The 225935-nt window shown below is 68.5% G+C and carries 221 protein-coding genes, 6 tRNA genes, 1 pseudogene and 1 riboswitch; of the genes and pseudogenes, 119 read left to right on the top strand and 109 right to left on the bottom strand.

Translation table 11 applies throughout. The features are described from left to right. The first annotated feature begins 60 nt into the window (after positions 1-60). Positions 61-579 (top strand): MarR family winged helix-turn-helix transcriptional regulator, encoded by a 519-nt coding sequence (locus ABZ470_RS32730; protein ID WP_352015559.1) that lies wholly within the window; start codon positions 61-63, stop codon positions 577-579. Positions 580-584: 5 nt separating this feature from the next. Here ABZ470_RS32730 and ABZ470_RS32725 read toward each other — a convergent pair whose 3' ends face one another. From ABZ470_RS32725 to ABZ470_RS32710, 4 genes are all read right to left on the bottom strand, one after another. Then, positions 585-1967, bottom strand: a complete 1383-nt coding sequence (locus ABZ470_RS32725) for a hypothetical protein (RefSeq protein ID WP_362916302.1) — start codon at positions 1965-1967, stop codon at positions 585-587. Between the two features lie 210 nt (positions 1968-2177). After that, the gene (locus ABZ470_RS32720) at positions 2178-3341 is read right to left on the bottom strand and encodes a class I SAM-dependent methyltransferase (protein ID WP_362773157.1); all 1164 of its coding nucleotides are present in this window, start codon (positions 3339-3341) and stop codon (positions 2178-2180) included. A gap of 57 nt (positions 3342-3398) precedes the next feature. Beyond that, positions 3399-4037, bottom strand: a complete 639-nt coding sequence (locus ABZ470_RS32715; RefSeq protein ID WP_362916300.1) for a Uma2 family endonuclease — start codon at positions 4035-4037, stop codon at positions 3399-3401. A 147-nt stretch (positions 4038-4184) separates the two neighbouring features. Then, positions 4185-5525 carry an NAD(P)/FAD-dependent oxidoreductase gene (locus tag ABZ470_RS32710; RefSeq protein WP_362916298.1) on the bottom strand — a complete coding sequence of 447 codons (1341 nt, stop codon included), beginning with the start codon at positions 5523-5525 and terminating at the stop codon, positions 4185-4187. A gap of 100 nt (positions 5526-5625) precedes the next feature. Here ABZ470_RS32710 and ABZ470_RS32705 point away from each other — a divergent pair, with 100 nt between their 5' ends. The 5 genes from ABZ470_RS32705 to ABZ470_RS32685 all read left to right on the top strand — a co-directional run bounded on the left by ABZ470_RS32705 (position 5626) and on the right by ABZ470_RS32685 (position 9552). Continuing rightward, positions 5626-6138 carry a MarR family transcriptional regulator gene (locus ABZ470_RS32705; RefSeq protein ID WP_362916296.1) on the top strand — a complete coding sequence of 171 codons (513 nt, stop codon included), beginning with the start codon at positions 5626-5628 and terminating at the stop codon, positions 6136-6138. 183 nt (positions 6139-6321) lie between these two features. Then, positions 6322-6633, top strand: a complete 312-nt coding sequence (groES, locus tag ABZ470_RS32700; RefSeq protein WP_184712660.1) for a co-chaperone GroES — start codon at positions 6322-6324, stop codon at positions 6631-6633. A 90-nt stretch (positions 6634-6723) separates the two neighbouring features. Then, positions 6724-8346, top strand: a complete 1623-nt coding sequence (gene groL, locus ABZ470_RS32695) for a chaperonin GroEL (RefSeq protein WP_352015553.1) — start codon at positions 6724-6726, stop codon at positions 8344-8346. Positions 8347-8618: 272 nt separating this feature from the next. Next, entirely contained in the window at positions 8619-9257 is a 639-nt protein-coding gene (locus tag ABZ470_RS32690) for a sigma-70 family RNA polymerase sigma factor (RefSeq protein WP_352015615.1), read from the top strand. Positions 9258-9348: 91 nt separating this feature from the next. Beyond that, a complete protein-coding gene (locus ABZ470_RS32685) occupies positions 9349-9552 on the top strand; it encodes a hypothetical protein (RefSeq protein ID WP_362773147.1) in 204 nt (67 codons plus the stop codon). Here the strand turns inward: ABZ470_RS32685 and ABZ470_RS32680 are convergent. Both ABZ470_RS32680 and ABZ470_RS32675 read right to left on the bottom strand, forming a co-directional pair. Further along, a complete protein-coding gene (locus tag ABZ470_RS32680) occupies positions 9513-9890 on the bottom strand; it encodes a DUF5319 family protein (protein WP_352015551.1) in 378 nt (125 codons plus the stop codon). The genes ABZ470_RS32685 and ABZ470_RS32680 overlap by 40 nt on opposite strands. A gap of 98 nt (positions 9891-9988) precedes the next feature. Further along, on the bottom strand, positions 9989-10987 hold the full coding sequence (locus tag ABZ470_RS32675) for a helix-turn-helix transcriptional regulator (RefSeq protein ID WP_352015550.1): 999 nt from the start codon (positions 10985-10987) through the stop codon (positions 9989-9991). A 547-nt stretch (positions 10988-11534) separates the two neighbouring features. Between ABZ470_RS32675 and guaB the strand changes: the two genes are divergently transcribed. The 3 genes from guaB to ABZ470_RS32660 all read left to right on the top strand — a co-directional run bounded on the left by guaB (position 11535) and on the right by ABZ470_RS32660 (position 15456). Continuing rightward, positions 11535-13016, top strand: a complete 1482-nt coding sequence (gene guaB, locus ABZ470_RS32670) for an IMP dehydrogenase (RefSeq protein ID WP_352015549.1) — start codon at positions 11535-11537, stop codon at positions 13014-13016. 85 nt (positions 13017-13101) lie between these two features. Then, the gene (locus tag ABZ470_RS32665; RefSeq protein ID WP_352015548.1) at positions 13102-14220 is read left to right on the top strand and encodes a GuaB3 family IMP dehydrogenase-related protein; all 1119 of its coding nucleotides are present in this window, start codon (positions 13102-13104) and stop codon (positions 14218-14220) included. Between the two features lie 291 nt (positions 14221-14511). Further along, the gene (locus ABZ470_RS32660) at positions 14512-15456 is read left to right on the top strand and encodes a hypothetical protein (protein WP_352015547.1); all 945 of its coding nucleotides are present in this window, start codon (positions 14512-14514) and stop codon (positions 15454-15456) included. A 24-nt stretch (positions 15457-15480) separates the two neighbouring features. Here ABZ470_RS32660 and ABZ470_RS32655 read toward each other — a convergent pair whose 3' ends face one another. From ABZ470_RS32655 to ABZ470_RS32640, 4 genes are read right to left on the bottom strand one after another with little or no spacing between them, the layout of a single operon-like run. Next, positions 15481-16302 (bottom strand): class II fructose-bisphosphate aldolase, encoded by an 822-nt coding sequence (locus ABZ470_RS32655; RefSeq protein ID WP_362916293.1) that lies wholly within the window; start codon positions 16300-16302, stop codon positions 15481-15483. A 12-nt stretch (positions 16303-16314) separates the two neighbouring features. Next, on the bottom strand, positions 16315-17304 hold the full coding sequence (locus ABZ470_RS32650; protein ID WP_362916291.1) for a 1-phosphofructokinase family hexose kinase: 990 nt from the start codon (positions 17302-17304) through the stop codon (positions 16315-16317). Further along, positions 17301-18437, bottom strand: a complete 1137-nt coding sequence (gene nagA, locus ABZ470_RS32645; RefSeq protein WP_352015544.1) for an N-acetylglucosamine-6-phosphate deacetylase — start codon at positions 18435-18437, stop codon at positions 17301-17303. Before nagA ends, ABZ470_RS32650 begins: the two co-directional genes overlap by 4 nt. A gap of 37 nt (positions 18438-18474) precedes the next feature. Then, on the bottom strand, positions 18475-19356 hold the full coding sequence (locus tag ABZ470_RS32640) for an SIS domain-containing protein (protein ID WP_362916288.1): 882 nt from the start codon (positions 19354-19356) through the stop codon (positions 18475-18477). Positions 19357-19460: 104 nt separating this feature from the next. Here ABZ470_RS32640 and ABZ470_RS32635 point away from each other — a divergent pair, with 104 nt between their 5' ends. From ABZ470_RS32635 to ABZ470_RS32620, 4 genes are all read left to right on the top strand, one after another. After that, on the top strand, positions 19461-20231 hold the full coding sequence (locus ABZ470_RS32635) for a DeoR/GlpR family DNA-binding transcription regulator (protein WP_352015542.1): 771 nt from the start codon (positions 19461-19463) through the stop codon (positions 20229-20231). Positions 20232-20333: 102 nt separating this feature from the next. Further along, entirely contained in the window at positions 20334-20861 is a 528-nt protein-coding gene (locus ABZ470_RS32630) for a MarR family winged helix-turn-helix transcriptional regulator (RefSeq protein ID WP_352015541.1), read from the top strand. 109 nt (positions 20862-20970) lie between these two features. Continuing rightward, positions 20971-21933 (top strand): hypothetical protein, encoded by a 963-nt coding sequence (locus tag ABZ470_RS32625; RefSeq protein ID WP_362916286.1) that lies wholly within the window; start codon positions 20971-20973, stop codon positions 21931-21933. An 87-nt stretch (positions 21934-22020) separates the two neighbouring features. Beyond that, positions 22021-23028, top strand: coding sequence for a hypothetical protein (locus ABZ470_RS32620; protein WP_362916284.1), 1008 nt, complete (start codon positions 22021-22023; stop codon positions 23026-23028). Positions 23029-23034: 6 nt separating this feature from the next. On the opposite strand, the gene ABZ470_RS32615 is transcribed toward ABZ470_RS32620, so the two are convergent. Together ABZ470_RS32615 and ABZ470_RS32610 are read right to left on the bottom strand one after the other, a co-directional pair. After that, a complete protein-coding gene (locus tag ABZ470_RS32615) occupies positions 23035-23697 on the bottom strand; it encodes a response regulator transcription factor (RefSeq protein ID WP_352015538.1) in 663 nt (220 codons plus the stop codon). Between the two features lie 155 nt (positions 23698-23852). Continuing rightward, positions 23853-25055, bottom strand: a complete 1203-nt coding sequence (locus ABZ470_RS32610; protein WP_362916282.1) for a histidine kinase — start codon at positions 25053-25055, stop codon at positions 23853-23855. 244 nt (positions 25056-25299) lie between these two features. On the opposite strand from ABZ470_RS32610, the gene ABZ470_RS32605 reads away from it, so the two are divergent. From ABZ470_RS32605 to ABZ470_RS32585, 5 genes are all read left to right on the top strand, one after another. After that, a complete protein-coding gene (locus ABZ470_RS32605) occupies positions 25300-26817 on the top strand; it encodes a hypothetical protein (protein WP_362916280.1) in 1518 nt (505 codons plus the stop codon). Next, the gene (locus tag ABZ470_RS32600) at positions 26814-27218 is read left to right on the top strand and encodes a FixH family protein (protein ID WP_352015535.1); all 405 of its coding nucleotides are present in this window, start codon (positions 26814-26816) and stop codon (positions 27216-27218) included. The genes ABZ470_RS32605 and ABZ470_RS32600 overlap by 4 nt, the downstream gene beginning before the upstream one ends. 157 nt (positions 27219-27375) lie before the next feature. Next, the gene (locus tag ABZ470_RS32595; protein WP_362916277.1) at positions 27376-28524 is read left to right on the top strand and encodes a hypothetical protein; all 1149 of its coding nucleotides are present in this window, start codon (positions 27376-27378) and stop codon (positions 28522-28524) included. Between the two features lie 3 nt (positions 28525-28527). Then, complete coding sequence (locus tag ABZ470_RS32590; RefSeq protein ID WP_352015533.1) at positions 28528-29082, top strand: hypothetical protein; 555 nt, start codon at positions 28528-28530, stop codon at positions 29080-29082. A 79-nt stretch (positions 29083-29161) separates the two neighbouring features. After that, positions 29162-29866: a DUF5710 domain-containing protein gene (locus ABZ470_RS32585; protein ID WP_362773103.1), complete on the top strand. Its 705-nt coding sequence runs from the start codon at positions 29162-29164 to the stop codon at positions 29864-29866. Here the strand turns inward: ABZ470_RS32585 and ABZ470_RS32580 are convergent. Both ABZ470_RS32580 and ABZ470_RS32575 read right to left on the bottom strand, forming a co-directional pair. After that, positions 29860-30489, bottom strand: a complete 630-nt coding sequence (locus ABZ470_RS32580; RefSeq protein ID WP_362916275.1) for an NAD(P)H-binding protein — start codon at positions 30487-30489, stop codon at positions 29860-29862. The genes ABZ470_RS32585 and ABZ470_RS32580 overlap by 7 nt on opposite strands. After that, the gene (locus ABZ470_RS32575) at positions 30486-31382 is read right to left on the bottom strand and encodes an EamA family transporter (protein WP_362916274.1); all 897 of its coding nucleotides are present in this window, start codon (positions 31380-31382) and stop codon (positions 30486-30488) included. Before ABZ470_RS32575 ends, ABZ470_RS32580 begins: the two co-directional genes overlap by 4 nt. 79 nt (positions 31383-31461) lie before the next feature. Between ABZ470_RS32575 and ABZ470_RS32570 the strand changes: the two genes are divergently transcribed. Together ABZ470_RS32570 and ABZ470_RS32565 are read left to right on the top strand one after the other, a co-directional pair. After that, positions 31462-32340 carry a LysR family transcriptional regulator gene (locus tag ABZ470_RS32570; protein WP_362916273.1) on the top strand — a complete coding sequence of 293 codons (879 nt, stop codon included), beginning with the start codon at positions 31462-31464 and terminating at the stop codon, positions 32338-32340. Positions 32341-32421: 81 nt separating this feature from the next. After that, entirely contained in the window at positions 32422-34155 is a 1734-nt protein-coding gene (locus tag ABZ470_RS32565; RefSeq protein ID WP_352015528.1) for a glycerol-3-phosphate dehydrogenase/oxidase, read from the top strand. Between the two features lie 10 nt (positions 34156-34165). Here the strand turns inward: ABZ470_RS32565 and ABZ470_RS32560 are convergent, their stop codons facing one another. Further along, complete coding sequence (locus ABZ470_RS32560) at positions 34166-34615, bottom strand: ATP-binding protein (RefSeq protein ID WP_362916270.1); 450 nt, start codon at positions 34613-34615, stop codon at positions 34166-34168. Between the two features lie 141 nt (positions 34616-34756). On the opposite strand from ABZ470_RS32560, the gene ABZ470_RS32555 reads away from it, so the two are divergent. After that, the gene (locus tag ABZ470_RS32555; RefSeq protein WP_362916268.1) at positions 34757-35587 is read left to right on the top strand and encodes a helix-turn-helix transcriptional regulator; all 831 of its coding nucleotides are present in this window, start codon (positions 34757-34759) and stop codon (positions 35585-35587) included. Beyond that, positions 35575-35775 (top strand): DUF397 domain-containing protein, encoded by a 201-nt coding sequence (locus ABZ470_RS32550; protein ID WP_362916266.1) that lies wholly within the window; start codon positions 35575-35577, stop codon positions 35773-35775. Before ABZ470_RS32555 ends, ABZ470_RS32550 begins: the two co-directional genes overlap by 13 nt. A 48-nt stretch (positions 35776-35823) precedes the next feature. Here the strand turns inward: ABZ470_RS32550 and ABZ470_RS32545 are convergent, their stop codons facing one another. The 8 genes from ABZ470_RS32545 to ABZ470_RS32510 all read right to left on the bottom strand — a co-directional run bounded on the left by ABZ470_RS32545 (position 35824) and on the right by ABZ470_RS32510 (position 48745). Continuing rightward, complete coding sequence (locus tag ABZ470_RS32545; protein WP_362916264.1) at positions 35824-36825, bottom strand: hypothetical protein; 1002 nt, start codon at positions 36823-36825, stop codon at positions 35824-35826. 160 nt (positions 36826-36985) lie between these two features. Continuing rightward, positions 36986-39223, bottom strand: coding sequence for a hypothetical protein (locus ABZ470_RS32540; RefSeq protein WP_362916262.1), 2238 nt, complete (start codon positions 39221-39223; stop codon positions 36986-36988). 44 nt (positions 39224-39267) lie between these two features. After that, complete coding sequence (locus ABZ470_RS32535) at positions 39268-41472, bottom strand: TIGR03986 family CRISPR-associated RAMP protein (RefSeq protein ID WP_362916260.1); 2205 nt, start codon at positions 41470-41472, stop codon at positions 39268-39270. Further along, positions 41469-42038, bottom strand: coding sequence for a CRISPR-associated protein Csx19 (gene csx19 / locus ABZ470_RS32530; protein ID WP_362916258.1), 570 nt, complete (start codon positions 42036-42038; stop codon positions 41469-41471). Before csx19 ends, ABZ470_RS32535 begins: the two co-directional genes overlap by 4 nt. Continuing rightward, a complete protein-coding gene (locus ABZ470_RS32525; protein ID WP_362916256.1) occupies positions 42035-43624 on the bottom strand; it encodes an RAMP superfamily CRISPR-associated protein in 1590 nt (529 codons plus the stop codon). Before ABZ470_RS32525 ends, csx19 begins: the two co-directional genes overlap by 4 nt. Further along, on the bottom strand, positions 43621-45987 hold the full coding sequence (locus ABZ470_RS32520; protein ID WP_362916254.1) for an RAMP superfamily CRISPR-associated protein: 2367 nt from the start codon (positions 45985-45987) through the stop codon (positions 43621-43623). The genes ABZ470_RS32525 and ABZ470_RS32520 overlap by 4 nt, the downstream gene beginning before the upstream one ends. Next, positions 45984-47585, bottom strand: coding sequence for a hypothetical protein (locus tag ABZ470_RS32515; RefSeq protein WP_362916252.1), 1602 nt, complete (start codon positions 47583-47585; stop codon positions 45984-45986). The genes ABZ470_RS32520 and ABZ470_RS32515 overlap by 4 nt, the downstream gene beginning before the upstream one ends. After that, complete coding sequence (locus ABZ470_RS32510; protein WP_362916250.1) at positions 47570-48745, bottom strand: hypothetical protein; 1176 nt, start codon at positions 48743-48745, stop codon at positions 47570-47572. Before ABZ470_RS32510 ends, ABZ470_RS32515 begins: the two co-directional genes overlap by 16 nt. A gap of 110 nt (positions 48746-48855) precedes the next feature. Between ABZ470_RS32510 and ABZ470_RS32505 the strand changes: the two genes are divergently transcribed. Beyond that, entirely contained in the window at positions 48856-49602 is a 747-nt protein-coding gene (locus ABZ470_RS32505; protein WP_352015518.1) for a CRISPR-associated endoribonuclease Cas6, read from the top strand. Positions 49603-49641: 39 nt separating this feature from the next. Here ABZ470_RS32505 and ABZ470_RS32500 read toward each other — a convergent pair whose 3' ends face one another. Beyond that, positions 49642-51183, bottom strand: a complete 1542-nt coding sequence (locus ABZ470_RS32500; RefSeq protein ID WP_362916247.1) for an alpha/beta hydrolase — start codon at positions 51181-51183, stop codon at positions 49642-49644. Positions 51184-51277: 94 nt separating this feature from the next. Next, the gene (locus tag ABZ470_RS32495; protein WP_362916245.1) at positions 51278-51754 is read right to left on the bottom strand and encodes a hypothetical protein; all 477 of its coding nucleotides are present in this window, start codon (positions 51752-51754) and stop codon (positions 51278-51280) included. 66 nt (positions 51755-51820) lie between these two features. Here ABZ470_RS32495 and ABZ470_RS32490 point away from each other — a divergent pair, with 66 nt between their 5' ends. Beyond that, positions 51821-52519, top strand: coding sequence for a helix-turn-helix domain-containing protein (locus ABZ470_RS32490; protein WP_362773045.1), 699 nt, complete (start codon positions 51821-51823; stop codon positions 52517-52519). Here the strand turns inward: ABZ470_RS32490 and ABZ470_RS32485 are convergent. The 7 genes from ABZ470_RS32485 to ABZ470_RS32455 form a co-directional block, all read right to left on the bottom strand. Beyond that, complete coding sequence (locus ABZ470_RS32485) at positions 52498-53151, bottom strand: class I SAM-dependent methyltransferase (protein ID WP_352015513.1); 654 nt, start codon at positions 53149-53151, stop codon at positions 52498-52500. The two genes, ABZ470_RS32490 and ABZ470_RS32485, sit on opposite strands and share 22 nt — an antisense overlap. Before the next feature lie 153 nt (positions 53152-53304). Then, on the bottom strand, positions 53305-53652 hold the full coding sequence (locus ABZ470_RS32480; RefSeq protein WP_352015512.1) for a CU044_2847 family protein: 348 nt from the start codon (positions 53650-53652) through the stop codon (positions 53305-53307). Next, on the bottom strand, positions 53649-55034 hold the full coding sequence (locus ABZ470_RS32475) for an ABC transporter substrate-binding protein (RefSeq protein WP_362916243.1): 1386 nt from the start codon (positions 55032-55034) through the stop codon (positions 53649-53651). Before ABZ470_RS32475 ends, ABZ470_RS32480 begins: the two co-directional genes overlap by 4 nt. Next, positions 55031-56230: a hypothetical protein gene (locus ABZ470_RS32470; protein WP_362916241.1), complete on the bottom strand. Its 1200-nt coding sequence runs from the start codon at positions 56228-56230 to the stop codon at positions 55031-55033. Before ABZ470_RS32470 ends, ABZ470_RS32475 begins: the two co-directional genes overlap by 4 nt. After that, positions 56227-57711: a VWA domain-containing protein gene (locus ABZ470_RS32465; protein ID WP_362916239.1), complete on the bottom strand. Its 1485-nt coding sequence runs from the start codon at positions 57709-57711 to the stop codon at positions 56227-56229. Before ABZ470_RS32465 ends, ABZ470_RS32470 begins: the two co-directional genes overlap by 4 nt. Positions 57712-57760: 49 nt before the next feature. After that, the gene (locus ABZ470_RS32460; RefSeq protein ID WP_362916237.1) at positions 57761-60061 is read right to left on the bottom strand and encodes a tetratricopeptide repeat protein; all 2301 of its coding nucleotides are present in this window, start codon (positions 60059-60061) and stop codon (positions 57761-57763) included. Next, positions 60058-61734 carry a trypsin-like peptidase domain-containing protein gene (locus ABZ470_RS32455; RefSeq protein ID WP_362916235.1) on the bottom strand — a complete coding sequence of 559 codons (1677 nt, stop codon included), beginning with the start codon at positions 61732-61734 and terminating at the stop codon, positions 60058-60060. The genes ABZ470_RS32460 and ABZ470_RS32455 overlap by 4 nt, the downstream gene beginning before the upstream one ends. Before the next feature lie 537 nt (positions 61735-62271). On the opposite strand from ABZ470_RS32455, the gene ABZ470_RS32450 reads away from it, so the two are divergent. The 5 genes from ABZ470_RS32450 (at position 62272) to ABZ470_RS32430 (ending at position 71440) form a co-directional block, all read left to right on the top strand. Continuing rightward, positions 62272-63261, top strand: coding sequence for a class I SAM-dependent methyltransferase (locus tag ABZ470_RS32450; protein ID WP_352015506.1), 990 nt, complete (start codon positions 62272-62274; stop codon positions 63259-63261). After that, positions 63258-65411 (top strand): glycosyltransferase, encoded by a 2154-nt coding sequence (locus tag ABZ470_RS32445; protein ID WP_362916233.1) that lies wholly within the window; start codon positions 63258-63260, stop codon positions 65409-65411. Before ABZ470_RS32450 ends, ABZ470_RS32445 begins: the two co-directional genes overlap by 4 nt. Before the next feature lie 18 nt (positions 65412-65429). Beyond that, complete coding sequence (locus ABZ470_RS32440; RefSeq protein ID WP_362916231.1) at positions 65430-67157, top strand: glycosyltransferase; 1728 nt, start codon at positions 65430-65432, stop codon at positions 67155-67157. Between the two features lie 76 nt (positions 67158-67233). After that, positions 67234-70875: a CDP-glycerol glycerophosphotransferase family protein gene (locus ABZ470_RS32435; RefSeq protein WP_362916229.1), complete on the top strand. Its 3642-nt coding sequence runs from the start codon at positions 67234-67236 to the stop codon at positions 70873-70875. A 64-nt stretch (positions 70876-70939) separates the two neighbouring features. Then, complete coding sequence (locus tag ABZ470_RS32430) at positions 70940-71440, top strand: NUDIX hydrolase (RefSeq protein WP_362916227.1); 501 nt, start codon at positions 70940-70942, stop codon at positions 71438-71440. Positions 71441-71536: 96 nt separating this feature from the next. On the opposite strand, the gene ABZ470_RS32425 is transcribed toward ABZ470_RS32430, so the two are convergent. Both ABZ470_RS32425 and ABZ470_RS32420 read right to left on the bottom strand, forming a co-directional pair. Beyond that, positions 71537-74461: a M36 family metallopeptidase gene (locus ABZ470_RS32425; RefSeq protein ID WP_362916225.1), complete on the bottom strand. Its 2925-nt coding sequence runs from the start codon at positions 74459-74461 to the stop codon at positions 71537-71539. A 199-nt stretch (positions 74462-74660) separates the two neighbouring features. Next, positions 74661-76733 (bottom strand): beta-propeller domain-containing protein, encoded by a 2073-nt coding sequence (locus ABZ470_RS32420; protein ID WP_352010149.1) that lies wholly within the window; start codon positions 76731-76733, stop codon positions 74661-74663. 85 nt (positions 76734-76818) lie between these two features. On the opposite strand from ABZ470_RS32420, the gene ABZ470_RS32415 reads away from it, so the two are divergent. Beyond that, positions 76819-78384, top strand: a complete 1566-nt coding sequence (locus ABZ470_RS32415) for a succinic semialdehyde dehydrogenase (RefSeq protein ID WP_362916223.1) — start codon at positions 76819-76821, stop codon at positions 78382-78384. Positions 78385-78612: 228 nt separating this feature from the next. Here the strand turns inward: ABZ470_RS32415 and ABZ470_RS32410 are convergent, their stop codons facing one another. The 10 genes from ABZ470_RS32410 to ABZ470_RS32365 form a co-directional block, all read right to left on the bottom strand. Beyond that, the gene (locus tag ABZ470_RS32410) at positions 78613-79827 is read right to left on the bottom strand and encodes a PQQ-binding-like beta-propeller repeat protein (protein WP_362916221.1); all 1215 of its coding nucleotides are present in this window, start codon (positions 79825-79827) and stop codon (positions 78613-78615) included. A gap of 308 nt (positions 79828-80135) precedes the next feature. Next, positions 80136-80867: an AAA family ATPase gene (locus ABZ470_RS32405; RefSeq protein WP_362916219.1), complete on the bottom strand. Its 732-nt coding sequence runs from the start codon at positions 80865-80867 to the stop codon at positions 80136-80138. Positions 80868-80921: 54 nt separating this feature from the next. Then, positions 80922-81140, bottom strand: coding sequence for a BldC family transcriptional regulator (locus tag ABZ470_RS32400; protein ID WP_352010139.1), 219 nt, complete (start codon positions 81138-81140; stop codon positions 80922-80924). A gap of 13 nt (positions 81141-81153) precedes the next feature. After that, positions 81154-81387, bottom strand: a complete 234-nt coding sequence (locus tag ABZ470_RS32395) for a hypothetical protein (RefSeq protein ID WP_362916217.1) — start codon at positions 81385-81387, stop codon at positions 81154-81156. 459 nt (positions 81388-81846) lie between these two features. Continuing rightward, positions 81847-82137, bottom strand: a complete 291-nt coding sequence (locus ABZ470_RS32390) for a hypothetical protein (RefSeq protein WP_362772982.1) — start codon at positions 82135-82137, stop codon at positions 81847-81849. 59 nt (positions 82138-82196) lie between these two features. Further along, positions 82197-82571, bottom strand: coding sequence for a hypothetical protein (locus tag ABZ470_RS32385; RefSeq protein ID WP_362916215.1), 375 nt, complete (start codon positions 82569-82571; stop codon positions 82197-82199). Beyond that, positions 82568-82789 carry a hypothetical protein gene (locus tag ABZ470_RS32380; protein WP_362772976.1) on the bottom strand — a complete coding sequence of 74 codons (222 nt, stop codon included), beginning with the start codon at positions 82787-82789 and terminating at the stop codon, positions 82568-82570. Before ABZ470_RS32380 ends, ABZ470_RS32385 begins: the two co-directional genes overlap by 4 nt. Positions 82790-82927: 138 nt before the next feature. Then, entirely contained in the window at positions 82928-83173 is a 246-nt protein-coding gene (locus ABZ470_RS32375; protein ID WP_362916213.1) for a hypothetical protein, read from the bottom strand. A 99-nt stretch (positions 83174-83272) separates the two neighbouring features. Further along, positions 83273-83563 carry a hypothetical protein gene (locus ABZ470_RS32370; RefSeq protein ID WP_362916211.1) on the bottom strand — a complete coding sequence of 97 codons (291 nt, stop codon included), beginning with the start codon at positions 83561-83563 and terminating at the stop codon, positions 83273-83275. Continuing rightward, positions 83560-84456, bottom strand: a complete 897-nt coding sequence (locus ABZ470_RS32365) for a helix-turn-helix domain-containing protein (protein ID WP_362916210.1) — start codon at positions 84454-84456, stop codon at positions 83560-83562. The genes ABZ470_RS32370 and ABZ470_RS32365 overlap by 4 nt, the downstream gene beginning before the upstream one ends. Before the next feature lie 290 nt (positions 84457-84746). Between ABZ470_RS32365 and ABZ470_RS32360 the strand changes: the two genes are divergently transcribed. Next, on the top strand, positions 84747-84914 hold the full coding sequence (locus ABZ470_RS32360) for a hypothetical protein (RefSeq protein ID WP_362916208.1): 168 nt from the start codon (positions 84747-84749) through the stop codon (positions 84912-84914). Between the two features lie 365 nt (positions 84915-85279). Further along, on the top strand, positions 85280-85645 hold the full coding sequence (locus ABZ470_RS32355; protein ID WP_362916206.1) for a hypothetical protein: 366 nt from the start codon (positions 85280-85282) through the stop codon (positions 85643-85645). Between the two features lie 114 nt (positions 85646-85759). On the opposite strand, the gene ABZ470_RS32350 is transcribed toward ABZ470_RS32355, so the two are convergent. After that, positions 85760-86044, bottom strand: a complete 285-nt coding sequence (locus ABZ470_RS32350; protein ID WP_362916204.1) for a transposase — start codon at positions 86042-86044, stop codon at positions 85760-85762. A 570-nt stretch (positions 86045-86614) separates the two neighbouring features. Between ABZ470_RS32350 and ABZ470_RS32345 the strand changes: the two genes are divergently transcribed. Genes ABZ470_RS32345 through ABZ470_RS32335 form a run of 3 tightly spaced genes read left to right on the top strand, consistent with a single transcriptional unit; the run spans position 86615 to position 87800 of the window. Beyond that, entirely contained in the window at positions 86615-86767 is a 153-nt protein-coding gene (locus ABZ470_RS32345; protein WP_362916202.1) for a DUF1427 family protein, read from the top strand. Then, positions 86764-86991: a DUF1427 family protein gene (locus tag ABZ470_RS32340; protein WP_362916200.1), complete on the top strand. Its 228-nt coding sequence runs from the start codon at positions 86764-86766 to the stop codon at positions 86989-86991. The genes ABZ470_RS32345 and ABZ470_RS32340 overlap by 4 nt, the downstream gene beginning before the upstream one ends. Before the next feature lie 5 nt (positions 86992-86996). Further along, complete coding sequence (locus tag ABZ470_RS32335; protein WP_362916198.1) at positions 86997-87800, top strand: hypothetical protein; 804 nt, start codon at positions 86997-86999, stop codon at positions 87798-87800. 328 nt (positions 87801-88128) lie between these two features. Here the strand turns inward: ABZ470_RS32335 and ABZ470_RS32330 are convergent, their stop codons facing one another. Both ABZ470_RS32330 and ABZ470_RS32325 read right to left on the bottom strand, forming a co-directional pair. Further along, entirely contained in the window at positions 88129-89061 is a 933-nt protein-coding gene (locus ABZ470_RS32330) for a DJ-1/PfpI family protein (RefSeq protein WP_362916196.1), read from the bottom strand. Between the two features lie 12 nt (positions 89062-89073). Further along, positions 89074-89658: an isochorismatase family protein gene (locus ABZ470_RS32325; protein WP_362916194.1), complete on the bottom strand. Its 585-nt coding sequence runs from the start codon at positions 89656-89658 to the stop codon at positions 89074-89076. Positions 89659-89867: 209 nt separating this feature from the next. After that, positions 89868-89979, top strand: a riboswitch (TPP riboswitch). On the opposite strand from ABZ470_RS32325, the gene thiC reads away from it, so the two are divergent. Together thiC and ABZ470_RS32315 are read left to right on the top strand one after the other, a co-directional pair. After that, a complete protein-coding gene (gene thiC / locus ABZ470_RS32320) occupies positions 89974-91674 on the top strand; it encodes a phosphomethylpyrimidine synthase ThiC (RefSeq protein WP_362916192.1) in 1701 nt (566 codons plus the stop codon). (Overlaps the previous riboswitch by 6 nt.) Positions 91675-91761: 87 nt before the next feature. Continuing rightward, positions 91762-92118: a DUF5335 family protein gene (locus tag ABZ470_RS32315; protein ID WP_352010128.1), complete on the top strand. Its 357-nt coding sequence runs from the start codon at positions 91762-91764 to the stop codon at positions 92116-92118. 118 nt (positions 92119-92236) lie between these two features. Here ABZ470_RS32315 and ABZ470_RS32310 read toward each other — a convergent pair whose 3' ends face one another. Together ABZ470_RS32310 and ABZ470_RS32305 are read right to left on the bottom strand one after the other, a co-directional pair. Continuing rightward, positions 92237-92935 (bottom strand): response regulator transcription factor, encoded by a 699-nt coding sequence (locus ABZ470_RS32310; RefSeq protein WP_352010127.1) that lies wholly within the window; start codon positions 92933-92935, stop codon positions 92237-92239. Then, positions 92932-94170 carry a histidine kinase gene (locus ABZ470_RS32305; protein ID WP_362916190.1) on the bottom strand — a complete coding sequence of 413 codons (1239 nt, stop codon included), beginning with the start codon at positions 94168-94170 and terminating at the stop codon, positions 92932-92934. The genes ABZ470_RS32310 and ABZ470_RS32305 overlap by 4 nt, the downstream gene beginning before the upstream one ends. A gap of 341 nt (positions 94171-94511) precedes the next feature. Here ABZ470_RS32305 and ABZ470_RS32300 point away from each other — a divergent pair, with 341 nt between their 5' ends. The 3 genes from ABZ470_RS32300 to ABZ470_RS32290 all read left to right on the top strand — a co-directional run bounded on the left by ABZ470_RS32300 (position 94512) and on the right by ABZ470_RS32290 (position 98168). Then, entirely contained in the window at positions 94512-95783 is a 1272-nt protein-coding gene (locus ABZ470_RS32300; RefSeq protein ID WP_362916188.1) for an ATP-binding protein, read from the top strand. Positions 95784-95884: 101 nt separating this feature from the next. Next, a complete protein-coding gene (locus ABZ470_RS32295) occupies positions 95885-96577 on the top strand; it encodes an RloB family protein (protein ID WP_362916186.1) in 693 nt (230 codons plus the stop codon). A 199-nt stretch (positions 96578-96776) separates the two neighbouring features. Continuing rightward, positions 96777-98168 carry an alpha/beta hydrolase gene (locus tag ABZ470_RS32290; protein ID WP_362916184.1) on the top strand — a complete coding sequence of 464 codons (1392 nt, stop codon included), beginning with the start codon at positions 96777-96779 and terminating at the stop codon, positions 98166-98168. Positions 98169-98273: 105 nt separating this feature from the next. Here ABZ470_RS32290 and ABZ470_RS32285 read toward each other — a convergent pair whose 3' ends face one another. Then, a complete protein-coding gene (locus tag ABZ470_RS32285; protein ID WP_352010124.1) occupies positions 98274-98669 on the bottom strand; it encodes a VOC family protein in 396 nt (131 codons plus the stop codon). A gap of 99 nt (positions 98670-98768) precedes the next feature. On the opposite strand from ABZ470_RS32285, the gene ABZ470_RS32280 reads away from it, so the two are divergent. The 4 genes from ABZ470_RS32280 (at position 98769) to ABZ470_RS32265 (ending at position 101287) form a co-directional block, all read left to right on the top strand. Then, complete coding sequence (locus tag ABZ470_RS32280; RefSeq protein WP_362916182.1) at positions 98769-99215, top strand: excisionase family DNA-binding protein; 447 nt, start codon at positions 98769-98771, stop codon at positions 99213-99215. Positions 99216-99234: 19 nt separating this feature from the next. Continuing rightward, positions 99235-99555: a hypothetical protein gene (locus ABZ470_RS32275; RefSeq protein ID WP_362916180.1), complete on the top strand. Its 321-nt coding sequence runs from the start codon at positions 99235-99237 to the stop codon at positions 99553-99555. Continuing rightward, positions 99552-99797 carry a hypothetical protein gene (locus ABZ470_RS32270; protein ID WP_362916178.1) on the top strand — a complete coding sequence of 82 codons (246 nt, stop codon included), beginning with the start codon at positions 99552-99554 and terminating at the stop codon, positions 99795-99797. The genes ABZ470_RS32275 and ABZ470_RS32270 overlap by 4 nt, the downstream gene beginning before the upstream one ends. Before the next feature lie 113 nt (positions 99798-99910). Beyond that, positions 99911-101287, top strand: coding sequence for a pyridoxal-dependent decarboxylase (locus ABZ470_RS32265; protein WP_352010121.1), 1377 nt, complete (start codon positions 99911-99913; stop codon positions 101285-101287). A 59-nt stretch (positions 101288-101346) separates the two neighbouring features. Here ABZ470_RS32265 and ABZ470_RS32260 read toward each other — a convergent pair whose 3' ends face one another. Beyond that, positions 101347-101754, bottom strand: coding sequence for a hypothetical protein (locus ABZ470_RS32260; RefSeq protein WP_352010120.1), 408 nt, complete (start codon positions 101752-101754; stop codon positions 101347-101349). Here ABZ470_RS32260 and ABZ470_RS32255 point away from each other — a divergent pair. The 3 genes from ABZ470_RS32255 (at position 101753) to guaA (ending at position 105120) form a co-directional block, all read left to right on the top strand. Further along, a complete protein-coding gene (locus tag ABZ470_RS32255) occupies positions 101753-101902 on the top strand; it encodes a hypothetical protein (RefSeq protein WP_362916176.1) in 150 nt (49 codons plus the stop codon). The two genes, ABZ470_RS32260 and ABZ470_RS32255, sit on opposite strands and share 2 nt — an antisense overlap. A gap of 15 nt (positions 101903-101917) precedes the next feature. After that, on the top strand, positions 101918-103447 hold the full coding sequence (locus ABZ470_RS32250; protein WP_362916174.1) for a DUF885 family protein: 1530 nt from the start codon (positions 101918-101920) through the stop codon (positions 103445-103447). Positions 103448-103569: 122 nt separating this feature from the next. Further along, a complete protein-coding gene (gene guaA, locus ABZ470_RS32245) occupies positions 103570-105120 on the top strand; it encodes a glutamine-hydrolyzing GMP synthase (RefSeq protein WP_352010118.1) in 1551 nt (516 codons plus the stop codon). Between the two features lie 59 nt (positions 105121-105179). Here the strand turns inward: guaA and ABZ470_RS32240 are convergent, their stop codons facing one another. Then, positions 105180-105569 carry a hypothetical protein gene (locus tag ABZ470_RS32240; protein ID WP_362916172.1) on the bottom strand — a complete coding sequence of 130 codons (390 nt, stop codon included), beginning with the start codon at positions 105567-105569 and terminating at the stop codon, positions 105180-105182. Between the two features lie 119 nt (positions 105570-105688). Continuing rightward, a complete protein-coding gene (locus tag ABZ470_RS32235; protein WP_362772929.1) occupies positions 105689-106051 on the bottom strand; it encodes a nuclear transport factor 2 family protein in 363 nt (120 codons plus the stop codon). A 195-nt stretch (positions 106052-106246) separates the two neighbouring features. Between ABZ470_RS32235 and ABZ470_RS32230 the strand changes: the two genes are divergently transcribed. Further along, positions 106247-107506, top strand: a complete 1260-nt coding sequence (locus ABZ470_RS32230) for an acyltransferase (RefSeq protein WP_352010115.1) — start codon at positions 106247-106249, stop codon at positions 107504-107506. Here ABZ470_RS32230 and ABZ470_RS32225 read toward each other — a convergent pair. Then, positions 107413-108213, bottom strand: a complete 801-nt coding sequence (locus ABZ470_RS32225) for a polysaccharide deacetylase family protein (protein ID WP_362916169.1) — start codon at positions 108211-108213, stop codon at positions 107413-107415. The genes ABZ470_RS32230 and ABZ470_RS32225 overlap by 94 nt on opposite strands. Before the next feature lie 251 nt (positions 108214-108464). Here ABZ470_RS32225 and ABZ470_RS32220 point away from each other — a divergent pair, with 251 nt between their 5' ends. The 3 genes from ABZ470_RS32220 to ABZ470_RS32210 are packed head-to-tail and all read left to right on the top strand — an operon-like array spanning position 108465 to position 111362. Continuing rightward, positions 108465-109271: a CDP-alcohol phosphatidyltransferase family protein gene (locus tag ABZ470_RS32220; RefSeq protein WP_362916167.1), complete on the top strand. Its 807-nt coding sequence runs from the start codon at positions 108465-108467 to the stop codon at positions 109269-109271. A 25-nt stretch (positions 109272-109296) separates the two neighbouring features. Then, positions 109297-110307 carry a sulfotransferase gene (locus ABZ470_RS32215; RefSeq protein ID WP_352010112.1) on the top strand — a complete coding sequence of 337 codons (1011 nt, stop codon included), beginning with the start codon at positions 109297-109299 and terminating at the stop codon, positions 110305-110307. A 2-nt stretch (positions 110308-110309) separates the two neighbouring features. Continuing rightward, positions 110310-111362, top strand: coding sequence for a sulfotransferase (locus ABZ470_RS32210; protein WP_352010111.1), 1053 nt, complete (start codon positions 110310-110312; stop codon positions 111360-111362). Here ABZ470_RS32210 and ABZ470_RS32205 read toward each other — a convergent pair. The 9 genes from ABZ470_RS32205 to ABZ470_RS32165 all read right to left on the bottom strand — a co-directional run bounded on the left by ABZ470_RS32205 (position 111354) and on the right by ABZ470_RS32165 (position 125965). After that, entirely contained in the window at positions 111354-112448 is a 1095-nt protein-coding gene (locus ABZ470_RS32205; RefSeq protein ID WP_362916165.1) for a glycosyltransferase, read from the bottom strand. The genes ABZ470_RS32210 and ABZ470_RS32205 overlap by 9 nt on opposite strands. After that, the gene (locus ABZ470_RS32200) at positions 112445-115210 is read right to left on the bottom strand and encodes a CDP-glycerol glycerophosphotransferase family protein (protein ID WP_362916163.1); all 2766 of its coding nucleotides are present in this window, start codon (positions 115208-115210) and stop codon (positions 112445-112447) included. Before ABZ470_RS32200 ends, ABZ470_RS32205 begins: the two co-directional genes overlap by 4 nt. A gap of 189 nt (positions 115211-115399) precedes the next feature. Next, complete coding sequence (locus ABZ470_RS32195; protein ID WP_362916161.1) at positions 115400-118240, bottom strand: AAA family ATPase; 2841 nt, start codon at positions 118238-118240, stop codon at positions 115400-115402. Between the two features lie 204 nt (positions 118241-118444). Next, complete coding sequence (locus ABZ470_RS32190) at positions 118445-119242, bottom strand: SRPBCC family protein (protein WP_362916159.1); 798 nt, start codon at positions 119240-119242, stop codon at positions 118445-118447. 53 nt (positions 119243-119295) lie between these two features. Next, positions 119296-120210, bottom strand: a complete 915-nt coding sequence (locus ABZ470_RS32185; protein WP_362916157.1) for a xanthine dehydrogenase family protein subunit M — start codon at positions 120208-120210, stop codon at positions 119296-119298. Continuing rightward, positions 120207-122819 (bottom strand): xanthine dehydrogenase family protein molybdopterin-binding subunit, encoded by a 2613-nt coding sequence (locus tag ABZ470_RS32180; protein WP_362916155.1) that lies wholly within the window; start codon positions 122817-122819, stop codon positions 120207-120209. The genes ABZ470_RS32185 and ABZ470_RS32180 overlap by 4 nt, the downstream gene beginning before the upstream one ends. Continuing rightward, on the bottom strand, positions 122816-123301 hold the full coding sequence (locus ABZ470_RS32175; RefSeq protein ID WP_352010104.1) for a (2Fe-2S)-binding protein: 486 nt from the start codon (positions 123299-123301) through the stop codon (positions 122816-122818). Before ABZ470_RS32175 ends, ABZ470_RS32180 begins: the two co-directional genes overlap by 4 nt. 776 nt (positions 123302-124077) lie before the next feature. Beyond that, positions 124078-124284 (bottom strand): hypothetical protein, encoded by a 207-nt coding sequence (locus ABZ470_RS32170; RefSeq protein WP_352010103.1) that lies wholly within the window; start codon positions 124282-124284, stop codon positions 124078-124080. After that, positions 124274-125965: a PspC domain-containing protein gene (locus tag ABZ470_RS32165; protein ID WP_362916153.1), complete on the bottom strand. Its 1692-nt coding sequence runs from the start codon at positions 125963-125965 to the stop codon at positions 124274-124276. The genes ABZ470_RS32170 and ABZ470_RS32165 overlap by 11 nt, the downstream gene beginning before the upstream one ends. Before the next feature lie 142 nt (positions 125966-126107). Here ABZ470_RS32165 and ABZ470_RS32160 point away from each other — a divergent pair, with 142 nt between their 5' ends. From ABZ470_RS32160 to ABZ470_RS32140, 5 genes are all read left to right on the top strand, one after another. Continuing rightward, positions 126108-127322: a PspC domain-containing protein gene (locus ABZ470_RS32160; protein ID WP_352010101.1), complete on the top strand. Its 1215-nt coding sequence runs from the start codon at positions 126108-126110 to the stop codon at positions 127320-127322. Between the two features lie 4 nt (positions 127323-127326). Then, positions 127327-127965, top strand: coding sequence for a response regulator transcription factor (locus tag ABZ470_RS32155; RefSeq protein WP_352010100.1), 639 nt, complete (start codon positions 127327-127329; stop codon positions 127963-127965). A gap of 38 nt (positions 127966-128003) precedes the next feature. Next, positions 128004-129482: a glutamate--cysteine ligase gene (locus ABZ470_RS32150; RefSeq protein ID WP_362916151.1), complete on the top strand. Its 1479-nt coding sequence runs from the start codon at positions 128004-128006 to the stop codon at positions 129480-129482. A 146-nt stretch (positions 129483-129628) separates the two neighbouring features. After that, positions 129629-129892, top strand: coding sequence for a WhiB family transcriptional regulator (locus tag ABZ470_RS32145; RefSeq protein WP_352010098.1), 264 nt, complete (start codon positions 129629-129631; stop codon positions 129890-129892). A 32-nt stretch (positions 129893-129924) separates the two neighbouring features. Continuing rightward, on the top strand, positions 129925-130734 hold the full coding sequence (locus ABZ470_RS32140) for a CPBP family intramembrane glutamic endopeptidase (RefSeq protein ID WP_362916149.1): 810 nt from the start codon (positions 129925-129927) through the stop codon (positions 130732-130734). A gap of 120 nt (positions 130735-130854) precedes the next feature. Here ABZ470_RS32140 and ABZ470_RS32135 read toward each other — a convergent pair whose 3' ends face one another. Next, complete coding sequence (locus tag ABZ470_RS32135; RefSeq protein ID WP_362916147.1) at positions 130855-132357, bottom strand: M1 family metallopeptidase; 1503 nt, start codon at positions 132355-132357, stop codon at positions 130855-130857. A gap of 249 nt (positions 132358-132606) precedes the next feature. After that, positions 132607-133326, bottom strand: a complete 720-nt coding sequence (locus ABZ470_RS32130; protein ID WP_352010095.1) for a PIG-L deacetylase family protein — start codon at positions 133324-133326, stop codon at positions 132607-132609. Between the two features lie 140 nt (positions 133327-133466). Between ABZ470_RS32130 and pcrA the strand changes: the two genes are divergently transcribed. After that, positions 133467-135692, top strand: a complete 2226-nt coding sequence (pcrA, locus tag ABZ470_RS32125; protein WP_362916351.1) for a DNA helicase PcrA — start codon at positions 133467-133469, stop codon at positions 135690-135692. Positions 135693-135699: 7 nt separating this feature from the next. Here the strand turns inward: pcrA and ABZ470_RS32120 are convergent, their stop codons facing one another. From ABZ470_RS32120 to ABZ470_RS32110, 3 genes are all read right to left on the bottom strand, one after another. Then, positions 135700-136587, bottom strand: coding sequence for a hypothetical protein (locus ABZ470_RS32120; RefSeq protein ID WP_362916145.1), 888 nt, complete (start codon positions 136585-136587; stop codon positions 135700-135702). Positions 136588-136720: 133 nt separating this feature from the next. After that, the gene (locus ABZ470_RS32115; RefSeq protein WP_362916143.1) at positions 136721-137653 is read right to left on the bottom strand and encodes a hypothetical protein; all 933 of its coding nucleotides are present in this window, start codon (positions 137651-137653) and stop codon (positions 136721-136723) included. A gap of 450 nt (positions 137654-138103) precedes the next feature. Next, positions 138104-139054 (bottom strand): hypothetical protein, encoded by a 951-nt coding sequence (locus ABZ470_RS32110; protein ID WP_362916141.1) that lies wholly within the window; start codon positions 139052-139054, stop codon positions 138104-138106. A 174-nt stretch (positions 139055-139228) separates the two neighbouring features. Here ABZ470_RS32110 and ABZ470_RS32105 point away from each other — a divergent pair, with 174 nt between their 5' ends. From ABZ470_RS32105 to ABZ470_RS32090, 4 genes are all read left to right on the top strand, one after another. Further along, positions 139229-139636 (top strand): cobalamin B12-binding domain-containing protein, encoded by a 408-nt coding sequence (locus tag ABZ470_RS32105; protein WP_184712787.1) that lies wholly within the window; start codon positions 139229-139231, stop codon positions 139634-139636. A 170-nt stretch (positions 139637-139806) separates the two neighbouring features. Beyond that, positions 139807-140988 carry an ADP-forming succinate--CoA ligase subunit beta gene (gene sucC / locus ABZ470_RS32100; protein WP_352010090.1) on the top strand — a complete coding sequence of 394 codons (1182 nt, stop codon included), beginning with the start codon at positions 139807-139809 and terminating at the stop codon, positions 140986-140988. Continuing rightward, positions 140988-141863, top strand: coding sequence for a succinate--CoA ligase subunit alpha (sucD, locus tag ABZ470_RS32095; RefSeq protein WP_352010089.1), 876 nt, complete (start codon positions 140988-140990; stop codon positions 141861-141863). The genes sucC and sucD overlap by 1 nt, the downstream gene beginning before the upstream one ends. Positions 141864-142094: 231 nt before the next feature. Continuing rightward, entirely contained in the window at positions 142095-143756 is a 1662-nt protein-coding gene (locus ABZ470_RS32090) for a DUF6350 family protein (protein ID WP_352010088.1), read from the top strand. Positions 143757-143923: 167 nt separating this feature from the next. Here ABZ470_RS32090 and ABZ470_RS32085 read toward each other — a convergent pair whose 3' ends face one another. Beyond that, the gene (locus tag ABZ470_RS32085; RefSeq protein ID WP_362916139.1) at positions 143924-144580 is read right to left on the bottom strand and encodes a helix-turn-helix domain-containing protein; all 657 of its coding nucleotides are present in this window, start codon (positions 144578-144580) and stop codon (positions 143924-143926) included. Positions 144581-144724: 144 nt separating this feature from the next. Here ABZ470_RS32085 and ABZ470_RS32080 point away from each other — a divergent pair, with 144 nt between their 5' ends. Next, positions 144725-145453 carry an SDR family NAD(P)-dependent oxidoreductase gene (locus ABZ470_RS32080; RefSeq protein ID WP_362916137.1) on the top strand — a complete coding sequence of 243 codons (729 nt, stop codon included), beginning with the start codon at positions 144725-144727 and terminating at the stop codon, positions 145451-145453. Positions 145454-145533: 80 nt separating this feature from the next. Then, positions 145534-146007, top strand: coding sequence for a TIGR00725 family protein (locus ABZ470_RS32075; RefSeq protein ID WP_352010085.1), 474 nt, complete (start codon positions 145534-145536; stop codon positions 146005-146007). Between the two features lie 6 nt (positions 146008-146013). On the opposite strand, the gene ABZ470_RS32070 is transcribed toward ABZ470_RS32075, so the two are convergent. Further along, the gene (locus ABZ470_RS32070; protein ID WP_352010084.1) at positions 146014-146424 is read right to left on the bottom strand and encodes a hypothetical protein; all 411 of its coding nucleotides are present in this window, start codon (positions 146422-146424) and stop codon (positions 146014-146016) included. Between the two features lie 78 nt (positions 146425-146502). Between ABZ470_RS32070 and purN the strand changes: the two genes are divergently transcribed. The 5 genes from purN (at position 146503) to ABZ470_RS32045 (ending at position 150221) form a co-directional block, all read left to right on the top strand. Beyond that, positions 146503-147123: a phosphoribosylglycinamide formyltransferase gene (gene purN, locus ABZ470_RS32065; RefSeq protein WP_352010083.1), complete on the top strand. Its 621-nt coding sequence runs from the start codon at positions 146503-146505 to the stop codon at positions 147121-147123. A 43-nt stretch (positions 147124-147166) separates the two neighbouring features. Continuing rightward, positions 147167-148711 carry a bifunctional phosphoribosylaminoimidazolecarboxamide formyltransferase/IMP cyclohydrolase gene (gene purH, locus ABZ470_RS32060; protein ID WP_352010082.1) on the top strand — a complete coding sequence of 515 codons (1545 nt, stop codon included), beginning with the start codon at positions 147167-147169 and terminating at the stop codon, positions 148709-148711. Between the two features lie 146 nt (positions 148712-148857). Further along, the gene (locus tag ABZ470_RS32055) at positions 148858-149043 is read left to right on the top strand and encodes a hypothetical protein (RefSeq protein WP_362916135.1); all 186 of its coding nucleotides are present in this window, start codon (positions 148858-148860) and stop codon (positions 149041-149043) included. 22 nt (positions 149044-149065) lie between these two features. Next, positions 149066-149935 carry a bifunctional methylenetetrahydrofolate dehydrogenase/methenyltetrahydrofolate cyclohydrolase gene (locus ABZ470_RS32050; protein WP_362916133.1) on the top strand — a complete coding sequence of 290 codons (870 nt, stop codon included), beginning with the start codon at positions 149066-149068 and terminating at the stop codon, positions 149933-149935. Positions 149936-149939: 4 nt separating this feature from the next. Further along, a complete protein-coding gene (locus ABZ470_RS32045; RefSeq protein ID WP_362916131.1) occupies positions 149940-150221 on the top strand; it encodes a methyltransferase domain-containing protein in 282 nt (93 codons plus the stop codon). 135 nt (positions 150222-150356) lie between these two features. Here the strand turns inward: ABZ470_RS32045 and ABZ470_RS32040 are convergent, their stop codons facing one another. The 4 genes from ABZ470_RS32040 to ABZ470_RS32025 all read right to left on the bottom strand — a co-directional run bounded on the left by ABZ470_RS32040 (position 150357) and on the right by ABZ470_RS32025 (position 155147). Beyond that, positions 150357-151613, bottom strand: a complete 1257-nt coding sequence (locus ABZ470_RS32040) for a multidrug effflux MFS transporter (protein ID WP_362916129.1) — start codon at positions 151611-151613, stop codon at positions 150357-150359. A gap of 70 nt (positions 151614-151683) precedes the next feature. After that, a complete protein-coding gene (locus ABZ470_RS32035; protein WP_352010077.1) occupies positions 151684-152586 on the bottom strand; it encodes an ABC transporter permease in 903 nt (300 codons plus the stop codon). Continuing rightward, on the bottom strand, positions 152583-153527 hold the full coding sequence (locus ABZ470_RS32030) for an ABC transporter permease (RefSeq protein WP_352010076.1): 945 nt from the start codon (positions 153525-153527) through the stop codon (positions 152583-152585). Before ABZ470_RS32030 ends, ABZ470_RS32035 begins: the two co-directional genes overlap by 4 nt. Positions 153528-153533: 6 nt before the next feature. Next, complete coding sequence (locus ABZ470_RS32025) at positions 153534-155147, bottom strand: ABC transporter substrate-binding protein (protein WP_352010075.1); 1614 nt, start codon at positions 155145-155147, stop codon at positions 153534-153536. 244 nt (positions 155148-155391) lie between these two features. Here ABZ470_RS32025 and ABZ470_RS32020 point away from each other — a divergent pair, with 244 nt between their 5' ends. The 5 genes from ABZ470_RS32020 to ABZ470_RS32000 are packed head-to-tail and all read left to right on the top strand — an operon-like array spanning position 155392 to position 163716. Further along, a complete protein-coding gene (locus ABZ470_RS32020; RefSeq protein WP_352010074.1) occupies positions 155392-157386 on the top strand; it encodes an ABC transporter ATP-binding protein in 1995 nt (664 codons plus the stop codon). Positions 157387-157427: 41 nt separating this feature from the next. Further along, positions 157428-158357: a helix-turn-helix transcriptional regulator gene (locus tag ABZ470_RS32015; protein WP_352010073.1), complete on the top strand. Its 930-nt coding sequence runs from the start codon at positions 157428-157430 to the stop codon at positions 158355-158357. Positions 158358-158397: 40 nt separating this feature from the next. After that, positions 158398-160974: a N,N-dimethylformamidase beta subunit family domain-containing protein gene (locus tag ABZ470_RS32010; RefSeq protein ID WP_362916126.1), complete on the top strand. Its 2577-nt coding sequence runs from the start codon at positions 158398-158400 to the stop codon at positions 160972-160974. Further along, positions 160967-162718 (top strand): CocE/NonD family hydrolase, encoded by a 1752-nt coding sequence (locus ABZ470_RS32005; RefSeq protein WP_362916124.1) that lies wholly within the window; start codon positions 160967-160969, stop codon positions 162716-162718. The genes ABZ470_RS32010 and ABZ470_RS32005 overlap by 8 nt, the downstream gene beginning before the upstream one ends. Continuing rightward, positions 162718-163716, top strand: coding sequence for an aldo/keto reductase (locus ABZ470_RS32000; RefSeq protein WP_352010070.1), 999 nt, complete (start codon positions 162718-162720; stop codon positions 163714-163716). The genes ABZ470_RS32005 and ABZ470_RS32000 overlap by 1 nt, the downstream gene beginning before the upstream one ends. 137 nt (positions 163717-163853) lie before the next feature. On the opposite strand, the gene ABZ470_RS31995 is transcribed toward ABZ470_RS32000, so the two are convergent. Next, on the bottom strand, positions 163854-164318 hold the full coding sequence (locus tag ABZ470_RS31995; protein WP_352010069.1) for a hypothetical protein: 465 nt from the start codon (positions 164316-164318) through the stop codon (positions 163854-163856). Positions 164319-164797: 479 nt separating this feature from the next. After that, a complete protein-coding gene (locus tag ABZ470_RS31990; RefSeq protein WP_352010068.1) occupies positions 164798-165451 on the bottom strand; it encodes an FHA domain-containing protein in 654 nt (217 codons plus the stop codon). Between the two features lie 181 nt (positions 165452-165632). Between ABZ470_RS31990 and ABZ470_RS31985 the strand changes: the two genes are divergently transcribed. The 3 genes from ABZ470_RS31985 to ABZ470_RS31975 all read left to right on the top strand — a co-directional run bounded on the left by ABZ470_RS31985 (position 165633) and on the right by ABZ470_RS31975 (position 168402). Then, on the top strand, positions 165633-166754 hold the full coding sequence (locus ABZ470_RS31985) for a citrate/2-methylcitrate synthase (protein WP_352010067.1): 1122 nt from the start codon (positions 165633-165635) through the stop codon (positions 166752-166754). Between the two features lie 43 nt (positions 166755-166797). After that, positions 166798-167085: a DUF3017 domain-containing protein gene (locus ABZ470_RS31980; protein WP_352010066.1), complete on the top strand. Its 288-nt coding sequence runs from the start codon at positions 166798-166800 to the stop codon at positions 167083-167085. A gap of 102 nt (positions 167086-167187) precedes the next feature. Continuing rightward, on the top strand, positions 167188-168402 hold the full coding sequence (locus tag ABZ470_RS31975) for an NADP-dependent isocitrate dehydrogenase (protein ID WP_352010065.1): 1215 nt from the start codon (positions 167188-167190) through the stop codon (positions 168400-168402). 109 nt (positions 168403-168511) lie between these two features. Here ABZ470_RS31975 and ABZ470_RS31970 read toward each other — a convergent pair whose 3' ends face one another. Next, complete coding sequence (locus ABZ470_RS31970) at positions 168512-170041, bottom strand: hypothetical protein (RefSeq protein WP_362916121.1); 1530 nt, start codon at positions 170039-170041, stop codon at positions 168512-168514. Positions 170042-170239: 198 nt separating this feature from the next. Here ABZ470_RS31970 and ABZ470_RS31965 point away from each other — a divergent pair, with 198 nt between their 5' ends. Next, a complete protein-coding gene (locus ABZ470_RS31965) occupies positions 170240-172420 on the top strand; it encodes a transporter substrate-binding domain-containing protein (RefSeq protein WP_362916119.1) in 2181 nt (726 codons plus the stop codon). A 2-nt stretch (positions 172421-172422) separates the two neighbouring features. Here ABZ470_RS31965 and ABZ470_RS31960 read toward each other — a convergent pair whose 3' ends face one another. Beyond that, entirely contained in the window at positions 172423-172950 is a 528-nt protein-coding gene (locus ABZ470_RS31960; protein ID WP_362916117.1) for a PadR family transcriptional regulator, read from the bottom strand. A gap of 621 nt (positions 172951-173571) precedes the next feature. On the opposite strand from ABZ470_RS31960, the gene ABZ470_RS31955 reads away from it, so the two are divergent. The 21 genes and pseudogenes from ABZ470_RS31955 (at position 173572) to ABZ470_RS31855 (ending at position 184195) form a co-directional block, all read left to right on the top strand. Next, positions 173572-173865 (top strand): hypothetical protein, encoded by a 294-nt coding sequence (locus tag ABZ470_RS31955; protein ID WP_362916115.1) that lies wholly within the window; start codon positions 173572-173574, stop codon positions 173863-173865. A gap of 530 nt (positions 173866-174395) precedes the next feature. Beyond that, a complete protein-coding gene (locus tag ABZ470_RS31950) occupies positions 174396-175172 on the top strand; it encodes a PD-(D/E)XK nuclease family protein (RefSeq protein ID WP_362916113.1) in 777 nt (258 codons plus the stop codon). 497 nt (positions 175173-175669) lie between these two features. After that, positions 175670-176482 (top strand): DnaB-like helicase C-terminal domain-containing protein, encoded by an 813-nt coding sequence (locus tag ABZ470_RS31945; RefSeq protein WP_362916111.1) that lies wholly within the window; start codon positions 175670-175672, stop codon positions 176480-176482. A gap of 104 nt (positions 176483-176586) precedes the next feature. Beyond that, positions 176587-176952 carry a hypothetical protein gene (locus tag ABZ470_RS31940; protein WP_362916109.1) on the top strand — a complete coding sequence of 122 codons (366 nt, stop codon included), beginning with the start codon at positions 176587-176589 and terminating at the stop codon, positions 176950-176952. Then, a complete protein-coding gene (locus ABZ470_RS31935) occupies positions 176949-177227 on the top strand; it encodes a hypothetical protein (protein ID WP_362916107.1) in 279 nt (92 codons plus the stop codon). Before ABZ470_RS31940 ends, ABZ470_RS31935 begins: the two co-directional genes overlap by 4 nt. After that, positions 177227-177781 (top strand): RNA ligase family protein, encoded by a 555-nt coding sequence (locus tag ABZ470_RS31930; protein WP_362916105.1) that lies wholly within the window; start codon positions 177227-177229, stop codon positions 177779-177781. The genes ABZ470_RS31935 and ABZ470_RS31930 overlap by 1 nt, the downstream gene beginning before the upstream one ends. Continuing rightward, a complete protein-coding gene (locus ABZ470_RS31925; RefSeq protein WP_362916103.1) occupies positions 177781-178023 on the top strand; it encodes a hypothetical protein in 243 nt (80 codons plus the stop codon). Before ABZ470_RS31930 ends, ABZ470_RS31925 begins: the two co-directional genes overlap by 1 nt. Next, positions 178001-178195 (top strand): annotated as a pseudogene (locus ABZ470_RS31920) (CHC2 zinc finger domain-containing protein); the annotation flags it as partial. The gene ABZ470_RS31925 and the pseudogene ABZ470_RS31920, both read left to right, overlap by 23 nt. 22 nt (positions 178196-178217) lie before the next feature. Further along, complete coding sequence (locus ABZ470_RS31915; RefSeq protein WP_362916101.1) at positions 178218-178850, top strand: toprim domain-containing protein; 633 nt, start codon at positions 178218-178220, stop codon at positions 178848-178850. Next, positions 178847-179020, top strand: a complete 174-nt coding sequence (locus ABZ470_RS31910) for a hypothetical protein (protein ID WP_362916099.1) — start codon at positions 178847-178849, stop codon at positions 179018-179020. The genes ABZ470_RS31915 and ABZ470_RS31910 overlap by 4 nt, the downstream gene beginning before the upstream one ends. Next, the gene (locus ABZ470_RS31905; protein ID WP_362916097.1) at positions 179020-179193 is read left to right on the top strand and encodes a hypothetical protein; all 174 of its coding nucleotides are present in this window, start codon (positions 179020-179022) and stop codon (positions 179191-179193) included. The genes ABZ470_RS31910 and ABZ470_RS31905 overlap by 1 nt, the downstream gene beginning before the upstream one ends. Positions 179194-179438: 245 nt before the next feature. Then, a complete protein-coding gene (locus tag ABZ470_RS31900) occupies positions 179439-179765 on the top strand; it encodes a hypothetical protein (protein ID WP_362916095.1) in 327 nt (108 codons plus the stop codon). Next, a complete protein-coding gene (locus tag ABZ470_RS31895) occupies positions 179762-180550 on the top strand; it encodes a metallophosphoesterase (RefSeq protein WP_362916093.1) in 789 nt (262 codons plus the stop codon). The genes ABZ470_RS31900 and ABZ470_RS31895 overlap by 4 nt, the downstream gene beginning before the upstream one ends. Further along, positions 180540-181142 carry a hypothetical protein gene (locus ABZ470_RS31890; protein WP_362916091.1) on the top strand — a complete coding sequence of 201 codons (603 nt, stop codon included), beginning with the start codon at positions 180540-180542 and terminating at the stop codon, positions 181140-181142. The genes ABZ470_RS31895 and ABZ470_RS31890 overlap by 11 nt, the downstream gene beginning before the upstream one ends. Before the next feature lie 322 nt (positions 181143-181464). Further along, positions 181465-181902 (top strand): hypothetical protein, encoded by a 438-nt coding sequence (locus ABZ470_RS31885; RefSeq protein WP_362916089.1) that lies wholly within the window; start codon positions 181465-181467, stop codon positions 181900-181902. A gap of 366 nt (positions 181903-182268) precedes the next feature. Further along, positions 182269-182814 carry a hypothetical protein gene (locus tag ABZ470_RS31880; RefSeq protein WP_362916087.1) on the top strand — a complete coding sequence of 182 codons (546 nt, stop codon included), beginning with the start codon at positions 182269-182271 and terminating at the stop codon, positions 182812-182814. After that, positions 182807-183046, top strand: coding sequence for a hypothetical protein (locus ABZ470_RS31875; protein ID WP_362916085.1), 240 nt, complete (start codon positions 182807-182809; stop codon positions 183044-183046). Before ABZ470_RS31880 ends, ABZ470_RS31875 begins: the two co-directional genes overlap by 8 nt. 31 nt (positions 183047-183077) lie before the next feature. Further along, complete coding sequence (locus tag ABZ470_RS31870; protein ID WP_362916083.1) at positions 183078-183362, top strand: hypothetical protein; 285 nt, start codon at positions 183078-183080, stop codon at positions 183360-183362. A gap of 57 nt (positions 183363-183419) precedes the next feature. Next, positions 183420-183593: a hypothetical protein gene (locus ABZ470_RS31865; RefSeq protein ID WP_362916081.1), complete on the top strand. Its 174-nt coding sequence runs from the start codon at positions 183420-183422 to the stop codon at positions 183591-183593. After that, positions 183594-183740, top strand: a complete 147-nt coding sequence (locus ABZ470_RS31860; protein ID WP_362916079.1) for a hypothetical protein — start codon at positions 183594-183596, stop codon at positions 183738-183740. 95 nt (positions 183741-183835) lie between these two features. After that, a complete protein-coding gene (locus tag ABZ470_RS31855) occupies positions 183836-184195 on the top strand; it encodes a hypothetical protein (RefSeq protein ID WP_362916077.1) in 360 nt (119 codons plus the stop codon). A 187-nt stretch (positions 184196-184382) separates the two neighbouring features. On the opposite strand, the gene ABZ470_RS31850 is transcribed toward ABZ470_RS31855, so the two are convergent. Continuing rightward, complete coding sequence (locus tag ABZ470_RS31850; RefSeq protein ID WP_362916075.1) at positions 184383-184589, bottom strand: DUF397 domain-containing protein; 207 nt, start codon at positions 184587-184589, stop codon at positions 184383-184385. Continuing rightward, positions 184586-185470, bottom strand: a complete 885-nt coding sequence (locus ABZ470_RS31845) for a helix-turn-helix transcriptional regulator (protein WP_362916073.1) — start codon at positions 185468-185470, stop codon at positions 184586-184588. Before ABZ470_RS31845 ends, ABZ470_RS31850 begins: the two co-directional genes overlap by 4 nt. A 110-nt stretch (positions 185471-185580) precedes the next feature. Between ABZ470_RS31845 and ABZ470_RS31840 the strand changes: the two genes are divergently transcribed. The 16 genes from ABZ470_RS31840 to ABZ470_RS31765 all read left to right on the top strand — a co-directional run bounded on the left by ABZ470_RS31840 (position 185581) and on the right by ABZ470_RS31765 (position 198818). Next, positions 185581-185991 (top strand): ATP-binding protein, encoded by a 411-nt coding sequence (locus ABZ470_RS31840; protein WP_362916071.1) that lies wholly within the window; start codon positions 185581-185583, stop codon positions 185989-185991. 606 nt (positions 185992-186597) lie between these two features. Beyond that, a complete protein-coding gene (locus ABZ470_RS31835; protein WP_362916069.1) occupies positions 186598-187350 on the top strand; it encodes an endonuclease/exonuclease/phosphatase family protein in 753 nt (250 codons plus the stop codon). Further along, the gene (locus ABZ470_RS31830; RefSeq protein ID WP_362916067.1) at positions 187347-187841 is read left to right on the top strand and encodes an HAD family hydrolase; all 495 of its coding nucleotides are present in this window, start codon (positions 187347-187349) and stop codon (positions 187839-187841) included. The genes ABZ470_RS31835 and ABZ470_RS31830 overlap by 4 nt, the downstream gene beginning before the upstream one ends. A 355-nt stretch (positions 187842-188196) precedes the next feature. Next, entirely contained in the window at positions 188197-188415 is a 219-nt protein-coding gene (locus ABZ470_RS31825; RefSeq protein WP_362916349.1) for an HNH endonuclease, read from the top strand. Between the two features lie 2601 nt (positions 188416-191016). Further along, complete coding sequence (locus tag ABZ470_RS31820; protein WP_362916065.1) at positions 191017-191442, top strand: hypothetical protein; 426 nt, start codon at positions 191017-191019, stop codon at positions 191440-191442. Positions 191443-191535: 93 nt separating this feature from the next. Then, complete coding sequence (locus ABZ470_RS31815; RefSeq protein WP_362916063.1) at positions 191536-191778, top strand: hypothetical protein; 243 nt, start codon at positions 191536-191538, stop codon at positions 191776-191778. Positions 191779-191864: 86 nt separating this feature from the next. Then, the gene (locus ABZ470_RS31810) at positions 191865-192386 is read left to right on the top strand and encodes a hypothetical protein (protein ID WP_362916061.1); all 522 of its coding nucleotides are present in this window, start codon (positions 191865-191867) and stop codon (positions 192384-192386) included. Between the two features lie 19 nt (positions 192387-192405). Continuing rightward, the gene (locus tag ABZ470_RS31805) at positions 192406-192726 is read left to right on the top strand and encodes a hypothetical protein (RefSeq protein WP_362916059.1); all 321 of its coding nucleotides are present in this window, start codon (positions 192406-192408) and stop codon (positions 192724-192726) included. Between the two features lie 1111 nt (positions 192727-193837). Then, positions 193838-194164, top strand: coding sequence for a hypothetical protein (locus ABZ470_RS31800; protein WP_362916057.1), 327 nt, complete (start codon positions 193838-193840; stop codon positions 194162-194164). A 310-nt stretch (positions 194165-194474) separates the two neighbouring features. Further along, entirely contained in the window at positions 194475-194852 is a 378-nt protein-coding gene (locus ABZ470_RS31795; RefSeq protein ID WP_362916055.1) for a hypothetical protein, read from the top strand. Further along, positions 194852-195157 (top strand): hypothetical protein, encoded by a 306-nt coding sequence (locus ABZ470_RS31790; RefSeq protein WP_362916053.1) that lies wholly within the window; start codon positions 194852-194854, stop codon positions 195155-195157. The genes ABZ470_RS31795 and ABZ470_RS31790 overlap by 1 nt, the downstream gene beginning before the upstream one ends. A 197-nt stretch (positions 195158-195354) precedes the next feature. Next, the gene (locus ABZ470_RS31785) at positions 195355-196125 is read left to right on the top strand and encodes a hypothetical protein (protein ID WP_362916051.1); all 771 of its coding nucleotides are present in this window, start codon (positions 195355-195357) and stop codon (positions 196123-196125) included. Positions 196126-196192: 67 nt separating this feature from the next. Continuing rightward, positions 196193-197734: a DUF3987 domain-containing protein gene (locus ABZ470_RS31780; RefSeq protein WP_362916049.1), complete on the top strand. Its 1542-nt coding sequence runs from the start codon at positions 196193-196195 to the stop codon at positions 197732-197734. A gap of 152 nt (positions 197735-197886) precedes the next feature. Then, on the top strand, positions 197887-198027 hold the full coding sequence (locus ABZ470_RS31775) for a hypothetical protein (protein ID WP_362916047.1): 141 nt from the start codon (positions 197887-197889) through the stop codon (positions 198025-198027). 141 nt (positions 198028-198168) lie between these two features. Next, entirely contained in the window at positions 198169-198408 is a 240-nt protein-coding gene (locus tag ABZ470_RS31770; protein ID WP_362916045.1) for a hypothetical protein, read from the top strand. A 65-nt stretch (positions 198409-198473) separates the two neighbouring features. Continuing rightward, positions 198474-198818 (top strand): hypothetical protein, encoded by a 345-nt coding sequence (locus tag ABZ470_RS31765; RefSeq protein WP_362916043.1) that lies wholly within the window; start codon positions 198474-198476, stop codon positions 198816-198818. A gap of 238 nt (positions 198819-199056) precedes the next feature. Here the strand turns inward: ABZ470_RS31765 and ABZ470_RS31760 are convergent, their stop codons facing one another. The 28 genes from ABZ470_RS31760 to ABZ470_RS31625 all read right to left on the bottom strand — a co-directional run bounded on the left by ABZ470_RS31760 (position 199057) and on the right by ABZ470_RS31625 (position 219104). Further along, positions 199057-199545, bottom strand: coding sequence for a hypothetical protein (locus ABZ470_RS31760; protein ID WP_362916041.1), 489 nt, complete (start codon positions 199543-199545; stop codon positions 199057-199059). Between the two features lie 750 nt (positions 199546-200295). Continuing rightward, entirely contained in the window at positions 200296-200961 is a 666-nt protein-coding gene (locus tag ABZ470_RS31755) for a CHAP domain-containing protein (RefSeq protein ID WP_362916039.1), read from the bottom strand. A 21-nt stretch (positions 200962-200982) separates the two neighbouring features. Next, positions 200983-201210 (bottom strand): hypothetical protein, encoded by a 228-nt coding sequence (locus tag ABZ470_RS31750; protein WP_362916037.1) that lies wholly within the window; start codon positions 201208-201210, stop codon positions 200983-200985. 14 nt (positions 201211-201224) lie between these two features. Then, positions 201225-202238 (bottom strand): hypothetical protein, encoded by a 1014-nt coding sequence (locus tag ABZ470_RS31745; protein WP_362916035.1) that lies wholly within the window; start codon positions 202236-202238, stop codon positions 201225-201227. Then, positions 202235-203341 (bottom strand): hypothetical protein, encoded by a 1107-nt coding sequence (locus tag ABZ470_RS31740; RefSeq protein WP_362916033.1) that lies wholly within the window; start codon positions 203339-203341, stop codon positions 202235-202237. The genes ABZ470_RS31745 and ABZ470_RS31740 overlap by 4 nt, the downstream gene beginning before the upstream one ends. Before the next feature lie 9 nt (positions 203342-203350). Further along, on the bottom strand, positions 203351-204949 hold the full coding sequence (locus tag ABZ470_RS31735; protein WP_362916031.1) for a hypothetical protein: 1599 nt from the start codon (positions 204947-204949) through the stop codon (positions 203351-203353). Next, a complete protein-coding gene (locus ABZ470_RS31730; protein WP_362916029.1) occupies positions 204942-205862 on the bottom strand; it encodes a phage tail domain-containing protein in 921 nt (306 codons plus the stop codon). The genes ABZ470_RS31735 and ABZ470_RS31730 overlap by 8 nt, the downstream gene beginning before the upstream one ends. Before the next feature lie 8 nt (positions 205863-205870). Continuing rightward, positions 205871-210319, bottom strand: coding sequence for a hypothetical protein (locus tag ABZ470_RS31725; RefSeq protein WP_362916027.1), 4449 nt, complete (start codon positions 210317-210319; stop codon positions 205871-205873). Positions 210320-210330: 11 nt separating this feature from the next. Continuing rightward, the gene (locus ABZ470_RS31720; RefSeq protein WP_362916025.1) at positions 210331-210666 is read right to left on the bottom strand and encodes a hypothetical protein; all 336 of its coding nucleotides are present in this window, start codon (positions 210664-210666) and stop codon (positions 210331-210333) included. A gap of 80 nt (positions 210667-210746) precedes the next feature. Further along, a complete protein-coding gene (locus ABZ470_RS31715) occupies positions 210747-210893 on the bottom strand; it encodes a hypothetical protein (protein ID WP_362916023.1) in 147 nt (48 codons plus the stop codon). Between the two features lie 182 nt (positions 210894-211075). Beyond that, positions 211076-211507 carry a hypothetical protein gene (locus ABZ470_RS31710; protein WP_362916021.1) on the bottom strand — a complete coding sequence of 144 codons (432 nt, stop codon included), beginning with the start codon at positions 211505-211507 and terminating at the stop codon, positions 211076-211078. 161 nt (positions 211508-211668) lie between these two features. Next, positions 211669-212031, bottom strand: a complete 363-nt coding sequence (locus ABZ470_RS31705; RefSeq protein WP_362916019.1) for a hypothetical protein — start codon at positions 212029-212031, stop codon at positions 211669-211671. 27 nt (positions 212032-212058) lie between these two features. Next, positions 212059-212394 (bottom strand): hypothetical protein, encoded by a 336-nt coding sequence (locus ABZ470_RS31700; RefSeq protein ID WP_362916017.1) that lies wholly within the window; start codon positions 212392-212394, stop codon positions 212059-212061. Further along, the gene (locus tag ABZ470_RS31695) at positions 212387-212707 is read right to left on the bottom strand and encodes a head-tail adaptor protein (protein WP_362916015.1); all 321 of its coding nucleotides are present in this window, start codon (positions 212705-212707) and stop codon (positions 212387-212389) included. Before ABZ470_RS31695 ends, ABZ470_RS31700 begins: the two co-directional genes overlap by 8 nt. After that, positions 212697-213044: a hypothetical protein gene (locus ABZ470_RS31690; RefSeq protein ID WP_362916013.1), complete on the bottom strand. Its 348-nt coding sequence runs from the start codon at positions 213042-213044 to the stop codon at positions 212697-212699. The genes ABZ470_RS31695 and ABZ470_RS31690 overlap by 11 nt, the downstream gene beginning before the upstream one ends. Positions 213045-213076: 32 nt before the next feature. Then, positions 213077-213943: a N4-gp56 family major capsid protein gene (locus ABZ470_RS31685; protein WP_362916011.1), complete on the bottom strand. Its 867-nt coding sequence runs from the start codon at positions 213941-213943 to the stop codon at positions 213077-213079. Between the two features lie 16 nt (positions 213944-213959). Beyond that, positions 213960-214469 carry a hypothetical protein gene (locus tag ABZ470_RS31680; RefSeq protein WP_362916009.1) on the bottom strand — a complete coding sequence of 170 codons (510 nt, stop codon included), beginning with the start codon at positions 214467-214469 and terminating at the stop codon, positions 213960-213962. Between the two features lie 47 nt (positions 214470-214516). After that, positions 214517-215899: a phage portal protein gene (locus ABZ470_RS31675; RefSeq protein WP_362916347.1), complete on the bottom strand. Its 1383-nt coding sequence runs from the start codon at positions 215897-215899 to the stop codon at positions 214517-214519. 63 nt (positions 215900-215962) lie between these two features. Next, positions 215963-217549, bottom strand: coding sequence for a terminase TerL endonuclease subunit (locus ABZ470_RS31670; RefSeq protein ID WP_362916007.1), 1587 nt, complete (start codon positions 217547-217549; stop codon positions 215963-215965). A gap of 24 nt (positions 217550-217573) precedes the next feature. Beyond that, positions 217574-217644 (bottom strand) — tRNA-Gln (locus ABZ470_RS31665). Positions 217645-217697: 53 nt separating this feature from the next. Beyond that, positions 217698-217771 (bottom strand) — tRNA-Leu (locus ABZ470_RS31660). A gap of 42 nt (positions 217772-217813) precedes the next feature. After that, positions 217814-217885 (bottom strand) — tRNA-His (locus ABZ470_RS31655). 7 nt (positions 217886-217892) lie between these two features. Then, positions 217893-217965, bottom strand: a tRNA-Leu gene (locus tag ABZ470_RS31650). 85 nt (positions 217966-218050) lie between these two features. After that, positions 218051-218123: transfer RNA gene (locus ABZ470_RS31645), tRNA-Lys, on the bottom strand. 33 nt (positions 218124-218156) lie between these two features. Next, positions 218157-218228 (bottom strand) — tRNA-Met (locus ABZ470_RS31640). A gap of 63 nt (positions 218229-218291) precedes the next feature. Then, a complete protein-coding gene (locus tag ABZ470_RS31635; RefSeq protein ID WP_362916005.1) occupies positions 218292-218507 on the bottom strand; it encodes a hypothetical protein in 216 nt (71 codons plus the stop codon). Next, positions 218504-218941, bottom strand: coding sequence for a hypothetical protein (locus tag ABZ470_RS31630; protein ID WP_362916003.1), 438 nt, complete (start codon positions 218939-218941; stop codon positions 218504-218506). The genes ABZ470_RS31635 and ABZ470_RS31630 overlap by 4 nt, the downstream gene beginning before the upstream one ends. Beyond that, positions 218916-219104, bottom strand: a complete 189-nt coding sequence (locus tag ABZ470_RS31625) for an HNH endonuclease signature motif containing protein (protein ID WP_362916001.1) — start codon at positions 219102-219104, stop codon at positions 218916-218918. Before ABZ470_RS31625 ends, ABZ470_RS31630 begins: the two co-directional genes overlap by 26 nt. A 462-nt stretch (positions 219105-219566) precedes the next feature. Here ABZ470_RS31625 and ABZ470_RS31620 point away from each other — a divergent pair, with 462 nt between their 5' ends. After that, complete coding sequence (locus tag ABZ470_RS31620) at positions 219567-220202, top strand: hypothetical protein (RefSeq protein WP_362915999.1); 636 nt, start codon at positions 219567-219569, stop codon at positions 220200-220202. Next, positions 220193-220519 (top strand): hypothetical protein, encoded by a 327-nt coding sequence (locus ABZ470_RS31615; RefSeq protein ID WP_362915997.1) that lies wholly within the window; start codon positions 220193-220195, stop codon positions 220517-220519. The genes ABZ470_RS31620 and ABZ470_RS31615 overlap by 10 nt, the downstream gene beginning before the upstream one ends. 43 nt (positions 220520-220562) lie before the next feature. Here ABZ470_RS31615 and ABZ470_RS31610 read toward each other — a convergent pair whose 3' ends face one another. Next, the gene (locus ABZ470_RS31610) at positions 220563-222290 is read right to left on the bottom strand and encodes a recombinase family protein (RefSeq protein ID WP_362915995.1); all 1728 of its coding nucleotides are present in this window, start codon (positions 222288-222290) and stop codon (positions 220563-220565) included. Between the two features lie 134 nt (positions 222291-222424). Between ABZ470_RS31610 and ABZ470_RS31605 the strand changes: the two genes are divergently transcribed. The 3 genes from ABZ470_RS31605 (at position 222425) to ABZ470_RS31595 (ending at position 225822) form a co-directional block, all read left to right on the top strand. Next, entirely contained in the window at positions 222425-223804 is a 1380-nt protein-coding gene (locus ABZ470_RS31605) for an MDR family MFS transporter (protein ID WP_362915993.1), read from the top strand. A 41-nt stretch (positions 223805-223845) separates the two neighbouring features. Continuing rightward, positions 223846-224823: a malate dehydrogenase gene (locus ABZ470_RS31600; RefSeq protein ID WP_352010060.1), complete on the top strand. Its 978-nt coding sequence runs from the start codon at positions 223846-223848 to the stop codon at positions 224821-224823. 240 nt (positions 224824-225063) lie between these two features. Beyond that, the gene (locus tag ABZ470_RS31595; RefSeq protein ID WP_362915991.1) at positions 225064-225822 is read left to right on the top strand and encodes a hypothetical protein; all 759 of its coding nucleotides are present in this window, start codon (positions 225064-225066) and stop codon (positions 225820-225822) included. The last annotated feature ends 113 nt before the right edge of the window (positions 225823-225935 follow it).

Genomic DNA, 225935 nt, shown 5'->3' with positions numbered 1-225935 from the left:
GTTCTACAACTTGGGCGACCAACTTGCAAGGAGTAGGCTGGAGTCGAACAGGAGGACGAGATGACGCTTCCACGGCTTGACGAGGAACCGGCGGGGGTCGAAGCCTGGGAGGAAAGCCCTGACAGCCTGAACTGCCTGATGATCCAGGCCGCCCGAGGGCACCGCACGCTTATGGCCGGTCTCCTGGCCGAACTCGACCTCTACCCGGGCCAGGAACGCACCCTGACCCTGCTCTGGGAGTACGGCCCGCAGCCGCAGAACGTGCTCGCCAGGCTCATCGGCATCGACATGTCCACGATGACCAAGACCCTCCAGCGCCTCGAACGCAGCGGCTTCGTCAGCCGCGCGCCCAGTCCCGCCAACCGCCGCGTCAGCATCGTCAGCAGCACTCCGAAGGGCGACGCCCTGCGTCCCGAGGTCGAACGCGTCCTGGCGGAGGTCCACCGCCGGATGACCGGCGGCCTGAGCCCGGAGCAGGCGGGGGAGCTGACCCTGCTGCTGAAGGTGGTCAGGAACAACCTGTGCGGTGAGGAGGCGTGCGACACCTCCCCCTGCCTACCGGGCGACACCATGTGCTGAAAGCGTCAGTCCCCGTTGCCGTGGGGCCGGCACAGCAGGGCCTCGGCGAGGACCAGCACGGTCTCCTCAAGCGCGCCGAGCCTGTCGGCCGGGCCTGCGCCGGCGGGCTCGACGGCCCGGGTCAGCGCCTCGGTGAGCCGCTCGCGGCCCGGCTGGGCGCGCAGCGTGTCGCCCAGGGGGGCGAGAGCCGCGCGGGCCTGGGCGACGCGCTCCTCGAACGGGTCGAGGCGCCGCTGCTCCCGGGTCTGCAGCAGGCCCTTCAGCCGCTTCCCGGCCCCGGTGACGTGCGCCTGCACGTCCTCCGGCCGCCCGGTGTGGCCGTCGAGCGTCCGCAGCCGGGCGTCGACGGCCTCGATCCTGTTGAGGGTCCGCCCCTCGACGTCGTCCAGACGCTCGTCGAGGGCGTCGAACCGCGCCTCGTGACGGGCGGCGATCTCACCGAGCCGCTCGTTCGTCTCCGTCATCCGCCGCTCAAGCGCGGCCAGCCGCCTGTCCAGGTCGCTCAGGCAGTCTCCGACGTCCTCGGTCAGGCCGTCGAGCCTGACCATGATCATGTCGATCTTGCCGCTCACCTGCTCGACGGCGTCCGACAGACGGCGGGTCGCCTCGGCGACGACCCCCTGGAAGCCCGCCGACAGCTCGGGCAGGCCCTTCTCAAGGGACCCCGTACGCCGGACCAGCTCACCCAGCCCCTTGTCCAGCCGGGTGAACCGGCCCGCGGCCGCGTCCATGCCCGTCTGGAGACGGCCGAGCCGCTCGGTGGTCTCGCCGTTGTCCTGGGTCTTGCCGGTGAGCACCCGGAGCCGGGTGAGCGCCTCGTCGGTCTTCTCGCTCACGGCGCTGAGATCGGCCCACAGGCGCGGCAGCCCGTCCAGGGGGACGATCTGTGCGCCGACCGACTTGACCTCCCGGGTCAGGAAGCCGACCCGTGCGCCGACCGAGTCCACGTGGTCGCGGACCGCCTCGACGTGCTGGGCGAGCCCCTGGACCCAGGCGGGCGGGCGGGTCAGGGCCTTGTCGAGGCGGCCGGTCACGGATTCGAGCGTGCCGTTCAGCCCGCTCTCCCGATCCCTGGCCTCCCGCAGCAGCCACTCCACGCCGTCGAGGCGCTGACGGATCTCGTCGAGCCCGGTGCCCTGGGGGCGCTGGTCGTACACGGGTGCGGGGGAGAGCTTCTCGTACACGGGCGGCTGGGGGCACTGGTCGTAAATGGGCGCGGGGGGGAGCTGCTCGTAGACGGAGCTCTGCGGGCGCTGCTCGTACGCGGGCCCCTGCGGGAGCTGCTCGCGCACGGGGTCCTGGGCGGCGTGCGCCAGCAGTTCGCGCATCCGGTCGAAGATCGGGCTCTGCTCGTCCGCGTGGAACAGGGTGTGGCCGGAACGATCCACGGAAAACCCCTTTCCCCACCGACGGTCGGCCACGCGGCGGGTTTTAATGTTTCTTTAAGGACTTTGTTTTTAATTTACCGAGGAATGTAGGCCGAGTTTTCCTCGGAAATCCATGCGTGAGTAACCCTAGCCCCTGAGACATGTGTCCTCCGTGTCAAATTTAAAAAAGACAGATCGCCGGTTAATTGCTTGATGTACCGTTTTGCCAGTTCAGGAAGGGGTGCATATCAGGGCGAAAGGCCTTTCCTCGATCCTGGTGAGAATAACGACCGCGGATTCGCCCCCGGTCAGGCGAAGGTCCTTTCTGAGGCGATCGACGTCGACCGCGGAGCCCCTCTTTTTGATCGTCACGTTTCCCACTCCGCGCTCACGCAGCGCCGCCCTCAGCCGTTTGAGTGAGAACGGCAGAGTCTCGTGGACCTCGTACCGCGCCGCCCACGGCGTCCGCTCCGTCCCGTTCCCCGTGATGTAGGCGATGCGCGGGTCGAGCAGGTGCCCGCCGACCGCGTCGGCGACCTCCGCCACGAGGTGGGCCCTGATCGCCGCCCCGTCGGGCTCGTGGACGTAGCGCCCGACCGGGCCGTGCCCGGCCGTACCGAGCTTGGGGTCGGGGGTCAGCGTCGCGCCGGACGGCAGCATCGTGGCCCTGCGCTCGACCTCGCCTGCCAGGGCGCCGCACCAGATCGCGGCCTCCTTGACCTCGCCCCGGTGGGAGACCCACTCGGCCTCCGCCCCCGGCGGGATGAACGCGTAGTCGATCCCCGGGGCGACCTTCAGGCACGCGGCCCTCGCCTGGCGCGCCATCTCCAGCACCTGGGGCCACGGTGGTGAGTAGGCCATCGGATCGAAGGTCCTGCCCCGGGCCGTACGGCGGGCGGGGTCGGCGAACAGGACGTCGAAGCCGGACGGGTCGACCGTGGCGGCGTCGGCCGCCCGGACCGTGACCCGGTCGCCGAACCCCAGCGCGTCGGCGTTGGCCTGGGCGACCGCGGCGGTGAGCGGGTCGGCGTCGACCGCCTCGACCACGCATCCGGCCCTGGCCAGGGCCAGGGTGTCCCCGCCGATGCCGCAGCAGACGTCGGCGACCCGGGAGCCCGGGGGGACGCGCCGGGCGCGGTGGTCGGCCACCTCGCGGCGGGTCGACTGCTCAAGGCCGTTCGGCGTGAAGTACATCACCCCGGCGTCGGCGCCGAACTTCTCCACGGCGCGGCGTCTGAGCCCCGCCTGGGTGAGCGCCGCGGAGGTCAGGTCGGCGTCGTAGGTCTTCCTGAGCCGGGTGACCGCCGCGACCGGGTCGTCTCCCGCGGCTCCGGCGGCGGCCAGGGCCTCCTGGCCTCGGGGTGTCAACAGCTCCAGGAACGAGTCAAGCTCCACACCGCCCGACGCTACCGCCTCGGACGGATGGAGCCTCTCCTCAGCCCAGCAGGGCGGTCAGTCGGGTAGTTCGCCAAGATCGACGTCGATGGGGAAGGGGTCGGCGAGCTTGAGGCGTCCATGGTGGATGCCGGTGATGGCGTAGCCCTGATTCACCGGGTCGAGTTCGTAGACGTAGACCACGGGCTCGTCGGCGTTGTTCTCCACCAGCCAGAAGTGCGGGATGCCCGCGGCGGCGTAGCGTTTCGGCTTCACGTCACGGTCACGCAGCTCGGACTCCGGGGAGACGACCTCGATGACGAGGTGCACCTCCTCGGGGGTGTAGGCCGTTCGGGACCTGTCCTTCGCCACCTCACTGTCGATGATCAGGACATCCGGGCACGGCCGCTGCCGGGGGCCGAGCACGACGTCCATCTGGGTCACGGCCTTCAGGTGCCTGGGTGCCTGAACGTTGAGGCAGGTCCGCAGGCCGTACAGGACGTGCTCGTGGAAACGCTTCTGGGGGGACATGAAGATGAGGGCTCCATCGACGAGTTCGACGTGCTTGAAGAAGTCCGGCTCGCCGTGGGGGCCCTCCTGGGGAAGCCGGTCGAGGTCGTCGGCCGTCCATCCGCCGGGCGGCGGATAGGGCCAGTTGGCGAGAAGCTCGCCGACCTCGCGCGTTGCGCTCGTCTCCTCGCTCAGCGTGCTGGTCACATCGCTCACCGTAGCGTCTTTCCCGTCACCGTTCGTAGCCATCGGGTCGCGTTCCCCCCGGTGCTCGCTCGTATGTTCCCGAAGTCGTATGTTCCCCGATGAGCGTCCCGGTGTCGCCCCGAAGCGCGGGAATCGGGGTGAAGGTCCTCAGGCGTCCGCGGCGCGGTAGGCCACGAGGGCGTCGACGAACCTCCTGCGCAGCGCCGGGATCCGGCCGACCGCGCGGAAGAACGTCCGGTTGGCCGCCAGGACCGCCCGGCCGACGACCGGCCTGTGCAGCAGGTCGTCGCCGTTGGTGCCGTTCTGGGCGAGGGAGTCGGCGACGCGGGCGAAGCCGTACGGGATCATCTCCGCCTCGTAGGCGGCGACGGCGTCCAGCAGCGGGGTGCCGTCACGGACGGTGATGAGCCACCTGGTCAGGAGCATCGCGTCGCGCAGGGCGGTGTTGGCGCCGACGCCCCGCCCGGGGGTCATGGTGTGCACGGCGTCGCCGAGCAGGGTGACGTTGGTGGTCTCCCATGGGTCCACCGGCTCGGAGGTGCGGATGGCGATGGGGAAGCAGCTGCCCGGGTCGGCGGCCCGGAACAGCGCGCGCAGGTCCGGATGCCAGTTGGGCGTCATGTCCAGGACCACCCGTTTGAGATCCTCGCCGCGCAGGTCCATCACCCCGGGCGGGAACCTGCGGGCCGAGGCGGAGAAGCCCCAGTTGATGTAGTCGCGGGTGTTGTCGTACAGCAGGCCGGGCCAGCGCGCGATCAGCTCCGCGTCGTTGCCGCCGACGCCGTGCTTGACCTCGCCGTCGCGGTCCCACTTGAACTCCATGACGTGCCAGATGCAGAACTGGCCCTTCGGGGCGAAGGTGGCGGAGATCCCGTTGAAGACCTCCTCGGGCAGCAGCGCCCTGGTCTCCGGGGTCACCGCGACCTTGGCGGAGACCGCGATCACCCCGGTGTCCCTGACCTTCGCGTGCGGGAGGTACTGCCTGCGGACCCTGGAGCCGGTGCCGTCGGCGGCGACGAGCAGGTCGCCGGTGGCCGAGGTGCCGTCGTCGAAGAAGGCGGTCACGGTGCCGTCGGCGCCGTGCTCGTAGTGGGTGAAGGTCTTGCCGAAGCGCACGACGTCGTCCATCCCGGTGAGCAGCACCTGGCGCAGGGTCATCCGGGAGACCGAGCGTTCGCTGTGGACCGGGTCGGTGCTCTCCGGCAGCCGGAAGGAGGCGACCGTCCTGCGCCGTTCGGTCAGCACGTTGAAGTGGGCGGGCGTCCTGGCGCAGGTGGCGGTGTAGGTGTCGAACAACTCGGGGGGCAGGCACTCGCGGAGCGCCTGGTTGCCCGTCGGGTCGATGCCGACGCGGTAGCCGTGCACGCCGTCGGCGCGGGTGCGGTCGCGTTCGTAGACCGCGACCGAGATCCCGGCGCGCCGCAGGCCGTGGGCCAGGCACATTCCGCCGGTGCCCGCACCGATGACGATCACGTGGAGAGGGGACACGGGTCTCCCTTGGAGGACGGGTCTGGACAGGGGTGTTCTCCTCGAACGCCATGTATCTTGATGTTCGAGGCATATTTAGCTTGATGGTCGAGAGGCTTGAATGTCAAGGGAAAATGGTCCCGCGCATGGGGACGGCGCTCTCAGGGCGGAGCTGGGGCGGGAGGTCCAGGCGGGTCAGACGGCCGTCGACGCCTTCGACGAGGCGGTCGCGATCCACCTCGGGGTGAACAGGACCGACCTGCGCTGCCTGGAGATCCTGGTGCGCGAGGGGGTTGAGGGGAACGTCACACCCAGCGTCCTCGGGACGGGCCTGGGGCTCACCACGGGCAGCGTCACCGCGATGCTCGACCGCCTCGAACGGGCCGGATACCTGACGCGCTCCCCCGATCCCGGGGACCGCAGGAAGGTGGTCGTGCGCGCCACCCCCGAGACCCTCGCGAAGGTCGAGGAGCTGTACGGTCCCGTCGTCGAACGGGGGAGGCGGCTGATCTCGGGTTACTCCGATGAGGAGATCCGTTTCGTGCTGGGTTTCCTGCGCGGTTCGCGGGAGCTGTACGAGGCCGAGATCGCGCGGGTCAGAGGCCTGCCCGCGGCGGGGCGGCGCAGGGTTTGAGGTTCGCGTACCCAGTGCGGAGGCGGTTCGTGTTGACTGTCAAGGCCTCCTTGCATACTGTTCCGTATTGGCACTCTCCCGGTGAGAGTGCCAAACATACGCGACGAGGCAGGTCTGACACCCGCGACGGCAGACCGCTGGTCGCCTCTTCTAGATCATTCAAATCTGAAGGGGAGGTCCGACGTGACGACCGCCACCAAGGTTCCCGTTAAGCCGCTCGGCGACCGCATCGTGGTCCAGCCGCTTGAGGCCGAGCAGACCACTGCTTCCGGTCTCGTCATCCCGGACACCGCCAAGGAGAAGCCGCAGGAGGGCAAGGTCCTCGCTGTCGGCCCTGGCAACTGGGACGAGGACGGCGACAAGCGCATTCCGCTCGACGTCAAGGAGGGCGACGTCGTCCTCTACAGCAAGTACGGCGGCACCGAGGTGAAGTACGGCGGCGAGGAGTACCTCGTGCTCTCCGCCCGTGACGTGCTCGCCATCATCGAGAAGTAACCGACACTTCGCAGAGATGACGTATCGAGCCCCGGGTCGCGCGAGCGCCCGGGGCTTTGATGCGCCGACGTGCTTTCAGAGAGGACCACAATGCCCAAGATCCTGTCCTTCGAGGAGGACGCGCGCCGCGCTCTTGAGCGTGGTGTCAACGCCCTCGCCGACGCGGTCAAGGTGACCCTCGGCCCCCGTGGCCGCAATGTCGTCATCGACAAGAAGTTCGGCGCGCCGACCATCACCAACGACGGTGTCACCATCGCGCGTGAGGTCGAGCTGGAGAAGCCGTACGAGAACCTCGGCGCCCAGCTCGCCAAGGAGGTCGCGACCAAGACCAACGACGTCGCCGGTGACGGCACGACCACCGCGACCGTCCTCGCCCAGGCGATGGTCCGCGAGGGCCTGCGCAACGTCGCGGCCGGCGCCCAGCCGCTGTCCCTCAAGCGCGGCATCGACCTGGCCGCCAAGGCCGTCAGCGACAAGCTGATCGACTCGGCCAGGCCGGTCGAGGACAAGAAGGAGATCGCCCACGTGGCGACGATCTCCGCGCAGGACGCCAAGATCGGTGAGCTGATCGCCGAGGCGTTCGACAAGGTCGGCAAGGACGGCGTCATCACCGTCGAAGAGTCCAACACCATGGGCCTCGAACTGGAGTTCACCGAGGGTCTCCAGTTCGACAAGGGTTACCTTTCGCCCTACATGGTGACCGACCAGGAGCGGATGGAGGCGGTTCTCGAAGACCCCTACATCCTGATCAACCAGAACAAGATCGCTTCGGTCGCGGACTTCCTGCCGCTGCTGGAGAAGGTCGCGCAGACCAAGAAGGCGCTGCTCGTCATCGCCGAAGACGTCGAGGGCGAGGCCCTGGCCGTCCTGGTCACCAACAAGATCCGCGGCACCTTCACCTCGGTCGCGGTCAAGGCCCCCGGCTTCGGTGACCGCCGCAAGGCCATGCTGCAGGACATCGCCATCCTCACCGGTGGCGAGGTCGTCAGCGAGGAGGTCGGCCTCAAGCTGGAGCACGTCGGCCTGGAGGTCCTCGGCACGGCCCGCCGTGTCGTGATCACCAAGGACAGCACCACGGTCGTGGACGGCGCGGGCGACGCGCAGGCCATCGCCGACCGCGTCAAGGAGATCAAGCTCGCCATCGAGCAGTCCGACTCCGACTGGGACCGTGAGAAGCTCCAGGAGCGTCTGGCCAAGCTCTCCGGCGGTGTCTGCGTGCTGAAGGTCGGCGCGGCCACCGAGGTCGAGCTCAAGGAGAAGAAGCACCGCCTTGAGGACGCCATCTCCGCGACGCGCGCCGCGATCGAGGAGGGCATCGTCTCCGGCGGTGGCTCCGCGCTCATCCACGTCTCCAAGGTCCTCGACGACCTGGGTCTGTCCGGTGACGAGGCGACCGGTGTCGCCGTGGTCCGCAAGGCGCTCATCGAGCCCGCCCGCTGGATCGCGGAGAACGCCGGCCTTGAGGGCTACGTCGTGACGACCAAGGTCTCCGAGCTCCCCGTCGGTCAGGGCCTCAACGCCGCCACCGGCGAGTACGGCGACCTGATCTCCCAGGGCGTCATCGACCCGGTCAAGGTCACCCGCTCGGCCGTCCAGAACGCCGCCTCCATCGCCGGCATGCTGCTGACGACCGAGGCCCTCGTGGTGGACAAGCCCGAGGAGGAGGCTCCGGCCGCCGCCGGGCACGGCCACGGTCACGGCCACGGCCACTGATCCGCTTTCGCCGTACGGCCCGCATCTCTCACCGGATGCGGGCCGTTTCGTTTTCCGGTAAACCGAAACGTGCCGCAAAGCGTCATGCGAGGATGCGCGTAAGGAGTAAACTTTCATGTGACCAATGGCCGACATAATCGGCGGTCCAATGAAATATTCCTTCAGGCACAAAGCCTTACTGTGGTCGATTGATTACGCCCCGTTATCGCCCTCTCAATGTGACCAATCCGTAGCCGTTCGCCATGACGACAGGCTCGATCGGGGCGGGCATCATGCCTAACGTGACCGAGGGATGCGTCGCCGACGCCAAAAGTGGGGTAAGGCTTGCGACGAGATCTGAAGGGGTCCCCCACAGGGACGATCTCAAGGATCTGACGAGCCTCGCCGTTCAGGGAGATCGCACCGCGATCGAATCTCTGATCGCGCAGTTACGGCCAATGGTCGTCCGATATTGCCGTGCTCGCCTCGGGCGGGTTTCCGGTCAGTACCACATCGCGGACGACGTGGCGCAGGAGGTGTGCATCGCGGTTCTGTCCGCCCTGCCGCGTTATCGCGACATGGGCAGACCCTTCGCGTCCTTCGTCTTCGGCATCGCCTCCCACAAGGTGGCCGACGCGCTGCGCAGTTCGGTGCGCTCCGCCGTACCCACCCAGGACCTTCCCGACGGTCCTGACGAGGGGCCGGGGCCCGAGGAGACCGTGGTGCGCTACATCGAGGCCGAGCACGCCCGCAGGCTGCTCTCCAGGCTCCCGGACAACCAGCGTGAACTGCTCATGCTCCGCGTGGTCTCGGGGTTGTCGGCCGAGGAGACGGGTAACGTGCTCGGCATGTCACCAGGCGCGGTCCGGGTCGCGCAGCACCGGGCGCTCGCGCGGTTGCGCGCGATGGCGGAGCTGGAGTCGACGGCTTGACCGCGGACCAGCCGGGCCGGATCCGCCGGCGCCGCCGGGAAGCGTGGAGTGGGTCTCGCCGGTCCGGTGAGACCCGTTGGCGGGTGAGCCCATGACGGCGGTCCACCCCAGGCGTCCCGTCCGGAGATACGGCCCTGAGGAGGATCGGGGCGTCACCGAGACCGACCGCCTTCTCGACGGGCTCTCCCGGCGTGAGCCCGCCTCGTCCTCGGACGTCGCCGTCGGTCTACTGGCCGCGCTGATCGACGACGTCGATCAGCGGTGCCCCTCGGTGTCGGTCACCCCGTCGACGTAACCCCTGGCGTACTCCCAGGTCACATAGTTCGTGGGGTCGGGCTGGTAGGCGGGTTCGTGAACCTGCGGCCTGCCGTTGTCGATCATCTGCCGCAGGTTGCCGCGCAGCAGCTCCCAGTCGAAGTAGTGCTGTTCCCCGCACTCGGGGCAGTCGAGCACCAGCCCGAGCACCCCCTGGGGCTCAAGGAGAGACCGGAAGACCTCGACGTCGGCGAGGTCCGTCATGGCCTCGTCGCGTTCGGCGGAGGTCAGCGACTGGGGGGAGTCCGTCTCACCCAGTGCCGCCGCCGGGTCGTCGGGGTCGTCCGCGAACGGGTCGCGGGGGACGTCGTCGAGCACGATCCCACCTTATGGCCTTGATATGACCTTGATGTGCGGCAGGTCCAACCGGCGGCCCACGGGCACGCGGAGCGACGCGCAGGCGCGCAAAGAGGCCTTCACGTCAGCCAGCCGCGCCGGGCGGCCTCCGCGCCCGCCTGGAAGCGGGACTGGGCGCCGAGCTCGGCCATGGCGTCGGCGAAGCGGGCCCGCACCGTGCGCACCGAGACCCCGAGCTGCCTGGCGATCATCTCGTCGGAGACGCCCTGGGCGGCGAGCCGCAGCACCTGGATCATCCCGTCGCCCCGGCGCGGCCAGGGCAGCGGCGCCGCGCGGGCCCACAGCTCGTCGAAGAGGGAACGCAGCGCGTCCACCACGACGGGGGTTCTGACCAGGTGGAAGTTGTAGGCGCTCTCCGCCAGTGTGCCGCCCCACCGGGCGGGCACACCCGCGGCGTCCGTCCCGGCGATCAGGAACCAGCTCGGCACCGTGTCCAGGGTGCGGACGCGGGCCCCGGCCTGCTGGAACTGGCTCAGCTTCTCCCGCAGCGCGGGGATCTCCAGGGTCTGGACCGGGATGATGTTCCTGGTGGACAGCAGGCCCGCGCGCTGCGCCCCGATCCACTGGTCGGCGTAGCGGTGCGCGAAGTCGTTCATCGTGCGCCGGTCGGGGATGACCGAGAGCAGTTCGAGCGGCGGCGCCTGTACGGCCATGCCGATCACGCTCTCGTACAGTTCGTCCGCTCCGCCGACCAGGTCGACGGAGAACCGGCCCGCCTGGTAGTCGCGGCCCGCGTCGTACTCGTGGATGAGGTCGCGGATCGACCCGACGACGGTGTCGATCCTGCGGCTCTCCGCGGCGAGCCGGTCGAGCCGGTCGGCGAGCAGGTGGCCCAGGGCCGTCGCGGGGTGACGGGCGAGGTACTCGCCGCCCTGCTCGTGGACCACGCCCAGCTTCACCAGGGTGGCCAGCTCGCGGCTCAGCCGCTCAGGCGAGCCGTCCAGGGCGTCGGCGAGTTCGGCGCAGGTTGCGCGGTGCAGGCGTAGCACCGCGTTGTAGAGAGAGATCTGGGCCGAGGTGAAGCCCAGACTCTCAAGCGGCGGTGTGTCGGTACGCATCGGCGAGAGGCTCCAGAGATGGCACGGCGTTCCGCGAGAATAACGTCCCGAAATCACCGGTGTCCGGGCGTTGCGTCTTCTGGGCCTCTTCCGGTCTCGTGGACGACTCGTCCCGAGCCGTCGCCGATCGGGGAACCCGGTCCTTCCTGGGCGGTCGGGTGCAGCTTCGTGCAACTGCACGTCCGTACATTGCGTGTGAACGGAAGGTAACGCAGACTTTACCCAGCGTCGGCGAGGGGCGTGGGCGTAGTGGCCGTTCGGACGCGGAGGGGGGTCCGGCGGCGTGCGGTGTCCCCGCGCCTCCCGCCGGTGACCGGGGAGCCGGGCGGGTCACCGACCGCTCGGTTCCCCAAACCCCGGCCGGGACCGGGCGGTCCGTCGGCCGCCCGGCTCCCGTCCTTCAGGGAGGGGAACCGGACGCTCACCGGCCGTCCGGTTCCCCACCTTCCCCGGTGTCCTCCGGGTTTGGCGCCAGACTCTAAACTGTGACCCGGGGGCCGGCGCCTTCCCCACTCCACTTGAGAGCGCCGTGGCAGGAGGGTCGCAGATGGCAAGGTTCACCGAGACCGGGCTCACGTTCGACGACGTGCTCCTGGTTCCCGCCTATTCGGATCTACAGCCGGGTGAGGCGGAGACCACCACCCGCCTGTCGCGGGGCATCACCCTGCGCATCCCGCTCGTCTCCGCCGCGATGGACACGGTCACCGAGGCGCGGATGGCGGTGGCGATGGCGCGTCAGGGCGGCATCGGCATCCTGCACCGCAACCTCTCCATCGAGGAGCAGGCCCAGCAGGTCGATCTCGTCAAGCGCTCCGAGGCCGGGATGGTCACCAACCCGGTCACCTGCTCGCCCGAGGACACGCTCGCCGACGTCGAGCGCCTGTGCGCGACCTACCGCATCTCCGGTGTCCCGGTGACGGACGAGAACGGCGTGCTGGTCGGCATCGTCACCAACCGCGACATGCGCTTCGAGACCGACCACGGCCGCCCCGTGCGCGACGTCATGACCTCGATGCCGCTGGTCACCGCGCCGGTCGGGGTCTCCAGGGACGACGCCTTCGCGCTGCTGCGCAAGAACAAGATCGAGAAGCTGCCGCTGGTCGACGCGGGCGGACGGCTGCGCGGGCTCATCACCGTCAAGGACTTCACCAAGAGCGAGCAGTACCCCCTGTCCACGAAGGACGCCGACGGCAGGCTCGTCGTCGGAGCCGCGATCGGCGTGGGCGAGGACGCCGAGAAGCGGGCGGCGGCCCTGATCGAGGCCGGGGTCGACGTGGTCGTGGTCGACGTCGCGCACGGCCACTCCAAGGGCCTGGCCGACATGATCTCCAAGCTCAAGGCCAACAGCGGCGTCCAGGTCGTCGGCGGCAACATCGCCACCCGCGCGGGTGCCCAGATGCTGGTCGACGCGGGGGCCGACGCGGTCAAGGTCGGCGTCGGGCCCGGCTCCATCTGCACCACCCGGGTGGTCGCGGGTGTCGGCGCGCCGCAGGTCACGGCCATCCACCAGGCCTCGCTCGCGGCCGGTCCCGCCGGAATCCCGGTGATCGGCGACGGCGGCCTGCAGTACTCCGGTGACATCGCCAAGGCCATCGCGGCAGGGGCGGACACGGTCATGCTCGGCTCGCTCCTGGCGGGCTGCGAGGAGTCGCCGGGTGAGCTGATCTTCATCAACGGCAAGCAGTTCAAGTCCTACCGGGGGATGGGCTCGCTGGGCGCGGTCCGCAACCGCGAGCGCGGCGGGACCTCCTTCAGCAAGGACCGCTACGCCCAGGCCGACGTCGGCAGCGAGGACAGGTTCATCCCCGAGGGCATCGAGGGCCAGGTCCCCTACCGCGGGCCGGTCGCCGCGGTCGCCCACCAGCTCGTCGGCGGTCTGCGCCAGGGCATGTGGTACTCCGGGTGCCGCACGATCGAGGACATGCACAGCAGGTGCGAGCTCATGCCGATCACCGCGGCCGGGCTCAAGGAGAGCCACCCGCACGACATCCAGATGACCGTCGAGGCTCCGAACTACCACCGCCGATAGAGTCCCGACCCGGTTCTCGCGACGGGCCGGGCCGTGACGGCACGGTACGGCCCGCCGTACAGGCATGACATGGAAAGACAGGCATATGACTCAGGTGGAGATCGGCCGCGGCAAGAACGGCCGCCGTGCCTACGCGCTCGACGAGATCGGCATCGTTCCCTCCCGCCGCACCCGTGACCCCGAGGAGGTCTCGATCGCCTGGCAGATCGACGCCTACCGGTTCGAGCTGCCCGTCGTGGTGAGCCCGATGGACAGCGTGGTCTCCCCGGCGACGGCGATCGAGGTGGGCAGGCTCGGCGGGCTGGCCGTACTCGACCTTGAGGGGTTGTGGACCCGCTACGACGACCCGACGTCGCTGCTGGCCGAGGTGGCCGAGCTTGAGGGGGAGGCCGCGACCAGGCGGCTCCAGGAGATCTACAACGCGCCGATCAGGGAAGAGCTGATCGGCCGTCGCATCGAGGAGATCCGCGCGGCCGGGGTGACCACGGCGGTGCGGTTGTCCCCGCAGCGCACGGTCCAGTACCACAAGGCCGTCATCGACGCGGGTGTGGACATCTTCGTGATCCGCGGCACCACGGTCTCCGCCGAGCACGTCTCCGGGCGGGCCGAGCCGCTCAACCTCAAGCAGTTCATCTACGAGCTGGACGTTCCGGTGATCGTCGGCGGCTGCGCCACCTACACCGCGGCGCTGCACCTCATGCGGACCGGCGCGGCCGGCGTCCTGGTCGGCTTCGGCGGCGGCGCCTCGCACACCACGCGCACGGTGCTCGGCGTCGCGGTGCCGATGGCCACCGCGATCTCCGACGTGGCCGCGGCCCGGCGCGACTACATGGACGAGTCGGGCGGCCGGTACGTCCACGTCATCGCCGACGGCGGCATGGGCACCTCGGGTGACATCGCCAAGGCGATCGCCTGCGGTTCTGACGCGGTCATGGTCGGCTCTCCTCTCGCCAGGGCCACGGAGGCCCCGGGCCGCGGGTTCCACTGGGGCTCCGAGGCCCAGCACCCCGAGCTGCCCCGGGGCAAGCGGGTGCAGTTCGGCACGGTCGGCACGCTGGAGCAGATCCTGCACGGTCCCTCCTCGGTCGCCGACGGTTCGATGAACCTCATGGGCGCGCTCAAGCGGACGATGGCCACCGCCGGATACTCCGACCTGAAGGAGTTCCAGCGGGTCGAGGTCGTCGTCGCCCCCCAGGGTTCCTGACACCGCCGTTTCTGCCGTGCCCGGAGCGATTCGCTCCGGGCACGCGTGTTTTCCCGCCCGTGCGCCGTGGCCCGGTGCCGCTCCGGAACAGGTCCATCACCGACCGGGAAGGCCCCAGGTCGGGTGTCGTCGGACGGCACGGGAGACGTGCCGGATGTGCGCTGGGTGCCAGGGATTGGCGCTGGGGGACACTGTCATGGGCGTCGACGCAGACCGGCGGCTGGTCACGAAATTGACACTGTCTGCGTCGGCAAAAGTGACGTAAGCCGAAAAATCTGTGAACATTCCCATGTGTCGGATGATCGTGAGCTGCGGGTCGCTCTTCGGGAAGGCCCGTTCCACGTCGCGCTCCGCGCCGCGGTCGAAGCGAGGGGGCTGACCCTTGACCGGCTCCGCCACCGCCTTGAGGAGCGCGGGCTGCGGGTCGGGATGACGAGCCTGAGCTACTGGCAGCAGGGACTGCGCCGCCCCGAGCGGCCCGAGTCGCTGCGGGCCGTACGGGCGCTTGAGGAGATCCTCATCCTCCCGCCGCGCTCGCTGATGGGCCTGCTCGGGCCGCCCCGGCCCCGGGGCCGGGGGCAGAACGGCGGGGGCACGTCCGTCCCGATCTCCGCCGCCGTTCCCTACGCCACGATCCTTGAGCCCTCACGAGCGCTCTCGGCCCTGCTGCAGGACCTCGACGGCTCCGCCGACGACAGGCGGCTGCACATCAGCGGGATGTACGAGACGCTGCAGATCGGCCCGGACCGCAGCGTCGTGCGCCGTGAGACGCTCCAGGTGATGCGGGCGCAGGAGGCGACCGACCGCCACATCATCGTCTACCGGGGCGACCTGGGGTGCGACGTCGAACGCGTGCGGATCAGGGCGCTTGAGGACTGCCGGGTCGGCAGGGTCAGGCGGGACGGCCCGACCGCGCTCGTGGCGGCCGAGCTGCTGTTCGACCGCAGGTTGCGGGTCGGGGAGACCCAGGTGATCCGCTACGAGCTGGCCGACCCGAGCGGGGTGGAGACGACCGAGTACGAACGGGGGTTCCGCTTCCCCGCCGGGCAGTACACGCTCAGAGTGAGCTTCGCCGCCTCGGCGCTGCCCGCGGGCATCCGCCGCTTCTCCCGGCACGACCACGCCGCGGAGGAGCACGACCACGGTGAACTGACCCTCAACGCCCACCACGCGGTCCACCTGGTGGCCGACTCGCTGCGCCCCGGCCTGATCGGCATCCGCTGGAACTGGCCGTAGGGGCGTCGAGGGGTGTCGTAGGGGTCAGGCCAGGACCTTCAGGAGGCGGGTGACCTCGGTGGCGACGGCCGTACGGGCGGCGGCGAGGTAGACGCGGGAGTCGACGACCCGCTCGTCGGCGGCCAGGTGGTCGCGGATCGCCCCGGTGAAGGTCTTGTTGAGGTGGGTGGCGATGTTGATCTTCTTCATGCCGTGCCGTACGGCGGCGCGGAGGGTCTCGTCCGGCACGCCCGAGGAGCCGTGCAGCACCAGCGGGACGGGTACGGCGGCGCGCAGCGCGGAGATCAGCTCAAGGTCGAGCACGGCGTCCCTGGTCGTCATGGCGTGCGAGCTGCCGACGGCCACGGCCAGCGCGTCCACCCCGGTCCTGGCCACGTAGTCCACGGCCTCGTGCGGCCTGGTCCGCGCCCCGGGCGCGTGCACCCCGTCCTTGCCCCCCACCTCGCCGAGCTCGGCCTCCACCCACAGGCCACGGGCGTGGCAGTGGGCGGCGACCTCGGCGGTGAGCGCCACGTTCTCCTCGTCGGGCAGCGCGGAGGCGTCGAACATCACCGAGCCGATCCCCAGCTCCGCGGCCTCCTCGACCAGCGCGCGGTCGGTGGCGTGGTCGAGGTGGACGGCGACGGGCACGGCCGCCGCCCTGGCGACCGCCAGGGACGCCGCCGCGATCGGGGCGAGCGCGCCGTGGTAGCGGACGCAGTTCTCGCTGATCTGCAGCACGACGGGTGTGCCTGCGGCCTCGGCCCCGGCGACGATCGCCTCCGCGTGTTCGAGCTGGATGACGTTGAACGCGCCGACGCCCTTTGGAGCGTTCCCGACGATGTCGCCGATTCCGACGAGGGACATGATTGGCCTCCGTTACACAGGTTCCGCTTCCACCCGGACACCCGGGTGGACCTCCCGCAGGACGTCGGCGTCGAAGTCACCCGCGACCGGGGCCGCGACCGCCGCCGCGCCGAGCGCCGCCGCCCGGCGCAGCCGTTCCGGCCAGGGGGTGCCCTCGACCAGGCCGAGCGTCAGCCCCGCGACCAGCGCGTCACCCGCGCCGGTCGGGTTCCCCTCGACCCGGTACGGCATCGCCGCCCGCCACGCCCCCTCGGGGGTCACCGCGAGCAGGCCGTCGGCCCCGAGGGAGACCACGACCGCCCTGGCCCCGGAACGCCTGAGGACCTGGGCCCCCCGCACGGCGGCGCCGGGGCCGGTGCCGGGGCTGTGAGCCTCCTGGGGGCCGGACAGGGCCAGGGCCCGGGCGAGTTCCTCGGCGTTGGGCTTGACGATCTCGGGCCGCCCGCCGGGGGCGTGCCTGAGCGGCTCGCCGTCGGCGTCCACGACCGTCGGGACGCCGTGGGCCCGGGCGCGGGCGGCGAGTTCGGCGTACAGGCGCGGGGAGACCCCGGAGGGCAGGCTGCCGGAGATCACGACCGCGGCGGCACCCCTGAGCCGGGCCTCGTAGTCGCTCAGGAAACGCCCGATCTCGTCCTCGGTGACGAGCGGACCCGGTTCGTTGAACAGCGCGGTGCGTCCCGGGGCACGGCCGTGGTCGTGGACGGCCAGGGTCGCGCGGGAGGGGCCGGAGATCGGGGTGAGGGCGGTGGGCAGGCCCGCGGCGGTGAGGTCGGCCAGGGCCGCCTCGCCGTTCGGGCCACCCGCGAGACCGGTGACGAGCACCTCGCAGCCGAGGGCGGCGAGCACCCTGGCCACGTTGACGCCCTTGCCGCCCGCCCTGCGGTGCACGGCCCCGACGCGGTTGACGCCGTCCCAGTCGACGTCCCCGGTCACGTAGGTGACGTCGAGTGCGAGGTTCAGCGTGACGGTCAGGACCGGACCACGGGCGGGCGGGGAGGTCATCGGGGAGCCGTCGTCCAGTTTCCGTGCCGCATGACGCCGGAGACCTCCAGGTCGTCGGTGAGCACCACCAGGTCGGCCCGCTTGCCGACGGAGATGGAGCCGAGGTCGTCGGCCAGGCCGAGCACCTTGGCGGGGGTGAGCGAGGTGATCTCGACCGCCTCGGGCAGCGACAGGCCGACCTGCTGTACGGCGCGGCGGAAGGCCACGTCCATGGTGAGCGTGCTGCCCGCGATGGAGCCACCGCCGGCCAGCCTGGCGACGCCGTCGACGACCTCGACCCGCATCGGGCCGAGACCGTACACGCCGTCGCCCATGCCCGCGGCGGCCATGGCGTCGGTGATGAGCACGGTCCTGCCGGGACCGGCGACGTCGTAGGCCAGGCGCATCATCGCCGGGTGCACGTGCACACCGTCGTTGACCAGCTCGATGGTGACCCGCTCGTCCTCAAGCAGCGCGGCGATCGGGCCGGGGTCGCGGTGGTGCAGGGGCGGCATCGCGTTGTAGAGGTGGGTGGCCACGCTGCCGCCCGCCTCGATGCCCAGCAGGGTCTGCTCGTAGTCGGCGTCGCTGTGCCCGAGGGCGGCGATCACGTCGTTGGCGACGGCCTCCCTGATGGTGTCCAGAGCCCCGGGCAACTCGGCGGCGAGGGTGAGCATCCGTATGTGGCCGCGGCCCGCCTTGAGCAGCTCGGTGAACTCCCGGACGGAGGGCTCCCGCAGGAGGGCGGGGTTGTGCGCGCCGCAGCGGGCCTTGGAGATGTAGGGGCCCTCAAGGTGGACGCCGGCCAGCAGGCCGTCCTCGCACAGGTCGGCCAGGGCGGAAGCGGCCCTGGTCAGCTCGTTCGTGGTCGCGGTGACCAGGCTGGCGACGATCGTGGTCGTCCCGTGCGCGGCGTGCAGGGCGGCGACCCGGCGGGCCTCCTCCTGGTCGCCGCTGGGGAAGGATCCTCCGGCGCCGCCGTGGGAGTGGATGTCGACGAAGCCCGGAACCACGTGGCGGCCCCCGAGGCTGAGCCCGGGGCCGGGGGCGGCGCCCCGGCCCACATGGGTGATGCGGCCGTCCTCGATGGTGAGCCAGCCCTCGTGGACACCTTCGGGGGTCACGACACGGGCGTCGGAGAGTGTGATGCTCATGGCGTCAGTTCTTCCCGTTTCTCCCACCGGTCAATGTTCAGGAGGGGAGGATGACAGAACGGGTCAAGTTGAGTGGTTCGTCCGGGTTGAGTCCCTGGGCCAGCGCCCTGGCCACGGCCACCCGCTGAACCAGGACCAACTCGGCCATCGGGTCGAGGAGGCTGTTCAGGAACGCTCCACCCGTGGCCTCGACCTCGGCGCGCAGTCCCTTCGCGCCCTCTCCGAGGACCCAGGTGACGCGGTTCGGGCCCGCGATGCTGATCGGGCCGTGGCGGTACTCCATCGCGGGATAGGACTCGGTCCACGCCCGGCACGCCTCGCGCATCTTCAGGGCGGCCTCAAGCGCCAGGCCGTACGACCAGTCCCGGCCGAGGAAGGTGAACTGCTCGGCGGACAGGGTGATCTCGGGGAGCGGGACGGCGAGCGCCCGTTCGGCGTCGGCGATCGCGCCGCTCAGGTCCTCGCCGAGGTGGGCGCGGAGCAGGGCGAGCTGCGTCGTGGCGAAGCGGGTCTGCACGACCGACCGCTCGTCGGCGAAGTCGAGCATCACGATCTCGTCGGCGGCGGTCACGACGGGGGTGCCGGGGGAGGCGGTGACGGCGCTCGTCCTGACGCCCCGCTCGCGCAGGACCGCCAGCGCGTCGAGGACCTCGGTCGTCGTGCCCGACCTGGTCAGTGCGAGCACCCGGTCGTACGGACGTCCCACGGGGAACTCGGAGGCGGCGAAGGCGTCGGTCTCGCCCTGTCCGGCCCGCTCGCGGAGCACCGCGTAGGACTGGGCGACGAACCACGAGGTGCCGCAGCCGATGACGGCCACCCGCTCCCCGGGGCGGGGCAGCGCGTCCCTCGGGGTCTCGGCGACGGCTCTGCGCCAGCAGTCGGGCTGGGACACGATCTCGGATTCGGTGTGCGTGGTCACGGCGCGCCTCCCCAAGAAGCTTCGTTTGTGATTGATTTATACCAGAAATGAGCAACTTTGTGCAGAGGTGGGTTTTGATCGCCCCGTGTGCAAGGCTGACTGCTGTGAGCCGATATGAGCGCTGGAACGCGATCCTCGAACTGCTCTCGCAGGAGGGGCGGTTGTCCGTCGAGGAGGCCGCGGAGGCGCTGACCGTCTCGACGGCGACGATCCGCCGCGACTTCGACCAGCTCGCCCAGCAGCAGATGCTCATGCGCACCCGTGGTGGCGCCGTCTCCCAGAGCGTGAGCTACGACCTGCCGCTGCGCTACAAGACCGCCCGTCACGCCGACGAGAAACAGCGGATCGCGGACGCCGCGGCCGAACTGGTCACACCGGGCGCGATCGTCGGCATGAACGGCGGCACGACCACCTCGGAGGTGGCCCGCGCCCTGGCGATCAGGGCCGACCCCGACCTCGGCTTCACCGTGGTCACCAACGCGCTGAACATCGCCGCCGAGCTGACGGTCAGGCAGCACGTGAAGATCGTGGTGACCGGCGGGGTGGCGAGGCCGCAGTCCTACGAGCTGATCGGCCCGCTGGCCTCGGGGGTGCTCGAACAGGTCGCGCTCGACATCGCCTTCCTCGGCGTGGACGCGCTCGACCCGGTCGCGGGCGCCTTCGCCCACCACGAGGGCGAGGCGAGCGTCAACAACCTGCTGATCGGCAGGGCCTCCCAGGTCGTCGCGGTCGCCGACGCCTCCAAGATCGGCGGGCGGGCCTTCGCGCGGATCTGCTCGATCGACGCGATCGGCACCCTGATCACCGACGAGGGCCTGCCGGACGAGGAGGCCGCCCGGTTCACCGACGCGGGCGTGAATGTGGTCCGCGTCTAGCGTCCCAGAACAGGCATTTGTCGGAAATCATCTAGGATCAGGAGAGTCCGGACGATTCCGCCGCCCGGGGTCGATATGGCCGAACCCCCGAGGAGCTTGTCTGTGAGTGGCGCGCACACCCTGCGGCAGACCGAGGAGGCCGTCTCGGGAAAACTCCAGGGGCTGGAGCTGGACTTTCGCGCCATGACCGCGATCTCGAACCTCTACCGGGTCGCCTCGTCCATCAGGAACCACTTCGAGCAGACCGTGCTGAAGGAGGCCGAGCTCACCTGGACCGCCTTCGTGGTGCTGTGGGTCGTGTGGATCTGGGAGTCGATCGAGAACCGGCACGTCGCCGAGGAGGCGGGCATCACCAAGGGCACGCTGACCGGGGTGGCGCAGACGCTTGAGGCACGCGGGCTGATCCTGCGGGAGATCCCGGCGACCGACCGCAGGCGTACCGTCTTCTCCCTCACCCCCGAGGGCAGGAAGCTGATGACCACCCTGTTCCCCGAGTTCAACCGGGAGGAGCAGTTCGTGCTCTCCGGCCTCGGCGAGAGGCGCCTGACCGAGCTGGGGGAGTCGCTCAGGCACGTCCTCCAGCACCTGGAGAAGGAGGGCCCGGAGCGCAGGGCCTCCCGGGGCGCCTGAGACCGACCGGCTCTCCGGGGCCTTGCGCCGGACGACCCGGTGGCCTTTCCGGGGTTCGGCGGCGGATAACCCGGTGCGGCGGGAGTGGGCCGTACGCCACGATGTTCCGATGAACGACCCCTGGCTTGGGCGGATTCTCCGTGAGGGGGCGGCGCCGGAGATGCTTGAGGCGCTGGCCGAGCGGCTGTCCCCCGCGGATCTTCAGACGCTGCTGATGGCCGTCCACCGGCGCCGTGCGGCCGACGTCACGCCCGCCCATCTGCTCCGGCGGTACGAACGTGACCGGTTCACCGCCCTCTCACCGGCCGACGCGGGCGACCTGGCGCGCCTGACCCTGCTGGCCCACGAACGTCTCACCGGGCACGGGTTCACCGGTCTCGCGACGGCGCCGGTCTGCCCGCTGGGCACCGCCTCGGCGGTGGCGACCGTGAGCCAGGACAAGGTGCTGACGACGATCCGCAACACCGAGGTCGTCTCGGACGTGACCAACGTCCTGGCCCTGGAATGCGCCGTCCGCCGCCGGGGCCTGCTCCGGGACGAGCCCCGCTCCCGGTCGAGGGTACGGCTCGGCGCGGCACAGCGCGTCCTGCGCGCGCAGCCGTTCGGGCCGGGCATGATGCAGCACTTCGCGCTGCTCGGGCTGTGTACGGCGGGCCGGGACGAGGGTTCCTTCGGCTTCGAGACGGAGACTCTCGTCGAGCACGTCGGCGTTCACCTGGACATCCTGGACGGAGCCCGCGAACTCGGCCACGCCATCCCGGCGGTGCGCGTCGGCCTCACCGACCTGACCGGAGGACGGCACCGTACGGCGCTGCGCGAACGGGTCCTCGACCGGTTGGCGCCGGCGCACCCGGACGTCACCTTCGTCTTCGACGACGAGCGCGTGACGGGGCGCGGTTACTACACCGGCGTCTCGTTCGGGATCGACGTCGTCACGCCACGGGGTGAGACCCTCAACCTCGGGGACGGCGGGTCGACCACCTGGACCGCGGCGCTGCTCGGCAACGCCAAGGAACGGCTGCTGATCAGCGGGCTGGGGATCGAGCGGGTGTGCGGACTTCTCGCTGAGTGACCTTTGTCCCGTTTCGGGGGGAATGGGGTGATCATTTCACCCTTTTGGGTGACGTGCGGTGCGGTGTGGATGGCTAAGGTCCTGGGCATGCGTGCTCTCGGATGGACTCTGGCGGTTGCGGGACTGGTGCTTGCCGGATGCGGCACCGGCGGCTCGGAGGAGGGACAGGGCCTGCGCCAGGCGATGGCGCGTCTCGACGCCTCCGGCCCCGCCGCGACCTACCTCGAATACGGCGACATGGCGCACTGGCGCAAGCTCGGCGTGGTCACCGACAAGGGGCCGGGCCAGGACAAGCGCTGGAGGGCCGCCGTCGGCTCGGGCTTCGGCGACCTCGCGGTGAGCGGGGACAGGCTCGCCGAGGCGACCGGTCTCAACGTGTTCGCCGCGAACCAGGCCGTCAACATCGGAGTCCCGCCGAAGACCGCGATCCGTGTCGAGGGCGCTCTCGACGCCTCGGGCATCAGCGCCAAACTGACCTCCATGGGGGCCAAGCCCCGGGAGATCGGCGGCCAGGAGGGGTTGTCCCTCGCCGAGGACAACATGATCGACATGAAGGGCCCACAGGCCGGGCTCGGGCTGATCAACCAGCTCAACCAGGTGGTGGTCACGGACTCCGCGCTGGTCGCGGGCGCCGCGGCCGGGCCCGTCGCGGCGGCGCTCGGCACCGGCTCCTCCCTGGCCGAGAACCCCGACCACGCCGCCGTCGCCGACTGCCTGGGCGACGTCGTCTCCGCCATCGTCATGGCCCCCACGCAGCCGGGCGGGGTCGTCCTGTACGGCGTCGGCCTGCGCAGGCCCGCGTCCACGGCCGACAAGGCGGTCGACGTGGTGTGCGTGCTGCCGAGGGCCGCCGAGGTGGGCAAGGTGTTCAAGGAGCGCCTCACCACGACCGCCGTCGTCGCGGGCAAGCCCCTGTCCGACTCGGTCGAGACGGTCGCGCACGACGACGTCAGCTCGGGTGACCGTACGGTCCACCGCGCCCTGCTGACCGTCAAGCCCGACGGCCCGGTCCTGATGGCCAACCAGCTGCTGATCCGCCGCGACCTGGAGCGCCTGGCCGACCCGGCCGCCCCTGTCGACCCGCTCGGCTCCTGAGGGCCTTCACCGGGGCGGCGTCCCGGCCAGGCCGTTCAGGTGGGCGTAGACGACGGCGTGGACCCGGTCGCGCAGGCTGAGTTTGGACAGGATGCGGGAGACGTGCGTCTTGACGGTCTCCTCGCCGACGTGGAGGGCCGCGGCGATCTCGGCGTTGCTGCGGGCGTCGGCCAGCAGGAGCAGCACCTCGCGCTCCCGGGAGGTCAGCCGTTCGAAGTCGGCGGGCACGGCCGTCGGCTCGATGCTGGTGGTGAACCGGGCGATCAGGCGCCGGGTCACCGAGGGGTCGATCAGCGCGTCCCCCCGGGCGGCCACCCGGATCGCGGACGCCATCTCCTCCGGAGGCAGGCTCTTCAGCAGGAAGCCGCTGGCCCCGGCCCGTAACGCGCGGTAGACGTAGTCGTCGTTGTCGTAGGTGGTCAGCACCAGGACCCTGGTGACGTTCCCCGGCGCCGCCAGGATCGCCTCCGTCGCGGCCAGGCCGTCCAGCCTGGGCATCCGCACGTCCAGGATCGCCACGTCCGGGCGGAGCCGCAGGGTCTCGGCGACCGCCTCGTGGCCGTCTCCGACCTCGGCGACGCAGAGCAGGTCCGGCTGGGTTTCGAGTACGGCGCGCATACCGGAACGGAACATCGCGTGGTCGTCGGCGAGCAGCACGCGCAGCGTCACGGCGTCTCCAGGTCTCGGGGGCTGGGAGGTTCCGTGCGGAGAACGTGTCACGGACGGCGATTGTCTCCCGGAGACGTGGACTTTCGCGGACGGTTTGTTATATGGAGAAATTTCCGTATAGAGCCTGGGGAAGCCGCTGGGTCGGCTTTTTCGAATCAGAGTTGTGGCCGTTCCAGGGGGAAGCTGGCCCTGACCTGCCAGTGTCTGCCGTCGGGCTGCACGCCGTAGGTGATCCGGCCGCCGAACAGCGCGACCCGCTGCCTGATCCCGGCCAGGCCCCGGTGCGGCGAACTCCGTTCCTCGAAGGGGCCGTGCCACTCGCCCAGCTGGTTGGTCACGGTCACGACCGCCTCTGTCTCCCGGTATTCGAGCTCGACGCCGACGCTCTCGCCACGGCCGTGCCGCAGGGCGTTGGTGAGGGCCTCCTGCGCGACGCGGTACACCGCGACGTCGAGTGAGCCGGGCAGCTCACGGGGCGGGCCGTGGGTGGTCAGCGTGACCTTCAGGCCCGCGGCCCGCACGCCGTCGAGCAGCTCGTCGAGGTTGTTCAGACCCGGCTGACGCCGCCCGGTCTCGGTCTCGTCGCCGTGCAGGATCGCCAGAAGCATGCGCAGGTCGGCCATGGCCGCGCGACTGCTCGACTCGACGGCGGACAGCGACCTGTAGGCCCGGTCCGCCGAGCCGTCGCCGGGCGGCGCGCCGAGCCCGAGCCGCGCCGCGCCCGCGTGCATGCCGATCGCGCTGACGTGGTGGGAGATCACGTCGTGCAGGTCCCTGGCGATGGCGCTGCGCTCCTCGGCGACGGCTCGCTGTACCGCCGCCCGCTCGTCGTGGAGCCGCAGCTCGGCCTGGCGTTCCAACTCGGCGATGTAGGCGCGCCGCTCGGTCGTGTAACGCCCGACCATCCAGGGCAGCAGCACCCTGGCGGTGAGGTCGATCCCCAGGACGATCGGGCTCATCGGGCGGACGGCGATGTGGCCGACGGTCAGCAGATAGCTTCCCGTGACCCCCGCCGCCAGCGCCGCGAGCGCGGTCAACGCCTGCGTCGAGCGCAGCCACGCCCCCGCGCGGTAGCCCGCGACCAGGAGGCCGGCCTCGACCGGGTGCCAGAGGGCGCCGGGGAACAGCAGCGCGGGCATCATGACGGCGAGGCCGTGGACCACCGCGACGACGCCGGAGAAACGGGGAGGGGTGGCCAGCAACGCGTCGATCACCAGGACGGCGAGGAGGGCCAGCCAGTACTGCCACACGCCGCTCGGCCGGTTGCCGAGCAGGAACACGCCCGAGTCCGCCACCATGCACACACCCGCGACCAGCAACGACTGGCCGGCCAGCGACCGGCTGGCGTCACGTCCCATGGCCCTCGCTCCTCGTCGGTCCCCACCCGGCATGCTGCCCGCTCTCCCTCCGGGAGGGAAGATCCCTCCCCATGGGGGAGAACACGGTATCCCCCGTGGGCACGGCCTTCGCGGGCCGTACCGTCCGGTGATCGGCTGAGGCGCGTTCTCGCAGGTGGGGGCCGCCGTGTCCCTCAAACGGGGGACCCGGATCCCGCTCCCAGGTGACGAAATCCCCGTGGTGCCCCGGTTAGCGTCGGCCGCGATGAGAACCTACGGACACCGGGTGCTGTTCATACCGGCCTTCGTGGTCCTGCTGGCGACCGTGCTGGCGGTCGGTCAACGGCCCGCGCTGGCCGACGGCGCGCCCACGGGACAGGACGTACACGTCGCCCAGACCCTGGGCACCCGTGAGCTCTCGGTCATCCTGCGCCGGGTGGACGAGGTGCCAGGCCCGCTGCGCGTCGAGGTCCTCACCCACGCGGGGGCCACCTCGGGAACCGCTCCGGGGGTCGGCGGGGGGAGGCTCACCCTGCGGCTGGTCCCGACCGGGGCCAGCGGCGCCGACGACGGCCTGCCCGCCGCGGGCACCGTCGTCAGCCAGGGAGAGCTGGTCCTGGGCGCCGCACCCGGCGTGTACGGCACGACCCTGCGGGTCGACCGTCCCGGGCCGTGGGAGCTGACCGTCGACGACGGCCGTGACAGCGGGCGGATCCCGTTCGTCGTGCCCGCCCCGGTCAGCTCGCCTCCCGACACGGTCGCCTACGCGGGCTTCTCGGTGGCGGGCGGGCTGCTGCTCCTCGCGCTCGGTACGGCGGTGTGGTCGCGGCGCTGGTGGCTTCCACTGGTCCCGGCCTGCGGGATGGTCGCGGCCCTGGCCACCGGGGTGACCGGCGCCGCGCTGTCCCCGCTCACCCCGCAACCGCCGCTGCCCGGCCAGCAGGTGGACGCGACCGTGGACAACGTCGTCTCGCCCTACACGGCGGCCAGGCCGGTGAACGCCGACTACTCACGGCCACCGGTGAACATGCTGGTACGCGCCTCGGAGACGACCTCGGGACGCCTGGCGGACCTCGACCTGCTGCTGACGGACGGCTCGACGGGACGGCCGGTCGAGGACCTGCTCGTCCACGACGACGCGCTGGTCCACCTGCTGGTCGTCTCACCGTCCGGCCGGTTGTGGCACCTGCACCCGGTCATGGCCGGTCCGGGCCGCTACCGGGTCGGCCTCGCCCTGGCGGAGCCAGGGCACTACGCGATCTCGGCGGAACTGGCCAGACGGGGCGGCGGCGTGCAACTGGTCCGCTCGGCCTCCGGGCTGGACGTCGGGCCGGGCGCCACTCCCGTCGCGGCGGCGCCGCAGCCCGGAGGCCCGGGCCCGAGGGAGATCGACGGCGTCAGGGTCGACCTGGCCGTGACGGCGCCGTCGGCCGGGGCCGCCACCACGGTCACCGTCAAGGTCGGTGAGCGCGCCGACCTGCAGCCGTGGCTCGGCATGGTGGGACACCTCATCGTCGTCGGGCCGCTGCCGGACTCCACACCGGTCGGCGCCGCCGCGCAGACCGCGCCGGTCTGGGGGCACGTGCACGCGATGGCCCTCAGGCCCAGGGGCGCAGCGAGCCGTCCGGACGAGACCGTCGCGATGTTCGGGCCCGAGGTGCGCTTCACCCACACCTTCCCCGAACCGGGCCGCTACCGGCTCTGGGCGCAGGTGGAGCGCGGCTACGCGCTGGTGACCGTACCGGCCGTGCTGGACGTCACGGCGAAGGAAGGGGACTCATGAGGCGCCGGGGGGCGTGGGCGGCCGTCTGCGTCGCCGTACTGGCCGGTGCCGCGCTGTGGCTGCTGTGGCCGCGGGGCGGCTCGGGGCCGACGGTGCTGCGCAACGGGACGGAGCACTACCGGGTACGGCTCACGGTCGAACGCTCGGGGACGGGCCCCGTGACGGTCGACGTGGCCGACCTGCGGGGACGGCCGGTGACACTGCGCAGCGTCACCGTCGAGCCGGTCATGACGAACATGGGCCACGCCCTCGAACCCGTCCCCGCCGTGGCCCAGGGGCCGGGCAGGTACCGGGCCGAACGCCTGGCCCTGCCCATGGGCGGAGCCTGGGCGTTCACCGTGCTCATGAACGGGCCGGGAGGGACCGACCGGGTCACCTTCCCGGTGCTGGTGACCGGGTGACCCCGTCCTGACCGGCGACCGGGCGGCCCGAGGGCCCGGTGACCGACGGACCGACGGACCCTCGCGGCGGACACCGGTGGCCGGGGAGCCCGTGGGCACGGCGACCGGGCGAGTCCGTGAGGACGACGACATGAACGAAACAACCGAGGAGGAAACGATGACCGTCGCTGACGGGGCGCTGCCGATCGGCGGACGTGCCCCGGCGTCCACCCGAGCGGTGACCACGCCCAAGGGGTGGGTCCCCGCCTATGTCGTCCTGCTGGGCGCGGCGTTCTCGCTGACGGCCGCGAGCTGGGACATCCAGTGGCACATCGACGTGGGACCGGACACCTTCTTCACCCTGCCGCACCTGTTCCTGTACGCGGGCAGCGCCCTGTCCGGGCTGGCCAGCCTGGCCGTGGTGCTCATGACGACCGCCGCCAGGCGCAACGACCGCGCGATCGACGCCACCGTCGGCGGCCGGGCCGTACGGGTGTTCGGCGGGACCTTCGCCGCGCCGCTCGGCTACCTCGTCTCCGGCACCGGCTCGGCGGGCTTCCTGCTCTACGGCCTGTTCGACCTGTGGTGGCACAGTCTGTACGGCTTCGACGCCGTGATCGCCTCACCCCCGCACATCGGCCTGCTGCTGTCGATCACGCTGAGCATGGTCGGCGCCGTGATGGTCTTCGCCGCGGGCATGGAGCACCCCTGGGCCAGGGTCGGCGCCGTGCTCGCCCTCATCGTGACGCTGGCCTTCAGCCTGGTGGCCGCGCAGGGGCTTGAGGCGTTCGAAGGCGGCCCGGTGGACGCCATCGCGGTCGGTGTCACGTTCCTGACGACGCTGACGGTGTTCACCGCCGTGGGATTCCTGCGCGACACCCGGCTGATCCTGGGCTTCGGGGTCGCGTTCGCGCTCGCCCAGGGCCTGCTGTGGTGGTTCTCGCCCTGGGCGACCAGGGCGTACGCGGCCGGGGTCGGCCTGCCGCTGCGCGACTACGTGCCCGCGGCGCCGCTGGTGCCCTCGCAGATGCCGATGTCCCTGCTCGTGGCCGCCGTGCTGACCTGGGGGATCATGCGGGCCGTGGGTCGCCGGTGGGCCGGGCTCCTGGCCGCGCCGCTGACGGGCCTCCTGGTCGGGGCGCTCGTCACGACCTGTGGGCTGGTACAGACGATCCTGGCCTACGGGCACTCGCTGCCGTCGTTCCTCCCCCTGGCGCCGACGGTCGCCGTGGGCGCCCTCGCCGGGGCCCTGGCCGGGTTCCTCGGCCGCCGCTTCGCCGTCATGCTGCGCGTGATGGCGCCCGTCACGTCTCAGGAAGGTCGGTGACCCGTGTCTCCTCTCGGTTCTCTCTCCGGTTCACGGCGTGCCGTCGCGGCGGTGCTGGCCGCGACCGGCCTGGTCCTGGCGAGCGCGACCCCGGCCCTGGCCTATCCGCCGGTCGAGACCGTGCACACCGAACGGATCCAGGCGGGGCCGTACGGCGTCACCGTGGGGTTCAGCACCTGGCCGCTGCGGGCCATGCAGTCGCTGGACTTCACCTTCACCCCCGACGACGGGATCGGCGGCAAACACGGCACCATCACCATGGCCGGGCCCGGAGGCCAGAAGCACCGGAGCAGGCTGGCCAAGCACCCGCGCAAGCGGGAGGTGTGGGGCATGGACACCCTGGCCCTGCCCAGGGAGGGCACCTGGAGGTTCTCCCTCGCCGTCGAGGGGCCCTCGGGGCGGGGGGAGGGTGTCATGAAGGACCTCCAGGTGCTTCCGCAGCCGGGGCCGCCGATGGCCCTGAGCTGGTCGGTGGGCACCGTCCCGCTCTGGGTGCTGATCGGGCTGCTCGCGGTGGCCTGGCGCCGTACCAGGATGGTTGTCGCCGAGCAGGTATAGAACCAGAAATATGCCTGACAGGTGGGATGTGTCGTGATCCGATGGCAGGTGGCCCCTCACCCCCGAACGGAGATCACGCATGGCTGCCGAACGGTTCTGGTTGGACGTCCCCTACGACGAGAAGGACGAGGCCAAGGCGCTGGGTGCCCGGTGGGACCCGGCCGCCAGGAGGTGGTACGCGCCTCAGGCCGGTATGACCGGGTTGGAGCGCTGGGCGGCGCTGCCGGACGTGCCCGACCTGCTGCCCGGTGAGGACCGCGCCTTCGGCTCCGGCCTGTTCGTCGACCTGGTCCCCACCTCGTGCTGGTTCACCAACGTCCGGTCCTGCGTCGACCGGCGCGACTGGGAACGGCTGCGCCGGATGATCACCCGGCGCGCCGCACACCGCTGCGAGATCTGCGGCCGGGGTGAGGACCGGGTCGTCCAGCGTTGGCTTGAGGCCCACGAGCGCTGGTCCTACGACAAGGCCGCCCGCACCCAGGCGCTGCGGCGGCTGGTGTGCCTGTGCACCGACTGCCACACCGTCACCCACATGGGGCTGGCCCAGATACAGGGCAAGGAGGTCCAGGCCGTCGCACACCTGCGGGCCGTCACCGGGATGAGCGCGGGCCAGGCCGACTCCCACATCGACGCCGCGTTCGCCGAGTGGCACACCCGCTCGGCCATCACCTGGACCCTGGACCTGAGCATCCTCACCGACGCCGGTGTCACCCTGGCCGCTCCCCCCGAGGCGGCGGCCCGCGTCCGCCAGGCCGAGCGACGGCTACGGGGTGTCCGTCAGTAGCCGACCGTGAGGTGCCGGTCCCCGCAGGGGTTCTCCAGCTCGTCGAGTACGGCCACGGCGAGGTCCTCGGCGGAGATCCGGGACGTGCCGTCGGCGTCGGCGATGAGGGTCGTGGTGCCGCGCCGGTACTCCCCGGTGCGGATCCCGGGTTCGAGGAGGGCGGGCGGGCTGAGGTAGACCCAGCGCGCCGGATGCGCCAGGCAGGCGTCCAGCTGCGCGGCGCTGGCGGCGGCGATGGTACGGATCTCCGGGGGCACGTACCGGGGGCTGTCGAGAACGAGCAGGCCGGGATCGTTCGGCACCCGCAGGGGAGAGGCGCCCCCGACGACGAGGACGCGCGTGCCGGCCTTCGCGGCGGCGTCGAGCAGCGCCGTCGTGGTCGCCGCGACGGTGTGCTCCCGCCCGGGGACGGGCCGGGTGGCGGCCACGACCGCGTCGGCGCCGTCGAACAGCCCCGCCATGTGGCCGGAGTCGTCGGCGTCGCCCTCGACGAGGACCACGCCGGGCGGTGAGACGGGCCGGGTTCTCCTGAACACCGCGACGAGGTCGTGGCCCCGGTTCACGGCCTCGCTGACGACGCGCGAGCCGACCATGCCCGCGGCTCCGACGACGACGATTCTCATGAGGTCTTCCTTTCCATGGACGGGGTGAGGCGGGCGGGTTGGGGAAGCTGGCCCGCGACGATCGCGGCGAGCGAGAGCCCGAACCCGGCGAGCTGGACCGGGCCGAGCGTCTGGCCGAGCAGGACGACACCGAGGGCGGCGGCGACCAGCGGCGACAGCAGGGTCAGGACCGCGACGGAGGTGACGGGCAGGACGGTGATGCCGTGGAACCACAGGGCGTAGGCGAGCAGGCCGCCGACCAGCCCCAGCCAGAGGTAGCCGAGGGCGGCGTTCAGGTCGATCGCCGGAGGCGCCCCTTCGGCGAGGAAGGTGACCGGGACCAGGAACAGGCCGCCCGCGGTGAGCTGCCAGCCGGCGAAGGCGGTCGGGCCGACCCCGGCGGGTCGTCCCCAGCGCTTGGTGAGCGTCACACCGAGCGCCATGGCGACCGCGCCCGCGAGACCCGCGACCACCCCGGTGGCGTCGAGTGCCGCGTTCGGCCCGATCACCACCAGGCCGACCCCGGCGACGCCCACCACCCCCCACAGGATCCGCCAGACGGAGGGGCTCTCCCGCAGGACCGTCACGGCCAGGACGGCGACGACGAGCGGCTGGGCCGCGCCCAGGGTCGCGGCGACGCCGCCCGGCAGCCGTTCCGCCGTCACGAACAGCAACGGCAGGAACAGGCCGATGTTCAGCACGCCGAGCACCGCGGCCCTGCCCCACCAGACTCCCCTCGGGAGCGTCCTGGTGATCGCCAGCGCGAGCAGACCGGCGGGCAGCGCGCGCAGCAGCCCCGCGAACAGCGGATGCCCCTGGGGCAGGAGCTCGGTCGTGACGACGTAGGTCGTGCCCCACACCAGAGGCGCGAGCGCGGTCAGGACCGTACGCGGCAGATTGGTTGGATTCGTCACCCTCGCAGTCTCACGGGACGACGATCGATGAGTCCAACACATGTTTGTCAGCTCATCGATCGTGAATCAAGATAGATCCATGGAACTCCAGCAGATGCGCTACGTGGTCGCCGTCGCCGAGACCGGCGGCTTCACCCGGGCCGCGGAGCGGTGCCTGGTCGTCCAGTCCGCCCTCAGCCACCAGATCGCGCGCCTGGAACGGGAACTCGGCGCGAAGCTCTTCGAACGCACCAGCCGCCGGGTACGGCTGACGCCCGCCGGGGAGGCGTTCCTTCCCGCCGCCCGCCAGTGTCTGGAGGCCGCAGAACGCGCCGCGGCCGAGGTCGCCGCGGCCGTCGGGGAGGTGCGCGGACGGCTCGCCGTCGGCCTGATCCCCACCGTCGCCGCGGTGGACATCCCGGACGCGCTGCGTGTCTTCCGTGAGCGGTACCCGAACGTGCGCATCAGCCTGCGGGTCGGCGCGAGCGACGACCTCGCCGAGCAGGTCAGGCAGGGAAGCGACGACGTGGCCTTCCTCGGGCTGCCGACCACGGCGCGTCCCGAGGGCGTCGCCGTACGGGAACTCGCCCGCGACCGGCTCGTCGCGGTGGTCGCGCGCGACCATCCCCTCGCCGCCGAACCCACGGTCACCCTCCGCAGGTTCTCCCGCGAGGTGTTCGTGGACTTCCCCGTGGGGACGGCCGGGCGCATCCAGTCGGACCAGGCCTTCGCCGCCGCCGGGCTCAGCCGGGACGTGGCCTTCGAGGTGACCACCGCTGACTACATCACCCGGCTCGTCGGGCCGGGCCTCGCGGTGGCCATGCTCCCCAGCGCCTACGTGCCCCGGCTCACCGGGGTCGTCACGATCGAGGTCACCGACGCGCCGAGCCGGGTCGAGTACGTCATCTGGCGCCGTACCGGCCACACCCCGGCCGCCGCCGCCTTCCTCGCCATCCTCGGCGTCGAGTCGGGCGAATAGCTACCGACCGGTAGTAACGGACGGAACGAGGGGGTAGGTACCTGGGAGCAAGCCGGTGACCCGTACCCCGGGGGGATGCACATGACGGCGCGAATGGGCACGGCTCGGCTCGGCCCCGCCGAGCGGGCCACGGCACTGCGGCGGATGGCCGCCCAGGAACTCGACGTGGTGGTGATCGGCGGCGGAGTCGTCGGCGCCGGGGTCGCCCTCGACGCGGCGACCCGGGGGCTGACCGTGGGACTCCTCGAAACCCGTGACTTCGCCTCGGGAACCTCCTCCAGGTCGTCCAAACTGATCCACGGCGGGCTGCGCTACCTGGAACAGCTCAACTTCGACCTCGTCAGGGAGGCGCTCCAGGAACGGGCCCTGCTGCTGCAGCGCATCGCGCCCCACCTGGTCAGGCCGGTGCCGTTCCTGTTCCCGCTGACCCACCTGGGCTGGGAACGGCCCTACGTCGGGGCGGGCCTGACGCTGTACGACACGCTCGGCTTCTCCCTCGGGTTCACCCGGGGCGTCCCCGGCCACCGGCACCTGTCCCGCAGACGGGCGCTGCGGCTGGCGCCCGCGCTGCGCCGTACGGCCTTCTCCGGGGCGGTGCAGTACTGGGACGCGCAGGTGGACGACGCCCGTTACGTGATGACCATGCTGCGGACCGCCGCGACCTACGGCGCCGAGGTCGCCTCCCGGGCCCAGGTGGTCGGCTTCCTGCGCGAGGGGGAGCGGGTCACCGGCGTCAGGGCGCTCGACCTGGAGGACGGCGTCGAACTGGACGTACGGGCCCGCCAGGTCGTCAACGCCACCGGCGTGTGGACCGACGACATCCAGGAACTGGTCGGCGGACGCGGGCAGATCCACGTCCGCGCCTCCAAGGGCGTCCACCTGGTCGTCCCACGGGACAGGATCCACTCGCTCACCGGGATCATCCTGCGCACGGAGAAGTCGGTGCTCTTCGTGATCCCCTGGGGCCGCCACTGGATCATCGGGACCACCGACACCCGCTGGGACCTGGACAGGGCGCACCCGGCCGCCTCCCGCTCCGACATCGACTACGTGCTCGAACACGTCAACCGGGTGCTGTCGGTACCGCTGTCGCGCGACGACGTCGAGGGCGTCTACGCCGGGCTGCGGCCCCTGCTGTCGGGCGAGTCGGAGGAGACCTCCAAGCTCTCCAGGGAACACGTGGTCGCCCACCCGGTCCCCGGCCTGGTCATGGTGGCCGGGGGGAAGTACACCACCTACCGCGTGATGGCCAGGGACGCCGTCGACGCCGTGGTCCACGGCCTCGACCAGCGCGTCCCGCCGTCGTGCACCGACCGCATCCCGCTCGCCGGGGCCGAGGGCTACCAGGCCCTGTGGAACTCCCGGCAGCGCCTGGCCGGCTCCTCCGGCCTGCACGTGGCCAGGATCGAACACCTGCTCCAGCGGTACGGCTCGCTGATCGACGAGGTCATCACGCTGATCGAACGGGACCCGTCCCTGGCGCTCCCGCTGACCGGGGCCGACGACTACCTCAGGGCGGAGATCGTCCACGCGGCCACCCACGAGGGGGCGCGGCACCTGAACGACGCGCTGTCACGACGCACGCACATCTCGATCGAGACCTTCCACCGGGGACTGGCCGTGGCGGAGGAGGCCGCGGAACTGATGGCCGGGCCGCTCGGCTGGGACGACGAACAGATCAAACGGGAGATCGAGCACTACACCAAGCGGATCGAGGCCGAACGCCTCTCCCAGGAACAGGACACCGACCAGGAGGCCGACGCCATCCGCCTGGGTGCCCCGGAGATAGTCCCGGTGGTGGGCCCGGCGTCGTGAACCGTGTTCTTCAGCGGTTATCAGGGTTCTTCGGGATGTCCAGTACGGCCCACGCGGCGCGGCCGAGAGATCCGTAGTCTCGTACGCCCCACTGCCGGGAGTGGCGTGTGACCAGCCACAGTCCACGGCCGCTTATCCGGTCGGGCGGTATCTCCCGGGGAACGGTCGGTGTCCACGAGGGTCCACCGGGGTCGACCACCTGAATGTAGATCCGGGTCTCCGAACCGGTGACGGTCAGATTCACCTTGTTTCCGTACAGCCTTCCTCTCGTCGAGTGGACGACCGCGTTCGTCACCAGTTCGGAGACGACCAGTTCCGCGCTCTCATATACGGGATGGTCGGTTCCCAGCCATTGACGAAGGCGGGCACGGGCTTCCGAAACGACTTCCGGTGCGAGGGCGAACGTCTCCGCGCCCAGGAGCGTCCAGCGATTGTCTAGACGGGACTCCTCAAGATCCATGATTTTCCCTGCCTGGTCGTCCGTGTTCTCGGATTCGCCTGACCAGATTCGCAGGCCACAGCTACGGTCAGTGGTCAAACGGGTTGAACGGAGGATCAACGGTTTTGTTAAACCGTGGCTTAAACAATGGAGGAAGCCTCGATGCCCGGTCTCAAGGATCTCGATCCGGCGCTGTCACCAAGTGCCTACTTCGGCTATGAGCTGCGGAAATACCGTACGGCCGCGAAGCTGTCCCAGACGGCGTTGGCAAACAGGATCGGGTATTCGTACGGTTTGGTAAGTATGACCGAAACCGGGCGAAGGGCGCCGACTGATGACTTCGTCAGAAGATGTGACGAGGCACTCGAACTCGAAGGAGCTCTCAGTCGCCTCAAGGCGATGATCGACAACATGGTCGCCAAGATCCCGCCGTGGTTCCGAGAATGGGTGGAGATCGAGCAGCAGGCGGAAAGCCTCCGGACCTGGGAACCGCTCACGGTCCCCGGACTCCTCCAGACGGAGGGATATGCTCGCGCCGTTCTCAGCGGAAAGCCCGGTGTCTCCTCCGAAGCCGTGGAGAACGCACTCGCCTCCCGAATGGAGCGCCAAGGGGTTTTCCGGCGTGAGAAACCGCCCATGTTCTGGGTGGTCATGGACGAGGGCGTGCTCATGCGCCCTGTGGGCAGTGATGAAGTCATGCTGAGACAGCTTGACCATCTGCTGGAGATGGCCAAACTTCCGCACATCACCATCCAGGTCCTTCCGTACGTCGCACGTTCGACCACCGGTCTGCTGGGCGGTTTTGTTATTGCACAGACCGTGGGAATGGCCGATACCGTGTATCTGCAATCCGCTCTGCGTGGGCAGACCACCGACCAGCCGAGCGAGGTGAAGGAGACGCTGACGTGGTACGAGGCGATCCGTGCCGAATCCCTGTCCCAGCGCGAATCCCTTGTTCTGATCGAGGAGAAGAGAAGCAGATGGATGACCTGACCGGCGCCGTGTGGACGAAGTCCTCTCTTTCGGGACCGGATGGCGGCAACTGTGTCGAGGTCGCGAGGCTGTCCGAAGGGCGAGTGGGCGTCCGTGACAGCAAGGACCGCTCTGGTCCCGCTCTGTTCTTCGCCCCCGCTGGGTGGTCGGCCTTCATCACCACCGTCAAGCACGGCCATCTCGGCTAGGCCGTACGTCAAGGACCCCGGAACCACCGGGGTCCTTTGATGACGGAGTCAGAGAAGGTTCGCGCGGGAGATCAGGCGGATGAGGGTTCTGACGAACCTCTCCGCGGCCTTCGGGGTGAGGCCGAGGTCGTGGGCGGTCTGTTCGACCAGGGCGGGGCCGCTTTCCGGGACGGCGGCGCGGACCGCCTCGATCAGGGGCCGGTACCGCGCGCGCCTGTCGCCGAGCAGCGTGGCCAGGGTCCCGCGGGCCAGCCGTTCCTCCTCGCCGTGGATGATCACCTCCTCCGGGGTCGGCGGGTGGACGTGGGGGAGGGAGGGCTCCCCGAGGTGGACGGCCACGTTGGTCGTGTAGAAGGCGGGACGTAGTTCGCGCAGCCGTTCCAGCGTGTCGCGCAGCAGCCTCCGCGCCGTTCGCACGTCCAGCCCGTGCTCGCCGAGCACCGCCGGGGGAACGGCGAACAGATCGCGCGTGACGCCGCGCAGCCGTACGACCGCGTCGGTCAGCAGGGCGAAGGCGACCGGGTCCCGGCGCAGCGGCGCGGCCCAGTCGGCCTGCCTGAGGTCGCGCAGCGGCTGGGCGGAGGCTCCCCTGGCCGTCGCGACCTTGCGGCGTACCTGCGCCTCCAGGCTGCGCAGCGGGTAGTGGACGAGCTGGGCGCGGGCCGCGCGGATCGCGGCGGGCTCCCCGTCGCTGGGCCGCCTGCGGATCAGCAGGGCCGCGTGGCCGACGTCCTGACGGGCGGCCTCGGGGGAGGCCACCCAGCGGGCGACCGTCTCAAGCTCGCGCACCGGTTCGCCCGCCCGGGTGCGGGGCGGGTCTCCGGCCAGTGCCCTGCGGAGGGGGGCGTATCCGTCGAGCAGGCGGTCGTTCGTCTCCTGCTCGCACTCGTCGCACCAGTGCGTCCCGCTGACCCCGCTGCAGGGACGGCCGCCGTGTCTGGCCCTGCGCAGCGGACCCCGGATCAGGTCCCGCAGCGTGGGGGAGATCAGCGCGTGGTAGACGAGGAAGGCGGCCGAGCGATCGGGGGCGGCGAGATCGCCGAGGTGCATGGTGCTCCTCCGAGAATGACGAAAGGACGCGCTTTTCGGGGCGCGTTCTCATGACGTCGACCTCGACATCCGAGGTCCTCAGAGGGAGCGGAGACAACCGCTCAGGCTCGCGGGCACCGGCCGTTGAACGGCATCAGAATTCCAGCCGGTCCGATCACCGTCAACCGTTTTCCTGATATACGAGAGAGAGTTCGGCGATGAGCGATTTATGGCGAACAATAAGCTCGTCGTCTCCTTTGAGTGGTCCACCCAGTTCGCCGATCGCCCGCGCCAACACCGCCCGCGCGTCGCCACGGCCGTCCGCGCCGTTGCCGGAACGGCCTCGCCGGTCGAGCCTGTCCAGCGCGTGGCCGTGCAGGGCCTCGTTCGCCCGCCGTCCGAGCTCCCGCAGGGCGGGATGCGACTCGCGCATGTCCTTCCAAGCCCCCCAGGGGAACAGCGCCGGTTGGAGGGCGGAGACGGCGAGGTAGACAGCCAGCCCCGGATGGTCGCCGCACGCCGCCGCGATCAACCCCAGACGCCTGCGCGCGGCGGCACGCTGTTCCCCCTCCGTCCAGGTGGAAGGGGCGGGGCCGAACAGGTCCTTTTCCAGCTCCTCGATCGCGGGCAGCGACTCGCGCAGCCGGGACGAGCCTCGACCGGCGAGCCGTACGGCGGTGCGCAGGTCCAGCCGGTGGACGGCGCTCGCGGTCAGCCGGGCCAGGACGTGGTCCGCGCCGAGACGCGCCAGGACCGGCCGGCCGCCGCGCAGTTCGGGGGCGGCGTTTCCGCGACCGACCAGTTCCGTGACGTGGAGCGGGCAGGCCGCGGTCAGCGACCACTCCACGCTCGCCGCGATCATGCCGTAGTTCGTCGCCGGAGGCCCGGGGTTGAGCACCAGCAGCAGTTCGTCGATGTCGCGGGGGCTGCCCGAGCCGGTGCGGCCGGTGGGCGCGGCCTCGGACCGCAGCGCGGTGACGATCACCTCGCGGACCCGCTCGATGCCGCCGGAGACGTCCTCGATCACCCGGACGTCGGTGTCGAGGGCGACGGAGGAGGCCCAGCCTGCGAGCGCGTGCGCCCGCCGCGCGGCCTCGGGGCTGGCCGGCAGCCGTAGTCGCGGGACGCCCCTGCGCGGCAGCCGGTCCAGCCGCCTGCGCAGCTCGGTGAGGACCACCCGGATGGCCTGCCGGTCCTCGGCGTCCCTTCGGCCGTCGGCGGGGCCGTCGCCTCTGTCCAGTCCGACGGCCAGGAGTCCGAGGACGTCCCCGCTGCCCAGGACGGGCCAGCCGGTCCTGCCCGTCCTCGCGACGAGCCTGACCCCCTGGTCGCCCCGTTCCCACTGGTCGGCCGCCGTCAGCAGCCCGGGTGGCAACGGCCCCGGCCCCATGGGTTCGGACAGCAGATGCGCCCGGTGGGTCGACGCCCTGGCGTAGAGGTCGGTCAGCGCCTGGTCCCTGAGCAGCCGGACGCAGGCGGCGTCCACACGCTCGTCGATGAGGCGGGCGGTCTGCCTGATCCGCCCGGACAGGTGGCCCTGGTCGTCGTCCCGGGTGCCGAGCGCGGTGATGAGCCGTTCGATCTGCTCCCTGACCCGGACAGGCAGTCCATCCCGGTCGTCGCGGAACAGTTTGCGCAGCCGGTCACCGAACCAGGCCCGCAGCAGGCCGTGGTCGGCGGCCTCGCCACGCCCCAGCCGCTCGAACAGGGCCGCCTGCATGGTGGGGCGCAACTCGGCGAACTTCGCCAGCTCCCCCCGAGTGATCGTGTCGCTCGCGTGCGTCCGCGCGGCGAGCCGGGTGTCCCCGGCCTGCCGGGCGGCCAGCAACCGCCACAGCTCCCCGTCGCCGGGGTCGGTCTCCGCGAGCGCGTCCCAGAACCGGTGCCTGAGCAGCCAGGACTCCATGTGCCCGGCCATGTCCGGGGGACGTTCCAGCGTGTACGGCCTGCGCGGCTCGTCGATGTGCACGAGGCCGGTGGGAACGCACGTCTCCAGCGCGGCGCACAGGGCGCCCGCGCTCAGCGCGAACGCCCCGGAGCCGTAGCTGATGAGGACCCTCTCCGGCCGGTGCCGTGCCAGCCAGGCCGTCAGGGACAGCGAGGCGGCCTCCATCCGGGGCTCCTCGACCTCGACGACGTGAACCGCGCCGGGATCGAGGCGCACCCCGCACAGTCCCTCCTCGGAGGCGAGACGGGCCCCGATCTCCGTGGCCCAGTGGGCGAACGGCAGGCCGAGGGGGCCGCCCGGGTTGGTCGTCCCCAGCAGGGCGAGCGCGGAGACCGGCGGCAGCGCCTCGAAGAGCTTCCGCAGCGGCCTGCGGTCGGTGCCCGTCGCCTCGGGGGTGTCGTTGAGAACGGGAACCGTCCGTGTGGAAGTGAGCCCCAGGTCTCCGCCACCGACGGCGTGGACGAGCAGCACGCCGTCGCTCTTGTCCGGAATGGCCGCCCCCCGTTCTTATGGAGTCATCTCTTGTTACCACCTTTCCGCCGGGGGCCGTTGGCGCCTTTTCTTATGGTTTCTTCGGGCAGCGCTTTCTTCGGATAGATCCTGAGCGGGGGAGCGGTGGCCTCCAGGCCGGGGAGCGAGCGTTTCGTCCGGATTCTCGGCGACTTCTCGTCCTGCTCGTTCACGGTGAACCACTCGAAGTTCCTGCCCCTCGGATCCGGTGGCGCGGGAACCCCGGGGGGAAACCCGTCCGGGCGGGTGCGGGGGTAGTGCACCGGCAGCGCGGGGTCGCCGCGCGACACCGTGAGCATCGCGTCGCGGATCGTGGACAGCGCCGGAGAGGCGGCCGCCTCCTTCTCGAAGACCCGTCTCGCCTCGTCCAGGACCTTGACGCCGTCGGTCGCGGGAAGGCCGCCGGTGAGGGTTCGGTAGTACGCCGCGTACTCCGCCCCCGTGTGCAGTTCGGTGCCGGTGGGGTCGACGGCGAGCCGGACGCTGCCGAAACCGAGCGGGCGGCCGAACCCCAGCCGGTGGAAGTGTCCCTCCGGCAGGCCGAGCAGCCAGGCGAGTGCCCCGAGCTCGTGCTCGTCGAGGTCGCGGACCTCGACGGTGAACCGGAAGACCGTGCCGGGCCGTACCCAGCCGTTGATCGAGCGGTTCTGGGAGTCGCGCTGCTCGGCACCGGGGACGGTCTCGTGGCGTCGCCGGTCCCTGGTCAGCCGGCCGCTGTCGTCGGCGGCCTTCCAGGAACGCGCGTACTCCCGGTGGCGGCCACCGGCCGGAGCCTGTGCCGGGTCCTCGGCGCCGGGGATCCTCCAGTGTTTCCCGGCGTCCAGGCCCGCGTGGTGCCAGTAGACCTTCCTGCCGCGCAGCCCCCGCTCCTGCGCGTAGAGCTCCTCCTTCGGGGTGCCGTCCTTGATCGGCCGCTGGGGACGCTGCCTTGACTCCGCGAGGTAGAACCGTCCCTGCTGCGGCTTGGGGCGGCTGAGGATCGCCAGCGGCAGGCCGTCCCCCTCGAATCTGTCCACGGTTTCCGCGGCGGTGCCGTCGCAGGTGACCGGGCCGACACGCAGCCGTCCCCGATATGCCGAGGGCCGTACACCGGCCCCCTTCGGCGCCACCCACCCGAAAACCCGGTCGGCCGGGGACAGCCGTTCGTAGGAGGGCGCCGGGGCCAGGCCCTCTCCCAGGAGCTCCGCCGGGGCGACGGGGTACAGGTCCCGCGGGATGAGAACCGGATACAGCCGATCGACCCCGCCGTCCACGAGCCTGGCGTAGCAGATGGCGGAACGCCTCAGCCGCAGGTGGTTCTCGTCGTGGAGGTGCGGGCTCCAGGCGAGTCGGCCCGGCCCGTCGCCGACGCGCTGGTCCGGCCCGGCGGGCAGGCCGTCCGGGGTCCGCCTCCGGCGAAGCTCGTCGTCGTCGTGGGCGGCACGGTAGTTCCGGATCAGCGACTCCCAGTTCTCGGCCAGCGCCTTCCACTCCCGGGCGAGGGGCAGGGGAGACGGCTTGTCTCCCGGCGGCAGATAGAGGAACCGCTCGTACCTCTTGCGTTCGACGTTGGGGCCGGTGATGTAGGCGATGCCGCTGACCACCTTCTCCCCTCTTTCCGCGGTGAGCGTTACGGACGAGTCCGCCGGAGCGAAATCAACCACTTTTTCGCCGTTTTTGGTTTTTTTGATCACCGCCCGGAGGCGCTCCATGTGCACAGGAGCATGGAGGTCGCCGTCCGGGTAGAGGTTCTCGCCACTCTCCTTGTCGTATATCTCGAACAACGCGCTCTGGAGACGGAAGAGCGTCCCCTCCCCGGCGACGTACACCGGCACCATGCCCAGGGCGTATCCCGCCTCGCGCCGGAAACCGAAGGGGGTGTCGTGGTCCTCGAAGACGCCGAAGCGGGAGTTGGTCACGGCCTCGTAGGCGGCGCGGAGCATGCCCTTGACCGTGGTCGCGGGCAGGTGCGGGCGGCCGTCGCGGAGCCGTACGGGGTAGACCCGGTGGTCCTTCTCCCCCGTCGAGGCAGGGACGGCGCGGGTGGTGTCCAGAAGCAGGAGCGGGGTCTCCACGGTCAGCGTCACCGCGATCCGGCCGGTCAGGCACCCCGCCCGCAGCCGGTCCCTCGACGGGGGCGGGGCGTCCCCGAACGCGTCGGGCAGGGCGTCCCTGGGGAAGGCGGGAATGAAGGTGTAGGGGTTGAGGAACCCCTCTTCGCCGGTCGTCACGCGATTCCCTTCGCACGATAGGTCTCGAAGCCGATCAGCCGCTCCTCGGCGACGTGGACGTTGCCGTGGTCGTCGCCGACGACGACGTACTCGCGGGTCAGCAACCGCACCCGCCTGTGGTGCCCCTCGGACCGGGGAACGGCCGTCGCCATGGGGACGGTCAGGCGGCCGACCCGGCTGGAGGAGAGCGCGACCCAGCCGGGGCCGGGCGAGGCGGAGTCGTCGACCACGCCCCACAGGAGGTAGTGGTTGTCCAGGGTCGTCAAGGCCTCCAGGTCCTCCACCTCCTCGTCGAACGCGGGCGGGAACGAGGCGCGATCCTCGGCCAGCAGCACCGCGCTTTCCCCCGTCCAGCGCAGCTCGGCCTCCCCGGTGAAGACCCGCGCCTCGTAGACGGCCGACAGGTCGACGACCCCCTCGGGCGTACGGCACGTCCCACCCGTCACCGAGGCGACCCGGTAGGCCGACGGCGTCGTCAGCAGGGCACACCCGCCGTCGAGGCCGGACGCCTCCAGCGCCCGCGGCAACGTGAGACCCGTGACGGCGGCGGCGTGCAGAACGGTCATGACACCTCCCGTGCCAGGTAGTCGGTCCAGGCCCGTGCCACGGAGGACGCCTCCGGCGAGTTCAGGGCCTGCGGCAGCGTGACCGGCCGTGCCCAGGGCGGGCCGGTCAGGACGATCTCGGCGACCTCGATGTCGCCGAACCCCCGGTTGGCGGAGGCGCCGAGCGGAATCCGCCCTCCGGCCAGGTCGCGAAGGGTGACGAGCAGCAGGGCCAGCGCGACCTCGGAGCCGGAACCCAGACGGGTGAGGTCGACGGAGAGCCTGATCGGCTCCCACTTCACCGCGTGAGGTTCGAGCACGGTGAACAGCCGCCCGTCGGCGGCTCCGCCGGTCCACCGGTCGAGGGCGACGTGGTCGGCCCGCGCCATCCCCAGGTCCTCCAGCCGGTCGCGGACGGAGTCGGCCAGCGCCCCCTCCCGCGTCTCCTCGTCTCCACCGGACTCCCCGGGGTCGCCTCCGGTGTCCGCCCCGGTCACGGCGTCCCACAGCTCGTCGGGGACGGTCACCAGGGCCGCGCACTCCTCGGCGCGCAGCGCCCCCGCCCCACGCTCCCGCCCGTCACGGGCCGCGCCGAACAGGGCCCGTACGGCGGGCAGTTGGTCGAGCCGGGCACGGAAGGCGGCACTGTGCTCGGCCGCGGAGGCGTCGAACGGCACCGGGAGGCCGGGGACACGCCGCGCGGTGCGTTCGACCAGCTCGGCGTGGTTGCGCAGCACCCCCTTGATCGACCCGCCGGGCAGGACAAGCGTGACGTGACGACGGTCGACCCGGGTGGTGAGCGGCAGGGTGTCGGCGAACAGGCCGCTCGCCCCGGCCCTGACCATCACCGGCGCCAGGGGCCGCCACTCCACCCGGACGTCGAGGACCTCTCTGGCGGGCGGCAGCTCGGGATCGGTCCGGAGCGCGGGTTCGACCCCGCGACGGCGCGCGGGATCGTTCCGCAGTACGGCCAGCAGCCCTTCGGGGGAGTCGAACCGGTCGACGACCAGCTCGAACGGGTCGTCGAGCAGCCGTACCGCGCCCAGACCCCTGCCGGTCGCCGCGCCGAAACGCACCTTCCCCGCACGCAGCGCCGTGAGCAGCGCGTCCATCCTGGCCTCGTCGAGAGCGGCGTCGTCGTCCGACTCGATGTCGATCTCCAGCCTGACGTGGTGCCCCGCCGGGACGACGGCCCTGCCGTACAGGAACCCGGGGGCCGCCGCCCCCGTCACCCTGTCGATGCCCACCGAGGGCCGGAACTCCAGGGCGGCGACGTCGAGCGGGGCGGCGGGCAGGCCGTGTTCGTCGAGACGGTGCTCTGTCGTCACGAGGCCGTCGGCGACGACCACGCGGCTGGCGCGGCCCTCCTCGTCCGTCGACCCCCACAGGTCGTCCAGCGCGCCGGGTGAGGCGCCGTCCATCCAGTGCCGCAGGACTCCGGCCAGGGTGGTGCCGGGGACGTACGGCCTGCCCTGGCCGTCGAGCGCGATCGGCAACGGCTCGGACGGGTCGTGCCCCAGGCCGCCGACGTGCAACGGCGTCGTGGTGAGCAGCCAGCCGCGTGCCCTGATCCTGCTGGTGAAACGGTGTCTCGCCCTCGGGTTCATCTCTCGCTCCCGGTGCCCGTCGAAGTCGCCTCGTCGCGGACGTGCGCGGCGAGGCAGGAGTCCATCAGCACGCGCACCGCCTCGTGCCGGAGCTCGGCCCGCAGGCTCTCGATCCCGTCGCGGGTGACGACGAGCCGGTCCTGCGGCAGTTCGAGCAGCTCCCAGACCGTTTCGGGGTCGGTCAGCAGCCTTCTGAGGGCCGTCACCGCCTCCTTCGGCCAGGAGGGCCGTCCCGCCTTGTTCCTGGTGAGCCAGAGCAGTTCGCTCTCCGCGCGGCCGGACGGCAGGCCGCGGACGATCCGCCGCAGCGCGTTGAGCTGGGTTCCGGAGACCCGGGCGGGGACGACCCGGGCACGCGACGCCGGGTCGGCCCTGATCCGCTCGCAGGCCCGGTGGATCTCCGCACGCCAGGCGGCGCGCTCGAAGACGCGTGCCTCCCGGTGTCCCTTCTCGTCCGGCGCGAGCGGCTCGACGGGCCCGACGGGCCCGACGGGCCCAGCCGGTACGGGAGACACGGACGGGGAGGCGTCGACGGGGCAGAGCAGGACGTCGTGGTCGAACTCCACCTGGCCGAACCCCTCGGCCCTGCGCTCACCCACCCCCGCGGCCCGTACCTCGGCGAGGACCTCCGGGGTGAGTGTGCCGTCCTTCACCGTGAAGGTCAGGCAGCTTCCCTGCGCGAGGCCGTACAGGGTGGGGCGGGGAAGGTTCCACCCCCGGTGCCAGCTGTCGGTGCGCTGCTCGCCGAGAGCGGAGGTGATTCCCCTCCCGGTGGTCCCGGACGTTGGCCTTTCTTCGGTCCCGGTGACCGGCTCCAGCCGTACGCCGGGGGCTCCCGCCTTCGCGAACGCCCGCTCAAGCGCCCGTGCGACGTCACGCGGGTCCATGCTCGGCCGGAGTCTGCGGTCACGGACCAGCAGGCCGGACAGCAACCACATCCTGAGCTCGCCGTCGCCGCGCCCACCCGCCGGGGGAACGCCGGTCGGAGCGCTGACCGGGGTGGCCGTGACCTGGATCTTTCCGTAGTCGTCCTTGGCCGAGCGGCCGATCCGCCAGCGTCCCGCCAGCCGCCTCGCCCAGCCGTCGTCCAGCGTGCCCGTACGGGCCCGCACCTCGGCGCGGAGCACCGTCCCGGTGGCCAGCGCCCGGTAGACGTAGACGCCGCCGACCTCCCGGGTGGGCCGCTGCAGGTCGTCCTGGATGGTGTTGTGCATGCGTACCGTGCCGGCCGGGGTGACGACCGTGTACCTCTCCGGCCCTTCGGGCACGAGGTACCCCTCCCGGTACGGCTTGCCCCTGGACGGCCCGCCTTCCGCCATCTGGTTGCCGATCACCGTGCCGTCCGCGTTCTTCTCGTGCACCAGGACCCTGGGCACCGGCAGCGTCCCGGCTCCCGAGGGAGACACGGGGAAGGCCGCCGTGACCACCAGGTCTCCGGTGCGGACGAGGGCGTGCGCCCCGCCGCCCAGCCTCCTGGCCACCTCCGGCATCAGGCACCAGCCGGGGAGGTGGTCGGCGCCCCTGACGACGTTGCCGAGCACGGTGGCCGCGACGAGCACCGGCTGTTCCACGGTGACGAGCAGTTCCACGCGCTCCCATCCCGGGCCCGCCGTCCCCGCCGGTTCCGGGCGGTCGGCGACCTCGTGCCGTGGACCGTCCGGTGGCGGAGGGACACCGTCCGGGGGCGGCGGCGTCCACTCGGGGGAGACGCCGGGGCCGTCGAGGGTCATCCGGCAGCGGCCAGGACCACGCCGCCGCTTGCCGCCGATCTGTTCCAGCAACCGTGCCCCGGCGTCCAACAGGGCGACGGCGGCCTCCCGCTGGGCCTCATCGAGCTTGTCGAATCCGTCGATCCTGGCCCGGCCCTCCAAGGTGACGCCGTTCCTGGCCATCTCCTCGAAGCGGAGCATGCCCTCCTCCGCGCCGCCGGTGCGCGGATCGACCGCCACACCCGGCTTGCGGAAGGTCGTCGCCAGCGCGACGTGCGGCCGCTCCCGCAGCACCTCGGCGAGTCTGCCGGGCAGTCGCAGCGGGCCGTCCAGTGTCAGCGCCGCCGGGCTCGACGTCCTGTTCGCCGCCTCCGGGGTCCTGCTCGCGGGGGCGTACTGGCCGCCGAACAGGTATCTCACCCAGGCGTGCCACACCCCCACGAAGCCGCTGTCCAGGGCGTACGCCGCCAGCTCGCAGGAGTCGCGCCAGACGCCGACCAGGGTCTTGGCGGGCACGACCGGGGGAGCGGGTGCAAGGGCGGACGACTGCTCCTCGCGCTGGACGAGCCGGTCGACGTATCCGGAGGCCCCCCTTCCCGTGCCCACCCCCCAGTCGCTCACCATGAACAACGAGATCGTGAACTCGCCCGTCACGCGTTTCCTCCCTCTGACCTCTCCGGTCCCTCCGGGACGAACGGCCGGGCCGCCAGCACGTCCAGCAGTCTTGTCACGGTTCTCCCCTCGGGGTCGGTCCATGTGAGGCCGCCGTCCCGGGCCAGGGCGAGCAGGGCCCCGGTGCGCACGGCGTCCTTCTCGAAGCGGCGGCGCGCCAGCTCGAAGCGGGACGTCGCGACCTCCTCCCCCAGGCGCATCCCCTCGCGCAGTTCGTGCACGAGACCGCCGGGCAGGAGCACCTCCCCCGAGACCGGGTCACGCCGCCGCAGCGCGGCGACCCCTTCGAGCAGGTCCCCCCAGCGCCGCCCGGACGCCAGGCCGTTCGCACAGCCCGCTCCCACGAGGTACGGCGAGGCCGACCGGCCCCCGCCGCCGGACAGGGCGGCCGAGCTTCGGATACGGCCCAGGTCGGGAGCCGAACTCTCGAACAGCGCGACGAACGACAGGGCCGAGCTCCAGCTCTTGACCCCCTTGGCCTCCCTGGTCAGCTCCTCGGCCAGCTCGTAGGCGAAGTGGAAGGGGTAGTTGCGCTTGACGATCGCCACCCCGGCCGCGGCGCTCAGACCGTCGCGCCCGAGCCGCTCAAGGACGGGACGCAGCAGGAGGTCCTCCTTCGTCAGCTGCTCGAAGCGCTCCAGGTAGTGCCGGGCGAAGGACAGCGCGACCGTTCCCTCGCACACCACGGTCAGGTCGTCCCCTCCGATGATCAACGGCAGGACGGGGACGGGTTCGCGGGAGGCGAGTTCGCCGGCGGTGAGCCGCAGCGCGGCGGCGAACGCCCGTTTGGCGCAGCCGTCCACACCGCGGGAGAGGGCGCGCAACCTCTCCGCGTGGCGGCGGTCCCGTTCTCCGGGCGGCAGGGACGCGCCCTCCGCGCTGAGGTCGTCCAGGCCGCCGAAGACCTCGCCGAGGCCGTTACCGTCGGCGTGGACCACCGCCACCCACTCGGCCTCGAACCCGAGCCGGTCGATGATCCCGCTCATCGTGGCCCGGTCCGTTCCGGCGATGGCGGACATCCGGGAGAGCGCGTTCGGACGTGATACGCGTTTCGCCTCGGACACGGCGGACTCGGGACGGGCGGCCTCGTCCTCTCCCTCGGCGTGCAGGCCCTTCGCGGGAAGCCCGTCCGACGCGCAGTCCGCCACGATGGGCAGGCGGGGGAAGCGCGCCAGCGGTCCCGGCTGTCGTTCGCGCACCGTCGGCAGTCTCCTGCGCGCCTCCTGTACGGCGGAGGCCAACGAACCCTCCTCGTAGTCGACGATCACGCCGCACATGTCCAGCCCCGGGGCGGTTTCCAGCGCGACCAGCCTCATCCGCGTCACCAGCCGTCTCCCGGCCGCTCTGTCCCTGACGAGCACGGTGACGCCGCCCGCGCCCGCGACCAGCAGTTCCGCGTCATGGGTGTCGATGCGCCAGCCGTTCCTGTCGAAGCCGGGGAAGACCTGCTCCAGCGCGTGGTCGGCCCACTCGCCCTCGACCCGGGCGATCAGGTCGGACGCCCCGACGATCTGCCGGCGTTTGCCCGAGGCGAAGATGTAGCGCTGGAGACCGGCTGTGCCGATCATGACGAGGTGCATGTCTCTCCTGTCTCGTGAGGGGGCTCCGTCCCGGGGGAGCGCGGGGGCGTTTCGTGGGAGGGCTCGACGACCCGCACCGTGTGGCCGAACAGCCAGCCCAGCGTGAAGGCGACGCTGGCGGGGGCGGCGATGAACAGGCGGTGGGTCAGGCCCGCGTACTGCGGTCTGGCCCGGGTCCAGGCGCGCCACGCCGCGTAGACGTGCCGTACGACCAGTTCGAAGTCGGCGGTCGTCTCGGGAAGGTTGGCCGGGCCACCGTCGACGACCAGCGCGGCCCGGCACCGCGCCCACTCTCCCCGGGTGTCCGCGCACCCCGTGCCCGCCGCGCGCAGCGCCTGGGCGACCATCAGCGGGTTGTCCGACAGGTGCACGACGACGGCGACGGCCCGCCCCTCGGGATCGCTCTCGAAATCCGGCTCCTCGACCACCTCGGCCAGTTTCGCCGCCCGTACGGCCTCCGCCGGGCTCAGCGGGTCCTTCAACCGGCCGCTGATCCGGACGGCGGGGAAGAAGTCCGTGTGCGGGCGTTCGGAACGCTGCGGCAGCGTGACCCGATCCGGGATCTCGTGCATTCCCCGCAGCTCACGCTGGATGTGGAACTTGAACTTCGCGCCCAGCTCGAAGGCGTCGGGCAGGGCGGCGTTGACGTACAGGGACACCGGCGTCGAGGGGTCGGCCGCGGACAGCTCGGTCAGCCGGGCGCTCACCAGCTCGTAGGCCACCTCCAGCGCGTCCTCACGGGCCGCCTCACCCCCGGCGTTCTCCCCGGCTTTCCCCTCGGTGCCGGATCCGGACGCAGGGACGGTCCGCCGTACGGTGAAACAGGAGTCGTGACCACGCCGGGCGTGGTCGGACGCCGCGACCACCCACTGGCCGTCCCAGGGGTCCCGCCGCCCCTCCCTCGGCAGGGCGACCACGATGCCGACCCCTTTGCCGCGTTGCTGCCACAGGTTGATCCCGGCGAACACCCCCGCCGCGACCACGCACAGCACCGTCAGGAACGGCCGCTGCTCTCCCAGCCAGCTCTTGATCACATCGGGCAGCGTGCCCGCGGCCACCGCGGCGGCCACACCGGCCAGGGCCGCGACCGCCCATGTGGACGTCCCCGCCAGCACCTCCCTCGCCCTGCCCGTCCCGCTCCTGGCCCGGGGAAGCCCCATCTCCGCACCGCCCCATCCGTCGTTCCCGCCTCTCGTCGACTACTGATGGACGACGGCTTCGAAGGCGTCGTCCATCAGTAGTCGACGAGAGGCGGAACAGGCGGGAGGAAATGATGCGGTTGCGGATCGAGGTCACCACGGGGGCCACCGAACTCGCGTGGACGAAGGTGCTGTCCCCTGGTCGTTCCCTGCTCTACGACCTGCTGACACGTGAGGTCCCCGATCTCGGGCGGCTCCTGCACGCGCGGGGGGCCGGGCCGTACGGCATGGTTCCGCTGGGGCACGGCGCGCCGGTCTTTCCCAGGGCCGCGCGGGTCAGGGGCAGGTACGCCGTCGGCGGCCGGGGACACGTGGAGCTGGGCAGCCCCCTCTTCGAGGCGGTGACCGCGATGGCCCAGGGGATCAAACGGCGGGAGCTGCTGGACTGGGGCGGGGCGGCCTTCCGCATCCTGAACGCCACCCTGGTCGAGCCCCCGGCGTTCACCTCGGGTCGTGCCCTCTTCAGGACGCTCACCCCGGTGGTGGTGAAGGGCGCGGGGAAGGACGAACAGGGTGAGCGCGTCACCCGTCAGGCGTGGCTGCTGCCGGCCGACCGGGAGTTCCCGACGTGCTTCCAGCGCAACCTGCGGCGCAAGGCCGAGACGCTGGGCCTGGACCCGGAGGTTTCGCTGACCCGGATCACCTGGGTCGGCGCCAGGCGTTCCTTCTCCGTCGGCTCGACGGGCCAGGTGCGGGGCGGCAAGTCCGGCGCGCCGGTCGAGGTGGAGCTGACCGGCCCGCCGGAGACCCTCCAGGCGATCTGGAGCTGGGGCCTCGGCGAGGCCAACACCGCGGGTTTCGGCTGGATCGCGGGGTGAGGGGTTCGCGCGCGTCCCGGGACGCGCGCGAACCGGGGACTACAGGGGAGAGGTCCAGCCGGGCATGTGGGGAAGCGGGGAGACGAGCTTGCGGAGGTTGTCGGTCCCGGTGTTCGGCGGGACGGCCGGGCAGCGGGCTCCTCGGGCGGGGAGGGTCCGCGAGATCAGGTAGGAGTCGATGGCGCCCGTGGCGCACGGTCCACGGCCGTAGACGATGTGACCCCAGCCCTCGTAGGTGAGCAGGCGCCCGGAGCGGCCGAGCTGGCGGGTCGTGCTCACGGCCCACGGGTAGACGGTGGCCGGGTCGTGCAGCGAGTTGGCGACCAGAAGCGGCGTGTCCGTACGGACCCTCAGCTCGTGCTGCGGGTTGGGGATCGAACTCGGCTCTCCCAGGCACGTGAAGACCGGGAAGACCGCGAGGAAGCTGTAGCGCATGTCGGGCGCGATCCTGCCCAGCCTGCGCAGGTGCCTGTCGTACTCGCGGAAGTCGCGGACGGGCAGCCGGTAGTCCTCACAGAAGATCTGGAAGGGGTTGGGGCTGACGTCCTGGGCGCTCTTGGCGGCCAGGGGCGTGGGCAGCTGCCCGGCGGTGGCCTGGCCGGTGTCGAGGGCGGCCAGCAGTTCGGAGAACGGACGCCAGGTGTCGGCGCTGTAGAAGTAGTCCAGCGCGGTCCAGCTGAGGACGAAGGGCGTCAGCAGGGCGCCGGGCTGACCGGGGACACTGAGTTCGCCGCGGTCGGCCCGGGCCATCAGCCCCTTCCAGAGGGTTCTGACGTTCCCGTCGTGCTGGAGGCAGGCCTCGTCACGCTCGCACCAGGCCACGAACTCGTTGAAGGCGTCCTGCGCGCCCCAGGTCCCGGTGTCCATGAAGGTCCGGGTGTCGACGCTGTGGTCGATGACGCTGTCGAGCACGAAGGCCCGGACCCGCCGGGGGTAGCGCTCGGCGTACTGCTGGCCGAGGAGGGTGCCGTAGGAGATGCCCCAGAAGGACAGCTTCTCCTCGCCCAGCGCCGCGCGGAACGCGTCGAGGTCGGCCGCGGTGCTGAGCGAGTCGACGTGGTCGAACACCGGGCCGGTGCGGGCCCGGCAGTCGGCGCGCAGCCGCCTGCTGTAGGCCACGGCCCTGTCGAACTCGGCCTGGCTCTTCACGATCGGGTCGGGGGCCTGCTGCAGCAGCTCCGTCGAGCAGACCACCGGGTTGCTGCGGTTCGTGCCGCGCGGGTCGAGGCTGACGACGTCGAAGCGGCGCAGGGTCTCCGGGGTGAGGATCTGCGGGCTCGCGAGGACGAGGTCCACCCCCGACCCTCCGGGGCCGCCCGCGGCCACCACGAGCGTGCCGATCCTGGCGGCAGGGTCGGTGGCCTTGCGGCGGGCGACGCCCACGTTGAACGTCCCGCCCGCCGGACGCCTCCAGTCGACCGGTACGGCGAGCGTCCCGCACTCCGCGCCCGAATCCTCGGGGCAGGGGGCCCAGGAGATCGCGGCGCTGGGGGCGGGGGTCCGTGTGGTGTCCGCGGAAACCGGGGTGAAGGTGGATAAGGGGATCGTGAGCCCTAATAAGAGGGCAAATGCCTTACGCATGTCTTGATGATCGCCTATTTCCGGCGGGCGATCACCAGACGGAGGTACGGACCGTTTCCTCCCTTCGGAGGATCAGTGGACCGGGTCCCCGGTGTCACATGTTCACGCGTGTCCTGAACCGCTCGTGCGCGCTCTGCTTGGAGATCCCCATCGCCTCTCCGACCTGTGCCCAGGACGCGCCGGACTCCCGGGCCCCGGCGACGGCCTGGTCGAGCAGGACGCGCTGCCAGCCCTCCACCTGGGACAGCAGCGTCAGGGCGGCCAGCGGGCGTTCCGTGGCGAGTCGTGCGATCCGCTCGTACAGGAGGTTCGACTTGACCACCAGTTCGCTGGGCGGGGCGGCGGCGATCAGCGGGGCGGCGTGCCTGCTCCACCACCGGTACTCCGTCTCCTTCGCCCCCTCCCGCGTGGGCGGGAACCGGCGCTGGTCGGCCCACCCGCACGAGCAGGCGGCCTGGTAACCGACGAACTCCTTGACGAAGGCGCTTGAGGAGGAGGCCGGTTCGCCGTTGGGCAGCACCGGGGCGGCGAAGCCCTCGTGACCGGGGATGTCGGGGCTCATGAACGTCATGTTCGTCAGGATATCCTGACGAATCCCGGTCGGCGCAAGGAAGTCGTACCGGGCAGAATCGAAGGGATGAACCCACAGGAGGGGCCGACGCCCCGGTTCTCCGTCGGCGAGGGGTACGCGGTGTACCAGGGCCCGACACCGGACGGCTCCTTCCACCGGCACGCCGCCTTCCAGATCGCCGTCGCGGTCCGGGGCGAGGTCTCCATCGTGGACGCCTCGGACATCCACCACCGGGCCGTGACGCTGGTCGTGCCGCCGATGGAACGGCACCGCATGCTCGCCGCGACGGATCTCGTCGTCTTCTACGTCGAGCCGCACTGCGTGTTCGCCGACCGGCTGCGTGAACGCCACGGGGACGGCGTGACCCCCGCTCCCGAACTGCGCGGCCTGCGCGCGGAGGACATCGGCAGGGCGGGCGCCCGCCCGTCGGGTGAACTCGACCCCCGGCTGGTCGAGGCGCTGGACACGCTGTGGGACGGAAACGTTCCCATGCCCGTGCTGGCCGCGACGGTTGGGCTCTCCCCCCAGCGGTTGCGCGCTCTGGCACGGCACCAGGTGGGCATGCCGCTGACCCGCTGGCGGGTGTGGGCTCGGTTGCGTCTGGCGGCTGAGGCGTTGCAGGCGGGACGCTCCCCGGCCGAGGCGGCGTTCGCGGCGGGCTTCGCCGACCAGGCGCACCTCACCCGCCGGATGCGCGAGATGACGGGTCTCACGCCCGTGGCCGTACTGTCGCTGCTGCGCGGTCAGCCCTTGCGCGCGACGTAGATCGAGATCGAGCCGGTGGCCGTGGAGACCACCTCGGCCTCGTGCACGTCGCGGAACCCGGCGGCCGACATGAGACCGGGAAGCGCGCCGTCGGCGTTGGGCTGGGTGTCCTGCCTGCCGTCGGCGAACTGGACGGTCAGGAACGCCAGCCGCATCAGCTTCGTTCGCTGCAGCCCGTAGTCGGCGATCACCAGCCTCCCGCCCGGCCGCAGCGCAGTGGCCATCGACGCGAGCACCGCCCGCTTCACCGGCACCGGGCACTGGTGGAGCACGAGGCTGGACACGACGGTGTCCACCGAGGCGGCCCCCAGCAGGCCGGCCAGTTCGTCGCCCATGCCGGTCTGCCAGCGCACCGTCACACCGGAGGCGGCGGCCTTGCGCCTGGCCGTCGCCAGCACGTCGGAGTCGGGGTCGAGGCCGATGATCCGTGCCCTCGGCTCGACGCGGGCCAGCGTCACCGCCAGCGAGCCGGTGCCGCATCCCACGTCGACGATCACGTCGTCGGGGCGCGGTGCCACGTACATGGCGGCCAGCGCCCGCCACAGGCGTTCACGCGTCAGCGCGACCACATGGTCGTAGAACCGGGTGGGGGCGAAACGGCCGAGGGCGGGGGTGAAGGTGTTCTCACTCATGCCCGGCAGTCTCGTCCGCGCGCCGCGGCCCGGTCTTGAACGAACCGCTCGCGGATGTCCGCAGGGCCCGGGTGGCGGCGGTCGGCGCGCCACCGCCGGGGGACGGGCGCCCCGGGCGGCCGTGTGGCCGTCGCCCGGGACACCGGTGGGAGGTCAGGAGGGGTCGGAGAGGATTCTCAGGCGGGGTTCGCGCTGCCACTTGACCCGCACCTCGAAGTGGCCCTCCGCGCCGGTCTTGGCGATCACCGCCCCGGCCTCCGCGCTCAGCCTGACGCCGAACTGCAACTCGACCTCGTCCGGTGGTACGGCCATGGCCTGGAACTGCTTCAGGGCGCTGGAGGCCGCGTCGCGCACCCCGGCCAGGGCGCCCTCGAAGGAGACCTTCGCCTGGGCGAGGCCGCCGTCCCTGCGGGAGAGACGTTCGAAGCCGGGGGCCGGGTCGAGTTCGACGAGCACCGAGCCCTCCTCACCGTCGATGTCGAAACGCACCAGTTCTGTCATGGGGTGACTCCGTTCGGTTTCGCGGGCCGGATGGGCCGGCCGGGCCGGTTGAGGGGGCCGGGGCAGGAGAACGACAGCAGGTCCTTCCGCTCCTGCTCGTTCGGCCGCCACCTGTTCTTGACACGGTCCTGGACCCGGTCGAGTTCGGTGAGCAGGTCGGGCAGCCGTTCCGGGGCGCTCAGATACTCGATGACGGCGTCGCCGAAGGCGTCGCGCAGGGCGGGCGGCATCAGGTCGGAGGCGTCCAGGCACACCATGGCCGCCCCGTCGAGGGTGTCCGCGACCTTCCTGCCCACCGGATCCTTGACGGAATGGACGTCGGGGGGCACTCCCAGGTTCGCCGAGAAGGCGGCACCGGCCGGGATGGCGGGCCAGATCCGCTGGGCCTCGTCACCGGCGAGGAACCTCATCAGTTCCTTTGCCTGCGGGGTCGCGTTGAACATCCCGGCGAAGTCGGCGGAGACCACCACCGACCGGCGAACGGCGCCGCCCTTCCCGGAGGGGAGGGACGGGAAGGGGAAGAAGTCGACGTCGCCGCCCGGCGGGTAGGTGACGATGACGAAGGACGCCTGGTGTTCGAGGAGACAGCCGGGCGGGTCGCCGAACAGCCCGAGCCCGGCCTCGCTGAAGTCGGTCAGCAGCGCGACCCTGCGGCCCTGCCGGTCGAGGCCGGAGGCGTCCAGGATCCTCCCCCACGTCTCCCATGCCTGCCGTACCTCGTCGGAGGTCCACGCCAGCGTCCCCGAGGCCCACTCCCGGTACTTCTCGGGACCGACCTGGTGCAGCAGGATGTCCTCGATCCAGTCGGTCCCCGGCCAGCCCGCCGAACGCAGGGCCTGCATCCCCAGACACCAGACGCTCCGTGCCCGGCCCCCGGTCCGCAGGGAGAGCGGGTCCCGCATCTCCTGGGGGGAGGGCCGCCAGCGCGACCGGTCGTACCAGACGAGGCTCTTGAGGTTGACCTTGAACGGCACGGCGTACACCTTCCGGTTCAGCCGCAGCAGCCACGGCCGCCCGTACTGGTCCTGCCGGGAGACCACCCCGTCCAGGGGGAGGAGGTCGCCGCTGTGGGCGTACTGCGCCAGGTCACCGGTGCTGGGCAGGATCGCGATGTCCGGGGGTGTCCCGCCCCGCAGGTCGGAGCGGAGCGTCTCGTCGATCGCGCGGGTCCCGGTGTACTCGACGTGGATGCCGGTTCTGTCCTCGAAGGCGGCAAGGACCTTCCCGAAGTGCTCGGCCTCGGTGCCGGTCCAGGTCGCGAGCACCGAGACGGTACGGCCTCCGGGCAGCGACGCGCACGCCGTGGCGCACACGGTGACGCCCAGCAGCGCCAGCCCGGCGACGATCCTCGTGGTGACCCTGTGGAGCGTTCTTCGTCTCATCGTGGCCGGTACCTGTACTCGTTGAGGCGTGGGTGGATGCCGCCCCAGATCAGTGCCCCGGCGGCGGCGGAGAGCAGCGGGATGAGGAAGACCAGGCCCGCGTACTCCGTGGCGTCCCGCATCCGGACGTTGACCTCTCTGATCTCGGCCGCCTCCCTCGGGACCGGTGGTGGGGGGACGTCGTGCCGTACACGCAGTTCCTTGGTGACCGTGGGGCCGCACGTGCCCGGCGTGCCGCAGACGGGGTCCAGCAGTCGCGCCAGTCGTTCGTCGCCGTAGTCGTGCTCCGCCTCGACCCCGGCCTTCCTGGCCTCGGCCACCCTCCGCGTCATCGTGCCCGCCTCGTCGAGATCGGCCCCGGAGAAGTAGGCCGGTGAGGTCGCCGCCGCCAGGACGAGCACGAGCGCGGTGGCCGTGAGCAGCCGGGGGTTCAGGTCCCGGCGGAAGCGCCGCCGCAGGAAGACCTGCGTCCCGCAGAGCAGGGCCAGCGTCGTCAGGAGGCAGAGGCCCCAGCAGACCGTGGCCGTCCGCATCGCCCAGGTGGACGGGAACTGCGCGCGCAGCCATGTCCACTGCCGTTCCTGGGCGTCGTCGAGCGTCTTGAGGATGCCCTGCCTGTCATGGTGCATGAGGCGGGAGGCGCCCCAGAGGTAGGTCGCGCCGACGGTGCCGTCCCCGCGCCGGTAGTGCTCCCCGGCCTGCTCGACGAGGGTGGTGTAGACGGCCAGCATCCCCTGGGCGAGTTGCAGGTCGTCGCTCCTGCCCGGCACGTCGTCGGCGACGTCGTCCCTGGCCGCCTGGGCGAGGTTGAGACCGGCGGTCTGGATCTGCTCGCGGTACTCCTGCTCGGCGGGCAGGGTGAGCGTGGCCCCTCCCGGTGATGGAACGCCCGACCCCGAAACGCCCGCCTCTGCGGTGCCCGGTTCCGGGGCACGCGCCCCTGAGGCGCCCGGCCCCGGGGTGTCAGGTTCCGAGGTGCCGCGTTCCGAGGTGCCGAGGAAGGTCTCGACGGCGGCCCGGTCGGCGGTGGCCAGCGCCTGCCGGACGCTCGATATCTCCAGGATCGCGGAGATCGCCCTTGAGTCGGCGGTCTGGTGCACGCCCTGGAACAGCCAGAAGGAGGTGACGAACAGCGCGGCGACGGCGACCGTCAGCATGGCCCGGAGGCGCCACAGGGTCCTGCGCGTGGTGCTCACCGGTCCTCCGGGGGCAGCTCGTCGGGAGCCTCCGATTTATCCGATAAATCGGATAAATCCTGCAGGGGGAGGCCGCACTGTTCGCAGAACAGGGAGTCCGCCCGTGGCACACGTGAGCAGTTCGGGCACCGCCGCCGCGCGGCCACCAGCCGTTCCTCGGGCTCCTCACCGAGCCGCCGTGAACGGGCGCCGGGGCTCAGCGTCGAGTGCCACGAGCTGAGCTGTGACCCCTTCATGTCCCTGGGGTCGATCCGCTCCCTCAGCCGCACCAGCCCCCGGGAGGCGTCCACGACGTGGACCAGGTGGGACAGCCACCGCAGGTTCCTGTCGTTGCCGAGTTCCGTCGCGAGCCGTACGGCCAGGCCCCACGCCCGCTCGGCCTCGGCCCCGTCGCCGGACTCGTAGGCCAGGCGGCCCGCGTCGATCGCCTCCCTGAGCGCCAGGTGCCGGGCGTGGTGGCCGACCTTCGGGTCGACCCGGGAGGACAGCGCGGGCTCGTCGGTCCAGTGCACGAGGATCGGCGTCCCCACGGCGGGCAGTTCGACCTCTCCGGAGGCCCCCTCGGCCGCCGCCAGGTCCACCCGGGCCAGCCGCAGGTCCTCACCCCGGTCACGGCCGGTCGGATCGACGTCTATGCGGACGAAGTACTCCCTGCTCTCCTCACCCCACGGCCCCGTCCCGAACTCCACCGTCCCGTCGGTCCGTACGAGCCGCCCGGTGAGGTCGGCCTCGACGGGGAAGACCTGTTTGACGTAGCGGACCTCGGCGCCGGGCAGCAGCCTCAGCCTGACGCGCAGGTCGGGGACACCCCTGCGCATCGCGGAACGCGTCATCTCCCGGAAGTCGGCCACCAGGTCGGCGTCCTCGCGTACGGCGTCGGCCGTGCCGTTGAGCCCGGTGACGACGCGCAGCAGCTCCTGTGACGCCCAGCCGTCCCCGATGCCGCGGGCGTCGCAGGAGAAGAGTCCCGCGCAGGCGTCGAGTTCCGCGTCGAGCCGTTCCCCCGGCTCGCTCTCGTTGCGGCCGTCGGTCAGCAGGATCGCGTGCCTGATCACGGCGGGCCGGGTGGCGAGGACGCGCCGGGCGAGCCGCAGCCAGGTGCTCATCGCCGTGCCGCCGCGTTCGGTGAGCCGCCGCACCGCGGCCTTCGCCTCGGCTCTGACCTCCGGCGTCGCCACGGCCAGCCCGGGGGCGGGCGGGTAGACCATCGCGGCCTCGTGGTTGCCGGAGACGACGGCGAAGAACGCGCCGTCGCGCAGCGTGTCGATCGCCGCCGCGCTCGCCCGCCTGGCCGCGCCGATCTTCGTGCCCGGCCTGCCCATGGAGCCCGAGGTGTCCACGAGGATGACCTCGGCCACCGTGGGGGCGAGCCCGTCCAGGCCGTGCGCGCCGATCGTGAGCATGGCGTGCATCTCGCCGGCCGTGGCCCGCAGGTACTTGTTCTGGCCCACTTCGAGGGTGAAGGCGGGGCGTGCGCTCATCCGTTCCTGTTCCTCCTCATCGCCGGATCGTCGCCGGGTCACCGCCCGGTCACCGCCGTGTTCTCGGGCGGACCGTGTTGGCGAGGTCGATCAGCGCGTTGTGCCGCCGGGCGTCGTCCGCCTGCTGGGCGAGCCTGCGCAGGGACTCCTCAAGGAGCGCGCGCTGGGCCGCCTCACCGACCGGGTCGGCCAGGACCGGGGGGCCGTACCCCCGGGAGACCCCGGTCCCGCCGCCGGTCGTGCTCCCGGGCCTGGCTCCGGTCGCGCCGGGTACGGCCCGCCGTCCCCCGCCCTCCAGCATCCACTCAAGCGCCGCCTCCTGCAGCGCGGCCCGCAACCGGGCGCGGGCGTCGCCGTCCCGGTCGCCGCCGTCCAGGTACAGGTCGGGCAGCCGGTCGATCACCTCGCCCAGGTCCGCGGCCGTCGGCAGGCGCGCGCCCGCGCCCGGCCCGCCGGGCAGCCGTCCCGCGTGGATCCGCACCGCGGCGATCCTGGCCGCGTCGAAGTGCCGCGAGACGCGGGGCACCTGGTCGAGGATCCGTACGGCCTCGCCCCTGGCGCCCTCGGCCAGGTGGATGCGGGCCAGCCCGAAGGCCGCGCTCACCTGGGAGCGGTCACGGTGCCACACCGCCCGGTAGTGCCGCGCGGCCCGGTCCGGCTCCCCCAGGTGCTCGGCGCAGAAGCCCAGGGCCAGCTTGGGCGCGTCCTCCCCGGGCAACGCCGTGTAGACGGCGTCGAACCGCTCCAGCGCCAGGTCGGCCCGCCCCTCGGCGAGGGCGAGGAGCCCGTGGTGCCAGGCCGTCCGCCAGTCGTACGGCGCGCCCTCGCCGAGGACCGTCCCGGCCCTCTCCAGGCACCGCCCGGCCTCGTCGATCTCGGCCAGTTCGAGGTGGGCCCGGCACATGAGCAGGTACGCCTCGGCCGACTCCCGCCGCAGGGCGCCGAGCGTGTCGACGAGCCGCCGGGGGTCGTCGACGCTCACGTTCGCCAGGTGACCCGCCTCGGGGTCGTCGGGGTTCACCTTGGGTGTGGGCAGCCGGACGGCGCCAACGGAGGGCGCGGGCCTGCCGGGGTCCAGCAACGCCGTACGGCCCGCGGGCCCGATCCAGTGGTCGAGCGGCGGCACCGCCCCGAGCCCGGCGTCGAGCAGCGCGGCGGTCGGGGTGAAGACCGTGGACGGCTCGGGACGGGGAAGACCGTCACGCAGGGAGAGGATCTCCCGCAGCACACCGCGCAGTTGCTCGGCCATCTCCGCCGCCGAGGAGAACCGCTCGGGGAACGGGGCGGTCGCGCGGCGCAGCAGCCGAAGGAACGACTCGGCGCCGGGGGCGTCCTCGGCCTGCCAGCCTCCGGGGAGCAGGGACTCCAGGGTGCGGCCGACCGTGTGGAGGTCGGATCGTACGGTCAGCCAGTGCTCGTCGATCTCCTCCTGGGAGACCTGGAAGTCGCGGGTGTGGACGAGGGGGGAGGTCCGGTCGCCGATCCAGCGGGCCGCGCCGAGGTCGATCAGCTTGACCCGGTCTCCGGTGTGCAGGACGTTGTCGGGCTTCATGTCGCAGTACAGCAGGCCACGGCGCCCAGAGCCCGCGTCGGCGAAGCCGTGCAGGTACTCGAAGGCCGACAGGATGCCCAGACCGTAGGAGATCACCTGCTCGACGGGCAGGTCACCGGTGGCGGCGACCTCGTGCAGGGACCGCCCGTCCACGTACTCCATGACGATGTAGTCGGTCTCGGTTTTCGAGCGCGGGTCGGGGTGGGTGACGAAGTTGAGGATGCGGACGATGTTGGGGTGGTGCAGGACGGTGAGGATCTGCCGTTCCCGTACGGCCACCCGCCTGGCGTGTTCGTCGCCGTCGCCGATCAGCCCCTTGAGCGCGACGTGCAGCTCCAGCCCGGTGTCCCAGGCGAGGTAGACCCAGCCGAGACCGCCGTGGGCCAGGCAGCCGAGCACCCGGTAGCGGTCGACCATCTCACCGGGCAGCAGCTTCGGCCTGAAGGAGTACGGGGTACGGCAGAGCGAGCAGACCCCCTCGAAGAGCGGCGGCTGTCCGAGGTAGCCGCCTCCGACGACCCCCGCGCAGCCGGGACGCGCGCAGGGCCGTCCGTGCTCGGGCGGGCGGGGGGCGGGGTCGACACGGCTGAGCGGGTCGGTCGCGGGAAGCACGGGCAGCGGGACCGTACCGGAGGTGCCGTGGGACCTGGCCGGTTCCTCAGTGGCCCCAATGACGCCGGTGGCCCCGGTGGCCCCGGTGGCCCCGGTGGACGGCGGGTCGTTCCTGTGCCCCCGGGCGTCGCAGTAGCCGGTCTCGTCGACGACCCCCGTGCAGCCGGGGCGCGCGCAGGGGGTCATCCGCCCCCGCCCGCCCTGCCGGTCGCGCGCAGGCGCCTGACGGCCGTCTCGTAGTTCCTGACCAGGGTGCCCGCCCGGTCGACGTCGCAGGGCCGCCGGTCCCACAGCAGTTCGTGGGCCTCGTCGTAGAGGCGGCCGAGCTCGATGTCCTCAGCCAGGCCCGCGCCCGCCGCCAGGGCCTTGCCGGTCTCCAACCGGCCGCGCAGCTCGTCCCTGCGGCCCAGGGCCTCCCGCAGGCTCCGGCCGTACTCCTCGATCCGCGCCGCCGCGCGGCCCTCGCGGCGCAGGAGTTCCTGGAGTTCACGGGCGGTCCAGTGCTCCTCGGGCGCCGAGTCCGGATGCCGCAGCAGGCGGAGCCGGAACGCGGCGACGAGGTCGGGCGGGTCGGGCACGCCCGCGACACGCGGGGCGACCTCCCGCCAGTGCTCGACGGCGCGTCGCTCGGCGGCCCCGAGCTTGGCGACCAGGTCGGCCAGCTCGCCGAGAAGCCGCAGGACGTGCACACGCTCGGCGAGGGCCGCCTCCGACTCAAGGGAGCGCGCCTGGTCGAGGGCCGGGGAGGCGTCACGCCCGAACACCAGCAGCAGCCGGGACCGCTGCTCGGCGAGCGGCCGCAGCAGGGTCTCCACGAGGGAGACCGGGTCGTCGGCCTCGTCGATGCCGTACACGACGATGGTCATGGACGGGACACCGTCACGCACCCGCCCGGCCGCGGCGCCGGGAGGGCCGGGGATGCCGAGCCGGTCGAGGATGCGCAGGGAGATCGCCTCCACGGTCTTCCCCGAGGCGTCGACGGCAAGGTCGAGGCTGGCGGCGGGGGAGACGGTCCCCGGGGGCGCGGAGACCAGCACCCCGTCGGGCGGGCGGTGCTCCCGGTCGGAGGAGACGATGACGCTGCGCAGCGTCCGCGACTGCCCCGGGCCGCCGCCGGTGATCACGCGTACGGCGCTCGGCGCGCGCAGCCAGTCGGTCATCCGCTGGGCGAGCGCGACGTCGGGGACCAGTGGGTCGTAGTCGACGGCCGTCTCCGGATCGACCGCGCCCGGCCCGTGCACCCACCGTCTGGTCCGCGGCAGGTAACGCGCGACGGTCTCCACCGGGATCATGTAGGCGAGGTTCACCGGGCCGCCCCTGCGCCCGCCGACGACCACGCCCATCACGTGGTCGTTGAGCTCGTTGAGGACGGCCGCGCCGCTGAACCCCTGCCGGGGCTCGCCGGGACGCCAGTCGTTGAGCTGCACCCACTCGCCACGCGGGCCGCAACTGCCCGCCAGCCGCATGGAGGCCCACAGGCCGTCGGGGTGGTCGTGGGGGAAGCCGAGCGCGTGGACCTGGGTCCCCAGCGGGGTCGCCTGCCTGCGCAGGGAGGCGCCGCAGCCCTCCGGCTGGTCCTCGGCCAGCCGGAGCAGGGCGAGGTCGCCCTCGCCCGCCTTTCCCTCGGGAATCCAGTGGTCCGGCTCGACCCGGCCGGTGGTCGTCGCCCCGGGGCGGGTGGTGAACTCGACGACGACCTCGGTCTCCGGCGGGGCCTGCCCGTCACCGGCGACGTGGGCGCAGGTCAGCACGTGCCGGGTGCCGACGAGCATGCCGGCGCCCAGAATCCGGCCGGTTCCGGCGTCCCTGATGCGCGCGTGCCAGGGGAAGGGGACACCGGCGGTTTCGGTCGGGCGCACTCTGATCAACTCCAGGCGGCCGGTGGGGGTCGGCCCCCGTCTCTCGAATGGTGATCGGAAAGGCGGATCGACCGGGGGTCTCCGCCTCTGTCTCGCTTTGGGGCGACGGTAATGCACCGTGTGCAATTCGTAAAGGAATGCGGGTCAGGCTGCCGGGTGATTTCCCGTCGTTCTTATCGGCTGGCCGGATATGGCGATATGTGTGGTGCCGTACGAGGGGTCTGTCGTCCTTCTTGCGGTGGTTTGTCGGCCCGCATCCGACGGGGTGGGCGATGTTCTCCATGGTCCTGCGGATCGTGGGATGTTTCACGCGGAAGGCGGTTCCCCGGATGCCGGGTGAAATTCTCCTGTCCCGTATTCGGGGCGCGCAAGCCCTTGGGACGGGGTCGGCAAAGGCCGGGCCAAGCACGGAACACCGTCTTGAACAGGCCACTACGTTATTTTCACAACGTTGCCCGTTGAATGGCCGGTGGCGCTGGAATGCGATCCATGCGGGCAATTTCCCGAAAGGCCCAAGTACGTATGCCGTTGATAAGAATGCCCAGCCGTACAATCAGGGTCGCCGCCGGTGTGGTGATCGCGATCACGGCGCTGTCCTACAGCGCGGGAGACTTCGACCCCCGCCTGCCGGTCGCCCTTTCCGCCGGGTTCGCAGCCGGGACGGGCTGCCTGGCGTTCGCCGTCGGGCGTTCCCTGACGCGCGCGCTGCGGCGGGGTGAGGCCAAGGTCGGCCGGATGTGCGGGGAGCTGAACCGCGTCGGGCGCAGGGTCGGCTCCCTTGAGAAGAAGGGCGAGGCACGGCACGCCGAGTGCCTGCGCTCCCTCACCAGGACCGACCAGCTGGTCGAGGACGGCTTCGAGCGGGTCGGCGGGCAGCACCGCTCCCTGGAACGGGAGATCGGCCGCTCGTACACGCAGTTCGAGGCCTTCGCCGACCTGCGGTCGCTCATCACCCCCCGCGCTCCGCTTCCCCCGCTCAGAGGCTGGGCCGCCTCCCCCGACGTGCTGCGGATGATGACCGGGTGGATCCTCAGGACCAGGCCGAAGACCATCGTCGAGTGCGGCAGCGGGTCGTCGAGCGTGTGGCTCGGCTACGTCGCCGAACGCACCGGGGCGAAGGTCGTCGCGCTCGAACACGAGCCGCGCTACGCCGAGGCCAGCCGCGACCTGGTCCGTGCCCACGGCCTCTCCGACGTCGTCGAGATCCGTGACGCGCCCCTGCTGCCCTGGCTGGAGGGGATGGAGACCTACCTGTGGTACGACCGGGAGGCGCTCGTCGGCGTCGAGGACGTCGGCCTCGTCTTCGTGGACGGGCCACCCGGCGCCACCGGGCCCGCCGCGCGCTACCCCGCGCTTCCGCTGCTGCTGCCCCGCTGCTCCGAGCAGGTCGCGTTCTTCCTCGACGACGCGGCCAGGGCGGACGACAAGGTGGTCAGCGACCGCTGGGTGCTGCGCTTCCCCGAGGTGACCCGCACCACGCACCCGGCGGAGAAGGGCCTGGACGTCTTCGTCAGGGGCGGCATGTGAACCGCGAGGTGCTCGGCTGCCACATCGGGTTCGAGGAGAGCCCCGCCGTACTGGCGAGACTGCGCGACGGGACGGACGCGACCTGGACGGACCTGGACGCCGTCCCCGCCGACCATGTGATCGCCGAGGAGAGCGAGAGGTTCCTGCTGCTCGCCAGGACCTCCGCCGACCTGCGCAGGGCCGTGCCGTACGGGGGGATGCTGCCGCGGGTGCGGACGCTGACGGTCATGGTCGCCGAGACGCCGCCGTGGCGGGTGGCTCCGGTGCCCGTCCCCGACGGGGCCGCGTTCTGGCGCGCGCTGCGCGAGGTCCACGTGAGCGGCGGACGGCCGCCCGCCTGGGCGTGGCGCGTCGAGGTGACCTTCGGCAGGGCCGTACCGGCGGGGGAGGTGCTGCGCGCCGTGACCAGGGGGCTGGGCGGCACGGCCCGCGAGAGGCTGCACGGCCCGGTGGTCGCCCTGGCGGGTACGGGGACGGCCCACTGGCGTCCCGGGGATCCCAACGTCACCCCCACGCCCCTGTCCGGCCCCGTCCCCGCCCGGCGGGACGCCTCGGGCGGAGACCTCTGCCTCCGCGCCGCCTCCTGCGGGACACCGGACTGGCTGGGGGAGGGGCCGGCCCCGATCGACCGGCGGGAACCCGCCCGCCGTGCCGCCTCCCGGCTCGTCCCCGCCCGCCCGGCGCTCCTCGCCCAGGCCAACCTCGTCCCCGGCCCCGTCGCGCCCGTCCCGGACCTGGGACCGGGCCTGGGTTCCGACCCTGGTCCTGACCCGGGCCTCGAACCGGGCCTCGACCCGGGCCTCGACCCGGGCCTCGACCCGGGCCTCGAGTCGGGCCTTGAGCCGGGCTTCGGGCCGGGCGTGAGAGGGCCGGGTCCCGCCACGGTCCTCGGCCCTCTCACGCCCGACCTGATCGCGCCGATCGACGAGCGCTCCGTCTGCCCCATCGGGTTCCTGCCCGCCGCGGACGGACCCGTGGCCGAACTGACCGCACGCTCGGGGGCCTATGAGATCGCCGCCGGGGACGTCGTGGTGCGCGTCCCGCCGTCCGGCGCCCTCACCGACACCGACGTCTCCCGGCTGCGCGGCCTCGCGGGCGTCACCGTCGACCTCACAGCGGATCCCACAGTGGATCCCACCGGGAGCCTCACCGGGAGTGCCGCCGAAGCCCTCGGCCTCGCCCGTACGGTCTGCGGGCTGGCCGCCGCGGGTGTCCCCGTCGTCGCCACCCCCACCGGGGCCTGGCGCGACCTGCTCGGCGCCGAACTGGCCGACCTGCTGGACGGCTTCAGCGTCTCCCGGCTGACCGACGCCCTGGACCGCGAGCAGTACAGCGTCAGGCTGCGGCGCCTCGCGCTCGACCTGCACGGCGTCGAGGGCAGGTGGCGCTCGCTCGCCGCCGCGCGAGGCCTGCGCGTCCCCGGGCCGGGGACGGTCTCCGTGCTGCTGTGCACGCGGCGCCCCGACATGGTGGGCTTCGCCCTGCGGCAGGCGGGCAGACAACGCGGCCCCGAGGTCGAGGTCGTCCTGACCCTGCACGGCTTCCGGGCCGACCACCCGGACGTCGCGGCGGCCGTCGCCGCCCACAAGGGGACGATCACCGTGATCGAGGCCGACGCGCGCATGGTCTTCGGGGAGGCGCTCAACCAGGCCGCGGAGCGGGCCTCGGGCGCCTGGCTGACGAAGATGGACGACGACGACTGGTACGGCCCCGGCCACCTGTCGGACCTGCTGCTCGCCCAGCGGTACTCCGGCGCCGACCTGGTCGGGTCCGCGCCCGAGTTCGTCTACCTGGAACGGATCGGCGTCACCGTACGCCGTGACATGGCCACCGAGCTGTACACCGGCGTCGTGGCCGGCGGAACCATGCTGCTGTCCCGTGCGGCGTTCGACAACGCCGGAGGCTTCCGCCCGATCCCGCGCACGGTGGACGGCCAGCTGCTGCAGTCGGTCACCGCGGCCGGAGGCCGGGTCTACCGCACCCACGGCCTCAACTACATCCTCCGGCGCCGGGAGGCCTCAGGCCACACCTGGCAGGAGCCGATCAACGCCTTCCTGCGGTCGTTCAGGCGGCAGTGGAGGGGATTCCACGCCAACCCCCTGATGGAAACGGAAGCGCTCTCCACGACCGGAGAGCGCGACAAGGCATAGATGAAGGGGCCCATGAACATGCACGACTCGCGCGCCCGTCCGGTGCGGGGGGCGCAGCCGCTGATCCGGCTCAACGACTTCGGCGTCGTGACACCCCCCGTGCTGGGAGCGTGGACGCCGAGCCGTACGGTCAGCGTCGTCGTCCCCGTCCACCGCAGCCGTACTCTGCCGCTGACCCTGGCCAGCCTGGCCGCGCAGAGCTATCCGAGCCACCTGATGGAGGTCGTCGTCGTGGACGACGGCGCCGAACCTCCGTTGCCGCTGCCCGAGATCGTCCCGGAACGCACCCGCCTCGTGCGCAGCCGTCCCGGCGGGTGGGGGCGCGCCTGGGCCTGCCAGAGCGGGGCCGACGTGGCCGAGGGCGAGGTCATCCACTGGCTCGACGCCGACATGGTCCTCTTCCGCGAACAGGTCGAGGCGCAGATGCGCTGGCACCATCTGGCCGACTACCTCACCGTGCTCGGCACGTTCAAGATGGTCGCGACCTGGGACCCGGGCCTCACCCCGGCCGAGGTGCACGCCGCGGTGAGCGCGGGCACCACGGAGAAACTCTTCGAGGACGCCTCCCCGGAGGACGCGGGGGACACAGGGGGTACAGGGGGCGCGGAGAGCAACGTCACCGACACCTGGACCAGCGAGTACATCGAGCGGACCGCCGGGCTTCGGGAGGCGCGCTTCGAGGCCTTCAAGGTGCACGTCGGCGCCAGCGCGTCCCTGCCCGCCTCCCTGCTGCGCCGCGCCGGGGGGATGGACACCTCCCTGGTCCTGGCCGAGGACACCGAACTCGGCTACCGCCTCGCGCAGGCCGGCACCGTCTTCGTCGCCGACCGGGAGTCCCGCAGCCGCCACCTGGGCGCCTCCACGGTGATGCGCAGGGAGCAGGAGGTCAAACGGCACAACTGGGTCTTCCTGGCCAACCGGGTGCCGACCTTCAGGTGGCTGCGCAAACCCCCGGTCAGGCAGTGGGCGGTGCCGTACGTCGAGGTCGTGGTCGAGGTGGGGGACGCCTCCTACGAGCAGGTCCGCGCCACGGTCGACGGGTTCCTGCGCGGCTCGGTCGCCGACGTCAGGATCGCCGTCGCCGGGCCGTGGTCCGCCCTGCGGGACGGGCGCCGCGCGCCCCTGGACGACCCGACCGTCGACCTGCGGCTCGTCCACGAGCTCTACACGCACGAGAGGCGTGTCGAACTCGTGGAGAGCGTGGCGGAGAGCGCCTTCCCCGCCCCCTTCAGATTCGCCTGCCCCCCGGGCTGGGTGCCCGCGGCCGACTGCCTGACCCGTCTCGTACGGCTGGCCGACGACAACGGCTACGGGCTGGTCTCCCTGGCGCTGGCCGAACGGAGCGACACGGGAGCGGGCGGGGTGGTGGCCGCCAGGCTCGAAAGGACGGCCGCCTTCGGCCGCGCCGGACTGCTCGCCGAGCGGGGCGGCGGCCCCGAACTGGAGGACCTCGTCGAGGCCACCTTCGGCACGCAGTGGCTCGACGGGGAGACCTGGGGCCTGCTGCCGATGGAACGGGCCGAGGAGAAGAAGCCCGCCAAAGCCTCCGCCAAAGCCTCCGCCAAGACCTCCGCCAAGGCGAAACGGCGCAAGCGGAAGAGGACCCGGCTGCGGGCCGTACTCGCCCGCACCCCCGCCCGGGGGCTGTACCGCTTCCTCAGCAGGGCCGCCAGGAAGGCGCTGACCGTCGCGGGCATCCGCCGTAGCAGGCACTCCCGCTCCCGTGGCGGGAGCCGTCCGGGATGAGAACCGGGCAGACGACATTCAACCGGGCAGGCCGGAATGCCGGATCCCGTCCACTCCAGCCATGGGAGTCCACACCATGCCAGCTCTGAGTGTGATCGTTCCGATCTACGACGTGGAGCCGTACCTCGCGGCCTGCCTGGAATCACTCGCCTGCCAGACCTGGCGGGACATCGAGGTCGTCATGGTCGACGACGGGTCCCCCGACGCGGGCGCGGAGATCGCCGCGCGGTTCGCCGAACGGGACGGGCGCTTCCTGCTGGTGCGCCAGGCGAACGCCGGGCTCGGCGCGGCGCGCAACGCGGGACTGCGGGCCGCCTCGGGGGAACTGTTCGCCTTCGTCGACAGCGACGACATGCTTCCGCCGTACGCGCTGGAGACCATGGCGGTCACCCTCGCCGAGAGCGGTTCCGACCTTGTCACGGGCAACGTGCACCGGTTCAACGGCAGGGGAGCCTGGCAGTCGAACATGCACCGCGACGCCTTCGCCGAGCGTCTCGCCCGCACCCACGTCACCCGCGCGCAGGTCCTGCTGCGGGACCGCCTGGTCACCAACAAGCTGTGGCGGCGCTCGTTCTGGGAGAAGCACGGGCTGCGCTTCCCCGAGGGCGTGCTCTACGAGGACACCTCGGTCGCCCTGCCCGCCCACTTCCTCGCCGAGGCCGTGGACGTGCTCGCCCGCCCGATCTACCTGTGGCGGGAGCGGGACGGTGACTCCCTGTCCATCACCCAGGACCGCGCGCACGTCAGGGGCGTCGAGGACCGCTTCGCCTCGGTGCGCGCCGTACGGGACTTCCTGCTCACCACCGGGCGCGCCAGGCACGTGCCCGCCTGGGACCTGACCGTCCTCGACGGCGACCTGCCGGTCTTCCTGCCCGCGCTGGAACGGGGCGGGGAGGACTTCCGGCGGCGCTTCCTCGACCTGGCGCGCGAGTATCTCGACGACGCGGGGCCGAAGGTCTTCGCGCGGCTGCCCGCGCAGAAACGGGCCCGCTGGCGCCTCGTCCGCGAACGCCGCATGTCCGAACTGATCGAACTCCTCGAATGGGAGCGTACGGCCCCGCCGGACGCCAAGGCGGTCAGGCGCCGCGGCCGTCACCACCTCGCCGCCCCCGTGCCGCTTCCCTCCAGGGTGACCCGGCTGCGCGGCGAACTCGAACCCCGTCAGCGGATCGACGACGTCCGCTGGGAGGCCGGCAGGCTCCACGTGCACGGCCGGGTGACGCTGAGGTACCTCAGCCCGCGCGAACGCAGGCACCAGCACGTGTTCGCCTGGTTCGTCAGGCGGGACACGGGCCGTGGCGTCAGGGTCCCCGTCTCCGTCTTCCCCGCAGACTCGCTGGTCTCCCGCGAGGAACAGGACTGGTGCGGCTTCAGCCTCTCCGTCGACGCGGACGAACTGGCCGCCGGGACGGACTGGCACGTCGACCTGTGGATCGTGCACCGCGGCATGCTCAGGCGGGACCGGCTGCGCAGGCACGGCCCGGTCGAGACGCCGACCGGCCACCACGAGCCACGCCCGGGGGTACGGCTGTGGCCCCACTGGACGGAGTCGGGGGAGTTCCGCGTCCGCGTCGAACGCGACCGGCTCGTGGTCACCGGATGCTCCTTCGACGACGACCGGCTGCTGCTGGCCGGCCACGTCGCCGACGACCCGGGCCCCAACCCCGTGCTGCTGGTCTCCCACGCCGGAGGCGGGGCCGTGCACCGCTTCCCTATCGACGTCATGGGTGAACGCTTCCTGTCCATGGTCGAACTGGGCGAACTGCTGACCTCCCGGCTGCCCGCGCTGCCCGCCTCGAACCCGGAGGCCACGCTCCTCGACGTGCCGGCCGAGTGGCGGATCGAGGTCGAGGGGGCGGGCGCGGGCTCCGTCGCCGCCGACCCCGTGGCCGGGAGCCGCCACAGCCACGCGGGCCGCGACCTCACCGTGGGCCCCTCCCTCTCCGGGGCCCTCGTCCTGCGTGCGCACGCCCACGCCTACCACGTCCTGCGGGCCGAGTGGACGCAGGACGGCGACCTGGAACTGACCGGGACCGCCGCCGGGACGGAACCCGCCCACCTGGTCGTGACCTCACGCAGCCGCTTCGACGAGCACACCTTCCCGCTGCGCGTGTCCTGCGGGCGCTTCACCGTCACGATCACCCCGGGCGAGGTCGCCACCCTCGCCGGACGGCTTCCCCTGCCCGCCGGGGCGTACGGCCTGGCCGTACGGGCGGGAGGGCGTGAACGGCGGCTCCTGTCACGTCTCGGCGGGCCGGTCACCCACACCGGGGCGTGGCGCGAGGTGACCTTCGACACCGGTGGGGACGGCGTGCCCACCCTCACCGTGGGCGGCGACCTGCGCGGCGAGGGACAGGGCGTCAGGGACAGAAGGGTGCTGCGCGACCGGTTCCACGTCCGGCTGCGGGAGGAGGAGCCGCTGCGTGAGGCCGTCCTCTTCGACAGCCGCGCGGGCCGGGGGTTCTGCGGCGACCCCAGGGCGATCTACGAGGAACTGCGGCGCAGGGGGACCGCCCTTGAGTTCCTCTGGCACGTCAGGGACCGTCAGGTGACGCTGCCGGAGACGGTCACGCAGGTCGCGACCTCGACCCGCGAGCACTTCGAGGCGCTGGCGACCTGCAGGTACGTGGTCACCGACGGCTCACTGCCCAGGTGGTTCCGGCGAAGACCGGGACAGGTGGTCGTGCAGACCTGGCCCGGGGCCACCCCCAAACGGGTCGGCTTCGGCATCGACAGGGGGCCGCTGGCCGCGCCGATCCACATGGAACGGCTGACCAGGGAGGTCGGGCAGTGGACCCACCTGGTCACGCAGGGACCGTGGAGCACCCGGGTCCTGCGTGAGGCCTTCCGCTTCGAGGGGGAGGTGCTGGAGACCGGCAGCCCCCGCGACGACGCCCTGGCCCGCCCCGGCTCCGCTGTCCCCGGCTCCGTGGCGCTCGATCCCGGGGCACCCCTCGGCCTGGTGGTGCCTCCGGAACCCATGACACCCCCCGGTCCCGGGGCCTCCGGCTCCGCGGTCTCCGGGCTCGTGGCCTCCGGTGCCTGTGGTCCCACGGCCTCTGGTCCTGCCGCCCTTGGTGCCGCCGCGGCCGTCAGGGAACGGCTCGGCCTGCCCGAGGGCAAGAAGGTCGTGCTGTACGCGCCGACCTGGCGCGACGACAGGTACCACGGCAAGGGCCGTTCCCGTTTCGACCTGCGTCTCGACCTGTACCGTCTGTGGCGCGCCCTCGGCGACGACCACGTGGTCATGGTGCGCAGGCACCCCAACACCTTCGACCGGATTCCCCGGGCCGGGACGGGGTTCGTCCTGGACGTCACGGCCTATCCCGACATCCGGGACCTCTACCTGGTCGCCGACGTGCTCGTCACCGACTACTCCTCGGCGATGTTCGACTTCGCGATCACCGGACGGCCCATCCTGCTGTACACCTACGACTTCGAGCACTACCGGGACGAGGTACGCGGCTTCTCCTTCGACCTGGAGTCCCTGGCCCCCGGGCCGTTGCTGCGCACGACGCGGGAGGTGGCGGCGGCCGTACGCGACCTCGACGGGGTGCGGGCCGAGTACGGCGAGCGCTACCGCGCCTTCGTGACGGACCTCCGGCCCCCGGCCGACGGCGCGGCCGCCGCCAGACTCGTGGACAACCTCTTCGGCCACCGCCCGGAGATCGACATCCCCCGCCAAACCCGAAAGGCCATCCACGAACGCCCCTCGTGACGGCTCGGAACGGGTGGGCTCCCGGCGATGTGAAGAGTCGGCAGGAGGAGGGAAAAATCACCCGATGACCGATCCCACAGTCCCGGCCGCGTCGTCCACCTGGGTCGAGCCGGAGATCTACTACGCCGGGCTGGCCACCGTGCACGTCGCCGCCGGTGCCCTCATCACCGACGAGAACGGGCATGTCCTGCTGGTCAAGCCCAACTACCAGCCCTACTGGCTGGTCCCCGGGGGGATGGCCGAGGAGGGCGAGGCCCCGGAGGACGCCTGTGTCCGCGAACTCGACGAGGAACTCGGGATCTCCATCCGGCTCGGCCGGCTCCTGACCGTGGACTGGGCGCCGCCGTACGGGTATCGCACGCGTCCCCTCGTCCACCTGTTGTTCGACGGCGGAACGCTGAGGGACACCCCCATCCGCCTGCAGACCGCCGAACTCGACGACCACGCCTTCGTGCCCGTGGACAGGGCCGTCACGATGCTGTCCTCCGCCACGGCGGCCCGGATCCCCGCGGCGCTCGCCGCCCGCGAGCGGCACACCACCGTCTACCGGCCAACCGGCGTCTGAACGGGCTGAAAGCCCCCGAGGTTCGAGGGCTTTCAGCGGCGCGTCGGAAGGTCAGGGGCCGGAGCCGCCCTTCCCGGCTCCGTCGGACAGGGCGGTCTAGCGGGAGAAGGCCTGGAACTCGGCGGCCCTGAGCTGGTCCCGCAGGGGGCTGGCGGTGGCGCAGTCGGTCGAGGAGTTGGGGTCGTTGTCCTGCTCACCGGCGTAGAGCGGGTTGCCGGTGCACTGGGACGAGACGGCCCGCAGGGTCAGGTGGGTCGCGGTGGTCGCGGGGATGCGGAAGGACTTGATGATCAGGTCCGAGGCGCGGGGACGCGGCAGACGGGTCTGGAAGGCGTCGGCGGGGCTGGTGTAGACGACCGAGTACGACGCGGGGGAGGAGCAGTCCTTCCTGGTCGCGTCGCAGGCCAGCACCTCGAAGGCGCGCAGGGCGCTGAAGCGGTTCTGGCCGCCGGGGTCGGCGGGGTCGTTGACGTTGGGCCGCAGCAGGGAGCTGACCTGGACCCTGCGGATCGTGACCGGCGCGGTCCCGGCCAGGTCCACGGTCACCGACCTGCCCTTGACCGGCCCGGTGAGCGAGGCCCAGTCGGTCGCCTCGGTCTCGTCGATCAGCTTGGCCTGGTTCACGCCGTCGCCCGAGGCCGTCGCGCCCAGGGCGGCGGAGGCGTGGTTGCGCCCCAGGACCGACGGCACGGCCAGCGTCCTGCCGGGCCGTACGGTCAGCTTGAGGCGGGTGTGGCCGAAGCCCTCACCGACCACGAGGAAGCCGTAGGTGCCGGGGGTCAGCTCCGCGGTGTCGCCGAGCGGGGTCGCCGGGTCGGTGTCGGCCACCGGTACGGCGCGGCCCTCGTAGTCGCCGACGTACAGGCGCAGCTTGGCGTCCCCGGCGCCGACGAGCGGGCCGAGCCGTACCTTGCCGTTCCTGCCCTCGGGGTCGACGAAGCTGGGCGTCGGGTCGGGGTCGCCGGGGCCGTTGCTCGCCGCGCCCTTGCCGAGGCCGTGCTCGGCGAAGGCCCGCCACATGATGTCCTTGTCCCTGCCGCCGAAGCGGATGGCGTCGGCCGCCAGCAGCGCGTCACGGTGGTCGACGTAGCTGACCGACCCGGAGGCCATCAGCAGCAGCGCGTCGAAGGAGACCTGCGCCCAGCGCCGGTTGCCCGGGCAGTGGTTGACGGACAGGACGCCGTCGGCGCAGGCCCGCTGCTGGGCCGGGACGCCCTTGCCGTACTTGTCGACGAAGGCCTGGCGCACGTCGTACTGGGTGGCGGTCCAGATCTCACCGTCGGCGTGCACCTGCTGTCCGACCAGGTCGTAGGCGATGTCGCTGTAGTTGAGCGGTGACTTCGACATGTCGTAGTTGCGGATTCCGGCCTTCTTGTCGCCGGTGACGTAGCCACCCGTGACGTACGGCGTGTCGCCCGCGGGGCGGAAGCCGTTCTCGAAGAGGTACTCCATGGCGAACAGGTCGGAGGTGCTCTCGTTCATGGCACCCGCCTGGGCGCCGCTCCACCCGGCGTCAGGGCCGCCGACCATGCGGCCGGAGATGGCGTGGGTGTACTCGTGCCCGATCACCGACATGTCGTAGTCGCCGTCCACGCACGGCGCGTAGAACGAACCCGCGATGGGCTGCCAGAGGTACATGTTGGTGATCGGCGCGAGCCCGTCGGGGCCGGTGATCTGGTTGGCGTTGTCGCGGACGGTGAGGTCCCTGGCACCCGCCTGGGCGTTGCCCTGCTCGGGGTCGCCGCCGAGGCCGCCGCGGTCGCCGTTGTCGCTCTGCATGTTCCACGCGGTCTCGGTGAAACCGAGCTTGTAGGACCAGTCGTGCATCCGGTTGTGCATGACGTGCAGGTTCGCGATGGCCGCTTCGAGGTCGGCCTCGCCGGGCCGGTCGAAGGTCGCCGGATCGCACTTGGCCTTGTACCACGTGTTGGTCCACGGGTAGGCGTACTCGCGGGAGGGCGTGGCCACGTTGCTGCGGGTGCCGACGGTGTAGGGATCGTTGCTGGCGCGGTTCTCGAAGGTCTTGGCGGAGTTGCCGACGCTGGTGCCGCTCGGCGTGCCCGTGGCGTGGTCCACGTCCCAGGCCTTGCCGGTCGCGGCGTCGCCGACGGGCGCCTGGTCACAGCCGGGACCGGGCCTGTAACACCAGGTCACCCGGTTGTCGGTCGAGGAGTAGTCGGCCGGAGGGTTGGCGGTGAAGCCCTTCCAGCGCGGGTCGTCCGGCTGGAAGGCGTGGTCGACCAGGTTCTCGCGGGTGAGGATCTCGCCGCTGACCGCGTCCACGTGGGTGGTGTAGGCGGCGGCCTCACCCTGGCCGCCACCGATGAGGGTGACCTGGAAGGCGCTGTGCGTGCCGTCGGGGGCGGGCACCGCGACGAGGGTGACCTTCTTCACGCTCGCGGTGGCCAGGTCGATCGCGCCGTCGGCGGCGGCGACCTCAAGCGCCCGCCGCTCGGTGATCCTCGCGGCGGGCGGCGCCGCGCTCGAACGGGCCAGGGTCGAGGTGACGTGCAGGACCTTGCCGTCCACCACGCCGATCGCGACCTGCCCGTCCACACCGGCGGGCAGGCCACCGAACCGCTGCCGGAGCAGTACGGCGTGGCCGTCCCCGATGGGGTTGGCCGCGACCTTCTCCAGGGCGTCCACCTCCTCGGCGGACAGGCCGAAGAGCGGTTCGTTGGCCTTGAGGTAGGCGCGGGCGGCCTGCTCGGGGTCGGCGCCGAGACCCTCGGCGAGCGGTACGACCCCCGCGGCCGTGTCCAGCGCGCCGGTGACGACGGCCGGGGTGCCCAGGGAGTTCCAGCGGATCGTCGCCCCCGCGGCCTTGGCCAGCGAGGCGGGCGGGGCCACGGTGCCCCTGCGGTTGTCCAGGTCGGGCTTCTCGTGCTCCTCGGCCTGGAAGTCGTGCGTTCCCTGGGCCTGCCCGCCGGGCTTTTCCTGGGCGAGTCCCGGGAGGGGGAGTGCGAGCGCCGCTGTCGCGGCGGCTATGACGGTGATGCGTAACCAGGGTTTGGTCGACACCGATCCTCCTGCGCAGAGTTGGCCGTCGTTGGCCATGCGGCACGTGGGTCACGTGCGTTGCGCAAGAGGTAACACCCCCCGAAGTGGCCTGACAAGATCTTGTAAAGGGGGATATGTCCGTGTAAAAGCACGTCCCGGCGGGGCCGTGAAAGCACGGCCGGCACGCCCCGGGGGAAGGCCGGGGCGTGCCGCCGTACCGTCAGTCGAACGGGATCCAGGACCGCTCGGCGAGGCCGTCCATGGCGTTGACCTTCACGCCCTGCTCGGAGAACGTCCACAGGCCGTCGCCGATGACGACCGCGCGGCGGACGGTCGGGTCGAACAGGATCGGCTCACCCTTCTTCACGGGCTTCGGCTTGGGGTGGACGACGGTCCCCGTCCTGGTGACGGCGGAGTCGTCGATCTTGAGGACCAGCGCGGAGCCGGTGGTGTTCGCCGTACCGTCCCAGGTGTTCAGCGGCAGCACCGCCATGCCCGTCTTGGCCCAGTACAGGAAGGCGTGCGGGTCCCACTCGGCCTCCGAGCCGGAGTCCTTCTGGAACATCTGCGACAGACGACGCGGGTTGGCCGGGTCGCTCACGTCGAAGAGCGAGACCTGGGTGCCGAGCGTACGGCCCTCGGTGTTCGCCTCCTGGCCGATGCCGATCAGCCGTCCGTCACCGGCGGGGTGCAGGTAGGCGGAGTAACCGGTGATCTTCAGCTCGCCGGTCTTCCTCGGGTTGGCCGGGTCGCTCAGGTCGAGCGTGTAGAGCGGGTCGACCTGCTTGAAGGTGACCACGTAGCCGACCGGGCCGATGAACCTGACCGAGTAGATCCGCTCGCCGTCGCCCAGGCCGCCGATCTCGCCGACCTTGGCCAGCGTGTCGTCCTTCAGGACGTGGACGGTGCTCGAACTGTTCTCGGCGGAGCGGAAGACGGTGGAGTTCGTGGTCGTCGCGACCCGCAGGTGCCCCTGGTACTCCGACATGGCGTACTGGTTGATCAGCCGTCCCGACACCTTCCCCGAGGCGACGTAACGGGGTGCTCCCGGCGCACTGATGTCGAACCGGTGGATCTCGGTCTCCTCCGGCGGCTGCTTCGGCGTCTCCTCAGGGGTGGGAGTCGGGTCGGCCGACGGATCGACCGGGGGAGCCGACGGGTCCTCCTGCGTCGGCTCGACCTGCGGAGCCTGCGCGGAGCCGCTCTCGGCCGGGGTGCCGGTCGGAGCGTCCTCCATCGGGACGACGTCGTCGATCGGCCTCGGCCACCACCACCAGCGCGGGTTGCTGGCCACGTACAGGCTGGTGCCGGTGCCGTACACCGTGTCGCCGTCGGCGGCGACGCTGATCGGCGCGGTGTCGGCGAGCCCCTGGGACAGGTCGAGGGTGTGCACGGTCAGCAGCGAGGTGCCGGTGTAGTCGTCGGGGTGGCTGACCCGCTCACAGCCGACCGACTTCTTGACGGAGACGCCCTTGGCGTCGGCCGTCTCGAACGTCGGCAGCCACGCCGTGATCGGCGCGCCGTTGACGGTCGCCCTGTTCTTCAGGGTCCTCTCCTGCTCGGAGAGCTTGGGGCCCAGGTCGGGGAAGGGGATGTCGGGCTGGCTGCGGACCACGATCCGCACCGTCGAGCCGATCATCCTGGCGTCCACGTGCGAGCCGTTCGGGGTCAGCGAGCCGATGACCTTCGGCTCCCCGGACAGGTCGACGAGCACGTAACGCGGTCCCGGGCTCGGCGCCTGCTTGGCCACGGCGCCGTAGGGGATGATCCCGCCTCCGGAGAAGAGCACCAGCGCCCTGTCCCCGCTGACCAGCAGGTCGGCCGGGGCCCACGACTGCTCGGGGCTGACCAGCTTGAGCGTTCCGGTGATCTTCTTGGTCGCGGCGTCGATCACCCGCAGCACCCCGCGGTTCACCGTGATCACCCGGTTGCCGTCGGTCTTGACCATGTCGGGTTCGTCGACCCCGGCCTCGTGGGTGTTCGTGGTCGAGTGCTCCTGGTTCGCCTGGTCCTGCCCCGACCCGATGGCCTTGGCCTCGGCGACGTCGGAACGGGCGTACATGATCTGCGGCCCCCCGAACCCCCACGGACCGACCTGCTTGGCCGCCGCGGCCCGCAGCCCGGCCAGCATGTCGTCGCAGCCGCTGTAGGAGACCAGTTTGACCTTCCCCAGCTCCACGACCGGTGCCGTACGGCTCTCCCCGTCCGCCGACCCCGTCGAACCGCTGCACCCCGTGGTGAACAGCGCGGCGGCGAGAGTGACGGCGCCCGCCGTACGAATGGATGTCCTCATGCCCCCTACACGGATCGTCATCGCGTCCGGTTCATGCCATTACCGCCCGGTAGTCAGCGGCGGTCACCCGGAATACTCTTCGAACATGGCTGTCACTGTCGGTGTGAACCGGACCCTCGACCCGGCGATGATCGCACGCATCGTTCAGCAGGTGACCTCCGGTGGAGGGAAACGGACGATCGTCGCGCCGTTCACCGAGGAACCCCTCGCGGACATGCCCGTCTCGACCGCGCAGGACGTCCGCGCCGCGTACGCCAAGGCCCGCGCGGCCCAGCGGGAGTGGGCCGCGCTGCCGGTGCACGAGCGGGCCAGGCCGTTCCTGCTGCTGCACGACGCCATCCTCGACCGGCGCGAGGAGATCCTCGACGTGGTCCAGTGGGAGACCGGCAAGGCCCGCAGGCACGCCTTCGAGGAGGTGCTCGACGTCGCGGGCTGCACGCTCCACTACGTACGGCGCGCGCCCGCCCTCCTCGCCCCCCGGCGCAGGGCGGGCATCTTCCCCATGGCGACCAAGGTGACCGAGACCCGCCACCCCAAGGGCGTCGTGGCGCTGATCTCCCCGTGGAACTACCCCCTGTCCCTCGGGGTGACCGACCTCGTCCCCGCCCTGCTCGCGGGCAACGCCGTGGTCCACAAGCCCGACACCCAGACCGCCCTGTCCACGCTGTGGACGATCGACCTGCTCGTCTCCCTCGGGATGCCCCGCGACATCTGGCAGGTCGTCCTCGGCGAGCCTGACGAGGTCGGCGACCCGCTGATCGCCGAGGCCGACTACGTGGCGTTCACCGGCTCGACCCGGGGCGGCAGAAAGATCGCCGAGGCCGCCGCCTCCCGGCTGGTCGGCTGCTCCCTCGAACTCGGCGGCAAGAACCCGATGATCGTGCTCGACGACGCCGACCTCGACGTGGCCGCCCAGGGCGCGCTGCGCGCCTGCTTCACCAACGCCGGGCAGCTGTGCATCTCCATCGAACGGCTCTACGTCCACGACGCCGTGTACGACGCCTTCGTCGACCGGTTCGTCCGCCAGACCAGGAACATGAAGCTCGGCTCCGGCCTCGACTGGGCCGTGCAGATGGGCTCGCTCACCTCCCGCCGCCAGCTCGACGCCGTCAGCGCCCACGTGGACGACGCCGTCGCCAAGGGAGCCAAGGTCCTCGCCGGAGGAAAGGCGCGCCCCGACCTCGGCCCGCTGTTCTACGAGCCCACGATCCTGACCGGCGTCGAGGACGGCATGGCGCTGTGCCGTGACGAGACCTTCGGCCCCGTCGTCTCCGTCTACCGCGTCGGCGACGAGGAGGAGGCGGTCGAGCGGGCCAACGACACCGCCTACGGCCTCAACGCCTCGATCTGGACCGGGAACCTTGCCCGGGGCCGTGCCCTCGCCGCCCGGGTCAAGGCCGGGACGGTCAACCTCAACGAGGGGTACGGCTCCGCCTACGCCTCCTACGACGCGCCCATGGGGGGCATGAAGTCCTCCGGCCTGGGTCGTCGTCACGGCTCCGAGGGCCTGCTGAAGTTCACCGAGGCGCAGACCATAGCCAGTCAGGCCTCCTGGCTCGGCTTCGAACCCATCCTCGGGATGACCTACGACAAATACGCCGACACCCTGACGAGCCTCCTGAAGACTATGAAGAGGTTCCACCTCAAGTAGGCGGCCGTCAGTCCCGCAGGGCGTGGCGCAGGTCTCCTCGACGCGGTTCACGACATGGCCGTCCGTGCGCGTCAGCGGTGTCCGGCGTTGATGTCGCTCTCCCCGGTAAGGCGCTGCATGCCGGGGCGCGGACGGAAGGGATCCTTCCGGCCAACGCCCAGCGGTTGACGGTCTGTTCGAGAGCGGTAGGTCGTGCGGTGGCACTGCCGCAGATGTCGCCGGTCGGCCTCACCCCGTCGCCGCTCTCACGGCATGTAGCTTGTCGCCGCTGGTGGAGATGTACACGACACCGTCGGCTACCACCGGCCTGTGGATCCCGCCGCCGGTTTCGTAGATCCAGCGTTGCTCGCCGGTGGCCGCGTCCAGGGCGCGCACCACGCTCTCGCCGTCATCGTCGAGATACACCACCCCGTTGGCCACCACCGAATCATCGGGGTAGTAGTCGCCATCGGAGACCTCGTAGGTCCAGCGTCGCTCGCCGGTCACCGCGTCCAGGGCGCGCATGTCGCCCTCGACGTCGCGGACGTACACGACACCGCCGACCGGCGTCACACTGACGTAGGGGCCGCTGGTTTCGGAGATCCAGCGCTGTTCGCCGGTCGCCGCGTCCAGGGCGTACACCCTGGCGCCGCCGACGTACACGACACCGTCGGCCACCATCGGACGGACGTAGAGGCCGAGGCCGATCTCACGGGTCCAGCGTTGTTCGCCGGTGGTCGTGTCCAGTGCGTACACCCTGCCTGTCTCGTCGCTGAAGTACAGGGTGTCGCCGGTCGCCGTCGGGCTGAAGTCGACCCCGGCGCGGTTACGGACTTCGTGGGTCCAGCGTTGCTTGCCGGTGGCCGCGTCCAGGGCGTACACCCTGCCCGCTCCGTCGCCGACGTACACGGCGTCCCCGGCCACCACCGGCCTGAAGCCACCGCCGCCGGTTCCACGGGTCCAGCGTTGCTTGCCGGTGGTCGTGTCCAGTGCGTACACCCTGCCTGTCTCGTCGCTGAAATACAGGGCGTCGCCGGTCGCCGTCGGGCTGAAGCCGACCCTGGCGCGGTTACGGGTGTCATGGGTCCAGCGCCGCTCGCCGGTCACCGCGTCCAGGGCGTACATCCTGCCGTCATCGGTGGTGTACACGACACCCTCGGCCACCACAGGATCGGAATAGCCGACCGCTGAAGGCACACCGGGAAGGTCGTGGGTCCAGCGTGGCTCGCCGGTGGCCGCGTCCAGGGCGTACATCCTGTCCTCGCCGAGGACGTACACCACACCGTCGGCCACCGCCGGAGCGGAGGCCCTGTAGCCGATGTCGTAGGTCCAGGAAGGGGTCATGGTCACGGTCGTCGTCACCGTCCGCCACACGAACCCTGAGACGACGACCAGAGCGCCGATCGCCAGCCCTGTGACCGCCCGCCGCCATCCGCTCCACCGACGCCCGCCTGCACTCTTCATCTCCCGGACCTCACCGCTATCTCTTCTCGGGGGTGCTCGCACGCCTGGAGCCGGCTCTGGCTTCGCGCCCGGCGCGAAGGCTCCGAACGACGCTATGGGCGGGCGCTGGAGAACGGCTTGTCGATCACTGGGACGGTCGTGTTCGTCGACGGACGCCGACCACCGACCCCCTACGGCTCCGGCGAAGTCGACCTGAATGAGAGGATTTCCTGTTGAGCGCTCCGATCGGAAACGGTCGTGCTTTCCGGAAGCCTGGATCGCCGGTGTGCTGAAGCCCGCGTAAATGGCGACCCGGTCAACCGAGGCCGTCAGTCCTCCAGGGCGTACCGCAGGTAGAGATCCGGCCTGGCGAGGAAACGGCGCCAGTGATCGACGACCTGGAGCCGGTCCCACTCGGTCTCCTGGATGCCGTCGTCGCCGAGTTCGAGGATTCGCGCGCCCGGAAGGCTGGAGAGGATCGGCGAGTGGGTGGCGCAGATGATCTGCCCGCCCTCTCCGGCCACCCGGTTCATCAGCGCCATCAGCCGCAGACAGGAGGCGAAGGACAGCGCCGCCTCGGGCTCGTCCATCAGATAGAGCCCGGGGCCGGAGACCATCCGCTCCAAGACGGTGAGGAACCCCTCCCCGTGGGACTGCCGGGTCAGGTCCTGCTCCCAGAAGCCGTACCGGCCGGACACGTTCTGTCCCAGGTTGAACAGTGTCTCAGCCCGGAGGAAGAACACCCGCCGCTTCAGCCTCGGCCCGTGGATGAGCCGCAGTCCCTTCGAGGTCAGCTCGGCGTCGAGCACCTCCCCGAGCGGTGTGGCGGGCCCGGTGCTGGAGTACATGGTGCCCGCCTTGCCGCCCTCCGAGTTGACCCGGCACACATCGGCGACGGCCTCGACGAGTGTCGACTTGCCCGAGCCGTTCTCCCCGACGAGGAAGGTGACCGGCGTGGTCACCTCAAGCCCGTTCTCAACAAGGTGCCGGATGGCGGGTACGGTCCCTGCCCACCCCTCAGGCACCCACCTGGCGGTCAACCGAGTGAGCAACAAGGTCATCCCCTCTCCCCTCGACGCGGCTCACGATATGGCCGTCCGGGCACGTCGGTGACGTCAGGCGTTGAGGAGGGCGTTGATGTCGCTCTCCCGGTAACGGCGCTGCCTGCTGGGAGTGCGGACGGAGGGGATCTTCCCGGTGAGGGCCCATCGGTTGACGGTCTTGGGGTCCACGCCGAAGATGCGGGCCACCTCGCCGGGGGTGAGAAGCCGTTCGGTGGTGTCCGGTCCGGTGGCGAAGGTGCCGTCCGGGGCGACGGCCTTGAGTGGGGACATGGAGGGCTCTCCTTCAGTGGCGGCTTCGGTGGAGGATCTCGTCATGCCGGGCCAGGGCCCTGGCGAGGCGGCGCAGGGACGTACGGCCGAGCATGTCGCGGGCCCCTGCTTCGCGCTGGTGGAGGCGCAGTGGTTCGTAGCGGATGGCCCACCACCGGGGCAGGCCGGGCAGGTGGAGGTACTCGTACCGCCAGCCGGGATGGGTGCTGATCAGCAGGTCGATCAGTCGTCGCTCGTCGTCGGTCATGGTCGTCCTGGTGGGGAGGCGGATTTCGCTCGGCCCGTCATCGTTCGGGTGGGGCTTCCGATCACTCGAACCGTGAGGTCCAGGCGTCTTCGTTCATCCGGGCCATGAGGCCGGAGCCTTCACCCGGCCGGGACTTCCGATCGTCCGGGCCGGGACTTCCGATCGTCCGGGCCGGGACTTCCGATCGTCCGGGCCGGGACTTCTGATCGTCCGGGTCGAGTGGAGCGGTGACGCGAGGGCGGGTGCCAGGCCCGGAGCCGGGGAGCACGGGCCGGGCACCCTGGAGGAGGACCGGCCCCACATACGCGGGGCCGGTGCGCCAGACGGTTCCCCTTCCCCAACGCGCATGGGAGCCGTCTCGCGAGGGTGTGCGGCCCAGGTCCCTCCCACCTGAGCCGCACGTTCATGGGTACGGCGCGCGACGGGTGGGATGACGTTCCACCGCCCGCCGTACCGGCTTCAGGAGCGCAGAAGTCTGCGCAACGTCGTGGACCGACCCGGCATGACGGCCCGGGAGCCCCGGGCGGTTCGAGCCCGCAGGGCGCGGGCGACGGCGACGGCCTGGATGCTCGGCGGCACCGCCGGAGACACCTGGGCGCTCAACTTACGGTCCAGTTCCTCGGCTGACTCGGCCCGCACCAACAGCACCGCCCCGGGGTACGGCCTGCCGGACAGGACACTCCGATAGGCGCTCCACAGCCCGGACCGCGAGCTGTGAAAGACCAGCCAGTCCGGATGAGCCGCCTGCACGGTGTTACAGGCTCGATCGGAAAACTCAGAAACTTGACGAGGTGCCCAGGACGGGAGCATCATGCCGCCCTCCCGTCCGGTGAACGCCGACCATCGGTGGACGCCGTCTCCTCAACGACCGCCACCCCGGAAGGCTCACCCCTCCTGAGGGAAACCTCCGCGCGAACCGGCATCGGGGAGGGCCGGATCGCCCGGATCATCTCCGCCTCTCGCATCCGCTCCTCCAACCCCTCACCGGTGATGTCCTCGACGACCACCGGCCGAGGGTTGTCCCAACCCGCCATCGCGTAGAAGCGGCGATGACCCAGGCTGTAGAGGACGGTCCAGTCCGCCCACGACTGGTTGATCCGTTCAGCCTCAGCGCGGGCCGGGCCGTCCCACACCCGCCGATACACCGGCGCGTACGGCAGGCCGTCCCGATGACGCCCCGTCACGAAGGCACCCCCTCAACGGCGCCCCGGGCCTTCTCCTCCTGCTTGGCCACGGCCTCGCGGACCTCCTCGAAGGTGTCGGCGTCCACCGCCGGCTCCGCCCCGGCCCGCAACGCCGTACGCGGAAAGGCCCGGTTGCGAACGGCCCAGAACCGCCCGGCATCACTGATGATCAGCCGCCACCCCGGGATCGCCGTCGGCTCGGACTTGCCATCGTGCACAGGACCGACCTCCACTGTTCGATTCTTGTGCTGAAAGAAATGGATAGGGAATGCCGCGAATCGCAATGCGCCCCGAACCTCGGTTCGTCAGAAAACGGAAGCCGAACGGAAATTCGGTGCGGCGAATCACACGGTTCGCTACGGCGACGTGGTGTCTTCCTTCTCCAAGAGCCGGGTGAGTGCGAGGGCCGTTTCGGCTTCGATCTCCCGAGGGGAACCCTCTTCGGATGGAAGGGGCCGTATGGCGTACCAGCCGGATGTTTTACGCTTCTCGTCCTGGCCGTACCAGATCCGCCAGTCGGGAAACCGCTCGCGGAGCCGGATCAGATGCTCTTCGTCCTCCTCGCCCCAATAGTGCAGCGAGCTGTTGTCGCGAAAGCCCATGCGCTGAGACTAGGGGGCCGATTCGTTTCTACCCAGGGACGCCATGTAGGGATTCATGGCGAGGGGAAAAGGCGTCGTACATGATGTACGGACCGTAGGTCAGTTGTGTTCGACCCCTTGGAGCAAAATGCGCAATCTGGCATTAAGGCGAGTTTTGCGCTCTACAAGATCATGCACAAGGGTTTCCGCGACCGCCTGATGGCGGAACCATTCAGCGGACAGGTCCAGCGCCCGCGCGGCGGCCTCCTCGGCCTCGTCGGTACGGCGTCGCTCCAGAAATGCCCGGCTCACATCCAGCAGATGACGCCCGTACTGGACCTTGAACAAACCCTGCGGGTTCACGGCCCGAGAGGCTTTCAGCGCCCGGTCGGGCCGATGCGCGGCGGTCATGATGTGGGTGGTCTGGATCGCGACATGTGTGGGTCCGAACGACGTCCAGTAGTCATGCCGGTCGGTTCCAGCCGGGCCGCTGCCGCCGCCGCCATCCTGAGATAGTCCTCCGCGCCGTCCACATCGCCGACGCTTCCGCGCGCGACGGCGGCCTGGAGGACGAGGCCTCCCCAGACGGCGATCTGCTCCGGCGCCGCCCTCGACATCGAAGGCTCCACGGCGTCGGCGGCACGCATGGCGAGGCGCTCCGACTCGTCCGCCCGACCTTGGTGCAGCATCACCCAGCAGTAGACCCCGTATTGGGTGGCCAGGCGCCATTCGTCGCTTCCCGCCCGAGCCGCCTGGATCGCGCGTTCGGCAGCGATGGCCGCCGCGTCGTCGCGGCCGGTGTGCACCAGGACCGACCCGGCGAGTTGCCAGGCGTGAGACAGCGGAGCGGCCGCCGCCGGGTCCGTAGCCTCAAGCAGGCGACATTCGTTGATCAACCCTGGCAGCTCGGCGGCGAGAACCCCGAACTCGCCACCGAAGTAGGCACCGTACGCCCTTTCGATCAGCCGCCAGAGTTCCGCCAGGGACGTCGGCTCACCGTCATGATCAGGATGAAGCTCAAACAGGTCGGGACTGATGACCGCGTCCCGCACCGCCAGCGCCGAAGCCCCCGGAACGCGATCCAGCCGCGAGGACTTCCCGGCGATGACACCCGGGTCGATGTCGAGGGCTCGTGCCAGTTTCACCATCGACGCCCACGACATGGACTCACGCACGTCGCGTTCCAGCATCGAGATCAGATCCACGCTGACACCCGCGCGGCGCGCGAGCTCGGCCTGGGTGTAGCCACGGTTGAGGCGGTTGGCTTGCAGACGTTGTCCGACTGTCGTGCTGACGTCACTCAAGGCACTGCACCTTCCTCACGATGTCGCAATTTCAGGTTATGACGTGAGGTGGTTCCCGTGTGAAGGGTTCACCATTGGTTTTTTCTGGAAACCAATCGATGGCCGTGCGCGATCACCCGGATTATCCCTTTAACCAATAAGGTGCGACGAACAGACTTCGAGTGAGCACTCATCTCGCTACGGAAGTGGAGCCTGTCGGCATGACCCTTGACGTCCGTACGGTCCTGAGCCGTCGTTACCGAGGTCGACGACACCGTTCGTGACGTCTTCGTGAGAAACGGGGCAATCGGATGATCATCATCGAGCGGGCCGTACGTGCTGATGCGTTGGTGCTCGCCAAACTGATTGACGAGATCGAGGTGCATCATGGTGGCGCTCCCTCAGATGATGAGTGCGCTGACCAGATCATCCGGCTGCTGTTCGGCCCGCATTCGGTCGCCCATGTCCTGCTGGCGTGAAGGGAGGGTCTTGGGGCCTCCTACCGTTCCTGTGGCCTGCGGCCGGAGCGGAGAAGTCCTTGTATCTGAAGGAGCTGTTCGTGCGGGGCGATGCCCGCAAGCAGGGGGTGGGTGTGCGTTGACGGATGCGCCTGGTCAGGCAGCCACTGAAGTGGGTGTTCACGTGTGGAGTGGACGGCCGCCCACGACAACCCCGCTGTCCTGGCGTTCTACGCGGCACGGGGCGCCCAATCACATGACGGGAAGGTCTTCTGCCGTGTGGAACAGCCAGGAAGCATTGATCAAGCCGGGAAGGCGATGGTTCATTTCTCTGCTTCCTCGTATCACTCAGTTGTCCGGTTCCGTCTGAACGAGAGGAGTTTTCGATGAGTGCCACGGCTGAAAACGGTCGTGTTTTTCGGGAGGCCTGGATCGCCGGTGTTCTGAAGTACTTTCCCGGTGAGCCCAAGCCCGGTTACGTCACCCCGTGGGACCAGACCCCCGAATGGGAGCGGGAGGCCGCCGCCGCGGTCTACGGGCAGGTGGCCGAGTTCATCAGGGTCAGCGGCGGGAACACCGGCAAGCTCACCCGTGAGCAGAAGGGGCGCTTCGTGGCCCTCTGCTGGATCGCCCAGATCCACAAGCACATCCCCGACCCCAAGCCGTCCTACGTCGCCGACTGGGACGACCTCCCCGAATGGCAGCGCCAGACCGACGCCGACATCTTCGAACGCATCGAACTGGAGTCCTGACAGCCGGGCACAATGGACCCAGGCGACGCGCAGGTCGCGCAGCCGAACGTCTGTGGATGGAGGCGGCCGTCCGCCTCTGGTAAAAGGGCCTCTAGGAACTGTTTGGGGTTTGGATCATGTGGTTGAGGTGAGGAGCTTCAGCCACATGATCGAACCTCGGAGGTGGAGCCCGGCCTCGTAGCTTTCCGGGGCCTTGGCCCAGCCGTTGAACGGGGAACACAGCGTGGACCACGACCCGTGGCGTTCCGGCACATCACGCCAGCCCGAACCGGTACGGAAGCGCCACAGGATCCCGTTGAACTGATCCTGCACCCGCCGCGGCAACGGCCCGGTGGCCGCCAGCGGCAGATACGGCTCGATCAACGCCCACTCGGCATCCGTCACATCAAAACGCGCCACGTCCGAGTTCTACCAGCCACAGCCAGCCCGCTCTCCGGCCTGACCTAGATCCGAGCCTCAAACAGCTCCCAGTTTTCGGAGAACATCCGAGTCGACATCGACCACTCCCACACCGCCACCGGTCAGGACCGGACGAATCGGAGCGGAAGTGATCAACAAACGGAACAGGCTCACGTCAGTGCAGGTCAGGCAAATCCGGTGGAAATTTCCCCGGGACTACAGCGAGGCCAAGAACGCCACGGCCCGCCTTGCCGGGCCGCAGGTGCACCGGGCATGGGCATCGGCCGGGCACCCCCGCGTGGATAGGCCGGTCGCCACCGCCAGGCGCGTGCCGGCCTGTCGCCTTTGTGCAGGCTGGCTGGGCTCAACTGGGGCGATGGACGCAAAAGCCGGTCGTTTGAGGTGGCCATGGGCCGAAGCCGGCTCCGGGAGCAGGGGGTTTATCCTCTTGCCCCAGATCTGGGCTGTCATGGCTTAGTGCGTGACCGCGGCCGGAAAGAACATCCGCAGAGACGGGGCTTTCGGGGGAGCGGCTCGGGAGTTGAGGCGCTCGAGGTGCGGAGGTGAGCGATGCTGCCCTACCTCCAGTCGCTGGTCGCCGGTGTGATCGTGGGGGGCGTGTACGGACTGATCAAAGTCCCTTCGCCGGCTCCGCCGACGGTGGCTTTGGTGGGTCTGGCGGGGATGCTGATCGGCTACGGCCTGCCCGGGGTGTTCGGATGACCCGCACAGTCGTGGCCTACGTCATCTCGCTCGGCGCCGGGATCCTCACGGGGCTTCTGTATTGGCTCATGGGGGTATCGACCCCAGCTCCGCCCTGGCAGGCGCTCTGCGGATTGCTCGGAATTCTCTTCGGCGAGGCCTGCATCAGGCGATTGCGCGAACGGCTCCAGCGCCGCAGCCGGGGCACGCCGGCTCCATCGGAGCAAACCACAGGAAAGGACTAAACGGCATGATGCCCGTCACCTACTACCCGATTCCCACCCAGGCCCTGTTCCGGTCCAACGCTGAGCGGATCAAGGGCAAACCTTACGCCAAGTACTTCAACGGGAACCTGTGGCTGCACGACGAGGTGCTGCCGCAGCTGAAGAAGCCGATGGACGAGGCCGACATCCTGTCCAAGTCCGATCTCAACACGCTTCTGGACCCCGGGTACCACCGGGTCGAGACGGGCTTTGGTGCCACCAAGGACAACGACGCGTACGTGACCAGCCTGGTCCGCTTCCCCGGCTGCAGGATCGAGATGTTCACCTGGTGGTTCTGGTGGCATTCGGTCGAACCCGAGCGGTACTCCTTGTGGTATCCCTTCAACCACGATCATGCCAACCCCCGCAACCGGGATGTGCTCACCCAACCCGGACTCACCGACGCCGAACGCTACATCGGTAACACCCACGACATCGTCGAGTACGTCGGCCCGACCCGCGCCGAACTGGTCCTAGAGTTCCACGACGCCGACGACTTCGGGATCGACGGCAGCCGCATCAATGGGCCCGACTACTCCCAGGCCTGCGGCATCATCAACGACAAGAGCTGGATGATCCATCTCCCCCGCGCCGCCGAGGACGGGTTCGAACTGCGCAGCCGCTACTACTTCGACAAATCAATAGCCACCGCGAGCTCGCCAGGCAACAGCGCACACGACGCGGCCCTGTCCTTCGCCTACGAGATGATCATCCACGACCAGACCGAATTCACCCACCTGTCGACCTTCCTCGCCGACGTCTACCACGAATTCGGCCCGAACTCTGCCTGATACGGCACCCGCCACTCCCAGGCTGAGTAGGGATGACGCGCCCGGCCGAGGCCCTCTGGTGAGGGCCATCCGCTCCCGAAGCCGACCCCAGCCAAAGTAACCGTGCGAATGATCACGATTGCAGTCCGTGGTCGTCACGGCTGAGTGAATGAGGCTGGTTGGTCGGAGCTTCTGCTTGACCGTGTTCGTGTCGGAGATGGTCAGCGGAGGGCGGGTTCGGATGCGTCGGGAGTGGTTCGCGGCGTCGCGCGTTCTCTATCGTGTCCCCGGCGACGCCTGGTCTCGCTGATCAAGTCCTGTCCAGGTGGGTGTGCACGCCGGGACGGGATCAGCGGCGGAACCCCACGCTTCGGCGGCCCGCCGAGGGCGTCGTACGGGCGCGTAGCCTGCGGAGCATGCGGGCGTCGGCGAAGCCCACGGCGCGGGCGGCGGTCTCGACGGTGGCGCCGCGACCGAGGAGGTGTTCGGCGCGTTCCAGGCGCAGGGCGGTCTGGTAGGCCAGGGGGGTGAGTCCGGTCGCCCTGCTGAACAGCCGGGTCACGGTCCGTTCGCTGCATCCGGCGGCCTCGGCCAGCAGGCTCAGCGGCAGCCGTTCGGTGAACCGGACCTCGATCAGGTCCTGGACGCGGTGGACCGTCTCGTCCACGTGCGAGCGACGGCGCAACAGCGGGCTGACCTGCTCCGCCGTACCGTCGCGGTGGGTGTGGACGAGCATGGCGCGGGCCACCTGCCCCGCGACGTACGGCCCGTGCCGGGTGGTCACCAGGTGCAGTGCCATGTCGGTTCCGCTGGCCACGCCCGCCGAGGTGACGATCCGGTCGTCCTCGACGTACAGCGCGTCCCTGACGACCGTCGCCCGGGGGTGGAGGCGGGCGAGTTCGTCCTGGACGGCGTGGTGGGTCGTGCAGCGGCGGCCGTCGAGCAGCCCGGCGCGGCCCAGCGCGTCGGCGCCCGCGCACACGCTGGCGACCGTACCGCCGGACGCGTGGTGTTCGCGCAGGTGGCGCAGGGTTTTCTGACTCGCGGGGCGGGTCGGGCCGCGCCAGCCCGGCACGATGACCAGATCGTCGGGCGTCAGGGCCGGCCAGCCGGTCTCCGCCCGCAGGGGCAGCCCCTGGACGGTGGCGACCTCGTCGTCCTCGGCGACGTAGGTGAGCGTGTACGGGTGGCCGAGGTCGTCGGCGGTGGAGAAGACCTGGGCGGGCCCGGCCACGTCGAGGAGGTGCACCCGCGGGATGAGCAGGAAGACGACCCTCGGCATGACCGGCACCTCCTAGTTTCCGGTGAGCTGGTCCACGGTTCTGATGGTGGCGAAACGGCCCGACAGAGCGTATTCGGTGCGGGCGATGATCTCGTCGACGCCGAGTGTGCGCGGGTGCCGTACGAGTTCGGCGAAGGACAGGTCGTCCGGGGCGGTGCGGTGCGGGATCGGCGTGGTCGCGGTGGCGTCGATGGCGAAGTCGACCTCGAAGCCCAGGTCGGAGGCTATGCGGGTGGTGGTCTCGCAGCACTGCTCGGTACGGATTCCGCAGATGGTCAGCTTCCTGATGCCGCGCTGGGTGAGGTACTGCTGGAGGTTGGTGGTGGTGAAGGCGTTGTGCGCGGTCTTGGTGAGGACCGGCTCCCCGGGAAGGGGCTCGACGCCGTCCATCAGACGGACGAATCCTCGGGCCGGGTCGAAGACGGAGCCCGATCCCGGGCGTGAGCCGAGGACCCACACGACCGTGTCCCCGGCGGCCCTGGCGGCCGTGGCGAGGCGGTTGACCTGGGGGACGATGTCGGGTCGTGAGGTGTACCCCCAGTCGGGGAGCTGGAGGAAGGAGTTCTGGACGTCGATGACGATGAGAGCGCCGGTCATGCCCCCAGCCTGGCGACGCGGGGGTCCGGGCTGAAGGCATCACCTGGTCGGCCTGCGGACCGATCCGGTCAGGGGCCTCACCCGCACGCCGTACCCAAGGCAGCCCGTGCCCGTGTCGCTAAAAATAGCCACAAGAGGCCAGAAGGTAGCCCCAAAGGGGTGAATGGGGCATCATTGGGGCGCGAACTGAGATCATCTCAGTTCGGCACGTATGCCAACGCGGGAGCTCGGGGCAACCGGGCTGAGAGGGCAGCTACCGCCGCTGCCGACCGCTGAACCTGACCGGGTAATGCCGGCGTAGGGAGAAGTTGTCCTATGGTGCCACCTGCCCAGAATGTCCAGAAGGCTGCCCAGAATGTCCAGAACGCAAGGAAGATCTACCTCACCGGTTCGCGGCCGGACATCCGCGTGCCGATGCGCGAGGTGCCGCTGACCGACGGGTCGTCCGTCGTCCTGTACGACACCTCGGGTCCGTACACCGATCCGGAGTACGACGCCGACCCGGCCAAGGGCCTGCCGCCGCTCAGGTCGGCCTGGCGGCGGACCGGGGAGACGCTCGCCTGCGGCGGGACGGAGTCCTGCGGCGGAACGCTGCCCAAGCCGGTACGGCACACGCAGCTGGCCCGCGCCAGACGCGGGGAGATCACACCGGAGATGGAGTTCGTCGCGCTGCGCGAGGGCGTGGCCGCGGAGTTCGTCCGCGACGAGATCGCCAGAGGCCGGGCCGTACTGCCGGTGAACGTCAATCACCCGGAGAGCGAGCCGATGATCATCGGCCGGAACTTCCTGGTGAAGGTCAACGCCAACATCGGCAACTCGGCCGTCTCCTCCTCGATCGAGGAGGAGGTGGAGAAGATGCGCTGGGCCACCCGCTGGGGGGCCGACACGATCATGGACCTGTCCACCGGGAAACGGATCCACGAGACCCGCGAGTGGATCCTGCGCAACTCCCCGGTGCCGGTCGGCACGGTGCCGATCTACCAGGCGCTGGAGAAGGTCGGCGGCAAACCGGAGGCCCTGTCGTGGGAGGTCTTCCGCGAGACGGTGATCGAGCAGTGCGAGCAGGGCGTCGACTACATGACCGTGCACGCGGGGGTACGGCTGGCCTACGTGCCGCTGACCGCCAACCGCAAGACGGGCATCGTCTCCCGGGGCGGCTCGATCCTGGCGGCCTGGTGCCTGGCCCACCACGCGGAGAACTTCATCTACACCAACTTCGCGGAGCTGTGCGAGATCCTCGCCGCCTACGACGTGACCTTCTCCCTCGGCGACGGGCTGCGGCCCGGCTCGATCTACGACGCCAACGACGAGGCGCAGTTCGCCGAGCTGCGCACCCTGGGGGAGCTGACCCACGTCGCCTGGGAACACGACTGCCAGGTCATGATCGAGGGGCCGGGTCACGTGCCCATGCACAAGATCAAGGAGAACGTCGACCTGCAGATGGAGCTGTGCTCGGAGGCCCCCTTCTACACGCTGGGGCCGCTGACCACGGACATCGCGCCGGGCTACGACCACATCACCTCGGCCATCGGCGCGGCGATGATCGGCTGGTACGGCACGGCGATGCTGTGCTACGTCACCCCGAAGGAGCACCTGGGCCTGCCGGACCGTGACGACGTCAAGGCCGGGGTGATCGCCTACAAGATCGCGGCCCACGCCGCGGACCTGGCCAAGGGCCACCCCGGGGCGCAGGCCTGGGACGACGCGCTGTCACAGGCCCGTTTCGAGTTCCGGTGGGAGGACCAGTTCAACCTCTCCCTCGACCCGGAGACCGCCCGCTCCTTCCACGACGAGACCATGCCCGCCGCCCCGGCGAAGACCGCGCACTTCTGCTCCATGTGCGGTCCGCACTTCTGCTCCATGCGGATCACCCAGGACGTGCGGGCCTACGCCGAACGCAACGGCCTGACCGACACCGAGGCCATCGAGGCGGGGATGCGGGCCAAGGCCGAGGAGTTCCGCAAGGAGGGCGGCAAGGTCTACCTCCCCATGCCCTCACCCCCGGGCGAGGAGTAGACCCGTCCGTTCGTGGGATGTGGCGCGGCCGGGGGCCGACGAGCATGGACAGAGGCGGTTGTCGTTTCCGACGAGAGGGGCTGGCAGATGGCTCAGGAACGACCCGAGGTGCCGCGCGAGGAGTGGCGCCCGTTCTTGGACGGCCTGACGAGACAGTACGAGGGCTCGGACGTGACCATCGAGGTGCTGGACGCCTCGGCCGGTGACCTCTACCAGGCGGAGAAGCTCCCCCTGGCCTACATCGAGTACGACGACAAGGACGACATCTTCTCCGTGGGCGTCGGAGGACGCGATCCGCGTTACCCGGTCGTGCTCCGCCACGGCATCGAACACCCGAGGCGGATCCTGGCCGACACCGTCTCGCCGGAAACGCCACGGGTCTTCGACGTCGTGGACGGGGAGGGCACCCAGACGATCATCACCATCCACCGGCACGCCGCGTGACCTGGTCCGGCCCCGCCGTCGTCGCGGGGCCGGACCGGAGCCGGTACGGCGGCGCCCTTCCCCGGCTCGCGCCGCCGTACCCTCGAAGGCTCGTCCCGTCGCACCCCCGGGCCGGAGGTCAGGCGTGGCCGCCGGGGGAGATCAGGCCGGTCTCGTAGGCCAGCACGACGGCCTGGACCCGGTCACGCAGTCCCAGCTTGGACAGGATGCGCGCGACGTGCGTCTTGACCGTCGTCGTGCTGAGGGTGAGCCGCTCGGCGAGTTCGGCGTTGCTCAGCCCGGTGGCGAGCAGGCGCAGCACCTCAAGCTCCCGTGGCGTCAGCTCGGACAGGTCACGGTGCGGGGTGTCGGTCCCCGCCTCCTCCCGGCGGGCGAAACGCTCGACCAGGCGGCGGGTGATGGACGGCGCGAGCAGGGCGTCCCCGGTGCGCACCAGCCGTACGGCCGCGACCAGGTGCTCCGGGGTGACGTCCTTGAGCAGGAAGCCGCTGGCCCCCGCGGCGAGGGCCGCGTAGACGTAGTGGTCGAGGTCGTAGGTGGTCAGAATGATCACCCGGGTCTCCTGGGACTCCTCGGCCATGAGCCGCCGGGTGGCCTCAAGGCCGTCCATCTGCGGCATCCGGATGTCCATGAGCACCACGTCGGGGCTGGTCCGCCGTACGGCCTCGATCGCCTCGGCCCCGTCGGCGGCCTCGCCGACGACCTCGGCGCCGTCGGCGGTGAGGATCATCCGGAAACCGGTGCGGACCAGCGCCTGGTCGTCGGCGATGACGACACGCGGCGGCCGGTCGACGGCCCACTCGGGGGGGCGGTTCACGAGGTCGTCCTGGGCAGGCGGGCGACGAGACGGTAGCCACGGCCCCGAGGGCCCGCCTCCAGGCTTCCGCCGTACAGGGCCAGCCGTTCACGCAGGCCGATCAGCCCCCGGCCGTCGCCGGTCCTGGAGAGGGCCGGACGTGCGGCTCCGGTGTCGGTGACCTCGATCCTCAGCCAGTCGCCGTCGTGGCCGATCACGACGGACGCCGCCGCGCCGGAGGCGTGCTTGATCGTGTTGGTCAGGGCCTCCTGGACGACGCGGTAGGCGGCCAGGTCGATCCCGGGGGGCAGCGGCCCGGGAGGCGACGACAGCGTGACGTCCACCGGCGTCCCCGCGGCGCGGACCCGTTCGACCAGGGTGTCCAGCCGGTCGAGGCCCGGCTGCGGTTCGAGACCCTCACCGGGGTCGGCGTAGCGTCCCCCGGCGGGCCCCGCGAGCAGGCCCATGACGTGCCGCAGCTCGGCCAGGGCGGTCCTGCCGCTCGCCTCGATCGCGAGCATGGCCTCCCGGGACATTCCGGGATCGGCCGCCATCACCTTGCGCGCGGCACCGGCCTGGATCACCATCACGCTCACATTGTGGGTCACGACGTCGTGGAGTTCTCCGGCGATGCGGGCGCGTTCGGCCTCGACGGCCCTGCGGGTGGTCTCCTCCTGGGCCTGGCGCAGCTCCTCGATCCTGCGTCTGCTCGCCCTGAGCCGCTGCCGCCAGACATGGACGAGGCTCGCGACGATCCCGGCCCCCAGCAGCAGGACCGAGGGGCCGAACCAGCCGGGCAACCGTGGGGCGACGCCCTCGAAGGCGGCCCCGGCCAGTACGGCGGCCAGCAGCAGACCGGCCACCGCGGCCACCCGGTTACGGCTGTGCGCGACGGCGCTGTAGGCCGCGACGGCGCAGGCCAGCACGGTGATCCAGGTCGCCCCCGCGTAGGTGACCAGCGCGGCGGTCAGCACCGTCCAGAAGACGGCCAGCGGAAAGCGGCGCCGCAACGCCAGCGGCAGCGCCGTCAGCACCACCAGGACCACCGGAGGCTCGTAGTCCCAGGACCAGGCGTCCTCGTCGTAGATCTCGCTGGTGGGTGGCATGACGGTCAGGGTGCCGCTGCCCAGTCCGTCGGGACGCAGCCGCAGAACCCCGACCAGGGGCTGCGGGCCGCCGTGGTCGTCACGGTTCCCACCGGGGAGGTTCACCGCCGCGATCACCGCGAGGGCGGTCAGCGCGACCGCCAGCAGCACGTCGACGACGATCGACCGACGTGACGGTGTGACGGGCTCTCCCGCCGGTCGCAGTACCTCAAGCGCGTACCGTTTCCATGATCGTCGTCCTTCTGCCACCACCCGCCCATTGTGACCTCCACCACCCGGCCCCCACATCCGCCGGGAAGACCAGGCTTACCTTCCCGGGAAGTACACCGCGCGGACGACGGGGGAAATCGGTCGTTTTCCGGGACGTCTGAATCCCGTGCCGTACTCAGCCGGTTTTCTTGCTGGCCAGAGAAGTTGGTGGGTCATAATGTGTTTCACGCAGGTTCCCCGCGCGAGATGGCAGGTGGCCTGTCTGATGTGGGAGGTCCGCAGTGCTGATCCGCTTCCGGTTGGCCAACCACCGGTCCATTCACGAAGAGCACGAGCTGTCCCTGATCGCGACCGAGTTCGACGAGGGGACGGCACGCGGCACCGGGCTCAGACACCGAGGCCGGGATGTCTCCGTGCAACCCGTTGTGGGAATCTTCGGTGCCAACGCGTCGGGAAAGTCGAACCTGCTCAGCGGATTCCGGTTCATGCGCGACGCGGTACGAGGCTCTTTCGCCGACTGGGCCAAAACACCGGGGGTGGTGCCCCGCCAGCCCTTCAAACTCGGCCGGACGTCTCGTCGGGAGACGACCCTGTTCGAGGTGGATCTCGTCCTGGGACACGACCCCGTCCGCTACACCTACGGCTTCGAGCTTTCGGACGAGCGGGTGGAGGCGGAGTGGCTGCACGCCTATCCCCACGGCCGACGTAACGTCTGGTTCGACCGGGAGGCGGACCGGCCCGAGTCCGAGGGCGGGGAGTTCGTCTTCAAGGGGGAGGGCTTCAGAGGAGAACGAGAGGCCTTCATCAAGCTGACCCGGCCGAACGCCCTGTTCCTGTCCGTCGGCGCGACGCTCAACGATCCCCAGTTGTCACAGGTGCACAGATGGTTCTTCGACACGTGGCCGGTGACACCGGAAAGAGATCTTGGCGACCGGGTGGCCTGGACCAGGCGGCTTCTGGCGCGTTCGGACCGGGCGCGGAGCCGCCACCAGCGGATCACACGACTGCTGCAGGCGGCTGACCTGGGAGTCAGCCGTTTCGATCTCGACCAGAGAACCGGAGAGATCAGGCTGTGGCACCGTACGGCCGACGGCGGGGAGACACCGCTGGACTTCGACACGGAGGAGTCCTTGGGCACCCACGCGTGGTTCGCCTTCCTGGGCCCCATGCTCACCGTGTTGGAGGAGGGATCGGTCTTGCTGGTGGACGAACTGGATTCGAGCCTGCATCCCACGCTGGCGGCCGAGGTCGTGCGGGTGTTCCAGGATCCCGTGTCCAACCCGCGTGGAGCACAGCTGATCTTCACCACGCACGACGCGACCCTTCTGGGAAGCGCGGTGCTCGACCGCCCGCTCAGTCGTGACCAGGTCTGGATCACGGTCAAACAGAGCTCAGGGGAAACGGAGCTCTACCCGTTGACGGACGCCAAACCACGCAAGGAGGAGAGCCTGGAGCGCGGCTACCTGCGGGGCCGTTACGGCGGCGTGCCACGAGTTACGGCGGGACGGATCGCCCGCGAACTCTCCTGGGAGGAAACGGAGGCCACGGCGTGAACGGGCGAACCGACCGTGAGCAGGGACGTGCAGGGCGAAGAAGGCGCGGTGGGCTGGAAGAACGTCCGCTGACGCGCAGGCCGGGCCCGTTCTCGCGTGAGGTGCGGATACTGTACGTGGCCTGCGAGGGCGAGGCCACGGAACCCGACTATCTGGACTACCTCAACGAACGGTTTGGGGATGGGGACGGCCGGGGAAGACGGCCTTTCCGGATCCAACCGGTCTCCCGCAGGAGCGGCAGGACGCCTTCGGGAATCGTCGAGGCCGCGCGCCAGGCCGCCGGTGAGGACGAGGCATGGGCACTTTTCGATCGCGACCAGTGGAAGGACATCCCGCAGGCGGCCGAGGCCGCGGCCAGGGGCAGGGTCGAGATGGCGCTTTCGCACCCCTCGTTCGACCTTTGGCTGTTACTGCACTTCCAGGCTTTCGGAGGAGCTCAGAGCGGCAGCAGCAAACTCGTGGTCGAGAAGCTACGCCAGGCCAGAGGCGCGGACGCCTTCAAGGAGTACGACAAGAAGGGCGACAAGAGCGTCAGAGGCGCTCGGCGCGAGGCTCTGAGAGATCGGGAGAGCAGGGCGGTGGCGCATGCCAGGAGTCTTGTGTCCTCCTGCGCTCATGGGGCCTGTGAGCCGGGCCGTGCGGAGACCGTCCCGGCCGGTGGGGTGGCCGGGAAAACGGTGTCCTCCCAGGAGTGGGCGGCCCGCTCCGGACACGCGGTGGGATGCCAGATGCTCCGGCGCGATCCGTCCACCGACGTGTGGCGCCTCCTGGTCTCCCTGGGGATCGGCTCGTAGTCGGCCCACATCCGCCGGAAGACCAGGCTTACCTTCCCGGGAAGTACACCGCGCGGACGACGGGGGAAATCGGTCGTTTTCTGGGCGTATCCAATATCGGTGTGATGGCCGACGCGCGGGGGAACCGGTGGCGCCTACCTTTCCGTCATCCGGCCGTCCTGACAGGGCGGCCGTCCCGACGGGGAAGGACGGACATCACATGGACAACGAACCCAGGCGGTACGGCACCTTAGGGCGGGCACCGGGGACGGGAGGGCGGGCCGTACGGGGTGGCCTGGCCGTCGCCGCCGGCCTGCTGGCCCTTCTCGTCCCGCTGACCCCGGCCTCCGCCTCCGGCGGCGCTCCGGCGCCCGCCACCCTCGGCGACGGCGCTCCTCCGGCGGCCGCCGCACCGGGTTCCGGCACCGGGTCGAGCGCCGCCCCGGCGCCCTCAGGTTCCGGCGCCCCGGCGTCCGAGAACTCCAAGGCTTCCGGCCCCGGCACGACTCCGGAGCCCGCCGTGACCGGAACCGGGGACGTTCCGGTCACGGCGGCGCGGCTGCCCGCGCCGACCGGGCCGCATCCGGTCGGCACCGTCTCCCTCTACCTGAGGGACACCTCCCGGCCCGACCCGTGGGTTCCGTCCGTGAAGGTCAGGGAGCTGATGGTCTCCCTGTGGTATCCGGCGGCGCCGAGGCACGGACGGCGGGCGCCGTACATGACGCCGCAGGAGTCGGAGGCGCTGCTCAAGGGGGAGGGGCTCACCGACCTGCCGCCCGGTGTCCTCGCCGAGACGCGGACCAGCGCCGTCCTCGGGGCCCGGCCGGTGGGGCGTAGGCACGGGTCACCGCTGGTGGTGCTCTCCCCGGGCTTCATCAGGTCGCGCAAGACCCTCACCGGCCTGGCCGAGGAGCTGGCGAGCCGGGGATACGTGGTGGCCGGGATCGACCACACCTACGAGAGCCGGGGCACGAGCTTCCCCGACGGGCGGCTCGCCACCTGTGTCGCGTGCGAGGTCGACCACGAGAAGGGCTTCGGGGAGAAGGCCGTGGCCGTACGGGCGGCCGACGTCTCCTTCGTGCTCGACGAGCTGACCGGTCCCCGTCCGAAGTGGGCGGGTGCCTCCCTGATCGACCCCGGCAGGATCGCGATGGCGGGTCACTCACTGGGCGGCGCGAGCTCCCTGGCGGCGATGCTGAAGGACGGCCGGGTGAAGGCCGGGATCGACATGGACGGCACCACCTACGCCCCGATCCCGCCGGAGGGGATCGCGCGGCCGTTCATGTTCCTGGCCTCGCCGGAACACACCCCGGGAGGCGGGAGCCCGGCGTGGGACCGTGACTGGGGGCTCATGACCGGCTGGAAGCGCTGGCTCACCGTGGCCGGGGCCCAGCACTCCTCCTTCACCGACCTCATCTCGCTGGCCGACCAGCTCGGCGTCCCGCACGAGGGCGAGCTGTCGGGTGACCGCTCCATGAAGATCACCCGGGACTACGTCCTCGCCTTCCTCGACCGGCACCTGCGTGGCAGGTCACGACCCCTGCTGGACGGGCCCTCCGCCCGCTACCCCGAGGTCGGGCACTGCTCCCCGCCCCGGAGCACCTGCTCCTAGGGTCCGGAGCTTCCCAGGGCCCGGAGTTCCCCAGGGTCCGGAGTTTTCCAGGGTCCGGAGCCGACGTTTCGGCCTCCCGGACGGGCCTGCCGGTCCCGGGCCCTTCTAGGGTCTGGGGCCGAGCAGGTCCCAGCGGTTGCCCGCGATGTCGAGGAAGACGGCGAACCGGCCGTACGGCTCAGCGCGCGGTGCGGTGACGAACTCGACACCGGCGGCCGTCATCCGCCGGTAGGCGGCGTCGAAGTCGTCGACCCGCAGGAAGAAGCCCACCCGTCCCGCCACCTGGTTCCCGACGGCCGTCGCCTGGTGGTCTCCGTCCGCGCGGGCGAGGAGGATGCCCGTCTCCGCGCCCGGCGGGCGGACGACGACCCACCGCTTCCTGCGGCCGTCGTTCGTCAGGGACGGCGAGTCCTCGGCCAGCTCGAACCCGAGCACCCCGACGAAGAACTCGATGGCCGGGTCGTAGTCGTCCACCACGATCGTGAACAGATCGATTCGCACGCCCCCGATCGTAGGGGCGTCGGCAGGGCCTGGCCGGAGTTCACCTCTCTGGGGACGCCGCCGGTTACACTTATTGCAGATAACCTGCAGGAGGTGCTCATGGCTCGCGCCGGAGTTCTCGCCAATGCCGTCCGTGTCGAAGCCGACAACGATGATCGTGAGCTGCTGGCCCGGCTCGGGGACGTCGCCGAGCATGTGCAGCTGGTGTTGCGCGGCCCGGACAGCCGCGACGTCGTGCTGCCCGAGTCGCTTCTCGCCCTCGTGTTGGCCGCGGCGCACGATCTCGCCAAGGGCAACGCCGTTCTCGCGCTTCCGATGGAGGCCAGGCTGACCCCGAGTGAGGCCGCCCGGGTGCTCGGGTTGTCGCGCCCCTTCGTCGCACGTCTGCTCGACGAGGGGGAGATCCCCTCCCAGCACCTGCCCGGCAGTCGTCATCGTCTGATCCGCCTCACGGATGTCCTGGAGTTCCAGGCCCGGCGTGAACGGCGGGCGGAGGGGCGACGCAGGATCATGGAACTCGCCGAAGAGGCGGACCTGCCCGACTGACCTCCCTGGAGACTGGCCGATGGCCCGTGTCCTCGTCGACACCAACGTGCTGTTCCCGTTCTCGCTGATGGACCTGATGCTCGCCCTGACCGAGGACGCGGTGCACACCCTGGTTTGGAGCGATCACCTGCCGGCGGAGTGGGAGCGGGTCATCGTGCGCGAGCGGCAGCGCTCGGCCCCTGCGGCGACGCGTATCAGCGCGGCGATCAAGAATTCTTCGCCGATGGCCGGATTCCGGAGGACGACTACAAACACCTGCTCGATCGGATGGAAGGTCCCGACCCGGATGACTGCCACCATATGGCCGCTGCTGTCGCAGGCCGTGTTCGTGTCCTGGTGACCTGGAATCTCGCGGACTTTCCGGAGGCTTTCCTCGCCCGGTACGGAGTGGCCGTCGCCGATCCCGACACTTATCTGTGTTCGTTGCTGAACCGGAGTCCTCGTGAGGTGACAGAGGTTCTGCGGCGAATGGCCGAGGGAAAGCGGCGTCCGCCCATGACCGTGCTGGACATCGTCGATGCCCTGGAGCGGGCGGGAGTGAAGCTTTTCGCGCGGAGTGTTCGCGATCGGCTGCTCGTCTGACCCGGCTCCCCGGCGAACGCGCTCAGCACGATCTGACCACGGCCCTCGGGGATGTCGGCGGGAGCCGTACCCCGAAGTGGAGATTCGCGGGGAAATCCTTCAGTATCCCCGGTGTGATCTGGAACGTTGAGGAGTTCGTGGGCGCCGCGGGTGTGACCGTCGAGCGGTTGGCGGCCTACGTGGACGGCAGTCAGCGGGGGTTGTCCCCGGTCGTCGGGCGGCGTCCGCGGGGGGAACTGGCCGAGCGGCTCGGGCTGGCGCGGTGGATACGCGAGGGCGGGATGACGCCGGAGACGTACGCCGAGTTCCTGGCGGTCTACCTCGACGAGGGGACCAGGTTCCACCATCCCGGCCACCTGGGGCACCAGATCGCCGCGCCCGACTTCCCCGCCGCGCTCGCCGACCTCGTGCACGGCGCCGCCAACAACCCGATGGCGGTCTACGAGATGGGCGCGGCGGCGGCGACCGTCGAGTTCGAGGTCGTGCGCTGGATGCTGGACAAGGCCGGGTACGGCCCGGCGGGCGGGGGCGTGCTCACCCACGGGGGGTCGCTGGCCAACCTCACCGCCCTGCTGGCCGCGCGGGCGGCGGCCGTGCCCGAGGCGTGGGAGGACGGGGTTCCCGGTGATCTGGCGCTGCTGGCGCCCGAGTCGGCGCACTACTCGCTCACCAGGGCCGCGGCGATCCTCGGACTGGGCGAGCGGGCCGTCGTGCCGCTGGACACCGACCCCCTCGGCCGGATCGACGTGGCGCGGCTGCCGGAGGCCCTCGGCCGGGTACGGCGGGCGGGGCGGCGGCCGATGGCGCTGGTCGCGGCGGCCTGCGCGACCGGGACCGGTCTGTACGACGACCTGCGGCCGATCGGGGAGTTCTGCGCCGCCAACGGCCTGTGGTTCCACGTGGACGGCGCCCACGGGGCCTCGGCGCTGCTGTCCGAGGGGTACCGGCACCTGCTCGACGGGGTGGAACTGGCCGACTCGCTCACCTGGGACGCGCACAAGATGCTGCGTACCTCAAGTCTCGCGGCGGCCGTGCTGGTCAAGAGGGGAGGCGCCCTGGACGCGGCCTTCAGGCAGCGGGCGAGCTACCTGTTCTACGGTGACCAGGGCTTCGACTCGATCGGCAGGACTGTCGAGTGCAGCAAGGCCGAGCTCGGTCTGAAGATCTTCCTCAACCTGGCCTGGCGGGGGGAGCGGGGCCTGGGCGAGTACGTCGCGGGGCGGTACGCCACCGCGCGCCGCCTGTGGGAACTGGCCCGGGAACGGCCCGGGTTCGCGCTGCCGTACGAGCCGGAGAGCAACATCGTCTGTTTCCGGTACGGCACCGGCGACCAGGCGGCGATCCGGGAGTCGCTGACGGCCGACGGCGCCTTCCATCTGACCTCCGCCGAGATCGGCGGGGTCCGTCACCTGCGGGCCAGTGTGATGGCCCCGGCCACCGACGACAAGACGTTGCACGCGCTGCTCGACCGGATCGCCGAGCCGGGGTGAGACGGGGACGGACCACCGCGCCGCCGTGCCGGTGAGATGACGGCGGCGCGGGGAGTCCGTCAGATGGTGACGCAGATGTTGTCCGTGATGGGCTGGTTGTTCTCGTTGTAGAACTTCGCGCACCACAGGTGGTCCGGCCAGGCGATCACCCAGGGGTAGGAGTTGTACGGCTCGCCCCAGCCCCAGCTCTTGGTGGGGCTGTTGTCCGACCAGCCGTAGGGGCCGAAGAGGTTGAAGTGCCCGTACTTGGAGCCGGCGGCGCTCCAGGCCTGCACGTGGTTGACCTGGCAGTTACTGCCGTAGACCACGTAGTAGACCCTGATGGTGATGCCGTCGCCGGTCTCGGCCTTGCTGCCGGGGCAGCTGACCAGCGCCTTGCTGGACTGGGCGGCCTGGGCCGTTGAGGGGACGGACAGGAGCGTGAGGCCGGCGAGAACGGCCAGCACGGTGAGGAAGAGCTTGCGCATGGAGCCTCTTTCCTTGGCCGATTACGGTTTGATGTTCATCAAACTACTTTTCTCCGGTGTTCTTCCACGAGTGGATAAAGCGCCAAAAATCACGGTTTTCCTGCCAAATGCGCCGGGAGGAAACAGGGGATCTGCCCTGATCGTCTGATATAGCGTCGAGGCCATGACCGAACTCGACAGCCGCCTGCGCGCGGTGTGCGACCTGTCCCTCCCGGAGATCCGGGAGATGGCGGGCAGACACGAGTACGACGGCCGGATCCAGGACCTCTCCCCCGAGGGGGTGCGCGCGGGACTGGCCGCGCTCGGCCGGGGAGAGCCGCCCGCCGACCCCCACGACGCGGCGCACCTGCGGATCTTCGAGGAGGACGCCCGGGTCAGGTACGGCGAGCTGGAGCTGCACCGGAGCAGCCCGCTCCCGCACCTGGCGAACCTCGACCTGGCGACCTACGACCGCGAGTACGCCCCCGAGGAGGAACGGGCCGCCGCGCGCAACGCCCACCTCGCCCGGTGGCCCGAGGCCGTCGAGCACGCGATCGCCTCCCTCGACCGGCTCAGCGCCCCCGTCGCGACCGCGCTGCTCGGCGCCGCGCGCGGCCTGGCCGCCGGGGTGCCCGCCGACGCCGACGCCTCCGTGCGTGAGGCCGCGCTCAAGGCCCACGCCCGCTTCGTCGAGCACGTGGAGGAGGCCACCCGCTCCGGCGACCCCGACGCCTCCCTCGGCGCGGCGGGGCTGGCCCGGCTGATGGGGACGGGCGACGGCCTCCCGGTCGATCTCGGCGCGCTGGCCGTACGGGCCGACGCCGAGCGCGACCGGCTGCTGGCCAGGCTGGCCGAGTCCTGCGAGCGCCTCGGGCAGGGCGGCAGGCCCCCGCTCGACGTCGCCCGCGAACTGGTCAAGGACCACCCCGGGATCGACGGCGTGATCGAGGCCGCCAGGGTCGGCACCGAGCGGGCCATCGCCTTCACCAGGGAGAAGGACCTGGTGCCCTACCACGACGGCGAGTGCCTGGTCGGGATCGCGCCGGAGTCGCGCAGATGGGCGATGGCGATGATGAGCTGGGCGGCGCCCGGTGAACCCGAGGCCCCCTCGTGGTACCACGTCACCCCGCCCGACCCGTCGTGGCCGGAACGCGACATCGAGGAGTGGCTTGAGGTCTTCAGCGCCACCACGCTTCCCGCGATCAATGTGCACGAGGTCGCCCCCGGGCACTTCTCCCACGCTCGTGCCCTGCGGCGCGCCCCCTCGCCGGTGCGCCGTACGCTCATGTCGCTGGCGTTCGCGGAGGGCTGGGCGCACTATGCGGAGGAGCTGTGCGTCGAGGAGGGCTTCGCCCCCGAGGACCCGCGTTTCGAGATCGGCGTCTGGCTTGAGGCGCTGATCAGGGTGACCCGGCTGGCCTGCGCGATCGGCGTCCACAGCGGCGCGATGACCGTCCAGGAGGGGGCCAGGCGCTTCGAGGCCGACACCCACCTCGCGGGGCCCGCCGCGCTCTCCGAGGCGGCCAGGGCCACCTTCGACCCGACCTACGGCCGTTACACGTGGGGCAAGCTGGAGATCCTCGACCTGCGTTCACGGGCCAGGGCGGAGTGGGGCGCGGGGTTCACCCTCAAGCGCTTCCACACCGCGATGCTCGACCTCGGCTCCCCGCCCCTCGGCCTCCTCGACGCGGCCCTCACCCGGCCGTCCGCCTAGCCGATCGCCTGGGTGGACACTCGGGTGTCCGCCCAGGCGCGACCGAGGAGGCCGCTCGTGAGTAAGCGTGCTGACGAGCGCCGATAGACTGACAGGACCGCTGTGTTTTCTTTGGGGGTCTTGTGTCTGAGTTCGACACGGTCCTCGTCGTCGACTTCGGCGCGCAGTACGCGCAGCTGATCGCGCGGCGAGTGCGTGAATGCCACGTCTACTCCGAGATCGTCCCCTCGACGATGCCGGTCGAGGAGATGATGGCCAAGAATCCCAAGGCCATCATCCTGTCCGGAGGTCCCTCCTCGGTCTACGCCGAGGGCGCCCCGGCTGCCCCCGTGGGCCTGTTCGAGACCGGGGTTCCCACCTTCGGCATCTGCTACGGCTTCCAGGCCATGGCCCAGGCGCTCGGCGGCCAGGTGGCCAAGACCGGTGTCGCCGAGTACGGCGGGACGCGGCTCGACGTGGTCAGCGAGGGCGTGCTCTTCGCCGGGCTGCCCGTCGCCCAGTCGGTCTGGATGTCCCACGGTGACAGCGTCGCCGCCGCCCCCGAGGGCTTCCTGGTCACCGCCACGACGGCCGAGACCCCGGTCGCCGCCTTCGAGAACCCCGGCCGCGGCCTGTACGGCGTGCAGTTCCACCCCGAGGTCCTGCACAGCGACCACGGTCAGGCCGTGCTGAAGCACTTCCTCGACGCGGCGGGCTGCCGCCCCGCGTGGACGATGCTCAACATCGTCGAGGACGCCGTGGAGGCCATCCGCGCCCAGATCGGCCCCGAGGGCCGCGCGATCTGCGGCCTGTCCGGCGGCGTCGACTCCGCGGTGGCGGCGGCGATGGTGCAGCGGGCCATCGGCGACCGGCTGACCTGCGTCTTCGTCGACCACGGCCTGCTGCGTCAGGGCGAGGCCGAGCAGGTCGAGCGCGACTTCGTCGATGTGACCGGGGTCAAGCTCAGGGTTGTCGACGCCCAGGAACGCTTCCTGAAGGCCCTCGACGGCGTGACCGACCCCGAGGAGAAGCGCAAGATCATCGGGCGCGAGTTCATCCGGGTGTTCGAGGACGAGCAGCGCGCCATCCTCGCCGACGGGCCGGTCGAGTTCCTCGTCCAGGGCACCCTCTACCCCGACGTGGTCGAGTCCGGCGGCGGCACCGGCACCGCCAACATCAAGTCGCACCACAACGTGGGCGGCCTGCCGGACGACCTGCGGTTCACGCTGGTCGAGCCGCTGCGCGCGCTGTTCAAGGACGAGGTCCGCCGCGCGGGCGAGGAGCTCGGGCTGCCGTCCGCGATGGTCTGGCGCCAGCCGTTCCCCGGCCCCGGCCTGGGCATCCGCATCGTCGGCGCGGTCACCCGTGAGCGCCTGGAGATCCTGCGCGAGGCCGACGTCATCGCCCGTGAGGAGCTGTCCAGGGCCGGCCTCGACCGGGACATCTGGCAGTGCCCGGTCGTGCTGCTCGCCGACGTCCGCTCGGTCGGCGTCCAGGGCGACGGCCGCACCTACGGTCACCCGATCGTGCTGCGCCCGGTCTCCAGCGAGGACGCCATGACGGCCGACTGGTCCCGCCTTCCCTACGACGTGCTGGCCCGCATCTCCACCCGGATCACCAACGAGGTCCGCGAGGTCAACCGGGTCGTCCTCGACGTGACGAGCAAGCCCCCGGGCACCATCGAGTGGGAGTAGGACACGACGGCACGGCCCCGGAGAGAACCTCTCCGGGGCCGTGCCGTTTCCTTCGGCCCTCACCGCTCGCGGCGGAGGGCGACGTACTGCAGGGCGGCGAAGCCACCGACGACGAGGGCCTGGGCGACCACCCAGACGGCCCCGAGGGTCGTCGTGCCCAGCCCGCCGAGCGCCAGTTCGGCGACGCTCACCACGGCCCACACGACGTTCAGGGCGACGACCGCGGCCGCGGCGCCCCGGTTGACGACCCTGGGCACGGTCAGCAGCCAGACCGCGACGCCGTACACCAGGAGGAAGACGCCGACGCCACGCTGGAGGGGTACGGCCAGGCCGAGCAGGTCGTTGACGGGGCCCGAGAGCAGCAGGTAGGCCAGGCCGTTGGCGCCGGTGACGACGGCGTCGAGCCTCAGGGCCAGGCGCAGGAGAGGGGTGGTGGTGGCGGTGGTCATGTCGGGGGCCTTTCCAGGGTTCTTCGGATTCTGTGAAGGCTTTCCGGGAGCTTTCCCGGAGTTTCGGGAACGGGCCCGGGACGGCATCGCGGGGGCCGTCCCGGAGGGGCCGGAAGCGGTCAGGCGGGGACCTGGTCGAGGAAGCCGTGCACGGTCCTGATGCGGCCGTCCTCGGTCAGCGTCGCGACGTCGAAGCCGACCACGATCGCCTCGCCGCCCTCGGGGCCGAGCCTCCAGGTGAAGCGGGCCAGGTCGTGGTGGGCGTCGACGTCGCCGCCCGGGGTGAAGACCAGGCCGGGGAACTGCTGCTGGACGGCGGCGATGGTCGCGTCGATCGCGTCACGCCCGGTGACGTCGACCAGGGGGTCCACGTAGCGGGCGTCCTCGGTCCAGACGGCGTCGATCTCCGCGCGCCGTTCGGCGGCGTCGGTGGTGTTCCAGATGGCCAGGTAGCGCTCGACCAGCTTGGCTGCGTCGGTCATGTCGATCTCTCCTCGTCGTTCGCGTGCCTCGTTCTCGCAGGTCACAACGTTACGGAGCGGCACGGAACGGGGAATCCGTCATCGACCGGTACTTCTGACGCTCCCTATCGGTCAACCTGGGAGTGTCCTGTGGATGGAGGACCCCGACGGGGATTGGTCCTGTTTCGGAGGGAATGAGGGGGTAACTTGGGGCGAATGTCTCCCCCGGCCCTCCCTCCGACGTCTCCGCTGCCCACGACCGGCAAGCGGCTGGCGTGGCTGGACGCGCTTCGCGGTGTCGGCGCGGTCGCGGTGCTGCTCGAACACCTGCTGCCGTGGTTCATGCCGGCGCTGCGGCCCTACTGGTTCAACCTCGGGATGTACGGCGTCCTGGTGTTCTTCCTGGTCAGCGGCTACATCATCCCGGTCTCCCTGGAGGGGCGGGGGGACGTGCGGGCCTTCTGGATCAGCAGGGCGTTCCGGCTCTACCCGATCTACCTGCTGGTCGTCGGGCTCGTCCTGGCCATGGGGTTCTGGATCCCGGTCCGTGAGCAGGTGCCGCGCGACCTGTCGGCCGTGGCGGGGCACGTCACGATGCTGCAGGACGTCCTGCACATGGGCGGCCTGGCCGACACCATGTGGACGCTCTCCTACGAGATGGTCTTCTACCTGCTGGTGACCGCGCTGTTCGTGCGGGGCCTGCATCTCAGGAGCGGGCTCTTCGCCGTTCTCTTCGGCGTCATGGGGGTCGGGGCGGGGCTGGTGCTGTCCGCGCCGCTGCTCGGGGGGCCCTGGCCCGCCTACGTCGCCGGGGTGCTGTTCTGCGTGGGCATGGTGTGCGTGGTCGGCGGCCGGTTCCGTACGGCCGCCGCCTGCGTGCTCGGCGTGATGGCCGTCGTGCTGACGCTCTTTTCGGGGTTCGTCCCGTGGCTGGGGGCGACGATCCTGGCGGTGATGTTCACCGGGACCGCGATCCGCCGCTGGGAGCAGGGCGTGGGCGGGCCGCTCCCGGTGGCCGCCGCGGCCGTGCTCGTCGCGCTCGCCCCGGTGTGGTCGATCCAGGCGGGCTGGTGGTGGGTCCAGCCCGACGTGTGGATCACCACGCTCGTGCTGGCGGGGGCGACGTTCGCCGGGGCCATGGCCCTGCGCGGACGCCGCCTGCCACGGCCCGTCGTCTGGCTCGGGCTGATCAGCTACTCGCTCTACCTGCTGCACCACCCGCTGCTGAAGCTCGTCCCCGCCGTTCTCGGCGACGTACGGGCCATGCCGCAGGCGGTGCAGCTGTCGGTCTCGGCGGCCTGTGTCGCCGTCGTGGTCGGGCTGAGCTGGCTGACCTACCGCTACGTCGAGCTACCGATGCAGCGCTTCGGCCGGAGACTGGCTCACATGCCGTCCTCGGGGGAGGCCGCCTCGGGGCCGGGGGAGTCGGGCGTCTCGGAGGCCAGGTCGTCGTCCTTCTCCGAGCCGACCGGGTAGATGTCGCCGGCCTTGAGGTCCTGAGCGCCGCGCAGCGAGGAGACCGAGACGACGTGGTAGCCCTGCTTCTGCAGGGCCGCGATCAGCTTGGGCATCACCTTGACGGTCTGCTCGACCCAGTCGTGCATGAGGATGACCCCGTCACGCTTGGCGTTCTTGAGCACCTCGTCGTAGATGGCCTTCTCGTTCTTGGTCGCCCAGTCGCGGGAACCGCCGTTCCACAGCACGATCGGCAGGCGCATCTCCGCGGCGATCGCCCGGACCCTCTCGTCCAGCTCGCCGTACGGCGGGCGCAGCAGGGTGGGGGCCTTGCCGGTGGCCTGCTTGACGATGTCCTGGGTCCGGGTCAGCTCCTCGCGGATCTTCTCCTCGCTCAGCTCGCGCAGGTGGGGGTGGGTGTAGCTGTGGTTGCCGAGTTCGTGGCCCTCGACGGCCATCCGCTTGGCGAAGGCCTTGCGGGACTTCGCGTACTGGCCCTCAAGGAAGAAGGTGGCCTTGGAGTTGGTCTTCTTGAGGGTGTCGAGCAGCTTGTCGGCGTACTTGCCGGGGCCGTCGTCGAACGTCAGCGCGATGCACTTGACCTTCGCGCAGTCCACCGGGGGTGCCTTTTCCGCTTTGGGTTTGTTCGCGCTCCATGCCGCGGTGGGCGAGGACAGCAGGGCCGCGGTGCACGCGGCGGCCAGGAGCAGTCGGACGGGAGACTTCATGAGGGTGAGCTTCCGGGTCGAGTGACTTCTGGGAAGCAAACAGCCTATCGAGGCCTGTCAACGCCATTGAGGGGCATGTGTCACGATGTCCTGTGAAAAGCGGATAGCTCTGGTTTCCGTACCGCCGGGGTCGTGACCGGTTGGGTGGAGGCGGCACGGTATGCCACGGCCGGTCAAGAACCAGTATGGAGATCCTCTCTTGGCGTCAGAGTGTGACTCTCCGGTCGCTCCAGGTGGTCATCCTGGTAGGCATGAGGGCCTATTCGTTGAACGATGTGCACGCGACCCGGAAACGAAAAGACTCCTGGTGGACTGTCTTCCTGGTCGACCCGGTGGCGTGCAGGCTCACGCTCGCCGTCGCCAACCGCACAGACGTCACGCCGAACGGGCTCACCCGGCTGTCGCTGCTCCTCGGGCTGGGGTCGGCGGTCTGTTTCGCGTTGGGACAGGTCGTGGCGGGGGCCGCGCTGTTCTACGTGAGTTTCATGGTCGACTGTATGGACGGGAAGATCGCCCGTCTCAAGGGGACGGGGACCCCGTTCGGGCTCTGGCTCGACTACGTGGGCGACCGCATCAGGGTGGTCTGTTGTGCCACGGGCCTGGCGTTCGGTCAGTACGCCGCGTCGGGGGACGTCTCGTTCGTCCTGCTCGGCGCCGGGGTCGCGGTGCTCGACCTGTTCAGATATGTGAACGCTCCGCAGATGAGGCGGGTGCGTGAGGCGGTCAGGGAGAACCGGGCGGAACAGCCGCAGAAGGACCGTGCCGCCGCCTACCGGCCACCGAAGCCGCCGAGCCTGCGGCGCAGGATCGGCCGTCTTCTCATCAGGCACCGGGTGCGCACCCACCTGATCAGCGGGATCGAGTTCCACGCCGCGGTCTTCGTGGTCGGCCCGCTGCTCAGCGCGCAGGCCGGGCCCGCGGTGCTCATACCCGTCGCGGCCGTCGCGGGATCGCTGCTGCTGCTGAACGAGATCGTGCTGATCTACCGAATGTGGCGGTTCACCCGGTCGACGCCTTTCGTCCCGCGCCCGGAGAACACGCAGCGCGTACCTGTTTGATCATCTTTTTCGGGGGTTCGTTGTCATGCAGTCCGATCGACCGATCTTCGTGATCGGATGTCCGCGTTCCGGCACCACCATGCTGCAGCTCATGCTGCACTCCCACCCGCGCATCGCGGTGCCGCCGGAGACCCGTTTCGTCGTGCCCGGCTACTACCGCAGGCTGGCCTTCGGGAACCTGCGTGAGCAGGTCAACCGGCGCAGGCTGGCCCGGTGGATCGTCGGCGACAAGGACACCAAGTTCAAGGAGCTCAGGCTCGACGGGGACAAGCTGGTCGAGGACATCGTCATGGGGCCGCCGACGCTGGGTTCCGCGCTGGGCATCGCCTTCCGCTCCTACGCCGAGCAGTACGGCAAGTCCCGCTGGGGCGACAAGCGGCCCAGCTACTTCCACCACGTGGACCTGCTGCTGAGGCTGTTCCCCGACGCGCAGTTCGTCCACCTGATCAGGGACGGCCGCGACTGCGTCGCCTCGCTGAAGGAGATGCCCTGGTACACCAAGGACGTCTTCCACGCGGTGACCAACTGGGCCGAGGCCATCGACTACGGCCGCAGGCACGCCAGGAACCTGCCCGCGGACACCTACTACGAGCTGCGCTACGAGGACCTGACGGCCTACCCGGAGACCGAGCTGAGCAAGCTCTGCGACTTCCTGGGCGAGGAGTACGACCCGGCGATGAGCGAGCCGTACCACGTGGGCAGGCTGGCCATCCCGCAGCACAAGGTCTGGCACAGCAACACCCACGGCGACGTGACGACCGCCAGGACCGGGTCGTGGCGCAACAGGCTCGAACCGTGGGAGATCTCGCTCTGCGAGACCGTGCTCGGTGAGCGGCTGACGGCCAACGGCTACGAGCTGAGCGGCGCGCCCGTGGCGGGCAGGTCCCACGTGGACGCGTGCGCGAGCGTCGCGGCGAAGCGGCGCTGGGCCCGCAGGCGCAAGGGGTTCCGCGACCGGATCAACCGTCTCCGCGAGCCGGGGCCGGTGGCCGCGCAGCTCACCACCCGGCAGCTTGGCGAGCTGGCGAAGGTCTGAGCATGCAGTCGGACCGACCGATCTTCGTCGTGGGCTGTCCCCGCTCGGGGACGACTCTGCTGCAGCTCATGCTGCACTCCCACCCCCGCATCGCGATTCCCCCGGAGACCCGGTTCATGGTCGCCGCCTACCAGAGGCGGCTGCGCTTCGGCGATCTGAACGACCCGGCGCGCAGACGCGAACTGGCCGACTGGGTGGTCGGCCGCCGCCAGTCACGCTTCCACGAGCTGAAACTCGACGGGGAGGAGGTGACCAGGCAGATCGTCGAGGGGCCGCCGACGCTGGGCTCCGCGCTGGGCATCGTGCTGCGCTTCTACGCGACCCAGCACGGCAAGCCCCGCTGGGGCGACAAGCGGCCCTCCTACTTCCAGAACATCGACGTGCTGCTGAGGCTGTTCCCCGACGCGCAGTTCGTCCACCTGATCAGGGACGGCCGCGACTGCGTCGCCTCGCTGAAGGAGATGCCCTGGTACAACGGGAGCGTCTACAGTGCCGTCTCCGCCTGGGCCGAGGCGGTCGACTTCGCCAGGCACGGCGCGCCGAAGCTCCCCGAGGGCAGCTACCACGAGCTGCGCTACGAGGACCTGACCGCGGCCCCCGAGGCCCAGCTGCGCAGGCTGTGCGACTTCCTGGGTGAGGACTTCGCCCCGGCGATGTGCGAACCGAGGCTGATCGCGGACGTGGCCGTACCCGCGCACAAGACCTGGCACTCCCGCACCCACGGCGAGGTGACCGCCGCGCGGACGGGCACCTGGCGTGAACGGCTCGAACCCTGGGAGATCTCGTTGTGCGAGAGCGTCCTGGGGGACCGGCTGGAAACCTACGGTTACGAGCTCAGCGGGGCGCCCAGGACCGAGGCCTCCCGGATGGTGGCCTACGAGCGGATCGCCGCGAAACGCAAGCTGGCCCGGGTGAAACGGGTCGCCTTCGACCGTCTGGTACGGCTCCGCGAACCGAACCCGCTGGGCGCCAGGCTCACCTCGGGCCAGCTCGTGCTCGCCGGGGTTCCCATGCCGCGCAACGAACCGGCGGCGGTCAGCGAGTGGTCAGCGTAGGACCTGCTCGAACAGCGACTCCCAGCGGTCGAGGACCCGTTCCAGCCGGAAGGCCTCGACGTGGGCGCGGGCGGCGGCGCCGAGCCGCCGCCGCTCCTCGTGCGAGGTCATCAGGGTGGTCAGCGCCGCCGTGAGCGCGGGCACGTCGGCCGCGGGCGCCAGCAGCCCGGTCTCGCCGTCGAGGACCAGGGAGCGCACCCCGCCGGAGACGTCGAACGCGACCGAGGGCACGCCGTACGAGGCGGCCTCGGCGAGCACGAGCGGCAGGCCCTCGTGCTCGCTGGACAGGGCGGCGATCGCCCCGTCGAGGTACTCGCGGCCCAGTTCGGCCGCGGGTACCGCGCCACGGAACACCACCCGGTCGCGGACCCCGCTCTCGCGCGCGTGCGCCCTGAGCCTGCCCAGCTCGGCGCCCTCCCCGATCAGGTGCAGCTCCCAGTCGTCCCCCACCGTACGGCTCGCCCCGGCGAAGGCCGTGATCAGCCGGTCGAAGCGCTTGACGCCCTCCAGCCTGCCGACGCCGAGCACCCGGTGACGGGTCAGCGGCGAGACCCGGGACGGCCAGCCGGGCAGCGGGTTGGGGATCGCGCAGGCGTTGGGCAGCAGCGCGTGCTCGGAGAAGGACCAGGCGTCCTCCTCGCTGAGGAAGACCGCCTTCTCCAGCCTCCCGTAGTCACGGCCGACCGAGCGCAGGTGCCACGACCCCCGCGCGTGCTCGTAGGAGCCGTGGTACTGCCCGATGGGCAGCAGCCGCCGGGGGATCACGTCCTTGAGCCGGGCGACCACCCCGGGCGAGGAGAGCACGGCGAAGCCCGATCCGAGCGTGCGCAGCATGCCGCGGAGCCGGTGACGTTCCCGGTGCGCGGCGGTCCAGGAGAGCCTGCCGGCGGGGAAGCGGTTGATCACGTGACGCCGATAGCCGGGTTGTTCCACGTAGCGGAACGGCCGGGCGGCGCGGTGCAGGCCGAGCACGTGCACGTCGTACCCCCGCCCGGCCAGCCCCTGCGCCAGCGTGTGGGTGACCCGCTGCACGCCGCCGAGCGTGTCCGCGTCCAGACACGCGAACACCACGGTCTCGCCGCTCACCGGACCTCCTCCACCTCGGGCGCCGCCGCCGGCCGTACGGCGGGCACGGGCACGGGGCCGAAGAAGGCGTCGACGACCCTGGCCGAGGCGTCCCCGCGCTCCTCGGCGCACCAGGTGGCGCGGAAGCCGGCGTAGCGGGCGGCGTGCTCGGCGGCGAAGGCGGCCGGGTCGGCGTCGAGGGAGCGGATCGCCCTGATCAGCTCCTCGGTCCCGGTCACGCAGGGGCCGGGGGCGATCGCGGGCAGGTCGTGGTTGACGCCCCGTTCCGCGCGCCGGTACTCCTCCCAGTCGTCGAGCAGGAAGAACATCGGCTTTCCGGTGACCGCGTAGTCGCACATCAGCGACGAGTAGTCGGTCAGCAGCGCGTCCGAGGCCAGCATCAGGTCGTTCACCTCCGGATAACCCCCCGCGAACCGTACGAAGTGCCGCAGCCGTTCGGGTACGGCATAGCGTTCGACGGGGTGGGTGCGCAGGACGACCACCCAGCCGTCGGCCAGTTCCTCGGCCATCATGGCCAGGTCGGCCCTGACCGAGGCGCCGGAGAACTTGGCCCTGTCCCGGTAGGTGGGCGCGTACAGCAGGACTTTGCGGTCGCCGGGCAGTTCGAGCCGCTCCCTGGCCCGCCGTACGGCCTCGGGGTCGCCGTTGACCAGCACGTCGCACCGGGGTGAGCCGTGCCGCAGGACCGGTCCCCGGTATCCGTTGGAGGTGACGAAGATGCGTTCGAACTCGGCGCTCGGCATGACGAGGGCGTCCCAGCGGGCCACGGCCCCGCGCCAGGTCCTTCTGGGCGCCTCGAAGTCGGCGCGCAGGTCGGGGGCGTCGAAGCCGACCGTCTTGACGCCCTGCCCGTGCCAGGTCTGCAGGTAGCGGGTCCCGGCGGGTTTGGGGTAGGCCAGCGGCAGGCCGTGGCTGTCCACCCAGTGCCCCGCCCTGGCCATGGTCCACAGGTAGCGCCAGCTCATCCGCCGCACCAGGCGGACGTCGGCGGGGAAGTTGCGCCGGTTCCCGGCGACCGACCAGACCATCTCGAACGGCGCCCGCCTGCGCTTCAGCTCCTCGTAGACGTAGCGGGGGTTGCCGGTGTATCCGGCGCCCACGTCCGCCTCGAACAGCACCAGGTTCTCGCGCGGAGGGAGGAGCCTGATCAGCGTCCGGTAGACGCGCAGCTTCACCCGGGGGGCGCAGAGCCGCCGCACCAGCCCGGCCCGGAGCCTGCCCAGCCTGGGCGCGAGCCACCGCAGCGCCCCCCTGCGACGCCAGCGCACCCGCAGGAACGCCGACTGCCCCTCCGGCCCCGCGACGATCTCGTGACCGGGGACGGCGACCCTGACCGGTTCGGCCGCCGGATCGACGAGCAGCCGGTCGGAGGTGGCCCGGCCGTCGGCGCGGACGATGGAGATCCTCGGGTCACGGAAGCTCTCGTGGCCGAAGCGCCCCCGGCCCGCCCTGGCCAGATCGACGGTCGCCTCGCTCAGGTAGGAGCCGTCGTCGAGCGCGCGCGGCGCCAGCTCGACCCGGTGCCCGCCGAAACGCGCGAACGCGCGCCAGTCCGGCGCCGTGGCCAGCACCCCGAACGGGTCGTAGGTCCTGACCGTCAGCGCCAGCCGGGGGCCGTCGCCGTGGAAGGCCGCCTCGTGCCGCAGCCTGGCGGCGCCGTAGGGCAGCTCGGCCATCCTGAGCGGGGTGATGTCCAGCTCCCCTTTCGGGACGGTGCCCCAGTAGGTGCGTCCCGCCCGCCGTACGGCGAAGCGGGGCGCGGCCCTCGGGGTGGTCAGCGACCGGGCGGCGACCACCAGCTCGTCCGCGTCCTCGTCGAGGATCAGGCGGCAGCAGACCCGCACGAGCGGGTCGGCGCCGTCCATGACGCCGGGGTCGAGGCCCGCGAGGTAGGGGCGGACCAGCCGGGTGAACTCCCGCGCCCAGACCGGGCCGCGCGCGGGCAGCGGGTTGAGGTAGACCGGCAGGTCGTGGCGGACGAACCGGCGCTGCCGGTCGGCGACCAGCCCGGCCAGGCCGTTGCCGCGCAGGATGTCGTCGCTCAGCCGGGCCGCCCTGATCCGGTGCCCGATGTTGTCCATCTCCTGGAGGTTCAGCGAGATCGACGGCCTGCCGTCCCCCTCGGCGGCCCGGTGCCAGAGGTAGACGACCCACGGGACGACGGCGAAGCGCCGGGCCACGCAGTACAGCTCCGTGGTGAAGACGTGGTCCTCGTAGTGGAGGTCCTCAAGGAACGGCAGCCCCCGGAGCGTCGAGGTCCGGTAGATCTTGTTGGTGCTGAAGGAGTCGAGGAACATGTCCGGCTCCTCGGCGATCCCCTCGACGACCCTGCGACGGGCGAAAAGCCCGGGATAGTAGGGCTTGATCCTGCCGTTCCACTCGTGCAGCCGGGAGATCTGCCCGGTGACGAAGTCGGCGCCGGTGCGCTCCATCTCCAGGAGCATGCTCTTGCAGGCGTGCGGGGGCAGCTCGTCGTCGCTGTCGAGGAACATCACGTACGGCGCGCGGGCGGCGGCGACCCCGTCGTTCCTCGGCGCCCCGCAGCCGCCGCTGTTGACGTCCCTGCGCAGGTAGCGCACCCGGCGGTCCTCCCGCCTGAGCGCGCGGGCGACGCTTTCCGTCCCGTCCGTGCTGCCGTCGTCGGAGATGATCACTTCGATGTTCCGCAACGACTGACCGAGCGCGGACCGTACGGCCCTGGGCAGCCGGGCGGAGTCGTTGTAGGTGATGACGATCACACTGCACTCGGGAGCCTTGATCACAGTATGGGGCTTTCCCTGGACTGTGATCGGTATTGTCCGCTTTATGGACCTATGAATTTATTTTTGCGGCTTTCTGTCTTAAGGGGGACGCGTCCCTCTTTTTGCTCTCACCTCCGTTGATCATGAGTTTCATGGCGTTCCTAACTTTTCATGTCGTTTATGCGGCCCGTTGAACGTCGGGCGGATCCCTCAGAGCGGGGGAGCGAGGGCGACCACCTCGGTCCTCGACCGCACGCCCAGTTTGCGCAGCACGGTCGCCACATGGGTCTCCACCGTACGAGGCGACAGGAACAGCACGTCGGCGATCTCCCGGTTGGTCTTGCCGAGCGCGACCAGCCTGGCCACCTCCCGCTCCCGCCGGGACAGCGCTCCGGAACCGCCCCTGCCCCGGGACCTCGGCGGCGCGACGCCGACCCCCGTGTCACGCAGCGTCCGCCTGCACCGGGCCGCGTCGTGGACCGCGCCGAACTCGTCGTACCACCCGGCGAGCCCGGCCAGCAGCGAGGCGGCGGCCGGATCGCCCAGGGCGAGCAGGGACCGCGCCCTGCCCTCCTGCGCCCTGGCCGCCTGGTAGGGCTGCGGCAGAGCCCGATAGGCCTCGTCGGCCCTGGCGAAACGGTCGGCCGCGGCGGCGTGCCGCCCGGCCGCGGCGGAGATCGTCCCCTCGGCGAGGGCGAGACCGGCCCGCGCGGCGGGCGCGTCACACCCCTCGACCCCCCGGGCGAACTCGGCCACCAGGGCGGCGGCCTCCTCGGTGCCGCCGGTCCTGACCAGCGCTGAGGCGGCGGAGGGCACCAGCATGGCACCCCACACCCACACGTCCTTGTGCCGCAGCCGGGCCACCGCGCGCGCGGCGTGGCCGACGGCCTCCTGCGTCAGCCCCCTGGCCAGGCACAGCTCGATCATGCCGCTCGCCGCGGTGAACGTGACCGGCAGGAAGTGGCCGTCCGGCTCCTCAAGGCCGGTCGCGCGCAGGTGCCTGGCGGCCTCCTCCCACTCGCCCCTGGCCAGCGCCAGCATCCCCATGACCAGCCAGACGTCCGCCGCGGACAGGGGGTTCTCCGGGACCAGCTCGACCAGGGCGTGGGCCCGTTCCCGCAGCCCCTCCCAGCGTCCGGCGAGCCAGTCCCTGCGGATCGCCGTCGCGTTGAGCTGGTAGGCGGAGACCGGGGCGTTGGCCGCCGTGGCCAGCCGTACACCCTCCCGGGCGAAGCGCTCGGCCCACTCAAGGTGCCCCAGGGTCGCCGCCGCGTCGACGAGGTTGGCGTAGGCCCTGGCGACCTCCCTGCGCACACTCGGGTTCCCGTCGGTGACCGGCAGCCTCGCCACCAGGTCGAACGCGCGCGGGGAACCGAGGGTCATCTCGAAGGAGACCCGGTTGACCAGGACCGCGGTCGCGAGCGCCGGATCGTCGGCGCCCACGATCAGCTCCTCGGCGCGGTCGATCCACTTCCGGTGGGCCGACAGGGGGTCGGAGCCCCACCACGGCATCGCGAGCGCCGAACAGGCGCGGGCGGCGAGCATCGGCCGGTCCCGCAGTTCCCCGACCGCCGTGGTGATCTCCGGCCTGCCCGCCGCGCTGTCGTTGGCCTGGTTGCACAACAGCAGCCCCAGGTTGAGCCGCGCCTCACCGCGCGCGTCGGGTTCGAGGAGGCCGTCACCGAGCAGGCGGCGCAGCAGCCGTACCACCCGCTGGTGGGACAGCCCGGTCGTGGCCAGGCGGCTCAGCGTCAGCACCAGTGGTTCCCGGTCGCGCGGGGGCAGGTCGGGGGAGGCGAGCATGTCCTCGATCAGCTCGACCGCCACGGGGGTGTCGCCCAGTTTCGCGGCGTGGTCCGCCGCCGCGGTGCCGTACCGCAGCCAGGCCTCGCGCATCCCCGCCTGCCTGGCGTGGAAGGCGAGCTGCACCAGCGCCAGCGGGTCGGACTCCTGCAGCGCCGCCATCGCCCGCTCGTGCCCCACCCGCCGTTCCGGGCCCGGGATCGCCTCGTAGACCGCCTGCTGGGCCAGGGCGTGGCGGAAGCCGTACCGGCCGGGAGGGTCCTCGTACAGGACCCCGGCGGCGAGGGCCTCGCCGAGCCCGGTCAGGTCACCGCCGACCGCGGTGACGAGCCGTTCGCCGACCGGGACGCCGAAGACGGCGGCGGCCCTGACCGTCCGCACCGCGGCCTCGGTCAGCCCGAAGAGCTGGTCGGCGGTCGCCTCGCGCAACAGCAGCGGGACACCGACGTGGTCGAGCGCGTCCGGACACTCGGAACCCGGCTCGTACGCCGGGGGCAGCGACCTGAGGACCTCCTCGATCACGAACGGGATGCCCGCCGTCCGCTCCCGCAGCCTGGTGACGAACGGCTCAGGCGGGTCGGGACGGCCGAGCAGCGCGGCTGCCATGCCGCGCACCCCGGAGGCGTCCAGCGGCGCCAGGGTGACCACCACGCTGTCGGCGCCCGCCGGGCGCCGGTAGGCGTGGCCGAGTGGCAACGTGGCCTGCCCGTGCTGCCCGTCCCGCCGGTAGGTCACCACCAGCGTCAGCTCCTCCGGCGGCTGCCCGATGAGGAAGTGCAGCAGGTCCCTGGTCCCGTCGTCGGCCCAGTGCATGTCCTCCACCACCAGTACGGCGGGCCCCACGGCCGCCAGCAGGGCGCGGACGGCGCGGAAGACCCGGTGCCGTTCGGCCCGGGAGTCACCGAGCGGCGGCGGCGCCGGGGGGAGGGGCAACTCGGGCAGGTAGTCGCGCAGCGCCCCGATCACCGGGTTGAGGTCCCCGGCGGGCGGCAGCCCACCGGCCAGGTCCCGCAGCGCCTCGAACACCGGCCCGTAGGGGAACGGCTCACGGATGCGGTGACAGCCGCCCAGCAGGACGAGACGCTCACCCGGGGTGAGGTGGGTGAGCGCGGTGCGCACCAGCCGGGTCTTGCCGATCCCGGCCTCCCCCTCGACCAGGACGACCGCGGGTGGTCTGCTCATCGCCCTGACCAACGCCCGCAGCTCGCTGCCACGCCCGATCAGATCGGGTGACGCCGGGCTCCTCATGGCTGCTCCTGACGCTGCATCGCCCTCCCCGATATGAAGACGCTATCCGTCATAGCATCCGCGTTCACCATCAGTTTGAGAAATTAACTGACTTGTTGTGACTTCAAGGAAATCATCGCAGTTCCAGGGCGTGGAGAGTTGAAGCGCCGTCAACGGGTGGATTTCACCGGAAGCGCAACTCATAACTCTTGTTTATGGTTTTCTTCATCTTCCTATAAGGATCGGGGCCCTCCGGCGACCCCTGCCGCGCAGGGCGCGGCGGGCCAGCCACCCCACCAGAACGAGGACGGCGAGGGCGCCCGCGAGCGGGGCGAGACGTCTCAGGAGGGGAATCCCCGCGACCTCCAGAAGGTCCAGGGCCTCCTCGTCGGGTGTCCGGGAGGTGCGTGAGGTGCCCGCCGGGTGGACGTCCCGGTCCCCGGCGTTTTCTCCCTCCTTGGACTTTCCTGTCTCCCCGGAGGTTCCCTGCTTTTCGGATTTCGCGACCTTTTCCGGATCCCCGGGCTTTCCGGGGACGGCGGTGAGACGACGGGACTCCCGGGGCGCGGCCTCCGAGCCCTGAAGCGACTCCGACAGGTTCGCCGCGAACCGCTCGACCAGCCGGGCGCCGACCTCCGACATCACGCCCCTGCCGAACTGGGCGGGCCGTCCCGTCACCGTGAAGGAGGTGTCCACGGTCACCCGCGTCCGCCCCTCTTCGGGACGCAGGCGCGCGACCACCGTCGCCGACGCCGTGCCCGGGCCGCGTGTCTCCTTGCCGGTCGCCCCGATCATCAGCGTACGACCTGGTTCGTCCACCTCCTCGAACCTGGCCCTGCCCCGGTAGGTGAGGGTGATCGGCCCGACCTTCACCTTCAACCGCCCGGTCATCTCATCGCCCTTCGCCGTCTCCAGCGTCGCCCCCGGCAGGCAGGAGGCGACCCGCTCGACGTCGAGCAGCGCCGTCCACGCCCGCTCGACCGGCACCGGAACCGTGAACTCGTGCTCGAACCGCATCGCCATCGAACCGCTCCTTGTCCATCACCACTCACACGCCGGAGGCCGGGGCCCGGGATTCAGCGGCCCGCCGCGACGACCGCCCTGCGGGTCAGCACCCGGGACAGATGACGCCGGTAGGCGGGGTCCCCGTGCAGGTCGGTGGGCGGGGAGGTGCCCTCGTCCGCCAGGTCACAGGCATGCCTGAGCCGCTCCCCGCCCGAGGCGGACCTCCCGGAACCCGAGGACCCGGGGCCCGGGGGCGTGATGGGGACACCCACGAGCGCGGCCTCGGCCGCCCGTGCCCGCACCGGGGCCGGGCCCATGTTGGTCAGCGCGATCCGCGCCTCCTCGACCACCCCACCGTCCTCGCCGAGCCGTACGGCCGCCGCCACCCCCACGGTGGCCCAGGACTGCGCGGTCCGGTGGAACTTCTCGTAGTGGAAACCCCAGCCCGGGCCGAGCTTGGGCACCCGCGCCCCGACGAGCACCTCGCCGGGTTCGAGCGCGGACTCCAGATAGTCCACGAAGAAGCCGGCGGCGGGGATCTCCCGTTCCCCCTCGCCCGACCTGACGACCAGCACGCAGTCGAGCGCCAAGGCGACGGCGGGCAGGTCCCCGGCCGGGTCGGCGTGGGCCAGGGAACCGCCGAACGTACCGCGGTGCCGTACCGCGGGGTCGGCGACGGTGGCCGTGGCCAGCGCGAGCAGCGGGACCAGCTCCCTGACGACCTCCGAGCGCAGCACCTCGTCATGCGTGGTGAGCGCGCCGACGAACACGTGGTCGCCCCGGTCCTCGACACCGCGCAGCTCGGCCAGCCGCCCCACGTCGACCAGCGCCGACGGGTAGGCCAGCCGCAGGCGCAGCAGCGGCAGCAGCGACTGGCCGCCCGCCAGCACCTTGACGTCCTCACCCGCCTCGTCGGCCTCGGCGAGCACCCGGCACGCCTCGTCGAGCGAGCCGGGCCTGACGTAGTCGAACGGCGGCGGAATCATCGGGCACTCCCCTCGAAGCCCTCCGGACCACCGGAGGTCCGGCCCTCCTCCGAAACCCCGGCGGTGTCGGAGCCCACCGAAGTCGCAAAGGCCCCGGAGGCGCCCAAGGTCCCCGAAGCACCGAAGCCCTCCGGAGCCCCGGAGGTCATGGCCCGCCAGACGCGCTCCGGGGTGCACGGCATCCGCACGTCGTGCACGCCGTACGGGCGCAGGGCGTCGACGACCGCGTTGACCACGGCGGGGGTCGAGGCGATCGTGCCCGCCTCCCCGACGCCCTTGACGCCCAGCGGGTTGCTGGTCGCGGGGGTCTCCGTCCTGGCGGTGACGAACTCCGGCAGGTCGGCCGCCGACGGGATCAGGTAGTCGGCCATCGTCGTGGTGAGCAGGTTGCCCTCCACGTCGTGGATCGCCTCCTCGAACAGCGCCTGCCCGACGCCCTGCGCGATGCCGCCGTGCACCTGGCCCTCGACGATCAGCGGGTTCACCACGAACCCCACGTCGTCGACGGCGACGTACGACCTGATCACGGTCCCGCCGGTCTCGGTGTCCACCTCGACCGCGCACAGATGGGTGCCGTGCGGGAAGGAGAAGTTCTCCGGGTCGAAGGTCGTCTCGGCGTCCAGGCCGGGTTCGACGCCGTCCGGCAGGTCGTGCGCGGCGAAGGCGGCCAGCGCGACCTCCTGGATGGTCCGTCCCTGTGTGGTCCCGCGCACCCGGAACGACCCGTCGGCGAACTCGACGTCCTGCGCCGAGGCCTCAAGCATGTGGGCGGCCAGCTCCCGCGCCCTGTCCTTCACCTTCTCGCAGGCCGACAGTACGGCGACGCCCCCGACGACCAGCGACCGGGAGCCGTAGGTGTCCATGCCCTTGTGCGAGACCGCCGTGTCGCCGTGCAGCACCGAGACGTCCTCGAACGGCACGCCGAGCGCGTCGGCCGCGATCTGGCTCCAGGCCGTCTCGTGCCCCTGGCCGTGCGGGCTCGTCCCGGTCACCACCTCCACCTTGCCGGTCGGCAGCACCCTGACCGAGGCGTGCTCCCAGCCGCCCGCGCCGTAGTTGAGCGAGCCCAGCACCCGCGAGGGCGCGATGCCGCACATCTCGGTGAAGGTCGAGACGCCGATGCCGAGCTGCACCGGGTCGCGCTCCGCCCGCCGCCGCGCCTGTTCCGCCCTGAGCGCGTCGTAGCCGAACAGCTCAAGCGCCCGGTCCGTCGCGGCCTCGTAGTTCCCCGAGTCGTAGGTCAGGCCGCAGACCGTGGTGTAGGGGAACTCCTCATGGGTGATCCAGTTGCGGCGCCGTACCTCGACGGGGTCGAGACCGAGTTCGTGGGCCAGCTCGTCCATGGCCCGCTCGATGGCGAAGGTGGCCTCGGGGCGCCCCGCGCCCCGGTAGGCGTCGGTCGGCATCTTGGTGGTGAAGACGCCCGTGCAGGTGAAGTCGTAGGCGTTCATCTTGTAGACGCCGCCGTACATGAACGCCCCGAGCAGCGGCACCCCCGGCGTGACCAGCATCAGATAGGCGCCCATGTCGGCCAGCAGCTCGACCTGTACGGCCCGCAGCCGCCCGTCCCGTTCGGCGGCGAGCCGGATCCGCTGGAGCTGGTCACGGCCGTGGTGCACGGTCAGGTTCCCCTCGGACCGGGACTCCGTCCACTTCACCGGCCTGCCGAGCCTGCGGGTCAGCAGCAGCGCGAGGACCTCCTCCGCGGTCACCTGGAGCTTGGACCCGAAACCGCCGCCCACGTCGGGGGCGATCACCCGCAGCCGGTGCTCGGGGATGCCGGTGGTCATGGCCAGCATCACCCGCAGCACGTGCGGGATCTGGGTCGCCGAGTACAGGGTGAAGGAGTCGCCGTCGGTCGTCGCGACCACGGCCCTCGGCTCCATCGCGGTCGGGATGAGCCGCTGCTGGACGTAGGAGCGATCGACGACAACCGGCGCGTCACGGAAGGCCGCCTCGACGTCCCCCTGGGAGAAACGCCAGGTGAAGGCCCTGTTCCCGGTCTCGTGGACCTTCGGGGAACCCTCGGTGAGCGCCTCGGCCATGTCCACGACCGCCGCGAGCGGCTCGTAGTCGATCTCGATGTCCTCCAGGGCGTCGGCGGCGGCGTAACGGTCGGTCGCCACCACGCAGGCGACCGCCTCGCCGACGTAGCGGACCTCGTCGACCGCCATCGGCGGGTGGTCGGGGATGACGACGTCCTCGGTGACCGGCCACGCGCACGGCAGGCTGCCCTGCTCGCCGGCGAAGTCCTGACCGTGGAACGCGGCCACCACACCGGGCCGGGAACGCGCGGCGGAGGTGTCGATCCGGGTGATCCTGGCGTGCGCCATCGGAGCGCGCAGGAACGCCACGTACAGCATGCCGGGAAGCTGGATGTTGTCGGTCCAGGTGGTCCTCCCGGTGACCAGCCGGGCGTCCTCCTTACGTCTCCGCGCCCTGCCGACCTCACGGCCCTCGTCGGCCTCGTGGTCCTCATCGGGTTCGTGGTTTCGGGGGAGGGCTGCCGGATTCGCCGGTCCGGGTCCCTGAGGCTCGTGGCCCCTGCCGGTCTCGCGACTCCCGCGGGGGGCGCCGGGCCGGTCGTTCTCGGTGGTCCGCTCGGTCATGGCGTTCCGGCCTCCCGTCCCGCCATCTCGCGGGCGCCGCGCCGTACGGCCCTGACGATGGTGGTGTATCCGGTGCAGCGGCACAGGTTGCCCTCAAGGCCCCGGCGCACCGCCTCCTCCGACGGGTCCGGGTCGTTCCTGACCAGGTCGATCGCGGCCATGATCATGCCGGGGGTGCAGTAGCCGCACTGCAGCGCGTGCTCGGCGTGGAAGGCCTTCTGCATGGGGTGCCACTCCGGCCCCCTGGCGAGACCCTCGATCGTGACGACCTCACCCCCGTCGGCCTGTACGGCCAGCACGGAGCAGCTCTTGACGCTGACGCCGTCGAGCATGACGGTGCAGGCGCCGCAGTTGCCGGTGTCACAGCCGATCGGGGTCCCGGTTCTGCCGAGCCGGTCCCTGAGCAGATGGACGAGCAGCAGCCGCGGCTCGACCTCCTCCTCATAGGTGACCTCGTCGACGGTGACGGTGATCCGAGGCATGGACCCTCCCGATGCACCTGCGGCGGCCCGGAAGGCGGAGCCGGACAAACGTATACGTACCTCCCTGTTTTCTGCCCGCCAGTCTTCCCCTTCAAGCAGGCGAATCCACAGCTCAGGGCCGTGGAACCCACGATGTCGGCCGGCCGCGTGTCCTCGACGCCTCCTCGCACGGAGGCGTGATCGGCGCCCGGTCGATCCACCGGCCGGTGTCCCGCGTGACGTCGGCCTCCCCGATCTCCGTCGGGACGCGGTTGAGGCCCGGGATCGGGGCGGGCCTGTCAGGCGCTCCGGTCCTCGACGGCCGCGTTCTCGGGCGTCGAGAAAGGCCCACACCGCCGGGGCGGCCTGGAGACCCGTACCGGACGCCGTAGGGGCGTGAACGACCGATCAGGGATCGGCCCGCCCGTCGCCGAATCGAACGCCCGAGCCGTCGGCCGGACCTCGGGTCGCTTCACGATCCGAACGAAACCGAGCCCCGAGAGCACCGGACAACGCCCCATGCCACCCGGAATTCGGACACCCCAGCCATAGAAAGTCTCGGCCCACGCTTTTCCGCCCCGGCGCGAGAGGTTTCTGCCAGGACTTTCCCGGTGCCAAGCGTGAGGTTTGATCTTGGCCTTACCGGCGCCAAGCGTGAGGAGTGTCGGCTTGGGCGCGTCGGCGTCTGGACTGAGGAACGCAGGAGCGCAGCGACGCAGTGACGAGGGAAGACGCCGACTCGGGGCGCCCAAGCCCCGCGACGCCGCCAGGCGGAGCAAGGAGACACAGCGCAAATGCTAACGCCGTACCGCCCGAGCCAGGATCGCCGCGAATCCCGCCAGCCCCAGCCCGCCGAGGACCACCGGGAGCATGACCAGGGGCTCGATGTCGGGCAGGGTGATGAAGAGGATGCCGGTGACGATGAACAGCAGGCCGCTGAGCAGGGCCATCCAGTCCGTGCGGTGCACCCGTCGGCGCACCTCGGGCTCGTTGTCAGGCCGCACGCCGTACCTCCACGTCTCCGATGCCCGCCTTGACGTCGAGCACGATGGTCGGTGCGTCGCCCTTGGGCTGGACCTCGGGCTCCAGGATCTTGTCGTAGCGGATGTCGGCGCCGCCCTCGACCAGGTGGTCGATCTTGACTTCGCCGATCTTGGTGTACGCCCTGACCTCGACCCTGGCGGTCGGGGGAAGGATCACGCGGAGCTCGCCCACCGAGATGGAGGCGGCGAGGACGGTTCGCGACCCGGGGGTCAGGGGCAGTTCGCTCAGGTCGAGGGTGCCTTCGCCGATGCCCACCGCGTAGGAGGGGGCCATGTCGGCCATGCTGGTCGGCTCCCAGTGGTAGCTGCCGAACTTCCTCGGCATGCCGGTGAGCGTCGATCCGGCGACGAGGGCGAGCGCGAGGACGGTGCCCACGGCGACCAGGGCGGTGCCCCTGCCGAACCAGGCGGCGACCAGCAGGCCCGCGCCGATGGTGATGAGCATCGCGCCACCGACGGCCGTCATGTTCACAGATCCGGACGGGGACTGGGCCGCCACGATGATTCCTCCGACGATCAGGGCCAGGAACATGGTGATGACCCCGACGAACGTTCTTGGGCGCCTGGGCCTGGCCGTCTTCTGCGGCGGCGGGCCGTACATGGGCGGGCCGTAGGGAGAGTACGGCTGCTGCCGCCTGCTGGGGTCGAGCGGGCGGTAGGGGCCGTAGGGGGAGAACGGTTCTCCCGAGGAGTCGAAGGGCATCCGCGTCGCGGTGTACGGCCCGCTGGAGGCCGCCCGCACGGTTCTGTCGGCCCCGGGCGGGGTGTGCGCCGCGTTGACGGTCGTCTCGTCCGCGTACGGCCGGGCCGCCACGGGGGGCTCGGGGGCTTCGGGCGCCTCGGGAGCGACAGGGGCCGCGGGCGCAGGGGCCGGAGACACGGATGTCTCAGGGGCCTCGGGCACCGGAGGAGCCTCGGATGCCGTGGCGGCAGGAGCCGTGGGTGTCTCGGGCGCCGGGGGGACCTCGGAACTCTCGGAGACCGGAGGCACGGGTGCTTCGGTCGTGTCCTGGTGGGGCCGTGGGTACGGCTGCGCCACGGGACCCTGGGGCGCGCCGTACGGCTCCCCGGAGGGAGGCGGCGCGGAGGAGGGCCTGAAGGAGAAGCCGGGAGGGTTGGCGAAGGACGGGGGAGCCGGGGGGTGGAAGGCCCGGTGCGGACGGAGCCGTTCGGGCAGGGAGCGGGTGACGGCCAGCAGGTCGACGCCGCGCGAGTGGGCGGTGAGCAGCGCGATGGCGAACAGCGTGCCGACCACGACGGTGCCGGTGCCGATGCCGTCCGAGGACAGGTTGATGATCAGGCCGACGGCGAAGACGCCGGCCAGCAGGGCCAGGACGGTCTCGCTGTCGAAGTCACGCCTGGTCCACTGCTCCATGTAGCCGGGGCCGCCGTTGGTCTCCCGCATGAGCAGGAACGCCGCGATGTAGAGCATGACGCCGATGCCCGACCCCAGCACCAGTATGGCGAAGCCCACCCGGAACAGCACCGGATCGACCCCCGTGTGGCGGCCGAGTCCCGCGCAGACACCGGTGAGCATCCGGCCCTCTTCGGCGCGCCCGAGCGTCCTGTTCCGCTGGGACGAGGGAGATGGCGAGTCGGGCGGGCTGCTCGCCGGGTCCTGCGCGTTCCCGGTGTCGTTCATGTGTCCATCGTGGCCTGGCCGGGGTGGTGGTCGCATCCGGGAGACCCCTGAGTCGTCCCCTACCGAACGAGCCTTCCTCAGGGTCCCGTCAGGGGAACGCCGGATGCGGAGATACCGTCCTACATGTGACGATGCTGGGGATATGGCTGACAGAACGATGATTCGCGACGCGGCGCCCGCGACCTCGGAGGAACCCGCCTCCCCCCGGCTGATGCGGCCGGTCGAGGGGCGGCTGTTCGCGGGTGTCGCCCAGGGCGCGGCCGCCCAGCTCGGGCTTGACCCGGTGGTGCTGCGGCTGGCCTTCGTGCTGCTCACGGTCCTGGACGGGATCGGCGCCGTGGCCTACGCGGCGCTGTGGATGTTCACGCCGCGCGAGCCGTACGAGGGCAGGGAGCCGGCGAGGGACTGGAGCCAGCTGGCCGCCTACGGCGCGATCGGCATGGCGCTGCTGGCCCTGGGGTGGCTCACCGGCGCCTCAGCGGGGGGGATCGGCGCGTGGCCGATCGCGGTCGGCGGCATCGGCTCGCTGATCCTGTGGCAGCAGGCCGACCCCGACCGGCGGCGGCGCTGGATGTCCACCACGGTCGGGCAGGTGCGCCAGAACCGGGTCCGCACGTTCGTCGGCCTCGGGCTGGTGGTCGTCGGGGCGATCGGCTTCCTGGCGGCGACCAACGAGCTGGGCAGCGCCCGCCCCGGCATCATGTTCACGCTGGTGGTCGTCGGTGGGGTCGCGCTCATCGCGGCGCCGTGGCTGGCGGCCCTGTGGAAGGAGCTCCAGCGGGAGCGGCGCGAGCGCATCCGGCAGGAGGAGCGGGCCGAGTTCGCCGCGCACGTGCACGACTCCGTCCTGCACACGCTGACGCTGATCCAGCGCAACGCACACGACTCCCGTGAGGTGATGCGGCTGGCCCGTTCCCAGGAGCGTGAGCTGCGCAACTGGCTCTACCAGCCCAAACAGGACGCAGACGCCTCGGTCGCGGCGGCCGTGCGGCGGGTGGCGGCCGAGGAGGAGGACGCGCACGGCGTGCCCATCGAGATCGTCTGCGTCGGCGACTGCCCGCTGACCCCGGAGCTGTCGGCGATGATGCAGGCGGCGAGACAGGCTATGGTCAACGCCGCGAAGTACTCCGGCTCGCCGGTCATCTCCGTCTACGCCGAGGCGGAGCCGGAGGAGGTCGTCATCTTCGTCCGGGACCGGGGTGTCGGCTTCGACATGAAGGACGTCCCGGAGGACCGGATGGGCATCCGCCAGTCGATCATCGGCAGGATGGAGCGCAACGGGGGCAGTGCCCGGGTCAGGACCGAGCCGGGCGAGGGTACGGAAGTGATGCTGACCATGAAACTGGAGAAGGTGTGAGCGCGTGAGCACCGTCAGGGTTCTGATCGTCGACGACCACCGGCTCTTCCGCTCGGGCGTCCGCGCCGAGCTGGGCGACTCGGTCGAGGTGATCGGTGAGGCCGAGGACGTGGAGTCGGCGGTCAAGGCCATCGCCGAGCTGCAGCCCGACGTGGTGCTGCTGGATGTGCACATGCCGGGCGGCGGCGGCCAGGAGGTGCTGCGCCGGGTGCTCGGGTCGGGTTCGCCGGTACGGTTCCTGGCCCTTTCCGTCTCCGACGCGGCCGAGGACGTCATCGGCGTGATCCGGGGCGGCGCGAGGGGCTACGTCACCAAGACCATCAGCGGGCGTGAGCTGACCGACGCGATCCGCAGGGTCGCCGAGGGCGACGCGGTCTTCTCCCCGCGCCTGGCGGGTTTCGTGCTGGACGCCTTCGCCTCCAGCGAGGCCCCGCCGATCGACCCCGAACTCGACTCGCTGACCCAGCGGGAGCGTGAGGTGCTGCGCCTGATCGCCAGGGGCTACGCCTACAAGGAGATCGCGAAGGAGCTGTTCATCTCGGTGAAGACGGTTGAGACTCACGTTTCGTCCGTCCTGCGTAAGCTTCAGCTCTCCAACAGACACGAACTGTCACGATGGGCGACCGCGCGCCGTCTGGTGTGATCTGTACTATATGTAACTTATGTGCGACTCTGCGATGTATGGGTCGTGACGTACCTGCCATGGTGTTCAGCCGGGAGGACCGCCGACGCTACCGGGACAAGATCCGGCGGTCCCTCGACGCGCTGGCGCGGATGCTGCGTGAGTTCAGGTTCGAGGCCGACAGGCCACGGGCGGGCCTGGAGATAGAGCTCAACCTGGTCGACGACCGGGGCGAGCCCACGATGAAGAACGCCGAGGTGCTGGCGGCGATCGCCCAACCGGACTGGGCGACGGAGCTGGGCCAGTTCAACGTCGAGATCAACGTCCTGCCCGAGCCGCTTGAGGGGGACGGCGCCGTACGCCTGGAGAAGGCGGTGCGCGACCGGCTCAACCACGCCGAGGAGCGGGCCGACACGGTCGGCGGCCACCTGGTGATGGTCGGGATCCTGCCCACGCTGCGCGAGAGCGACGTGCACGAGGGGACGCTGTCGGCCAACCCCCGCTACCGACTGCTCAACGAGCAGATCTTCGCGGCCAGGGGTGAGGACATGCACCTGTCGATCGAGGGCGGGGAGAGCCTCGACACCTACGCCGACAGCATCACGCCCGAGGCCGCCTGCACGAGCCTCCAGCTCCACCTCCAGGTGGCGCCCTCGGCGTTCGCGGCCACCTGGAACGCCGCCCAGGCTGTCGCCGGGCCGCAGGTGGCGGTCGCGGCCAACTCGCCCTTCCTGTTCGGCAGGCTCCTGTGGCAGGAGACCAGGATCCCGCTGTTCGAGCAGGCGACCGACACCCGTCCCGTCGAGCTGCGGGCCCAGGGGGTGCGGCCGAGGGTGTGGTTCGGCGAACGGTGGATCACCTCGGTCTTCGACCTGTTCGAGGAGAACGTCCGCTACTTTCCGCCGCTGCTGCCCCTGTGCGAGGAGGCGGACCCGCAGGAGGAACTCGACCGGGGCGTCCCGCCCGAACTGGCCGAGCTGACCCTGCACAACGGGACCGTCTACCGCTGGAACCGGCCGATCTACGCGGTCGTGGACGGCGTCCCGCACCTGAGGGTGGAGAACCGGGTGCTGCCCGCCGGGCCCTCGGTGGCCGACATCGCGGCGAACGCGGCCTTCTACTACGGCCTCATGCGCGTGCTCACCGAGGCCGAGCGGCCGATCTGGACGCGCATGCCCTTCTCCGCCGCGCGGGACAACCTGCACTCCGCCGCCAGGCACGGTCTCGGCGCCCGCCTCTACTGGCCGGGGGAGGGCGAGGTGACCGCCTCGGACCTGATCCTGCGCCGCCTGCTGCCGATCGCCGACGAGGGCCTCCGGCTGCGGGGCGTGGACGCGGAGATACGCGACAGGCTGCTCACCATCGTCGAACGGCGGTGCGTGACGGGCAGGACCGGGGCCAGGTGGCAGACCGGCACGGTCGAGGCCCTTGAGGCGACCGACGGCCTCGACCAGCACGAGGCGCTGCGCCGGATGACCCTGCGCTACATCGAGCACATGCACACCAACGAGCCGGTCCACGCCTGGCCCCTGAACTGAGCCCCTGAACCGAGCCCCTGTCCGGAGCACCGTCCTGGGCGCCGGGTACGCCGCGGCGCCTACCCGGAAATCCGCCACGAGGTTGATGTCGGCGTCACCCCGGTCCGCCTAGTCTGTTGATCGGTGGTCCACCAGGGGGTGATGTCATGCGGAAGATGGTCGGGGAGATCGGCTGGGCCGTACGGGGGGCGTGTCGTGCGAGCGATCCCGAGCTGTTCTTCCCGCTGGCGCAGGCGGTCGAGCAGGAGGCGCGGGCGAAGGCGGTCTGCTCCGGCTGCCCGGTCCTGGGCGAGTGCCGCGCCTACGCGCTGAGGGCGGCCGAACCCGAGGGCATCTGGGGTGGTCTCACCGTTCAGGAACGGCGCGGGCTGCGCTTCCCGGCAGGGTGGCGGCGGCCCGAGGCCGGATGACCCATCCCGGAACTGGCAGGGACGGAGGCGGGATGACGCGACGCGTGCATCCGGAGAGCATGGGCTTCAGGACCTTCAAGGCGGTACGGCGGGCGGCGCGCGAGCGGGTCGCGCCCGTCAGGCAGCGGCAGCGGGCCGCGCTGGCGGGGGCGGTCGCCGTGCTGGCGGCGGCCAACGTGCTCAACAACCGGGTCGCGCCGAGGCTGGCCCCGCTGACCTCGGCCGCCACGGTCGGCGTCCTGCTGGCGGTCGCCCGACGCCGTGGGGTCTCCTGGTCGGAGGTCGGCTTCCAGGAGGGTTCCCGCGGCCTGCTGATCGGGGGCGTCCTGGCCTCCGCGGTCGCCGGGGCCTACGGGGTGGGGATCGCGCTGCCCGCCACCCGCGGGTTCTTCCGCGACGAGCGGGCGCTGGCGCTCTCACCGGCCAGGGTGGCCGAGGAGGCCCTGATCCAGGTGCCGTTCGGCACGGTCCTGCTTGAGGAGGTCGGCTTCCGCGGGGTGGTGCACGCCCTCGTCGCCCGTTCGCACGGGCCCGTCACGGCGACCGCGGTCTCCTCGGCCCTGTTCGGCCTCTGGCACGTGCTGCCCGCGATCGACATGCTGACCGCGAACCCGGCCCTCGGCCGCCTGGCCGCGGGGGAGGACCCCACGCCGGGCAAGCCGTCCACGCGGGAGGTCTCCCGGGCGGTCGCCGGTTCCGTGGTCGCGACGGCGCTCGCCGGGGTCGTGTTCTGCGAGCTACGGCGCAGGGGAGGCCTGGCCGCGCCGTCGCTGCTGCACGTGGCGACCAACTCGCTCGGCTACCTGTTCGCGCGGCTGGCCCCCGCCGACACCTCTCGCTGACGTGACGGTCCCCGCGCCCTGAGGGGGACACGGGGACCGTGGGACGTGCGTGCTCAGCGGATTCCTTTGGGTGCGTGAACGGCATCCCTCCTTTCCGTGTTCCGCGCCGGGACGCGCGGGTCAGTGTTCGGCGTGGTCGGACAGGCCCTCGCGCTGGATCTTCTTCCAGGACCGGGGCTCCTGGAGCGGGCCGGTGGGGGCGGCGCTGCGGGCGTTGGCCGCCACCGGGGGCGAGGCGGGCTTGCCGGCGGTGAACAGCCAGGTCCTGAACAGGTCGTCCAGCGGCCTGCCGGCCAGGCGCCCGGCGTAGGCGACGAAGTCCTCGACGCGGGCGTTGCCGTACTTGTTGGCCACGGGCCAGCCCTTGAGGATCTTGAAGAAGGTCTGGTCGCCGACCTCGCCGCGCAGGGCCTGCAGGGCGATGGCGCCCCGGTTGTACACCGCGGCGTGGAACTGGTTCTCAGCACCCGGGTCGCCCGGCCTGACCTGCCAGAACGGGTTGTCCGCCGGGTAGAAGCCGTAGGTGTAGGCAGCCAGCTCCGCGGCCGTCCCCTCGCCCTCCTTCTCCGACCAGAGCCACTCGGCGTAACGTGCGAAGCCCTCGTTGAGCCAGATGTCGCGCCAGGTCCTCACCGAGACGTCGTCGCCGAACCACTGGTGCGCCTGCTCGTGCACCACCACGTAGGGGTTGGCCCCGCTGCGGAAGTGACGCGGGCTGTAGAAGGGCCTGGTCTGGGTCTCCAGGGCGTAGCCGGTGGGCACGTTGGGGACGTAGCCGCCGATCGCGTCGAACGGGTAGGGGCCGAAGACCCCGGTCTCCCAGTCGAGGATCTCCGCGGCGCGCCCGACGCTCGCCTTGGCCGCGCCCTCGTCGGCGCCGAGGTCCCTGCTGTAGGCGCTGAAGACCGGCAGGCCGCTCTCCGTGGTGTCCGTGACGATCTCGAACCTGCCGACCGCGAGGGTGGTCAGGTAGGTCGCCTGGGGCTTGGAGGAACGCCAGTTGTAACGGGTCCAGCCGAGGCGGGAGACGGCCGACTGCAGCGTGCCGTTGCTGATGGCCTGGGTGCCGTCGGGGACGAGGACGGAGACGTCGTAGGTCGCCTTGTCCGAGGGGTGGTCGTTGCTCGGGAACCACCACCAGGAGCCCTCGGGCTCGCCCGCCGCCACACCGCCGTCGGGGGTGCGTAGCCAGGGGTTGATGCCGTTGACCGTCACCTGGGACGGCGTGCCCGCGTATCTCACCACGACGGTGACGGGCTGGTTCCTGCGCAGGGGCAGCGCCGGGGTGATCTCAAGCTCGTGGGCGCCCGACCGGGCGAAGGTCGCCTTGCGGTTGTTGACCAGGACCTCGCTGACCGTCAGCGCGAAGTCGAGGTTGAAGCGGGTCAGGTCCTGGGTCGCGGTGGCCGTGATGGTCGCCGTGCCCTCCAAGTGGTCGTCGGCGGGCTGGTATTTCAGTCTCAGGTCGTAGTGGGCGACGTCGTATCCGCCGTTGCCGTAGTCGGGGTAGTAGGGGTCGCCGACCCCCGGCGCGCCCTGGCCCGCGGTGACGGCACCGGCTGGCAGGCTCGTGAACATGCCGGCGAGGGCGACGACTGCGGTGGCGAGGACTTTCTTGCGCACGTTTGTCTCCATCCGGTCGTTAAGCATGCATTACCTACCTGAATACTAGGTAATGTGGGCAAAGCTTACAAGAGACAAACACGATCGTGGTCTCAGACGGTCAGGACACGCTGCGGCCTTCTCGGACTCCTTCGCGGTCACCGCGGTCGTAAGACGGTCTCCGGGCACTCGACGCGGACGGGAGGAGGCCGCCCGCCCACGCGAGCGGCCTCGGACTCCGCCGAAAAGGTACGGCTCGCAGGCCGGAGGTCAGACGGTCAGGACCCGCTGGAAGGCCTCCGCGTAACGGCCCTCGCCGAAGCCCGCCGTGACCGCCGTCTGGCCGAACCGGTCGCGCACGAAGCCGTCGAGGTCGTCCATGTGACTCACCTGGCTGGCGTGGGCGCGCAGCGCGTTGATCTTGCGGTCCACGGTCTCGGTGATGTCCACGTGGTGGTCCGGGGTCGGCGAGCCGTTGAGCCAGACCTCCCTGACCGTCCACGCCTCAAGACCCTCCTGGAGGAGGAGCTCGGGGAAGGCGTAGGGGTTGCGGGCGTCGGGGTAGACGGCGTCGAGCGCGGCCCCGCCGACGGCCCGGTGGTCGGGGTGGCTGGGGGCGACGAAGCGGTAGTTGCGCTCCGGCGAGTGGGTGATCACCAGGTCGGGCCTGACCTGGCGGATGACCCGGGCGATGTCACGCCGCAGGTCGAGACTCTGCACCACGGAGCCGTCCGGGTAGCCCAGGAAACGCACGTCGGTCACGCCGACGGCCTTGGCGGCCGCGGTCTGCTCGCCACGGCGCAGCTCGGCCATCCCGCCGTTGTCCACCTCCCGGTCGAAGCCCCCCGCGTCGCCGTCCGTGACGACGCAGTACGTCACCTCGACACCACGGTCGGTGAAACGCGCGATCGAGCCCGCCGCGCCGAAGTCGACGTCGTCAGGGTGGGCGGTGACCACGAGCACCCGCTCGATCTCGCTCTCCGACAACATGTGCGCCCCCTCGTGTCGTTCACGTACTGATGAATTCTCATAACCGTCCACCGGCCCGCCCACATTCCTGGACCCGGCTGTCGGCGGGCCGCCTTACCCTAGGGGACGTGTCGATCCCAGCCGCTCCCCTGACCCACCCGTTGCTCGACGGGCTCAATCCCCAGCAGCGTGAGGCCGTCGTGCACCACGGCGCCCCCCTGCTCATCGTCGCGGGCGCGGGCTCCGGCAAGACACGGGTGCTGACGCACCGCATCGCCTACCTCCTGGCCGAGCGTGACGTCAGGCCGCAGGAGATCCTGGCCATCACCTTCACCAACAAGGCCGCCAGGGAGATGAAGGACCGGATCGACGCCCTCATCGGCCCGCGTTCGGCCTCGATGTGGGTGATGACCTTCCACAGCGCGTGCGTGCGCATCCTGCGCAGGGAGGCCAAGCGGCTCGGCTTCCCCACGAGCTTCTCCATCTACGACCAGGCCGACTCCCAGCGGCTGATGGCCATGGTCTGCAGGGAGATGGACCTCGACCCCAAGCGTTACCCGCCGCGCTCCTTCTCGGCGCAGGTCAGCAACTTCAAGAACGAGCTGATCGACTACGAGACGGCCGCGGCCCAGGCGGGCACCCACCTGGAGCGCACCCTCGCCGAGGCCTACCGCAACTACCAGCGCAGGCTCACCGAGGCCGGCGCGATGGACTTCGACGACCTCATCATGCTGACGGTCACGCTGCTGCAGATCTTCCCCGACGTCGCCGAGCACTACCGGCGCCGCTGGCGGCACGTCATGGTCGACGAGTACCAGGACACCAACCACGCCCAGTACACCCTGGTCAGAGAGCTGGTCGGCTCTCCCGAGCTGGTCACCGCGGACGGCGAGGTGGTCAGGGAGGGCACCGTCGACCCCGCCGAGCTGTGCGTCGTCGGCGACGCCGACCAGTCGATCTACGCCTTCCGCGGCGCGACGATCCGCAACATCCTGGAGTTCGAGCGCGACTACCCCGACGCCAGGACGATCCTGCTCGAACAGAACTACCGCTCCACCCAGACGATCCTCAGCGCGGCGAACGCGGTGATCTCGCGCAACGAGAGCCGCAAGCCGAAGAACCTCTGGTCCGACCAGGGCGCGGGACCGAAGATCATCGGTTACGTCGCGGACAACGAGCACGACGAGGCCATGTTCGTCGCCCAGGAGGTGGACAGGCTCGCCGACGACGAGGAGGTCGTCCCCGGTCAGGTGGCCGTGTTCTACCGCACCAACGCGGCCTCCCGGGTCTTCGAGGAGATCTTCATCAGGACCGGCCTGCCGTACAAGGTGGTCGGAGGGGTGCGCTTCTACGAGCGCAAGGAGGTCCGCGACCTGCTGGCCTACCTCAGGGTCCTGGCCAACCCGAACGACGTGGTCTCACTGCGCCGCATCCTCAACGTGCCCAAGCGCGGCATCGGCGAGCGGGCCGAGGCCATGGTCGAGGCGTTCGCCTCCCGTGAGCGCGTCTCGTTCTGGGAGGGGCTGCGCCGGGCCGACGAGGCACCGGGCATGGCCACCCGCTCGCTCAACGCGATCAAGGACTTCGTCGCGCTGCTCGACGGCCTGCTCGCCAAGGCGGAGACGACGCCGCCCTCCGAGCTGGCCCAGGAGGTGCTTGAGGTCACCGGCTACCGCGCCGAGCTGGCCGCCTCGGAGGACCCGCAGGACGAGAGCCGCCTGGAGAACCTCGACGAGATGGTCTCGGTCGCCTCCGAGTTCGAGGAGGCCAACCCCGAGGGCACGCTGGTCGAGTTCCTCGAACAGGTCTCGCTGGTGGCCGACGCCGACCAGATCCCGGCCGGTGACGGCGGCCAGGGCGTGGTCACGCTGATGACGCTGCACACGGCCAAGGGGCTGGAGTTCCCCGTGGTCTTCCTGACCGGCATGGAGGACGGCGTCTTCCCGCACATGCGTTCGCTGGGCGAGCCCAAGGAGCTTGAGGAGGAGCGCAGACTGGCCTATGTCGGCATCACCCGGGCCGAACGGCGGCTGTACCTCTCCCGCGCCGCCGTCCGCAGCTCCTGGGGCGCCCCCGCCTTCAACCCGGCCTCCCGGTTCGTCACCGAGATCCCGGCCGACCTGGTCGAGTGGCGCGGCGATCCTGGCAAAAGCGCCTGGAGCGCCGCGACGACCCGCCGTGAGGCACGTCCCGCCCAGCCAAGGAAGTCAGGCGGGCGGCAGGTCCCCAACCTGGCCCCCGGCGACCGGGTCACCCACGACCAGTTCGGCCTGGGCACGGTCGTCTCGGTCGACGGGGTGGCGGAGAAGACCAAGGCGAAGATCGACTTCGGTAGCGGCGGGGAGAAGACCCTGCTGCTGACCTACGCGCCGATCGAGAAGCTCTGACCCCGGTTCACCCGGTGAACAGGTTGTTGAGGGAGACGTTCCCGGGGTCGGCGTCGCCGATCCTCAGCTCGTCGAAGTCGGCGACCTCGGCGGCGGGCGGGGCCTTGAGCGCCGAGCGCAGGCCCCAGCCGCCGTACTGGGTGTCGTTGAGATAGGTGACGTCGACGCTGGTCAGGCCCCGTACGGACTGGACGTACGACGAGACGGCACGCCGGGGGAGCTGGTCGGCGCCGAGATAGAGCCGCCAGCTCACCTTGAGCGGGGCCGACTTGGCCGAGGGCTTGGCCCCGAGCACCGCGCGGGCCGACGGGGAGATCCGGTACAGCTCGCCCAGGGTGAAGGAGCCGGAGCGGACGACGGTCCTGGTGCCGTCCAGGGTGCCGCCGGGACGGCCCGGGCCCGCGTGGGCGAGCGCGGCCCGCAGCGTCGCGGGCTCCAGCGGGTTGAACAGCCGCTGCGCGGGGTTGGTCGTGGAGAGGACGTCGTCACGGCTGCGCAGCCACTTCTTCCCCTCGGGAAGGGAACCGGCGTAGACGCCGCCCTGGGTGTAGGAGACACCCTTCACGGTGACCGTCCGGGAGGGGGCGAACGGCTCGGAGGGCGTGCCCTCCTCGGCGGGCAGCTCGAAGGAACCGGTCAGGTCGGACGCCACGACCCCCGAGGGGCCGAACTCCAGCACGCCCTTGACCCGGCCGTACACCGTACGCGGGTTTCCGCCGTCGCCGACGAGCTTGGCCCTTTCGACGATCCTCACCCCGTGCCCGGCCTTGAACCGCCCCTTCAACGCCGCCACGGGATCGGCGGCGAGGGCGTTGGCGGGCGGGGCCGCCACCAGCAGGGGGAATGCCAGGGCCGTGAGGGCGGCACCGGTCAGGACGGCGGTCGTTCGCCTCATCGAGAAGATCCTCCCGGGGTGTCCCCGCGTCGTCGCAGGGGGGTGAGGAGATTGTCGCCCACCCAGGGGATCAACGAGACGTGCCCGGCGGACACGGTCCGCCGGGCACGTACATGTTCGCCGTCTTTCCGGATCAGTGGTTCCGGGCAGCGCCCGCCCCCGGGCGGTCGACGAAGGAGTTCACCTGACCGCGCAGGATCGAGACCTGGGCCTCGGGCTTGGTCAGCTGCAGGTCCTTGAGCTCGGCGACGGTCTCGGGCTCGGGCGCCTTGATCGACACGATGCTGCCCCAGCCGCTGTAGACGGTGTCGTAGACCGTCGTCGTCCTCTTGCCCTGGGTGTAGCTGGTCGTCAGGCGCCTGGGGAGCTGGTCGGCGCCGACGTAGAGCTTCCAGTTCATCACGGTCTTGCCCGCGGTCTCGGTCAGTGCGGTGCTCTGCGAGGCGCGGAACCACGGCGAGACCTTGGCCAGTTCACCCCAGGTGATCTTCCCGGCGTAGAACCCGGCGCGCTTGGTGGTGGCGTGCGCGAGCAGCGCCTTGAGCGTCGTGGGCTCGGCGGCGTTGACCGACTGGGTCACCGCGCCGACTATGCCGAGTGTGTCCTGGGGGAAGCGGATCCAGGTCTTGCCCTCGGGGATGAACTCGCCGAAGGCGCCACCCGAGACGTAGGTCGTCTTTCCGAGGCGGACCACCTGCTCGGGCTTGGTCATGGCCTTGACCAGTCTGATGAAGGGGTCCTCCTCACCGTCCTCGCCGGGGCTGGAGAACTCCTCAATCATCTTGAGGGTCTCCTCGTCGATCCGGTACTTCCCGGTCTGGTCGGACGCGACGACACCCGAAGGGCCGAACTGCAGGACGCCCTTACGGTCGGCGGCGATCGTGCTCTTCTGGCCCTTGGCGTAGATCTTCGTCTTGTCGACGAAGGTCACACCCTGGCCGCTGACGAGCTTGCTCTTCAGCGCGGCGACCGGGTCGGCGGCCTTGGCGTGCGCGGTCGACGCGAGCGCGGGGACGCTCACCACGGCCATGGCCGCGCACGCCAGACCGGCAATGTATCGCTTCAAAGGGGGATTCCTCCTGGATATACCCTCCGCCCCGTTCGGGAGGGTTCAGGGTATTCATATCAGATATGATCATCATAAAATGCGATATCTGATGGCTTATTCGTAGTTAGTTGTGAATATTTGGTGCAGTGTCTTTCCGGTCACCTTCCGTGAGCCCCGCCGGCGCCCTCGCCCACTCCGCACCGCCCAGGACCAGGCAGACGCGTGAGCCGTACGGCGGGCGGCCGGGCCGGGGCGGCGGGGCGGTGACGGGGCGTGGCGTCCGACAGGCGAGTGTGGCGCCGAACCGGGCGGGACGCGGCGTCCAACCGAGACGGACGGGAATGCCACCGGAGGCGATATGCGAAAGGCCTGCTCGGAGAGAACGGCCGGGCATTCGGCGGCCGTGATTCGCTTTCCGCCTTTATGGATTCCGCGGTTGCACGCGAGATCCGGTGAGCCCGGCGGTCGTCAACCGCGGCCGGAGGCGCCGACGGCCGACTCCCGGCTCTCGACGGGGGCCTCGACGACGGGGGCCTCGACATCGGAGGTCCCGGCGTCGCCTCGGGGGGACGGCGCGTCCTCGCGTCCGGCACCCGACCTGGCCCCCTCGGCGGGGGAGTTCGGCGTGCGCTCGATCGCGGCGCCTGAGCCGAGGTGACGGGCGTCGACGACCTGGTCCGCGGGCGGGGCGGTCACGACGATCCCGGTGCCCCAGCCGGTGTAGCGGATGTCGTCACTGCCGTGCGGGTCCTTGGTCACCAGGCGGGTGGGCAGTCCGCGGGTGTCGAGCCACAGCCGCCAGCCGACCGAAAGGCGGCCCGTCTCGACGGGCAGCGTGTAGCCCCGGCGCTCCCTGAAGGAGGGGGAGGCGTCGTACAACCGCTTCAGGGTGACCGTGCCCCGGTACTGGACACCGCCCTTGTACGGCAGGCGGTCCTTCGCGGTGCGAAGCAGGAGGCCCAGGGTTGAGGGTTCGAGCGCGTTGACCGCCTGGTCGCCGAGGAGGACCTCCCAGCGGGTGTTCCTGCGGGTGTCGCTGACCCAGGCCTTGCCGTGGGGGAGCCGGTCCGCGAAACGGGGGGAGGAGGTGTAGTTCACCCCGCCGACGGTGATCACACGCTCCGCGCGCAGTTCGGTTCTGCCGCCGGAGACGGTTCTTGAGACGTCCCGCCGTACGACGTCCAGGCCCGCGAGACCCGAGGGGGACAGACGCAGGACACCCGTGCGGCGCGAGCTCAGGGTGCCGCCCGCCGAGGGGGCCTGGCCCGACTCGGCGATGCGGACGCCGTCCCAGGACGCCAGCCGTTGCCTGAGCGCCTTCACCGGGTCGACGGCGGCGGCCTGCGCGGCGGCCGGAGCCGTGATGGTCAGCGCCGGCGCGAGCAGCGCCGCGGCCAGCGGGGCGATCCATCGCCTCATGGGGTTCACCGTCCTGTACATCAGTTTTCGCAAGGGGAGGGAAAGGCATCATTCCAGACAATGATCATGAATGTGTCGAGATTTCCGGTGGTCCCGTGAAATCCGGCGGGGCATCGCCGGTTACGCTGCGAACAGCTCTTCCGTAGCGCGTGGAGCGCGGACAAGGAGGTCTGCATGGAAGCCGAGTCGAGGATTCGCGTGGTCATCGCCAAACCCGGCCTTGACGGGCACGACCGGGGCGTGAAGATCGTGGCGCGGGCACTGCGGGACGCCGGGATGGAGGTCGTCTACACCGGCCTGCACCAGACGCCCGAGCAGATCGTGCGCACCGCCATCCAGGAGGACGCCGCGGCGGTCGGTCTCTCCGTCCTGTCCGGGGCGCACATGACACTCTTCGCCAAGGTCATCGAGCTGCTGGCGGAGAACGACGCGAGCGACATCGTGGTGTTCGGCGGCGGCATCATCCCCGATGAGGACATGCCCGAGCTGGAGCGCATGGGGGTCGCCCGGGTCTTCACCCCGGGAGCGACCACCCAGGAGATCGTCGATTGGGTGCGAAGCGCGATCCCGTCCCGCGTATGATTCCGTCCCGCGCGAAGAGGGCCCTTTCGTCCGCGAGGACCCGGTGACCTGGCCACGCCCCTCGGGAGGCTAGGCTTCTTTGGCGCAAAGACGCCGGGCTCCCCCATGAGAGCGAGGAGCCGGCCCGCCCACATTCTGTACACCAGCCGCACAAGCAAGGACGGACCCTCGTGGACCTGTTCGAACATCAGGCGAAGGAGCTCTTCGCGGAGTACGGCATCCCGGTGCCGCGCGGTATCGTCGCGCACACCGTGGAGGAGGCACGAGCGGCAGCCGAGCAGCTGACCGGCCGTGTCGTCGTCAAGGCACAGGTCAAGACCGGTGGCCGGGGTAAGGCGGGCGGCGTCAAGGTCGCCGACGACGCCGCCGACGCCGAGCAGAAGGCCACCCAGATCCTCGGCATGGACATCAAGGGCCACACGGTCCACAAGGTCCTGATCGAGGAGGCCAGCGCGATCGCGGAGGAGTACTACTTCTCCTTCCTGCTCGACCGTGCGAACCGTACCTTCCTCGCCATCTGCTCCGCCGCGGGCGGCATGGACATCGAGGAGGTCGCGCACACCGCCCCGGAGAAGGTCGCCAAGGTCCCGGTCTCCCCGCTGGACGGCGTCGACCGCGCCAAGGCCCGTGAGATCGCGGTCGCGGGCGGCCTGCCCGAGGTCGCGCTCGACGGCGCCGCCGAGCTCATCGAGAAGCTGTGGGCCGCCTTCGTCGACGAGGACGCCTCCCTGGTCGAGGTCAACCCGATGATCCTGTCCGCCGACGGCCAGGTGAAGGCCCTCGACGGCAAGGTCACCCTCGACGACAACGCCTCCTTCCGCCAGGCCGAGCACTCGGTCTTCGAGGACAAGGCCGCCGAGGACCCGCTTGAGGCCGCGGCCAAGGCCAAGGACCTCAACTACGTCAAGCTCGACGGCAGCGTCGGCATCATCGGCAACGGCGCGGGCCTGGTCATGTCCACCCTCGACGTCGTCGCCTACGCGGGCGAGGCCTTCCCCGGCCAGCCCAAGCCCGCCAACTTCCTCGACATCGGCGGCGGCGCCTCGGCCGAGGTCATGGCGGCCGGTCTGGAGATCATCCTCTCCGACCCCTCGGTCAAGTCGATCTTCGTCAACGTCTTCGGCGGCATCACCGCCTGTGACGCGGTCGCCAACGGCGTCGTGTCCGCCTTCCAGCTCCTGGAGAGCCGCGGCGAGGCCGTCAGCCGCCCCCTGGTCGTCCGTCTCGACGGCAACAACGCCGACCTCGGACGGAAGATCCTCGCCGACGCCAACCTCAAGGGCGTCGAGCTTGTCGACACGATGGACGATGCGGCCAAGCGCGCCGCCGAGCTCGCCGCGGTAGGTGCGTAATGGCTATCTGGCTGACCGAGAACAGCAAGATCATTGTTCAGGGCATGACCGGCGGCGAGGGCACCAAGCACACCCGCCGCATGCTCGCCTCAGGCGCCCGCGTCGTCGGCGGCGTCAACGCCCGTAAGGCCGGGACCGTCCACGAGGGCCTGCCCGTCTTCGGCACCGTCAAGGAGGCCATCGAGCAGACCGGCGCCGACGTCTCGGTCGTGTTCGTGCCCCCGGCGTTCACCAAGGACGCGGTCAAGGAGGCCGTCGACGCCGAGATCCCGCTCTGCGTGGTCATCACCGAGGGCGTCCCGGTCCACGACACCACCGAGTTCTGGGCCTACGCCGTCGCCAAGGGCAACAAGACCCGCATCATCGGCCCCAACTGCCCCGGTATCGCCTCCCCCGGCGCCTCCAACGCGGGCATCATCCCGGCCGACATCACCACCGCGGGCCGTATCGGCCTGGTGTCCAAGTCCGGCACGCTGACCTACCAGCTCATGTACGAGCTGCGTGACTTCGGCTTCTCGACCGCCGTCGGCATCGGTGGCGACCCGGTCATCGGCACCACGCACATCGACGCCCTCCAGGCCTTCCAGGACGACCCGGCGACCGACGCGATCGTGATGATCGGTGAGATCGGCGGAGACGCCGAGGAGCGCGCCGCCGCCTACATCGAGCAGCACGTGACCAAGCCGGTCGTCGCCTACGTCGCGGGCTTCACCGCCCCCGAGGGCAAGACCATGGGTCACGCGGGCGCGATCGTGTCCGGCTCGGCCGGAACCGCCCAGGCGAAGAAGGAGGCTCTGGAGAAGGTCGGCGTGCGCGTCGGCAAGACCCCGAGCGAGACCGCCCGCCTGATGCGCGAGGTCATGCAGGCCCGCTAGGACGTCCCGGCAGGCCACAGGTGAAGGCGCCCGTCCTCGACGGGCGCCTTTCCCTGTTCCCGGCGTCCCCGGCCGCGTGGATCATCGCACGCGCGAGGTTCCCGGCCGCGTGGGGTTGTCGGCCGTGCGGGGCCGTTCGCACACCCCGGACGCACATCAGCCCGTACGGCGCCGCGACACGCGGGGCGATGAGTGCCTTCCCCGTGGAAGATCCTGAGACCATCGACTATTGTGACGGCCCTTCTCGACCAGCTACGGACGGCTCCCCGGAACGTCCTCAGCCGTATCCCCCTGCCCGGCGTCACTGGTGACGACGACGACGTCCGCAGGCCGCTTCCCGTCTCGGGGATGCTCGCCGCGGTGTGGACGCTCGGCGTGGGTCTCGCGGTGCTCACCACCTTCACCCTGGTCGGCTGGATCGCCTCCCCGAGGGGCGCGTTCAGCAGCGGCCTGCCCGGGGTCTTCCGTACGGCGGCGCAGTTGTGGCTGGTGGCCCACCACGCGGGGTTCTCCATCTCCGGCGGGGTCATCGGGCTGCTTCCCCTGGGGCTGACGGTCCTGCCCGCCTTCCTGCTCTACCGCGCGGGTGTCTGGATGACCAGGGACGCCGACCTGCGGCTCAGGATGCCCGCCAGACTGCCGAAGAACAGCCCGAAGGACGAGGCCAACGCCCGGCGCAGGGCGCAGCTCGTGCTGGTCGCCCAGGCGGGTGTCTCACTGGCGGCGCCGTACGCGCTGCTGGCGGGGGTGATCGCGCTGATCACCGACAACGAGGTCACCCAGCCGTTCATCGGTGAGACGCTGCTCAGCCACCTGCTGCTGGCCTTCGCCGCGGGCTCGCTGGCCACGGCCAGGGCGATCGGGCCGTGGCGGGCGATGCTGAGGTTGCTGCCCGAGCGCCTGCGCGCGGCCCTGATCAGCTCGGCCGCCGCGCTGGGGATCATGCTCGTGGCGGGCACGGTCCTGGTGACCGGCGCGCTCGTGGCGAACTTCTCGCAGGTCAGGGCGTTGTCGGAGATCCTGGCTCCCGGCTTCGTCGGGGGGTTGCTGCTCCTGCTGATCCAGGTGCTCTACCTACCGAACGCGATCGTCTGGGGCATGGCCTACACCGCGGGCCCCGGTTTCGCCGTGGGCGCGGGGACGCTGGTCGCCCCGACGGGGGTCCAGCTCGGCGTCGTGCCCAGCCTGCCGATCCTGGGGGCGCTTCCCGAGGCCGGTCCCACTCCGGCGTGGGTGATGGTGGTGGTCGCGCTGCCGTTCGCGGCGGGGGCGGTCGCGGGCGTCCTGAGCGTCAGGATCGCGCCCTCGCCGACCTACGAGGGCGCCCCGCTGTGGGGGTTCGCCTGCGGGCTGTTCACGGGCGCGGTGGCCGGGGCGCTGGCGGCGCTGTCCGGGGGTCCGCTCGGTGGTACACGGCTCACCGTGGTCGGCCCCGCGGCCTGGGAGGTGATGCTCTCGGTCACCCTGGAGGTCGGTGTCGCCGCGGGGATCTCCGCGGGACTGGCCAACTGGTGGCTGATCTTCCGGGGTCAGAACACCGCCGTCGCCAGGGCCGCCGAGAGGGTCGGTACGGCGACCGCCCCGGTCCGCAAGGCGGGTGTCAAGATCGCCAAGGCCGCGGGCACCGTGGCGAGCAAGGTCGGCCTCGCCGATCCCGAGGAGCTGGGCAGGCTGCCCGGCCACTGGCTGGACGCCACCGAGTGCGAGACCCAGCCGATCCCGGTCATCAGGGACGACTGGCAGGACGAGCACGCCTCGGCCGCCGCGGAGAGCCCGTCGAAACCGGTCGACCGGGAGCCTCCGCGCCCACCCCGGCGTGACATCGTCGACGAGTCGGACGACAAGGGCGGCCACGTCATCTACCTGGACCCCTACGCCTGGGACCGCGACTGACACCCGGCTGGATGGCCGGTATAGGACGTTTGCCAGGAAATCTGTGGAAAACCAGTGGGTTGTGGGTACTCCCCTGGGGAGTGTGATTCGGCCCTCGCGGTTGGATCGTGCGCAAAAGGCGCGGCGGCATTTGCTGGGGAAGTGCTTGCCGCCGCGCCCCCGTCGTCCTAGCTCCCCGGCGTCGTCCGCAGCCTGATCGCGTCGAGTTGCTCATCGGCCATGGCGGGGACGGGGAGCGGGTGGGCGGTCCCGGCGCGCAGGCCGTCGAGGAAGAACGACAGGCAACGCCGCCAGGCCTGGGGCGCGACCCCCATCGACTCGCGGATCACCTGGGACATGGCCCAGACCAGCAGGGGCAGGTCCCGCATCTCGAAGTCCGCGCGCAGCGTGCCGCTCTCCTTGGCGCGTTCGACGACCTGACCGGCGAGTTCGAAGCCTTGGTGGCAGGAGGCGAGCACCCCCTCGCTCAGCGGCAGCCGCCGGGCCATCGCGTCGTTCAGCCCCTGGTCCTCGGCCTGGAGCGCGAACAGCCCCTCAAGGAAGCCGGTGAAGCCGCGCCAGGGGTCGGGGTCGGCCATCGCCGCCGCGGCGATGCGTTCCAGGGCGGCCAGCCGTTCGGGGAGGATCGCGTCGAAGAACGCCTCCCGGGTGGGGAAGTGGTTGTAGAGCGTGCCGATGCTGACCTCGGCCCTGCGGGCGATCTCCTCAAGCGGCGCGTCGAGCCCGCGCTCGCCGAACACCTGCTTGGCGGCTGCCAGCAACCTGTCGCGGTTGCGTACGGCGTCGGCACGCAGCGGCCTCGCCGGCCGGGCTTGGAGCGCCATGTGTCGTCAGTCCCCTCGAAGTGCGGATCCCACGAAAAGTCGAGGGAAGCCTCGATTTCATGGTACCTTCGCAAGAAATTGAGGCTTCCCTCAACTTCTAACCTGAGGGTTCCCTCAACCTACCTGGGGAAGGAAGGCGCAGCCATGTCCGCTTCACGTGGAGTCGCGGTCGTCATCGGAGTGGGGCCCGGCCTCGGCATGTCCATCGCGCACCGGCTCGGCCGCGAGGGCCACCCCGTCGTCCTGGTGTCCAGAAGCGACGCCAGACACGCCGGATATGTCTCCTCGCTCGCCGACGCCGGGATCAGGGCCGAGGCGTTCACCGCCGACGTGCGCGACCACGACCGCCTGCTGTCCGTCCTGGACACGGTCGTCGAACGGCACGGTCCCGTCGGGATGGTCTACTACGGGCCGGGTTCGACCGACCCCGAGTCCCACCCCGTCCCGATCCTCCAGGCCGGGCCGGAGGACGTCCGGCGGGCGATGGAGTGGGCCTACCCCGCCGTCGAGGTGGCCCGGCGAGTCCTGCCCGGCATGATCGAACGCGGTGAGGGCGGCCTGCTGTTCGCCACCGGGCTCAGCGCCGTCATGCCGATGCCCGCCCTCGGCAACCTCGCGATCCTGTCGGCGGCCCTGCGCACCTACGCGGTGACCCTCAACACGGCCCTGACCGAGACGGGGGTCTACGCGGGCTGCCTGGTCATCGGCGGTGTCGTCGAACGCGGCGACATCCACGGGATGGTCTCCTCCCAGCCGGAGCGGTACGGCCCCGTGGCGGGCATGACCCTCGACCCCGACGCGCTCGCCGACGCCGCCTGGGAGATGTACGCGACCCGGGGCCGCGCCGAGGAGACCTTCAGCGTCTTCGGCTGACGGGAACCGCCCGGCGGGGGACACTTTGCCTACGCCACGGGGCCGTACCGGGGCGGGCGCGGCGACGACGGGGGAGCGCGATGGCGGTTCAGGTGGCGGTCTGTGGTCCCGGCGACTGCACGCCCCAGGAGGAGGCCGACGCGCGCGAGGTCGGCAGGCTGCTGGCCGAGCGGGGCGCGGTGGTGGTCTGCGGCGGCTACGGAGGCGTGATGGCCGCCGTCGCGGCAGGGGCGCGGTCGGCCGGTGGGACGGTCGTCGGCATCCTGTCCAGGGCCGACCGGTGGCAGGCCAACCCCGACCTGAGCGTCGTGATCCCCACCGGCCTCGGCGAGGCGCGCAACGCCGTCGTCGTCAACTCGGGGGACGCCGTGATCGTCGTCGGCGGCTCGTGGGGCACGCTGTCCGAGCTGGCCCTGACCATGCGCGGGGGACGCGCCCCGGTGGTCCAGCTCGGCGGCTGGCGCGTCCTCGACCGCGACGGCGCCCCGCTGCCCGGCGTACGGCACGCCACCTCACCCGGGCAGGCCCTTGAGCTGACCGGGTTGTGGCCGTGAGGGTTCCTACGGAGTGAAGGGGAACCGGATGTCGCCGGGCTGCAGGAAGGGCATCTTCTTCTGCAGCGCCTGTTCGAGCTGCTGGACGCAGTCCTGCTGCGCGGCGACGGTGCCCGCCCCCGCGCGGCAGTTGGCGTAGGCCGAGAGCTCGTCACTGAGATAGAGCTGCATCGCCGCCATCGACAGGGAGATCGGCAGCGCCAGGGCCGACAGGACGATCCCGGCGACGGCCGTACCGGTCGGCTTGGAGACCGAACGCAGGGCGGGGATCGCGCGGATCGAGACGACCAGCGCGAATATCGACATGACAAGGCCGGCGAGAGGGAGCAGGAACGTCATCACCACGGAGGCGAACGCGAGCCACAGCGCCCTGCGCCCCGCGCTTTCCGCAGGCCGTGCCTGGACGGGTGACGTCAACGGACCTCCTTGCGTCGTACGAGCGCACAGGCCGATACCCTTGCAGCGGCGTGAGTCCCGTCCGAAAGGAGTGCGTCGGTGTCATCCCAGGCCGCTCGGCTTGTGGTCCTCGTATCCGGTTCTGGAACCAACCTACAGGCCCTGCTGGACGCTTCGGCCGATGAGGCGTACGGGGCCCGCATCGTCGCGGTCGGAGCCGACCGGCACGGCATCGAAGGACTGGCCCGCGCCGAGCGCGCGGGAGTGCCGACCTTCGTGGAGCGGCTGCCCGACCACGAGGACCGGGCCGCGTGGGACAGGGCGATCGCCGAGAGGATCGCCGAGCACCGGCCCGACCTGGTGATCCTCGCCGGGTTCATGAAGATCCTCGGTGAGCCGTCCACGACCTCCTTCACCATGGTCAACACCCATCCCGCGCTGCTGCCGTCCTTCCCCGGCGCCCACGGTGTCCGCGACGCCCTCGCCTACGGCGTCCGCGTCACCGGCTGCACGGTGATCCTGGCCGACGCCGGGGTGGACAGCGGGCCGATCGTCGCCCAGGAGGCGGTGGCCGTGCTCGACGGCGACGACGAGGAGACGCTGCACGAGCGCATCAAGGTCGTCGAGCGGAGGCTGCTCGTCGAGACCGTCGGCAGGCTGGCCCGGGAGGGCTGGACGGTGACCGGACGGACCGTACGTCTCGGACGATCCGGCGGATGAGCCGGACGGCCGGAAAATCTGAACAAAACAGGAGGACCACGAAGTGACCCGCATCGCCATCAGGCGCGCGTTGATCGCGGTGTATGACAAGAGCGGGCTGGAGGAGCTGGCCCGCGGACTCGACGCCGCAGGCGTGGAGATCGTCTCCACCGGCGGCACCGCCGCGACGATCGCCTCGTTCGGTGTTCCCGTCACCCCGGTCGAGTCGCTCACCGGGTTCCCCGAGTGCCTGGACGGCCGCGTCAAGACCCTGCACCCGAGGGTGCACGCGGGCCTGCTGGCCGACAGCGGCAACCCGGCCCACGTCAAGCAGCTCGAAGAGCTGGAGATCGAGCCGTTCGAGCTCGTCGTGGTCAACCTGTACCCGTTCCAGGAGACCGTCGCCTCCGGTGCCTCCGACGCCGAGTGCGTCGAGCAGATCGACATCGGCGGCCCGGCGATGATCCGCGCCGCGGCCAAGAACCACGGCACCGCCGCGGTCGTGGTGGACCCGGCCGTCTACGGCGACGTGCTCGCCGCGGTCGCGGCCGGCGGTTTCACCGTCACCGAGCGCCGTCGTCTCGCCGCCTCCGCCTACGCCCACACCGCCGCCTACGACACGGCGGTCGCCTCCTGGTTCGCCAACGTCTACGCCGCAGAGGAGGGCGCCTGGCCCACCTACATGGGCGCGGCCTGGACGCTCAGGACGCCGCTGCGCTACGGCGAGAACCCGCACCAGGGCGCGGCCCTCTACTCCGGCCAGCGGGACGGCCTGGCCAACGCCGAGCAGCTGCACGGCAAGGAGATGTCGTACAACAACTACCTCGACGCCGACGCCGCGTGGCGGGCCGCGTGGGACTTCGCCGAGCCCGCGGTCGCGATCATCAAGCACCAGAACCCCTGCGGCATCGCGGTCGGCGCCGACGTCGCCGAGGCGCACCGCAAGGCGCACGCCTGCGACCCGGTCTCGGCCTACGGCGGGGTGATCGCGGTCAACGGTGAGGTCACCGAGGAGCTCGCCGGGCAGATCGCCGAGGTGTTCACCGAGGTCGTGGTGGCCCCGTCGTTCACTCCCGAGGCGCTGACGCTGCTCACCGCGAAGAAGAGCATCCGTCTGCTGGCCTGCCCGAAGGGGCCGGACAACAAGGCCGAGTTCCGCCGGATCGACGGCGGCCTGCTGGTGCAGACGACCGACAGGGTGGACGCCCCCGGTGACGACCCCGCCACCTGGGAGCTCAAGGCGGGGGCGGCGGCCTCTCCGGAGGTCCTGGCCGACCTGGCCTTCGCCTGGCGGGCCAGCCGTTCGGTGAAGTCGAACGCGATCCTGCTGGCCTCCGGCGGCGCGAGCGTCGGCGTCGGCATGGGGCAGGTCAACCGGGTCGACTCGGCACGGCTGGCCGTCGCCCGCGCCGGTGAGCGCGCCAAGGGGTCGGTCGCGGCCTCCGACGCGTACTTCCCGTTCGCAGACGGCCTCGAACTGCTCGTCGCCGCCGGGATCACCGCGGTCGTCGAGCCGGGCGGCTCCATCCGCGACCCCGAGGTGATCGCCGCGGCCGAGGCCGCCGGGATCACGCTCTACTTCACCGGCACCCGGCACTTCTTCCACTAGTCTCAAGATCTTCCCAGGTCGTACGGCTGCCGCCATCCGTGGGGCAGCCGTGCACCAGAGACAGGAACGTGGCGGGACGGACAGGATTTTTCGGCTAAAAAGGGTTTAAAGCCCGGTTAAGGTGAAGCATCTCGTCCGTCGCGCCCGTGGAGACTCCCATGCCCCTGCTCGGCTCCTTCCTGAACGCCTTCGTGATCATGAATGGGTTCTGGCAGAGCCCCGTGCTCCTCGTCATCGTGGCCCTCGGGGCCGCCTACCTGGGAGCCAAGGCTGTGGAGTACATCCCCTTCACCCGCCGCATCATCGAGCGCAGGCAAGCGAGCCGCGGCTGAACTTCATGGAAGGATTGGCGCCATGAGCGCGCAGATTCTGGACGGCAAGGCCACCGCGGCCAAGATCAAGGCAGACCTCGCGGCCAGGGTGGCCGTGCTGAGGGAGCGTGGCGTCACCCCGGGCCTGGGCACCGTCCTGGTCGGCGACGACCCCGGCAGCCAGATCTACGTGGCGGGAAAGCACCGTGACTGCGCCGAGGTCGGCATCTCCTCCATCCGCAGGGACCTGCCCGCCACCGCGACGCAGGCCGAGGTCGAGGCCGTCATCGACGAGCTCAACGCCTCGCCCGAGTGCACCGGCTACATCGTCCAGCTCCCGCTTCCCCGGCACCTGGACGCCCTGGCCCTGATCGAGCGGATGGACCCGGCGAAGGACGCCGACGGCCTGCACCCGATCAACCTGGGCCGTCTCGTGCACATGGTCGACGCGCCGCTGCCCTGCACCCCGCACGGCATCGTCCTGCTGCTGCGGGAGTACGGCGTGCCGCTCAAGGGCGCCGAGGTCGCCGTGGTCGGGCGCGGCATCACCGTGGGCCGTTCCCTGGGCCTGCTGCTGACCCGCAGGTCGGAGAACGCGACCGTCACCCTGTGCCACACCGGCACCCAGGACCTGGCCGCCCACGTCAGGCGCGCCGACATCGTCGTCGCCGCGGCGGGTGTGCCCCACCTGATCACCGCCGACATGGTCAAGCCCGGCGCCGCCGTACTCGACGTCGGGGTCTCCCGGGTCGACGGGAAGATCGCCGGTGACGTCGCCCCCGAGGTCGGCGAGGTCGCGGGCTTCCTGACCCCCAACCCCGGCGGTGTCGGCCCGATGACCAGGGCGCTGCTGCTCAGCAACGTCGTCGAGGCCGCGGAACGTCAGGTCCAGGGCGCCCAGGGCCCACTGTGACGACGTGGCCCCGCACGTCGCCGACCCGCGCGAGCGCCTGCCGTTCGACGACGTGATCGCGTCGCCGGTGCCGCACCACCTGGGGGACCGGGGGCCGGCGCCGGCCGAGCTGCGGCGGGTGCTCAGGCCCGGCGGCCGGCTGATCGCGTCGACCACCCCTTCGGGGCCTACACGATCCAGGGCCCCCGGCCCGACCACCTCGCGACCACCGGCTACTCCTTCGACCGGACGTTCGGCGGGCGGACCGTCCCGATGGGGTTCCGGCGCAAACCGTTGCACGCGGTGACCGACGCCTTCACGAACGCCGGGTTCCGGCTCTCCGTCATCGGTGAGCCGCAGCCCGGCCCGGCCGCCCGTGAGCTGTTCCCCGGGGGCCTCCACTTCTTCGTCGTCGAGGTGCCGGGCTCCGGCGAACAGCCGGTCACGGGTTCGGTTCGGAACCGCACGGCTGTGGCGCGGCCTCGGGGGTGTGGTTCGCACGCGGCCTGGCCACCAGCGCGTACGCCAGCCAGGAGCCGATGCGGGCCAGGGCGATCCCGCCGGTCATCGCGATGGCGCCGGCCCCGCCGAGCGATGCCAGCGGGGCGAACAGGGCGCCGAACAGGAAGCCCGTGCTGCCGAGCAGCGCGGCGGCCGTGCCCGCGTTGGCCGGATGACGGACCAGCGCGAGCGCCGTCGCGTTCGGCGAGGCCAGTCCGCCCGACATGATCGTGAAGAACAGCGAGGTCAGGAACACCCAGAGCGGCGCGTGCAGCGCCGCGGCGACGGCCGTACCGACACCGGTCACGACGGCGACCAGCGCCTCGGGCACAAGCAGCCGCTCCGGTGTGAAGCGGCGCAGGAGCAGGGCGTTGAACCAGCCGCCCAGGATCAGGCCGACCGAGTTGATCCCGAAGATCAGGGAGAACACCTGCGGGCTCACGCCGTAGCCGTCCTCGATCACGAACGCGCTGAACGAGATGTAGATGAACAGCGCGATGCTGCCGATGCTCGACCCCAGGGTGCAGCCGACGAACAGCCGGTCGCCCGCCACCGCGGAGAAGCCCTCCCGTACCCGGGCCATGCCCCCCGAGTGCCGGTGCTCGGGGCGGAGCGTCTCCGGCAGGGTGAACGCCACGAGCAGCAGCACCGCGGAGATCGCGGCCAGGAAGACGAACAGGCCGCGCCAGTCGACGACGTACAGCAGCTGCCCGCCGATGACCGGGGCGACGATCGGTGCGAATCCGCCGATCAGCATCAGCAGCGACATGATGCGGGCCATCTGCCGGCCCTCGTACAGGTCGCGGACCATGGCCTCGACCACGACCATCCCGGCCGATCCGGCCAGTCCCTGCACCAGGCGCAGCACGATGAGCGTCTCGATCGACGGCGCCGCCGCGCACAGCAACGACGCCGCCGTGTACGTCACCACCCCGGCGAACAGCGGGCGCCTGCGGCCGATCCGGTCGCTGAGCGGGCCGATGAACAGCTGGCCGACGGCCAGGCCGATCATGCAGGCCGAGATGCTCCACTGGGCGGCGCCGTCGGAGGCCCCGAGCTGGCGGGCCAGCGCGGGCAACGCGGGCAGGTAGAGGTCGATCGACAGCGGGCCGAACGTCGACAGCGCTCCGAGGGTGAAGAGCAGCCTGCGGGTCCGGGCGATCGGAGGCGGGACGGCCGGTGGGCCGTCCGCGCTCACGTGTGACCCACCGGGTGGCCTCGCCTGGACGCGGTCACCGGGTGGCTTTCCCCCGAATGTGTGCCTGCGCTCACCGGCGCGACCGCCGCTGTCGTCGCTGCTGGTCGAGCAGCATCCTCGCCCGAGGATCGACGAAGGCGCGCAGCGCCGAACCGGTGAGGTTCAGCAGGAACACGAACAGGGCGATGGTCAGGCCGGGGAAGATCACCATGGTCGGGTGGGTCTGCAGGTAGGTACGCCCGTCGGCGACCATGTTTCCCCAGGTGGCGGTGGGTGGTGAGATGCCGAGACCGAGGAAGCTGAGCGAGCCGTCGATGAGCATGGCGCCCGCCGACAGCAGCACGCACTGCACGACGGCCAGCGGCAGGGTGTTCGGCAGGATGTGCACGCCCAGGGTCTTCCACGGCCCCATGCCGGACACCCTGGCCGCCTTCACGTAGGTGCGGGTGGTCAGGCCGAGCACACGGCTGCGGATGATCCGGGCCGTGTACGGGGTGAAGATGATCGTCACGGCGAGCAGTTCGCTCATCATGCCGGGACCGACCACGACCGCGAACACGATCGCCAGGATGATCGACGGGAACGCCATCCAGGCGTCCACGACCCGCATGATCACCGTGCCCGCCCGCGCGAAGTAGCCCGCGACCAGGCCGATGAACGTGCCGAGCCCGACCGAGCACAGCGTGATCAGCATGGTCATCCCGATGGAGACCCGACCGGCGGAGGCCCACCTGGCGAACAGGTCGCGGCCGTACTTGTCGGTGCCCATCAGGTGCTCACCCGACGGCGGCAGCAACCGGTTCACCGGGTCGGCGGCGTTCGGGTCGGGCAGGAACGGCGGGAGCACCATGACCACCAGGGTGATCAGGATCAGCAGCCCGCCCGTCACGATCAGCGTGGGGTTTCGCCGGACGAACGAGCGGACCCGGGTGGGGGCCGTCACGGTCGGCGCGGTGGCGAGGTCGGCGGTCACGACACCCGCACCTTCGGGTCGATCAGCGCGTAGGCGAGATCGACCAGCAGGTTCATCAGCACGAACAGGAACGCGATGAACATGACACCCCCCTGGATGAGCGGGAAGTCCCGGGCGTAGACGGCGCCGAGCAGTGTGGTGCCGAGGCCCGGGATGATGAAGATGCTCTCGATCACCACCACGCCGCCGATCAGCGAGGCGAAGTTCAGGCCCACCGTGGTGAGGACCGGCAGCATGGAGTTGGGCAGCACGTGCTTCAGCATGATCCGCCGTTCGCCGACGCCCTTGGCCCGCGCGGTACGCAGGTAGAGCTGGGTCAGCTCACCGAGCACGCTCTCCTCCATGGTGATGGTGAGGAAGGCGGTCTGCCCGACGACGAGCACCGCGACCGGCAACGCCAGCTGGGTGATCGCGGTCGCCGGGTCCTCGAACAGCGGGGTGTAGCCGCCGGTCGGGAACCAGCCGAAGGTGAGCGCGAACAGGTAGACCGCCAGCAGCGCGAGCCAGAACTCCGGCAGGGCCAGCCCGAACTGGGTAGCCCGGTTGACGAGCCGGGCCACCCGGTTGTGCGGCGCCACGGTGACCCAGGTGACGATCAGCACGGTGAGGATGAAGCTGATCACCGTGCTCAGGATGGCCAGGGTCAGCGTGGGTGCGATGTTGTCGAAGATCATCTGCAGGACCGGGAGGTTGTACTTGATCGACGTACCGAAGTCACCGCTCAGCACGTTGCCCAGCCAGTGCAGATACTGCTCGTACAGCGGTCCGGTCAGGCCGAGGTCCTGGCGAAGCCGTTCGAGTTGCTCCGGGCTGGCCTTGGTGCCCAGGAGCACCGCGGCCGGGTCACCCGGGATCGAGCGCAGCAGGAAGAACAGTGCGGTGCCGACCACGAACAGCACGATCACCAGATCGCGCAACCGGCGCAGAATGACCCCCAGCATCAGGTGCTACCTCGCCAGCCAGGTGTTGGCGAACTCCAGGCCCCAGCCGTCATAGCCCTGCACCTTCGGGTTGTAGGCCACGTAGGACCTGGCGTGGTAGAGCGTCAGCGTGGGCAGGTTCTGCGAGGTGAACTCCTGGATCTTGTCGATCGCCTGCTTCTGCTCCTCCGGCGTCTTGGCCGCGTTGTACGCGGTCAGCAGGGGCGCGAGCTTGTCCCTCGGGTAACCCATGTTGTCCATGCCCTGGACGTTGTCGCTGTAGGACGGGACGGGCGGGTTGGCGTCGTCCATCAGCGCGAGCACGTCCCAGCTGTTCGGCTGGTTGTTCTTGCGGCCGATCAGGGTGGCGAAGTCGTAGCTCTCGACGGTCGCGTTGATCCCGATCTTCTTCAGCGAGTCCTGGATGATGACCAGGGCATCCTTGAACTGCGGGAACTCGTCCGTGGTGATCATGCGGATGGTCTGGCCGGGGCGCAGGCCCGCGGCGGCGAACATCTGCTTGGCCTTCTCCGGGTCGTGCTGGTCCCACTTGGCCTTGCCGGCCTCGGAGTACATGGCCTTGTTGGTCTGGGTGGCGAACGCGCCGTTGCTGGGCAGCACCAGGTCGGGCACGCCCTGCGAGTCCATGATCGCCTTCTTGTCGACGAGCATGTTCATCGCGTCCCTGGCCTCGGGCTTGGAGAAGATCGAGCCGGAGTTGTGGTTGAGCGCGATGTACTGGACGTTCGCGGCGCCCTCGACGCCGATCTTGAGGTTGGGGTTCTGCTTGATCTGGTCGTACTGGTCGTAGGACGGCTCGGAGACGTCGAGCAGCCCGGTCTGCAGGCTGTTGAACGCGGCGTCGCGGTCGGCGATCACCTTGTAGGTGATGGTGTCCAGGTAGGCGCCCTTGGCTCCGGCGTACCCGCTGGACTCACCGGCCGGCGGCTTGTACTTGTCGTTGCGCTCCAGCACGATCTCCTGGCCCGCCGTCCAGGTCTTCAGCTTGTACGGCCCGGTGCCGATCGAGTGGTCCTGGGGGATTCCGGTGGCTCCGGCGGCGGCCACGTCGGCGGCCCTGCGGATGCCGCTGCCGTGGCTGGAGGCCATGAGGGCGACGAGGTTGAACGGCGCCTTCATGGAGAACACCACGGTGCCCTCGTCGGGCGCGGTGATCTCCTTGAGCACCGGCTTGAGCGAGCCCGCGTAGCTGCCCTTCTCCACCCAGTAGCGCATGGAGGCCACCACGTCCGCCGAGGTCAGCGGCGAGCCGTCGGAGAACTGGACGCCCTTGCGCAGGGTGAAGGTGTAGGTCAGGCCGTCATCACTCTTCTTGTAAGATTCGGCCAGCACGGGCTGGGGCTGGTAGTTGGCGTCGATGGCGACCAGAGACTCGAAGATCTCGTGCCCGAGATAGCTGGTTCCTGCGTTGCTGTTCTGCACCGTGTCCAGCGATCCAGGGTCCTGGGCGAGGCGGACGGTCAGGTTGCCGCCTCGCGCGGGCTGTCCCGCGTCGCTCTGTGCAGCCGGGGTGGCCGGGGTGGATGGGGACTTTGTGGCAGTGCCGCAAGCCGAGAGCAAGAGCCCTGCCGTGACGAGGGCGATGATCTTGGGTTTGCGACGTTGTCCGGTGCGATCCATTGCGGCTCCTCGCGCCTGTTTCCGCGGGTCGGTGGCGGAGAACGTAACCCGGCCCGCCCGTCCAAGATAGGCGTCGATGTCGGCTTTTATGTCACTCATGCGAAATCAGCCAACCTGTGCCCATGAGTGTGGACAGACGCCGTTCCCGATCGGCACACTGTGCCCACAGCCTTGTTAAGCGGCAGCTTTGAGGTGCAGAATCCCCGACCCGAGGTCAGGTTGGCCGACGGAAAGGATGACACCCATGTCACTACTCGAGATAGACCGCCTCTCCGTTGGAGTACTTTCCGACGAGGTGACCACCGACCTGGTCCACGAACTCACCCTCAGCCTTGATTCCGGACAGACCCTGTGCGTCGTCGGCGAGTCCGGCAGCGGCAAGACCGTCACCGTGCTGTCCATCATCCGCCTGCTGGAGTTCGTCGCCCCGGTGCGGACCACCGGCGCGGTCCGGCTCGACGACGTCGACCTGACCTCACTGAACGCGACGCAGATGCGGTCGTTCCGCGGCCGGCGGATCGGAATGGTGTTCCAGGAGGCGCTCGACTCGCTGAACCCGGCGCAGCGGATCGGTGTGCAGCTCGGCGAGGCCTACTGGTCGGCCGACGCCGCCTCACGTCGTGGTGACCTTCGTGCGCAGGGGCAGGCCAGGGCGCTTGAGCTGCTGGGGGAGGTGGGCTTCCCCGACCCCGAGCGGGTGGCGAACCTGTACCCGCACCAGCTCTCCGGCGGGATGCAGCAGCGGGTGATGATCGCCATGGCGCTGATGTCCAGCCCTGATCTTCTGCTGGCCGACGAGCCCACGACCGCGTTGGACGTGACCACCCAGGCCGAGATCCTGCGCCTGTTCCGTACGGTGCAGCAGGAACACCAGATGGCGTGCGTGTTCATCACCCACGACATGGGTGTGGCGGCGGAGATCGCCGACCGGATCGCGGTGATGTACGCGGGCCGCCTGGTCGAGGTCGGGCCCGCGGCCGAGGTGCTCAGCTCGCCCAGGCACCGCTACACGCGGGCCCTGGTCGAGTGCGTGCCGCAGGTGGGTGTGCGCCACACCCGGGGCATGCCGTCCATCGTCGGCTCCGTCCCCGAGGCGGGCGCCAAGCTCCCCGGTTGCCGGTTCGCCCCACGCTGCTCGCACGCGGGGGACCGCTGCCGCTCCGAGGAACCGCCGCTGGCCCTCGTCACCGTTCCGGTGGAGGAGATCAAGCGTGTGGAGCGTTCCGAAACGGCCGTGGTGGAGCGGCAGGCCGAAGTCGCCTGCTGGAACCCCGGCGCCGGCCCGGTCGCCCTGCCTCCACCCGTCGTCACGGCCACCGAGGCCGGGGCCGAGGCGCGGACCGAACCGCTCCTGGTGATCGACGACGTCCGCCGGGAGTTCGTCACCCGCAGCGGCCGCGCCGGCGGCCTGCTGAGGCTGCGCCGCCGCGAGCGCATGCCCGCCGTCGACGGGGTCAGCCTGGACATCCGGCCGGGCGAGTTCTTCGGTCTGGTCGGCGAGTCGGGCAGCGGCAAGACGACCCTCGGGCAGATCGTCTCGGCGCTCGACCACCCCACCGAGGGCACGATCACCGTGGACGGCCAGCGGCACACCTCACGTGGCCTGGAAGGCGACGTCAGGGCCTTCCGCCGTACCGTGCAGCTGGTCTTCCAGGACCCGCAGAGCTCGCTGGACCCGCGCCACACCGTGGGCCGGATCATCGCCGAGCCGCTGCGCGAGCTGACCGACCTGCGCGGCGCCGACCTGCGCCGCCGGGTGGAGCGTCTGATCGACGAGGTCGGCCTGCCCAAGGCGATCATCGACAAGCTCCCCGGGCAGATCTCCGGCGGGCAGCGGCAGCGGGTCGCCATCGCGCGTGCCCTCGCCCCCGAGCCCCGGCTCATCGTGGCCGACGAGCCCACCTCCGCGCTCGACGTCTCGGTGCAGGGACAGGTGATGAACCTCCTGCTGGACCTGCGCCGCGAGCACAACCTGAGCTACCTGTTCATCACCCACAACCTGAGCCTGATCCTCTCGGTCGCCGACCGGGTCGGGGTGATGAAGAACGGCAGGCTGATCGAGGTCGCCACCCCCGAGAAGCTCGCCACGGAGCCGCAGCACGACTACACCCGTACCCTGCTGGCGGCCAACCCGGGCATCACCCCCTCTTCCCCGGCTTCACCGGAAGCCTCCCCGGCTTCGCCGGAAGCCTCCTCGGTTTCACCGGAAGCCGAGGGCACCGCAAGTTCGCGTCAGTGACACTGGGAGCCGCCATGCCGTCTGTGTCGTCCATCTCGTCTGTGTCATCCACCTCGGTCTCTCCCGTCTCGTTCCCGACCCACAGCTTCGACGACCCCCTCATCGGCGACGGGGCCCCCGGTTTCGCCATCGGGTCGTTCGCCGACCTGGCGCCCTGGTCGTCCGCGCCCTACCCGCACCGGCACGAGTTCTACGAACTGGTGTGCGTGACCGGCGGCACGGGCACCCACGTGATCGACTTCGTGCCGTACAAGGTCACCCCGATGACGATGTACTTCGTCGCCCCAGGTCAGGTGCAGTTCTGGGAGGGCCACACCCCTCTTGAGGGATACATCGTCACCTTCGTCGAGGAGTTCCTGGTTCCCCAGTACGGGGACCGGGTCTCCCCGCGTCGGTCCCTGGCGCTCGACCCGCTGGGCACCGGGCACGCCCTGCACCTGGCCCCCGAGGAGGTCGAGCCGGTCACCACGCTGCTGGCCGCGCTGGTCAGGGAGTACCAGCGTCCCGGCGGCACCGACGTCTCGGTGCTCCAGGCGTACCTGCACATCCTGCTGGTCGAGATGCGCAGGTTCAGCCGGGGCGCGGACGTCCGTACCGTCGAGGAGGACAGCGGCACCGCGCTGGCCCGCCGCTACCTGCGGCTGGTGAGCGAGGAACTGCCGTACGAGCAGAGTGTCAGCGGCTACGCCAGCCGGATCGGGGTGACCCCCAAGCACCTGGCGGACGTGGTCAAACGCACCACGGGCAAGCGGCCCGCGGAGATCATCCGGGCCGCGCTGACCGTCGAGGCCAAGCGGCTGCTCAGGCACACCGACCTGACCGTCGCCCAGGTCTCCCAGCGGTTGCTGTTCGACAACCCGTCGTACTTCGGCCGCTTCTTCAAGCGCGAGACCGGAACGAGCCCGGGGGAGTTCCGCAGGCGCGCCGGCGCCGCGGATTACCTCCGTTCAGTGACAGGGCCGCCGACCTGACGAGCTATATGTGCCGCGACCTGCTGCCTAGCGTTAAGTCATGGAATCCTCAGTTGTGGGCATTAGGGCGCGGTTCGCCGAACGCCGCGTCGAGCAGCTACGTTCGTTGATCACCGAGGACCTGGTGACCGCGTGGATCCACGATCCTGAGGCGGTTCACCGGGAGCCGCTGAGTCTGCTGGCGAACTTCCTCGGCCAGCGGGCCGCGACCGAGCGCCTGTCCGTCTACGAACAGACCAGGCGCGAGGTCTGGCGGCTGGTCCGCCCTCCGGCGCGGCGCGGCGAGACCTACCGGCTCGCCGACCGGCGGGAGTTCACCAGCCTCAACGAGGCACGTGAGGCGGGCCTGCGGCGCGAGCTGTTCGACGTCTTCGGCTGGGGAGAGCCCTCACAGGACGCGGTCGACGGGCCGGAGCTGCGGCACGAGGGACCGGTCCTGCTCGGTTACGCCGACCGGGTGAGCGCGGCCCCCGGCGACCGGATCACGTTCATGGTCAGCGCCGAACAGGTCGCCGAGTACACCACCGAACTGGTCCGGGTGCGGCACACCGACGACAACCCGGAAAGCCCCGGTGTCCGGATCGAGCAGGTGCCCGACGTCTGGCAGGGCCGTCACACCGGCCGGGAACAGCGGGTACGGCTCGGCTCGCACATCGCCGTCCGCGACCCGCACGGCGCGACCACGGGCGCGGACGGCTTCACCGTCGCCGCCTACATCTACCCGACCTGCGTGACAGGCAGGCCGCAGGTCGTGGTGTCCCGCTGGGAGGAGGGCCCGCGCGGTTACGCGCTCGGCCTGGACGAGACCGGGCGGCTGACCCTCTGGCTCGGCGACGGCTCCGGCGAGAGCGCGGTCCACGCCGAGACCCCCCTCCCCCTGCACCGCTGGTACGGCGTCGCCGCCTCCTACGACCCGGAGACCGGGCGCGCCACACTGGTCGCCCGGCCGCTGGTGACCGGGGTGAACAGCCGGGTGAGCCCGATCGTGGTCGACGACCGGCCCCAGGTGACCGAGCAGGACGTCGAGGGCGGCTTCGCCCCGGCCGAGCACGGTGACCTGCTGTTCGCGGCCCGCACCCCCGAGGACGACCACTACAACGGCAAGATCGAACGGCCCGGCGTGTGGCCGTACCCGCTGGCCAGGGCCGCGCTGGTGGTCGCGGTCTCCGACGACCACGACGCCCCGCTGCGCTGGTCCTTCGAGCCGGGGGAGACCGCGGCGTCGCTGGTCGTGCCGTGCGTCGGCCGTCCCGGCCTGGACGGCAGGCTGGTGAACCTGCCGGTGCGCGGGGTGACCGGGCGTCACTTCACCGGCCGGATCGAGCACTACGCCGCCGACCCGCGCGGATACGCCGCGATCCACTTCCACGAGGACTCCCTGGCCGACGCCGGATGGGAGCCGAGCCACGAGTTCACCGTCCCCGACGACCTGCCGAGCGGCGTCTACGCCCTGCAGGTCACGGCGGCCGACGGCTCCTGCGAGCGGGGCATCCCGTTCGTGGTGCGTCCCCGCCAGGGAACCGCCACCGGCAGGCTCGCCCTGCTCCTGCCGACCGCGACCTACCTGGCCTACTCCAACGAGCGCGGCCTCGGCCACGTGCCGGTCGTCCCCGACGGCACGGTGTTCCTCGAACACCGCTACGACCTGGGGCACTCGGCCTACGCGAGGTACACCGACGGCAGCGGCGTGAGCTACATCTCGTGGAGCCGCCCGATCCTCACCCTGGCGCCGGGCTTCCGCGTCCACCTGTCGCCGTTCATGCTGGCCTCCGACCTGTACTTCCTGGACTGGCTCACCGAGCTCGGCTACTCCTTCGACGTCATCACCGACCACGACCTGCACGCCGAGGGCGTGGACCTGCTGCGCCCCTACGCCGGGGTGATCAGCGGCAGCCACCCGGAGTACGCCACCGAGCAGATGATCGACGCCATCGAGACGTACGTCGACGGCGGCGGCAACTTCGCCTACCTGGGCGGCAACGGCTACTACTGGGTGGTCTCCTTCCACCCCGAGCTGCCGCACGTGATGGAGCTGCGCCGCGGTGAGAACGGCACCAGGAGCTGGCAGGCCCAGACCGGCGAGCACCACCACGCCACCACCGGTGAGCGCGGCGGCCTGTGGATGAACCGCAGCCGCCCGCCGCAGAAGGTGTTCGGCGTCGGCTTCAGCGCCCAGGGCAGCGGCCCCTCCGGCCGCTACCGGATCGGCCCCGACGCCGTGCCCGAGGACCTGAAGCACCTGCTGGACGGCGTGCCCGAGGTGTTCGGCGACTCCGGGCTGGACGGCGGAGGCTCGGCCGGCGGCGAGATCGACCGCTACGACCTCTCGCTGGGCAGCCCGCCCGAGGCGGTCGTGCTGGCCACCTCAGAGGGACTGCTCGACGGCTACCAGTTCGCCGTGGAGGAGCTGAGCGGCACGCACCCGGGCCACGGCGGATCGGAGGATCCCGAGGTCCGCTCCGACATCGTCTACTTCCACACCCGTGGCGGCGGCTCCGTGTTCGCCACGGGCTCGATCTCCTACAGCGGTGGGCTTTCGGCCCACGGCTACGACAACGGGATCTCCAGGATCACCCGTAACGTTCTCGACCACTGGCTGGGTAAGAAGAATGATTGAGTCGCTCTCGGTCGACCGGATGGTCGCCATCCCGATGCGGGACGGCACCGTCCTGCGCGCCGACATCTACCGTCCGGTCGGGCAGCGCTGCCCCGCCCTGATCTTCCGCACGCCGTACGACCGCACGGGCCTGGGCATGTACGGCACGCTCGCCCTGCGGGCGGCCTCCAGCGGCTTCGCCGTCGTGATGCAGGACACCCGGGGCCGGGGCGCCTCGGGGGGCCGGTTCACACCGTTCGTCCACGAACGCGAGGACGGCTACGACTCGATCGACTGGGTCGCCTCCCAGTCCTGGTGCGACGGCAACGTGGGCATGTTCGGCGGCTCCTACGACGGGGTGACCCAGTGGCAGGCCGCCATGTCCGGGCACCCGGCGCTGAAGGCGATCGCCCCGAACGTCACGGCCTCCAGCTACCACCACGGCTGGGTCTACCGGGGTGGCGCGTTCCAGCTCAGCTTCAGCCTGGGCTGGACGCTCTCGCTCGCCGCGCACAACGCCGCCCGTGACCCCTCGGTCTCCGGCGAGGTGCGCGGGGCGCTGACCGACGCCCTGGACGACCTGCAGGACACGGTGCTGACGCTGCCCCTGGACAGGCACCCCTACCTCGACGGTGTCGCGCCGTACTACCGGGAGTGGCTCAAGCACCCCACCTACGACGAGTTCTGGGAGCGGCTCGACGTCTCCCGCGCCTACCCCCAGATCAACGTGGCCGCGTTCAACATGGGCGGCTGGTACGACACCTTCCTCGGCGGCACCCTGGCGAACTTCGCGGGCATGCGCGCCGAGGGCGGCGAGGCGGTACGCGACCGGCAGCGGCTGCTCGTCGGGCCGTGGCCGCACGAGGGCCTGTTCAGCGGCAACCCGGTCGGCTCGTGGAACTTCGGCGGACGCTCGACCGGAGGCGCCCTCGACGTGGACGGCCTGCAGCTTCGCTGGTTCGACCGGTGGCTGCGCGACGGCGGCGACTCGGCGGGGGAGGACCCGCCGGTGCTGCTGTACGCCATGGGGGCCGGTCAGTGGCGGGTCGCCGACTCCTGGCCGCTGCCGGGCACCGACTACCAGGACTGGTACCTGCACAGCGGCGGCCGGGCCAACACGCTGCACGGCGACGGACGCCTGTCCAGGGACAGGCCCGGTGCGGAGCAGCCGCCGGACAGCTACGTCTACAACCCGCGCAACCCGGTTCCCACGCTGGGCGGCTCGCTGTGCTGCAGCCCGGTGCACACCAAGGGCGGCGTCTACGACCAGCGTCCGATCGAGGAGCGCGAGGACGTGCTCGTCTACACCAGCGAGCCGCTCGGCGAGCCGCTGGACGTCACCGGCCCGGTCTCGGTGGTACTGCACGCCAGCACCTCCGCGCTGGACACCGACTGGACCGCCAAGCTGGTCGACGTCGGCCCCTGCGGCTACGCCCGCAACATCACCGACGGCATCCTGCGCGCCAGCCACCGCGACCCGAAGGCCGGGCTGAACCCGGTCGTCCCGGGAGAGATCGTGGAGTACCACCTCGACCTCGGCGCGACCAGCAACGTGTTCCAGCCGGGGCACCGCATCCGGGTGGAGATCTCCAGCAGCAACTTCCCGCACTTCGACCGCAACCCCAACACCGGTGAGCTGCCCGGCAGGTCCACCGAGATGATCAGCGCGTTGCAGAACATCCATCACGCGGGCCTCAACCTCTCCCGTGTCGTGCTGCCGGTCGTCAGCCCGGAGGCGACGCGTCCCTACCACACGGAGCACTGATGTCCATCAACGAATTCCGCCGGCTCGGCCGTACCGGGCTGGAGATCAGCTCGGTCGGCTTCGGCAGCTGGGTCACCGGCGGCCCGGGGCTGATGGGCTGGGGCTCCCAGTCCGACGAGGACTCGATCGCCGCCATCCACCGCGCCGTGGCGGGCGGGGTGAACTGGGTGGACACGGCGGCGGTGTACGGCTTCGGCCACTCGGAGACGGTCGTCGGCCGCGCCGTGGCCGCGCTGCCCGCCGCCGACCGGCCGCTGCTGTTCACCAAGTGCGGCCTGGTCTGGGACGAGAACGGCGTGGAGAGCCAGAACCTCACCCCGGAGTCGATCCGGCGTGAGTGCGAGGACTCGCTGCGCCGCCTGGGCGTCGACCACGTCGACCTGTACCAGATCCACGCCCCCGACCCGCAGGGCCCGCCCATCGAGGAGTCCTGGGGCACCGTGCTCGAACTGGTGAAGGAGGGCAAGGTCCGGCACGCCGGGGTGTCCAACTTCGACGTCGAGCTGCTGGAACGGTGCGAGGCGGTCGGCCCCGTCGAGACCCTCCAGCCGCCGCTCTCGCTGATCCACCGTGACTCGGCGGCCGACGTGATCCCGTGGTGCGCCGAGCACGACACCGGAGTGATCGTCTACAGCCCGATGGCGGCCGGTCTGCTGACCGGCACGTTCACCGCCGAGCGGGCCGCCGCGCTGCCGTCCGACGACTGGCGCTCGCGCAACGACGAGTACAGGGAGCCGGCCCTGTCGCGCAACCTGGCGCTCCAGGAGGCTCTGCGGCCGATCGCGGAGCGCCACGGGGTGCCGGTCGGCGCGGTGGCGGCGGCCTGGACGACGACGGTGCCGGGGGTGACGGCGGCGATCGTCGGCGCCCGTAACCCGGGACAGGTGGACGGCTGGCTGCCCGCCGGATCGCTCAGCCTCACCCGGGAGGACCTGGCCGAGCTGGTGGCGGCGCTGCGGGAGACCGGTGCGGGGAGGGGTCCCGTCCCGGAGGCCTAGATGTGAACGGAAGCGGGCCGGGCGGAGTCTCTCCGCCCGGCCCGTTCTCGTCCCCGGGCCCGCTCCGGGTGACGTCCCATGAACGGGCGTGGGCCGGGTGGAGACTCTCCACCCGGCCCACGCCGCCCCCCAACCGATCAGGTGTGGCGCGGCACGTTCTCGTCCGAGGCGTAGGACGGGTTCAGCGACAGCGCGATGAACGTGAACGGGCGGTTCACGTAGTTGAACCCGAGCGGGCAGTGCCGGGTGCCCGCGGGGATGAACACCGAGCCGGTCGTGTTGACCGTGTGCCGCTCGCCCTCGATGTCGAGGTACAGCTCCGCGCCGAGGTCGTGGATGTTGTCGGGGTCGTTGCCCATCCAGATGAGGACCTCGTCGTAGGTGTGCTCGTGGTCGTTGACCCAGTGCACCTGCTCCGTCGTCGGGTTGATCCAGCTGTAGGCCATGTGGACCGTGCTGAGGTCCACATCGATGGAGCGCATCAGTCCGAAGGGGTCGCCGATGTTGGCCGGACGCTCGCCGCCCGCGGCGGCGCCCTCGTTCACCAGGTCGTCGGCGCAGTCCCGCATGTGATGGACGAACAGGTGATCGTACTTGCCCATGCCTCTCCTCGCTCCTTCACGTCAAGCGGTCGTTTCCGCACTTGAATGGTGCTTCTTGGGGCATAGGCGGAAAAAGACACTTATGACAGCGCTCATGTCACTGAACCTGTCATCAAGGGGACGATCCGGTCGTCAGTACCGGGCTCCGCGGCCGGAAAGGGTCATGAGATGAGCGCGAATCCGCTGGTCAGCGCGTTGGGCCGATTCGCGGGCGAACGCGGGGGCCGGTCAGGAGATCGTCACTGAGCGGCCGACACTCGCCGTGGTCTGTCACTTTTTGCCGGTTTCTGGCGGGCCGTGCCGTCCCGGCCGTGAAGGGCCGCGCGGGCCCGGTCCGAAGGTCACGCGGGACGCGGTCACGCCGCCCCGAAGAAGGCTGCGGACATGACGGAGCACGGTGTGCCGGAGGGAGGCACACCGTACGCTCGTGCCGACGGAACACCCTGCCCCAGACCCGGGGGCGGGACACCGGTCGCGGGCTAGGAGGCCCGGCGGTTGGCCGTCGTGGTCGCGGGTTGCGGCTCCGGAGGACCCGCCGCGCGTTGCGGCGGCACCACCGGAGTCGGCCTGACCAGACCGAGGGCGACCACTTCGTTGGCCAGCCGCGTTCGGCGGTTGGTGCCCTCGGGTATCCGGAACTTCTGGTACAGCCGCAGCAGATGCTGTTTGACCGCGGCCTCGGTCACCACCAGGTCGTCGGCGATCTCCCGCGCGGTCGCGGGAGCGACGAACGCCTCGTCGGAGAGGGCTGGACGGCACAGTGATGTCAGCACGTCCACCTCCCGGCGAGTCAGCTCGGGCGCCGCTGCGCGGCGCAGTTCGACCTCTGGGGCGAAGTCCTCGCGCGGGACCCCGCCTATCCTGCCCCTCGCGGCGCCGAAGGAGACGACGTCGCCGTCGTCGAGCACCCTTCTCGCGATCGGCCTGCCGTTAACCCGTGTGCCGTTGCGGGACAGGCCCAGATCAACGACATACAGGTAGGGGCCGCGCCGGACGAATTCCGCGTGCAGCCGGGAAACACTTGGATCGTTGAGCCGGATGTCTACTCCCCGGCCACGCCCGATCGTCGTGATCTCGGGGCGCAACGGGACAACCTCGCCTGTGTCCTCGATGCGTATGAACGGCCCCTCCACGGCAGTTCCTCCCCAGGTAGCCCGCCGTAACTATTCCTACAGCTGCGGCTTACCCAAACGAGGGGAAGGGGAATCGCCTTTGCCGTGAGGAGAATCCCACGTGAAATTGGCCTTGACCTCTTGGGAAGGTTTGTCCTGCTCACAGGTAGACTTCGCTGGAAGAAAAGCGGAGGAAACAGTCATGGCGGACAAGCCCACAAAAGGTCTCGCAGATGTCGTAGCCGCATCCACGGCGCTCAGCGACATCGACGGACAGGCCGGTCGTCTCTTCTACCGCGGTTACGACATCCACGATCTCGCGGGCCGTACGACCTTCGAGGAGACCGCGCACCTGCTCCAGCACGGCAGCCTCCCGACCAGGGAGCAACTCGCCGACTACGGCGCCGAACTCGTCAGGGGGCGCACGCTCGGCGCGCTCGCCGAGGCGAACATCCCGGAGATCGCGGACAAGCAGGCTCCCATGGAGGCGCTGCGCACGCTGGTCTCGCTGGCCTCGGGCGACGATCCGGACAAGGATTCCAACAGCCCGGAGGCCAACCTTCGCAAGGCGGCCAGGCTCACCGCCCAGCAGCCGATCCTGGTGGCCCGCTACCACGCGGCCAGGACCGGCGCCGAGATCCCCGAGCCCGACCCCGAGTTGAGCGTCGCCGCCAACTTCCTGCTCCAGATCACCGGCCGGGTCCCCGACCCGCACGCCGTCGAGATCTTCGACACCTGCCTGGTCCTGCACGCCGACCACACCATGAACGCCTCGACCTTCGCCGCCCGCGTCTGCGCCGCGACGCTCTCGGACATGCACTCGGCCATCGTGGCGGCCATCGGCACCCTGAAGGGCCCCCTGCACGGAGGCGCGAACGAGCAGGTCATGCGCACCCTTGAGGCGCTGGACCCGGCCTCGGTCGCCCAGTCCGTGCGTGACAGGCTCGCCGCCCACGAGAAGATCATGGGCTTCGGGCACCGGGTCTACAAGACGGAGGACCCGCGCGCGACGCACCTGCGCAGGATGTCGCGGGAGCTCGCCGAGGCCTCCGGCGACGACACCTACTACCGGATGTCCAAGGAGATGGAGGAGGTCGTCTTCGAGACGAAGGGCCTCTACCCGAACGTGGACTTCTACGCGGCGACCGTTTACCACTATCTCGGTATCCCGACCGACCTGTTCACTCCCGTCTTCTCGGTCAGTCGCATGTCAGGATGGACCGCACATGTCATCGAACAGCACGCGGACAACCGTCTGATTCGCCCGGACAGTGAGTACGTCGGCGAGCGTGACCAGAAGTGGAAGCCGATCGACGAGCGATGAGCCGGACACGGGAAACGCAGGAGAACGGGCGCGGAGGCGAACGGTGAACGCGGGCGGTGTCCCCAGGGAACGGTGGGGACCGTACCCCGTGGTCCTGGCCGGCGCGGTTCTCGCGGTGGTCTTCGCCGTGCTGGCCGACCCCGAGTGGGGAGGCTTCGCCCTCGGCGCCGTCATGGCGCTGGGCGCGCTGCTGCGCCTGGGCGGGGGAGGGCGGCTCGCCGTGCGCCGCAAGGCGACCGACGCCGTCACCTTGGCGATCTTCGGCATCGCGCTGATGGTGGGATCGCTGTTGTTGCAGTATCCGTGGCTCATGCCGCGATATGGCAGATGACAGGGGGCGTCGCAGGGCGGTCAAACCCGTCCGATAGCCTCAACGGCCAGTGAGCCTCAAGGACTGTCTGGCCAGTGTTAGTTCAGAAGGGGAACCACACGCATGCCCAAGATCAAGGTAGAGGGTCCCGTCGTCGAGCTTGACGGCGACGAGATGACCCGGATCATCTGGCAGTTCATCAAGGACCAGCTGATCCTTCCCTACCTGGACGTCGACCTGAAGTACTACGACCTCGGGATCGAGCACCGTGACGCGACCGACGACCAGGTGACGATCGACGCCGCCAACGCGATCAAGCAGTACGGCGTCGGCGTCAAGTGCGCCACGATCACTCCGGACGAGGCCCGGGTCGAGGAGTTCGGCCTCAAGAAGATGTGGAAGTCCCCGAACGGGACGATCCGTAACATCCTCGGCGGTGTCATCTTCCGCGAGCCGATCATCATGTCCAACGTGCCGAGGCTCGTGCCCGGCTGGACCAAGCCGATCGTCGTCGGCCGTCACGCCTTCGGTGACCAGTACCGCGCCACCGACCTGAAGGTCCCCGGCGAGGGCACGCTGACCCTCACCTTCACCCCGAAGGACGGCTCCGAGCCGATCGAGCTCGACGTCTACGACTTCCCCGGCGGCGGTGTCGCGCTGGCCATGTACAACCTGGACGAGTCGATCCGCGACTTCGCGCGGGCGTCCATGCGGTACGGCCTGGCCCGCAACTACCCGGTCTACCTCTCCACGAAGAACACGATCCTCAAGGCCTACGACGGCCGCTTCAAGGACATCTTCGCCGAGGTCTACGAGACCGAGTTCAAGGCCGAGTTCGAGGCCGCGGGCATCACCTACGAGCACCGTCTGATCGACGACATGGTCGCCGCGGCGCTCAAGTGGGAGGGCGGCTACGTCTGGGCCTGCAAGAACTACGACGGTGACGTCCAGTCCGACACCGTCGCCCAGGGCTTCGGCTCGCTGGGCCTGATGACCTCCGTCCTGCTGACCCCCGACGGCCGCACCGTCGAGGCCGAGGCGGCTCACGGCACCGTGACCCGTCACTACCGTCAGCACCAGAAGGGCAACCCCACCTCCACCAACCCGATCGCCTCGATCTTCGCGTGGACCCGGGGCCTGGCCCACCGCGGCAAGCTCGACAACACCCCCGCGGTGATCGACTTCGCCGAGAAGCTGGAGCAGGTCTGCGTCGAGACCGTCGAGGGCGGTCAGATGACCAAGGACCTCGCCCTCCTGGTCGGCGGCGACGCCAAGTGGCTGACCACCCAGGACTTCCTGGGGGCCCTGGACGAGAACCTCAAGAGGAAGATGGCCTGAGAGGTCGTTCCTCACGCGGAGGGGTCGCCGTCACGGCGGCCCCTCTCCTTCCTCCGTGCCACGAACGCGCAGGAAGCGTTCCCCCGTGCCGGGAAACCAGAGGCCGCGCTCACGGCTCGGTCAGGTCGCCGAGCACGATCGAGTCCCCGTCCGGCAGCCCGGCGATCCGGTGCAGCCGTCCGGTGATCGCGTCGACCCTGAAGAAGCCGAGCAGGTCCCCGGTCCGCCTGTCGGTCAGCTTGACGACGACCTCGCGGACGTTCGCCCAGCCGACGACCTCGGCGGAGGTGGGGTCGCCCAGCGAGGGCATCGGCAGGTCCTTGAAGACCTTCCTGGTCCTGGCGTCGATGACGTGCAGGCGGTCGCTGTCGTCCCCGCCCGGCTTGACGGCGGCGGTGAACCTCCCGCTCGGCGAGTCACGCCAGACCCGGTAGGTCTGCCGCATCCAGTCGGCCGCCTTCTCCGCGGCCGTCGCCTGGCCCGCGGGCAGCGACGTCGTGGCGCCGGTGGCGAAGTCGGTCCGCAGCCGCCGTCCGTTCAGTTCGACGACGAAGAAGCCGCCGTCGCGCGAGACGCTCACCCCGGTCCCCGTCTCGGTGTCGGAGGGGGCCAGGACCGGCGACAGGTACTTCTTCTCGCCACTGCTCAGGTCGTGGGCGACGTAACGGCCCTCCGCGGCGCTGAGATAGGCGATACGCCGCCCGTCCCCGCTGACCGCGGGTGACAGGCTCCAGTAGCTCCAGTCGTCGCCGTGCGCCAGATGCTGGGCCGCGTCGGGCACCTTCACGGTGGACTCGCAGTGGCCGGGACGCTCGCACTCGACCGACTCAAGCGCGGGACGGCCCTCGTCGCCCCCGGCCAGCTTCAGCGTCCAGCCCGCGCAGGTGACCTTCCCCGCCCGGGAGGGGGCGGGCCTGCCGTCGGTCGAGGCGCCGTCGTCGGGACACTTGTCCGGTACGGCGTAGCGGATCGTGAACGACGTACGGGGGGTCTGCCAGGCCTGCGGGCCGGGACCCACGGCCGACCCCACCCCGGCCGAGGCGATCTGGTTGCCCTCACCGAGCGCGGAGTTCCACACCTGCCCCTGCTGCAGGGTGAAGGCGATGAGACCCACCGGGATCAGGCCCGCGACCGTGGTCAGGAGCACCCCCCGGACGCGGCGGCGGCGCAGCGCGCGTACGGACCTGACGGCGAGGTCGGGGACCGATGCCTCGGCCGCCGTGGCGGCCAGCCTGGTGGTCAGCCGCTTGGTGTCGCCCTTGGCCAGGGTGGTCACCGCCTCGGAGACCTCCGTCTCCACGGCCTCCCGGGACAGGCCCAGGGCGGTGGCCACCTCCTCGGGGGTCCTGCCGTCGTGCAGGCACGCCACGGCGATCACCCGCCGGACCGGCGGGAGCCGCAGCAGGGCCGTGGCCCTCGTCGTGACGGGCCGCCGCAGATAGCGGCGGTACATCGTGATCTGGGCGTGAACGGTGGGGTTCTCCCAGAGGGTCGGGGGCCAGCTCAGCCCGACGGAGCGCAGGGACCACAGGACGAGCCGCAAGGCCTGGTCGTGGCTACCGGTCAGGAGCAGGGCCGTACCGACCAGGAGACGCTGATCGCGCTGGATGAAGTCGCGATAACCCGTGTATCGGCGCATCAAGGATTGGCTCCGCTTTGACTGAAGGAACGGTCAACGGTAGCGATCTAAGCGCGTGCCGCGCCATCTTGGGGTGGTTTGTCGGTAATCGGGCAGGTCGGCGTGTCCAGATGACCCGCCACAGACCGTACAAGACGGAGATGGGGGCGCGGGGTCGTAAAGTTTGGCTGGTCGGGGAGTCACCGGATCGTGAGGACGATGATGCCGCAGATCGCGCCGCTGGGGGCGGGGGAACCGCACCAGCTCGGGCAGTTCCGCATTGTCGGCCGGATCGGGGAGGGCGGCCAGGGGATCGTCTACCTGGGCGAGACCCCCGAGGGGGAACGGGCGGCGATCAAGCTGCTGCACGTGAAGTTCTCCGGCGACACGATCGCCAGGTCCCGCTTCGCCAGGGAGGCGCGGGCCGCCCGCCGGGTCGCCTCCTTCTGCACGGCGGGCGTGATCGACGTCGACTTGGACGGCGACACCCCCTACATCGCCAGCGAGTACATCGAGGGCAGGTCGCTGCGGGAGGTCGTCGAGGCCGAGGGGCCGCTGCGCGGCACCGCGCTGCAGCGCCTGGCCGTCGGCACCGCGACCGCCCTGACCGCCATCCACCAGGCCGCGATCGTGCACCGCGACTTCAAGCCGGACAACGTGCTCATCGCCGCAGACGGGCCCAGGGTCGTCGACTTCGGCATCGCCCGCGTCATCGACTCGACCGGCACGATCACCAGCAGGGCCATCGGCACGCCCGCCTACATGGCCCCGGAGCAGGTCTCCGGGGGCGACGTCGGGCCGCACACGGACGTCTTCGCGTGGGGGGCGACCATCGCCTTCGCCGCGACGGGCGAGACGGCGTTCGCGGGCGGTTCGATCGCGGTGGTGCTCAACCGCATCCTCAACCACGAGGTCGACCTCGGCGACCTGCCCGAGCCGCTGCGCGGCGTGGCCGCGGCGGCGCTGTCCAAGGCGCCCGGCGAGCGCCCCTCCGCCGACCAGATCCTGCTGCGCCTGCTCGGCCACCCGGAGACCGTCAACGCCTCGCCCGCGGTGCTCAACGAGGGGGCGCAGGTCGCGGGCCCCGAGGACGCCACCAACCCCATCAGGATGCCCGTCTCCGAGTCGCCACCGACCGTGCAGATCCCGCGCCCCCCGCAGTCCTCGCTCTCCCAGATCTCCCGCCCGCGGATCCCGTCGGCCGAGCACCCCCAGGCCGACCGCCCCCAGCCCGAGCGGTCCCAGACTGAGCGCCCCCAGGCCGAGCGGTCCCAGCCCGAGTGGTCCCAGACTGAGCGCCCCCAGGCCGAGCGGTCCCAGCCCGAGTGGTCCCAGACTGAGCGCCCCCAGGCCGAGCGGTTCCCGGTGTACGGCGAGCGGCCGGCCCAGCATCAGACAGGGCCGGCGCAGCCCGCCTACGGCCCGTCCGGGGGGTACGCCGAGCAGCCGCCGAACTGGCAGGCGACGGTCGCCAACCAGGCCTCCGCCCCGGCGCCCCGGCGGCGTTCGCGGGGACGCTGGATCGCGGCGGCGGTGGCCGTCCTGCTGGTCGCGGGAGCGGGCGCGGTCGCCTACTTCTCGGGCTGGCTGCCGGGACTGGCCGGACGCGTCCAGCAGTCGACCCTGACCCCGGTCACGCCGAGCCCGAAGACCTTCTCCTCGGTCGTGGACAAGGCGGCGAGCACCCACCGGCTGACCATCGGCATGCGTGACTTCCTGCCCGGCGTCGCGCTGAACAACGAAGGCACCTGGCAGGGGTTCGAGGTTGATCTGGCGACCGCGATCGCCAAGAAACTCGACGTGCCGGCGAGCGGGATCACCTTCAGGGGCACCTCCCGCGAGGAACGGCCGAAGCTGCTGGCCTCAGGGGACCTCGACCTGGTCATCTCGACCTACTCGATCAACAAGACGGACGCCGTCACCTTCGCCGGGCCGTACTACGTGGCGCACGTGGACGTGCTCGTCAAGGGAGGTTCGGCGATCTCCTCCGTGGCGGACCTCGAAGGCCGCAAGCTCTGCCAGCCGGGGGCGAGCGCCTCGGTCGGCGCCCTGCAGGACGTGGTCAAGCGCCTGGACCTGGTCGCCGCGAGCACCTACACCGAGTGCATGAACATGCTGCTGGCCGGGGACGTGGACGCGATCCCCGGCGACGACCTGGTGCTGGCGGGCTTTGCCGACCGCGAGAGCATCCGCTACAAGGTGGTCGGGCTCAAACTCACCGACGAGCGCTACGCGGTGGCCCTGCGCAAGGGCGACCAGCGCACCTGCAAGGCGGTCCAGGGCGCGATCGTGAGCCTCTACCGCGACGGCACGATCAGCAGGCTGCTCGACCGTCACTTCTCCAAGGTGGACTTCTCCACCAGGGAGGACACCCTTCCCGCGATGGCCGGGTGCGGCTGAGGTCAGCCCTGTCCGGCCGACTTCTCGATCTCGGCCGCGGTCTCCTCGGCCCAGTCGTGCAGCAGACGGGTCTGCCGGATGCCCAGATCAAGGGCGTACCGTCCGAAACCGGGCTTGCGCCAGACGGAGGCCCTGGCGCGGATGGCCTCAAGCTCGGCCATTTTGGCGGCGAGCACCTCGGCCTGCCCGCGCAGCAGCGCGACGGCCTCGTGCGGTTCGATCGTGGGCAGCAGGAAGGCGCGCAGCGCCGTCTCACTGCGGTGCATGCGTGAGGGCTGTTCGTCCAGCATCCACGCACGCAGCTCCGCCGAGCCCTCCTTGGTGATCGCGTAGCTCTTCCTGCCGCGCGGTCCGGCCTCCTCGACCGTGACCAGTCCCTCGGCGGCCATCTTGTTCAGCTCGGGATAGATCTGGCTGTGCCGAGCCTGCCAGGCGTTGCTGATCGAACTCTCGAAGAGCTTGGTCAGGTCATAGCCGCTTGAGGGTCCCGCGGCGGTCAACAGGCCCAGAAGCGCGATCCGGAGAGACATGTCCTCATCATAGCTACGCATTGACATGTCAGGACTGACACGTCACCATCAACATGTGTCTACCGACGTATTGAATCCTCCCGTGGAGACCCGGCCCGCGAAGAACGGGCTGTTGCTGCTCGCCGTACTCGGCGGCATGTTCCTGGCCATGCTCGACCAGTCAAGTTTCGTTGCTTGCAAACTTCTCCGCCTGGGACGTTCTCCCAGGTCGGGGGAGGTGTGGCCAACCTGACATCCCTGCACGGCGACACGGCACACAAGGACATGCAAGGATGGGATGAGAGGGGGGTTAGGCGACCCTTACGAGCGACAGGCGCCGCCTCGGCCCCCGAGACAGTAGGCACAAATGTCTCAAAACGGTCACAAGTGTACTTTTCAAGTAATCCAAGTGTTCGCCTAATGCGTCATTACATTTTCATCTCTGCTGCTTGTGGTGCACATCGTTGATCGTAGAGACTGCGACCAACGAAATCCGTGGGCGGGATCATGACTAAAGCGACTGTGAGCGCATTCATGCGGAGGGTAGCCGACCTTCGTAGACAAAACCTAAGCCCGGATGAGATTGCCGCAGCCCTAGGCCTATCGAGGCGAACATACTTTCGCCGACTCAAGGAGTCGGGCATGACTGGCCAGCGGATCGACCATTCAAACGTGATCATCTGGCGCGTGCGCCAAGAGGACGCCTCGCACACGTGGTCTATCTACCTGCGGATGCTGTCGCACATCGCGAAGGGAACACCGGGGGGCTCGGCCTACCAGCGCAACGGCGCACTCGCATGGGCGAGAGGCCTTGTCGAACAAGGACTTGATGTGACTTACGACACAGCAGGGTGGCGCACTATAGAGGCGGATAGATCCTCATGGCACATAAAGAAGGTGCTTGAGGACGCTGAAAACGCCTCCAAAGAGGCCTGACCAGCAATAACGCGCCCATCTCGTGTTGCTGGCACTTCGTAACAGGGCTACTGTTCTCGCCATGGAACGAAACGCAAGGCACTCAAGGCGCGTAAGGGAGTCAAATCCCTGCCCTGCACGATGGCCGACTAGTCGTCAGTCGGGGTGTCACTCTGATCACGATCCCCCCGCGCGGGTAGTACCGGACTAGGGGGCGTAGGCAGCATTATGGGGTGATATGGGCAGTCCGTTATGCCCTATTGATGCCCGAAGGCAGGAACCGCCTATGACCCCACGTCCGTCGCACCTGATCAACCTGACCGTCGCCCACGGCCGGGCGCGGGTGCTGTACCAGAGTCCAGCGTTGGACGTGATCGCCCTCGACGGCCCTCACGGCACCTTGTACGAGGTACACCGAAAAACGCGGTGGGCTGTCTGGAAAGTGGGAGTCGAAGCCCGACTCATCCCTCCGGACGCCGTGTTTGCGGGAGTGACATGGCCGTGGGAGGTGAAGAAGCCCTACCCCATTTGCCAGTTTTGGAAAGAAGTGAATGAGAAGGAGCGTAAGCCAACTTAAATCATACGTCACATGCCCAGAGGCGTTCCGACTGCGCCGGGTGGCGAGGGTACCGACACAGCCCGCCGCCTGGACAGTGCAGGGGATCGCCGTTCACGCAGCGATCGAAGCCTACGAAAAGTCATGGCGAACCATCTCGGTCGCAGAAGCCGAAGACGTCTTCGAGCAGGTCTGGGTTCGCGGGGTCGCGGAAGCCCTTGAACGCGAACCAGACCTAGACGCCTGGATGACTGGCGGGAAGAAGAAGACCGAAAAGGACATCGAAGACCGCCACTTGGCAGGGGCCGGACAAGTTCGGACCTACGTCGAGTACGTAGCGACTGACCCCCTTCGGGTGTGGACCCTCCCGGACACGGGGGAACCCGCGTCGGAGGTCGAGTTCCTGATCACCCTAGGTAACGTCGATGTTCGCGGCTTCATAGATTTGATCCTGGTCGACCCCCAGACAGGACAACTGAAGGTCCGGGACATCAAGACCGGCTCCAAGAGGCCCTCGGACGCAATCCAGCTAGCCGTCTACCGGCAGGCCGTCATGGACTGCTTCGGCGTCGACGTTCGGTGGGGGGACTACTGGATGGCGAAGGACGGCCGACCTATGCCGCCCGAACCGCTCGCCAAGTTCACCCGCGAATGGCTCATCCGCGAGTTCCGCATGATGGACGACGCCGAGAGCCGAGGCGACTACCCATCAAATCCCGGCGATCACTGCCGGATATGCGACGTGGCAGCACACTGCCTCGTCAAGTCCTAACCCCTACGAAGGGAACCCGTTTGAGTACAGAAGTTCTATTCAGGCTGCCCGGAACCGTCGACTACGCCTTTATGGAGGTGAAGGTTGCCGCAGCCAGCCCCCGAGACCTCATGAGAGACCTTCGCGACGCCGACGCCGAGTTCTTTGCCCTGGTCGGTAACGCGTTCTCGGAAGGCCTGGCCCTCTCGACCATCGGCGCCGCTTTCGGCGGCCAGGTGGTGAACGGTGAAGGCCAGGAGGCGCCGTGGCCAGACGTGCCCCCGGCCTACACCCCCCCGTACGAGAGCGCATCGCCCTACCCGCCCGCGCCTCCGGCCTACTCACCGCCCCCGGCGAACGGCGGGCCACCCCCGGGCATGGCGCCCCCCGTATGCGCCCACGGCACCGCCAAGTACATGCCTGCGGGATTCTCCCAGCGCACCCAAAAGTCCTACGGGGCTTTCTGGGCGTGCCAGGCCCCGCAGGGGCAGCCAAAGTGCCAGATGCCCAAGATCTAAATGTGGGTCCTTCAGCGTGCCCGCGAGTATGACAGCGACTCGGGTACGCCAATCCCCACAGTTTTTGATCGCCTGGCTGTTGCTGGGGCTGAGTTCAGGTTCGGGCAGCTGCACCTGATCGCGTCAGCTCCGGGAGTGGGGAAAAGCGTCCTCGCCCTAACCCTTGCGGTGTGGGCGGGGGTGCCCGCCTTATACTTCTCCGCTGACAGCGACGCAGCCACCCAGTACGCCCGAGCCGCCTCCATCGTCACAGGCGACCCTGTCGTCATGGTGATGGACGCACTTAAACGAAAGGAAACCAGCAAGTATGACGCAGCCCTGAACCGAACGAGGCACGTCCGGTTCGTGTTCGACTCGTCGCCGTCTCTGAACGACCTGAACGATCACGTCATGGCGTACGCGTGGGCTTTTGGACGGTTCCCGCGGCTCGTTGTCGTCGACAACGTTTCGAACGTATTCAACGAGCTTGAAGGGTTCGCCGGCCTCGAAGACACGATGGACTGGCTTCACCAGCTCGCACGTAAAACCTCGGCCTGCGTCGTAGGGCTTCATCACGTCACAGGCGATTACGAATCAGGGGACACCGTCGTACCCCTGTCCGGCCTTCGCGGGAAGATCAGCAAACTTCCCGTTCTCATCCTGACTCTGAACCGCGCGTTCGGAGCCGTTCAAGACGTTTTGAACATCGCGGTAGTGAAGAACCGGGCCGGGCAGGCAGCAGCCAACGGAACGCTCTCCATCCCCATCGCAATGAACCTCGCCCGCATGTGGATGGAAACCAAAGTCGCCCCGCATCTACTGAAAGCGGCCTGAAGGTCATTTTTTTACCCACGGATGGCACTTCGTAAGAAAAATGCCTCCGGTGACGCAGCTTGAAAACTCAACAGTGAACAGCCGAACAGCCCTGAAGGGGGCCGATGGGCAACCGCTCTAAAGCCCTTGGTTACACCTACGAGGTAGCCGTGAAGGATTTCTTCGCCGATCTATTCGCAGCAGTCAAGCGAAACGGGAACCAGTACGGCCCGAATGATCGCGGGGACATCGACGGAGTGCCCGGGTGGACCCTGCAACTTAAGAACACGGCTGAAGACAAATGGGGGACGTGGTTCGAAGCCACGGCCACCCAAGCCGTGAACAACGAAACCCGATGGTGGGCCGTCATCCGCAAGATGCGAGGCAAAAACGTCAAAGACTCACTCTTTGTGATGCCTCTCTGGAAGGCAAAAGAGATGATCGCCCACATGAACCAACTAGAGAACCAGCTAAAGGAGAAAACGGTATGAGTCTTGGAGTTGTTTATGACGGCATCATCCGCGTCTTGGTCGGCGGCCAGTTTTTCCAGGTCGCCGGACTGGTCGAGGTCACTTCGGGCGACAAGTGGGCTTTTCAGCTCCTCAACCGAAATGAAGTCCTTACTGTTCCCGAAAGCCAGATTCAAGGGCTGGTCTGGGAGGCCGACGAGTACGAGGTGATGTCCGCCGCCGCGAAGCTGATGGACACCCCGAACGTCTTGAGCGACCTGGAGAAGGCCTTTACCAGCCTCCCGATGGCCGCCTAATGGCAGAGTTCAAGAAGTTCGACCCCATCCCTAGGCTTTCGAAGCGCTGGATCTTCATTTCGGAGAAGATCGACGGCACAAACGGATGCGTGGTGGTCGACCACGACGGGGCGGTTCTTGCGCAGTCACGCAACCGCTTTGTAACCCCGGAAGACGACAACTTTGGTTTCGCCCGGTGGGTTTACCAGAACGCTGAATCCCTTGCCGGGACCCTCGGCCCTGGGCACCACTACGGCGAATGGTGGGGTGTCGGCATCCAGCGAGGATACGACCTCATCGAGAGGCGATTCTCCCTTTTCAACACCCGCCGCTGGGGTGAGCAGTTCGAAAACGCCCCGCCCGGCGTGCCTGGCCTGGGCGTTGTCCCCCTCCTTTATGAGGGGGTGTGGGACGAGCACTTCATTGACCGTCGGATGGAGGACCTCGCCCAGTACGGCAGCCAGGCTGCACTCAGCTACATGAACCCTGAGGGGATTGTTGTTTTCGACACCCTCACGGGCCAGTTCTACAAGAGAACGTTCGGCAGTGACGATCACAAAGGAAAGAGCAGCTAATGTTCATCGACAAGGAAACCCTTCCCGAGGTCATCGAGATTTTCGTTGAAACGTACGGCTGGCTGGATGTTACTAGGGGAAGTTTGAAGCTCGCCGAAAGCGGGGTTCTCGGCCCTGACACCTACACCTGGCGTGATGCCTGGGGTGACACGAACGGTGCCATAGTGGCTTACGCCATTCAGGGTTACCGAACCAGCAGGAAGGCCGAGGACGCCAAGGATGCCTCTTCGGATTCCGATTAGGCCGATCCTCGAAGAATTCAACGAGGAAGACGTCTACCTTCCCGACCCCGATTCTAGATGGATGTCCTGCCGGTGCCCCTTTCATGGGGACCGGCGGGCGTCCGCCTCCATGAACGAAACCGGCTTTCACTGTCACGCATGCGGAGTCAAAGGGGACGCGATTTCCCTAATCATGGAGTTTGAAGGGGTGGATTATGCCGGTGCCCTCCAGCGAGCGGCGGACATTCTTGGAAAAAGCCCGGAAGAGATATCAGGCGGACCTGTTGGAGGACGCGTTCGCCGTCGACTACTTGACGACGAGCCGATACATGGAGTGGGACAACGTAACCTATTTCAGGCTCGGAGTCGTCGGAAACCCGTTGCCGGGGCATGAAGCCTACAAGGGGATGCTTTCCATTCCCTACATGGCGCCCGATGGCGACACGTTGGATATCCGGTTTAAGAGGCTGGTCGGCGACGGGCCGAAGTACCTCACCACGCCAGGTAGCAAACCGAGGCCCTTCAATACGTCGGCCATCGAAGCGCATTCAGACGTCATGGTCCTTCAGGAAGGCGAATTCGACACCATGACCTGGAGGCAATGTGGGGTACCGGCGATAGGAGTACCCGGGGTGGACTCTTGGCGCCCTGAATGGGCGCTGATTTTCAAACCCTACCGGTCTGTAATCGTCCCGATGGATGGCGACGAGCCGGGACGGAAATTCGGCGCCACGATCGCTAAAGCCCTCAGCAACGCGCACCCGGTAGACCTAGGCGACGGCATGGACAGCAACGATTTCTACGGCCAGTACGGCAAGGACGCGCTACTAGAAAAGGTCGGGCTGTGAACGAACACACCGATTACGACCGTGGGTTCGACGACGGATACGCAGGCATTGAACCGACGTCCACCGAACCTGACTACTTGGAGGGCTTCCAGGACGGGTTAGACGAAGGCTATGAGTACCACCTAGACGGCGTCTATTACTCATTCTGGGATGACATCGAGGACTGCTGATGGATGACGAAATGATGGACCCATATTTCCAGAATTGGAGGGAAACCCGATTCGACGGCAGGAAGCGTAACGGCTGGTCTATAGACGATTCATGGCGCGACGGCTTCAAGGCTGGATACGAAGCCGGGTATGACGCCGGATACGAAGCGCGACTGAACGAACAATGGGGATGACCGATTTCGCCGAACTCGACCGGGCCAACTGGGAAGGCTATCGAGAAGGATACGAGAAAGGTCGGCGCACCGGATGGGTTGACGGTTACTTCGCTGGCACGGAAGACGGATTCAAGGCCGGATGGAACCGAGCCCTAGACCACGTCAGGGCAACCAACGGCGAGGGCGCCCGAAGCTACCTATAGGAGGTGAAGGGGCGGATGGCATAAATCATCCGTCCCGCCGCTTCTAGGAAGAGAGAAACATTGAAGCCAATAACACTAGAGGTACCTGAACCCGACCACCCGATTTACATTTACGAGCTGACACCCGAGCAGATTTCGGCAATCTACGCGTCCAACAACTGGTACGTGATAGACGCGCTCGCCAAGAACGGAATCCCGAGCCCAAGCGAAATTGAAGCCATCATTGGGCGGCTGATCGACGGGCTTGAGACGGAATCCCACGGCCGCGAAGACCTCTACAACGCGTGCGCCCGGCTACTCGTCTTCCGCGATCCAGAGTTCCCAAAGTCGTACGAGGTTTACCTACAGGTGGCCTACGTGGACATGGAGCCGCTGGGGGACGAGTGAGAAAGATCCTCTTCTACCCCGATGCCCAAATCCCCTACCACAACCCCAACCAGCTGAAGGCGCTACACGCGTTCACTTCCGAGTGGGAGCCTGATGAGGTCGTCATCATCGGCGACTTCATGGACTTCCCCCAACCAAGCCAGTGGTCAAAAGGAACCAAAAGCGAGTTCGAGTCTGGTGTTGAGCGGGACTCGGAGACTGGCCGGAAGATCCTCGCGGACCTTAGGGGCCGCGTCGACGGCAAGGTGTCGTTCATCGAGGGCAACCACGACTTGAGGCCTCGGGCGTACCTGACGAGGTATGCCCCGGCGCTTGCCGAGAGCAGGGCGTTTCACATCGCGACCCTCCTGGACTTCGGCGGCCTGGGCGTCGACCAGGTCGCCGACTGGTACGAGTTCACGCCCGGGTGGATAGCCACCCACGGGCACCTAGGGCTCTCTCTGTCGACCATCAGCGGCCGGACAGCAGTCAACGCAGCCAAGAAGATCGGCCGATCTGTCGTCATGGGTCATGTTCACCGCCTGGCCGTGTCGTCGGAGACGACCGGGTACCAGGGCAAGGCGACCACCCTTACCGGCGTCGAGGTCGGTCACATCATGGACGTCAGGCCAGGAAAGACGCCTCCGTACCTGAAAACCGGCATGGCGAACTGGCAGAGCGGCTTTGCGGTTGCCTACGTCGACGGTTCCCATGTTCAACCCGTTCTTGTGCCGATGAACTCGGCCGGCGGCTTCACGTTCGAAGGAGACACCTATACGAAGGACGGAAAATCTTATGTTCGATGACGCCACCCTCGCGAAGCTCATCGGTTTCGCGAGGGACGTGTCGCAGTTTGTGGCACGCGAGTACTACACCATTGAAGCCGAGGACATCGAAGGCTTCCTATACGAGCACATGTGCTCGAACAGCGACCGGTACGCCGACCACATCGACGTAGACGGCTGGATTTGGGCTGTGATGTACGCGGAGGGTGTTCGCTACGCGAGGACGCAAATCGTCGACTTCATGTACCACTCCAGCCAATACATCTACACGCCCCAAGAGGTGCGGGGCCTGCTGGCTAAGGCGTGGACGGAAGACACCACCTTTACCGGTGTCGTCGCCATAGGCGACGAAACGGTCGCTGTCCTGGACCTGGTGACGGCGTTCGGAAAGCTTCGTCATGATCAGCAGGTTCTCATCAACCGGAAAATCGCGGGCGAGAAGCTGACCGATAGCGAACGCAAAGCCTACTACCGGGCAACCGAGTACATGACGCGGCTTCTTAACCGCCATTTCAACCGTCGAGACGAACGGGTCGACGGCATCGGCACCAGGCGGGCCATCAGTAACGCTCACGCCCAGGCCGTCACTGGAGACCAAGAGAACGGAGTCTAAATGAGGCCACTTACCGCCAATGAGCGACCAGACCCCGAGAAGGGGTGCGCGATCATCGTCGGAGGGTTCTTCTTCCTCGCGCTTTTCGTGGCGGGGCTCATCCTTGGAGTTCTCATTGGGTGAGAAGCCCCCCATCCCCTTGTACTGCAAACACTGTGAAACATTCATGGGGGATGAGAAGCATTTCGTGTGGGACGAGCCCGCCGAGAAATGGCAGTGCAAGGACGACCCTTCGTGGCGGCCTGAACCAGATGTAGAACCGCCCGCGGCTTCGCCGAGGCCGGCGCGCAAAACCCGACGAGCAACCCAGAAGGAGAAGTAAATGCCGTTCTTCACCTACAGGCAGAACAACAGCTTCGGCCGGTTCAGCTACGACGACACGGAGGGCGTCAGCTGCTACGTGATCGTTGAAGCGGCGGACGCGGCCGACGCCGACATGTACGCCCAGAACATCGGCCTGTACTTCGACGGAGAAGGCGATTGCCCCTGCTGCGGCTCCCGATGGTCCGCCCAGGACTCCCCTTGGGGTACGGAGCCGGGCGACGATGACCCGTCGGTTTTCGGGCAAAACCTCCTGGACCCTGGCGCGCACCTCCTGTCGGGATGGATGGGGGACCGCCCTGAAGGTTTCATTCACTACCTTGACGGTCGAATGGAGGCGTTCTACGCCCCCAACGGGGACCTTCTGGAGCGTGTGTCCATCCGAAGGGTGGCATGGGTGAACGGCCAGGAGGCCGAGCTGCCCGCCGCCGCAGCGTGAACAGCTTCCTTCACGCTCAATCATCCGTCCGAAGGTGGGGGGGCTCCACAGATGACTACCTCCCGATCCACACCTTCATAGACAGCTCAAAACAGGTGGTTGGCGACGTACGCCACCGCAGTATCTACCACCACACGCTAGGCGTGTTCCTGTGCGAACGAATCTTCGGGGCCACAATCACCGTTCAGAAGGCCACGAAAACCGTTCAAGTGCCTGTCCGGCTGATCGCCGAACAACACATTCTGGAAGACCTCGGGTGGCTACCGACCCCCGCAGATTACATCGAAGGCATGCCGGTCAAACCGTGGATGTCCGGCAGCGTCCTGAGGGAAGTCCCCCTATCGACTCTCCTGAAAGAGAACGCGAATGACGAAAACTAAGGTACGAACCACCGCCTTTGGCCTCCCTGTTGAGGGCGAGCTGTACCACCCCCGATCGGCTTCTAAGGAGCAGCTCGGCGAGGACGAGTTCGCCAAGCTGATTCGCCCCCTGATCAATTCGCCCCGGGTGGAGGCTATCAGGTGGGAACAATTCACCCCCTACTTCAACGACGGCGATTTGTGTGAATTCGGGATTAGCGGTGCGCGTCTCAAGGTGAACGACCGGGCCGACTTCGGAGAGGACGATGATTACACAGACGGCTTTTTCGGAGAGTACACCACCGCGCTAAAGGGCGGGCAGGCGGAGAAGTACACGCCCGGCAGGTGGACGGGCTCAACCTACACCTCGGCTGTGTGGGAGCCGTACGGCCCTGTATGGCCGAAGCATGAAGACTATGGCGACTTTGAGAAGCTCGCCGATGGAATCGAAGCGGGCTGCTTCGACGACTACCTTTACGAAACCTTCGGTGACCACGCCGAAGTCACTGTCTACAAGGACCGGATCACCGTAGAGACGTACGAGCATGACTGAGATCCTCTACATTCCGGCGGCAAGTGTCGCGAAGCTCATGCAAGACCTGTCCGGCACATGGGGCCTGAGCGCCTGGGCGTACGGCGAGAAGGTCGCCCTTCACCCCACCACCAGTGAATACCTGAAAGAGAAGGGGTTCGTCCGCGTCCACCTGACGCGAAGCCAAACGAAGCGGCTTCAGTCGCTCGTACGGACTGAATCCCTAGAAAAGCGTTACGAGATCAGCCAGTGATTAATCATCCGTCCAACACGCAGGAGTACAAGTGAGCACGTTCGAGTTTGAGATGGGCAACGTCGAGTCCTTCAAGACGGAGGGTGGGAGGCTCATCGTCACCCTACGGGACGCAGGTTTCCGGAACGGGTGGATGAACAGAGCAGCCCTGGTTGAAGACCTGAAGAAGAGGGCCGCCTCCTATGAGGAGAAGGCAAGAGCCCAGGCCGAGAGCGGCTATTACTCTTCCGCCATGTCGCTCGGCCACTACGCCGCCGAATGCCTTGACATTTCGACGGACATCTCTACCGGCCGTGACGTGGCAGTCGCGTACTAAATGAGCTGGACCTACATCCCCGGAAGCCTTCTAGCTGAGCACAAGGAGAAAGAAACCATGTTCAACATCACCGTTGATCGCTACTACGGCGGCTACATTGATGTCTGCATCGAGGGCCTGCCTTCGGACGGCGAGATCGCCTACGGCCCGGATGAGGACGAGGTGATCAGGCGACTCAAGCAGCTACGGCGCGAACTGAAGAGGGCCATCGAGCGAGTCAAGGCCTTCTAAATGCGCCTAGAGAAAATTATCTACCTCGACGGCTCCATCAGCATCGGCGACCTGCAAGAAGCCATAACAAAGTACCGCATCCCCTCTGACGCGATCGTGGAGTGGAGTTACGACTACGGCGAACTGAAAATCGAGCTTATCGAATGACCATCGAAGACATCATTGGTATCCCAACCCTCATCGCCTTCATCCTCGGCCTTCTGGCCGGGTTCAAGCTCGCCAAATAGAGAAAGAAGATCATCATGACTGCCGCCGTCCGCACTGACCGCTACCCCCGGCCGATCAACCGCTTCTCCTTCGGCAAGGAAATGATTGAAGACTGGTATGTCGACCGGGAGAAGATCACCATCGTTCTCGACCCGAACAACGTCCAGGTCGAGTTCAACGAGGAGGTTTGGGTGAGGCGGGACGCCGTCCCGGACGGCTACGTGAAGACCTCCGACGTGGTGGAGGCGCTCAGGAAGAGGTCAAAGGAGAGCGAAGAGTCCGCCGGACGCATGGCAGGGATCGAGGCTTACCACCTTGCGGCCAATCAGCAGGATGAGGCGTGGCTGCTCGAAGCGCTCGCGAACAGCATCGAGGAGGGGCGCCGCCTGGCATGAAGATCAATGAAGACTACTTGTTCGCAGCGGCCTTCGCCCTGGCGCTGATGGCATCCCTCATCATCGGAGTCCTCACCCGGTAGACACTGCCGTTCCAGCAGCAGAAAGCCCCCAAGGTTTCCCCTGGGGGCTTTCTGTGTTTCAGGACTCGCAACCGGTCGGCATGCCGCGGTGCGGAGGTTTGGGTTTAGACGTCGTAGGCGCCGGCCTTGATGCGGCCGATGAACGCGGCCCACCCGGCAGAGCCGAAAACGAGCGTGCCGCCCTTGCGATCCTTGGTGTCGCGGACGGCCATGTTGCCCCCCTCCAGGGAGGCCACTTCTACGCAGTTGCCGCCATCGTCACCTGACAGAGTGGACTTACGGAACCGGGCGGCGGCGAGGCTGTCAGTCATGTCCATCTTTCCATCGTCTCCCTAATCAGGGCGCGGGATTCACGCCGTGGGAGGGCATCTCCCCGCACCGCACTATGCCTGAAGAGTATCCCTCGCACACGCTGAGGCCGAGTCGTGGTTCGATCTGACCCTGTGGGCTGCGACTCGGCGTAGGCCGCCCGCTCAGGGAACCCTGTCATTTCGGCAACGGCGAGCCCCCCTAACAAGCCTAGGACGCCCACGGCAGCGATAGGTGAGACCTGGATCGACAGCTCCTTTCTAGCACCCATCTCTGTCAGGTGCTCAAGCTGTTCTCTCATCACCTTCGGCCCGCCGATCGGGCGGTGAAGCACTCCTTCATCCAGTACGACCCAGAGGGCTGTGGGTGGAGACCGGTAAAGGATCGCCTGTCGCGCCAGGCGCGCAGTCACCTTGTCCTCCACCTGTTCCTCAGTGATGTGTGGACTGTGGCTCAACACGGCCCGTGCATAAGCCTCGGTCTGGAGTAGGCCGGGCACCATCAGGGGCTCCCAGATGTAGAGGGTGTGGGCGACCTGTTCGAACTCCAGCCAGGTCCGGAACCAGGCATCAGGTGTCCGGATGCGGTCCAACCTCTCCCGAAGGCCGCGCAAGGTCGTGCCTAGGCCCAGCGCCTTGTCTAGGCCGTCGGCTACCTCCCGGGTGGGAAAGCGTTCTCCCTTTTCGAGCATCCCGACCAATCCCGGCGACATCGGCACGGCGGTAGCTAGCTGCCGTTGGGTAAGGCCTGCCTCTCGCCGGTAGCGGGCCAGCTCGCTTCCGAATTGTGTAGCCGAAGAGGCCTTGGCCTCTTCGTTAGCTTTATTGCCTTTTTTGCCCTTTTCTTCCATGGTGACCCTTCGCGGAAGGTCGAGCTTGCTCACAAGCGAATGTGAGCTAAGTGTGAGCAAGCTTTGCTAGCCGCGTCAAGGCTCTCTTTGCGAAGGTGGTCACACCGAAACCACGCCCACGTCGCCGGGCGAATGGAGGGTCAATGCTGGCCACGCTAGGAATGAGACAACTAGGCTCAGAAGCCGCAGCAGCGCGCGAAGCGCGCCTTGAGATTGCTAAGACCGTGGGAGCCGACCACCCCGCCTACGAAGACCTCCGGCTGGTCGTGAGTGAGTTGGTAACCAACGCGTTCCGACACGGCCCGCCCGACGGGCGCATAACTCTACACATTCGAAGAGAAGAGGGCGATTTCCTCATTGAAGTCGCCGACGACGGCACTAGTCGGCCTCGCCCCATACTGCGAGCCCCCGACCCCGAGGTCAACCTTCCCGAGAAGGGTCTCGGGCTGTGGAACGTGCACGTCATAACCCTGGGGCGATGGGGCTTCCAGGACCGGCGCGGCCTGCCCGGCTGCGTCGTGTGGGCACGCATCCCGGCACATCCCCACCGGTAGAGGCGGGGACCTAAACCCTCTCGGCAGGGGTGTCAACGGGCAAATACCTCGGGGAAGGCCCAGCCCGTCCGCTGTACGGGCCTCCCCCTGTCGAGAGGCACCAAATCCTGGTGGAACTGAGTTGATCAAAAAGCTTTTCATCGGCGTCATCATCATCGTCCAAACGGTCTTTATAGCGTGGGCGATTGAATACCCTAAGGTTATTCCTAACGCCCTTTTCGGGGCATCGCTACTGGTTATGACGCTGCTAGCCGTAGTCGCGCTATCCGGCCCCAGTTAGCCCTAAATCCCCCGACGGGGCCTGACCGCGAGATGCGGGCAGCCGTCAACTGAAGCATTCTTCCAGTCTGCCCCGTCGGGTTCATGTCCAAAACCGGTTCCTTGACGATCGAAAGAATTAGAGGCCCCATGGCGTACGCGTGTTCCAAATGCCAGGACAATAACGTGTATTACGACCCCGGTTATGGGGACGACGGTATGAGGATCTGCACTGCCCCGGTGCACGGCTCCCAAGCACAGGCGAGGCGGGAAAGAGAGGACCAGGGCAACAACAACCCGGAGGAGTAGAAAGCCATCAACCACCCCACCTCCGAATGAGGCGATTTTGTGAGAGTCGTTACATTCAACATCTGTAACGGTGGAATAGACAACGGAAATAACGGGCGGCTTCTCAGGCAGCTGGAAAGACTTTCCGGCCTTGATGCGGACGTCATCGCGATTCAGGAAGCGAAGGGTTGGGCCGGACCCAACACCAAGGTATTCCATGGCGGTAAACCCTTCCACTTGGCCAAACGCATCCTCGGCCTGGACGGCTACCTGATCCCGTCCGACCACGACGGCTGCCACCAGGCGCTTTTCGTGAAGGCTAGTGTGGTGCAGGTCGACGAGGAGAAACACAGCGTGGGGCCTCCGTACTGGCACGGGGCAGCCCATATCCGTGGTCTGGTCGACGGCCGGATGGTCTCGTTCGTCGGCGTTCATCTGGCGCCGTCCACTCCCCGCCTTCGGGAGATCGAGGCGGAAGCCCTGGCGCTGAAGGCAAGAAGAGGTGAGCCCATCATCATGATGGGCGATTGGAACGCGGTTCCTGTCACGTGGGCCGATACCTCTGGAGACAGGCGCAAGCTTGACCGTCAGGCCGCCTATGCCCTTTCTGAAACCGGCCTTCGTGATGCGGCTGTCGAGCTGGGCGTTACAACCCCAACCGTGGAGGCGCCGCTACCTTACCCATGCGACCGGATCTATTACCGGTGGCTCACCCCCCGAGCGCTTCGAGTTGGAACCGGCGACTGGGGCTCCGATCACAGGCCAGTAATTGGTGACTTTGATGTCCCGGCCGTAGGGGCGGCAGCAGCATGACGGAACGAATCTCCTGTGTCGCACTGGACTATGGTTCGACGCTCACTTCGCCAGGATCACCAGTTGATCCCATTCTCAAGATGAGACGGATCACTCCTGCCGCCGTCTGGGCAGTCCGCGACCTCCACGAAGCGGGGATGACTCTGATCCTGGCCTCCAACACGAAGGACGGCCAGGATCGGCGCGAAGCGCTCCGTCGCGCGGGCATCCTGGACTGCTTCAGCGTGACACTGCAATCTGCAACCCTTGGGGTCGAGAAGCCTAACCCGCGCTTCTACGCCCTTGTTCTTGCTGCCGCTGGCGTCGCCCCTGAACGAGTGGTCTCCGTTGGTGACCGCAGGGACAAAGACATCTTCGGCCCCATCAACCACGGCATGAAAGCCGTACTCGTCCAGAGAAGCGACTTCGTCGACAAGACACCTTTGCCTCCCGGCGTCAAGACCATCCCCACCATCTCTCACCTTCCCGACCTGCTCGAAACCTGGCGATAGCCGCACACCGGAGACGGCATGCGGCTAAGCTTCAAAGCGAAGCCCGGCACCGTTTCGAGGCGATGGCCTGGCTTTCGTTCCGGCAGGCTCAGCTGACTTCAGTCAGCTGAGTCTGCGCCGGGCTAACAGCACTGAGCCCACTTCAGCCCCCCGGACCCCGCCGGGGGGCTGTTTGCTTTAGAGACTGATCCGAACTCCGCCCCGGGCCAAGACAGAGGAAGGGAACCGGGTGATCTCACGCTCGGCCAACACCTCAGGGAAGACGCCTAAGGTGCCCGCGGTAAACAGGGCAGATAGGCATAAGCGGCAGCTCAGAAGAGGGGCGATCTCGCAAGAGGAGTTTGACCGGATCTACATGCACAAGGGGCGGGCAAAGAGGCAGCTCAGCAGGATATACAAAAGAGAAAAGGGAATCTGCTCCTGGTGCAAGGCGCCCGTTCCGAGGGACCAGGCGAGCCGGGATCATGTCGTCTCCCTGAAGAAGGGGGGCACGAACGACGACTCAAACGTTGTGCTGGCCTGCAAGGGGTGCAACGCGTTGAGGAACGAAGAAGCTCGATCTGAACCTTCGTGAACCGCGGCCGGCGGCCTGAACGGTTCACCTGAAGCCAAGGCAGCCGCGGCCGGCCTCTTGAGCGAGAACGCTGAACGTTCTAAACGACCTTGAACCGTCAGATTTGCGCGCACAGCGAGGAAGCTCCCCCGGCGGGGTCAAGCTGTTCAGGTTGGGTGGTATACCCCTGGTGGGTTTACGTCGCCCTGAACGGCCTGTGTTCAGGTTTTGAACCCAGCGTTCAGGCTCTCAGCTAGTTTTCGTCGATTTGACGATAAGGGTTCTACGCGTATATGAGGTGTGGTTCGGGCGTTTGGGACGCTCGGTTCAGGTCTTACGAAGTGCCATGCGTGCGGCTTGGAAGGGCCTAGAACGCTCGCAGAGGCTCTATCTCTGCCTGGTGAGTCTTACGGCGCCCACTAGGGGTGTGAGTGGCTGTTGGGGGCTGTTGGGGGCCGTGCGTGGGACGGCCCCCGCTAGGGGTAGCTGGTTTTCGAAAGCGTGTTTGAGAACTTAAATCATCCGTCCGCCTAGGGTCGGGGGTTCGGGGGGTTCTGTGGGGGTGGGGGATTCGGACTTTCGGGCATGGCTGTTTATGAAGTGTCATGTTTCGGGAACCGGACTTTAGGCTATTTGGGGCGTCTTTCGGGCATGGTTAGTTGGCAAGTTTCTTTACAGTAGGCGTTTTTTGGTGATCTTCACCAAGATCGTTATGGGCTCTGAGCAGGAATTTTGGCCCGTTATGTTTTTGTGACTTGGCACTTCGTAAGAGGTTCTGGCAATGTTCTCGGTGTCGCACCAAGCGATGCGGAACCGCCCCCCAGGGGGCGGGGATGCGGCTAATTCAGAACTTCACAGTGCGTCGAAGGGAACGGGGCCTAGCGGTCCCGACGTCCTAGGGAACCTAAGCCGGTGCCGTTGTTGACCGTGAGCGGGCTAGCTGGTTTAGGGGTTGGGTGCGCTCTATGAAAGTAGGGGCAGGCACGCCAAATTCAGCAGTCGCGCGACTCACACGGGAGTAAGGCGGCTGAAACGGATCTAGAGCGGATGTCGCAGACGGACCAATGAGAGTCCGGCAGCAGCGCCACCGTTGCAAAGGTTCTAGAGGCCCGTTTGGGTTGAAAGTGATTCCAGATAGCCGATTGACTTGTCTCGGCTGGACAGGGAATGGCCGTAGATGCCGGAAGGTGGACACCCCCTTAGACGCACCGTGGTTCTGTTCAAATAGAACAGGGGTCAAGCTCACAGATACAGAAGCCTGAACGTTCTTCTGGCGACCGGTTGAGAGTCGAATAGTCCACAGGGACTTATGACGGAAGTCTCCCGATCGTGAACGGTGTCAGGACGGTCTGCGAAGCGAGTTTGATCTAGCCGAACCTTCCCGAACGGAACGAATGGCAGGCAGGACCTAGGCGCCATGGCGCCGCTTTAGGTCCGGCCGTGAGGCTCAACGATGCCAGTACATGGCACTTCGTAAGAAGTGTGCCCGTGAATGGCACTTCGTAAGAAGTGTGCTCGCGGGTGGCACTTCGTAAGGCCTCTCGACTTCCGGAAGTTCAGGTTGGGGGATACGGCTAGCCCCCGGGCCTTAACCCTGGTCGCTTAGCGACCCGCCCTTTCCGCCATGGCGGGTGGGGTGTCCGTAGGCGAATGACCCGTGGTGCTGGCACGTCCCAAAGACGCGACTGTTTCTTGAGAACTCAATAGTGATGAATCCGGCAGAGGTGAAAGTTGCCTTTGGCCGAAGGGTCCGGAACCTGGCCTAGTTCGTAGATCTAGGCCGGGGTAACGGGTCACCGGTGGACGGTTACGAGAAATGGAGAGTTTGTCGAATCCACTCCCGTCCATTCATGCCCTGGCTCCCGATGGGGGAGGCCGGAATCAGGACCCCAACAGTCCGTCAGGTAGTTCGAATCTGCCCCAGGGCACGGCATTAGCCAGCGAAAGGGAGAGAAATGGAAGAGTGCGTTTACTGCGAGCTTCCGAGCCTGGTTTGCAGGGGCGGCCGTTGGTTCTCGGTCGCCTACAGGTACCGCACCGATTTCTATTGCACGTGCTGTCTTCAGGTGGTCCTGTCGACCGAATCTGACGCGGCTAGCGCATGGCGGGCCTACCACATTGAGTGCAACCACTAACAGGAAGGGGGTAGGCGTCGTGTCTGGAAATGAACGCAGGATGCGACTCACGGCCGCTTACAGGTCGGGGTGGATGTCCTACACGGAGTACCACAAAATGATGGACCGCGTTGAGTGGCAGGAGAGTGCCGCGAGTCAGGAATGTGGGCTTTTCGACGTGTCCTCATTCCGGGCCGTTGTGAAAGTTGAGTCGCGTAAGTCAATTCCTTTCAGGGACGCGACTCCGGAGCAAATCCGGTCGCACATCGGCGCGTGTGAAACGTGCCAGAAAGATGTCTCCGTGACCTATCGGCGGGGGCGCCTGCGCAGCGCATACGCTCCGTCAATGCAGCGCTATTGGGCTGCAAAGGTAGATGAGCGCATCGAGGAAATCCATAACGGATTCATCGAGGTCTGAACCTGTCATTGGTCAAGCGTGCGTGGGGGCGCACGCCGGACCATTAATGGGCTCAACCGTGCCCAGAATCAACCTGATCAGAAAGGGAACGTGGTGGAGATTCCGAAGTGTCACATCAGCTTGAACCTTTCGACCGCATCGACCATTCACGACGCCGGGCACCCCACGTGGGAAGTGAACCTTGGGTTCAAGCCGGAGGAATTCGGGATGTGGTACATGTGCCTCTGCACGCGAACCATGTTCACGTTCTTCGACCAGGGGGACGCGACCACGGCGAAGTATGTCGGGGAATACCACTTCGGGGATGAGGAGAACCTCACCTTCGTTCTCTACCGGCGCCAGGAAGACGGGTCGGACCTTCCCCGAGAGAAGGTGTGGGAAGGGGTCTACCCGATGTCCCTTCCGGGGGCGGAAGGGTTCAAAGACCTCCTTGGCCAGTACGGCCGAGAGCGGTTCTCCGACGTATTCGGGTGCTACCCGGAAGACATTGGCCTTCCGCCTGTCGATGGCGCCTAGCGGGGTGCTTGACCTGATTCTTTCGGCGTGGGCTGTGGCCCTGCCTGTGGTGTTCTGGTTCGTCTGGCGAAACACGTAGAAGGAGAAAGAGAAATGCGCGTCGGAGAGAAGCTCACCTTCGCCTCAGGGGAGTTCTACGTCTTGGACTTCACTCCCATCGGAGATGAGGGGGCTTTTGTTGCCCTTCTGTTCGCCCCGGGAAAGGACGTAACCCCGTTCGTGGTGGCCCGCTTCAACGAGGGCGATAGGGAGTGGTGGCAGGGGAGCCACGCGATGACACATGAGGGTGCATATCGCTGCTACCGAGAGCGGCTTGTGCGGGAGAGCCTGGCTTAACCGGCCTTACCGGTTCCCCGAAATGCGTAAGCATGTCATCGCAGCATGCCGGGGGCTCATCAACACCAACCAACGAAAGGGTAGCCATGGGCAAGAGGGGCGAGAACATCGTCATTGTTCTCAAGGCGGGATTTGAGTACGGCGTCGGGAAGATGAGCGCAGAGGTTTGCGTACAGAACAACGGTATTGCTCCGTCGCATAACGAAGGGATTCTTCTCAACCCGATGATGGGTGGCCATAGCGACTGGGAAAGGAAGTACGGTCACCTCGCGAATCTCCGTGCGAAGGCCTTCCTGGACAGGAACGGCAAGGCCGCCTATGGGTGGAGTGTCGAGTACGCAGACCCCGGGACTGTGCTTTTGGCGGACGCCGAAATCATGGTCAAGACGTTGCGGCGAACCGATCGCGTAATGGGGCACCTGGCCAAGGAGTTCGGCACCCCGGATTCGTTCGGGCAGTTCGTTGCGCATTTCGCAGCGTCCCTCGGATGCACTCGATTTGCCGTAAGGCATGCGACCCCCCAGCCGGACGGCACCTATTACAAGTGGTTGGACACAAACGGAATGCTGCGTTGGGTCGCTTCCGCCGAAACCGGCGAGACGGCCTGACCCTAGAAAGGAGAGGCAAGTGGAGGTCACCGAAGAAGAGGTCAGGGAAGCGAAGTTCGCGGAAGTTCAGGCGAGAATGCGCGCCATCCGTGACCGGATCGACGACAACCAGGACGTCGTGTTGTTCACCCGCCTCCGGCCGGTCTTCAGGCAATGCCTTACCTGGTCGTGGCGTCTCCAAATCCATAACCCGGAGACCGGCCGTGACGTCACCATTGAGGGCTGGTGGCGCTATGAAAGAGCGCCCGTGGTGCACCTGGTGGATTCTTACGGTGTTGAGGTGTTCGTCCGCCAGGGGCAGGACATCATCGGCGCTGCCGTTCAAGAGCTGACCCGTTAGAAACGGCCTACGTCTGGCGACTACACCATTTCAAAGGGGCATGGTGTGCGGGGGTTCGATTCCCCCGGTAGGTGCGCAAGGAAACCAAACACGAGAAAGGCGATAGCTTGACGGAACTTGAGCAGTCAAAGGTAGTGATCTGCGGCATATGCCGCGAACACCTTAGGATTCTTCGCGACATCCCTACAGGCCTCATCATCGATTTCCTTCACCCCACGATGATGGAATCCGACCACACCCCCGACCCCGTGACGGTAAACGCTGGCGAGGCGCCCGGCGTATGCGACTTCTGTTCGGCGCCGAACCCTAAGGTTGCTTTCGTGCCAGGGAAGCGCCTCGTCTTTCAGAGCCCCCTTTCCCCTGAAACGCTGATCGACCACAGTTCCCCCTGGGCTGCGTGCGCAAGGTGCGCTATCCACGTGGAAAGGCGTTCGCTTCACCTTCTACTAGGTGGCGTCATGGCCCGGCTGCGGGTCGCGCAAGGAGACAAAGCTTACAGGCTGGCTTTCCGTAGGCACCTGAAGGACTACTACCGGGCATTCTTCAAGACGAATCCCAAGGGTCCTTTCAAGTTCAGTTAGCCCGAATGGTTCTTGCGCCGGGTTCGATTCCCGGCGCGGGCACGCAAACCCCAACCAATCAGCCGATAGGAGTATTTGGCTTGCCCAAACTCAAGCCCAAGATCGCTGCGCAACTCGCAACCGGTCAGAAATTTTACCTCACCGAAGAAGGCGACTTCCCCGACACCTTCGGTTTCCACGGGTGGAGCGAAGGACACCGAACCCTTGTCTACACGTGCGCCGACGGATATAAGACCGAGATCGTTCCACACATAACCGTATGGGTGGAGGAGTAGTGCAGAAGCATGACCGTGTGTGGACGTGGCCTCGCGACGTGAAAGAGGGCGACACCATTCTTTGCGGAGGCGACCGAGCCACCGTCACGGACGTACTGATTTTCGAGAAAGGAGTCAAGATTCCGGAAGACATTAACCTCCCGCCGTGCCGCATTCCGCAGGATGAGCGCCGCTATGCGCTCGTCACGGACAAGGGCACCAGGTGGGGCGACACTCACCACCAGGTGAGGGTCTTCTTCTAAGAAAGGGACTTCATTGCTGACCCTCAAGCGGGTAAACGTCGTCCTGCCGGAAGCGGCGGAAGACTGGACGCGCGTCCCCGACGACTTCGCGACTGGGTTCGCCGAAGCGGTCACCACTATTCTCTATACGGATGCGGACGGCGACGTAAGCAAGGCGCGTTGGATTTACATCCGTCCCACCGTCAACGCCGGATACGCCATCACCCTCACTGCGGGCGGGGAAACGTGGGCGCTCACTCTGCCCTCTCTGCCTGAGGCGCTTCACACCCTCGCGGAACTCGTTTCCTGGCTTACCGGCAATGGGTGCCGGATCATGCCCCAATCCTCGGGGGCTGCGTGAAGATCTGGCATGCGGCCAAGCTTCAAGACATCCCCGGAGTGGAGAAGCTATCCCTCGATGAAATCGGGATGCTTGACCACTTCCTCAGCAGCGCTTACCGGCGCGGCCGAGAGAGCTATGCCGGGTGGCTTCCCAAGAGTAGGGAGCGGCGGACGCACGCGGAAATCACATGGCTTTCCGTGGAGGTGAGTAACTTCCGCCTGCGGAAGTCGGTAGAGATTGACCGGTCTTAAGCGGTCGCCCTACCGACTTCTTTACGGGGCCGGTAGGGCACGAAAAATCATCCGTCCTATCAGATCAGAGGAGAGAAATGCTTAGCGTTGCCTGGACTGCGATCCGTCGGCGAATCAGGGGAAAGGAGATCACCCTGAGGGAAGGTCGAAACTTGGTTGAACTGGACGAGGACGGCTACACGAAAGACTCCTGCGCTTACTACCACGTTTACGCCGACGGCCGAAGGGTCGCGAACGTCGTCTTCGTCTTCAAGCCTTGCCGCGTCGACGACGTTTGGTTCTTCTGGCAGGCGCGACTCTATTGGGTCTTCGCCGGGCAGTCCTTCGACACGTGCGACTTTGACCTGTGCATCGACGAGGCCGAGTTCAGGACCAGGGTGGAGGCATTCATCTATCGTCTCTCCCTCGGTAACGCCGGATGGCCCTACGTCCCTCCGAAGTGGGAGAAGAAGTAATGAGCCTCCACGTGGGAAAAGTGGGGGGCTGGCTCAAGGGTGAGTGCGAAATTATTCACATCTCCCGAACAGGGAAAACCAGGACCCCTTACTGGTTCTACATGCTCATAGATGCGGACGGCGACAAGTTCAAATGGTGGTCGCCGGACCCAGTCGACTTCTGGCAGATCGGCCGAATCATCCACATCAAAGGCCGTGTCAAGCGCCACGACACACACGACGAGACGGGCGAGCAATTCACGGTGCTTGAGTACGTCCATTCGATCGGCCCCATCAAGGACGGGCCTCTCAAGATCCGAGGATAGGAGCGCAATGACCCCCATCTACTGGGCTGTTCTCACGACTTGCGGGCACGGCGTTACTATCGCCAACGCCACTGACCTTTACGGGGCTTGCCTGGTGAAGGAATGCCCCTGGTCGGGAAGTCAGCAGTGGATTAAGTCCCGCGACCCCATCAACCCCTCCGCCAAGTAATCAACCCAAACACCGAAAGGCTTTAGCGATGACTGCTATTCACATCTGCACGGTTTGTGACCTCACCAACGGCGACACGGTGAGGGCTAGGCGAGAGACGCTGAACTTCACCCTGACGCAAGAGGAGTCCGGCCGCGTCGTGGTCTCTTGGATGCCGGGGACTGAGGAGGAGGCCGCCGAGGAGGCGAGGCACCTCCACGTGTGCGAGAGCTGTGGGGGCGGCGACCAGACCACCGGGGCCGAAGGGGCAGACAAGCGGTTCGCCGAATTCTTTGAGCTGGTGTCCAGCTTGGAGCAGATGGCCGAAATCCAGGAGAGCGGGCTGCCGTTCGACGACGACGACCAGGAGGAGGAAGACGAGGACGACGACGACCAGGGGGAGGAAGACGAGGAGCTGACCGAGGAGGAGACTGAAGCGCTCCTTAACGACCCCTCTTACATGAACGCGCCCATCCTCCTGGAGGAGGAGGAAGAGGAGGAGGAGCCACCGGCGGCGCGGAAGGTTTCGAACCTCGTTGCGAACCCGTTCGCTGCCAAGGTTCCGCCGCCGCCCGCGAACCCCTACAGTGCCCAGGCTGCCGCCGAGAAGGCCGAGCGGCGCAAGGTCGGAATGCAGCCGACCACCGCCCCCGAGACCAGCGCACGCGCCTACCAGGATTCCGAGCTTCGGGCCTGGGCTAAGTCCACGGGTATTAAGGCACGAAAGACCGGAAAGCCCGTGGGCGACAACGGCAAGATTGCACTTGACATCCGGAACGCTTTCGAAAAGGAAAAGGGCTTCCCGCTCACTCGACCCTGATAAGGTCCGTCAGGTAGCCGGGCACTAGAGGCCCGGCTACCTCCCCGCCCATCTAAGGAGAACCACCGTGATAAAGAAACCCGTCGCAAGCGAGATTGTTTACCGTGGTCTCCTCGGAGAGATCACCAAAGCAGTACTTCCTGACACGGAGGCCGACCCCATGGGGGTGCTTGCCTCCCTCATGACCATGTACTCTCATGCGATCGGCTCAAAGCCGTACGTCGCTCAGGGGAACATCAAACATCCCCTCATCATCTGGACTCTACTTATCGGTGCCACGTCCCTCGGACGCAAGGGCACCGCGCGTAGGCAGGCGTCCGCAGTCATGGAAATGACCGTGCCCGAGCTGGCTGACGAGGACGCCGGTTTCATTATGGATGGCTGCCCGGAATCCGGAGCAGCCCTAGTGACCGGCATCAAGAACCTGAACGACCCGAACGATCCGATCTGGCACGAAAACGACGGTTTCCCGTGCCTCATGATTGAGGAGGAATGGGCCAAAGCGCTCATGCGTGGCCGAATGGACAAGAACTTCTCCGTCAACCTGAGGAAGTTGTGGGAAGGGAAGTCAATTCAGTCCATCACAAAGAAGGACGGCCGCATCACTCTTCCCCGTCCTCACGTGTGTATCACAGGCCACATTACCCCGAAGGAGTTCGCCGCCACGATGGGGGCTGCCGACCTCGCAGGCGGCACTATCAACCGCTTCATGGTTTTCTCCGTCGAAAGGTCCAAATTGCTGCCATTCGGGGGAGACCTCGATTACGACGAAATCCAACACCTCACGAAGAAGCTCAAAGAGTCCATCGTCACGGCCAGCAAGACGGGCGTGATCCGAATGGACCCGAGCGCCCGCACCCACTGGGCAACCCTGTATGAGGAGTTGGAAGCCCTCGCAGGGGCGGGGGAGGACATGGAGCAGTTCGCGGGACGCGCCATTCCCCATGTGCTCCGCTGTGCTGGCATCTACGCCCTGACGACCAGGGGGGCCGTGGTCGTCACCCGTGACGACCTGGAGGCCGCCACCGCACTCATGAGGTACAGCATCGAATCAGTGCGCTACATCCTCCAGGGGGAGATGGGGACCGATGCCACCGCATCCAAGACGCCCCTAGCTACGCGGATTTGGCGAACGCTGGAACACGGCCCGCAGACGGCAAGCGAGCTACGGGCCGCGATCGGGCGCAACTGGACCCTCGACCAGATTCGATCGGCCGTCGCTGAATGGCGCGGCGATGTGGTGGCCTACAAGAACCCCGCTTCTTCCGGGGGGCGGAAGGGGGACATCTATTGCCGCCTCGCAGACCTTCCGGCCGATGTCGTTGAACTGCTCCCGTGGCTAGACGACGCGCTTGATCCCGAGTGGCTGGCAGGGATGCGCGGATTGGTCCGTGGCGAGGGATTCCCTGCCGTGATTCTGAAACCCTCCGCCGACGCCGACGCGGCCAAGCATGCGGCGGCTCCCGCGAAGGCCGCCGAGGTGCGTCCGGCAGCTGCCGGACGGCCGCCGGTTGTGACGGAACGCGTTCCCCCTGCGAAGCCGAAGGCCGTCAAAGCGGCGGCGAAGCCCCCAGCGAACGGCAATCGGTTCGCTGGCTTCAAGCTCTGAGTGTTGCGTCCGAGCACCCTTCGGGGTGCTTCATGGAGCGCTCAGGCTCCCCGCCCCGGAAGGGGGGGACAACCGAACACACGACCACAAGGGCGACCCTTCAAGCCGGGGGGTCGCCCTTCGCATGGAAGGAAGTGAGAACCGTGTCCCGCATGAGTGAACTCGACATCGAGATCAGGGCCGCCGTCGCGGCCGGTGCACCACGGGAAGCCATCGCCGATCAGCTCGGCCGCCTCGGCCTTGAAGCCCCCGACGACCTGTTCAACGACAACCATGAAGGATGTGAGAGGTGATGGAGCGGTGCGAATACAACCTCTCTGGAGGGTTCCCAATCGACCAGTGCCCAGACGAGGCAACTGACGAGATTGACGGGGAGCTCTACTGCAAGCCGCACGCTGACGAGCTGTGGGCCGAGTACACCGGAGGGGCCGACAGTGAAGACGCCTGACCAGCTCGTCAGAGGCGACCTTATCGAGGTCGGCACCCACCTAGGGGAAGACGAAGCCGACATTGGGACCGTGATGGTTGCAACGTTCATCACCGCCTACCAGGCATCCGATAGGGCGTGGCACGTCACCACGGTAGAACTGAACTTCCCCCTGGTCATGCTCAACGGCGACCGTGTCGCCGTTCACGGCACGACGGACCCCGTCGACGTCGCCGCCCGGCTCTAACCGCAACACTCCCTGACAGGCCGGACGCGTCGACGCGTCCGGCCTGTTCCGTCTAGGAGGATTCAATGACGAACCCGCCAGGGGATGGCGGCCGGAGGAAGCTCGACCACCAGGCCGCCGCGTCCATCAAAAGCGCGCTGTCGCAGGACTCATCCCATGCACGAGTTGTCGGCTTGAGCGTCGAATTCCAGGTCACCCCCGAAACTATCCGGTCGATCCGTCGCGGCCAGACCTGGGGCGACGTAGAGCCGATCCTGACTAGCCAGCGCACGCCGCCTGCGGTCGTTACAGCTAGAAGGGAGCTGCTTCGCAAGATTCAAGCCCTGGAGGCGGAACCCCGCCTCCCCTCCGAAGGGGCGGCCAAGCTGGCACGTATGAGGCGACTGTACGAAGAGACGGAAGGAGACTGAGAAAGAAGCTTCGGCTAGACTCGCCCCACCAGAAACAGCCCCCAGCAATCCCGCTGGGGGCTTCTTGGTTCCCAACGCAAAAAAGCCCCCAACCGTGACGGTTGGGGGCTTTTTGTTTGCCTGTGTTCAAGTGGCCGGCGGCCTGAACGATTCGAACTTGCTTTCGAGACTTAAATCATCCGTCCGCCCGCAGCCAGGGAGGGCGAAGGGAACGGCCTGAACGCCTGAGTGTCCGCGGTCAGCTGATTCCCAGCAGGGGGAGGTATGTCGTGATACTGCCGTAAGCCTGGGGGTCGAACGACGCCGGCATCACATCCACCCCGTTCTGGTAGAACGCCCGCCGCTTGCCGGTCACGGTTGAGAGCGTGAACCACGGCGCGTTTGCATCGTTAGCGCTCGACGGGTAGGGGACGATGACACCCGTATATCCACCGACCAGCATGAGGACGTAAACGAAGCGCCCTGCCGTAGAGGCGGGCACGGGAGTAGGCAGGGCGCCGCCGCGCCAACCGGCGACGGACCACAAGGCGTCATCGTTGGGGGTGAAGCCCAGCGCTGTGCCGTCGTCGTCATAGACGCCCAAACGGTTCTCGGCGGGGCTGGAGGCGTAGGTACCTCCCTGCCTCACGCCTGCCCATAGGGAGGCGATGGCGACCCCGGCGGGCACCCAAACGCGTGCACCGTACACGGTGCGGTTGCCGGGGTCGGACCCCAGCATGAACGACACGGGGTCATCTGATGCGGCTAGTAGGCCGTATCCCGCGAGAGGGTAAGGGGAAGCGCCGGACTCTCCCTGTAGTCCTTGAGGGCCTTGCAACCCTTGTGTGCCCTGGATGCCCGCCTCGCCTTGCGGGCCTGGGTCTCCTTTAGGGCCTTGCGCCCCAGTCTCCCCCTGTGGCCCCTGGGCGCCGTCTGCGCCCGGCGGCCCCTGTTCTCCTTGCGGCCCCTGCAGGCCTGCTGCCCCTACGGGTCCTTGATCGCCCTGCGGTCCTTGCGGGCCAGCAGGGCCAGGCTCCCCCTGATCCCCTTTGGGGCCTGTGGCGCCACCCGCACCCGGATTGACGTAACCGACCTCGACGAGGTCCAGGCCGCCGCCGTCGATCTCTAGAACTTCAATCATTAGCCTCCCGTAGTGACTTCTGGGCTGATCTTCACTTTTCCTTGAATGAGACGACCTATAGCCCCATCGGGGGCGACAACCTCCAGGTCATAAACACCGGATCGCCAGGCCCAGGCTGAAGACGTTGCCGCCGGAATGTTCAAAACGATGACGCCTGTAGTTCCGCCAACGGCGAGAAAGCCGTTTGTGGTATCGAGTCGAAACAGGAGTGCCCCGCCCACGCGGTCCCTGATCTCCATGCGCGCTGACCAGCCCGTGAGGTCAACAGGGGTGCCGTCGCGCTTCCATGTCAAAGTTCGGCTTACCGTGGCCCCCTGGTCAAAAATCCAGTCGTAAATCGCAGCTATGAAGCCTCCCTCAGGTGATGGGAAGCAGCCAGGCGGCTTCCCATGTTTTCTCGTCCACCATCCCCGTCGCAGGGATCTTCTTCTCGGTCTGGAACTGCTTGCATATGTTCGCGTCGGCCTGGGCGTAGACATCGTTCACACTGATACGCCAACCCCGATCCTTCATGCGAGCTTTCCAGGTCTTCACCGCGGCACCTTTAGAACCCACCTTCAGCGTCGCCTTGAACGCCGGTGATTTCTCCCGGTACTGGGGAAGCCCGTAGCCGTGAATGCGGCTCGTCCGAGGAACCCATTTTTCGTAAACCCCGTTGCCGTTGAACCAATCCCCGTCGGACTCGCCGGCGGTGTTCCCGCCGACCGTTCGAATCCTGCCCGGTTCAACCCCGATCACCAGCTCCACATGGGTGGACCCTCGCGGCCCGTAGAAGACGAGAGCACCAATCCGGGGTGCCGAACTCCACTGGCGTTGCTTCTTGAACCAGTTCGCGCCGGTCTCGCAGGAAGCCGTCGCAGGGAAAAGGTCCCGGTTCCCGGAGTGCTGGGCCGCCCATGTGATGAACGTCATGCACCAGGGCATGTTCTGTGACCAACGAAGCTCCGGGACCTGGTCCGCGTACTTGGTGTGGTTGGTCCCCGTTTCCCGGTAGCCGATTTCTTTTTGGGCGGTTTCGATCATGTCCGTAGCGGACCCCATGAACTATCCTCCGTAGATTGTGATGACGGCACTGACGATGGCGACCAGGACCGAGATCGGGATTGCGTACATCCACCGCTCCAAGGTGCGAATCCGCCCTTCATGGTCCTCGTCGGTGCGGCGGCTTTCCTTTACTTCTTGGGTGAGGCTGCGCAGCTCGGTTTTCGCGTCTCGGACCTCGTCGTAAATGTCTTTGATGGTGATGACAACGCCGGTGCTTTCATCGGGCATTCAACGCCCCCCTCTCACCACGGGGCGTAACCCGCACAAATATAGGTGGCGGACAGGTTTATGTACCTGCTAGAAATCCACGGTTCGGTGCTTCCGCGATAGGAGATATCCCCGTCCGTGTCTACGATGATGAATGCTGCTCCGTCATACGGCCCTGAACTGTCGTCCTGAAAGGCGGTGAGATAGACGGGAGACGTCGGCATTAGTGCAGGGTTGTTGATAGTCCCAATGCGGGTGCCAGAACTAACGGTTCCGCTTGTCGGGGTAGCTATCAAGATCAGGTTGGCAAACCGTCCCCACCCCCAAATCTCGTTGGCCGGAGTGCTGAAACCACTGCTGACACTTACCCCACCAATGAGGGCGGTCATTGAGTGCGTATGCCCAAGAGGAGAATAGGGATGAGTGTGTCCAAGGGGGGCGTAGCTCGAATCATGATTGTGGGCTGCCTTCCCCACTTCAGTGAGTGCTGAACTCCCCTGCATATAGAACCTATCGGCGGAAGGGCGGTACGCGATTCCGCCGCGTGGGATGGACGCTGATTCCGTCACCTTGATGTATCGGCCGAGGAAATCTCGCTCGTCATACACCTCGGCCGGAAGTACGGCCGACTGTCCGGGTCGCACCGTGAAAGTGCAAATACTGATTTCCGGGCTGGACCAAGAACGGTCAACGGGAGGCGCAATAGGGGAGGCCGCGGGCGTCCCCTGTTTGTACGCGAAAGCGACCGTATTGGAAACACGGTCCAGTTTCAAAACGATTCGATCGATGCGGCTGTTTGCTGCACCGTTCGAAGCGAAGGCGATCGTTTTTGAAGCGTCCAGATGGTAATGCATGCCACCCACGGTGGCGTGTCCCGGTGCGACATGCAGAACCAAAGATTCATTGGCGGAGGTGACCTTTAGCGCTGCGTCCCACGGCCCCGGCGCTTGAATTCCGTCATCCTGCCAAACCGACGCCATGTAGGACCATTGATCCTCGGTCACGGTCGCGCCGGGACCATCCTCAAAAGGATAAGACCGCTCGGTCACGTAGTGGGCACCCCCCATAGCCTAGTCACTGAAACATTTGCGCTGTTGATATTCAGGGCGCCTCCGGTCCCTTGCCACCCCTCAATAGTGAAATACGTTCCGGAGGCCGCATAGAAAACGGCCACCGGATTGCAGCGCACAGGCTCCGTGGAAATCGCAGCCTTGTTGTCCTCTATGAGGACCCCGCCAGTGCTGTGCCGAATTAGCCCAGTGCGATATCCAGCAGTGGCGGACCCCGCCCACTCAACCAGAGCCGACACGAAGTAAACCCCGGCGGTCGTGATATTAATCCGGGTGGGGGTTCCGAGAGCCGACCACATGTCAGGTGTCCAAAAGCCGTCGCTCCCTTGCCAGGAGATGACGTTGGCGCTCCCTGATGCTCCTGACACCGTGGAGAAACGCCTTAGACGCACCCCCAAGAGAGGGGGCTCTGGGTGCGTATGCCCAAGAGGAGAATAGGCCGAGTCATGGTTGTGGCCCACAAGTGCATAACCGGAAAGGTCCGGGGTTCCGCCCAGCTCTTGAGGCGACCCCGAAGCTTTGCCGTAAAACTTGTCGGTCGAAGGCTGGTAGTAGATCGAACCGACGGGGACCATGGTTGAATCTTCCGTCACCCGAATTCGCTTGCCGACAAAAGAACGCTTGTCCACTAGTTGTGGTTCGGCGGCTGGTACCTGAGTGGCGTTAGGCCCCATTTGGATCTGGGCTAGCGCCATCTCGTAAATGCCGCCCGTGGTCGTCAGAGCGGGGGCGACGGGGGAGGAAGCCGGAACGCCAGTTATGTAGGCCACACGGATTTGGTTCGTGTCCCGGTTCATCCGGAGCACAACCAGATCGATTCGGGAGTTGGCGCCATTACTGTTGGCGGGAACCGCAATCGGCAATTGGGCGTTCAGTTCGTAATGGAATCCCACCATGTGCGCTTCGCCGGTCTCGACGTAGATCACGCCCGGCTCGCTCAAAGTGGTCACCTTCAACGCCATGCTTGACGGCCCATCGGCGACGATGCCGTTGTCTTGCCAGATCCCAGACATGGACGACCACTGTTGCTCCGTGATGACGGAGCCGGTTCCGCTATCCCACGGATAGCTGACTTCAGCCAAAGAAACCTCCTATAGTCTGGCCTCTAGCTTTCGAATTGCTGACCAGATCTTCCGAACCTCCCTGTAGAGAAGCGGTGTCTCTGTCGCGTCGGCCGAGCCGACCACAGGGTGAACAAGCGGGCCGCCGTCCACTGTGTCGATAAGGCGAACTTCCCGCAGTACGTCTTTGATGGTTTCCCCAGTGATGGACACGGAGACGACATCGCCAAGCTGATAGTCGCGGCCGAAAGCCACGGCTTCCGTGTCGATCGGAGTGACCGAAAGAGACGCCGTCCCTGCGGCCTCTAGAACCGCCTCTGCGCCTGCCTGGTCCAACTCTGCATACACCGTGGACGCCACTGGGGCGGCCGTCTCAGGATCGATTCCAGAGCCATCTAGCCCCCGCTTGACGGGGATGTCTCGGCGGTCCACGAAACGCTCAGGGCCAAGCGCATTCCACTCCTCACCCGTGCTCGTCGATGGGTTTGGGTGCACCTTTAGATAGTCCACGATCAGGTGTTTGCCGCTGGACTTGTTTATGAGCCTCAGTACATGCCCACCGGGGCTTAGGTCTGTGCGCTCCCACGCTTTGACCTGAACTTGTCGTACGCCAGATGTGTAACAGTCCACTGTGGCCTGGTAAACCGAATCCAAGTACACATCCACCAGGCCCATGTCATTGTTTTTCTCGGTGTACCACGCGGCCCCGGTCCCGTTGAAAATCAGCTGGGCATTAGCGTCAAGCGCCTGCGTAGCCGTCACGTCATTCTGGTAGTCGCCGAGGCCTCGGTTTCCGCTGTAGGTCCAAGAAGCCGAAGGGGTGTACGTGATGCGGTCGTCGTCATCGTTAATGTTCTCGATCTGACCGGCACCGCCGCTGTAAATCTTCAGGTATCGGCTTCTACCCTCACCCTGCGCGCCTACAATGATCCTGGTTGCCTCCGGCGCTGTCACCGTGTACTTGTAGTCAGCGAGATTCCCAGTCTCCGGAGAGAAAACGACAGACGCGCTACGGTCGGTCGGCTGGAAGATCTCAAACTGAATGCCCTCGTCTTCTTGAATCACTCGGAAGCCAAAACCGGAGGACTCAGCAATCTTCTTCAAGTACTCGCCCAAGACATCGAACCGCGCCGAGACCGAAATGGAAGGACCATAGTCGACGTCAGCGACGGTCAGGTATGGGTGTATGCGATCGGGCAAGGCCTGGGGGCCGAGGTTGTACCGAACGAAATAGCTCAGCGCCCCAGCAACGTTCATAGTGCCAGAATCGCGATCCCGGGTTTGTGAACCGATCGGCGATGTCGGCAACGGGTAGATGACCCGTTCGTGTAGCCATAATTCATCCGTCTTGCCGGTGAAGGTGATCAGCCCGCCGGGGTTGGATTCGTTCCATTCCCGCTGAACCCCCTTCAAGGGGCCTGAGAAAAGCGGCTGGTTCAGGCCTTGCGTCCAGGCGATGATGCCACCACCTTCGACCAGGAGGCCGGCCTCTTGAAGACCGGCGTCGATCGTGAGAGCCCAAGAACCAATGTCGCAGTATCGGATGATCGCCTCGAAACGGGTGTACTGCTCGATCAGGCCGACCCTTCGGTATTGAGGATCGCGGACTTCAATGACGAATTTAGGCACTAAGATACCTGGGTCTGTACTCTAGGGTGATTTCTGTTTCATTGGTGACGCCGTTGACGGTCAGTTCAATCTCATTCCAGTAAGGCGCGATCGGCCAGATTTGGGGATTGGGTCCAAGCTTGTCCCAAAGGTTCGTCCCGACGCCATCGAGGCGGACAGTCTTTTTCCCTGGGGTGGTGTCGATAGTCACTGACTGCCCGGAAAGAAGCTGGTGGGTGAGCGTGAACGATTGACCAATCGAGTGGTTAACGAATGTGACGTCTTCAAGAGGGCCGGTCACATACCAAATGGGCCACGTGTCCACATCCCCATAAACGTCCAAGGTGACTTGGCCGTTGAAGGAGAGCGTTTTGGCGAGGTGTAACCCTAGGAAGGGAGATGAGAAGAAGGGGACGAGGTCTTCTACGTCGCCGCGCCAAGTCCGAGTTTCCACTGTCGACGAGTAGAAGTACGGGTCTAGAGCCATGAAGCGAAGTCCGTACCGCTGCCAGTGGAACCCGCCTACATCAACCCCGTAGTCGCCTTCGGCGCCGTCGAAATAGTGCATGTCGATGGTGCGTGTACTGGAGTCGCCTTCGACGACGTACAGACGGCCGGCGCCGTTCGAACCCAAAGGGTTCAGGCTGCGGAGAAGCGACCGCTTCTTTTCCAAGAAGTCGCCGCGGTCGCTTCCCTCAATGTAGACGGGGATGAAGATCTCCCGGCTGGGGATGCGCACACGGTTGATATGTGCGCCGTCTAGGGCGGGAGTCTCCGTGTAGCTGTATTGGAAGGTCGGTGCGTCGAACCCACGGGCGCCCGGCTGGACGGCAACCCCGCTCGGGGATACGCCTTCACCTGACGCGAGCGTGACAGCGACGGCACCCGCCTGGTTGGGGAGCCAAACCAGGCGGGTTTGAGGCCAAAGGGGCAACCAGCCTCCTAGTTGTAGAGCGAATCTGCGTAAGACAGCACAGTGAGCAGCTGCCGTTCAGTGGGGGTCGTGGGAGCCGCGTGCAAGGCGATGTTGTAAGTACGTTCCGGCCGGGCCTGGTGGTGTGGCTGTGTGCGGAACAGCTGCTCGCCTCTCGCTGATCGAGGCGGCGAGCTGGGGCGCGCGGCCGTCGTCAGCGCGGGCATCGTCAGGGTTGGCCAGGAGTCTTCGACGGACGACGCCATAGCCCGCGTCGCGTCGGCTACCAGGCTCATGGAACCCCGGATGCCGAGGGCCAGGCCCTCACCCACACCTTCACCCACGCGCTTCATGGCCAACGAAGGCGAATTCTGCTGAAGAATCATTCGCGCGATGCCTTCGATGTTCGCAACCGAATCACGCCACCACTGCATGAACCGATCCCATTGGCCGCGCATGCCATCCCACAAACCTTGGACGATGTCCCATCCCACTTTTGCCCAATCGGGCATAAGAGACCTGACAAGGGCCAGGATTGCTGGTCCCCAGTTTTGAATCCAAGTGGAGATCTCTTCGAATTTACGAACGACGGAATCCTTGACGCTCTGCATAGTGCCGGTAAATCCGGCAATGAGATCGCTCCACCATTTACGGAGGTCGAATCCCCATTGGTCTAGGGTGTCGCCAACATCGTCTTTGAATTCGTACCACGTGTTGGCGGCTTTCTTGGCCACGTCCCGAAGGGATACGCCAAAGATTTTCTTAAAGTCGTCTTCAATGCCTTTGATGCCTTCGGACATTTGCTTACTGCCGTCCTCGACATCGCCGGAAAGATACTTAAATCCACCGGAGAAGAGATCCAGCTCATTTTTTGCGACCTGAAGGGTGTTCGGCCAGTCGTCCGGCATCATCAGATCCAAGGCTTCGCCGACCAAGGTGATAATGGGAGCCAGGACATCTAGGGCGTCAGAGAACGCCTTGATGAGCCCAATGATTCCCTCGCCCTCATCGCCCGCCAAGGCTTTAGCGACCTTCACAATTGCGGGTAGAAGATCCTCGCGAACGCTTCTGATGATCGTCGCAAAATCAACATTGTCACCGAGATCCTTGAAATCGACGACAATATCTTTAATGAGGCCCCCAAGCTCCTCCATGGCGGCGCGGCCCTTTTCGAACCAGTCGCGGAGGGTCTGCCGGCCCTCGGTCGATTCAATCCAGTCGGCGAACTCTTTAACGTTATCGCCAATGAGCCCTAGTAGCTTCTCGCCAGGCGGGTAAGCCTCATCAAAAGCGACAATGAGAATCCGGCCGATGTCGCCAGCAATCCCGCTAATGCGCTCTAAGGTGTCGCCGACGCGGCCAAAGAAATCGGTGAGCTTCCCGCTATCGTCAGCTTGCTGAACCATTTCCGAAACGCGATTGATGATACGTGTTACCAATCCGGCCATTCGCTCTAGGAACGGCCCGGACCTTTCGACCATACGGCCGACAGCATCGCCGATTTCATCGGCAGAGCCCGCCAAGATCTGGAAAATCCGGTTATTCGAATCCATGATCCGGCCAATGCGGTTCTTCTCCTCATCCGTATTGAGCCAGTCGATAACGTCACCGGCGAAATTGCCGAAGATCCGCCCCGTGTCGGTGAGCTTTCCGCCGAAGAGGTCAAGAAGCCCATCGGACTTTTCCAGGGCCGCCTGTAGAGGCGGGTAGAAAGCATCCTGAACAGACCATTGGATCTCGCGGATCTTCGGTAGGAATTCGCGATCCAGGTAGAGCACGAACTCTCTTGCGGCGGGGCTTAGCTTTCTGAGGGCAACTTCGGCGTTGTACGCCTGCGTGTTTTCCTTCTCGGACGCCTTGGCGACGTCCTCAATGGCTTCCCTCAAGGCGCGCTGCGCATCGGCGATATCGCGGGCACCCTTCTTCCTGGCGTCCGCTAGGGCCTTCTCGGCGTCAAGCACATCGCGGGCACCATCCCGGCGGGCGTCCTGTAGGTCTTTCTCGGCCCGCGCGATCTGCTTAACCCCGTCTTCGCGGGAATCCTGCAAATCCTTTTCGGCCTTGGCGACCCGCTTAGCGCCTTCAATGGCTGCATCGTTCGCGGCCCGTTCCGCGGCTTCGACCTGCTTCGCGCCGTCGATGCGGGCATCACTCAAACCTTTTTCGGCATCGGCGATTTGTTTTGCGCCTTGCTTTCGGGCGTCCGTTAGAGCGCCCTCGGCATCGGTCACCGACCGAACTGCATCGCGCCGGGCGTCCGCTAGGGCCTTCTCGGCGTCCGCGATACTTTCCGCTGAATCCCGGCGGGCGTCGGCTAGCCGCTGCTCGGCCTCGATCTGCTTTTCGATCGCCTTCTGAATGGCGTCCTTGGCATCCGTGACTTCCTTGGAGCCTTCGATGCCGTCGCGGTCGGCCTTCTCTTGTTGCTGCCGGAGGTCCTCATTCTTCTCACGGATCTCGTCTAGCTTCTGAACGGCTTGACGATACGCCAAATCCGCCTCATGCAAATCGCGGGGCGTGGCGTCAGGATCGTTAGTGAGATTGCGTAGCCGCTCGGCTGCCTTCTCGACAGCAATAGCGGCGGCTTCCTCGTCAAGCTGCCCGCCGGAAAGCGCAAGCTTCAGATCCTCAATGCGCTCCCGGGCTGTCGCCCTGGCCGCGTTGAGCGCATCCTGTGCCGTCGTGACGTCATCGAGGGTGCGCGCATAGTCAGCCTCGGCATCGGTCACCCTCCGGGCGCCGTCGGCACGCGCACGGGTGAGGCGCTCCTCTGCGGCGGCAACCCTCTCGGCTGCGTCCTCCCGTGCGCGGGTGAGGCGGTCTTCTGCGTCGGTGATGCGCTCTGCGCTGGCCTCGGCCACCTCGACGAGGCGGGCCTGGGCGTCCGCGATGCGGTCGGCGACGGCCGCTTGTACGTCAGCTAGGCGGGCCTGGCTCTCCGCTATGCGGGTAGCTGCGTCGGCCTGCGCTTCGGCTAGCCGGTCCTCGGCGTCGGTGATGCGGTCTGCTGCGTCCGCTGTCACGTCGACGAGGCGGGCCTGGGCGTCCGCGATGCGGTCGGCGCTGGACTCGACGGCCCTTTGTAGGCGCTCCTCTGCGTCTGCGATGCGGGCTGCCGTCTGCTCCTGGGCGTCCGCCAGGGAGCGCCTGGAGGCCTGTACGCGACGGTTGGCCGCCTCCATGGCATCCGCCATCGCTTGGGAGTTGCGCCCCCCCTTGTCCTGGTCGGCCTGGAGGGCGGTAAGTGCCTCGGAGACGCCAGCGAAGGCGAGGCCCAGTGTTGCGCCGCCTTGGATGATGGCACCGAAAACGGCCGGGACGGCAGCGAGAGCCCCCGCAGCGTAAGCGGCCTGACCGCCCAGCACGGCGAAGCCGCTAGCCAGGGAAGAGACGGCAGACGCGACAGGCGACAGCAGGTAACCGACCGTGGCAATAGCGGTCGGTAGGCCCACCACTAGGCGGGCGATTCCGAAACGGACCGTCGTATCGATCGCGTCGCTTAGCGCGCTTCCGAAAGAGCGGCCGACCCGTTCGCCGGTTCGAGCAAGGGTGATGCCGTTGTCTCTCGCGAAGCCCTCGAAAAGCCTCGCAACATCCGACATGCCTTTTTCGGTGGCCTCGCGAAAACCCTCACGGACAACCTTTTGGGTGTCGAAGACTCCCCGGTTGAATTTGTCCATCGACCGCAGAGAGTTCCCGGACATCTGCTCAATGGCCGGAGCGATCTTCGAAAACTCAGTCCGAATGGATTCCGTGTGCGGCTTGAGCGCCCGCGTCGCATTTTCAAGATTCCGAGCCACCGTGTTCCGGTAACGCTCCATGGAGGTCTCAGCCGACGACACCAGGCGATCAGTTTCTGCGATGGTTCGCTTAACCTCAGCCTCGATATCGTCGTTCGCCTTCTTGACCGCGTTCGACTCGCGCTGAATGGTGCGGGAGACGCGGTTCTGAAGGGTTTCCAATTCCGTGATCCCGGACCTAATGGCCGTAACTTCGCGGTCAGAATAGGCCTCGATGTCTTCGACCATGTCGCGGTAAGCGTTCGAGACGACGCCTAGATTTTTCTCGACATCCCACGAGCGCTCGGGAGTCAAACCGGCCTTGATGGCGACGTCCACCTCACGCATAAGACGCTTAATGGTTGCCGTGGCGGCCTGGAAGCCTTTGGAGAGGCCATCGCCGGACTGTTGTCCGGCCTGAACGGCGGCGACTGTGACGCCGCTGAAAGTGGCGGTCACAGTGTCTTTGTCGAGGCGGACTGCAACCTTCACCGTCAGGTCTTTGACCTTCTGGTTCAGGGTGCTTTGCACCTCTTCTTGCCAAGCCTTCGTGATCCCAACAATCTTGGGCGCGACGTTGAACTTGCGTTCCGTGATGCCCTTAAGTTGGGTGTCGATTTTGGTTTTGAGTGTGTCGAAACCGACTAGTTCAGGCCGGATCTCCACATAGCCGGAACCCACCTTGGTGCCCTCAGGCAATTAGCCTCCCCTCACGGCACGGCCAGCCCCGCAAGCACGCCGTGAATTTCGTGAGCGGATGCAAAAGATTGAGCGACTTCCTTCTCCGAAGGCGCGACGTACCCGGGGCGCGGATACGGGTCGGGGAAAGGATTGTTGGTCCCCTCGGATTTATTGATCTCCACGAGGAGCCAGTTAGTGACCTCGATACGGTCGATCGCGTCAGCGATCAAGTAGTCTGTGTTGCTCCACAATGCCACGTCGCCCAGAAGGGCAACGGCGAGAGCGGATCGGCCGTGCATTTGTAGTAGCCGGTTGATGACGACCAGGAGGCGACGGAGAGACACCCGCCCCCGGTAGAAGTCCAAGAGATCTACCGTGGGGAAGTGCATCAAAAGGTCAGCCTCTAAAGCCTCCTCGTGTCGGACCAAGACACGGGCGGCAAGGATCAGTTTCCCGAATCACCAGCGCTAACGGCCTCGGCAATCATGTTCAAGAGGTCTCCAGCTTCGCGGATGGTCGGATTGGTGCGGCGGAGCTGACCGTATTGGGCGGGGCCGAGCATGCCCTGTAGGGAGGTGGCGAGCTTGCCCATGTCCAAGGCCTCCATTGTTTCGAAACCCCACTCGACGGGGCTCAAAGGGACGCTGAACACGAGGTCCTTATAAGGGACGTCTACCTTCTGGGGGATGCCGTCAGGGTTGCCGCTAGACGCTTCGCCTCGGACGGTGCTTTTGGTGCTAGTCATACGGGAAACCTTTCGTCATAAATCATAAATCAGGCAGGGCCGACGGCCGCGTTGGTCAGAAGCCAACCCAGCTTTCCGCCTGCGTCCAACGCAGAAAGCGTGACGCCCAACTGCTGGTTCGTGGTCCGAACCAGCTTCAAGCCGTCCCGGGCCGAAACGGTCGCCCGCGGAATGACCAAACGGTTCTTAACTGAGGCGTCGGACCATTCAACGATCATGGCGGTTTCAACCATGGTCGGGCTGGAATCCAGGTCGAGCCGGAAAACGCCTTCAACAGGCGCCGGCGTCGCTGCACCGTCCATTGCCTGGGCGAACGCAGCACCGAAATAAAGTTCAGCGGTCTCGCGGTCGAACTGCTGAAGGACGAACTTCAGACTGAACGCTGCCGACGTAACGACGTACGTGATCGGCACCGCGCTTTGCCAAGCTTCAATGGGCTGCGTGGTGACGGCCGGAGTCATCTCGACGCCTGCGGGGTCCACGTAGCCGAGCGGCTTCCACGTGTTTGCAAGGGCCGTAGCAACATCAATCGGAGGGGCCGTCGCCACCGGGGCGACGTAGACAGCCCCGTTAGGAGCTAGCCGGATGGAGCTTGCGGAGTTAGCACCCAAAAAGGAGCCTCCTAAGTTTCGTAAACGTACAAAGAAATTCGGTGGATGAACCGCTGCTCTTGGGAATCCTCGTCAGACAGGTCAAACGGCGCATCAAGCTCTGTGACCTCGTCAACAGCGACAGGCGGGAACGTCAGACCGGGAAGAACCTCTAGGAGGTACTCGCGGGCTGCGAACGCCTGATTGGAAGCGGCTTCTTTGGAAGCCGCGTAGTGATTGAGGGTGAAGGTGAAGCGGTCCAGGCGGTTTTGGACTACACGCCTGCCGCCAGGCTCTAAGACGACCTCGACCGCCCGATCTCCTGGGCGGTGCCCCTTCAAATCCGAGCCGACCAGCACGCCGTCAAGAACGGGTAGTGAACGCAGGCGGGCCACCAGGAAGGGGATGGGGTTGATATTCAGTTAGTCCTCCTTGTGCGCGTTCAACGCCCGCGTGAGGACGTACTTTCCGGGATGTTTGATTTCGTCGCGCCATTCGGTCCAGCCGAACTCAATGACCATCGCGTGACGCTCAGCGAGGACGTAGGCGGTCCACCCGGTGACGCGGTCATGCTGTAGCTCGGTGCTGATGTTCGACCGGTACTTGTTCCGGTACTCCGGTCGAGTGGCCGGAGCTGTCCGAACCGCTGTTTGAGTGATGCGAGCCGCGGAGCGTTCAAGCAGCTGCGCCGTCACAGGGCCATGGGTCGCGATGCCTCTGATGGCCTCGATGTCGAGGTGATCGAGGCCGCTAGGCATCTATGCGCCTGGCCGTGATCCTCATGTAAGAAGCTGTCCGGCCGCGCCAGGTGATCGGAGGTCCTTGAACCTCGTACCAAGCTCCTGAGATGCGAACCCGGTCGGTGTGCTTCACGTCGGCCGGGCGCACATAGACGTTCACCGTCACCTCGTACGCCTCACGGTCGGGGTCGTTCGCCTCGGTAGAGGAGGACGGAAGAACGATCGCGGGGACGGAAGCGATGCGCCTGGGGGAGTCCCACGACCGGTGTGACCCGAACGCGTCCGTCACCAGCTCGGCGCGGAAAACGTCGACGACGTCGTTAAACTGCATCTGGCACCCACCCCCCGGCGTGAACCGAAGCAGCGCGGGTCTTGTACTTCCGGAGCACAGCTTTCGCGTCAGACGACAAGCCGAAGCGGAACACTGCGTAACGAGTGCCGATCTCCCCAATGTCCTCAGACAAAATGCCTGGGTTCGAGTTCATGAAGCGGATCACCTCATGGGCGCAAACCGCTTTCACTTCCGGTGGAACCGTGGTGAAGTCGCGCGGATACTGCGACTGGATGAGAGCGGTAACGTCCTCGATCAGAGCCGTGACGCGGGTTTCCTCATCGCCTTCGAGGGAGCGCCCTAGTCTGGCCGAAACATCATCGACTGTTGCCAGCATGGCACCTCCTTAAAGAGCTTCAAGAAAACCGATCACGGAATGATCTTGCCGATTGCTAGATGCTCCGGTCGCATGACCTGTCCGCCGAAAACGTAAAGACCCCTCACGGCGTCCGCGAAGAATTTCTCAGGCCGGTAGTACTCGACCTCAACCAGCTGTTCGGCGAAAGTCGTAGCAATCTGGTGGCCCGCCACAAGGTGCACATCGGTCGGCATCGCATTGCACACGGCAACCTCGAAACCGAGGATTCGGCCGACGACACCGTTCTTGATCGGGGCGTCGCTGGCGTACTGGGATGCGTCGACGAACCGTGAATCCTGAAGGAGCAGGCCGTGAAGGTCGGGAGTGATGACCATGAATCGGCCACGCCTCGGCGTGTTCGTCTTGTCGAGCTGCACCTTCACCTGAACGATCTGCTTATACAAAGCGTCGACGGTGCCAGTCAGGTCAACATCAATCAGCCGGTTACCAGAAGGAACCGCATCCACAAGCTTCTGCGCGATATAGGAGTCCGCGGCCTCCGCCAATTTGCGGCCGGCGCGCTGAACGCCGTGGTCCATGTACTGGCCGCCGATCTGGCTTTGAACCCTGGTAATGTCCTCAACCCGGAAACGGAAGGCCTTCGCCTTCTCAATTTCGAAGGTCAAGCTCGCACCGGTGTTCTCCGCAGGGTCACCGGCGAAACCAACGGTCGGGTCGTAGTCCTGCGTGGTGGGATCAGTCACGGTCGGAATCCGAACCGTATCGCCCATGGCCTGAATTTCACCTTCATAATCGCGGTTAACGATCAGAGGAGAGCCGAGAACAAGCTCAGCTTCTAGGGCCATGAAAATGCCCGAGATCCAAACCTCGGGCACGAACCGCGCTGCACGCGCGGCAGTATTAAAAATAGTCGCCATCTAAGGGCGTGTCTCCTTACGTGGTGCCGCCCAGAAGGTTGTCTAGTCGCCCTTCTTCGCGGGCTTTCCAAATCTCTGCGGGGCTCATGCTCTTTAGGTCGTCGCGGCTCAACTGGCCAGTCCCGGCGGCGCGCTGGCCGATGCCGAGGTCATTCGCGGGGGCGAAGCTTTGCCTAGCCGGAAGAGACGAAATGAATGCTTCAATGGCGGCCGAATCAGGCTTGCCGTCAGAGGCGAATTTGCCGAGGTTCAAGGACTCCATGACGGCGTCCGGAATCTCTCGGCCTTCCTTGGCGGCCTTACGAATCAAGGCGGCCTCTACGCGGTCGTGTAGCGCCTCGGTCAGCCCTTCGGCCCTGCCCTCTTCGCGGGCGGCCGTGATGGCCTTTTCGGCTTCCGACATGGAAGCCTGCTGAAGGTCGTCCCTTTCCTTAGAGACGGTCTTCCAGTTCTTTTCGTCGCCCATGCCGGGATCGGTCACGTCCTCGTTCTCGGAAGTCGGAGAAGTGTTCTGGTCATCGCTCAATTCGTGTCACCTAATCCATGTCGGAGCCAGTGAGAGCCATGGCGGCATCACTTGGCGGTGGTGGTGTTCTTCGGATTTTTGTTCGCAGGGTTGTTCGGCTGCCCCTGCGGGGCAGAGGGCGGCATCGTCTTCAAAGCGATTTCCGCCTTGCGTTCCGCGAGTTTGTAGTCTTCCTCGCGAAGCTCGGGGAAGCGCTCGATTTGCTGAGGCGTGTATCCGACGTCTTGCCAAAGCTGTTGGCGGGGAACGTCAAGCCCCTGAGCGAGCTTCACGGCGGAATCGATCAAAGCGGACTGGTTCCGGTACTGCGGGTCAGCCCAAATGATTTCCGAATCGAAAGCCTCGGCCCGCTTATCGCCCTTTACCTTGAAAGCAAGCCTCAGCACTTGCTCCCAGGCTTCGCCGAAGTACAGCATCCGTTCACGGCTTTTGGAAACGAGGCCGGCCTCTGCTGAAGTGATCGCTTCACCTGAAGGTGGCTGGCCGCCCCTGCCGATCAGGAAGTAATGGAAAGGGATTCGGCTGATCGCAGCCAACGAAGCCACGTAGGCGTCAATCAATCTGACGTAGTTCCCGAGGTCCGCGGCGGCGAATTGCCCAAACGTGGTGTTCGGGTCTTCACTGAGAAGAAGCCGGTCGATCGCAATCTTGAACGGGGACTTCGGATTGCCGTCCTCGTCTTCCTCAATCTCCATACCGGCGATGTAGCGCTGGGGGAACGCCGCATACTCGGACGCGACGAGCGCATCAGCAGCAATCTTGGAGATGGCGTCGGCTAGGGGAACGATGGGTTCCAGCTCGCTGAAGGGGTCCGGCCGGAGGCGGGTGCGGTTGTAGAGGGGCACTACAGGCACGACCCCCAAGGGGTTGTCGTGGTGTATCGCGTCCGTCCACGTAAGTCGGGGGTTCCCCGTGCTAGGCGTGGCCGTCGATGTCCACACGGCCTCAGGAGTCCACAGGGTCGCGTACTGCACCCCCCAGTCGTCTTGGTACCTCTTAAGGGCTGCGTCGACGACGCGGCGAGAACCGGCCTTGTAATGGACGTACACCTCAGTAGCGGACTCAGGCGTAATCGTGGGTTCGCCGTCATCGTCGGCCCATACGGTCGCGTACGCGGACCCGAGGGCCAGTGCGTCGATATGGCTTGCGTTGGAGTCGCTGTCCATGTTGTTGCGCTGCCAGATCTGCCACGCCTCTTTATCGGCCTCCGGCTCCTCCGTCATGCGGAAGCCCTCGATACGGAGGCGCTCACTGATGGAGTCGATGATCAACGGGCAGAAGTTGACTTGCCATCCGCTGAACATGTCGCCGAACGCCTCGCGAAAGCGCACTTGGGCGAACTCAAGATTCGTGTTCTTGCTGTCGTAGTAATTGGCGTACTTCTGCGCCTTCGACTTCTGCCCAGAAAGTTTCGAGTCTAGGAACGAAATCCACTCGTTTGGGGTCTTAGGGGGCGCACCTGTGCTTAGTGGTATGAGGGGTTTTCCTTTGAGCTAGAATCCGTAGACTTTGGCCCCTCTCTTCCGTAGGCGGCCATCAGCGATGGCGTCACCGCGAGCCTCATAGGCCAGAATCGCGGCGACCGCTGCGTCAATCTTTTTCCTGGAACGCGGAGCTTCCTTGCGAATCAAGGTGCCCGCTCGCACGAGCCGCTTTCGAGCGTTCAATACGTGGCGGGCAATCGTCCCATTGCCATCGTGCTTCAGCTGGCCGGTAACTGTGGCGGTGTGGAAACGTTCGATGGCCTGGCTCATGCGGGTGTCCTTGTTCGTCCAGAACTCAAACACCTTTTTGTCGCCATGCTCGGCAGCCCAACGGCCGACAATGTCTTGCCAAAAAGCGGGGTCGGCGTAAACCCACTCGACCCTGTACGTTTTGAACGCCTCGGCTAGTGTGGCATCTACTTCGAGAACGTCAACTTCCCAGTCGTCATCAGTTTCAGGCTTCTCCCAGATGCCGAGAAGGAAGAGTTTCCCGTCGCGCAAGCGGCAGCCCACCAAGGAAGTCGCGTCGTCTCGGATGGAGCCGTCGAAACCGATTGCGATCTGATCCTTCGGCCGGATCGGATCGTTAACGTCTTTGCAGGCGTCCCAAGCGGCTTTATCCATCCACTGGTCCGAGCCTGAAACCACTTGGTTAAGGAAGTACCGGCGGGCGTCCGCTTCTTCCGTGGCCGGGTTCCGAATCTCCTTGATGATCCGGTTGATGTCCATGACGGAGGCAAACGAGCCGTACACATGAATGAGGGCTTCCTTCAGGGCCTTGTCGTCCCGGAGGTTCACCCAGGGGCCTTCGCGGTGATCCATCAGAAGGCCTGAACCGTCAATTAAACCTTCCGCGGCTTGCTTGAAATGCTCGTGCGTCTTCTCGGCAACCGAGTCTTGCCCAGGCGCATACATCGTCGATGTTTCCAGAGACCACGGTTCAGCAGCTTTGCGTTTAACCAGATTCCTTCGAACCGTTTTGTAAGTGTTCTTCAGTTCGGCGGTAACCCACAGGTGGGACTCGTCGTAGACGACGAACGTTTCCTTGCCCCCATCTTTCGAGGCGGCCGTTGCCGTGGATGGGGTGATTTCCCCACCGTCCGGAAGGATGATGCGAGTCAATCCCGCGTCAATCCCCGGGATCGCGGCCAAAGGGCCGTGTTCAAAGTTGTATTTGACGACGTCGTAAACGTTGCCGGCCTGGTTCTCCTCGGTAGCCATGATCCGGATATAGGGAACCCGAACAGGTCCCCCAACCGGTTCGCTGAATTCATCCCAATGGGAGAAACGGGCAGGGCCGAGAGCCTCGGCGCACGCGATGAAACCGGCGAGTTCGCTTTTGGCTCTGCCCTTCGGGCGGCTCAAAAAGGCTTGGTCGACTCGGCGCTTCCCGTGACGGTCGATCTCGTATGCGTCCACAATGAAACGGGCAAACTCGACATCTCGCCAACCGGCCTCGTTCGGCGTCAGAAGGTGGACGGGGTCGCCCTGGACGTCTCCAGGTCCGTGAACGCACCATTCTTCTATCCAGAGACAGAGATCCCACCCGAGGGAGATTCCAGGCGGCTTCCATGTGCCGTCCTCCAGGTACGGCAATCAGCCCCCTTGAAGTTGTAGTTGCTCCCCGCCGTGGACTCGAACCACGATCACCGGATTCAAAGCCCGGGGTCCTGCCGTTAGACGAACGGGGAAAGTTTTCGCCTCCGGCGGGGCCTTGTGGCCGGTCTATCCGGCCGCCAGAAAGTAGCCCCCGAGGGGCTCGAACCCTCACTGGAACCCTTTTGAGGGGTCTGCCTCTGCCAATTGGGCTAGAGGGCCTGGAAGCCGGGGGAAGGGCGAACCTTCAAGCGCGGCTGTTCGTCCCCCTGCCGGGGATCGAACCCGGTAGTACCTGAGTCACAGACAGGCGCCTCACCATTTGGCTTCAAGAGGTATCGCGTACCGATCCAGGGATTCGAACCCTGAACGCGCGGCTTCTAAGGCCGCCGCCTCTACCGTTGGGCTAGATCGGCAAGACACTGCCCTTGCACGGCCGTCCGGTGGCCACCCGGTACAGCAAGGGACCGGGATCAGCGCCCGGATTTACCAGTGTCGGCGTGCACCCCCCAGGACTCGAACCTGAAACCCACCGGTTAAAAGCCGGTTGCTCTGCCCATTGAGCTACGGATGCAAAACCCCACCGCAAGGGGTGGGGTGGTCTTCGTGGCGGGAACGGGAGTCGAACCCGTGATTCCGGGTTATGAGCCCGGCGTGATGACCATTTCACCATCCCGCGTTGCCGGGGGAGTCCCCGAAGGTGTTCAGGTGTTCAAGTGGCCGGCTGGTTGAACGGATGGGTTCAGACGTCAAACCGCCCGTAAGGGACGTGTTCTCGCGCCGTCCTGACGTACTCGACCCGCCTCGCGGGGATCGTCACCACGACGGCCGGTAGGTCAACCCACTCGTCGTCAACGGCCGCTTCGGCGATCGTCGCGTCAAGGCGCCTGTCGTTGATCCACACCTCCCAGTCGCCGTCAAGGTTCTGGATCGTCACGACCTCGGCCAGCTCGCTCATGCCGCCTCGCTCAAGTCTCGAAACCCCTTCCGGCCTCGTAGAGAAGTCACGGAAGCAATCGGCCTGTCGTCTTCGTCGTCGGGGGCGAACTGGAGGCGTAGGCGCTGCCTGTCCTCCGGGGTTGCGCCCAGCTTGCCGACGCGTAGCCGTAGCTCGCCTGCAACCGTCAGATTGCCCCCATAGAAGGCGTCGGCAATGTAGGCCGTCTCGACCAGGAACGCCCAGTCGGTCACAGTGAACATGTGGGCCTGCGGGCTCCTGATCCAGGTGTCCCACCAAGTCAGCGTTGCCGGTAGCCAATCCCCGGCGGGGAGATCAGGCACCGGGCCGTCATACGGCTTGTCGGGGACGATGGTTGCCTTGGCGTCTATGCGCCTAGCCGTGTCCCTTGCCCTCTGGTGCGTTGCCCTAGGCGGTGCTCCTCTGCCTGCCACGGTAAGTCTCCTGTCGAGTCTTGAGATCACTGCATGGCTGGCATAAGACCTGTAGGTTCCCCAACTCCCATGACCCTCCGCCTGCGACGGAGACAATGTGATCGACGATGTTTGATTGCTTCGCGCCGCAAATGCGGCATGTGTATTTGTCTCTCAGGCGCACTTTGAGGCGCCTGGTGTTCCAGTCCGTTGGGCGATTCCGGTTCCGTGGACTCCCCTCCCAGGGGAGGGGCTTATGGGCCTCACAGTAGCCTGATGGGCTGGTTTTTACTTTCAGGCAGCCCCGACGGGCGCAGATCGCTTTAGCTCTTGGCGTCGGAGCCTCCAAGGCGACGGATGATTTAAGTATTTAAGTACTATGTATAGGGGAGCGAAGCTCCCCGTAAGCTGAGCATCGTTCTATGTTCAATGGGGGCCGGAGGCCCCGTGAAGAACTGCTTGTAACAGCTTTTGTGTCTGGCAGCCCGGCGGGCTGCGCTCGCTTCGCTCGCTGTAGTGGAAGAGGCTCATGGGTTAGCCTGTGTCCCGTTTTCTGTCCCAAGATCAACATCTCCTCCCCGAGACCGGTTCGTCACCCTACGTGTCATGTTGTTACGAAGTGCCAACATGGCGTAGCCTCTGCGCCATGAAGGCAACGAGCACCATGGAAAGCCTGTTCAGGGCGGTAGCGAATGCGTCGGAGTGGGCGGCCAAGACGGGCACGCTGAGCAGGGTCCGGCTTGACTGTTGGTCGCAGAGGGTCACGGTTCTTGCTACGGACTCGGTCGCCATGTGCCTCACCAGTGCTCCGGCGGAGACGACGGAGGCTAGGCACACCTGGCTAGAGATCACCAGGCCTGATCTGGAGGCCCTCACGAAAGCCGTGAAGCCAGGGGCGACAAAGGAATCCAAGGAGGCGCAAGTCTCGCTGAACTTCGTTCCCGAAGAGGGGCTTCACGTCCAAACCGGGACGGATGATTTTACCTTCAAAGACATCTACAGGGAGGGCGAAGCGGACCCCCTAGGGGGGCTCATGGGCTACTTCACGGAGTGGCGCACAGAGCAGGTCTCCTACCCAATGGGAGTCATGCTCTCGGCCACCTACCTTGCGCGACTCAATCGGATGCGCAAGGAGGCCCCCGATATAGGGGCACACATCATCGTGCCCGATCCTGCCGAGCCTGTATTAATTAAGCTCGGTAGGTACACGAGGGTTGTGATCCAACCCATTGACCCTGTCAGGCATGTAAAAGCATTCGGTGGAGGAGTTCTTTGGGACTGACCTTTACGGCAGACGACCTTAGGGAGGTCTGCCCGGCGATCATCGTGCAGACGCTATGGGCTGAGATCGCCAGACTGGCCGCAGAGTGCGAGGCGCTGCGGGAAGATAACCGGCGCCTCGCAGGGGGCGCACTCATGGACGTCCCGGCGGTCGCCCGGTACATCGGCATGGAAGATCGGTGGGTCACCCGTGACGGCCCAACGTACGGGTTGCCGATCTTCAAGGTCGGCAAGTACTACAAGGCCCGACGAAGTGACCTAGACGCCTGGCTGGACGCACTCAGAGCGGGCCAGACGGCCCAGCCGGTCGCGGCATGACAAGAGCCCCCAGGACATTCCTGGGGGCTCTCTTGTAGCCCTGCTAGCGCCCGGCTTGCGTAGCGCTCTGGCTGCGCTCGCACCGCGCGGCGGCGGCCTGCTCTAGGAGCTCCTGGCGCACACGCTGTTGCTCGGCCGTCGCGGCGTTGCCCTGCCGGGGGCCGCGTGCTTGCGCTTCTGCCTGTGTTCGCAGCACCACGGTTTTCATGCTCCAGTCGCGGAAGGACTCCACAAAGGCCGGATCAACAGTCCCCGCTAGGGCGTCGTTGATCCTGTCGGCCAGGTCATCGGGGTAGATCATGTGAAAGTCGGGGGCCTTCATGGTCCCCCCGCAGTACAGACGGATGCCTGTATCCCGGAGTATCTGCCCGCGTTCCGCCCAATCTCGCGCACGAAGCCATTGTTCACGGAAGGTCTCCCCTGTGCCGTTCTCCTCCCACCGGTCGGGCCTGGAGGGGGCCGCCTCTAGCTCCGATAGTCGCTCGCTGTGCTGGTTGATCTTCTCGATAATGTTCAGCGCCGCCATGCTGCCCGGCTTCATGTAGGCAAGGTTGCCGTTCAGGTTTTCGATGGCCTCTCTTTCGATGTTGATTTCAGACTGGTAGTCAACGCCAGGAATGAAGGTCTTCACAGTGATCTCCATGTCTCCCACCGCGTGCAGGTAGGAGGACTCGATGTAGGATTTCAAGAAGGCCTTTGGCCAGCTCACGACGTGTTCGCACTCTTCTTGGCGGCTTCTGGAGGAGCAAAGGTAGTAGTCGTAATGGGTGAGTCCGGCCTTCGTCTGCTTTCGCGTTCCCCCGGAAGACAGGCGGCGGGTGCACTTACAGAAGACGACGCCCACGAGGTCGGTACGGCCTTGGGTTTCCTTGCTGGAGTTTTCGCCGCGAGCATTGAGAACCCGTTGGAGCGCTTGGAACTCGGAGGGGGTGAGGACGCCTTCCGCCCACTGAACAGGCTCACCATCGCGCATGCGCACCTTGCCTTTGTGCACGGCGTAGCCCATGAGGGACGGCTTACGGAGCATGGTGGACAAGGGGGAGCTCTGCCACCGACTTCCCTTGACTTCCGTTTTTGCGTATTCTCGCTCCAATAGTGCGTTGGTGTGGCGCTGGTGATCCATCGGGGTCATGATTCCGCGAGCATTCCAGTCCTTGCAGATGGCCCCAAGGGAGTGCTTCTTGTTGACGAGCCGATCGTAAGCCTCTCGCACAAGGGGGGCGGTTACGGGGTCGAGGACAAGGCGCCAGCGTTTGCGTCCGTTGAATTCGATCCGCTGGGACCTGTACCCGTAGGGCCAAATTCCGCCGGGCCATAGGTCTACTTCGCGGAAGTAGTCGACCTGGCCGCTTCTCTTCTTCTTTACTGACTCCCGGTATTTTGCGGCTTGGCTGGCTTTGATTCCGGCGATCATACGCCCTTCGATAGTGGTTAGATCAAGACTTGGGTCGTCAAGAACAATTACGCTTTTATTGTTCTTCATGAGCCAGGTGACGAATTCCCACCAATGCATGTCGTCGCGCGTGATGCGGTCCTGTTCGGTGACCATGAGCACTTCCCATTCACGCAGGAGGGGTGCCTTCATCCACTTGCCTAGGCTCTTGCGGTCTACCAGGTTGACCGCGCCGGATACGGTGGCGTCCTCCACCCATCCGGCGATGACGTGCCCGCCGGACTGGATTTCTGCCAGCAGGGCGGCCCCCTGCCTCTCTAGTGCGCTGCTGGTCTCGGTGTCGCGGGAAATGCGCTTTACCGGGAGGACGCGTGCCATTGATGAGCCTTCCTTGTCCTGCTTGCATCGGGTTACGAAGTGCCACCTACGGACACGCTTCTTACGAAGTGCCATGGGTGGGCGGTGGCCTGCGGGGGCGTTCCTTACGAAGTGCCACAAGGCTAGGGCATGGTTTGCATCAGCTCAAGCTCGACCAGACGATCGTGGGAACGGCGCTACCCCGGATCGTCCAGGAACTCGGCGGCGCAGGCCTGTACACCTGGGTCGTGACCGCCTACCTGCTGACCTCGACGATCACCGTCCCCCTGTACGGCAGGCTGTCGGACACCTACGGCCGCAAGCCCCTGCTGCTGACCGGGGTCACGCTCTTCCTGGTCGGTTCCGCGCTGTGCGGCGCGGCGCAGGACATGGGCCAGCTCATCGCCTTCCGCGCCCTGCAGGGACTGGGGGCAGGGGCGCTGCTGCCGCTGTCCCTCGCACTGGTCGCCGACCTGTTCCCGCCCGGCAGGAGCGGCCGGGTGCAGGGCGCCCTGGGCGGGGTGATGGCGTTGAGCTACATCGCCGGGCCCTTCCTCGGCGGACTGTTCACCGACCAGGCGAGCTGGCGCTGGGCCTTCCTGGTCAACCTGCCCATCGGCGTCGCCCTCATCGCGATCATCGTCGCCAGGCTGCCGCACACCGCCGGGCAGGGACGGGGCACCCGTCCCGACTACCTCGGCATCGCCGTCTTCAGCGTGGCGATCAGCGTGCTGCTCATCGGCCTGACCGAGAAGGGGATCGACGGGCACACCTGGACCAGCGCTCCCGTGCTGTGGCCCGTCCTGGGCTCCGTCGCGCTGCTGGCGCTGTTCGTCCTCGTCGAGAGCCGGGCCCAGGCGCCGATCATCCCGCTCGAACTGTTCCGCGTCCGCACCTACGCCCTGGCCAACGTCGCCTCCTTCTTCACCGCGTTCTGCCTGTACGCCGGGGTGGTCTTCCTGCCGCGCTACTTCCAGGAGTCCGTCGGCCTGAGCGCGACCGAGTCAGGCCTGCGCATCTACCCGCTCATGCTCGGGATGGTCGTGGGCAGCGCGGGCACCGGCCTGCTCATCACCAGGAGCACGCGTTACCGGCCGTGGCTGATCTGCGGGGCGTTCCTCATCGCGGCCGGGGCCCTGCTGTGCTCCGGGATCACCGCCGGGACCTCGGGTGTCCTGCTCGCCGGATGGATGGCGCTGCTCGGTCTCGGCATGGGGCCGATGCTGTCCGGCCTGACCGTCGCGGTGCAGTTCGCGGTGCCGCCCAGGTTCATCGGCACCGCGAGCGCCAACCTGACCTTCTTCCGGCAGATCGGCGGCTCGGTCGCCCTGGCCCTGGCCGGAACGCTCTACGCCTCCGTCGTCAGGCAGGAGGCGCCCCTGCGCGGACTGAGCGCGGCGCACGCGGCGGCGACCGCGAACGTCGTCCCCTGGCTCGCCGTCAGCGGGGCCGCCGTGGCGCTGATCGCCCTGATCGCGCTGCCCTCCGGCCGGATCAAGGTACTCGCCGCGAGGTCGGCGACCGTCGACGGGTAACATCCGAACGTCGCAATTCATCCTACGAGTGGGGGAAGGTCATGGCCCAGACTCCCGTAAAGGTCACCGTCACCGGCGCCGCCGGTCAGATCGGCTACGCGCTGCTGTTCCGCATCGCGTCGGGCCAGTTGCTGGGCGCCGACGTCCCGGTCAAGCTGAGCCTGCTGGAGATCCCGCAGGCGGTCAAGGCCGCCGAGGGCACCGCGATGGAGCTCGACGACTGCGCCTTCCCGCTGCTGAGCGGCATCGAGGTCACCGACGACGCCAACAAGGCCTTCGACGGCGCCAGCGTCGCCCTGCTGGTCGGCGCCCGCCCCCGTACGGCGGGCATGGAGCGCGGCGACCTGCTGCAGGCCAACGGCGGCATCTTCGGCCCGCAGGGCAAGGCCATCAACGACAACGCGGCCGACGACATCCGTGTCCTGGTCGTGGGCAACCCGGCCAACACCAACGCCCTCATCGCCCAGCAGCACGCCCCCGACGTCCCGGCCGAGCGCTTCACCGCGATGACCCGCCTCGACCACAACCGCGCGCTGTCCCAGCTCGCCGCCAAGCTCCAGGTCCCGGTCACCGAGATCAAGAAGATGACCATCTGGGGCAACCACTCCGCCACGCAGTACCCCGACCTCTATCACGCCGAGGTCGGTGGCAAGATCGCCGCCGAGCAGGTGGACGAGGCCTGGCTGCGCGACACCTTCATCCCGACCGTCGCCAAGCGCGGCGCCGCGATCATCGAGGCCCGGGGCGCCTCCTCGGCGGCCTCCGCCGCCAACGCCGCGATCGACCACGTCTACGACTGGGTCAACGGCTCCGAGTGGACCTCCGCCGCCATCCCCTCCGACGGCTCCTACGGCGTGCCCGAGGGCCTCATCTCCTCCTTCCCCGTCATCTCCCGTGACGGCAGGTGGGAGATCGTCCAGGGTCTGGAGATCGACGCCTTCTCCCGCGAGCGCATCGACGCCTCGGTGCGTGAGCTTGAGGAGGAGCGCGCCGCCGTACGCGAGCTCGGTCTCATCTGATCCGAGCGGTCGCGTTCCGCACGCGAGAGGGGGTCCCGGTCTGCCGGGGCCCCCTCTCGCGTCTCCCCGGGTGAACCGGTTCAGGTCTCCAGAGCGTCGGCGGGCGGCGTGTCAGCATGCCCCGGGAGGGTGTCTCGCGTTGAATGACCACTGACGTTCGGGGGATCGGTGTTCACAGCGTATGGTGCGGGGCGTTTTGTCGCCGCAGTTGTAGGTTTTGCCCTTTTCACGGCTTTCGTAATGCCGGGGGCGGCTCAGGCGGAGAACAGGGGAGAAAGACCCGGTGGAGCGGACCTTTCGGTACGGATCCACGCCCTACCGGGAGTGGCGCAACCAGGGCAACCACTGTCCTACCGGGTGGAGGTGCACAACGCGGGCCCGGAGGACGCGGTGCTTCCCCTCCTCGTCGTACGGCTACCGCACGGCGTGGACGTCCTCAGCGTCAACGTCGCCGAATGCGTGCCGGGCAGGACGACCAACGAGGTGATCTGCCCCTCCCAGCAGGACGTCCTGGCCGGGACCGACGGCGGGGTGACCATCAGCGGCATCGTCAGGACCGGCGCGCACGGCCCGCTGACCGCCACCGCCGCCCTCACCTCCGAGGTGGTCGACGCCGACGAGACGAACAACTCGGCCCGGCTCACCACCCAGGTCGACGAGGGCGCCGACCTGGCCGTACGGCTGGCGCGCAAGACCCGGCAGGGCCGCCTGGTGACGATGGACGCCGTGGTCCACAACCGGGGTCCCAGAACCGTCAGGGACGCCTCCGTCTTCCTGCGCACCGTCAAGGCGCGCTTCCTGTCGGCCGAGGGGGCGCGCTGCCACGCGTACGCGGGCTACGTCGGCTGCGCGCTGGGCGCGGTCGGCTCGGGCAGCCGGATCAACCTCAGACTCGCCTTCCGCGCCAGAAGAACGGCCCCCAAGGCCAGGGCGACGGTCTACTCCTCCCACGTGGGAGACCGCCGCCCGGCGAACAACATGGCGCGCATTAGGTTGTGATCCTTTGCTCCGCCTTCGGCGTCGCGGGGCTTGGGCGCGTCGGTGCTTTCCCTCGTCGTTCGTCCGCTTCGCTCCCTCACTCCTCAGTCCAAGCACCGACGCGCCCAAGCCGG

It is taken from the genome of Streptosporangium sp. NPDC020072 (genome assembly GCF_040631445.1).
Classification (GTDB): Bacteria; Actinomycetota; Actinomycetes; order Streptosporangiales; family Streptosporangiaceae; genus Streptosporangium.
This window is presented reverse-complemented; position numbering and strand designations above follow the sequence as displayed.

Bases quoted from the DNA above. Each gene is read 5' to 3' on its own strand.
- ABZ470_RS32730 (WP_352015559.1), top strand. From the start codon at position 61: ATGACGCTTCCACGGCTTGACGAGGAACCGGCGGGGGTCGAAGCCTGG.
- ABZ470_RS32705 (WP_362916296.1), top strand. From the start codon at position 5,626: ATGTCAAGGGAAAATGGTCCCGCGCATGGGGACGGCGCTCTCAGGGCG.
- groL (WP_352015553.1), top strand. From the start codon at position 6,724: ATGCCCAAGATCCTGTCCTTCGAGGAGGACGCGCGCCGCGCTCTTGAG.
- ABZ470_RS32690 (WP_352015615.1), top strand. From the start codon at position 8,619: ATGCCTAACGTGACCGAGGGATGCGTCGCCGACGCCAAAAGTGGGGTA.
- ABZ470_RS32685 (WP_362773147.1), top strand. From the start codon at position 9,349: ATGACGGCGGTCCACCCCAGGCGTCCCGTCCGGAGATACGGCCCTGAG.
- ABZ470_RS32675 (WP_352015550.1), bottom strand. From the start codon at position 10,987: ATGCGTACCGACACACCGCCGCTTGAGAGTCTGGGCTTCACCTCGGCC.
- guaB (WP_352015549.1), top strand. From the start codon at position 11,535: ATGGCAAGGTTCACCGAGACCGGGCTCACGTTCGACGACGTGCTCCTG.
- ABZ470_RS32665 (WP_352015548.1), top strand. From the start codon at position 13,102: ATGACTCAGGTGGAGATCGGCCGCGGCAAGAACGGCCGCCGTGCCTAC.
- ABZ470_RS32655 (WP_362916293.1), bottom strand. From the start codon at position 16,302: ATGTCCCTCGTCGGAATCGGCGACATCGTCGGGAACGCTCCAAAGGGC.
- ABZ470_RS32650 (WP_362916291.1), bottom strand. From the start codon at position 17,304: ATGACCTCCCCGCCCGCCCGTGGTCCGGTCCTGACCGTCACGCTGAAC.
- nagA (WP_352015544.1), bottom strand. From the start codon at position 18,437: ATGAGCATCACACTCTCCGACGCCCGTGTCGTGACCCCCGAAGGTGTC.
- ABZ470_RS32625 (WP_362916286.1), top strand. From the start codon at position 20,971: ATGAACGACCCCTGGCTTGGGCGGATTCTCCGTGAGGGGGCGGCGCCG.
- ABZ470_RS32620 (WP_362916284.1), top strand. From the start codon at position 22,021: ATGCGTGCTCTCGGATGGACTCTGGCGGTTGCGGGACTGGTGCTTGCC.
- ABZ470_RS32610 (WP_362916282.1), bottom strand. From the start codon at position 25,055: ATGGGACGTGACGCCAGCCGGTCGCTGGCCGGCCAGTCGTTGCTGGTC.
- ABZ470_RS32605 (WP_362916280.1), top strand. From the start codon at position 25,300: ATGAGAACCTACGGACACCGGGTGCTGTTCATACCGGCCTTCGTGGTC.
- ABZ470_RS32600 (WP_352015535.1), top strand. From the start codon at position 26,814: ATGAGGCGCCGGGGGGCGTGGGCGGCCGTCTGCGTCGCCGTACTGGCC.
- ABZ470_RS32595 (WP_362916277.1), top strand. From the start codon at position 27,376: ATGACCGTCGCTGACGGGGCGCTGCCGATCGGCGGACGTGCCCCGGCG.
- ABZ470_RS32585 (WP_362773103.1), top strand. From the start codon at position 29,162: ATGGCTGCCGAACGGTTCTGGTTGGACGTCCCCTACGACGAGAAGGAC.
- ABZ470_RS32580 (WP_362916275.1), bottom strand. From the start codon at position 30,489: ATGAGAATCGTCGTCGTCGGAGCCGCGGGCATGGTCGGCTCGCGCGTC.
- ABZ470_RS32570 (WP_362916273.1), top strand. From the start codon at position 31,462: ATGGAACTCCAGCAGATGCGCTACGTGGTCGCCGTCGCCGAGACCGGC.
- ABZ470_RS32565 (WP_352015528.1), top strand. From the start codon at position 32,422: ATGACGGCGCGAATGGGCACGGCTCGGCTCGGCCCCGCCGAGCGGGCC.
- ABZ470_RS32560 (WP_362916270.1), bottom strand. From the start codon at position 34,615: ATGGATCTTGAGGAGTCCCGTCTAGACAATCGCTGGACGCTCCTGGGC.
- ABZ470_RS32555 (WP_362916268.1), top strand. From the start codon at position 34,757: ATGCCCGGTCTCAAGGATCTCGATCCGGCGCTGTCACCAAGTGCCTAC.
- ABZ470_RS32550 (WP_362916266.1), top strand. From the start codon at position 35,575: ATGGATGACCTGACCGGCGCCGTGTGGACGAAGTCCTCTCTTTCGGGA.
- ABZ470_RS32545 (WP_362916264.1), bottom strand. From the start codon at position 36,825: ATGCACCTCGGCGATCTCGCCGCCCCCGATCGCTCGGCCGCCTTCCTC.
- csx19 (WP_362916258.1), bottom strand. From the start codon at position 42,038: ATGACCGTTCTGCACGCCGCCGCCGTCACGGGTCTCACGTTGCCGCGG.
- ABZ470_RS32525 (WP_362916256.1), bottom strand. From the start codon at position 43,624: ATGAACCCGAGGGCGAGACACCGTTTCACCAGCAGGATCAGGGCACGC.
- ABZ470_RS32515 (WP_362916252.1), bottom strand. From the start codon at position 47,585: ATGCACCTCGTCATGATCGGCACAGCCGGTCTCCAGCGCTACATCTTC.
- ABZ470_RS32510 (WP_362916250.1), bottom strand. From the start codon at position 48,745: ATGGGGCTTCCCCGGGCCAGGAGCGGGACGGGCAGGGCGAGGGAGGTG.
- ABZ470_RS32505 (WP_352015518.1), top strand. From the start codon at position 48,856: ATGATGCGGTTGCGGATCGAGGTCACCACGGGGGCCACCGAACTCGCG.
- ABZ470_RS32500 (WP_362916247.1), bottom strand. From the start codon at position 51,183: ATGCGTAAGGCATTTGCCCTCTTATTAGGGCTCACGATCCCCTTATCC.
- ABZ470_RS32495 (WP_362916245.1), bottom strand. From the start codon at position 51,754: ATGACGTTCATGAGCCCCGACATCCCCGGTCACGAGGGCTTCGCCGCC.
- ABZ470_RS32490 (WP_362773045.1), top strand. From the start codon at position 51,821: ATGAACCCACAGGAGGGGCCGACGCCCCGGTTCTCCGTCGGCGAGGGG.
- ABZ470_RS32485 (WP_352015513.1), bottom strand. From the start codon at position 53,151: ATGAGTGAGAACACCTTCACCCCCGCCCTCGGCCGTTTCGCCCCCACC.
- ABZ470_RS32480 (WP_352015512.1), bottom strand. From the start codon at position 53,652: ATGACAGAACTGGTGCGTTTCGACATCGACGGTGAGGAGGGCTCGGTG.
- ABZ470_RS32475 (WP_362916243.1), bottom strand. From the start codon at position 55,034: ATGAGACGAAGAACGCTCCACAGGGTCACCACGAGGATCGTCGCCGGG.
- ABZ470_RS32465 (WP_362916239.1), bottom strand. From the start codon at position 57,711: ATGAGCGCACGCCCCGCCTTCACCCTCGAAGTGGGCCAGAACAAGTAC.
- ABZ470_RS32460 (WP_362916237.1), bottom strand. From the start codon at position 60,061: ATGACCCCCTGCGCGCGCCCCGGCTGCACGGGGGTCGTCGACGAGACC.
- ABZ470_RS32450 (WP_352015506.1), top strand. From the start codon at position 62,272: ATGCCCAGCCGTACAATCAGGGTCGCCGCCGGTGTGGTGATCGCGATC.
- ABZ470_RS32440 (WP_362916231.1), top strand. From the start codon at position 65,430: ATGCACGACTCGCGCGCCCGTCCGGTGCGGGGGGCGCAGCCGCTGATC.
- ABZ470_RS32435 (WP_362916229.1), top strand. From the start codon at position 67,234: ATGCCAGCTCTGAGTGTGATCGTTCCGATCTACGACGTGGAGCCGTAC.
- ABZ470_RS32430 (WP_362916227.1), top strand. From the start codon at position 70,940: ATGACCGATCCCACAGTCCCGGCCGCGTCGTCCACCTGGGTCGAGCCG.
- ABZ470_RS32420 (WP_352010149.1), bottom strand. From the start codon at position 76,733: ATGAGGACATCCATTCGTACGGCGGGCGCCGTCACTCTCGCCGCCGCG.
- ABZ470_RS32415 (WP_362916223.1), top strand. From the start codon at position 76,819: ATGGCTGTCACTGTCGGTGTGAACCGGACCCTCGACCCGGCGATGATC.
- ABZ470_RS32410 (WP_362916221.1), bottom strand. From the start codon at position 79,827: ATGAAGAGTGCAGGCGGGCGTCGGTGGAGCGGATGGCGGCGGGCGGTC.
- ABZ470_RS32405 (WP_362916219.1), bottom strand. From the start codon at position 80,867: ATGACCTTGTTGCTCACTCGGTTGACCGCCAGGTGGGTGCCTGAGGGG.
- ABZ470_RS32400 (WP_352010139.1), bottom strand. From the start codon at position 81,140: ATGTCCCCACTCAAGGCCGTCGCCCCGGACGGCACCTTCGCCACCGGA.
- ABZ470_RS32395 (WP_362916217.1), bottom strand. From the start codon at position 81,387: ATGACCGACGACGAGCGACGACTGATCGACCTGCTGATCAGCACCCAT.
- ABZ470_RS32375 (WP_362916213.1), bottom strand. From the start codon at position 83,173: ATGGGCTTTCGCGACAACAGCTCGCTGCACTATTGGGGCGAGGAGGAC.
- ABZ470_RS32370 (WP_362916211.1), bottom strand. From the start codon at position 83,563: ATGACCGCCGCGCATCGGCCCGACCGGGCGCTGAAAGCCTCTCGGGCC.
- ABZ470_RS32360 (WP_362916208.1), top strand. From the start codon at position 84,747: ATGATCATCATCGAGCGGGCCGTACGTGCTGATGCGTTGGTGCTCGCC.
- ABZ470_RS32355 (WP_362916206.1), top strand. From the start codon at position 85,280: ATGAGTGCCACGGCTGAAAACGGTCGTGTTTTTCGGGAGGCCTGGATC.
- ABZ470_RS32345 (WP_362916202.1), top strand. From the start codon at position 86,615: ATGCTGCCCTACCTCCAGTCGCTGGTCGCCGGTGTGATCGTGGGGGGC.
- ABZ470_RS32340 (WP_362916200.1), top strand. From the start codon at position 86,764: ATGACCCGCACAGTCGTGGCCTACGTCATCTCGCTCGGCGCCGGGATC.
- ABZ470_RS32335 (WP_362916198.1), top strand. From the start codon at position 86,997: ATGATGCCCGTCACCTACTACCCGATTCCCACCCAGGCCCTGTTCCGG.
- ABZ470_RS32330 (WP_362916196.1), bottom strand. From the start codon at position 89,061: ATGCCGAGGGTCGTCTTCCTGCTCATCCCGCGGGTGCACCTCCTCGAC.
- ABZ470_RS32325 (WP_362916194.1), bottom strand. From the start codon at position 89,658: ATGACCGGCGCTCTCATCGTCATCGACGTCCAGAACTCCTTCCTCCAG.
- thiC (WP_362916192.1), top strand. From the start codon at position 89,974: ATGGTGCCACCTGCCCAGAATGTCCAGAAGGCTGCCCAGAATGTCCAG.
- ABZ470_RS32315 (WP_352010128.1), top strand. From the start codon at position 91,762: ATGGCTCAGGAACGACCCGAGGTGCCGCGCGAGGAGTGGCGCCCGTTC.
- ABZ470_RS32290 (WP_362916184.1), top strand. From the start codon at position 96,777: ATGGACAACGAACCCAGGCGGTACGGCACCTTAGGGCGGGCACCGGGG.
- ABZ470_RS32280 (WP_362916182.1), top strand. From the start codon at position 98,769: ATGGCTCGCGCCGGAGTTCTCGCCAATGCCGTCCGTGTCGAAGCCGAC.
- ABZ470_RS32275 (WP_362916180.1), top strand. From the start codon at position 99,235: ATGGCCCGTGTCCTCGTCGACACCAACGTGCTGTTCCCGTTCTCGCTG.
- ABZ470_RS32255 (WP_362916176.1), top strand. From the start codon at position 101,753: ATGGAGCCTCTTTCCTTGGCCGATTACGGTTTGATGTTCATCAAACTA.
- ABZ470_RS32260 (WP_352010120.1), bottom strand. From the start codon at position 101,754: ATGCGCAAGCTCTTCCTCACCGTGCTGGCCGTTCTCGCCGGCCTCACG.
- ABZ470_RS32250 (WP_362916174.1), top strand. From the start codon at position 101,918: ATGACCGAACTCGACAGCCGCCTGCGCGCGGTGTGCGACCTGTCCCTC.
- ABZ470_RS32240 (WP_362916172.1), bottom strand. From the start codon at position 105,569: ATGACCACCGCCACCACCACCCCTCTCCTGCGCCTGGCCCTGAGGCTC.
- ABZ470_RS32235 (WP_362772929.1), bottom strand. From the start codon at position 106,051: ATGACCGACGCAGCCAAGCTGGTCGAGCGCTACCTGGCCATCTGGAAC.
- ABZ470_RS32230 (WP_352010115.1), top strand. From the start codon at position 106,247: ATGTCTCCCCCGGCCCTCCCTCCGACGTCTCCGCTGCCCACGACCGGC.
- ABZ470_RS32225 (WP_362916169.1), bottom strand. From the start codon at position 108,213: ATGAAGTCTCCCGTCCGACTGCTCCTGGCCGCCGCGTGCACCGCGGCC.
- ABZ470_RS32220 (WP_362916167.1), top strand. From the start codon at position 108,465: ATGAGGGCCTATTCGTTGAACGATGTGCACGCGACCCGGAAACGAAAA.
- ABZ470_RS32215 (WP_352010112.1), top strand. From the start codon at position 109,297: ATGCAGTCCGATCGACCGATCTTCGTGATCGGATGTCCGCGTTCCGGC.
- ABZ470_RS32210 (WP_352010111.1), top strand. From the start codon at position 110,310: ATGCAGTCGGACCGACCGATCTTCGTCGTGGGCTGTCCCCGCTCGGGG.
- ABZ470_RS32195 (WP_362916161.1), bottom strand. From the start codon at position 118,240: ATGAGGAGCCCGGCGTCACCCGATCTGATCGGGCGTGGCAGCGAGCTG.
- ABZ470_RS32190 (WP_362916159.1), bottom strand. From the start codon at position 119,242: ATGGCGATGCGGTTCGAGCACGAGTTCACGGTTCCGGTGCCGGTCGAG.
- ABZ470_RS32185 (WP_362916157.1), bottom strand. From the start codon at position 120,210: ATGATTCCGCCGCCGTTCGACTACGTCAGGCCCGGCTCGCTCGACGAG.
- ABZ470_RS32180 (WP_362916155.1), bottom strand. From the start codon at position 122,819: ATGACCGAGCGGACCACCGAGAACGACCGGCCCGGCGCCCCCCGCGGG.
- ABZ470_RS32175 (WP_352010104.1), bottom strand. From the start codon at position 123,301: ATGCCTCGGATCACCGTCACCGTCGACGAGGTCACCTATGAGGAGGAG.
- ABZ470_RS32165 (WP_362916153.1), bottom strand. From the start codon at position 125,965: ATGAACGACACCGGGAACGCGCAGGACCCGGCGAGCAGCCCGCCCGAC.
- ABZ470_RS32160 (WP_352010101.1), top strand. From the start codon at position 126,108: ATGGCTGACAGAACGATGATTCGCGACGCGGCGCCCGCGACCTCGGAG.
- ABZ470_RS32150 (WP_362916151.1), top strand. From the start codon at position 128,004: ATGGGTCGTGACGTACCTGCCATGGTGTTCAGCCGGGAGGACCGCCGA.
- ABZ470_RS32145 (WP_352010098.1), top strand. From the start codon at position 129,629: ATGCGGAAGATGGTCGGGGAGATCGGCTGGGCCGTACGGGGGGCGTGT.
- ABZ470_RS32140 (WP_362916149.1), top strand. From the start codon at position 129,925: ATGACGCGACGCGTGCATCCGGAGAGCATGGGCTTCAGGACCTTCAAG.
- ABZ470_RS32130 (WP_352010095.1), bottom strand. From the start codon at position 133,326: ATGTTGTCGGAGAGCGAGATCGAGCGGGTGCTCGTGGTCACCGCCCAC.
- ABZ470_RS32120 (WP_362916145.1), bottom strand. From the start codon at position 136,587: ATGAGGCGAACGACCGCCGTCCTGACCGGTGCCGCCCTCACGGCCCTG.
- ABZ470_RS32110 (WP_362916141.1), bottom strand. From the start codon at position 139,054: ATGAGGCGATGGATCGCCCCGCTGGCCGCGGCGCTGCTCGCGCCGGCG.
- ABZ470_RS32105 (WP_184712787.1), top strand. From the start codon at position 139,229: ATGGAAGCCGAGTCGAGGATTCGCGTGGTCATCGCCAAACCCGGCCTT.
- sucD (WP_352010089.1), top strand. From the start codon at position 140,988: ATGGCTATCTGGCTGACCGAGAACAGCAAGATCATTGTTCAGGGCATG.
- ABZ470_RS32085 (WP_362916139.1), bottom strand. From the start codon at position 144,580: ATGGCGCTCCAAGCCCGGCCGGCGAGGCCGCTGCGTGCCGACGCCGTA.
- ABZ470_RS32080 (WP_362916137.1), top strand. From the start codon at position 144,725: ATGTCCGCTTCACGTGGAGTCGCGGTCGTCATCGGAGTGGGGCCCGGC.
- ABZ470_RS32075 (WP_352010085.1), top strand. From the start codon at position 145,534: ATGGCGGTTCAGGTGGCGGTCTGTGGTCCCGGCGACTGCACGCCCCAG.
- ABZ470_RS32050 (WP_362916133.1), top strand. From the start codon at position 149,066: ATGAGCGCGCAGATTCTGGACGGCAAGGCCACCGCGGCCAAGATCAAG.
- ABZ470_RS32030 (WP_352010076.1), bottom strand. From the start codon at position 153,527: ATGCTGGGGGTCATTCTGCGCCGGTTGCGCGATCTGGTGATCGTGCTG.
- ABZ470_RS32025 (WP_352010075.1), bottom strand. From the start codon at position 155,147: ATGGATCGCACCGGACAACGTCGCAAACCCAAGATCATCGCCCTCGTC.
- ABZ470_RS32020 (WP_352010074.1), top strand. From the start codon at position 155,392: ATGTCACTACTCGAGATAGACCGCCTCTCCGTTGGAGTACTTTCCGAC.
- ABZ470_RS32010 (WP_362916126.1), top strand. From the start codon at position 158,398: ATGGAATCCTCAGTTGTGGGCATTAGGGCGCGGTTCGCCGAACGCCGC.
- ABZ470_RS32005 (WP_362916124.1), top strand. From the start codon at position 160,967: ATGATTGAGTCGCTCTCGGTCGACCGGATGGTCGCCATCCCGATGCGG.
- ABZ470_RS32000 (WP_352010070.1), top strand. From the start codon at position 162,718: ATGTCCATCAACGAATTCCGCCGGCTCGGCCGTACCGGGCTGGAGATC.
- ABZ470_RS31995 (WP_352010069.1), bottom strand. From the start codon at position 164,318: ATGGGCAAGTACGATCACCTGTTCGTCCATCACATGCGGGACTGCGCC.
- ABZ470_RS31985 (WP_352010067.1), top strand. From the start codon at position 165,633: ATGGCGGACAAGCCCACAAAAGGTCTCGCAGATGTCGTAGCCGCATCC.
- ABZ470_RS31975 (WP_352010065.1), top strand. From the start codon at position 167,188: ATGCCCAAGATCAAGGTAGAGGGTCCCGTCGTCGAGCTTGACGGCGAC.
- ABZ470_RS31970 (WP_362916121.1), bottom strand. From the start codon at position 170,041: ATGCGCCGATACACGGGTTATCGCGACTTCATCCAGCGCGATCAGCGT.
- ABZ470_RS31965 (WP_362916119.1), top strand. From the start codon at position 170,240: ATGATGCCGCAGATCGCGCCGCTGGGGGCGGGGGAACCGCACCAGCTC.
- ABZ470_RS31960 (WP_362916117.1), bottom strand. From the start codon at position 172,950: ATGTCTCTCCGGATCGCGCTTCTGGGCCTGTTGACCGCCGCGGGACCC.
- ABZ470_RS31955 (WP_362916115.1), top strand. From the start codon at position 173,572: ATGACTGGCCAGCGGATCGACCATTCAAACGTGATCATCTGGCGCGTG.
- ABZ470_RS31950 (WP_362916113.1), top strand. From the start codon at position 174,396: ATGAGAAGGAGCGTAAGCCAACTTAAATCATACGTCACATGCCCAGAG.
- ABZ470_RS31945 (WP_362916111.1), top strand. From the start codon at position 175,670: ATGTGGGTCCTTCAGCGTGCCCGCGAGTATGACAGCGACTCGGGTACG.
- ABZ470_RS31940 (WP_362916109.1), top strand. From the start codon at position 176,587: ATGGGCAACCGCTCTAAAGCCCTTGGTTACACCTACGAGGTAGCCGTG.
- ABZ470_RS31935 (WP_362916107.1), top strand. From the start codon at position 176,949: ATGAGTCTTGGAGTTGTTTATGACGGCATCATCCGCGTCTTGGTCGGC.
- ABZ470_RS31930 (WP_362916105.1), top strand. From the start codon at position 177,227: ATGGCAGAGTTCAAGAAGTTCGACCCCATCCCTAGGCTTTCGAAGCGC.
- ABZ470_RS31925 (WP_362916103.1), top strand. From the start codon at position 177,781: ATGTTCATCGACAAGGAAACCCTTCCCGAGGTCATCGAGATTTTCGTT.
- ABZ470_RS31915 (WP_362916101.1), top strand. From the start codon at position 178,218: ATGCCGGTGCCCTCCAGCGAGCGGCGGACATTCTTGGAAAAAGCCCGG.
- ABZ470_RS31905 (WP_362916097.1), top strand. From the start codon at position 179,020: ATGGATGACGAAATGATGGACCCATATTTCCAGAATTGGAGGGAAACC.
- ABZ470_RS31890 (WP_362916091.1), top strand. From the start codon at position 180,540: ATGTTCGATGACGCCACCCTCGCGAAGCTCATCGGTTTCGCGAGGGAC.
- ABZ470_RS31885 (WP_362916089.1), top strand. From the start codon at position 181,465: ATGCCGTTCTTCACCTACAGGCAGAACAACAGCTTCGGCCGGTTCAGC.
- ABZ470_RS31880 (WP_362916087.1), top strand. From the start codon at position 182,269: ATGACGAAAACTAAGGTACGAACCACCGCCTTTGGCCTCCCTGTTGAG.
- ABZ470_RS31875 (WP_362916085.1), top strand. From the start codon at position 182,807: ATGACTGAGATCCTCTACATTCCGGCGGCAAGTGTCGCGAAGCTCATG.
- ABZ470_RS31865 (WP_362916081.1), top strand. From the start codon at position 183,420: ATGTTCAACATCACCGTTGATCGCTACTACGGCGGCTACATTGATGTC.
- ABZ470_RS31860 (WP_362916079.1), top strand. From the start codon at position 183,594: ATGCGCCTAGAGAAAATTATCTACCTCGACGGCTCCATCAGCATCGGC.
- ABZ470_RS31855 (WP_362916077.1), top strand. From the start codon at position 183,836: ATGACTGCCGCCGTCCGCACTGACCGCTACCCCCGGCCGATCAACCGC.
- ABZ470_RS31850 (WP_362916075.1), bottom strand. From the start codon at position 184,589: ATGACTGACAGCCTCGCCGCCGCCCGGTTCCGTAAGTCCACTCTGTCA.
- ABZ470_RS31840 (WP_362916071.1), top strand. From the start codon at position 185,581: ATGCTGGCCACGCTAGGAATGAGACAACTAGGCTCAGAAGCCGCAGCA.
- ABZ470_RS31830 (WP_362916067.1), top strand. From the start codon at position 187,347: ATGACGGAACGAATCTCCTGTGTCGCACTGGACTATGGTTCGACGCTC.
- ABZ470_RS31825 (WP_362916349.1), top strand. From the start codon at position 188,197: ATGCACAAGGGGCGGGCAAAGAGGCAGCTCAGCAGGATATACAAAAGA.
- ABZ470_RS31815 (WP_362916063.1), top strand. From the start codon at position 191,536: ATGCGCGTCGGAGAGAAGCTCACCTTCGCCTCAGGGGAGTTCTACGTC.
- ABZ470_RS31810 (WP_362916061.1), top strand. From the start codon at position 191,865: ATGGGCAAGAGGGGCGAGAACATCGTCATTGTTCTCAAGGCGGGATTT.
- ABZ470_RS31795 (WP_362916055.1), top strand. From the start codon at position 194,475: ATGCTTAGCGTTGCCTGGACTGCGATCCGTCGGCGAATCAGGGGAAAG.
- ABZ470_RS31790 (WP_362916053.1), top strand. From the start codon at position 194,852: ATGAGCCTCCACGTGGGAAAAGTGGGGGGCTGGCTCAAGGGTGAGTGC.
- ABZ470_RS31785 (WP_362916051.1), top strand. From the start codon at position 195,355: ATGACTGCTATTCACATCTGCACGGTTTGTGACCTCACCAACGGCGAC.
- ABZ470_RS31775 (WP_362916047.1), top strand. From the start codon at position 197,887: ATGAGTGAACTCGACATCGAGATCAGGGCCGCCGTCGCGGCCGGTGCA.
- ABZ470_RS31765 (WP_362916043.1), top strand. From the start codon at position 198,474: ATGACGAACCCGCCAGGGGATGGCGGCCGGAGGAAGCTCGACCACCAG.
- ABZ470_RS31755 (WP_362916039.1), bottom strand. From the start codon at position 200,961: ATGATCGAAACCGCCCAAAAAGAAATCGGCTACCGGGAAACGGGGACC.
- ABZ470_RS31750 (WP_362916037.1), bottom strand. From the start codon at position 201,210: ATGCCCGATGAAAGCACCGGCGTTGTCATCACCATCAAAGACATTTAC.
- ABZ470_RS31715 (WP_362916023.1), bottom strand. From the start codon at position 210,893: ATGGGCAAGCTCGCCACCTCCCTACAGGGCATGCTCGGCCCCGCCCAA.
- ABZ470_RS31710 (WP_362916021.1), bottom strand. From the start codon at position 211,507: ATGACTCCGGCCGTCACCACGCAGCCCATTGAAGCTTGGCAAAGCGCG.
- ABZ470_RS31700 (WP_362916017.1), bottom strand. From the start codon at position 212,394: ATGCCTAGCGGCCTCGATCACCTCGACATCGAGGCCATCAGAGGCATC.
- ABZ470_RS31695 (WP_362916015.1), bottom strand. From the start codon at position 212,707: ATGCAGTTTAACGACGTCGTCGACGTTTTCCGCGCCGAGCTGGTGACG.
- ABZ470_RS31690 (WP_362916013.1), bottom strand. From the start codon at position 213,044: ATGCTGGCAACAGTCGATGATGTTTCGGCCAGACTAGGGCGCTCCCTC.
- ABZ470_RS31685 (WP_362916011.1), bottom strand. From the start codon at position 213,943: ATGGCGACTATTTTTAATACTGCCGCGCGTGCAGCGCGGTTCGTGCCC.
- ABZ470_RS31635 (WP_362916005.1), bottom strand. From the start codon at position 218,507: ATGAGCGAGCTGGCCGAGGTCGTGACGATCCAGAACCTTGACGGCGAC.
- ABZ470_RS31620 (WP_362915999.1), top strand. From the start codon at position 219,567: ATGAAGGCAACGAGCACCATGGAAAGCCTGTTCAGGGCGGTAGCGAAT.
- ABZ470_RS31610 (WP_362915995.1), bottom strand. From the start codon at position 222,290: ATGGCACGCGTCCTCCCGGTAAAGCGCATTTCCCGCGACACCGAGACC.
- ABZ470_RS31600 (WP_352010060.1), top strand. From the start codon at position 223,846: ATGGCCCAGACTCCCGTAAAGGTCACCGTCACCGGCGCCGCCGGTCAG.
- ABZ470_RS31595 (WP_362915991.1), top strand. From the start codon at position 225,064: ATGCCGGGGGCGGCTCAGGCGGAGAACAGGGGAGAAAGACCCGGTGGA.